Annotated in this window: 214 protein-coding genes (1 of these 214 cut by a window edge); 80 read left to right on the plus strand and 134 right to left on the minus strand. The window is 42.2% G+C overall.

Going from position 1 to position 230,686, the window contains the following annotated elements:
* Positions 1-104 precede the first annotated feature (104 nt).
* A complete protein-coding gene (locus tag HUZ36_RS01260) occupies positions 105-665 on the minus strand; it encodes a helix-turn-helix domain-containing protein (protein ID WP_147390015.1) in 561 nt (186 codons plus the stop codon).
* A 110-nt stretch (positions 666-775) separates the two neighbouring features.
* On the opposite strand from HUZ36_RS01260, the gene HUZ36_RS01265 reads away from it, so the two are divergent.
* Both HUZ36_RS01265 and HUZ36_RS01270 read left to right on the plus strand, forming a co-directional pair.
* Positions 776-1,549: an SDR family NAD(P)-dependent oxidoreductase gene (locus tag HUZ36_RS01265; protein ID WP_128729702.1), complete on the plus strand. Its 774-nt coding sequence runs from the start codon at positions 776-778 to the stop codon at positions 1,547-1,549.
* 80 nt (positions 1,550-1,629) lie between these two features.
* A complete protein-coding gene (locus HUZ36_RS01270) occupies positions 1,630-2,379 on the plus strand; it encodes a carboxymuconolactone decarboxylase family protein (protein ID WP_176031806.1) in 750 nt (249 codons plus the stop codon).
* Positions 2,380-2,473: 94 nt separating this feature from the next.
* On the opposite strand, the gene HUZ36_RS01275 is transcribed toward HUZ36_RS01270, so the two are convergent.
* The 11 genes from HUZ36_RS01275 to HUZ36_RS01325 all read right to left on the minus strand — a co-directional run bounded on the left by HUZ36_RS01275 (position 2,474) and on the right by HUZ36_RS01325 (position 14,327).
* Entirely contained in the window at positions 2,474-3,433 is a 960-nt protein-coding gene (locus HUZ36_RS01275; protein WP_147390013.1) for a sensor histidine kinase, read from the minus strand.
* A gap of 4 nt (positions 3,434-3,437) precedes the next feature.
* Complete coding sequence (locus HUZ36_RS01280; protein ID WP_125254321.1) at positions 3,438-3,977, minus strand: heme NO-binding domain-containing protein; 540 nt, start codon at positions 3,975-3,977, stop codon at positions 3,438-3,440.
* A gap of 402 nt (positions 3,978-4,379) precedes the next feature.
* A complete protein-coding gene (locus HUZ36_RS01285) occupies positions 4,380-5,798 on the minus strand; it encodes a hypothetical protein (protein ID WP_147390012.1) in 1,419 nt (472 codons plus the stop codon).
* A gap of 384 nt (positions 5,799-6,182) precedes the next feature.
* Positions 6,183-6,587, minus strand: a complete 405-nt coding sequence (gloA2, locus tag HUZ36_RS01290) for an SMU1112c/YaeR family gloxylase I-like metalloprotein (RefSeq protein ID WP_176031807.1) — start codon at positions 6,585-6,587, stop codon at positions 6,183-6,185.
* Positions 6,588-6,701: 114 nt separating this feature from the next.
* Positions 6,702-7,463 carry an SDR family oxidoreductase gene (locus tag HUZ36_RS01295; protein WP_176031808.1) on the minus strand — a complete coding sequence of 254 codons (762 nt, stop codon included), beginning with the start codon at positions 7,461-7,463 and terminating at the stop codon, positions 6,702-6,704.
* 6 nt (positions 7,464-7,469) lie between these two features.
* On the minus strand, positions 7,470-8,357 hold the full coding sequence (gene mmsB, locus HUZ36_RS01300; RefSeq protein ID WP_176031809.1) for a 3-hydroxyisobutyrate dehydrogenase: 888 nt from the start codon (positions 8,355-8,357) through the stop codon (positions 7,470-7,472).
* A 12-nt stretch (positions 8,358-8,369) separates the two neighbouring features.
* Positions 8,370-9,509: an enoyl-CoA hydratase/isomerase family protein gene (locus HUZ36_RS01305; RefSeq protein ID WP_176031810.1), complete on the minus strand. Its 1,140-nt coding sequence runs from the start codon at positions 9,507-9,509 to the stop codon at positions 8,370-8,372.
* Positions 9,509-10,285, minus strand: coding sequence for an enoyl-CoA hydratase (locus tag HUZ36_RS01310; protein ID WP_039497662.1), 777 nt, complete (start codon positions 10,283-10,285; stop codon positions 9,509-9,511). Before HUZ36_RS01310 ends, HUZ36_RS01305 begins: the two co-directional genes overlap by 1 nt.
* Positions 10,286-10,295: 10 nt before the next feature.
* Complete coding sequence (locus HUZ36_RS01315; protein WP_176031811.1) at positions 10,296-11,453, minus strand: acyl-CoA dehydrogenase family protein; 1,158 nt, start codon at positions 11,451-11,453, stop codon at positions 10,296-10,298.
* Positions 11,454-11,560: 107 nt separating this feature from the next.
* Positions 11,561-13,051, minus strand: a complete 1,491-nt coding sequence (locus HUZ36_RS01320) for a CoA-acylating methylmalonate-semialdehyde dehydrogenase (protein WP_176031812.1) — start codon at positions 13,049-13,051, stop codon at positions 11,561-11,563.
* A gap of 97 nt (positions 13,052-13,148) precedes the next feature.
* Positions 13,149-14,327, minus strand: a complete 1,179-nt coding sequence (locus tag HUZ36_RS01325) for an acetyl-CoA C-acyltransferase (protein ID WP_128729693.1) — start codon at positions 14,325-14,327, stop codon at positions 13,149-13,151.
* Positions 14,328-14,643: 316 nt separating this feature from the next.
* On the opposite strand from HUZ36_RS01325, the gene HUZ36_RS01330 reads away from it, so the two are divergent.
* The 9 genes from HUZ36_RS01330 to HUZ36_RS01370 all read left to right on the plus strand — a co-directional run bounded on the left by HUZ36_RS01330 (position 14,644) and on the right by HUZ36_RS01370 (position 25,794).
* Positions 14,644-15,036, plus strand: coding sequence for a MerR family transcriptional regulator (locus HUZ36_RS01330; RefSeq protein ID WP_099643874.1), 393 nt, complete (start codon positions 14,644-14,646; stop codon positions 15,034-15,036).
* 24 nt (positions 15,037-15,060) lie between these two features.
* A complete protein-coding gene (locus HUZ36_RS01335) occupies positions 15,061-16,236 on the plus strand; it encodes an isovaleryl-CoA dehydrogenase (RefSeq protein WP_125254331.1) in 1,176 nt (391 codons plus the stop codon).
* Positions 16,237-16,245: 9 nt separating this feature from the next.
* Entirely contained in the window at positions 16,246-17,853 is a 1,608-nt protein-coding gene (locus tag HUZ36_RS01340) for a carboxyl transferase domain-containing protein (protein ID WP_176031813.1), read from the plus strand.
* A 9-nt stretch (positions 17,854-17,862) separates the two neighbouring features.
* The gene (locus HUZ36_RS01345) at positions 17,863-18,645 is read left to right on the plus strand and encodes an enoyl-CoA hydratase-related protein (protein ID WP_125254333.1); all 783 of its coding nucleotides are present in this window, start codon (positions 17,863-17,865) and stop codon (positions 18,643-18,645) included.
* Positions 18,646-18,653: 8 nt separating this feature from the next.
* Complete coding sequence (locus HUZ36_RS01350; protein ID WP_176031814.1) at positions 18,654-20,597, plus strand: acetyl/propionyl/methylcrotonyl-CoA carboxylase subunit alpha; 1,944 nt, start codon at positions 18,654-18,656, stop codon at positions 20,595-20,597.
* Entirely contained in the window at positions 20,597-21,505 is a 909-nt protein-coding gene (locus HUZ36_RS01355; protein ID WP_176031815.1) for a hydroxymethylglutaryl-CoA lyase, read from the plus strand. Before HUZ36_RS01350 ends, HUZ36_RS01355 begins: the two co-directional genes overlap by 1 nt.
* 27 nt (positions 21,506-21,532) lie before the next feature.
* Positions 21,533-22,231 carry a CoA transferase subunit A gene (locus HUZ36_RS01360; protein ID WP_125254336.1) on the plus strand — a complete coding sequence of 233 codons (699 nt, stop codon included), beginning with the start codon at positions 21,533-21,535 and terminating at the stop codon, positions 22,229-22,231.
* A gap of 9 nt (positions 22,232-22,240) precedes the next feature.
* Positions 22,241-22,903 (plus strand): CoA transferase subunit B, encoded by a 663-nt coding sequence (locus tag HUZ36_RS01365; protein WP_125254337.1) that lies wholly within the window; start codon positions 22,241-22,243, stop codon positions 22,901-22,903.
* 1,316 nt (positions 22,904-24,219) lie between these two features.
* The gene (locus tag HUZ36_RS01370) at positions 24,220-25,794 is read left to right on the plus strand and encodes a BCCT family transporter (RefSeq protein WP_128732808.1); all 1,575 of its coding nucleotides are present in this window, start codon (positions 24,220-24,222) and stop codon (positions 25,792-25,794) included.
* A gap of 61 nt (positions 25,795-25,855) precedes the next feature.
* Here HUZ36_RS01370 and HUZ36_RS01375 read toward each other — a convergent pair whose 3' ends face one another.
* Positions 25,856-26,557, minus strand: coding sequence for a 3'-5' exonuclease (locus HUZ36_RS01375; protein WP_128732809.1), 702 nt, complete (start codon positions 26,555-26,557; stop codon positions 25,856-25,858).
* A gap of 10 nt (positions 26,558-26,567) precedes the next feature.
* A complete protein-coding gene (locus HUZ36_RS01380) occupies positions 26,568-28,463 on the minus strand; it encodes a DUF294 nucleotidyltransferase-like domain-containing protein (RefSeq protein ID WP_176031909.1) in 1,896 nt (631 codons plus the stop codon).
* Between the two features lie 198 nt (positions 28,464-28,661).
* On the opposite strand from HUZ36_RS01380, the gene astB reads away from it, so the two are divergent.
* Positions 28,662-30,002, plus strand: a complete 1,341-nt coding sequence (gene astB / locus HUZ36_RS01385) for an N-succinylarginine dihydrolase (protein ID WP_176031816.1) — start codon at positions 28,662-28,664, stop codon at positions 30,000-30,002.
* Positions 30,003-30,152: 150 nt separating this feature from the next.
* On the opposite strand, the gene HUZ36_RS01390 is transcribed toward astB, so the two are convergent.
* Positions 30,153-31,139: a WD40 repeat domain-containing protein gene (locus HUZ36_RS01390; protein ID WP_147390462.1), complete on the minus strand. Its 987-nt coding sequence runs from the start codon at positions 31,137-31,139 to the stop codon at positions 30,153-30,155.
* 116 nt (positions 31,140-31,255) lie between these two features.
* Here HUZ36_RS01390 and HUZ36_RS01395 point away from each other — a divergent pair, with 116 nt between their 5' ends.
* Positions 31,256-31,708, plus strand: coding sequence for a hypothetical protein (locus HUZ36_RS01395; RefSeq protein ID WP_147390461.1), 453 nt, complete (start codon positions 31,256-31,258; stop codon positions 31,706-31,708).
* 189 nt (positions 31,709-31,897) lie between these two features.
* On the opposite strand, the gene HUZ36_RS01400 is transcribed toward HUZ36_RS01395, so the two are convergent.
* Entirely contained in the window at positions 31,898-34,171 is a 2,274-nt protein-coding gene (locus tag HUZ36_RS01400) for an acyl-CoA dehydrogenase (RefSeq protein WP_176031817.1), read from the minus strand.
* 328 nt (positions 34,172-34,499) lie between these two features.
* Here HUZ36_RS01400 and HUZ36_RS01405 point away from each other — a divergent pair, with 328 nt between their 5' ends.
* The 4 genes from HUZ36_RS01405 (at position 34,500) to HUZ36_RS01420 (ending at position 39,975) form a co-directional block, all read left to right on the plus strand.
* The gene (locus tag HUZ36_RS01405; RefSeq protein WP_176031818.1) at positions 34,500-36,320 is read left to right on the plus strand and encodes a M2 family metallopeptidase; all 1,821 of its coding nucleotides are present in this window, start codon (positions 34,500-34,502) and stop codon (positions 36,318-36,320) included.
* Positions 36,321-36,493: 173 nt separating this feature from the next.
* Entirely contained in the window at positions 36,494-37,300 is an 807-nt protein-coding gene (locus tag HUZ36_RS01410; RefSeq protein WP_176031819.1) for an ABC transporter permease subunit, read from the plus strand.
* Positions 37,297-38,190 carry an ABC transporter ATP-binding protein gene (locus tag HUZ36_RS01415; RefSeq protein WP_176031820.1) on the plus strand — a complete coding sequence of 298 codons (894 nt, stop codon included), beginning with the start codon at positions 37,297-37,299 and terminating at the stop codon, positions 38,188-38,190. Before HUZ36_RS01410 ends, HUZ36_RS01415 begins: the two co-directional genes overlap by 4 nt.
* A gap of 456 nt (positions 38,191-38,646) precedes the next feature.
* A complete protein-coding gene (locus tag HUZ36_RS01420; RefSeq protein WP_176031821.1) occupies positions 38,647-39,975 on the plus strand; it encodes a dicarboxylate/amino acid:cation symporter in 1,329 nt (442 codons plus the stop codon).
* Positions 39,976-40,016: 41 nt separating this feature from the next.
* On the opposite strand, the gene HUZ36_RS01425 is transcribed toward HUZ36_RS01420, so the two are convergent.
* Positions 40,017-41,348, minus strand: coding sequence for a M43 family zinc metalloprotease (locus tag HUZ36_RS01425; protein WP_176031822.1), 1,332 nt, complete (start codon positions 41,346-41,348; stop codon positions 40,017-40,019).
* A 110-nt stretch (positions 41,349-41,458) separates the two neighbouring features.
* On the opposite strand from HUZ36_RS01425, the gene HUZ36_RS01430 reads away from it, so the two are divergent.
* Positions 41,459-41,875 (plus strand): sensor histidine kinase, encoded by a 417-nt coding sequence (locus HUZ36_RS01430; RefSeq protein ID WP_176031823.1) that lies wholly within the window; start codon positions 41,459-41,461, stop codon positions 41,873-41,875.
* 41 nt (positions 41,876-41,916) lie between these two features.
* On the opposite strand, the gene sohB is transcribed toward HUZ36_RS01430, so the two are convergent.
* Entirely contained in the window at positions 41,917-42,942 is a 1,026-nt protein-coding gene (gene sohB / locus HUZ36_RS01435; RefSeq protein ID WP_176031824.1) for a protease SohB, read from the minus strand.
* 103 nt (positions 42,943-43,045) lie between these two features.
* Positions 43,046-45,466, minus strand: a complete 2,421-nt coding sequence (locus tag HUZ36_RS01440; protein WP_176031825.1) for a VolA/Pla-1 family phospholipase — start codon at positions 45,464-45,466, stop codon at positions 43,046-43,048.
* 196 nt (positions 45,467-45,662) lie between these two features.
* Here HUZ36_RS01440 and HUZ36_RS01445 point away from each other — a divergent pair, with 196 nt between their 5' ends.
* Positions 45,663-46,406: a YciK family oxidoreductase gene (locus HUZ36_RS01445; RefSeq protein ID WP_125252992.1), complete on the plus strand. Its 744-nt coding sequence runs from the start codon at positions 45,663-45,665 to the stop codon at positions 46,404-46,406.
* 302 nt (positions 46,407-46,708) lie between these two features.
* Here HUZ36_RS01445 and rluB read toward each other — a convergent pair whose 3' ends face one another.
* From rluB to rnm, 5 genes are read right to left on the minus strand one after another with little or no spacing between them, the layout of a single operon-like run.
* Positions 46,709-47,569: a 23S rRNA pseudouridine(2605) synthase RluB gene (rluB, locus tag HUZ36_RS01450; protein WP_125252991.1), complete on the minus strand. Its 861-nt coding sequence runs from the start codon at positions 47,567-47,569 to the stop codon at positions 46,709-46,711.
* A complete protein-coding gene (gene scpB, locus HUZ36_RS01455) occupies positions 47,566-48,153 on the minus strand; it encodes an SMC-Scp complex subunit ScpB (RefSeq protein WP_125252990.1) in 588 nt (195 codons plus the stop codon). The genes rluB and scpB overlap by 4 nt, the downstream gene beginning before the upstream one ends.
* A gap of 52 nt (positions 48,154-48,205) precedes the next feature.
* Complete coding sequence (locus tag HUZ36_RS01460) at positions 48,206-49,000, minus strand: segregation and condensation protein A (RefSeq protein WP_176031826.1); 795 nt, start codon at positions 48,998-49,000, stop codon at positions 48,206-48,208.
* Positions 49,001-49,011: 11 nt separating this feature from the next.
* The gene (locus HUZ36_RS01465) at positions 49,012-49,632 is read right to left on the minus strand and encodes an L-threonylcarbamoyladenylate synthase (RefSeq protein WP_176031827.1); all 621 of its coding nucleotides are present in this window, start codon (positions 49,630-49,632) and stop codon (positions 49,012-49,014) included.
* A 4-nt stretch (positions 49,633-49,636) separates the two neighbouring features.
* Complete coding sequence (gene rnm / locus HUZ36_RS01470) at positions 49,637-50,482, minus strand: RNase RNM (protein WP_176031828.1); 846 nt, start codon at positions 50,480-50,482, stop codon at positions 49,637-49,639.
* A gap of 438 nt (positions 50,483-50,920) precedes the next feature.
* Between rnm and HUZ36_RS01475 the strand changes: the two genes are divergently transcribed.
* From HUZ36_RS01475 to trpA, 6 genes are read left to right on the plus strand one after another with little or no spacing between them, the layout of a single operon-like run.
* Positions 50,921-52,498 carry an anthranilate synthase component 1 gene (locus HUZ36_RS01475; protein ID WP_147391111.1) on the plus strand — a complete coding sequence of 526 codons (1,578 nt, stop codon included), beginning with the start codon at positions 50,921-50,923 and terminating at the stop codon, positions 52,496-52,498.
* A complete protein-coding gene (locus HUZ36_RS01480) occupies positions 52,491-53,072 on the plus strand; it encodes an aminodeoxychorismate/anthranilate synthase component II (RefSeq protein ID WP_147391110.1) in 582 nt (193 codons plus the stop codon). Before HUZ36_RS01475 ends, HUZ36_RS01480 begins: the two co-directional genes overlap by 8 nt.
* Before the next feature lie 9 nt (positions 53,073-53,081).
* Complete coding sequence (gene trpD / locus HUZ36_RS01485; protein WP_176031829.1) at positions 53,082-54,086, plus strand: anthranilate phosphoribosyltransferase; 1,005 nt, start codon at positions 53,082-53,084, stop codon at positions 54,084-54,086.
* A complete protein-coding gene (gene trpCF, locus HUZ36_RS01490) occupies positions 54,079-55,443 on the plus strand; it encodes a bifunctional indole-3-glycerol-phosphate synthase TrpC/phosphoribosylanthranilate isomerase TrpF (protein ID WP_176031830.1) in 1,365 nt (454 codons plus the stop codon). The genes trpD and trpCF overlap by 8 nt, the downstream gene beginning before the upstream one ends.
* A gap of 7 nt (positions 55,444-55,450) precedes the next feature.
* Positions 55,451-56,635: a tryptophan synthase subunit beta gene (gene trpB / locus HUZ36_RS01495; RefSeq protein ID WP_176031831.1), complete on the plus strand. Its 1,185-nt coding sequence runs from the start codon at positions 55,451-55,453 to the stop codon at positions 56,633-56,635.
* Positions 56,632-57,438 (plus strand): tryptophan synthase subunit alpha, encoded by an 807-nt coding sequence (trpA, locus tag HUZ36_RS01500; protein WP_176031832.1) that lies wholly within the window; start codon positions 56,632-56,634, stop codon positions 57,436-57,438. The genes trpB and trpA overlap by 4 nt, the downstream gene beginning before the upstream one ends.
* Before the next feature lie 264 nt (positions 57,439-57,702).
* On the opposite strand, the gene HUZ36_RS01505 is transcribed toward trpA, so the two are convergent.
* The 5 genes from HUZ36_RS01505 to HUZ36_RS01525 form a co-directional block, all read right to left on the minus strand.
* Positions 57,703-58,044 carry a chorismate mutase gene (locus HUZ36_RS01505; protein ID WP_125252980.1) on the minus strand — a complete coding sequence of 114 codons (342 nt, stop codon included), beginning with the start codon at positions 58,042-58,044 and terminating at the stop codon, positions 57,703-57,705.
* Between the two features lie 11 nt (positions 58,045-58,055).
* The gene (locus HUZ36_RS01510) at positions 58,056-60,101 is read right to left on the minus strand and encodes a GMC oxidoreductase (RefSeq protein WP_217704565.1); all 2,046 of its coding nucleotides are present in this window, start codon (positions 60,099-60,101) and stop codon (positions 58,056-58,058) included.
* Positions 60,102-60,121: 20 nt separating this feature from the next.
* Entirely contained in the window at positions 60,122-61,342 is a 1,221-nt protein-coding gene (locus tag HUZ36_RS01515) for an aminotransferase class I/II-fold pyridoxal phosphate-dependent enzyme (protein ID WP_176031833.1), read from the minus strand.
* Positions 61,343-61,355: 13 nt separating this feature from the next.
* Positions 61,356-62,531, minus strand: coding sequence for a PLP-dependent transferase (locus HUZ36_RS01520; protein WP_161972757.1), 1,176 nt, complete (start codon positions 62,529-62,531; stop codon positions 61,356-61,358).
* Positions 62,532-62,777: 246 nt separating this feature from the next.
* The gene (locus HUZ36_RS01525; protein ID WP_125252977.1) at positions 62,778-63,050 is read right to left on the minus strand and encodes an HU family DNA-binding protein; all 273 of its coding nucleotides are present in this window, start codon (positions 63,048-63,050) and stop codon (positions 62,778-62,780) included.
* Positions 63,051-63,172: 122 nt separating this feature from the next.
* On the opposite strand from HUZ36_RS01525, the gene HUZ36_RS01530 reads away from it, so the two are divergent.
* Positions 63,173-63,742 carry an inner membrane-spanning protein YciB gene (locus HUZ36_RS01530; RefSeq protein ID WP_147389570.1) on the plus strand — a complete coding sequence of 190 codons (570 nt, stop codon included), beginning with the start codon at positions 63,173-63,175 and terminating at the stop codon, positions 63,740-63,742.
* A gap of 108 nt (positions 63,743-63,850) precedes the next feature.
* On the plus strand, positions 63,851-64,492 hold the full coding sequence (locus HUZ36_RS01535) for a CPBP family intramembrane glutamic endopeptidase (RefSeq protein ID WP_125252975.1): 642 nt from the start codon (positions 63,851-63,853) through the stop codon (positions 64,490-64,492).
* 99 nt (positions 64,493-64,591) lie between these two features.
* On the opposite strand, the gene HUZ36_RS01540 is transcribed toward HUZ36_RS01535, so the two are convergent.
* Positions 64,592-66,016, minus strand: coding sequence for a sodium-dependent transporter (locus HUZ36_RS01540; protein WP_128729749.1), 1,425 nt, complete (start codon positions 66,014-66,016; stop codon positions 64,592-64,594).
* A gap of 221 nt (positions 66,017-66,237) precedes the next feature.
* Here HUZ36_RS01540 and HUZ36_RS01545 point away from each other — a divergent pair, with 221 nt between their 5' ends.
* From HUZ36_RS01545 to HUZ36_RS01565, 5 genes are all read left to right on the plus strand, one after another.
* Positions 66,238-66,537 (plus strand): YciI family protein, encoded by a 300-nt coding sequence (locus HUZ36_RS01545; protein ID WP_125252973.1) that lies wholly within the window; start codon positions 66,238-66,240, stop codon positions 66,535-66,537.
* 107 nt (positions 66,538-66,644) lie between these two features.
* Complete coding sequence (locus tag HUZ36_RS01550) at positions 66,645-66,902, plus strand: PepSY domain-containing protein (protein WP_125252972.1); 258 nt, start codon at positions 66,645-66,647, stop codon at positions 66,900-66,902.
* 2 nt (positions 66,903-66,904) lie between these two features.
* Complete coding sequence (locus HUZ36_RS01555; RefSeq protein ID WP_010374057.1) at positions 66,905-67,579, plus strand: response regulator transcription factor; 675 nt, start codon at positions 66,905-66,907, stop codon at positions 67,577-67,579.
* Positions 67,573-68,916 carry an ATP-binding protein gene (locus HUZ36_RS01560; RefSeq protein ID WP_125252971.1) on the plus strand — a complete coding sequence of 448 codons (1,344 nt, stop codon included), beginning with the start codon at positions 67,573-67,575 and terminating at the stop codon, positions 68,914-68,916. Before HUZ36_RS01555 ends, HUZ36_RS01560 begins: the two co-directional genes overlap by 7 nt.
* Complete coding sequence (locus HUZ36_RS01565; protein ID WP_128729751.1) at positions 68,900-69,337, plus strand: hypothetical protein; 438 nt, start codon at positions 68,900-68,902, stop codon at positions 69,335-69,337. Before HUZ36_RS01560 ends, HUZ36_RS01565 begins: the two co-directional genes overlap by 17 nt.
* A gap of 91 nt (positions 69,338-69,428) precedes the next feature.
* Here HUZ36_RS01565 and HUZ36_RS01570 read toward each other — a convergent pair whose 3' ends face one another.
* Positions 69,429-70,457, minus strand: a complete 1,029-nt coding sequence (locus tag HUZ36_RS01570) for an AI-2E family transporter (RefSeq protein ID WP_128729752.1) — start codon at positions 70,455-70,457, stop codon at positions 69,429-69,431.
* A 115-nt stretch (positions 70,458-70,572) separates the two neighbouring features.
* Here HUZ36_RS01570 and HUZ36_RS01575 point away from each other — a divergent pair, with 115 nt between their 5' ends.
* Complete coding sequence (locus tag HUZ36_RS01575; protein WP_176031834.1) at positions 70,573-71,469, plus strand: TIGR01777 family oxidoreductase; 897 nt, start codon at positions 70,573-70,575, stop codon at positions 71,467-71,469.
* On the opposite strand, the gene HUZ36_RS01580 is transcribed toward HUZ36_RS01575, so the two are convergent.
* On the minus strand, positions 71,464-72,822 hold the full coding sequence (locus HUZ36_RS01580; RefSeq protein WP_128729754.1) for a murein transglycosylase domain-containing protein: 1,359 nt from the start codon (positions 72,820-72,822) through the stop codon (positions 71,464-71,466). The two genes, HUZ36_RS01575 and HUZ36_RS01580, sit on opposite strands and share 6 nt — an antisense overlap.
* A 41-nt stretch (positions 72,823-72,863) precedes the next feature.
* A complete protein-coding gene (locus HUZ36_RS01585) occupies positions 72,864-73,442 on the minus strand; it encodes an LPP20 family lipoprotein (protein ID WP_125252966.1) in 579 nt (192 codons plus the stop codon).
* A 186-nt stretch (positions 73,443-73,628) separates the two neighbouring features.
* Between HUZ36_RS01585 and HUZ36_RS01590 the strand changes: the two genes are divergently transcribed.
* From HUZ36_RS01590 to HUZ36_RS01600, 3 genes are read left to right on the plus strand one after another with little or no spacing between them, the layout of a single operon-like run.
* Positions 73,629-75,281, plus strand: a complete 1,653-nt coding sequence (locus tag HUZ36_RS01590) for a hypothetical protein (RefSeq protein ID WP_254879442.1) — start codon at positions 73,629-73,631, stop codon at positions 75,279-75,281.
* A 4-nt stretch (positions 75,282-75,285) separates the two neighbouring features.
* Positions 75,286-75,903 (plus strand): penicillin-binding protein activator LpoB, encoded by a 618-nt coding sequence (locus tag HUZ36_RS01595; RefSeq protein ID WP_176031836.1) that lies wholly within the window; start codon positions 75,286-75,288, stop codon positions 75,901-75,903.
* Complete coding sequence (locus HUZ36_RS01600) at positions 75,893-76,891, plus strand: LPP20 family lipoprotein (protein WP_128732163.1); 999 nt, start codon at positions 75,893-75,895, stop codon at positions 76,889-76,891. Before HUZ36_RS01595 ends, HUZ36_RS01600 begins: the two co-directional genes overlap by 11 nt.
* A gap of 62 nt (positions 76,892-76,953) precedes the next feature.
* Here HUZ36_RS01600 and HUZ36_RS01605 read toward each other — a convergent pair whose 3' ends face one another.
* The 3 genes from HUZ36_RS01605 to yejK all read right to left on the minus strand — a co-directional run bounded on the left by HUZ36_RS01605 (position 76,954) and on the right by yejK (position 79,616).
* Entirely contained in the window at positions 76,954-77,358 is a 405-nt protein-coding gene (locus HUZ36_RS01605; RefSeq protein ID WP_128732162.1) for a phosphate ABC transporter substrate-binding protein, read from the minus strand.
* Between the two features lie 10 nt (positions 77,359-77,368).
* Positions 77,369-78,445, minus strand: coding sequence for a porin (locus tag HUZ36_RS01610; protein ID WP_125252961.1), 1,077 nt, complete (start codon positions 78,443-78,445; stop codon positions 77,369-77,371).
* A 157-nt stretch (positions 78,446-78,602) separates the two neighbouring features.
* Positions 78,603-79,616: a nucleoid-associated protein YejK gene (yejK, locus tag HUZ36_RS01615; protein WP_128732161.1), complete on the minus strand. Its 1,014-nt coding sequence runs from the start codon at positions 79,614-79,616 to the stop codon at positions 78,603-78,605.
* A 65-nt stretch (positions 79,617-79,681) separates the two neighbouring features.
* Between yejK and HUZ36_RS01620 the strand changes: the two genes are divergently transcribed.
* From HUZ36_RS01620 to HUZ36_RS01645, 6 genes are all read left to right on the plus strand, one after another.
* Entirely contained in the window at positions 79,682-79,894 is a 213-nt protein-coding gene (locus HUZ36_RS01620) for a DUF1414 domain-containing protein (protein ID WP_125252959.1), read from the plus strand.
* Positions 79,895-79,898: 4 nt separating this feature from the next.
* Entirely contained in the window at positions 79,899-81,410 is a 1,512-nt protein-coding gene (locus HUZ36_RS01625; RefSeq protein WP_176031837.1) for a DUF3413 domain-containing protein, read from the plus strand.
* A gap of 61 nt (positions 81,411-81,471) precedes the next feature.
* Positions 81,472-81,945: a DUF4124 domain-containing protein gene (locus HUZ36_RS01630; RefSeq protein ID WP_128732159.1), complete on the plus strand. Its 474-nt coding sequence runs from the start codon at positions 81,472-81,474 to the stop codon at positions 81,943-81,945.
* Positions 81,946-82,062: 117 nt separating this feature from the next.
* Entirely contained in the window at positions 82,063-83,787 is a 1,725-nt protein-coding gene (gene aceK, locus HUZ36_RS01635) for a bifunctional isocitrate dehydrogenase kinase/phosphatase (RefSeq protein WP_128732158.1), read from the plus strand.
* A 17-nt stretch (positions 83,788-83,804) separates the two neighbouring features.
* Positions 83,805-84,743: a LysR family transcriptional regulator gene (locus HUZ36_RS01640; RefSeq protein WP_125252956.1), complete on the plus strand. Its 939-nt coding sequence runs from the start codon at positions 83,805-83,807 to the stop codon at positions 84,741-84,743.
* Between the two features lie 330 nt (positions 84,744-85,073).
* Positions 85,074-85,451, plus strand: coding sequence for a hypothetical protein (locus HUZ36_RS01645; protein ID WP_128732157.1), 378 nt, complete (start codon positions 85,074-85,076; stop codon positions 85,449-85,451).
* An 87-nt stretch (positions 85,452-85,538) separates the two neighbouring features.
* Here the strand turns inward: HUZ36_RS01645 and mltG are convergent, their stop codons facing one another.
* From mltG to yceD, 9 genes are all read right to left on the minus strand, one after another.
* Positions 85,539-86,522: an endolytic transglycosylase MltG gene (gene mltG, locus HUZ36_RS01650; RefSeq protein ID WP_176031838.1), complete on the minus strand. Its 984-nt coding sequence runs from the start codon at positions 86,520-86,522 to the stop codon at positions 85,539-85,541.
* Positions 86,522-87,301, minus strand: coding sequence for an aminodeoxychorismate lyase (gene pabC, locus HUZ36_RS01655; protein ID WP_254879443.1), 780 nt, complete (start codon positions 87,299-87,301; stop codon positions 86,522-86,524). Before pabC ends, mltG begins: the two co-directional genes overlap by 1 nt.
* A gap of 103 nt (positions 87,302-87,404) precedes the next feature.
* The gene (gene fabF, locus HUZ36_RS01660) at positions 87,405-88,643 is read right to left on the minus strand and encodes a beta-ketoacyl-ACP synthase II (RefSeq protein ID WP_176031839.1); all 1,239 of its coding nucleotides are present in this window, start codon (positions 88,641-88,643) and stop codon (positions 87,405-87,407) included.
* 85 nt (positions 88,644-88,728) lie between these two features.
* Positions 88,729-88,965 carry an acyl carrier protein gene (acpP, locus tag HUZ36_RS01665; protein WP_010374019.1) on the minus strand — a complete coding sequence of 79 codons (237 nt, stop codon included), beginning with the start codon at positions 88,963-88,965 and terminating at the stop codon, positions 88,729-88,731.
* Positions 88,966-89,181: 216 nt separating this feature from the next.
* Positions 89,182-89,928, minus strand: coding sequence for a 3-oxoacyl-ACP reductase FabG (gene fabG, locus HUZ36_RS01670; RefSeq protein ID WP_128731017.1), 747 nt, complete (start codon positions 89,926-89,928; stop codon positions 89,182-89,184).
* 13 nt (positions 89,929-89,941) lie between these two features.
* On the minus strand, positions 89,942-90,868 hold the full coding sequence (gene fabD, locus HUZ36_RS01675; RefSeq protein ID WP_128731018.1) for an ACP S-malonyltransferase: 927 nt from the start codon (positions 90,866-90,868) through the stop codon (positions 89,942-89,944).
* A gap of 53 nt (positions 90,869-90,921) precedes the next feature.
* Positions 90,922-91,968 (minus strand): phosphate acyltransferase PlsX, encoded by a 1,047-nt coding sequence (gene plsX, locus HUZ36_RS01680; protein WP_125253010.1) that lies wholly within the window; start codon positions 91,966-91,968, stop codon positions 90,922-90,924.
* Positions 91,969-91,979: 11 nt separating this feature from the next.
* Positions 91,980-92,150: a 50S ribosomal protein L32 gene (rpmF, locus tag HUZ36_RS01685; RefSeq protein ID WP_070985127.1), complete on the minus strand. Its 171-nt coding sequence runs from the start codon at positions 92,148-92,150 to the stop codon at positions 91,980-91,982.
* A gap of 10 nt (positions 92,151-92,160) precedes the next feature.
* Entirely contained in the window at positions 92,161-92,685 is a 525-nt protein-coding gene (yceD, locus tag HUZ36_RS01690; RefSeq protein WP_125253884.1) for a 23S rRNA accumulation protein YceD, read from the minus strand.
* 119 nt (positions 92,686-92,804) lie between these two features.
* Between yceD and HUZ36_RS01695 the strand changes: the two genes are divergently transcribed.
* Positions 92,805-93,404, plus strand: coding sequence for a Maf family protein (locus HUZ36_RS01695; protein ID WP_147389585.1), 600 nt, complete (start codon positions 92,805-92,807; stop codon positions 93,402-93,404).
* On the opposite strand, the gene HUZ36_RS01700 is transcribed toward HUZ36_RS01695, so the two are convergent.
* Entirely contained in the window at positions 93,393-94,037 is a 645-nt protein-coding gene (locus tag HUZ36_RS01700; protein WP_147389586.1) for an HAD family hydrolase, read from the minus strand. The genes HUZ36_RS01695 and HUZ36_RS01700 overlap by 12 nt on opposite strands.
* A gap of 1 nt (position 94,038) precedes the next feature.
* Positions 94,039-94,989: a 23S rRNA pseudouridine(955/2504/2580) synthase RluC gene (gene rluC / locus HUZ36_RS01705; protein WP_176031840.1), complete on the minus strand. Its 951-nt coding sequence runs from the start codon at positions 94,987-94,989 to the stop codon at positions 94,039-94,041.
* Between the two features lie 602 nt (positions 94,990-95,591).
* Between rluC and rne the strand changes: the two genes are divergently transcribed.
* Positions 95,592-98,921, plus strand: coding sequence for a ribonuclease E (gene rne, locus HUZ36_RS01710; RefSeq protein ID WP_176031841.1), 3,330 nt, complete (start codon positions 95,592-95,594; stop codon positions 98,919-98,921).
* Positions 98,922-99,213: 292 nt separating this feature from the next.
* On the plus strand, positions 99,214-100,872 hold the full coding sequence (locus tag HUZ36_RS01715; RefSeq protein ID WP_125253878.1) for a SulP family inorganic anion transporter: 1,659 nt from the start codon (positions 99,214-99,216) through the stop codon (positions 100,870-100,872).
* Here the strand turns inward: HUZ36_RS01715 and HUZ36_RS01720 are convergent.
* Positions 100,859-101,734 (minus strand): LysR substrate-binding domain-containing protein, encoded by an 876-nt coding sequence (locus HUZ36_RS01720; RefSeq protein WP_125253877.1) that lies wholly within the window; start codon positions 101,732-101,734, stop codon positions 100,859-100,861. The two genes, HUZ36_RS01715 and HUZ36_RS01720, sit on opposite strands and share 14 nt — an antisense overlap.
* 97 nt (positions 101,735-101,831) lie before the next feature.
* Between HUZ36_RS01720 and HUZ36_RS01725 the strand changes: the two genes are divergently transcribed.
* Entirely contained in the window at positions 101,832-102,953 is a 1,122-nt protein-coding gene (locus tag HUZ36_RS01725; protein WP_217704566.1) for an S-(hydroxymethyl)glutathione dehydrogenase/class III alcohol dehydrogenase, read from the plus strand.
* Between the two features lie 55 nt (positions 102,954-103,008).
* Entirely contained in the window at positions 103,009-103,860 is an 852-nt protein-coding gene (fghA, locus tag HUZ36_RS01730; RefSeq protein ID WP_176031842.1) for an S-formylglutathione hydrolase, read from the plus strand.
* A gap of 307 nt (positions 103,861-104,167) precedes the next feature.
* Here fghA and HUZ36_RS01735 read toward each other — a convergent pair whose 3' ends face one another.
* The gene (locus HUZ36_RS01735) at positions 104,168-105,493 is read right to left on the minus strand and encodes a serine hydrolase domain-containing protein (RefSeq protein ID WP_176031843.1); all 1,326 of its coding nucleotides are present in this window, start codon (positions 105,491-105,493) and stop codon (positions 104,168-104,170) included.
* Positions 105,494-105,641: 148 nt separating this feature from the next.
* Positions 105,642-107,543: a beta-ketoacyl synthase gene (locus HUZ36_RS01740; RefSeq protein WP_128729915.1), complete on the minus strand. Its 1,902-nt coding sequence runs from the start codon at positions 107,541-107,543 to the stop codon at positions 105,642-105,644.
* Between the two features lie 117 nt (positions 107,544-107,660).
* On the opposite strand from HUZ36_RS01740, the gene HUZ36_RS01745 reads away from it, so the two are divergent.
* The gene (locus tag HUZ36_RS01745; RefSeq protein WP_128729914.1) at positions 107,661-108,653 is read left to right on the plus strand and encodes a GlxA family transcriptional regulator; all 993 of its coding nucleotides are present in this window, start codon (positions 107,661-107,663) and stop codon (positions 108,651-108,653) included.
* 17 nt (positions 108,654-108,670) lie between these two features.
* Here the strand turns inward: HUZ36_RS01745 and HUZ36_RS01750 are convergent, their stop codons facing one another.
* Positions 108,671-109,147 carry a transcription elongation factor GreAB gene (locus tag HUZ36_RS01750; protein ID WP_125253870.1) on the minus strand — a complete coding sequence of 159 codons (477 nt, stop codon included), beginning with the start codon at positions 109,145-109,147 and terminating at the stop codon, positions 108,671-108,673.
* Positions 109,144-109,533 carry a hypothetical protein gene (locus HUZ36_RS01755; RefSeq protein WP_241651556.1) on the minus strand — a complete coding sequence of 130 codons (390 nt, stop codon included), beginning with the start codon at positions 109,531-109,533 and terminating at the stop codon, positions 109,144-109,146. The genes HUZ36_RS01750 and HUZ36_RS01755 overlap by 4 nt, the downstream gene beginning before the upstream one ends.
* A 350-nt stretch (positions 109,534-109,883) precedes the next feature.
* Here HUZ36_RS01755 and ccoN point away from each other — a divergent pair, with 350 nt between their 5' ends.
* From ccoN to uspE, 10 genes are all read left to right on the plus strand, one after another.
* Positions 109,884-111,317, plus strand: a complete 1,434-nt coding sequence (ccoN, locus tag HUZ36_RS01760; RefSeq protein ID WP_099028745.1) for a cytochrome-c oxidase, cbb3-type subunit I — start codon at positions 109,884-109,886, stop codon at positions 111,315-111,317.
* Between the two features lie 12 nt (positions 111,318-111,329).
* Positions 111,330-112,004 (plus strand): cytochrome-c oxidase, cbb3-type subunit II, encoded by a 675-nt coding sequence (gene ccoO, locus HUZ36_RS01765; protein ID WP_125253868.1) that lies wholly within the window; start codon positions 111,330-111,332, stop codon positions 112,002-112,004.
* Between the two features lie 5 nt (positions 112,005-112,009).
* Positions 112,010-112,195: a cbb3-type cytochrome oxidase subunit 3 gene (locus HUZ36_RS01770; protein ID WP_125253867.1), complete on the plus strand. Its 186-nt coding sequence runs from the start codon at positions 112,010-112,012 to the stop codon at positions 112,193-112,195.
* Positions 112,192-113,157, plus strand: a complete 966-nt coding sequence (gene ccoP / locus HUZ36_RS01775; RefSeq protein WP_125253866.1) for a cytochrome-c oxidase, cbb3-type subunit III — start codon at positions 112,192-112,194, stop codon at positions 113,155-113,157. Before HUZ36_RS01770 ends, ccoP begins: the two co-directional genes overlap by 4 nt.
* A 119-nt stretch (positions 113,158-113,276) precedes the next feature.
* A complete protein-coding gene (locus HUZ36_RS01780) occupies positions 113,277-113,768 on the plus strand; it encodes a FixH family protein (protein WP_125253865.1) in 492 nt (163 codons plus the stop codon).
* 6 nt (positions 113,769-113,774) lie between these two features.
* Complete coding sequence (locus HUZ36_RS01785; RefSeq protein WP_176031844.1) at positions 113,775-116,150, plus strand: heavy metal translocating P-type ATPase; 2,376 nt, start codon at positions 113,775-113,777, stop codon at positions 116,148-116,150.
* Positions 116,147-116,347: a cbb3-type cytochrome oxidase assembly protein CcoS gene (gene ccoS, locus HUZ36_RS01790; RefSeq protein WP_176031845.1), complete on the plus strand. Its 201-nt coding sequence runs from the start codon at positions 116,147-116,149 to the stop codon at positions 116,345-116,347. Before HUZ36_RS01785 ends, ccoS begins: the two co-directional genes overlap by 4 nt.
* Position 116,348: 1 nt before the next feature.
* Complete coding sequence (locus HUZ36_RS01795; RefSeq protein WP_176031846.1) at positions 116,349-117,020, plus strand: sulfite exporter TauE/SafE family protein; 672 nt, start codon at positions 116,349-116,351, stop codon at positions 117,018-117,020.
* A gap of 183 nt (positions 117,021-117,203) precedes the next feature.
* Entirely contained in the window at positions 117,204-117,938 is a 735-nt protein-coding gene (locus HUZ36_RS01800; RefSeq protein WP_125253861.1) for an FNR family transcription factor, read from the plus strand.
* A gap of 125 nt (positions 117,939-118,063) precedes the next feature.
* Positions 118,064-118,987, plus strand: coding sequence for a universal stress protein UspE (uspE, locus tag HUZ36_RS01805; RefSeq protein ID WP_125253860.1), 924 nt, complete (start codon positions 118,064-118,066; stop codon positions 118,985-118,987).
* Positions 118,988-119,057: 70 nt separating this feature from the next.
* Here the strand turns inward: uspE and HUZ36_RS01810 are convergent, their stop codons facing one another.
* The 7 genes from HUZ36_RS01810 to HUZ36_RS01840 form a co-directional block, all read right to left on the minus strand.
* A complete protein-coding gene (locus tag HUZ36_RS01810) occupies positions 119,058-120,044 on the minus strand; it encodes a Kelch repeat-containing protein (protein WP_176031847.1) in 987 nt (328 codons plus the stop codon).
* Between the two features lie 327 nt (positions 120,045-120,371).
* Positions 120,372-121,568 carry a PepSY-associated TM helix domain-containing protein gene (locus HUZ36_RS01815; protein ID WP_176031848.1) on the minus strand — a complete coding sequence of 399 codons (1,197 nt, stop codon included), beginning with the start codon at positions 121,566-121,568 and terminating at the stop codon, positions 120,372-120,374.
* Between the two features lie 33 nt (positions 121,569-121,601).
* A complete protein-coding gene (locus HUZ36_RS01820) occupies positions 121,602-123,755 on the minus strand; it encodes a TonB-dependent siderophore receptor (RefSeq protein WP_176031849.1) in 2,154 nt (717 codons plus the stop codon).
* A gap of 513 nt (positions 123,756-124,268) precedes the next feature.
* Positions 124,269-125,162, minus strand: a complete 894-nt coding sequence (ttcA, locus tag HUZ36_RS01825; RefSeq protein WP_125253885.1) for a tRNA 2-thiocytidine(32) synthetase TtcA — start codon at positions 125,160-125,162, stop codon at positions 124,269-124,271.
* A gap of 195 nt (positions 125,163-125,357) precedes the next feature.
* Positions 125,358-126,494, minus strand: a complete 1,137-nt coding sequence (locus HUZ36_RS01830) for an ABC transporter permease (protein WP_125253856.1) — start codon at positions 126,492-126,494, stop codon at positions 125,358-125,360.
* Entirely contained in the window at positions 126,491-127,225 is a 735-nt protein-coding gene (locus tag HUZ36_RS01835; protein ID WP_128729906.1) for an ABC transporter ATP-binding protein, read from the minus strand. Before HUZ36_RS01835 ends, HUZ36_RS01830 begins: the two co-directional genes overlap by 4 nt.
* 3 nt (positions 127,226-127,228) lie before the next feature.
* The gene (locus HUZ36_RS01840; protein WP_128729905.1) at positions 127,229-128,716 is read right to left on the minus strand and encodes an alpha/beta hydrolase; all 1,488 of its coding nucleotides are present in this window, start codon (positions 128,714-128,716) and stop codon (positions 127,229-127,231) included.
* A 97-nt stretch (positions 128,717-128,813) separates the two neighbouring features.
* Here HUZ36_RS01840 and HUZ36_RS01845 point away from each other — a divergent pair, with 97 nt between their 5' ends.
* The 3 genes from HUZ36_RS01845 to HUZ36_RS01855 are packed head-to-tail and all read left to right on the plus strand — an operon-like array spanning position 128,814 to position 131,268.
* On the plus strand, positions 128,814-129,185 hold the full coding sequence (locus tag HUZ36_RS01845) for a GntR family transcriptional regulator (protein WP_125253853.1): 372 nt from the start codon (positions 128,814-128,816) through the stop codon (positions 129,183-129,185).
* Entirely contained in the window at positions 129,185-130,018 is an 834-nt protein-coding gene (locus tag HUZ36_RS01850) for an ABC transporter ATP-binding protein (protein ID WP_176031850.1), read from the plus strand. Before HUZ36_RS01845 ends, HUZ36_RS01850 begins: the two co-directional genes overlap by 1 nt.
* Complete coding sequence (locus HUZ36_RS01855; protein ID WP_176031851.1) at positions 130,015-131,268, plus strand: hypothetical protein; 1,254 nt, start codon at positions 130,015-130,017, stop codon at positions 131,266-131,268. The genes HUZ36_RS01850 and HUZ36_RS01855 overlap by 4 nt, the downstream gene beginning before the upstream one ends.
* Before the next feature lie 3 nt (positions 131,269-131,271).
* On the opposite strand, the gene HUZ36_RS01860 is transcribed toward HUZ36_RS01855, so the two are convergent.
* Positions 131,272-131,826, minus strand: a complete 555-nt coding sequence (locus HUZ36_RS01860) for a TIGR00645 family protein (protein WP_125253850.1) — start codon at positions 131,824-131,826, stop codon at positions 131,272-131,274.
* A 179-nt stretch (positions 131,827-132,005) separates the two neighbouring features.
* Here HUZ36_RS01860 and HUZ36_RS01865 point away from each other — a divergent pair, with 179 nt between their 5' ends.
* On the plus strand, positions 132,006-132,254 hold the full coding sequence (locus HUZ36_RS01865; protein WP_176031852.1) for a hypothetical protein: 249 nt from the start codon (positions 132,006-132,008) through the stop codon (positions 132,252-132,254).
* Between the two features lie 57 nt (positions 132,255-132,311).
* On the opposite strand, the gene topA is transcribed toward HUZ36_RS01865, so the two are convergent.
* Entirely contained in the window at positions 132,312-134,957 is a 2,646-nt protein-coding gene (gene topA, locus HUZ36_RS01870; RefSeq protein ID WP_176031853.1) for a type I DNA topoisomerase, read from the minus strand.
* 250 nt (positions 134,958-135,207) lie between these two features.
* Entirely contained in the window at positions 135,208-138,129 is a 2,922-nt protein-coding gene (locus HUZ36_RS01875) for a hypothetical protein (protein WP_176031854.1), read from the minus strand.
* Positions 138,130-138,300: 171 nt separating this feature from the next.
* On the opposite strand from HUZ36_RS01875, the gene HUZ36_RS01880 reads away from it, so the two are divergent.
* The gene (locus tag HUZ36_RS01880; RefSeq protein ID WP_176031855.1) at positions 138,301-139,635 is read left to right on the plus strand and encodes a dicarboxylate/amino acid:cation symporter; all 1,335 of its coding nucleotides are present in this window, start codon (positions 138,301-138,303) and stop codon (positions 139,633-139,635) included.
* Between the two features lie 98 nt (positions 139,636-139,733).
* Here HUZ36_RS01880 and HUZ36_RS01885 read toward each other — a convergent pair whose 3' ends face one another.
* The 3 genes from HUZ36_RS01885 to HUZ36_RS01895 all read right to left on the minus strand — a co-directional run bounded on the left by HUZ36_RS01885 (position 139,734) and on the right by HUZ36_RS01895 (position 144,540).
* Positions 139,734-142,400 (minus strand): TonB-dependent receptor plug domain-containing protein, encoded by a 2,667-nt coding sequence (locus tag HUZ36_RS01885; RefSeq protein WP_176031856.1) that lies wholly within the window; start codon positions 142,398-142,400, stop codon positions 139,734-139,736.
* Between the two features lie 672 nt (positions 142,401-143,072).
* Positions 143,073-143,729 (minus strand): DUF2987 domain-containing protein, encoded by a 657-nt coding sequence (locus HUZ36_RS01890; RefSeq protein ID WP_176031857.1) that lies wholly within the window; start codon positions 143,727-143,729, stop codon positions 143,073-143,075.
* Positions 143,719-144,540, minus strand: coding sequence for a glucosaminidase domain-containing protein (locus HUZ36_RS01895; RefSeq protein WP_176031858.1), 822 nt, complete (start codon positions 144,538-144,540; stop codon positions 143,719-143,721). Before HUZ36_RS01895 ends, HUZ36_RS01890 begins: the two co-directional genes overlap by 11 nt.
* Before the next feature lie 257 nt (positions 144,541-144,797).
* Between HUZ36_RS01895 and HUZ36_RS01900 the strand changes: the two genes are divergently transcribed.
* A complete protein-coding gene (locus HUZ36_RS01900) occupies positions 144,798-146,090 on the plus strand; it encodes an anti-phage deoxyguanosine triphosphatase (RefSeq protein WP_176031912.1) in 1,293 nt (430 codons plus the stop codon).
* Positions 146,091-146,260: 170 nt separating this feature from the next.
* On the opposite strand, the gene HUZ36_RS01905 is transcribed toward HUZ36_RS01900, so the two are convergent.
* On the minus strand, positions 146,261-147,493 hold the full coding sequence (locus tag HUZ36_RS01905) for a DEAD/DEAH box helicase (RefSeq protein ID WP_176031859.1): 1,233 nt from the start codon (positions 147,491-147,493) through the stop codon (positions 146,261-146,263).
* Positions 147,494-147,685: 192 nt separating this feature from the next.
* Between HUZ36_RS01905 and HUZ36_RS01910 the strand changes: the two genes are divergently transcribed.
* On the plus strand, positions 147,686-147,946 hold the full coding sequence (locus tag HUZ36_RS01910) for a hypothetical protein (RefSeq protein WP_176031860.1): 261 nt from the start codon (positions 147,686-147,688) through the stop codon (positions 147,944-147,946).
* Between the two features lie 208 nt (positions 147,947-148,154).
* Here HUZ36_RS01910 and putP read toward each other — a convergent pair whose 3' ends face one another.
* Complete coding sequence (gene putP / locus HUZ36_RS01915; protein WP_176031861.1) at positions 148,155-149,636, minus strand: sodium/proline symporter PutP; 1,482 nt, start codon at positions 149,634-149,636, stop codon at positions 148,155-148,157.
* Between the two features lie 415 nt (positions 149,637-150,051).
* On the opposite strand from putP, the gene HUZ36_RS01920 reads away from it, so the two are divergent.
* Together HUZ36_RS01920 and HUZ36_RS01925 are read left to right on the plus strand one after the other, a co-directional pair.
* Positions 150,052-151,272, plus strand: coding sequence for an EAL and HDOD domain-containing protein (locus HUZ36_RS01920; protein WP_128729891.1), 1,221 nt, complete (start codon positions 150,052-150,054; stop codon positions 151,270-151,272).
* Positions 151,273-151,363: 91 nt separating this feature from the next.
* Complete coding sequence (locus HUZ36_RS01925; RefSeq protein ID WP_176031862.1) at positions 151,364-153,382, plus strand: TonB-dependent copper receptor; 2,019 nt, start codon at positions 151,364-151,366, stop codon at positions 153,380-153,382.
* Positions 153,383-153,799: 417 nt separating this feature from the next.
* Here HUZ36_RS01925 and HUZ36_RS01930 read toward each other — a convergent pair whose 3' ends face one another.
* From HUZ36_RS01930 to ccmA, 10 genes are read right to left on the minus strand one after another with little or no spacing between them, the layout of a single operon-like run.
* Positions 153,800-154,531 (minus strand): MlaA family lipoprotein, encoded by a 732-nt coding sequence (locus HUZ36_RS01930; RefSeq protein ID WP_125251983.1) that lies wholly within the window; start codon positions 154,529-154,531, stop codon positions 153,800-153,802.
* Positions 154,532-155,785 (minus strand): c-type cytochrome biogenesis protein CcmI, encoded by a 1,254-nt coding sequence (gene ccmI / locus HUZ36_RS01935; protein WP_176031913.1) that lies wholly within the window; start codon positions 155,783-155,785, stop codon positions 154,532-154,534. It abuts the gene before it with no gap.
* A gap of 26 nt (positions 155,786-155,811) precedes the next feature.
* The gene (locus HUZ36_RS01940; RefSeq protein WP_147390788.1) at positions 155,812-156,276 is read right to left on the minus strand and encodes a cytochrome c-type biogenesis protein; all 465 of its coding nucleotides are present in this window, start codon (positions 156,274-156,276) and stop codon (positions 155,812-155,814) included.
* Positions 156,273-156,845: a DsbE family thiol:disulfide interchange protein gene (locus tag HUZ36_RS01945; protein WP_176031863.1), complete on the minus strand. Its 573-nt coding sequence runs from the start codon at positions 156,843-156,845 to the stop codon at positions 156,273-156,275. Before HUZ36_RS01945 ends, HUZ36_RS01940 begins: the two co-directional genes overlap by 4 nt.
* Before the next feature lies 1 nt (position 156,846).
* Positions 156,847-158,805 carry a heme lyase CcmF/NrfE family subunit gene (locus HUZ36_RS01950; RefSeq protein ID WP_125251987.1) on the minus strand — a complete coding sequence of 653 codons (1,959 nt, stop codon included), beginning with the start codon at positions 158,803-158,805 and terminating at the stop codon, positions 156,847-156,849.
* 5 nt (positions 158,806-158,810) lie between these two features.
* Positions 158,811-159,290 (minus strand): cytochrome c maturation protein CcmE, encoded by a 480-nt coding sequence (gene ccmE / locus HUZ36_RS01955; protein ID WP_125251988.1) that lies wholly within the window; start codon positions 159,288-159,290, stop codon positions 158,811-158,813.
* On the minus strand, positions 159,287-159,490 hold the full coding sequence (ccmD, locus tag HUZ36_RS01960) for a heme exporter protein CcmD (RefSeq protein WP_176031864.1): 204 nt from the start codon (positions 159,488-159,490) through the stop codon (positions 159,287-159,289). Before ccmD ends, ccmE begins: the two co-directional genes overlap by 4 nt.
* A gap of 2 nt (positions 159,491-159,492) precedes the next feature.
* Positions 159,493-160,230 (minus strand): heme ABC transporter permease, encoded by a 738-nt coding sequence (locus HUZ36_RS01965; RefSeq protein ID WP_125251990.1) that lies wholly within the window; start codon positions 160,228-160,230, stop codon positions 159,493-159,495.
* A 1-nt stretch (position 160,231) separates the two neighbouring features.
* Complete coding sequence (ccmB, locus tag HUZ36_RS01970) at positions 160,232-160,918, minus strand: heme exporter protein CcmB (protein ID WP_128729884.1); 687 nt, start codon at positions 160,916-160,918, stop codon at positions 160,232-160,234.
* Complete coding sequence (gene ccmA / locus HUZ36_RS01975; protein WP_176031865.1) at positions 160,918-161,541, minus strand: cytochrome c biogenesis heme-transporting ATPase CcmA; 624 nt, start codon at positions 161,539-161,541, stop codon at positions 160,918-160,920. Before ccmA ends, ccmB begins: the two co-directional genes overlap by 1 nt.
* 103 nt (positions 161,542-161,644) lie before the next feature.
* Here ccmA and fliK point away from each other — a divergent pair, with 103 nt between their 5' ends.
* Both fliK and HUZ36_RS01985 read left to right on the plus strand, forming a co-directional pair.
* Entirely contained in the window at positions 161,645-164,071 is a 2,427-nt protein-coding gene (fliK, locus tag HUZ36_RS01980) for a flagellar hook-length control protein FliK (protein WP_176031866.1), read from the plus strand.
* A 6-nt stretch (positions 164,072-164,077) separates the two neighbouring features.
* A complete protein-coding gene (locus HUZ36_RS01985) occupies positions 164,078-164,374 on the plus strand; it encodes an EscU/YscU/HrcU family type III secretion system export apparatus switch protein (protein WP_128729882.1) in 297 nt (98 codons plus the stop codon).
* A 24-nt stretch (positions 164,375-164,398) separates the two neighbouring features.
* Here HUZ36_RS01985 and HUZ36_RS01990 read toward each other — a convergent pair whose 3' ends face one another.
* The 29 genes from HUZ36_RS01990 to HUZ36_RS02130 all read right to left on the minus strand — a co-directional run bounded on the left by HUZ36_RS01990 (position 164,399) and on the right by HUZ36_RS02130 (position 193,109).
* The gene (locus HUZ36_RS01990) at positions 164,399-164,830 is read right to left on the minus strand and encodes a DUF2802 domain-containing protein (protein WP_128729881.1); all 432 of its coding nucleotides are present in this window, start codon (positions 164,828-164,830) and stop codon (positions 164,399-164,401) included.
* Positions 164,831-165,328 (minus strand): chemotaxis protein CheW, encoded by a 498-nt coding sequence (locus tag HUZ36_RS01995; RefSeq protein WP_010369098.1) that lies wholly within the window; start codon positions 165,326-165,328, stop codon positions 164,831-164,833.
* Between the two features lie 24 nt (positions 165,329-165,352).
* Positions 165,353-166,114, minus strand: a complete 762-nt coding sequence (locus tag HUZ36_RS02000; RefSeq protein WP_125251996.1) for a chemotaxis protein CheW — start codon at positions 166,112-166,114, stop codon at positions 165,353-165,355.
* A gap of 8 nt (positions 166,115-166,122) precedes the next feature.
* Positions 166,123-166,893, minus strand: coding sequence for a ParA family protein (locus HUZ36_RS02005; protein WP_125251997.1), 771 nt, complete (start codon positions 166,891-166,893; stop codon positions 166,123-166,125).
* A 121-nt stretch (positions 166,894-167,014) separates the two neighbouring features.
* Entirely contained in the window at positions 167,015-168,160 is a 1,146-nt protein-coding gene (locus tag HUZ36_RS02010) for a protein-glutamate methylesterase/protein-glutamine glutaminase (RefSeq protein ID WP_125252078.1), read from the minus strand.
* A 72-nt stretch (positions 168,161-168,232) separates the two neighbouring features.
* Positions 168,233-170,440 carry a chemotaxis protein CheA gene (locus HUZ36_RS02015; RefSeq protein WP_176031867.1) on the minus strand — a complete coding sequence of 736 codons (2,208 nt, stop codon included), beginning with the start codon at positions 170,438-170,440 and terminating at the stop codon, positions 168,233-168,235.
* 13 nt (positions 170,441-170,453) lie between these two features.
* Entirely contained in the window at positions 170,454-171,227 is a 774-nt protein-coding gene (locus HUZ36_RS02020) for a protein phosphatase CheZ (RefSeq protein ID WP_128729879.1), read from the minus strand.
* A gap of 19 nt (positions 171,228-171,246) precedes the next feature.
* On the minus strand, positions 171,247-171,630 hold the full coding sequence (gene cheY, locus HUZ36_RS02025) for a chemotaxis response regulator CheY (RefSeq protein WP_125252000.1): 384 nt from the start codon (positions 171,628-171,630) through the stop codon (positions 171,247-171,249).
* A gap of 42 nt (positions 171,631-171,672) precedes the next feature.
* Positions 171,673-172,407, minus strand: coding sequence for an RNA polymerase sigma factor FliA (locus HUZ36_RS02030; protein WP_128729878.1), 735 nt, complete (start codon positions 172,405-172,407; stop codon positions 171,673-171,675).
* Positions 172,408-172,409: 2 nt separating this feature from the next.
* Complete coding sequence (locus tag HUZ36_RS02035; RefSeq protein ID WP_125252002.1) at positions 172,410-173,270, minus strand: MinD/ParA family protein; 861 nt, start codon at positions 173,268-173,270, stop codon at positions 172,410-172,412.
* Positions 173,263-174,738: a flagellar biosynthesis protein FlhF gene (flhF, locus tag HUZ36_RS02040; protein WP_125252003.1), complete on the minus strand. Its 1,476-nt coding sequence runs from the start codon at positions 174,736-174,738 to the stop codon at positions 173,263-173,265. Before flhF ends, HUZ36_RS02035 begins: the two co-directional genes overlap by 8 nt.
* 19 nt (positions 174,739-174,757) lie before the next feature.
* A complete protein-coding gene (gene flhA / locus HUZ36_RS02045; RefSeq protein WP_128729877.1) occupies positions 174,758-176,860 on the minus strand; it encodes a flagellar biosynthesis protein FlhA in 2,103 nt (700 codons plus the stop codon).
* 72 nt (positions 176,861-176,932) lie between these two features.
* On the minus strand, positions 176,933-178,063 hold the full coding sequence (gene flhB, locus HUZ36_RS02050) for a flagellar biosynthesis protein FlhB (RefSeq protein ID WP_128729876.1): 1,131 nt from the start codon (positions 178,061-178,063) through the stop codon (positions 176,933-176,935).
* 15 nt (positions 178,064-178,078) lie between these two features.
* Positions 178,079-178,858 (minus strand): flagellar biosynthetic protein FliR, encoded by a 780-nt coding sequence (gene fliR / locus HUZ36_RS02055; protein WP_125252006.1) that lies wholly within the window; start codon positions 178,856-178,858, stop codon positions 178,079-178,081.
* 2 nt (positions 178,859-178,860) lie between these two features.
* Positions 178,861-179,130: a flagellar biosynthesis protein FliQ gene (fliQ, locus tag HUZ36_RS02060; protein WP_125252007.1), complete on the minus strand. Its 270-nt coding sequence runs from the start codon at positions 179,128-179,130 to the stop codon at positions 178,861-178,863.
* A gap of 1 nt (position 179,131) precedes the next feature.
* Positions 179,132-179,869, minus strand: coding sequence for a flagellar type III secretion system pore protein FliP (gene fliP, locus HUZ36_RS02065; protein ID WP_125252008.1), 738 nt, complete (start codon positions 179,867-179,869; stop codon positions 179,132-179,134).
* Positions 179,862-180,299, minus strand: a complete 438-nt coding sequence (gene fliO / locus HUZ36_RS02070; RefSeq protein ID WP_404824197.1) for a flagellar biosynthetic protein FliO — start codon at positions 180,297-180,299, stop codon at positions 179,862-179,864. Before fliO ends, fliP begins: the two co-directional genes overlap by 8 nt.
* A 17-nt stretch (positions 180,300-180,316) precedes the next feature.
* Positions 180,317-180,715 carry a flagellar motor switch protein FliN gene (gene fliN, locus HUZ36_RS02075; RefSeq protein WP_125252010.1) on the minus strand — a complete coding sequence of 133 codons (399 nt, stop codon included), beginning with the start codon at positions 180,713-180,715 and terminating at the stop codon, positions 180,317-180,319.
* 67 nt (positions 180,716-180,782) lie between these two features.
* Complete coding sequence (gene fliM, locus HUZ36_RS02080) at positions 180,783-181,877, minus strand: flagellar motor switch protein FliM (RefSeq protein WP_128729874.1); 1,095 nt, start codon at positions 181,875-181,877, stop codon at positions 180,783-180,785.
* Positions 181,878-181,887: 10 nt separating this feature from the next.
* Positions 181,888-182,412: a flagellar basal body-associated protein FliL gene (fliL, locus tag HUZ36_RS02085; protein WP_125252012.1), complete on the minus strand. Its 525-nt coding sequence runs from the start codon at positions 182,410-182,412 to the stop codon at positions 181,888-181,890.
* Between the two features lie 43 nt (positions 182,413-182,455).
* Positions 182,456-184,483: a flagellar hook-length control protein FliK gene (locus HUZ36_RS02090; RefSeq protein ID WP_176031869.1), complete on the minus strand. Its 2,028-nt coding sequence runs from the start codon at positions 184,481-184,483 to the stop codon at positions 182,456-182,458.
* 132 nt (positions 184,484-184,615) lie between these two features.
* Positions 184,616-185,062 carry a flagellar export protein FliJ gene (gene fliJ / locus HUZ36_RS02095; protein ID WP_125252014.1) on the minus strand — a complete coding sequence of 149 codons (447 nt, stop codon included), beginning with the start codon at positions 185,060-185,062 and terminating at the stop codon, positions 184,616-184,618.
* Positions 185,062-186,393 carry a flagellar protein export ATPase FliI gene (gene fliI / locus HUZ36_RS02100; protein WP_125252015.1) on the minus strand — a complete coding sequence of 444 codons (1,332 nt, stop codon included), beginning with the start codon at positions 186,391-186,393 and terminating at the stop codon, positions 185,062-185,064. Before fliI ends, fliJ begins: the two co-directional genes overlap by 1 nt.
* Before the next feature lie 70 nt (positions 186,394-186,463).
* Positions 186,464-187,279 carry a flagellar assembly protein FliH gene (fliH, locus tag HUZ36_RS02105; protein ID WP_125252016.1) on the minus strand — a complete coding sequence of 272 codons (816 nt, stop codon included), beginning with the start codon at positions 187,277-187,279 and terminating at the stop codon, positions 186,464-186,466.
* 3 nt (positions 187,280-187,282) lie between these two features.
* Complete coding sequence (gene fliG, locus HUZ36_RS02110; RefSeq protein ID WP_125252017.1) at positions 187,283-188,323, minus strand: flagellar motor switch protein FliG; 1,041 nt, start codon at positions 188,321-188,323, stop codon at positions 187,283-187,285.
* A complete protein-coding gene (gene fliF, locus HUZ36_RS02115) occupies positions 188,316-190,034 on the minus strand; it encodes a flagellar basal-body MS-ring/collar protein FliF (RefSeq protein WP_128729917.1) in 1,719 nt (572 codons plus the stop codon). Before fliF ends, fliG begins: the two co-directional genes overlap by 8 nt.
* Positions 190,035-190,054: 20 nt before the next feature.
* Positions 190,055-190,387, minus strand: a complete 333-nt coding sequence (gene fliE / locus HUZ36_RS02120; RefSeq protein WP_125252019.1) for a flagellar hook-basal body complex protein FliE — start codon at positions 190,385-190,387, stop codon at positions 190,055-190,057.
* Positions 190,388-190,641: 254 nt separating this feature from the next.
* The gene (locus HUZ36_RS02125) at positions 190,642-192,012 is read right to left on the minus strand and encodes a sigma-54-dependent transcriptional regulator (protein ID WP_176031870.1); all 1,371 of its coding nucleotides are present in this window, start codon (positions 192,010-192,012) and stop codon (positions 190,642-190,644) included.
* Positions 192,009-193,109: a sensor histidine kinase gene (locus HUZ36_RS02130; RefSeq protein ID WP_147390471.1), complete on the minus strand. Its 1,101-nt coding sequence runs from the start codon at positions 193,107-193,109 to the stop codon at positions 192,009-192,011. The genes HUZ36_RS02125 and HUZ36_RS02130 overlap by 4 nt, the downstream gene beginning before the upstream one ends.
* Positions 193,110-193,291: 182 nt before the next feature.
* On the opposite strand from HUZ36_RS02130, the gene HUZ36_RS02135 reads away from it, so the two are divergent.
* Complete coding sequence (locus HUZ36_RS02135) at positions 193,292-193,894, plus strand: DNA-3-methyladenine glycosylase I (RefSeq protein ID WP_147390472.1); 603 nt, start codon at positions 193,292-193,294, stop codon at positions 193,892-193,894.
* A gap of 239 nt (positions 193,895-194,133) precedes the next feature.
* Here HUZ36_RS02135 and HUZ36_RS02140 read toward each other — a convergent pair whose 3' ends face one another.
* Together HUZ36_RS02140 and HUZ36_RS02145 are read right to left on the minus strand one after the other, a co-directional pair.
* Positions 194,134-195,573: a sigma-54 dependent transcriptional regulator gene (locus HUZ36_RS02140; RefSeq protein WP_147389968.1), complete on the minus strand. Its 1,440-nt coding sequence runs from the start codon at positions 195,571-195,573 to the stop codon at positions 194,134-194,136.
* Between the two features lie 145 nt (positions 195,574-195,718).
* Positions 195,719-196,504, minus strand: coding sequence for a flagellin N-terminal helical domain-containing protein (locus HUZ36_RS02145; protein WP_125252024.1), 786 nt, complete (start codon positions 196,502-196,504; stop codon positions 195,719-195,721).
* 222 nt (positions 196,505-196,726) lie between these two features.
* Here HUZ36_RS02145 and pseB point away from each other — a divergent pair, with 222 nt between their 5' ends.
* Both pseB and pseC read left to right on the plus strand, forming a co-directional pair.
* Complete coding sequence (pseB, locus tag HUZ36_RS02150; protein WP_125252025.1) at positions 196,727-197,728, plus strand: UDP-N-acetylglucosamine 4,6-dehydratase (inverting); 1,002 nt, start codon at positions 196,727-196,729, stop codon at positions 197,726-197,728.
* Positions 197,725-198,891: a UDP-4-amino-4,6-dideoxy-N-acetyl-beta-L-altrosamine transaminase gene (gene pseC, locus HUZ36_RS02155; protein ID WP_176031871.1), complete on the plus strand. Its 1,167-nt coding sequence runs from the start codon at positions 197,725-197,727 to the stop codon at positions 198,889-198,891. The genes pseB and pseC overlap by 4 nt, the downstream gene beginning before the upstream one ends.
* A gap of 1 nt (position 198,892) precedes the next feature.
* On the opposite strand, the gene HUZ36_RS02160 is transcribed toward pseC, so the two are convergent.
* Genes HUZ36_RS02160 through HUZ36_RS02200 form a run of 9 tightly spaced genes read right to left on the minus strand, consistent with a single transcriptional unit; the run spans position 198,893 to position 206,619 of the window.
* On the minus strand, positions 198,893-200,014 hold the full coding sequence (locus tag HUZ36_RS02160) for an acyl-CoA reductase (protein ID WP_176031872.1): 1,122 nt from the start codon (positions 200,012-200,014) through the stop codon (positions 198,893-198,895).
* Positions 199,998-201,035 carry a LuxE/PaaK family acyltransferase gene (locus tag HUZ36_RS02165; protein ID WP_176031873.1) on the minus strand — a complete coding sequence of 346 codons (1,038 nt, stop codon included), beginning with the start codon at positions 201,033-201,035 and terminating at the stop codon, positions 199,998-200,000. The genes HUZ36_RS02160 and HUZ36_RS02165 overlap by 17 nt, the downstream gene beginning before the upstream one ends.
* Positions 201,022-202,335 (minus strand): AMP-binding protein, encoded by a 1,314-nt coding sequence (locus tag HUZ36_RS02170; RefSeq protein WP_176031874.1) that lies wholly within the window; start codon positions 202,333-202,335, stop codon positions 201,022-201,024. The genes HUZ36_RS02165 and HUZ36_RS02170 overlap by 14 nt, the downstream gene beginning before the upstream one ends.
* The gene (locus HUZ36_RS02175; protein ID WP_176031875.1) at positions 202,332-203,087 is read right to left on the minus strand and encodes an SDR family NAD(P)-dependent oxidoreductase; all 756 of its coding nucleotides are present in this window, start codon (positions 203,085-203,087) and stop codon (positions 202,332-202,334) included. Before HUZ36_RS02175 ends, HUZ36_RS02170 begins: the two co-directional genes overlap by 4 nt.
* Complete coding sequence (locus HUZ36_RS02180; RefSeq protein WP_125252031.1) at positions 203,087-203,317, minus strand: acyl carrier protein; 231 nt, start codon at positions 203,315-203,317, stop codon at positions 203,087-203,089. Before HUZ36_RS02180 ends, HUZ36_RS02175 begins: the two co-directional genes overlap by 1 nt.
* A complete protein-coding gene (locus HUZ36_RS02185) occupies positions 203,317-203,862 on the minus strand; it encodes a GNAT family N-acetyltransferase (protein ID WP_176031876.1) in 546 nt (181 codons plus the stop codon). The genes HUZ36_RS02180 and HUZ36_RS02185 overlap by 1 nt, the downstream gene beginning before the upstream one ends.
* Positions 203,863-203,864: 2 nt before the next feature.
* Entirely contained in the window at positions 203,865-204,605 is a 741-nt protein-coding gene (locus tag HUZ36_RS02190; RefSeq protein WP_128729639.1) for a cytidylyltransferase domain-containing protein, read from the minus strand.
* Positions 204,602-205,678 (minus strand): pseudaminic acid synthase, encoded by a 1,077-nt coding sequence (gene pseI / locus HUZ36_RS02195; RefSeq protein ID WP_176031877.1) that lies wholly within the window; start codon positions 205,676-205,678, stop codon positions 204,602-204,604. Before pseI ends, HUZ36_RS02190 begins: the two co-directional genes overlap by 4 nt.
* A gap of 8 nt (positions 205,679-205,686) precedes the next feature.
* Entirely contained in the window at positions 205,687-206,619 is a 933-nt protein-coding gene (locus HUZ36_RS02200; protein ID WP_176031878.1) for a hypothetical protein, read from the minus strand.
* Between the two features lie 236 nt (positions 206,620-206,855).
* Between HUZ36_RS02200 and HUZ36_RS02205 the strand changes: the two genes are divergently transcribed.
* From HUZ36_RS02205 to HUZ36_RS02235, 7 genes are all read left to right on the plus strand, one after another.
* A complete protein-coding gene (locus HUZ36_RS02205; RefSeq protein WP_176031879.1) occupies positions 206,856-207,746 on the plus strand; it encodes a nucleoside-diphosphate sugar epimerase/dehydratase in 891 nt (296 codons plus the stop codon).
* A 139-nt stretch (positions 207,747-207,885) separates the two neighbouring features.
* On the plus strand, positions 207,886-208,377 hold the full coding sequence (locus HUZ36_RS02210) for a hypothetical protein (protein ID WP_176031880.1): 492 nt from the start codon (positions 207,886-207,888) through the stop codon (positions 208,375-208,377).
* A complete protein-coding gene (locus HUZ36_RS02215) occupies positions 208,367-209,116 on the plus strand; it encodes a hypothetical protein (RefSeq protein WP_176031881.1) in 750 nt (249 codons plus the stop codon). Before HUZ36_RS02210 ends, HUZ36_RS02215 begins: the two co-directional genes overlap by 11 nt.
* Positions 209,106-209,633, plus strand: coding sequence for an adenylyl-sulfate kinase (locus tag HUZ36_RS02220; protein ID WP_161972711.1), 528 nt, complete (start codon positions 209,106-209,108; stop codon positions 209,631-209,633). Before HUZ36_RS02215 ends, HUZ36_RS02220 begins: the two co-directional genes overlap by 11 nt.
* Positions 209,626-211,941 carry a PEP-utilizing enzyme gene (locus HUZ36_RS02225; RefSeq protein WP_286037148.1) on the plus strand — a complete coding sequence of 772 codons (2,316 nt, stop codon included), beginning with the start codon at positions 209,626-209,628 and terminating at the stop codon, positions 211,939-211,941. The genes HUZ36_RS02220 and HUZ36_RS02225 overlap by 8 nt, the downstream gene beginning before the upstream one ends.
* Entirely contained in the window at positions 211,938-212,540 is a 603-nt protein-coding gene (locus HUZ36_RS02230; protein WP_128729632.1) for a gamma-glutamyl-gamma-aminobutyrate hydrolase family protein, read from the plus strand. The genes HUZ36_RS02225 and HUZ36_RS02230 overlap by 4 nt, the downstream gene beginning before the upstream one ends.
* Entirely contained in the window at positions 212,537-213,283 is a 747-nt protein-coding gene (locus HUZ36_RS02235; RefSeq protein WP_128729631.1) for a phosphocholine cytidylyltransferase family protein, read from the plus strand. The genes HUZ36_RS02230 and HUZ36_RS02235 overlap by 4 nt, the downstream gene beginning before the upstream one ends.
* Positions 213,284-213,369: 86 nt before the next feature.
* Here the strand turns inward: HUZ36_RS02235 and HUZ36_RS02240 are convergent, their stop codons facing one another.
* Genes HUZ36_RS02240 through HUZ36_RS02290 form a run of 11 tightly spaced genes read right to left on the minus strand, consistent with a single transcriptional unit; the run spans position 213,370 to position 223,861 of the window.
* Positions 213,370-214,035, minus strand: coding sequence for a hypothetical protein (locus tag HUZ36_RS02240; RefSeq protein ID WP_128729630.1), 666 nt, complete (start codon positions 214,033-214,035; stop codon positions 213,370-213,372).
* A gap of 2 nt (positions 214,036-214,037) precedes the next feature.
* Positions 214,038-214,820 carry a cephalosporin hydroxylase family protein gene (locus tag HUZ36_RS02245; protein ID WP_128729629.1) on the minus strand — a complete coding sequence of 261 codons (783 nt, stop codon included), beginning with the start codon at positions 214,818-214,820 and terminating at the stop codon, positions 214,038-214,040.
* On the minus strand, positions 214,813-215,544 hold the full coding sequence (locus HUZ36_RS02250; RefSeq protein WP_128729628.1) for a WbqC family protein: 732 nt from the start codon (positions 215,542-215,544) through the stop codon (positions 214,813-214,815). The genes HUZ36_RS02245 and HUZ36_RS02250 overlap by 8 nt, the downstream gene beginning before the upstream one ends.
* Positions 215,537-216,145 carry a formyltransferase family protein gene (locus HUZ36_RS02255; RefSeq protein WP_176031883.1) on the minus strand — a complete coding sequence of 203 codons (609 nt, stop codon included), beginning with the start codon at positions 216,143-216,145 and terminating at the stop codon, positions 215,537-215,539. The genes HUZ36_RS02250 and HUZ36_RS02255 overlap by 8 nt, the downstream gene beginning before the upstream one ends.
* Positions 216,142-217,260, minus strand: coding sequence for a DegT/DnrJ/EryC1/StrS family aminotransferase (locus HUZ36_RS02260; protein WP_128729626.1), 1,119 nt, complete (start codon positions 217,258-217,260; stop codon positions 216,142-216,144). Before HUZ36_RS02260 ends, HUZ36_RS02255 begins: the two co-directional genes overlap by 4 nt.
* Positions 217,253-218,482 (minus strand): class I SAM-dependent methyltransferase, encoded by a 1,230-nt coding sequence (locus HUZ36_RS02265; protein WP_176031884.1) that lies wholly within the window; start codon positions 218,480-218,482, stop codon positions 217,253-217,255. The genes HUZ36_RS02260 and HUZ36_RS02265 overlap by 8 nt, the downstream gene beginning before the upstream one ends.
* Positions 218,479-219,033, minus strand: coding sequence for a dTDP-4-dehydrorhamnose 3,5-epimerase family protein (locus HUZ36_RS02270; RefSeq protein ID WP_286037143.1), 555 nt, complete (start codon positions 219,031-219,033; stop codon positions 218,479-218,481). The genes HUZ36_RS02265 and HUZ36_RS02270 overlap by 4 nt, the downstream gene beginning before the upstream one ends.
* Positions 219,018-220,085, minus strand: coding sequence for a CDP-glucose 4,6-dehydratase (rfbG, locus tag HUZ36_RS02275; RefSeq protein ID WP_176031886.1), 1,068 nt, complete (start codon positions 220,083-220,085; stop codon positions 219,018-219,020). Before rfbG ends, HUZ36_RS02270 begins: the two co-directional genes overlap by 16 nt.
* A gap of 3 nt (positions 220,086-220,088) precedes the next feature.
* Positions 220,089-220,859, minus strand: coding sequence for a glucose-1-phosphate cytidylyltransferase (rfbF, locus tag HUZ36_RS02280; protein WP_125252050.1), 771 nt, complete (start codon positions 220,857-220,859; stop codon positions 220,089-220,091).
* A gap of 22 nt (positions 220,860-220,881) precedes the next feature.
* Positions 220,882-222,591 (minus strand): hypothetical protein, encoded by a 1,710-nt coding sequence (locus HUZ36_RS02285; RefSeq protein ID WP_176031887.1) that lies wholly within the window; start codon positions 222,589-222,591, stop codon positions 220,882-220,884.
* Positions 222,581-223,861, minus strand: coding sequence for a glycosyltransferase (locus HUZ36_RS02290; protein WP_176031888.1), 1,281 nt, complete (start codon positions 223,859-223,861; stop codon positions 222,581-222,583). Before HUZ36_RS02290 ends, HUZ36_RS02285 begins: the two co-directional genes overlap by 11 nt.
* Positions 223,862-223,961: 100 nt before the next feature.
* Here HUZ36_RS02290 and HUZ36_RS02295 point away from each other — a divergent pair, with 100 nt between their 5' ends.
* The gene (locus HUZ36_RS02295; RefSeq protein ID WP_176031889.1) at positions 223,962-225,302 is read left to right on the plus strand and encodes a glycosyltransferase family 2 protein; all 1,341 of its coding nucleotides are present in this window, start codon (positions 223,962-223,964) and stop codon (positions 225,300-225,302) included.
* Positions 225,303-225,361: 59 nt separating this feature from the next.
* On the opposite strand, the gene HUZ36_RS02300 is transcribed toward HUZ36_RS02295, so the two are convergent.
* The 6 genes from HUZ36_RS02300 to HUZ36_RS02325 all read right to left on the minus strand — a co-directional run.
* Positions 225,362-227,455 carry a motility associated factor glycosyltransferase family protein gene (locus tag HUZ36_RS02300; protein WP_176031890.1) on the minus strand — a complete coding sequence of 698 codons (2,094 nt, stop codon included), beginning with the start codon at positions 227,453-227,455 and terminating at the stop codon, positions 225,362-225,364.
* A 1-nt stretch (position 227,456) separates the two neighbouring features.
* Positions 227,457-227,756: a hypothetical protein gene (locus tag HUZ36_RS02305; protein WP_128729618.1), complete on the minus strand. Its 300-nt coding sequence runs from the start codon at positions 227,754-227,756 to the stop codon at positions 227,457-227,459.
* On the minus strand, positions 227,746-228,174 hold the full coding sequence (fliS, locus tag HUZ36_RS02310; RefSeq protein ID WP_176031891.1) for a flagellar export chaperone FliS: 429 nt from the start codon (positions 228,172-228,174) through the stop codon (positions 227,746-227,748). Before fliS ends, HUZ36_RS02305 begins: the two co-directional genes overlap by 11 nt.
* Before the next feature lie 17 nt (positions 228,175-228,191).
* Positions 228,192-229,607 carry a flagellar filament capping protein FliD gene (gene fliD, locus HUZ36_RS02315; protein ID WP_176031892.1) on the minus strand — a complete coding sequence of 472 codons (1,416 nt, stop codon included), beginning with the start codon at positions 229,605-229,607 and terminating at the stop codon, positions 228,192-228,194.
* 19 nt (positions 229,608-229,626) lie between these two features.
* Entirely contained in the window at positions 229,627-230,040 is a 414-nt protein-coding gene (locus HUZ36_RS02320; RefSeq protein ID WP_147389942.1) for a flagellar protein FlaG, read from the minus strand.
* 81 nt (positions 230,041-230,121) lie between these two features.
* Positions 230,122-230,686, minus strand: the 3' portion of a protein-coding gene (locus tag HUZ36_RS02325; RefSeq protein ID WP_128729615.1) for a flagellin N-terminal helical domain-containing protein. Its footprint extends 398 nt past the window's final position; the window shows 565 of its 963 coding nt (coding positions 399-963); its start codon lies off the right edge, out of view — the gene reads right to left on this strand; its stop codon occupies positions 230,122-230,124.

Raw genomic sequence — 230,686 nt, forward strand, 5'->3', positions numbered from 1 at the left:
GTTGTATTCAATAAATTACGCAAAGTACGTAAAGCAGCTTAATTTAGCGAGTGGTGCACTTCGGAGTTGAATTCGCGCCTGCACTAGCCAAAACGCAAACTTAGTTAATAAACAACAAAGAAAAGTCCCTTAGCAAGTGGCTCCGATCTAGATTCTAATCTATGCGGGATATTTGCATTAAAAGTAGTTAAACAATTTTGTTGTGCACTTATTTTATTGCCTGCTACATAAATATCTAATTTGCCTTGCTGCAACCATAGGTGTTTGATGGAACCTCTCACATTAGCTGAAAAGGATGTTTTGCCAGCCTCATTAAAATAAAATTGATAAATTTCAGTAGTAAATAAACCACTTTGCTTTTTCAATATATGGCAGGTAAATGGGCTGTCAACTTTACTGATAATATTATCTTTTGTTGCTCTAGAGGTACTGATATTCAAAGCTCGTCCGGGCGGTTGAACTAATGTTGCTAGCTCATAGTTCATGGCTTCTGCCAGTTTTGCCAGTACCGCAATTGTTGGTACGGTTTGACCTGACTCAATTTGAGCTATCATTGAGCGACTAACACCAGATCTATCCGCCAATGCTTGTAAGCTTGTGCATTCAGCAGAACGATAGCTACGGATCAACTTGCCTATGTAATCGAAACTTAAACCATCACTCATAATATTAACTCTCGAATTTCCGTTATATTGGATATTTAATCCAACATATTACACGCATTTACTGTAAATGATAGAGTGGAGCTGAATAAAACATATACAAGGTATGGACGATGCTATTAAAAGGTAAAAAGATTTTAGTGACGGGCGCAAGTTCAGGAATAGGTATGGCAGCAGCTAAGTTATTTTCTTCAGAAGGCGCATCTGTCGCACTAGCGGCACGTAGAAAAAATAAGTTAGATGCGTTAGTTGCAGAAATAAAAAGCGCAGGTGGCATCGCAGTAGCGATTGAGGCCGATATATCTAGAACTAAAGGTGTTACAGAAATGATGGAGCAAGCAGTTAACCGTTTAGCTGGTCTTGATGGCGCATTTAATAATGCAGGTACCATAGGCAATTTTTCCCCAATGTTGAATCAGTCTGAGCAAGATTGGGATGAGACGATAAATGTGAATCTAAAATCGGTCTGGTTCAGCAGTCAATGGCAGATGAGATACTTTCAGACCAATGACATCAAAGGCTCGATTGTAAACACGTCCTCATGGTTAGCTTCCGGTGCCTTGTGTGGTTCGAGCGTATATTCAGCATCCAAAGCTGGCATTGACGCATTTGTTCGCGCAGCTGCTATTGAGGTTGCCAACAGCGGCATACGTATAAATAGTGTGAATCCTGGTGGCATCAATACCGAGATGACAAGAGAAGCATTTAACCATGACAAACTTATTCTAGATATGTTTTCACAACAGCATCCAGCAAAACGTTTAGGTGAGCCTACTGAAGTTGCCGAGCTCGCCTGTTGGTTGCTTAGCGAACGTGCAAGTTTTGTTAACGGCCAAGCAATCCATGTTGATAGTGGCTACACCATAGGTGGCCAACGGGGCAGTTAGCTGCGTTGTTTAATAGCTGTATTACCCAATAAAAAACAGGCTTAAAAACGATATTAGAAAACCAAAGTAGAGAAATATTTATGTTTAAAAAGATACTAGCCATTTCCTTATTGATAACCTCAATTTCCTCGTCACATGCCACTGAGGGCAACTTTTCAATAACCAAATTTAGGGCGGAGAGGGACATTAAAAAGGTATTAACCCTTACACAACGCCAGCAGGCTATTGTAAAAATATCTGCGCTGTCGGCTCTTGAATTAACAGAAGCCCTTCAACAAGTTGTCGCTACATCATTAGAAAAAAAATTTATAGGGCAGCAAGATGTGGTGCTAATTTTAACTCAGCTTACTTCATACTATGGCTTTCCCCGGGCAGAAAAATCCATTGATGCACTTGCTTCTTCAATTGATAAACATTTATCACTCACATTACCACCCGATACAAGTAAAGCGCGATATAAGAAAGGAGTAGAAGAGTATACTAAGCTGGATAATAATGGGTATCAAACAATTATTACAGCATTTAAACCTATGTCAGTAGGGTTAACAGATACGACTTACCAACTATTTGGTGATGCTTTTGGTATACCAGGGCTTACAATTAAAGAGCGGCAATTAGCGACAATTAGTGCACTCGCCGCACTGGGTACAGCAAGACCTCAACTTCAATATCACTTAGGTACAAGTATACAAGTAGGCTTAACTAAAGCGGAAATAATGGATATGGTAATATATATGCAATTTTTAGCTGGCATGCCAGCTGCTTACAATGCTGCTCTGGCGGCAAAAGAAGTGTTTGCAGCAAAGTCAGAAAACCCTTATACGGACTAACTTGTACTAACTCTACAACAAGCGCTGCTGTATTGTGGCGCTTCGATAATAAAAACGCAAAAGCCACGAGTAATTGACGATTTGTAATTCCAAACTACTCAGCTTCGATATGTTCAGTAGGAAAAGTAATAGTAAAGCGGCTCCCTATCCCCTCTTCACTTTGCACCGTAATACTTCCACGATGTTCCTTTATAATTGCATGTGTGACAGCAAGCCCCATCCCCGTTCCTTCACCCACAGGCTTGGTAGTAAAGAATGGGTCAAATAGTCGATTTATAATATCTGGGTCAATGCCAATACCATTGTCACTGATACTCAAAATGACTTCTTTGTCATTGCCCGGTGCAAGCAGAACTTCTATTGTTTTATGGGGCTTATGATCCCTATCAACCGCATACTTGGCGTTTGCAAGTAAATTAATGATGGCTTGCTTTATAGCACCATCCTTACCAAGGATTGGCGCAACATCTTCAATAGCAATGACTAAATCGTAACTTTTAAGCTGTCCACTCAGTAAGCGTAACGTGTCTTCTACTATAGGTTTTAGTGCAATGCTTGAGAAGCTATCATTATTTGAACGCGAAAAATTCATCAAATCACTAACTATGATTTTTATACGTTCACAACCGTGTAGCGTATCGTTGATGAGATCTGGTAGATCTTCCGAAATATCATTGAGCCGTTGAGTAACATACGCCTCTTTTAGTTGCGTACTTAGCATCTGATCGTTGTCAGTATGTCCTGCCATACTCGCTAAATTAAGTAGTTCTTGTAATGCAGGTAAGTAGTGATTTAGAGACTCAAGGTTACCTCTAACGTAGGCTAGAGGGTTATTTAATTCATGAGCAACACCAGCAGACAAAGAACCCAAGGTCGCCATACGTTCATTATTAATAAGCACAGCTTGCTGGTTCTTTAGCTGCTCCAATTGGCGCTCTAGTGTTTGATTGGCAAGATATAAGGCTCTGGTTTTTTCTTCAAGTAAAGACTCTACTTCATCTCTCGCTTGCTTTTCGCGAAGGTACGCTTTTTTGTAGTCATTAGGATCAGACATCAACTTAATCCAAATGCAAAATCAGTACACAGTGATCGGCGCCTTCGTGCATACATTGGGGATGCTCTATTCTGAGTACTCTATTATAATGTTGCGCTGCACCATGGAGGAGGCCTTCCGCGCAAAAGCATAGCTTTCGGTTTGACTTGTACTTGAGTATGATGGTTTTATCGTTCTCAATAGTTGTGGTGATGGAAGGCAAGTTAGGTTCGTCATATAGCTTTTTAACTTCCATGTGAATGACGCTGTCAATCGACACCACCAGCTCTTCAAATGAACTAAACTTAGACGAAATCCCCACATGCTTTTTAGCCAAAAATCCAAACAAAGACTGTCCAAATATCGCTAATACTTCGGTTAATGGTTTATCAAGTTTACTTGCGACTCCTTGAGCTAATGCAAATAATTCCTCGTCTGGATATGCCGTGGGCGACACATATACTCTCCCCTGTGGCGCGTAGGTTTCAAGTAATTCATCCCACTCCTGCATACCGATGGTTTCGATGGCTAACTCTTCTAGACCTCTGAACACAACACCGCGCATCACGCTCTCCTATCACAAGGTTATACCGTTTTTTAATTCAATATTTGTCAGGTTAAGAGAGTAGTGTTGATACCAAGTGTATTACTGTTGACATATACAACCAACAAACAGCATGCCTTTTGCTGCACTAGAAAGAGATATATACCCGTCTTTAGTCAGACACAGCGCAGTACTATCAACAAGGTAAATTCCAGTGAAAAGCACTGTAAGATTAATGCTTTATTCTGCCAATTTTACTGACTTTGGCACATTCTGTTCATCAACTTGATTGACTCATTGGTTTAATTCTACTCACTCTTTAGCAAAGCACTCAGTGCCACATTAAAAGCGTGACTTTCAAAAGGTAGTGCACTTTGTGCTTTATGTAAGTGTAGAACATGAATAAAGAAATACAGTATATTTCTACTCGTTCACTGATGTATTCGCCGCATCGCCAAGTTCAGCTTCTTCATCACTTTGACTGTCTAGTGTAATTCTCTCAAGTCCCGACATGATAAGTGGAAGATCCTGTTCATCATTATGCCTGAACAGCTTTTCCTTAATACCCTGATAATAGTTACTAACAATTCCTGCTAGGTTGTTTTCCATCCAGGTCTCCACTGAATCAGAGCGCTTAAATGCTTCTGGATTTTCTTCAACATCTTCTAATACAGATAACCACATGTCTAATTCAGCCCTGACAGGCATTCCCTGTGACTCTTCCATCACGTCATTCATCCAGCCTAATCCTTGGTTTTCATAGGCTTTAATTAACTGTTTATATAAACGGCTTTTTTCGTTGTCATCGGCGGGTTTACCCTCAAACTTTATATACTCTTGATTATTTGTTTTAAAATACTCTGTATTCTCATTTTCATAATTGAGCTTACTGAGTCTTGCAAATAAATTACCGGGCTCCTCAGTATCTATTTCGCTCAACATTTCCATAAAACTTGTACGATCATTTGGCTTCACTAAAGTCGCCATATCCAATAGACCTCGACTCGTGTCAAAATCAGCACTAACGAACTTAGCATTGAGGTCTAAAATTTCTCCGTCAGAAAACTTATTACTAATAACAAATTGAGCAAAATCATTTAAAAGCTGATTGTTCATATCCCCATATGTATTTACATGTTCAAAAATGCCACTTTCGGTATATTGTAAGTCCGTGTCTACTCGGCCATCTTCATCAAGTAAATAAGGTGGAAAAACGGGATCCTCAAACACTTTATTATCGGCTTGCTCCATTAATTTAGACATCGTCTGAATGGTGTCTTGTAACACCTCATCACTCATACCGTTAAGTTTGTTTATTAACTCTGTTGAATAGTCATTTCTACGTTGTTCAAAGCTATTTACCGATAGAGACTGGACAATAAAATCCGTTAGTTGTCCTAGCTCCTCATCACTCAGTCTATTGGCAACATCAAGAAGCGCTTGTGTTGGTTTGAAGTGCGCAAATTCAAATTGTCTTTCTTCACTTAAACGATCGAATATTGACAAGAATTCATCAATTTTTTCTCGCCCTTCAAAGTCACCGTAGGTATCTTTATAAACGCGCCCATTTTCATCTGTTCCAATGTGCTCTCGATGAATACCATAATGCTGTAATCCGATTGTCCTAAGCTCAATACCACGGATCATTCGAGGATCATAAGTAACTGGAGGCTGAGTGTAAGAAAAGTCTATAGTTAAATTGCTATTACTTTTCAATAACTCAGAGTTATCGTCATTTTTTTTATCATTTGCGAATGCTGTCAGTGCCTCAGTCATTTTGTCTGATGAATTCGACGCGCTCACTTTCACATTACTTGTATGGAGTTGTGGCTTAATGTTCATAACTTGGATCCTTGTTATGGTAGCAACTGCATTAATTTTCTGCTCAACTTTGAAAACAATACGGTTTTATCTCAATACTTGCTCCATTTGCGCAAGTAAATCACACGCTAACCCCGTTAAAAACGTCTTATTTAAAACACCGTAACTATCGGCAATATAACTCTGGTTAGGCTAGCGCTTGAAGAGCAAAAAACCATTGCTACTAAAACTATTTTTTCATTTCAAATTAATGCGTTTGCGTAATGAAGTTATTACAAAATCGGTTGGCGCAAGCGCCATTACCTTTTATCGACAAAGACAGAATAAACTTTACCCAATTTGTTCCTTTATTTAAGATCCTACTAATATCTGTCATTAAGACTTTATACATAATTGTGTATCTTTTCAGAGGTAGTGGTCGCAACCTTGTTCGTAAAGCTCCAGTGGTAAACCGTCTGGATCGCTGAAAAAGGTAAAACGTTTTTGTGTATATTCATCTATTCGAATGGGCTCAACAGCGACTTGATTCTGTGAAAGATGCGCAATACAAGCATCTATATCATTCACCCTAAACGCTAAGTGTCTCAATCCTTGCGCTTCTGGATGTGATATCCGTCTTGGTGGATTTGGAAACGAGAACAACTCAATTTGGCTGCCGTCAGGTAACGCCAAATCTAATTTATATGATTCTCTATCTTTGCGGTAATTTTCATTAAGTATACGAAGACCAAGTACTTCGGTGTAAAACACTTTAGATCTTTGGTAGTTGGAACAAATAATGGCGGCATGATGTATTCCAGACAATTTCAAACATTTCTCCTCGAGCATCCAATATCTTTAAAATAAAAAAGCGGTAATTTACATTACCGCTTCACACACTCAAATAGGAACTTGGAATACACGCTGTAAAACCAAGCCTTTTCGTTACAAACGAATACCGCCATCAATTTCGACGACACGCCCTGTAAAGAAATCATTTTCAATAATATATTTTGCGGTATGGGCAATTTCTTGCGCTTCACCAAGACGTCCGACTGGTTTCATTTTTACCAAACGTTCTTTTGCTTCAGGCTTCATTGCATCAGTCATCTTTGTTCGGATAACACCTGGGGCGATTGCCCCTACTCGAATACCAAAGCGACCTAATTCTTTCGCCCAGCTCGTTGTCATCGCAACGACACCTGACTTTGCCGCTGAATAGTTGGTTTGCCCCATATTACCAGCGCGTGCAACGCTCGACATATTTATGATCACACCACCATTACCAGCTTCTACCATTTTGACAGCAGCTTCACGGCCGCACAAGAAAACACCGGTTAGATTAACATCAATAACGGACTGAAATTGCGATAGCGACATTTTATCAATAATTTGACCATCTTTCGCTTTGAGTAACAAACCATCACGCAAGATACCCGCATTGTTTATTAATACTGAAATCTCACCAAAGTCACTGACAATGGCGTCAAACACATTTTCCACGTCCGATTCTTGACTCACATTGGCAACATAAGTTTTGACTTTTGTACCAAATTGCGTCAGTTCGCTTTTCGCTTCTGTAAGTACATCTTCTTGCATATCAATTAGCGCAAGATTTGCACCTTGCTTTGCCATTTCAGTCGCCATTGCAAGCCCTAAGCCTTGCGCACCACCGGTGATCACAACTGTTTTACTGTTAATATCCATAATGTTCTATTTCTCTGAATAAAGCTTAAAAATCGCGCTAAAGTCTTCATTGCCTTTACCCTGATTTTGCATCAGGTTATACAAATTCTTTGCAAGTGCCCCCATCGGCGTCGCTGAATTTGTTTGCTGCGCAGATTGCATCGCAAGGCCAAGATCTTTAGCCATTAAATCAACCATAAAGCCCGGCTTATAACCGTTCGAAGAAGGCACATTTTCTAGTACATCAGGACATGGGTTGTATAGCTCTAGCGTCCAGTTACGACCAGAGCTGTTTAGCATAATTTCGCTCAATACTTTAGGATCTAAACCATGATCTACACCCATTTGCAGCGCTTCACTTGTGCCCGCCATCAGTATTGATAACAGCATATTGTTACATATCTTAGCGACTTGTCCTGCGCCAATGTCGCCTGCATGGAAAATGTTCTTACCCATATTGGTCAGTACCACATGCGCACGTTCAAAGTCTGCTTTATTACCGCCGACAATAAAAGTTAAGGTACCGGCCGCTGCACCTGCCACACCGCCAGACACAGGCGCATCGACAAATGAAATACCCGATTCTGCTAATGTTTTCCCAACAAACTGAGCGGATGCAGCATCAATGGTAGAGCAGTCAATCACCTGTGTGTTTTTAGACAAATAGTTAATGAGTCCATCTTCAGCTGTATATACCGTACGCACGTGTTTGCCTGCAGGTAGCATGCTTATCACATAATCTGCTTCACGGCACACATCGCTAACAACCGCCGCCTTTGTTGCACCACTTGCCTCAAGTGCCGCTACAGCCTCAGGGTTCAAATCAAAAATACATACTTGGTGGCCAGCCTTTAATAAATTAAGGGCCATTGGAGCACCCATGTTACCTAAGCCGATAAATCCTACTTGTGCCATTTATGTCACTCCTTATAAGTCACGCAAAGGATGATCGTTTTCATCCCATCGAGGTGCGAAAAAACGTTCTATTACGTCATTAGGAACCTCTGCAACCGATTTAAATCGCCAATTTGGTTTGCCATCTTTATCGATAAGCAGCGCACGAACACCTTCTTGAAACTCACCAAACTCGCCAGCAGTCACCGACATTCCTAATTCTTGCTTAAAACAGTCTTTAAGTGTTTTACCTTCACTTCTAGCAAGCTGTGCTTTTACCAGTGCGGCACTCAATGGTGAGCCATGTTTTAACGCCATTTGAGCTTTGCTCAACCACTTGTTGTCAGTACTATCCAGTCCTAAAATAAAATCAACCTGCTCTGATAAATCACCTTTCTCATCAAGCGCTTCGAACGCTTTAATCAGTGGTTTAATTTCGCTTTTTGGTGGTGCATGGGAAGCCTCATCTAGAGATAACAACAACTGAGTCAGCTTTTCGTGGTTTAGCACGTTGGTTTTTCCCCAGTTGACTTCACCTAAGTTTTGTAAAAGTAAGCCGAGTTTTTCTGAGTCCATAAAGTGATCGGCAAGTCCAACCAACTTGGCATCCGAAGCGTTAATGTTTGCAGCTGTGAGTCCCAAAAACAATCCAACACCTTTTGGCATCTTATTGAGGAAATAGCTACCGCCAACATCAGGGTACAAGCCAATGGTGATTTCTGGCATAGCAATACGTGAAGTCTCTGTCATCACTTTATGACTTGCGCCAGCCGTTAAGCCTAGTCCGCCGCCCATGATGATGCCATTACCCCAAAGTAGGATTGGCTTATCATAGTTATGGATTTGATAATCCAACCGATACTCTTCACCGAAAAAAGTTTCGATTAATGCGTTACTCGTATCTGATGACATTTCACGATATAAACTCACTACATCGCCGCCAGCACAAAACGCTTTTTCTCCAGCTCCTTTTAATACCACCATTGCAATTTGTGGGTCGTTTGCCCAAATATCCAGTTGTGGTGCAAGCAAACGGATCATATCGAGGTTTAAGGCATTTAACGCTTTTGGTACATTTAATGTCGCCAGCGCTATTTTCATCCCGTTATGGCATGTTGCTTGCTCGAATAAAACCGGTGCCTCTTCGTGATTTATTAACTCGAATTCAATCATTAGCCATTTACCCAATTCGCTTTGCGTTTCTCTAAAAATGCGTTTACGCCTTCTTTTTGATCTTGGGTATCGAATAAGGTTACAAAGAGTTCACGTTCAAGAGGCAATGCACTATTGATTGTGCCTGTGCGGCCTTTTTGGATAAGAGCTTTACAAGCCGTCACTGCAACAGGGCTTTGATCTTCTACTTTCTTTGCCAATTCGAGCGCAGCTTCCAGCGCTTTACCCTGCTCGACCACTTCTTCAACTAAGCCAATTTGCTGTGCTTTGTCGGCTTTTAAGCGTTCGCCGCATAAAATCATACGCTTTGCCCAGCCTTCGCCTACAAGCCATGACAAGTTTTGTGTGCCGCCAGCACAAGGCAGCAATCCAACTTTTGCCTCAGGAAGTGCCATTTGTGCTTGAGCTTCGGCGATGCGGATATCGCACGCTAGTGCGACTTCTAAACCGCCACCCATTGCAAACCCATTGATGGCGGCAATGGATACGCCTCTAAAGTCGCTGAGTGTTTCAAACGCTTCGCCAAATACTCGAGACATGTCCGCAGCAACTCCTTTGTCACCGTCGGCAAATACATTGAGATCCGCACCGGCTGAAAAGAACTTTTCGCCTTCGCCAGTGATCACTAAAGAATAGATTTCTTTATCCGCGTTCAATTCGATTACTAGATTTTTAAGTGCAGTTAGTGTGTCTTTCGTCCACGTATTCGCAGGTGGATTTGACATAGTAACAACAGCAGTATGGCCTTGTTTTTCGAGTTTTAATTGTGCAGTCATGATGCTCTCCTTATAGGACGCTTGCCGCGCCTTCAGCTAAGATCCGACGTGCAATAATTACACGCATGATTTCGTTTGTACCTTCAAGGATCTGATGAACACGTACGTCACGTAGGTGGCGCTCCAGTGGATACTCTTTGATGTACCCATAACCACCGTGAATTTGCAGTGCATCGTCACACACCTTAGTGCCTACATCAGTGGCAAATCGCTTTGCCATAGCGCAATAAGTAGTCTTTTCTGGGTCATTGCTATCGAGTTTAAATGCCGCCAATCGAACCATTTGGCGCGCAGCCACAAGTTCTGTATTCATATCTGCAATTTTAAATTGTAGTGCTTGGAACGCCGCTAACGGTTTACCAAACTGAGAACGTTCCTGCATATACTGCTTGGCGGTATTGAGTGCCTGCTGGGCTGTACCAATCGAGCAAGTTGCAATATTAATGCGACCACCATCAAGGCCTTGCATCGCAAATTTAAAGCCTTCGCCTTCTTGGCCTAACAGGTTTGCAGCAGGGATCCGGACATTTTCAAGCGTGATAAGGCGCGTAGGCTGTGCATTCCAACCCATTTTTTCTTCTGCTTTGCCATAAATAACGCCTTCAGCATCGGCAGGAACAACAAAGGCTGAGATACCTTTAGGGCCTGCTTCACCTGTTCTTGCCATTACCACTAATACGTCCGTTTCACCGGCCCCTGAGATAAACATTTTAGAGCCAGACAAAACGTACTCATCACCTTCTTTTATCGCTTTTGTTTTGAGTGATGCAGCATCTGAGCCAGATCCAGGCTCTGTTAGACAGTACGAGGCCAATAATTCACCCGTTACTAACTGCTCCATATACTTTGCTTTGGTTTCTTCCGTTGCAAAGCTCGCTATCATCCACGTTGCCATGTTATGAATAGTCAACATGGCGGTTGTCGCTGTACAACCCATTGAAAGCTGTTCGAAAATAATACTTGAGTCAAGGCGAGATAAACCCAGACCACCTGCCTCTTCTGGCGTATATAGACCGCAAAAACCAAGCTCACCTGCTTTTTGAATTACGTCTTTTGGAAAAATGTGCTCTTGATCCCATTTTGCAGCATGTGGAGCAAGCTCGCTCATTGCAAATTGGTGCGCCATGTCGGCAAATGCTTGTTGATCTTCGTTTAGGTTAAAGTCCACGCTAGACCTCTCTTGCTGTTCTGACACCCTGAATGTGTGTCGGTAATTCTTATCGTTTTGGTAAAAATAAGCGTGCTCCCCCTGCAGAGCACGCTGCGCAATATAAGTTATCTAAGGTTGATACTCATATTTGGACCACTGACTGCCTCATCGTCAAACCAGCGTGAGGTAATCGTTTTGGTTTCGGTATAGAAACGCACGCCTTGCTTACCATAGGTATGTTGGTCGCCGTAGAATGAGTTCTTCCAACCGGTAAATGAGAAGAACGGCAATGGCACTGGAATAGGAATATTAATCCCTACTTGACCCACTTCAATTTCACGCTGGAACTTGCGTGCTGCGCCGCCGCTTGCGGTGAATAATGAGGTGCCGTTACCGTACGGGTTGTTATTAATAAGGGTAATTGCTTCATCTAAACTATCGACAAATACACAACAAAGGACTGGGCCAAAGATTTCTTCTTTGTAGATATCCATGTCAGTTGTGACGTTTGAAAACAGGGTTGGACCTACCCAGTTACCATTTTCATAACCCTCAACGGTAAACTCAGAGCCATCTAGCAAACACGTTGCACCTTGCTGCTGACCACTGTCAATCAGCGATAGAATACGCGCTTTAGCCTGCGGTGTCGTTTGCGGACCATAAGCAGCTTCTGGATCATCCCACACGCCAGGACGAACCTTCGCCATGGCGTCTTTTAGTTCATCGACCCACTGCTGTGATTGCCCTACAAATACCGCGACTGAGATCCCCATACAGCGCTGACCACCCGCGCCAACCGAAGAACCAACAAGGTTATTGATCACTTGCTCTTTTTTCGCATCTGGCATGATAACCATATGGTTTTTCGCACCCACACACGCTTGAACACGTTTAAGATTCTGCGTACCTTTGCTGTAAATGTACTGACCGACACCACAAGACCCCACAAACGAAACCGCACGAATTTCCGGCGCTTCAAGAATTTGATCAACCTGATCTTTACTTCCGTGCACAACCTGAAGTACGCCTTTTGGCGCACCGGCTTCTTCAAACAATTCAACCAAGCGCATTGGCGTTAGTGGGTCTTGCTCTGATGGTTTAAGTACAAACGTGTTACCACATACAATTGCCATTGGGAACATCCACAGCGGGATCATCGCTGGGAAGTTAAATGGCGTAATACCAGCACAAACGCCTAGTGGTTGGGTATATGAATAGGTGTCGATATTTCGGGCAACGTTTTCTACCGTCTCGCCCATCATCATTGAAGGGGCATTACATGCTTGCTCGACCACTTCGATACCGCGCCACACATCCCCTTTTGCATCTTCAAACGTCTTGCCTAATTCATGACAGATTATGGTTGCGATTTCTTCTTGATGCTCCTTAAGTAGCGCCGCATAACGCATCATAATTCGCGCACGCTCGGTTACCGGCACATTACGCCACGTTTTAAACGCTTCTTGAGCTGAATGAATTGCAGCTTGTACTTCCTCGTTAGTCGCACAAGGCACTTTTGCTAATACTTCTTGATTAGCAGGGTTAACAACGTCTAACCATTTGTCAGACTGAGACTGTGAAAATTCACCGTTGATGTATAAAGGTACTTGGTGCATGAAGCACTCCTCCCCATAAAACGAGTTAATGCGCTGCGTGAATGATTAGAATTATGAAAGACGCAGCGCCCCTTGGAACGAAATAAATTGCTGAGACTTACACTTCTACTGCGAGTGCGACAGCTTCACCACCACCGATACATAGTGACGCCACGCCTTTTGATAAGCCACGGTTTTTCAGTGCATGGATAAGTGTAACTAAGATACGTGCACCGCTCGCGCCGATTGGATGACCAAGCGCACAAGCACCACCATTGACGTTGACTTTATTGCTATCTAAGTGCATTTCGTTGATAGCCAACATAGTCACCATGGCAAACGCTTCATTGATTTCCCAAAGATCAACGTCGGCAGTCGACCAACCTGCTTTTTCAAGCAGCTTATTCATCGCACCGACTGGCGCAACGGTAAATTCAGCTGGCGCTTGTGAATGAGTCGCATGAGCAACAATCTTACAAAGTGGTGTCAAACCGTGCTTTTTCGCTTCTGTTTCACTCATTAGAACAAGCGCTGCGGCACCGTCTGAGATAGATGATGAGTTAGCCGCGGTGATCGTGCCATCTTTTTTAAATGCTGGACGAAGTGATGGAATTTTATCTGGGCGGGCATTACCTGGTTGCTCGTCAGTATTTACCTCAACATCCCCTTTGCGCGTGCTAATCACATGAGGAGCAATTTCATTGGCAAAACTGCCATTTTCGATTGCCGCATTTGCTTTACTCAATGAGCCCAAGGCAAATTCGTCCATGTGCTCACGAGTAATGCCATATTGGTCTGCTGTATCTTGCGCAAAGCAGCCCATCGCCTTGTTGTCATAAGCATCTTCTAAGCCATCAGCCATCATATGGTCTTTGATTTCGCCATGACCCATACGCATGCCACCACGGGCTTTTGGAATAAAGTAAGGTGCATTAGTCATGCTTTCCATGCCACCTGCGATGGCAGAATTAATGCTACCTGAGCGGATGAGATCATGCGCGAACATCGCCGCCTTCAGGCCTGAACCGCACACTTTGTTGATTGTCGTCGCTCCTGTTGAACGGGCAAGACCTGCGTGTAGCATCGCTTGACGTGCTGGCGCTTGACCAAGACCTGCGGGTAACACGCACCCCATGATCACTTCATCTATACTGGCGTCATTGAGACCTGTTTCATTCATCACTGCTTTAATAGCAGTGGCGCCTAATTCTGTGGCAGCAGCGCCAGATAGGCTTCCCATAAATCCACCCATTGGTGTACGCTTAGCAGCGACGATGACAACAGCTTCGTTACTCATTGCAAAACTCCTGTAGACAAGCCATGCTTTGGCTCATTAATATTTAACTCTGTATTCGAGCATACATAATATTTACGTTTACGCCAACGTAAATCTAAAATCAAGGCAAATGAGATTGCTACAACTGTAAAGATTAATTGCACATATTTATTGCCAACGCCTATTCTGGCTAGCTCCAGTTAAGGTTTGATGACATTTCATACAAGCCTAATTGCTGCTTTTATAAGACTAAAGCAGGATCTATCATTCTTACTTTACCTTTACGTAAACTTCACTTATATTGGTCTAATCAGTGACGTTGTAAGTGTAAATAGAAATGCAAGAAATAAATGAACCAACCTATTCAATCAGCGAGTTAGCTAAAGAATTTGATATTACTACTCGCAGTATTCGTTTTTACGAAGATCAAGGACTACTTTCTCCTAAGCGTCAAGGACAAACGCGTATTTACTCCAAACGCGACAAAGTCCGTTTAAAACTTATCCTTCGCGGAAAACGCCTTGGCTTTACACTTGCTGAAACTGGCCGCTTATTTGAGCTTTATGATGCCGACAAGTCGAGTGAAAAGCAGCTTAAAACCATGTTGCAACTCATTGAAGAGAAAAAAGCCGATTTAAGCCAACAAATGGACGACATCAAAGTTGTCTTAATGGAATTGGTAACGGCTGAACGTCGTTGTCGCGATACATTACACGAGCTCGAAAAATAAACTCTCACAACAGGATGAATACCGATGAGCACAGTATCTTTATATAAAGAATTGAACTTTGGACTAGGTGAAACAGCAGACATGATCCGAGATCATGTCAATAGTTTTGCTACCAGCGAAATTGCCCCACTGGCTGAAAAAACAGATCAGGAAAACGCGTTTCCGAACGAGATGTGGCCAAAGTTTGGTGAAATGGGTCTACTTGGGATCACCGTCCCTGAAGAATTTGGCGGCTCAAATATGGGATACCTTGAGCATGTAATTGCAATGGAAGAGATCAGTCGTGCAAGTGCCTCAATCGGCTTAAGTTACGGTGCACATTCAAACCTCTGTGTAAACCAAATTAACCGCAACGGTAACCAAGCGCAGAAGGAAAAGTACTTACCTAAGCTTATTAGTGGTGAGCACATCGGTGCCTTGGCAATGAGTGAGCCAAATGCAGGTTCTGATGTCGTTTCAATGAAGCTGCGTGCTGAAAAGCAAGGTGACAAGTTCATCCTGAACGGAAATAAAATGTGGATCACTAACGGCCCAGATGCAGACGTTTTTGTTATTTATGCAAAGACAGACGTCAATGCAGGACCTCGTGGGATCACAGCCTTTATCGTAGAAAAAACATTCTCCGGTTTTTCAACAGCACAAAAGTTAGACAAACTTGGCATGCGTGGCTCAAACACTTGTGAGCTGGTGTTTGAAAACTGCGAAGTACCCGCTGAAAACATCCTTGGTGAATACAACGAAGGCGTAAAGGTGCTGATGAGCGGCCTTGACTATGAACGTGTGGTATTGGCCGGCGGCCCGCTGGGTATCATGCAGGCTTGTATGGACGTAGTAGTCCCATATATTCATGAGCGTAAACAATTTAACCAGTCAATCGGTGAATTTCAGCTAGTGCAAGGTAAAGTTGCTGATATGTATACGCAAATGAATGCAGCACGCTCATACGTCTATACTGTAGCAAAAGCCTGTGACCGTGGCGAAACCACGCGTAAAGATGCCGCAGGGGCAATTTTATATGCCGCAGAGCTTGCAACCAAACTTGCACTTGATGCCATTCAATTACTAGGTGGAAACGGCTACATCAACGAATACCCTACAGGCCGCCTACTTCGCGATGCCAAGCTCTATGAAATTGGCGCTGGTACGTCTGAGATCCGCCGTATGCTTATCGGACGTGAGCTGTTCAACGAAAGCCGCTAGGAGCGCTGTATGACGGTACTAAATTCTGCGGTTAATCCTCATGATCCGCAATTCAAAGCAAACAGCGATGCCATGACATCGCTGGTTGCTGATCTTAAAGATAAAGTGGCGACACTAAGCCAAGGTGGCGGTGAAGCACTCATCGCTCGTCATCAAAGTCGTGGTAAGTTATTTGTCCGCGACCGCATTGAAACTTTACTCGACGAAGGCTCACCATTTTTAGAAATCGGCCAGTTCGCCGCTTTTGGTGTTTATGAACAAGATATTCCCTGTGCCGGTGTCGTTGCAGGGATCGGACGCGTGAAAGGTGTTGAGTGTATGATTGTGGCAAATGATGCGACAGTCAAAGGTGGGACTTACTTTCCACTGACGGTCAAGAAACACCTACGAGCACAAGAAATCGCTGAGCGCTGCCACCTTCCGTGTATCTATTTAGTAGACTCAGGTGGCGCAAACTTGCCAGAGCAAGATGAAGTATTTCCAGACAAGCTGCATTTTGGTCGGATATTTTATAATCAGGCTCGTATGTCTGCTAAAGGGATCCCGCAAATTGCTGTGGTTATGGGATTATGTACCGCAGGCGGCGCCTATGTGCCAGCAATGGCTGATGAAAGTATTATCGTTAAAGAACAAGGCACGATTTTCTTAGCAGGCCCGCCACTTGTTAAAGCGGCCACAGGCGAAGAAGTGAGTGCAGAAGACTTAGGCGGCGCAGATGTGCATTGTAAAGTGTCAGGCGTTGCCGATCACTATGCAGAAAATGATGAACATGCACTGTCTATCGCAAGACAATGTATATCGCGACTTAATCATCAGCGCCCTACGAGGCCACTACTCCAAGATGCCAAACCGCCACGTTATGATATCAGTGAGGTATATGGCATTGTCGGCACAGATCTGAAAAAACCGTTCGATGTCCGTGAAGTCATTGCCCGTATCGTCGATGACTCGCAGTTTGATGAATTTAAGCGCTACTTTGGTGAAACGCTAGTGACTGGTTTTGCCGAGATTTATGGTCACCCTGTGGGGATCGTAGCAAACAACGGTATTCTCTTTTCTGAATCTGCACAAAAAGGAGCACACTTTATTCAGCTCTGTGCACAGCGCAATATTCCACTACTGTTTTTACAGAACATTACTGGATTTATGGTCGGCCAAAAATACGAAGCTGAAGGTATTGCCAAACATGGCGCCAAAATGGTTACAGCGGTTTCCTGTGCTGATGTGCCTAAATTTACGGTATTAATTGGCGGCTCATACGGTGCTGGTAACTATGGTATGTGTGGTAGAGCATACGAACCAACCATGATGTGGATGTGGCCAAATGCACGGATCTCTGTGATGGGTGGCGAACAAGCTGCAGGTGTATTAACACAGGTAAAACAAGATGGTTTAGCGCGCAAAGGGCTTAGCATGAGTGATGCCGAAGTGAGCGAGTTTAAAAAACCGATCATTGAGCAATACGAAAAACAAGGCCACCCCTACTACGCGAGTGCTCGGCTTTGGGACGATGGCGTTATAGACCCTGCGGATACACGCACTGTACTTGGTCTTGCATTAGAGGCAGCAAGTAATGCGCCGCAAAAAGAGTCTAAATTTGGCGTATTCAGAATGTAAGGAGCACCGATGCCTGTCACTTTAACGATAACAAAAAACAAAGTGGCGATCTTAGAGCTAAGTCGCCCAGAAAAACACAATGCCTTTAATGCAGAGGTGATTGCCGAACTTATCAAAAATATCGACTATGCCAGCGGCCTGGATGTGCGCGCTTTGATATTTAAAACCGAAGGCAAACACTTTTCAGCTGGCGCTGATCTGGCATGGATGAAATCCATGGCAGACAATAACTACGACGAAAACGTCGCAGACTCACTAGAACTTGCCAAATTAATGCAGGTTTTAGCTACTTGTCCCCACCCGACATTATGCCTAGTGCAAGGGGCTGCTTTTGGCGGTGCACTAGGATTAATCGCCTGTTGTGACATCGCCATTGCACAGCACAACTCCAAATTCTGTTTAAGTGAAGTCAAGCTTGGCCTTATTCCGGCTGTGATTAGTCCTTATGTTATAAAAGCCATTGGTGAGCGCCAAGCAAGACGCTACTTTTTAACTGCTGAGGTATTCAACGCTGAAAAAGCTCTTGAAATGGGATTAATCCATGAGCTCAGTGACGATTTAGTTAAAAGTGAGTCTGACTTCACACAGCTGCTGCTAAATAATGGCCCTGCTGCGGTTAAAAATGCCAAAGCACTTATCAACGAAGTTGCAGGCAACGAAATCAACGAAGCGTTGATCACCCATACAGCAAAGCGTATTGCTGAGATTAGAGTCAGTGAAGAAGGGCAAGAAGGTCTTAGTGCCTTTTTCGATAAACGTGCGCCACGCTGGCAAAACGCCGCGCACGAATAGGAGTCAATATGCTAACTAAAATTCTAGTCGCAAACCGGGGTGAAATTGCCTGTCGCGTGATGCGTACCGCGAAGAAAATGGGACTAACCACTGTAGCGGTTTACTCTGATGCTGACGCCAATGCGATGCACGTTAAGGCCGCTGATGAAGCTTACCACATTGGTCCGGCACCAAGTAAAGAGTCTTATTTGGTGGCAGAAAAAATCCTTGAAGTGGCAAAGGCTGCTGATGTGGATTGTATTCATCCAGGCTACGGGTTCTTATCTGAAAATGAAGTATTTGCCAAAGCGTGTGAGGCGGCGGATATTGCGTTTATTGGTCCGCTGGCAAGTTCAATCGAAGCGATGGGTTCAAAGACCCGTGCCAAGGAAATCATGAATGACGCCAATGTGCCTCTAGTTCCTGGGTATTATGGTGACAAACAAGAAGATGATTTCTTACAAGCCGAAGCGGAAAAAATCGGTTTTCCGGTACTTATCAAAGCCGCATACGGCGGCGGCGGTAAAGGCATGCGCGTGGTACGTGAGAGTAGCGAGTTTCTATCCGCTCTACATGGGGCTAAACGTGAAGCGGCGGCAAGTTTTGGCAATGACTTAGTACTGCTTGAACGCTTTGTAGATAAACCTCGTCATGTTGAAGTACAAGTTTTCGCTGATAGCCACGGTAACTGTGTTTATCTCGGTGACAGGGACTGTTCACTACAGCGTCGCCACCAAAAAGTGATTGAAGAAGCGCCCGCACCAGGTTTAAGTGATGCGATGCGCAAAGCCATGGGTGAAGCAGCAGTACGCTGTGCGCAGGCGATTAATTACCGCGGCGCTGGTACTGTGGAATTCTTACTCTGTGGTGATGAATTTTTCTTTATGGAGATGAATACTCGGCTACAAGTAGAGCACCCAGTAACAGAAATGGTAACTGGTCTTGACTTAGTCGAATTGCAATTAATGGTCGCGGCGGGTGAACCGCTACCGCTGACTCAACAGCAGGTTTCGTTATCTGGTCATAGCTTTGAAGCACGTATTTACGCAGAAGATCCTGAAGAGAACTTCATGCCGTTTTCAGGTGTACTAGCTCACCTTAGCTTTCCTGAAGCCAAAGATGGCGTAAGAATTGACACAGGCGTGCAGCAAGGCGATGAGATCAGCCCGTTTTACGATCCTATGATCGCAAAGCTGATTGCTCACGGCAAAAACCGCGAGCAAGCATTACTCAAACTAAAATCGAGTTTAGAGCAAGTCCATCTGTGTGGTTTAAAATCCAATATCGCCTTTTTGCACCACCTAGCTGGACACCCTACTTTTACAACCGGTGCACCAGATACCCACTTTATTGATACGCAAACTGAGGTACTAACTCAATCGAATACGCCGTTGGATAAAATGGTGCTACTAGCAGGTGCAGCCTATCTTAGCCACCAACAACCATGTAAAAAGACGGTGTGGGGAAACTTAGGCTTTAGACTTAATCAAACCGCGAAAGTTGATTTGCCATTTGTGGATCATGCTGCCTGTGCCTATCAATCTCAAGATGGTTGGAAGATTTCGTTTAACGAGCAAATCCATCATGTTGAATGTAAATTAGAAGGACACCAGTTAACGGTAGTCATTGATGGTGCCCGATTACGCGCAAGTGCGGTTGTTACCGAAACCGCCATTACCATTATGTATGGCCCTCATCAACATACCGTTGAGCTTAAGTCAAAGCATTATATTAGCGATCATGAGCACGAAGCTGCGCCTTTGGCTGCCCCATTAAACGGCACTGTCGTTAAGCATTTATTGTCCGTCGGCACCCAAGTCAGCAAAGGTGATGCTGTAGTGATTATAGAAGCCATGAAGATGGAATATACCCTCAATGCACCTTTCGATGGCAAGCTGACTTCATACTGCTTTGCAGAAGGCGAGTTGGTCAGTCATGGCGATATGCTGGCGATTGTTGAGGAGCAAGACTAATGGCTGACTATCCGGCTCGCGTAAAAATTGTAGAAGTGGGTGCACGGGATGGCTTACAAAATGAGGTCAGTGTTGCCACTGAAGCTAAAATAGCGCTGGTTAATGCACTCAAAAACGCTGGCCTCAAGCACATTGAAGCTGGTGCATTTGTGTCACCCAAATGGGTGCCACAAATGGCTGACTCAGCTGCGGTTATTCAAGGCTTTACGCGTAGTGATGAAGTTGAAATAAGTGCGCTGACGCCAAACCTCAAAGGCGCCGAGCTTGCACTTGAGAATCAGGTTGACGAATTTGCTATTTTTACAGCAGCCAGTGAAGCGTTCACCCAAAAAAACATCAACTGCACGATTGAACAAAGTATTGAGCGCTTTCGCCCCGTTGTTGACCTTGCACAAAAAAACAACATAAAAGTAAGAGGTTATGTAAGCTGTGTTGTTGGCTGCCCATATCAAGGAGCTGTACAACCAGAGCAAGTTTTAGCGGTATGTAAACAATTGTTGTCACTTGGTTGTTATGAAATTAGCCTAGGTGACACTATCGGTGTTGGTACGCCTAAAAAAGTTCAACAGTTACTCACCTTGTTACTACAACATATCCCAGCTGACAAGCTTGCAGTGCATTTCCATGATACTTACGGGCAAGCTTTAACGAATATTCACACTGCTCTACAAATGGGGATCGCGACTGTTGATAGCGCCGTTGCAGGGCTCGGTGGTTGCCCTTACGCCAAAGGTGCGTCAGGAAATGTTGCCACTGAGGATGTAGTTTACTTGCTGCAAGGGCTTGGCATTGAGTGTGGAATTGATTTAGAAAGACTAGCAAAAGCAGGATGGACAATTTGTGATGCACTAGGCAAGACACCAAGCAGTAAAGTGTCGTTGGCACTCAAACAAACTTGTCAATCTTAAAACAATAACATCATTAGGAGTGGGCTTATGGCCGGTTTCGATAAAGTCGTATCAAGCTACAGCGAAGCGATGGCAGGTCTGAAAGATGGTGATACCATCATCGCAGGTGGCTTTGGCTTGTGTGGTATTCCAGAAGGCTTAATTGCAGAAATTAAGCGCATGCAAACAAAAGAATTGACTGTAGTTTCGAACAATTGTGGTGTCGATGATTTTGGCCTAGGTATTTTGCTTAAAGATCGTCAGATTAAGAAAATCATTGCATCTTATGTCGGTGAAAATGCGCTGTTTGAACAGCAACTTCTTGACGGCATTATCGACGTTGAGTTGACACCACAAGGGACGCTTGCAGAGAAAATGCGTGCTGGTGGTGCTGGGATCCCAGCTTTTTACACAGCAACAGGTTATGGCACACCTGTCGCACAAGGTAAAGAAGTAAAGGAATTTGATGGCCGGCCGTATATTTTAGAAGAGTCGATCACCGGTGAGTTCGCTATTGTTAAAGCGTGGAAAGCTGACCGCTATGGCAACTTAGTATTTCGCCATACCGCAATGAACTTTAACCCGATGGCGGCAACAGCTGGGAAAATCACGGTAGCGGAAGTAGAAGAGATTGTGGAGCCCGGCGAGCTTGAGCCGAGCCAAATCCACACCCCGGGCATTTATGTCAATCGCGTGATCAAAGGTGACTTTGAAAAACGTATTGAACGTGTCACAACGCGCAAATAGGAGGCAATCATGGGTTTAAATCGTGAACAAATTGCGATGCGCGTGGCGCAAGAGCTAGAAGATGGTTACTACGTAAACTTAGGCATAGGCATTCCAACCTTAGTTGCTAACTATGTACCTAGCGGCATTGAAGTAATGCTGCAATCAGAAAATGGCTTGCTAGGCATGGGTCCCTACCCAACCGAAGACCAAGTTGACGCTGATATGATAAACGCTGGTAAAGAAACCGTGACAGCTGCGACGGGTGCAGCAATTTTTAATAGTGCAGAAAGCTTTGCCATGATCCGTGGTGGTCATGTAGACTTAACGGTACTAGGTGCATTTGAAGTTGATCAGCAAGGCAATATCGCGTCTTGGATGATCCCGAAAAAATTAATCAAAGGCATGGGTGGTGCAATGGATTTAGTTGCTGGTGCGCGCAACATCATAGTGACCATGACCCATGCTAGTAAACACGGCGACTCTAAGCTACTTGAATCATGCACACTCCCGCTTACTGGCGTGAACTGTGTAAAGAAAATTGTCACTGATTTGGCTGTGTTAGAAGTAAAAGATGGCGCATTCCATTTGCTAGAACGCGCACCGGGTGTTAGTGTTGATGAAATAATCAGCAAAACTGCGGGTAAACTTATCGTTGATGGCGATATTCCTGAGATGCAGTTTGAGGCTTAATAAGCCGCCACATTACCCAAAAATGTACCGACCTCATTCCCAGTGCCAAAGGCGCTGAGTTACCCAAAACCCCTCGCAAGAGGGGTTTTTTTTCTTGTTCTCATTAAAAAAACTTCACTTTATACCAATTTTCTTAATTAAGTGGTCTATTTTGAGGTGAGAAAATCTTGTCGATAACACCGCTTCCGCGTCCTGCTCACGCCGAGGTACCTACGTCCTGTAGGCAAGGCAAAAATTTTGCTATTTAGTTGTTCTAAATAAGAAACTTTTAACGCTGTTAGCGTCAGATTTACTCCTTCAAATTGAGCAAGTATTAAGTCAAATTGGTATTACCTCACTCTGTATGTCTAGTTGATGAATACGATGATTTTTAAATAAAAAATTCAGTAACCATTTACTTTTCAATCTCACCCCCTAAACTAGTAAGCGTAGGTTTTACTGGTATTGCGCATTTGCTTTCCGGTACGACCAAGACGTAAAGAGTTGTTGCTTTTCATACCAATTATCTTAATTAAGTGGTCTATTTTAAGGCGAGAAAATTTTGTCGATAACTAGGCAAAAGTTTTGCTATTTAGTTATTCTAAATAAGAAATTTTTAACGCAGTTAGCGTCAGATTTACTCCTCAAAATTGAGCAAATATTAAGTCTAATTGGTATTAGCATCGACTGATTATCAAGTTGACGTAATTCCAATTTGCTTAATTACATGCTCTTGTATAAGGCGAGTTGGTAAGTAGATTGATGTTTTAATCTCATTAGCATAGCAGTTCGGTTGGTTTATCTTAATTACAAGTATTGAGGCAATATACTGTCACTGTAACTAACATAAACCCATCACAGGTGCGTGGAGCCATTCTTTTGATGCAATTGAAATGTATTGATCGAGTGAGAACGCCAAATAATCTAGACTGGGCAAAATTTTTTGTAACTTAAAGGGTATGACGTAACAGCGAGTGATAGTAGGTTTCGTGGTTAACGAAGCCATTGCAAATAGCTATTGACTGGTGTTAAAGGTCACAGTTTTCTTTGTTTCACTGCCTATTTAGTTTATGTCGAATTGTTATTGTATAGTGCGTAATTTTTAACTTATACCAATTATCTTAATAAACTTGCTATTTTGAGACGAGAAAGTCTTGTCGATAACACCGCTACAGCGCCCTGCTATCGCCAAGATACCTACATCCATGTAGGTACAAAATTTCTAACGCGGTTAGCGTCAGACTTACTTCTTCAAATTGAGCAAGTAGTAAGACAAAGTGGTATAACTACTATGTCAGCTTGATGTCTTATCACGATGAGAACAACAAGAGGGTATCATGGGCAATAACCACGATAAATACAGCATCGATAATACGGACTACACCGTTGGGCAAGACAACGTGCAAAAGTGGGGGTTTGATGTACATAACCCCGTGTTTGGCGTAAGTGCAGGATTAATATTAGCTTTTTTAATTGCTGTATTATTGGTCGATGCAAATACAGCGAAAACCACGCTTGATGGCATCAAGTGGGACATCATAGGTAATTTTGATGTGCTATTTATGTGGTCGGGGAACTTCTTTGTCTTATTCTGTCTAGTACTTGTGCTTTCCCCCTACGGAAAGATACGCTTAGGCGGTGAAAATGCCAAGCCTAGTTATAGCCGAGCATCTTGGCTTGCTATGTTATTTGCCGCAGGTATGGGGATAGGCCTAATGTTTTGGGGCGTCGCTGAACCTGTAGCATATTATACTGGCTGGTATGAAACGCCATTGAATGTTGCAGCTAATACCCCTGAAGCTGCCGAACTTGCCATGGGCGCGACCATGTATCATTGGGGCTTACACCCTTGGGCAATTTACGCAGTGGTTGCACTTTCCCTAGCATTTTTTGCCTACAACAAGGGACTACCGCTGTCGATCCGCTCTATCTTTTATCCTATCTTAGGAGATAGAGCATGGGGTTGGCCTGGGCATATCATTGATATTCTTGCTGTACTTGCTACCTTGTTTGGTCTTGCGACGTCACTTGGTTTGGGTGCACAACAAGCTGGTGCTGGGATCCAGCATGTATTTGGTATAGAGGCAGGACTTAGCCTTGAAATTGCCGTGATCGCGGGCGTAACTGTCTTGGCGATTATTTCCGTTGTCCGCGGTATTGATGGCGGAGTAAAATTACTCAGTAACATTAATATGCTAATAGCCTTTGCATTATTACTATTCGTTGGTATCGCAGGTTTTGCAATTGCCTTGGGTAATATTCCGACAACTTTAATGGCTTATATTGAAAATATCATTCCGCTAAGTAACCCTCATGGGCGTGACGATGAGGCATGGTTCCAAGGCTGGACAGTATTCTATTGGGCATGGTGGATATCTTGGTCACCGTTTGTTGGTATGTTCATCGCTCGTGTGTCAGAGGGACGAACCATACGCGAGTTTATCACCGCAGTATTATTAATCCCGACATTGGTAACCGTGATCTGGATGTCAATTTATGGTGGCCTTGCTATCGATCAGGTAAAAAATGGCATTGGTGCGCTTGGCACAAATGGCTTAACTGAAGTGCCTTTAGCTATGTTCCAGATGTTTGAAAACTTACCTATGAGTGATTTACTCTCGTTCACTGCGATTTTACTTGTACTGGTTTTCTTTATTACTTCGTCAGACTCAGGCTCTTTAGTTATCGATAGTATTACCGCTGGCGGTAAAATCGATGCGCCAGTACCACAACGTATATTCTGGGCGAGTATTGAGGGTGCGATTGCGGCTGCGCTACTGTGGATCGGTGGTAAAGAGGCGATTGAAGCACTGCAAGCGGGTGCCATTTCTACAGGTTTGCCGTTTACCTTTGTACTACTGCTGATGTGTGTAAGTTTGATCCTTGGGCTAAGGACTGAGCCTAAAAGCTAACAGTCGTTAATGCCATTACAGGCGGAGTTTGATGTATGCTCCGCCTTTTTGTTATTTGGATTTAGCTCCACCAGCGCTTCACCATATCTGATGGATCTAAACAATACTGAGCCTGGGCTTGAAGTAACTCTGCCGTTGCCAAGGCATCGGACAAAGCATGGTGGGGCTGGTAATATGGAAGCCCATAGCGCTTTCTGCAATCAGCTAAGCGTACTGAAGGAATGGGTTTACGTTTAAGCTTATCAAGCCAGTTTCTAGTATTATTTATTGCTGACTTCTCAATTTCCATTGTATCAATGACCGGAAACTCAATTCCTTCATCTACTCTTGCCATAAGCGCAGAGTTAAAAAATGACTTCTCGACAAACTGATAATGCACCACGATGACTCTACCATGAAGCGACGCAAACACCTCCTCAAGAATATCCTCCAGATCTGGCGCGCTTTCAACTTGAGAATGGGTTATCCGATGAAGTACCACAGACTCTTTAGCAAGTGGACTCGTTGGTTTAACTAACCAGTGCTTTGCTTGCGCTACGCGGATCCGCCGCAAATCAAATGGCACCACGCCAACACTCACTATGTCATCGATATTTGGATTGAGCCCCGTGGTTTCAAAATCAAGCGCAACAAATTCGCACTGACCCAATTGCTGATAGGGGTCAACCACACCTTGCTGATAAAATGACTTAAGTCTTGGATCTCTCGCCACTTTTGCCAAATGCTCGAAGCGATTTGGCCATGACATAATCTCACCCTGCATCTTTACACCGCTATTTCATCATGGATTTATTTTGGTAGCGAAACTTTAAAAAGCTTTGCGCTTTGTCTAACACACCAAATGCTTCTTTCAAATTGCGCTGCTCAAAATCAGAGAGTGTTTCAGGTGGTAAACTGTTATCTGGCTTTTCACCCTGCTCAATTTGCCAGGCTTGATGGCGAATACGCATGATAGCGATGTATTCAAGTGCCGCTTGTAGATCTAATACTTTACCTTTAGGAAGTATATTTGCTTCGTCAATATCTTCGAGTCGTTCAAAGGAGTTTTGTTTTTTAGAGCCAACACCAAGCGCATGTACACGAACCAAATCCGAAAGTGGTGCTGTGCCACGTCGTTTAATATTCATCGACCGTCTGTGCTCACCATCTTGCTCCAAAACAAAGCCATTAAAAAAGCCAAGTGGTGGTGTTCTTCTTAGCGCATTATGCGCCATTGCCGCTAAAAATTTAGGTGTACTTTTTGCCTTTTTACTAACAAATGCGGTTAACTTCTCCGCCCACTTTACTTCCCCCCATACCCCTTCCAAGTCAAAGAAAATTGAGCTATTGAGTAAGGCTTCTGGACTAGGCTTATCAATCCAACTTTCAAACTGTGATTGCCATTGACTAAATGTTAACCGCCAAGCAGGATTGGTCGCCATAATGCCACCATCACAGTACTTATATCCGCAGTTTGCAAGGCCGTCACACACAAATTTTGCGAGTTGCTCAAAGTACACTCCATGCTCTGTAGGTTTATAATCGTCATCTAAGATCAACGCGTTATCCTGATCCGTTACAATTAGCTGCTCGTCCCGAGCCATTGAGCCCAGAGCAATAAAACAGTAAGGGATCGGGGGGGGTCCTAATTTTGCCTCTGCTAACTCGAGCAATTTATGTTTAAATGTTTTACCAATAATAGACATAGCAGAGCCAATCATATGTGAATTAGCATCTTCATTGACCATGCGAGTGAATATTGCAGGGAGCTGTTTAGCATAACTGGCAAGATCCTCAACGCTTTGCTGATCCATCAAGCCTCTTACAAATAGCAAACTACTTTGTGACTCATAACGCAAAATATCAGAAAGCGCCACAACTCCAATTGGTTTGCGTTTATGAACTACAGGCAGATGATGAACATTGTCTTTGAGCATCAACATCATGGCTTCAAATACGTACGCATTAGAATCTACAATCACCAAATCGGTAGACATAATCTCAGAAACCGGCGTTTGATAGTCAAGCCCTTTAGCAACAACGTTTACCCGCAAGTCTCTATCGCTGATCAACCCGACAACTTGACCATCGTCCTCATCGGGGTCTTCTACCACAGGCTTTTCAGGATCATAAATTAGTAAAGATGAAACCTGCTCTGTTGCCATCACTTGTGCAGCTTGTTGCACTGTTGCATTACGTTCGACGTATACCACATCACGTAGCAATAGTTTACGTACTTTAGCAGTGGTTAAGTCGTTACTATCTGCTTGCTCAGATACTGTTATTTTGAGCCTAGCATTGTCATCAGCTTCAAAATAATCAGCAAATGCCTCATAGACATCGCAGTATTCATCAAATACACCCACAGGAATGCAATACACTAATGTATCTTCGAGGCTTTGCGCCCCAAAGCGAACCTTACGATTCATCAATAAACCGCGTTGACCAAAGATCCCCCCTGCTGATATACGATTGTATAATTCACCCGAGCGGCGGAATAATTCCACAGCACCAGAGCGGATCACATACAGGTAAGTGATTTGCTCACCATACTCCAGAATGCGACTCCCCTCACGGTAATAGCCAACTTCAACTTGGCTTGCAAGGCGGTGTAGTGCCTCCTGCGGTAAATCCGAGAATGGCGGATAAGCGATTAAAAAGTTGGCAATTTCCTGATGTTCAACTTCCATGGTTTGCCCTGAGGTAAAACAAAAACTCTCTCTATTGTGGGCAACGAGGTCTGAATTTGCAATCAAAGTCTGCCTAGCAAGAGGTTAAATGACAAAGTGCTGTTAGCTATGCTGTTGTTTTGATTCATATCACTTTAAAAACTGACGAAACCGCCTCATACTAGAGGTCTATAACCATTTGCAACAGGAATCGCACTCATGACTTATGAAGTCAATTTCGATGGCTTAGTAGGACCAACTCATAACTACGCCGGTTTATCTTACGGTAACGTGGCCTCTCTTTCTAACGCTACCAGCATTTCAAATCCAAAAGAGGCGGCGTTACAAGGCCTTGAAAAAATGAAAGCGATGCACGACATCGGCTTAAAACAAGGGATATTCGCCCCTCATGCGCGCCCAAGTTTGTCACCACTGCGCCGAGTTGGCTTTTCAGGCACTGATGCCCAAGTATTAGAAAAAGCATATAAGCACGACCCAATTTTACTACGTGCTTGCTATTCTGCTTCGGCAATGTGGACTGCAAACGCTGCGACTGTGTCACCGTCTATTGACTCAAATGATGGTAAAGTTCATTTTACCAGCGCTAATTTAAACTGTAAGTTTCATCGCTCCATAGAACCAACCACCACAACCAATTTACTACGCGCTATGTTCGCTGATGAACAACACTTTTCACACCATCAGCATTTACCTGAACAGCTCTTTTTTGGCGACGAAGGTGCCGCGAACCATACTCGTTTAGCTGATGATCATGCAAGCCAAGGTGTTCAGTTATTTGTCTATGGCTCAAGTGGTTTTAACAGTAGTATTAAAGGCCCCAGCAAATACCCTGCACGACAAACCCTTGAAGCGAGTCAAGCTGTTGCAAGGCTACATCAATTAAATGAAAAACAAGCAATTTTTATCCAGCAAAACCCAAATGTTATTGACCAAGGCGTGTTCCACAATGATGTGATTGCTGTAGGTAATGAGAATGTACTATTTTGTCATGATCAAGCCTTTATCGATCAAACCAATAGTTTGACCAAAATCAGACAAGCATACATTGGTGAAAAGCCGTTGCACATTGTTGAAGTGCCAAGTCACGCCGTAAGTGTGGAAGATGCGGTAAAAAGTTACTTATTTAACTCACAGTTGATCACCTTACCATCAGGTGAAATGATGTTAGTTGCACCTGAAGAATGTGCAAAAAATACCAATGTTGCGGCCTACATAGAGTATATGCTTGGTGCGAATAACCCTATCTCGCAAGTACGCTTTTTTGATTTGCGTCAGAGTATGCAAAACGGTGGTGGACCTGCATGTTTACGATTACGAGTGGCGCTTAACGATACAGAATTGCGTGCTGTTAACCCTGAAATCATGATGAGTGATGACAAATTTGCTCAGCTCAGCGCTTGGGTCAACAAGCACTATCGTGATCGCGTAACAGAGCAAGACTTAGCAGATCCCAGTTTGTTGCACGAGTCTTACGCAGCGCTTGACGAACTGACACAACTGCTTAATTTGGGCAGTGTTTACGAGTTTCAACAAGCCTAATAACCGCACACACTTAGCTCAAGTTAATTGGTTTTAGACTTGAGCTAACACCACACTCGTTTACTTGAGGGCAATAGTAATAAACGCTTACGTTACAGCAGAAACTCACTCACGAAACTTTGTTAACCCATAAATCAGTCCAGCGCGCTGTTACTTTTCAGCTAGTAAGTTAACAGCCCAGGTCTCCAACATACCATCACTATTTAATGTCACCAGCGTGTTTGAGTTCGGTACATACATATCCACAACTGTAGCGCCTTCATTAGCGGTACGTATTGACCAAGTACCAAGCTCTTCACCACTATCGTAGCGCCAAATTGACAAGTGAGATTTAGACGATGAAGTAGCCAGTAGGCCTGAATTAGAAATAAATTTAGCTTTTCTAAACATTTTAAATCGCGCCATATATTTTAATTCGCTGATCAGCTTACCTGACTCAAAGTCCAGTACATGTTGCGCATTTAAGCCATCGGAAACAAAAAGGTGCTTACCATCAGGACTCACTGTCAGGCTAGTAACTCTGTGATTGAACTGATGTTGATACACAGGTTCTGGCGAAGCGAACTGCCACATCGCGACTAAACCATCTTGCGCACCGGTGACAAAATACTCTGCATTTTCATGAAATGCTAAATGTTCGATAGGTCTAGAGTGCGGCATAAAACGATTGTTTATTTTGGTGAATAAATCAGCCATATTTACCGAACCATCGTCCATCGCAACAAGTAGCCTTTTATTATCGTGAGATAACGCCAATGACGAGATTGAGGCAAGTGGACTAACCCCAGCAAACGGTACATTCGTGACAAGCTTTTGTTTGGGAACAGACCAAATTGATATCAAGTTTTCACCAGCAATGATAAGCATACTCTTATCATCGGACAAAAGTAGCGCCTTGACTGGGGTTTTAACTTTGTCTTTTGGCACTTTAAAAACAATGGATTGATCGGCATTGTCGTGTATCTGAATGTCAGCGTTACCGTCAAGTGTGACTGTCCACTCACCATCTTTTGAAAAGTGCCCAATTATCACACCGTTTTGTGTCAACTGACTGGTTACCCCTTTACTTATCTCAGGTTGACTGCCACAACCTATTAAAAAGCAAGCAAAACACACCACACACATCAACCGAAACATCTTAAACCCTTTATGTACAACGCATTTATTTCAACTACTGCCTTTACATATCGACCAATTGCAGACAAACTTAAACTATTGTGAATAATTTTATATTGCATATGGTGTATTTTAGCATGACAAAGCCACTCCTAAAGCAAGTCGTTGTTTTAATTTTAGCAATTTTATTTCTTTCTGGATGCGGCTCTGATGAAGATGCCGTTCGCGGTGATAAAGACACCCCAGGCTATGCTGCAACTATGTATTTTGACGCGTTATATAATCAAAAAAACTTAAATGCTGCGATGGAAATTTCAACTCCTCGCCACGCTAGGATCATGCGCTCTTATGGCACAGCCTCTCAGTTTGCTAGAAACCTCGTGAATATGCAGTACGATGAAGTAACAATCGAAGTCGACATGACCAATCAAAGCCTTCGCGAACAATATGGTAATACAGCAAAAATAAATCTCATTTTTACTGGCCAACTACATGGTGAACAAGTGGATGATATGCGTAGCGTCAGTATGGTTCGTAAAAAGGGTAAGTGGTATGTAGATAAAGTGTTGGCAGACCCATTCGCACGATAGACAGAATGACAAAGTCCCCGACTAACCTAGTCGGGGACTTGCGATATGAGTAAGCATCTAAGAGCGTTAATCGATTTCCGTATATTTAGCTATGTTATCTAATTCCTACTCCCTTATCACCATTAACACCTTCACAGCAGGTCTTTACAGACAACTCATTGCTTAAAGCGGACCCAGTTTGCTTAAATATCAAGAGGATGCCTCCTTCGCATCTACGGCCACCGCCTGTGCAACCAAAGTTTCAATACAAAAAATAGTTTCTGACGCTTTGTTGTCTACCACGTTAGCAGTTGTTGCCATGCTCAGTTTCTCATCGAGGGATTTACCCCTCAAATCAACAGCATTTTGCTTACACCACTTACGATATTTTGCCATTAAAGGGGCATGTGCTTTTTCTAGCATAAAGGCATGTTCAACCGTGTCTACCGCTGAATGTTTGACCACTGGACATAAATGTGAGATCCGCTCACGAGTGGTATTGCTTTTTGATACATGTTCGCAAACTTGAATTGCCAATGTATCACTCGGTGCTTTAATCCAATTACCAATGGGAAATGCAATGCGCTTGAATAAGAAGCTCACAGGTGTAATGGTAAAATTGTCACAAAATGCGTAAATCGCATTGCTCGCTTCGTATAGGCAGTGCTCTACTGCAAATTTAACCAAAGGTAAATCTCCTTGTTGGCGGCCATCATCTTCATACTTTTTCAATACACAAGAAGCCATATACAGATAGCTCAACACATCGCCCAATTTAGCTGAAATCATTTCTCGACGCTTGAGTGTGCCAGCCAGCTTTAGCATTGCAATATCACTATATACTGACAGTGCTTGGCTTAGCCACGTCAGACGGCGATAGTAAGGTGCAACATCTCCACTTACAGGTGAACGCTCAAAACTCGCAAAAGTAAAACCATTGAAAAACGCTTTTACGCCATTAATCGAGGTATGTTGTAAATGCTTACACAAGATCTCATCAAACTCTTTGAGCGCAATAATTTTATCTTCTTGCTGCACAATTTCCATTTCCTTTAATATGAAAGGATGACACCGCGTTGCTCCTTGACCAAATATCATCAGGCTACGAGTTAAAATATTTGCCCCTTCCACGGTAATAGAGATAGGCATTCCCATGTAATTACGAGCAAGATAGTTCATCTTTCCCATTTGAATAGCTTTACCACCATGAATATCCATCGCATCGTTTAATGCCACTCTTGCATGTTCGGTCAAATGATACTTCGCAATCGCAGTAACCACAGACGGGCTTTGTTTTAAATCAATGGCCAACGCTGTTGTTTGTCTCACCGCCTCGATAAGATATGTATATCCATAAACCCTTGCTAAAGCACTCTGAACCCCCTCAAATGCAGCTATTGGCACACCAAATTGACGACGGACATTAGCATAGGCCGAGCTGGTTCGCGTACTTAGGTGCGCGGTGCCTGCACTTAACGCAGGTAATGAGATCCCCCGCCCGGCACTCAAACAAGAAACAAGCATACGCCAACCTTTACCAATTCCGGCCTCTTCGCCTATCACCCATGACAGTGGAATGAATACATCCTCACCACTGGTGGTACCATTCATAAAACCTTGCCCCAGCGGGCTATGTCGATCTCCAATTTTTACTCCCGGATGTACTGTTGGTATAAGCGCGCAGGTTATCCCAAGTTCAACTTGTTCAGACAATCTTTGTTCAGGGTCGTATACTTTAAATGCCAGCCCCAATACATCTGCAACAGGTGCAAGCGTGATGTAGCGCTTTTGCCAGCTTACAGCAAGACCTAGCTGCTTTGCGCCCTCAAACTCTCGCTCACACACCACTGCATAATCTTGAATACTACCAGCATCGGAGCCAGCTTCAGGTGAAGTAAGGGCAAAACAAGGGAGTACCTCTCCCGAAGCGAGTTTCGGCAACCAATAGTCTTGCTGCGAAGTTGTTCCATAGTGAAGTAGCAGCTCAGCCGGTCCCAAACTGTTAGGAACCATAACTGTGACTGCCGTTGATAAGCTACGACTCGCTATCTTCGCAACAATCGTCGAATTAGCTTGGGCGCTAAACTCAAGTCCGCCATACGATTTTGGGATAATAAAAGCGAAGAAACCTTTTTCTTTTAGGTATTGCCAGACTTCGTTCGGCAAGTCATTGGCTTGAGCAATTGCTTCTTCATCTAGCATGTTGAGTAGTGTGTTTAATTCATTATCTATAAAAGCTTGCTCATCATCGCTGAGTTTAGGTTTATCATTGCTGAGCCACTTATGCCAATTAGGCTTTCCAGAAAACAGCGCCCCGTCCCACCAAATACTTCCCGCTTCCATTGCTTCTCGTTCTGTCTGAGATAATTCGGGTAACGCTGACTTGAAGTAATCAAATAGTGGCTTGCTTATCAGTTTTACCCGAATATCACGAACGCAAAAAATCACCACAATGGCTAATATAACCAGTAAAATAAACGTCATATACACTCCCTTTGATAGCCTGTAACACGGAACTAATACTGTAGAATATATAAGTATGGTTAATTATTAGCCTAACTCAACTTTTATCCCTATTCGCTGCTCTCGCACACATAAATACGCGCCATTTATTTATCGTAAAATTGTCGTTTTAAAAACGGCCTGCTATTATCCTGCCCACAGTGAAAAATGAATTTTCACCGTTTTACACCAATTGCTTTAACCCTCAGTATAGCGAGCAGGTTAATTCAACTGGTGCAGAACAAAAGACCCCATAGAACGTCACTCAAACAGCGGTCTATGTATTAATCAAAACAACAAGTGAATCACTATGAAACCAAGATTTAAACTCAGTGTTGGCGCGCTTATCGTTGCCAGTACTTTTGCACTCTCTGCTTGTAAATCTACTGATACTACTAATAAAACTTTCACAGAAGCTGATGCGATTGCATTTTTAGATAAAGCGTCAGCGCAACTTGTAGATCTGAATAATCGCTCTAGCCGCGCAGCATGGATCTATGCCAACTTTATCACTCATGATACCGCTTCTCTTTCAGCAGATGTCAATGAAGAATACACCGCAGCGTTGGTGACTCTTGCCAACCAAGCTGCGCAGTTCGACGGTATGAACTTGAGTGAAGATACCCGTCGTAAATTAGATAAATTAAAACTAAACCTAACATTACCTGCTCCTAAAGACGCAGATAAAACAGCGGCCCTTGCCAAGCTAACCGCTGAATTAGACGGCATGTACGGTAAAGGGAAGTACTGTAAAGCTGATAGCACTTGCTTAAGTTTAGGCGACATGACCGCAACCATGGCTAACAGTCGTAATTACGAAGAGCTGCTTGATATATGGCAAGGTTGGCGTGAGGTTTCAAAGCCAATGCGTCCACTCTATGAAAAGCAAGTCGTGCTCACGAATGAGGGCGCAAACGAGCTTGGCTATGCAGACACAGGTGCCATGTGGCGCAGTAAATACGACATGCCAGCGGATGATTTTGCAAAAGAGCTAGACCGCATTTGGGGTCAAGTAAAGCCTCTTTATGACTCACTTCATTGTCACGTTCGTGCCAAACTAGGTGAAAAATATGGCGAAGACAAAGTACCTCAAGATAAACCAATTCCTGCACACCTACTGGGTAATATGTGGGCACAAAGCTGGGGTAATATTTACGATTTAGTGGCACCAGAAAATGCAGATCCGGGTTATGACGTGACAGCCCTTCTTGCTCAGCATAATTATGACGAAATCAAAATGGTAAAAGGTGCGGAGAAGTTCTTCACCTCTATGGGCTTTGCACCGTTACCAGAAACTTTCTACGAACGCTCTTTGTTTACTAAGCCAAAAGATCGTGACGTACAATGTCACGCCTCAGCTTGGAACTTAGATGCTAAAGACGATTTACGTATCAAGATGTGTATTCAGCGTACTGGAGAAGAGTTCTCGGTGATCCACCACGAGCTAGGTCACAACTTCTATCAGCGCGCATATAACCAGCAGCCTGTATATTACCAAGAAAGTGCCAATGATGGTTTCCATGAAGCAATTGGTGACACTATTGCCCTATCGGTAACACCGGGTTACTTAAAACAAATCGGCTTATTAGACAAGGTGCCAGATGAATCAAAAGATATTGGTCTACTGATGAAGATGGCACTGGATAAAGTTGCCTTTATTCCATTTGGCCTACTTGTTGACCAGTGGCGTTGGCAGGTTTTCTCAGGTGAGATTTCACCTGCTGAATATAACCAAGCTTGGTGGGATTTAAGAGAGAAATATCAAGGGGTTACTGCTCCCGTTTCACGTAGTGAAGCTGACTTTGATCCAGGTGCAAAATATCACGTTCCTGGTAATGTGCCTTACACCCGTTACTTCTTAGCGCATATTCTGCAGTTCCAATTCCACAAATCTCTGTGTGAGATTGCAGGTAGCGAAGAAGCGATCCATCGCTGTTCAGTATACAACTCAAAGGCTGCCGGTGAGCGCTTAAATGCAATGCTCGAAATGGGTAGTAGCAAGCCTTGGCAGCAAGCACTTAAAACGCTAACAGGTAAGGATGAAATGGATGCCACAGCAGTACTAGACTACTTTGCGCCATTACAAAGCTACCTAGATGAGCAAAATAAAGGCCGTAATTGCGGCTGGTAATTGTTAATCATTAAAAGCTAGAAACGGGCACACTCAATCGTGCCCGTTTTTTATTGGTTTAATTTTGTTACAGTTCTATAACTTCCTTTTTTAACTTCAATCATATACGCTCAAGGCAAAGTCAGCCTGCCGCTCGGTAGTGAGGACTTGTGTTGTCACTTGTAAGGATCATTATGAATATAAAAAGAATTGGCCTTATTGCCATCTTTGAGTTGCAGCGCTTGTTTGCAACGAAGCGTGGCTGGATAGCCATCGCCGCCTTTGTGCTGGTGTGGTATGCCATACTGAGGTATGCCATTGCTGAGGCGATATCCATTGTAAGCGATCCCAACTTCAAAAATATGATCCAGAGCTTTTCAGGTGTCGTCGGCATGCAGAAAATTGCTCTATGGCCTGAAATGGAGCTCGCACTCTACCTAGTTTGGTCCATCTTTTTATTTCCTATGTTTGTTATTTTTGCTAGCGCTGATCAAACCGTAGAAGATAGAACTCGGGGTACGCTTAGATTTTTAACACTGCGTACTACCCGTGCTGAAATTGTTATCGGACGTTTTTTCGGACAATTATTTAATACACTCTTGTTAATCACCATATCTGCCGTCGGTGCATGGCTTCTGATGGTACTTCGAGATCCTACTTTATGGTTAAGTGGTTTACATCGTGCCACACTCATTGTATTGGAGCTCACCCTGATCACTGCGCCATTTATCGCCTTAATGTCCGTATCAAATCATTTTGCAAACTCAAGTAAAATGAGCATGATCTATGCTATTTTGGCCTACATCACACTCGCAACTATTGTGGCTTTTGCCTTAGAGTACAGCGCATACGCAGAATACCTGTTTTACCTTTTCCCGGGATACCAAGGCGCTGAAACAATAGCCCAAAATATTAACCTGACTCGCTTTGCAACCCCCCTTATCCATAGTGTGGTACTCATTGCAATTAGCTGTGAACTATTAAGAAGGCGCGCATTATGACCATGATAATTGAAGTGAAAGATCTCGTTAAAACATACGGCAGAAAACGTGCGCTAGATAATGTCTCGTTTACGCTCAACGCAGGATCACCAATCGCACTAGTAGGCCCCAATGGTGCGGGTAAAACCACGCTATTTAGTACACTTTGCGGGTATCTCAATGCGGATTCTGGAAGTGTTAGTATTTTTGGTCATAAACCAGGTAGTGATGGGTTATTTGGCCGTCTTGCCGCCCTTCCTCAAGATGCTCAACTTGACCCTAGGTTTTCAGTTAGCAATCAATTGTGCCTATACGGACAACTCCAAGGGTTGGACAAAAAAACGGCTGAAAACGAAACCCACCGAGTGCTTGAGCTGGTCGACCTTAAAGACTGCTTTCATTCAAAACCTCATGAATTATCACACGGCATGCGCAAACGCATTTGCATCGCACAAACGCTACTTTCTCGCCCAGAAGTGGTGCTACTAGATGAAGCAACCGCTGGCCTTGATCCGGTAAATGCGCGTGAGATCAGAAATTTAGTTAGAACACTGCAATCTGACACTACCTTTATTTTAAGCTCTCATGACTTAGTCGAGCTAGATGACTTGTGCGATCAGGTACTTCACCTGCAACAAGGGAAGCTAACTGCGGTTGATCGTATTGCTCAAGCTGAACTTGCCACCTTGACCGTCAAGCTAAAAGAAACAGGGACCTATGGCCATGTTGAACAATTAAAGACATTACAGGGCGTTGAGAATGTATCGCTTAATGCAAGTGGTGCAATACTTATTGAATACCGTAGCGGTCAACAAGTTGATATTGATGTTTTACAGTTATGCAGAGCACAAGGCTGGCATTACAAATCCTTAGTCAATGGTAAAACATTGGAAGACGAACTATTCGGTTAGTTTTCGACGCCGCTTTTAGTCGTGAAAAGCCTGTCTAGTACAGGCTTTTGCCATATGTACGAGGCCGCTTCTAAAAAATACCAATTATCTTAATTAAGTGATCTATTTCGAGGCGAGAAAACCTTGTCGATAACACCGCTACCGCGTCCCGTAAACGCCTAGGTACTTACGTCCTGTAGGCAGGTAAAAATGTTGCTATTTAATTGTTCTAAATAAGAAATTTTTAACGCAGTTAGCATCAGACTTACACCTTCAAATTGAACAAGTATTAAGGCTAATTAGTGACATATTCACCCGCGATGACTCCCTTTATTTGGTTTAGCCGCGCCTCACCACAACCAGCTTTTTACGCTCATTCTATACTTGATACCAATCAACATATCTTCACACCTATCCTGATATGCTATTTATAAATAACCATTGTCTGTACAACTATCTCAGTTTCAAGGAAAAGGAATGAAAACGACCTACTCCATTAGTTATTTTTTACAAAAGAAAATGCTATGGCTGCAAATTGTTGTGGCTTTGATACTGGGTATTACCGTGGGTATTTTACTTTCCCCTAAAGGAGTAGGGCTGGTTAGTGCTGAGCTATCACTACAAATAGCACAATGGGTTGCACTACCTGGCAACCTATTTTTAGCCTTGATCCAGATGGTTGTGATCCCACTGGTACTTTCATCCATCATTCTTGGCATTGCGGGTAACAAGGACACCGCGTTTTTGAAGCAGGTTGGACTTAGGATCTTCCCCTACTTCGTCATGACCACCTTTATTGCTGTCATCATTGGTTTGGTGGTTGCTTCCTACATTGAGCCGGGGAAATATGTGGATAGTCAGCTACTTGATAACCTCAATAGCCAGCATACCACGACCGTTACAGCTACAGTTGAGTTAAAAAGCATTCCTGAGCGCATGGTGGCAATTATTCCATCAAATATTACTCAATCCACTCTCGATAAAGATATGTTTGCTATTGTGATGTATGCCATTTTTATCGGTATTGCTATCACCACACTCACTCAAAAGCAAAAGTCCCTGCTTCTGGAGCTCACCACAACAGCACAAACGCTGTCCCTACAGATTGTTAATTGGGCTATGCTGCTAGCTCCGTTTGCGGTTTTTGGGTTACTTTGTGATATTACTATTCGGATTGGCATCGATGCCCTGTTGGGTGTTTCTGCTTATGTTGCGACTGTGCTGCTGGGTTTGCTATTACTTATGTTTGTCTACCTGTTTTTAGCCAGTAGCGCAGGAAAGATTAGCCCTTGGCGCTTTTTATCAGCAATTAAAGGTGCGCAATTATTAGCCTTTTCAACGTCCAGTTCAGCCGCAGTAATGCCGCTTTCAATGCGTACAGCTGAGCAGCCGTTATCTGTTAAAAAACCGATTGTTCAGTTTATCATCCCTTTAGGCGCGACGATCAACATGGACGGTACTGCGCTCTATCAAGTGATCGCAGCACTATTTTTGACTCAAGTTTTTGGTATAACACTCTCCGACAGTCAAATTTTGTTACTGATACTCACCACTGTAGGTGCATCCATTGGCTCCCCGAGTACCCCTGGGGTCGGTATTGTAATTTTGGCTTCAGTATTAACCAGCTTTGGGATCCCTGCAGCTGGTATTGCCCTTATCTTGGGAGTAGATAGGATCTTAGATATGTGTAGAACTGTGCTCAATGTCACAGGAGATCTGACGGCCTGCGTAGTTATGGAGCGCCTGATAAAGCTCGATACAACACCTAAAAATGCTATTGATGACGGCGAAAAGTCTACAGCGTAACGATACACCGCAGACTAATCTTGTCAGCACCCGGAGCTGTTCTAGTTATTGTTCTGATTGTTAAGATAAAGTGCCTGTAAGGGACCTGTTTTCAGCCATGTTTGCATCACTTTATACTGGCTGATGGAAAACATTTTTTGATCTTTATCATCTGACTCAGCATTCATAAAATTCATTACCAAGTCGCTATTTTTACATTGTGTTGTCGGTTGACCATCACAAGTCAAATGACGGTGGGTATTTTCATCGGTAGGTACGCCATGTGTGTGACCGATCAAACCAAATAGATGACCTAGTTCATGGGTGAACGTTTTTCCCTCATCAAATCTGGGCTCTCGTGGAGGTATTACACCAAACACAGAGTCCGCTACAACAACTCCTACCAACCTATCTTCAACAAGCCCTGGAATATTCGCTCTTCCGAGTAATCCCAGCTTTCCTTGTAAATCTCGTGCATACCCGACCCATACATTAATGTATTGATCGTTTGGCCAAGCATCGATGCCGCCTTTTTCAGCTTTTGCATAAGCATTATCGAGCGTAATGATACTCAACGCCGCTGTTTTTCTGTTTATACCTGAATGAGGGTTACCGTCAGGATCGTGAGTTGCCAAATAAAGTTGTATACCAGTATCCGCAATATACGGCACAAGTGTATCCTCAATTGTTTCAAGGTCATCTCTATTTAGAGCTCTGAAATGTCGATTTGTCGCTTCGATTTGAGAATATATTTGTTCATCGCTTATCTGCACATATTCATTTTCTATCACATGAACGACAACAGGTAGACGTATGCGTTCAATACCTTCAGCAGGGATCGGGAAATGGCTATTGAAATTGACATCTACAGTACAATCAGCATTGATAGCACCTGTTGTGTACTGTTGTTCATTTAACCTACCACCACAGCCTGTTACCGAATTTATAAAATGGTCACTATTGGGATTAATATTAACCTTCGCAGTTTCACCATAAGGCAATTGGTAATTGGGCTTGTCTACCCAGCCTCCAACTGAGGTCGCAACATTAACTGAATATTGATAGGCTTTGAACCTGACTTTGATCGTGCAATTTGCTGCAGGATTACTGACTGTAAAATTATCTTCATTTAGCGTCCCGTTGCAGCCAGAAACACTCTCTAGTTCATGGCCTTGATCGACACTGATCACAAACGTTTTGTCTGAGTTTTCGGCTAGTTCGAATGATTTAGGTGTAATAAATCCCCCCTCATTAAAAGAAGTCGAAATTATATAGCTTTTTATTTCTGGTGGTGTTGTAGCTGGGGTTTCGGAGGGTTGTGAGTCACTAGACCCGCCACATCCCCACAAAAATAGGGACAATATTCCTATTAGATAAGTTCTTATGTAAAGCATCAAAATTTTCCTTAAATTAAAAATGCCAACAGCTACACTAACCAAAGTTAGTAGTATAATCTAGCGCAAATTTGTTATTTGTCACTACGTGTTAATGCCCAAAACAATAGATGTCGCTATTCTATAGCCCGTTTCTTACGCGTCCCCACTTTTTATACTGGCTTATTCAATCACAAGTCAAAGCATTAAGTTATTTAATTGCAGAGCGTGATATTCAAATGTCGTTTGATTTATCCCGCTATCAGGTTTGGCTTCCCAGTGCCGCCGCTAAAACCGTGATTGGTAACCTCATTGGAAATGCGATGCAGCATACATTTTGTGGCACTATCGAAATACACCAACACCAGGATCTGATCGCGATAAAAAACACCGAATCCATGGACAATCTAACACCGCAGATTGACACTCTAGGATATGCTCTTGGCTTGAAGTTAGTGGAACAACTATGCCAGCAGCTTAATTGGCAGTGCCACATTGAGTTTGTTAAAGGAGGCTGCTGTGCCAGTGTCTATCTTTGCAAGCATTGATAGGTGATAATAAGTTATCGCCTATCAATTATTAATGAGTACTATGCAGAATACTTAGAGAGGTTTAGTTTAGACAGTGTTTTGATGGCTACACGCTCCAAAGCATTGCCCAGTTGCAGACCAAACTTCTCCACAACGCCCCTTTTCACTCTATAACTCACTTTATAAAGCTGATGATTTTCGTTTAATGACATAAGTAAATCATCACTGGTAGAGATTTCATCAACGAGTTTAAGTGCGAGCGCCTGTGTACCAAACCAATGTTCACCCGTTGCTACTTTCTCGATCTCGAGATCAGCGCGATGTTCAGCGACAAAGTGTTTAAATAAACCATGCGTCTGCTCGATTTCTTCTTTAAACTTTTCGCGTCCCTTATCGGTGTTCTCACCAAACAAGGTTAATGTGCGCTTATATTCACCGGCAGTGACCATCTCAAAATCTACGTTATTCTTTTTCAACAAACGATTGAAGTTGGGGATCTGTGCTATTACGCCAATAGAGCCAATAATCGCGAACGGGGCTGCGATAATCTTATCTGCAACACAAGCCATCATATATCCGCCGCTAGCGGCCACTTTATCAACACATACCGTCAGTGGGATCCCTGCTTGTTTAATACGAGTTAGCTGCGATGCACCTAAACCATAACCATGAACCACACCACCGCCACTTTCAACAGAGACAATAACTTGATCTGTGGCTTTATCAGCGATTGTGAGAATAGCATTTATCTCCTCCTGTAAGCCTGATACCTCATGTGCGTCCATACTGCCGTTGAATTCGATATAAAATACATTTTTGACTGTTTCTTTAAGCTTATCTTGGTTTTTTTGTTCTCTCGACTGCGCTTTATTGCGTGCCTTGAGTGCTTTTTTGTCTAAGGTTTGTTCTAAAAACTGTTCTTTAGATTTTGCCAAGCTCTCACTCAAATCAGTGACTTCAATTTCACCTTTCTTTGTTTTCGGTCTATGGCTGGCACCTACAACCAACATAATAACCACTGCGATAGCAAATATAATAGTCACTGCTTTGGCCAAAAATAACCCATATTCAAACAAAAATGCCAAATTACTCTCCTCGTTTAGCTGAAAAAGTTATCCATTGCGTTCGCGGTCAAATGGACACAAAAAAGGCCGCTATCTGCGGCCTGTTATAGTCTCGAAAAACGCTTTAGTTTGCAACAACGTCTGGGTTAGATATCTGAAGTACTGCGCCTTTAGACTTCAAGAAGCTGGCAACTTGAGTTTGCATTTCAACCGATGCGGCAGCATGGCCAGCAGCAGTTCCACCTGCTTTTTCAGCAAAACCAGTGGTCAAAATCGAGCTATGGTGCCCTTGAGAAAACTTAACCACGTAACTACCCGGAGTGACTTGCGTTTCATTAACTGAGCTTAACCCCATGAAGCTTGCAAGTGGTAAACTACCAGATAAGAAGCTACGTTCTGTTGTCGGAGGGATAACCAAGTCCGCAGCATTACCATTCACACCACCTGTTACGACACTCATATAAACTGGAGTCTGTAACGCCTTAACTGATGACGCGTAGTTTAGTGGATCTGCACTATCTAGCACAGTCTGCGCAGCAAAACCAAATTGCGTTACGGTTGCGTCAATCAATGCAAGCGTTGCCGTATCCTCTGCAGCTTCTAGGCCACCTCTAAAGGTTGCGTACGCACATGACATAAACTCACTTGGTACCGCAGCAAATGCGCCGCAATCAGCAGCAGCCCCTTCCTGTAAATAGCCATTGAATGCTTGTGACGCCAAATTACCAGCAGAGCTCAATACCGAACCTTGCACAAATGGGCCAAATGATTTTGATTCAATCAAGAAGTTTGCAATACCTGAACCACCACTAGCAAGTACTGCCGTATCCACTTTAAATAGGTGATCAACATTTACATCAAGTGGCGCGTTAGTTTGTGTAAGGAAACTTGGGCCTACAATAGAACCAAGAGAGTGACCTAAATAACTGACTTGCTGAGTATTGAAGTTAACTTGACCGCCCGATGCTACGTTAATAAAGTTAAGACCAACACGTAAGCCCATCAAATCGGCAGCCGATTGCTTCAAGTTATCTCTTGCTACCAATAACGATGTCAGATTCATGTAAGAAAGTACGCTACCGGTCGAGGCATTGAATTCATCGTTACCATCACCGTCAATATCAATACCACGTTCGCCATGCATTGGGTGGTCGATTGCGACCGTCGCAAAGCCAGCTTGCGTTAGTGATAGCGTCAAGCCAAGCATATCTTCTTTTTTACTGGTTATACCGTGCTGCAAAATAACAACAGGCCATCCACCATTAGGGGCCTCGCCGGAAGGTGATGTAATTTGAACCGGCACATTTGCCAGCCATTGCTGCTTTGGTATTGGGTTGTATCTAGTGATAAATCGTTGTTTATCTACACCGATACTTCTAAACTGAGGAACCCCTTCAGGTACTGGGAAACTTGCACAAATTTGGTCGTCCCCCTGCGCTTCAGGTGGTAACTGACCACCTTGTGCAACATATCCACCTAAAGTAACGGGGCTGTCACACAACGCCTGCCAGTAGGTATCTGCTAATGCTTCTATATCGCCTGTCTGAGGTTTCGCTAAGTATTGTGGTAATTGAATAACACCACGCATTAATTTGATTTGTTCAAAAGCCGGTAATACTGCTGCTGGCACTTTACCTTCTAGTGCATCAGCGACCGTCATGGGTGCCTGAGCCGGAACCGCAACAACCGGTGGCGCATTCTTCGCGAGCGATTGTGCAAGTAAAGCTTTGGTTGCAGCTAAACCAGCACCAACAGATTGTGTGGTCATCGCTGCGGTGTAAATAATTTCTGTACTAGTCACACCCGCATCAGTTACCGCTTTTTCATAACTCTGGATCACCGCTTGTAGTGACTTCTGAGTGTCGGTGACTAAAGGTGAGCCTTGGCGTAGCAACGAGTATGTTGAAGAGGCATCAACGCTCTGACCTGATGAATCTTTTAATCCCGTCGTCAAAACTGTTATGTACGTAGTTTGCGGCTTGAATGGTTTGACAGGAACGATAACAACACCGTTCCCAGCACTATTTGCCATCGTTACAAAATCACCCTGTGGACCAAACTCAAGCTCAGCCACCACTTCGCATGCAATTCCTGAAGGTAGTGCCGAGCACTTTGGATCTTGGGCTAATGGGCCACCCATTTTCACTTCAAAAATACGGATTGAACCTGGGGTCTGCACGCTTTGTGCATCAACTTTAAGGCCATTTGGCGTTGTCATGTCAATGGCAAACGGCATTTGCGTTGACCAGCCGTCTTGCGCTCCAAGTACAATACCAGGATCTGCATAGTGCGCACGAGTCACCACAGGGTTGCCGTCACCATCAACTTTTCCAAGCATTTCACCTGGTAAGTTTAATGTGCCATCTTGGGTACCTGACAACAATATATCGTTAGGGACTGAGATAACACCACCAGACGGGTCAAATTTTACTGAGATGGTTGGAGAAACGGGCGCGGTATCATTTTTAACGTCTTCTAACGTTTCACCGCCTCCACAGCCAGCAAGTGCTGCTGATACTGCGAGTGAGAGTAGCATTTTTTTCATTTTATAGGCTCCGACATAATCTTATTATTATTGTGATAATTCTCGTTAATTCTATGTAATTGCATTTTTAATAAGACATTAGACCAGTTAAACTTAACTCAAACTTTGTTATTTCGCCAGCCATATTTACAATAAATTCGCTTACTTGCTAGCGCATTATGATAAAATGACATAAACATCTTATTTGGGGTCCAGAATGCAGACTTATCAAGCTCCTGAAAACGCACTTGCAAACAAAACGATATTAGTAACTGGTGCTGGCGATGGCATCGGCCGAGTTGCAGCGATTAACTATGCAAAATATGGTGCAACCGTCATATTATTAGGCAAAACCACCAGTAAGCTAGAAGCTGTCTATGATGAAATTGTTAACGCAGGTTATCCACAGCCTGCTATTGTACCTATGGATTTGCGCGGTGCAACCAAGCAGCATTTTCGCGACTTAGCAGCGACCATTGAGCAGCAGTTTGGTAAATTGGATGGATTGCTCAATAACGCGTCAATTCTTGGGTCTTTAGGACCGATGGAGCATTTTTGCGTTTCAACTTTCGAAAACATTATGAAAGTAAACGTAACAGCTCAAGCGGTTATCACCAAATCTTTGTTCCCTGTCATGCGCAAAGCGCCACATGCCTCTATTGTATTCACCTCTTCTGGTGTAGGGCGCAAAGGTCGTGAGTTTTGGGGAGCCTATGCCATCTCTAAATTTGCAACAGAAGGTATGATGCAAACTTGGGCTGAAGAAGTTGGCAAAACCAATATACGTATTAATTGTATTAATCCTGGTGCGACGAATACCAGCATGCGTGCATCAGCATTCCCAGGTGAAGATAAAGATAAACTAAAGACACCTGAAGACTTGATGCCTACTTATTTATATTTAATGTCTGATGATTCTATAGATGTCAATGGGCAATCACTAGACGCACAAACATATTAAACTTATACCAATTTTCTTAATTAAGTGGTCTATTTGAGGTGAGAAAATCTTGCCGATAACAAGGCTAAAATTTTGCTATTTAGTTGTTCTAAATAAGAAATTTTTAACGCTGTTAGCGTCAGATTTACTCCTTCAAATTGGTATTAAATAAAGGTTAACGACTACAAGGCTGCTACTCCCAATAGCAGCCTTTTTATTGCGTGCACAGACAACTGCCTTTGAGTTCTCCTTCCATTACTTTACCCTCAAAAAGCGTAAATAAAAACGCCAGCAATTTGTGCTGGCGTCGTATCAGTATAAAGCTATTTTCTTCTGGGAGTTTTTACCCGTTGATTATGCTTTTTCACTGCTTTTCTGATTTTATTAATTTTTGCCCGCTTATCTTTGCGCTTTTCAGGCATTACCGACAATTTTGTTTGGGTCTCAGGGCGTAGGCTTACTGACTTGCGAAGATAATTTACATCTTCTAATTTCAGCTCCTCCCAGCCCCCCTGCGGTAGACGTTTGTTTAACTCAAGCTTTCCGTAACGAATACGGATCAGTCGAGAGACTTCAACCTCTTGAGATTGCCATAATCGTCTCACTTCACGGTTACGACCTTCAGTAAGGGTAACGTTAAACCACTTGTTCAGTCCTTCACCACCAAGCGGTTTAATCTTCAAAAACTTAGCAGGTCCATCATCCAGCTCAACGCCAGTGGTCAGTGTTCGCAGCGTTTGATTGGTTACTTCACCAAAAACACGAGCAGAATATTCACGCTCCACTTCATATTTGGGATGCATTAAGCGGTTAGCCAATTCACCGTCGTTGGTAAATAGCAAAAGGCCTGAAGTATTTATATCTAATCGACCGATAGCAATCCAACGGTCGCCATCTAATTTTGGCAATCTATCAAATACTGTACGACGCCCCTGCGGATCGCGCCGAGTACACAGCTCTCCTTCAGGCTTATGGTACATAAGTACGCGACAAATGCGCTCTTCTTGTTGTTCAATTTTAACAACATGTCCATCTACACGGATCACCGATGTTTCTTCTACTCGGTCTCCTAGCTTGGCAACTTTTCCATCTACACTTACGCGGTTAGACTCAATATACTTTTCCATTTCGCGTCTTGAGCCAACGCCAGCTCTTGCCAATACTTTTTGTAGTTTTTCACTCATTCAGATGGTTCTCTCACAGAAGGATCGTTTAATAACTGTTCTATTTTTTCATTATGTTGTTCAGGCAATCGAGGTAATTCTCCTAAAGCTGACAATGAAAAATAGTCTAAAAATTGTTTCGTCGTCGCATATAGCGCGGGCTTACCGGGTACTTCTTTATGGCCAACTATTTTTATCCACTCGCGATCAATCAAGCTTTTGATAATAGTAGAGCTCACAGTTACACCGCGAACTTGCTCTATCTCTCCGCGAGTGATCGGTTGTCGGTAAGCAATCAAAGCTAAGGTTTCAAGTGTAGCACGTGAGTATTTCGGTGCTTTTTCCTGCCAAAGTTTACTTAACCAAGGACTCAAGCTCGGACAAGCCTGAAAGCGATAACCAGTACCGACTTCAACCAGCCGGACACCCCGAGTTTGATAATGACTTATCAATGTTTCTAGTGCTTTATCGATACGCAGTGATGATACTCCGATATCTTCCAGCACAGTTTCTTTTAGCCGCTTTTTAGACAATGGCTTATCTGAAACAAAAATGGCAGCTTCAACCAATTCAACCAATTGTTCATCGCTAACGCGTCTTTTCATACTCTATGCTTGAAGACAAAAAGCAGATTATAACAGAGGTAGAGGGCATCCCCTAGCCTTTTAGATGCAGGTAAATTGAAGTCGCACTGTGTGCCTGAATATAGTCAACCAGCTGCTCTTTGATGAGCTCCAACATTGCAATAAAAGTCACTACTACGCCGCTGCGTCCCTCGTCCAAGGTAAAAAATCGCACAAACTCAACAGGTTTATTTTGCTCTCGTAGTAGCTGTAAAATAAAACTCATACGTTCTCGAGTTGATAGTGCCTCAGCTTGTATCTGGTGATGCTCAAAGGTCTTCGCTCTGGCCATTACTTCACTGAGTGCTAAAAGTAATTCTCTAAGCTCGATATCAGGAAACTCAGATTCAGTCTCAGCGCTGTTATCTATCAACGCATGAGCGACAAAAATGTCACGTTCAACACGGGGAATTTCATCCAAGTTTTCAGCAGCTTGTTTAAATTGTTCGTATTCTTGTAAGCGCCTAACTAGCTCAGCTCTGGGATCTTCTTCCTCCTCTAACTCTTCGTGTTTTGGCAATAGCATTCTTGATTTTATTTGCGCGAGTAACGCTGCCATCACTAAGTACTCACCGGCAAGTTCAAGCTGCATGTCTTTCATCATCTCAACATACCGGACATACTGTTGGGTAATACTAAAAATAGGTAGTTCTAAAATATCAAGCTTATGTCTTTTGATGAGGTAGAGGAGCAGATCTAGCGGCCCTTCAAAGGTTTCTAAGATAACCTCCAAAGCTTCAGGTGGAATATATAAATCTTCTGGTTTTTCAATTACCGCTTCACCACGTAAAAAGGCCAGCGGTAATTTCTGTTGTGATAGCTGTACCATCTCAGCTTACGTTATTCAAATGGCGATGTATCGCCGCAGCCACGGCGCAGGATTTCGATTGTGTCTTCAGACATGTCAATAACCGTGGTTGCTTGCTCAATTAAATAGCCACCATGAATAATCAAGTCTACCTGCTTTTCGATACGCGTGCGGATATCATCAGGATCCGACTCTGTGAACTGCTCACCTGGCAAAATCAAGGAACATGACATCAAAGGTTCGCCTAGCTCAGCCAGCAACGCACAGGTGATCGGATTGTCCGTAACACGGATCCCTATGGTCTTCTTTTTTTCATTCAGTAAACGACGCGGCACCTCTTTAGTACCTTTAAAAATAAAGGTGTATGGTCCTGGTGTATTGTTTTTAATCATTCTAAACATTTGGTTGTCTACTCGAGCGTAGGTCGAAAGCTCAGATAGATCGCGACATAACAGAGTAAAGTTATGATGCTTTTCAATACCACGGATCCGCTCAATGCGTTCTTTGGCCTGTTTATTTCCAAGGCTACAGCCGATGGCATATCCAGAGTCAGTCGGGAACACCACAACGCCGCCTTGCTCAATAATATCAACCGCTTGACGGATCAAACGAGTTTGTGGGTTATCTGGATGAATATGAAAAAATTGGCTCATACTATTATTCCTCTTTGCCTCCCCAATGGCGCCAAACTCCTTGACAGTCCTTTGGAAGATATAGGTTACGACCAAGATCAACCCAAGGCATCGGGAAATGAAAGTCAGACCCTTGGCTTGCCAATAATCCGAACTCTTGGCTTAACCGCCCTAAAAATTGACGTTCGGTTGGTGCTTGTTGTGGCTGTGCAACCTCCATTGCGGCTCCACCAGCCTGTTTAAATTCTGCAATTAACTTTCTTAACCACTTATTTGACATTTTATAACGAGCAGGATGTGCCAACACGCTAACCCCACCGGCTTCATGAATAGCCTCAATTGCCGTCCTCATATCACACCATTGGCTTGGTACATAACCAGTTTTGCCACGCGCCAAGAACTTATTAAAAACCCCTTGGATGTTTTTAGCAACGCCCCTTTGTACCAACACTTGAGCAAAGTGCGCTCTTGTGATCTGAGCAGTTTGGGCAAGTGATTGCGCATCTTCATACACATTTTCATAGCCTTTTTTGGCTAACCGCGCGCCAATCTCAATAGCTCTGGCCTCACGCTTTTTTTGTTGCTCACTCAGTAGTGTCGTCAATGCTAAGTGTTCAGGACTGAAACCTAACCCAACAATATGGATCTCAAAGCTTTCCCACTTAGTGGAAATTTCCACCCCGTTGATTAGTTCAAGTGCCAGATTGTGTTCACGAATATATTCCTGCGCAGGCTGGATAGCATCTATGGTGTCATGGTCAGTAATGGCCAAAATATCAACGCCCTTTTCCGTCGCTCGCTCCAACAGCTCATTAACCGCTAAGCGACCATCGGAAAAAGTAGTATGGCTGTGTAAGTCATATTTAATCAAAATGTACTAACTATCTCTCTGAATTATCAACGTTTTGATTATACCACATCTGAACTGATACGACCTTAGGTTATTTTTTGATATTTGCCCTTGACACTTGTATCAAGAATGGGGTTTACTGTAGCTAATTTAGATTAAACAACGAAATATTCACAAATGAACAAACAATTTCAAAAAAACATTTGGTGGTGGCACTCGAACTAAGCGGGTGTGTTTCGTTATATCTACGATTTATTAACCCGCGCAATGTCGCGGGTTTTTTTATATTTTTTTAAGGCTTTTTAATGAACAGCAATATCACAGTAAACACAATTTGGTGGTGGTGGATGCCCTAGCGGGACGGTATTGTTGTGCCTGAACAATAACCCCCGCAGAGCTCAGCTTTCGGGGGTTTTTTATTTTCTAAACAGAATATCTAGAAATTAAGAGGAATGAGGTTTGATTTTTAGTCACATAACGACCACACCAGGTGAGGTCACCAGCATAAGACAAAGGCGCGACTATACCGCTAGCCCTTTGTCACTATACGCTGGTTTAAACAAAGAAAACTCACTACTACTTGAATCCGCAGAGATTGAGTCGAAAGATAATGTGAAAAGCATTGTACTTGTAGATAGCGCTATCCGATTTGAATGTAACGGTGCTCAGGTCATCGCCAAAGCATTATCCAATAATGGGGCTCAGCTACTGCCGTACCTTGCACAAAAGGTAAAAAATTGTGATGTTCATCTCAGCGAAGATACATTAACTCTTTCATACAATGGACTTGAAAGTGATATTGATGAGCACACTAAACTCAAGGCTGATAATGCCTTTAGTGCACTTAGAACCTGTATCAATGAAATAAAGCAGAATTCAGACACGCCTTTCTCTGTCTTTTTAGGTGGAGTATTTGCCTATGATATGGTCGCTAACTTCGAACAACTCCCAGATGTGCCAAATGGTGATAATGACTGTCCTGATTACGTGTTTTATTTAGCTGAAACCCTAGTGGTTATTGACCATCAAACGCAAACCACTGAGCTGATCGGCAATGTGTTCAATGGCCCTGACGTACATGCCAACTGTTTTGAGGTCGGCAAACAACTAGAAACACTCAATAGCCAGTGTGACCAAATTACCGAGTTTCAATTTAGCCCTATTGCTGGCTGCCCCGAAGTTCAAGTAAATATTAGTGATGACGACTACTGCAACCACGTTGAAAAATTGAAAACCAATATTATCAACGGTGATATATTTCAAGTCGTTCCCTCTCGCTCTTTTTCACTTCCTTGCCATAACTCACTCGCCGCCTATAAACAGCTCAAATTACAAAACCCCAGTCCGTACATGTTCTATATGAAGGACGAGCGCTTTGTTTTGTTTGGCGCATCTCCTGAATCAGCGCTCAAATATTGTGAGCAGAGTAATCAAGTTGAAGTCTATCCTATTGCAGGCACAAGACCCCGTGGTAAGTTTGCTGATGGTAACATCAACCCAGACTTGGATAGCCGCATCGAGCTTGAACTACGAAACGATCAAAAAGAACGTGCAGAGCATTTAATGTTAGTCGACCTTGCGCGAAATGATGTAGCTAGGATCAGTGTGCCAGGTACGCGGCACGCCAAAGAATTATTAAAGGTCGATCGCTATTCCCAAGTGATGCACCTAGTATCCAGAGTCGTTGGCCAATTAAAACCTGATTTAGATGCACTTCACGCCTATCAAGCATGTATGAACATGGGTACTTTAGTCGGTGCACCAAAAGTGAAAGCCGCAGAGCTCGTTCGCCATACCGAACAACAGCGCCGTGGCAGCTATGGTGGCGCAGTAGGTTACTTGATGGGGAACGGTGCTATGGACAGCTGTATCGTCATTCGCTCTGCATTTGTAAAAAATGATATCGCCTACGTGCAAGCAGGTGCAGGAGTTGTATTTGACTCAGATCCACAAAGTGAAGCAAATGAAACCAAGGCAAAAGCGATGGCCGTGATAAAAGCTGTACAGTCTACGTATGAGGATACAAATAATGACTAAAGTATACTTCTTAGACAATTTTGATTCATTTAGCTATAACTTGGTTGATGAACTTAGCCTCCTTGGGCTTGACTTAGTCGTCTATCGTAACAACATCCCAGCTGAAACAATTTACAATAAAATGTGCGCTGAAGTAGAGCCGGTGATTTTAGTCTTGTCTCCGGGACCTGGCTCCCCTTCAGAAGCGGGCTGTTTACTGGCTTTAATTGCTCTTTGCAAAGGTAGATTTCCGATGCTTGGGATCTGTTTAGGTCAGCAGGCGCTCACACAAAGCTATGGTGGTGAGATAGGCCGTGCAGGCGAAACAGTACACGGTAAGTCTTCTATAATAGAAGCTGATGAGCACCCAGTATTTGCAGGGTTGGGCTCACAGTTTCCTGTTGCTCGCTACCACTCTTTAATGGCAACTAAAGTGCCGCAGGAACTCAACGTCATTGCAAGATATAAATCTATTCCCATGGCTATCTACCATAGTGAAGATCGAGTGATAGGTTTTCAGTTCCACCCAGAATCAATACTCACGCCTAATGGCGCTCAACTATTACAGCAAAGCATTGCATACCTCAGCGCTTAGGAGAATACTATGGAAAAGTTACAACCGCTTTTACAGCAACAAGATTTGTCTTTTGATGACGCCAAATCCTTATTTGACGATATTATGACGGGGCAGCTTAGTGACATCGAGCTTACCGCTGCCTTGGTTGCCCTAAAACTCAAAACCGAAACTGCATCAGAAATTGCAGGTGCTGCTCAAGCAATGCGCGATCATGCTACGCCTTTTGATAAGCGGGGCTTACTCGCCGCAGATAGCTGTGGTACTGGCGGGGATGGCACAAACACCATCAATGTGAGTACCACAGCTGCGATTGTTGCTGCAGCGTGTGGTATCAATATGGTCAAACATGGTAATCGCAGTGTGAGCAGTAAATCTGGCTCCGCTGATTTACTCAAAGCTCTTGGGATTAACATTGATATGACTCCCGCTCTTGCAGAAAATTGCTTAGCAGAGACTGGCTTTACCTTTTTGTTTGCACCGCATTATCACGCTGGTGTAAAACACGCGATGCCGGTTCGCACCCAGCTAAAAACCCGCACCATATTTAATATCCTTGGGCCATTAGCAAACCCAGCAAAGCCTGAAGTGCAATTGCTGGGCGTGTATGACCCCGCTCTAGTGTTGCCAATGGCCGAAACACTCAACCGTTTAGGCACAAAGCGCGCGATGGTCGTTCATGGCAGCGGCACCGATGAAATTGCGTTACACGGTGAGACATTAGTCGCTGAAGTGAAACTGGGTGAAGTGACACAATACACCATAACCCCAAGTGATTTTGGACTAGAAAACTATTCACTTGAATCCATCGCAGGAGATACGCCAGAATATAACGCGAAAGCGAGCCTTGCGATTTTAAATGGTGAAGGCGAAGCCGCGCACAATGCTGCAATTATCGCCAACGTAGCTGCTCTATTGGTTTTAACTGACAAGGCAGCAGATTTTAAAACCGCAAGCCAGCTAGTCCGCGAAGTATTAGCAAGCAAAAAAGCCATGACAACTCTGGCTAACATAGTAGAGGTGAGTAATGGCTAATGTATTAGAAAAAATTGTTGCTGATAAAGTCGAAGAACTAAAAGCGCGTAAGATACAGCAGCCCCTAAGCGACTTTATTGATAACGTCACCCCGACCACACGTGACTTTATGGCAGCACTGGCACAGACCGGCACACAATTTATTTTGGAGTGTAAAAAGGCATCGCCTTCAAAAGGGCTTATTCGAACCCATTTTGATTTAGATGAAATCGCCGGCATTTATGGTAAGTACGCAACATGTATTAGTGTGCTAACCGATGAAAAATATTTTCAGGGCAGCTATGAATACTTGGCGAAAGTACGAAAGCTAGTCGACCAGCCATTGATCTGTAAGGATTTCTTTATAGATGAATACCAAGTTTATTTAGCCCGTTTGCATGGTGGCGACGCTATTTTACTGATGCTATCGGTATTAAATGACGAAGAATATATGGCGCTAGTCAAAGTGGCAAAGTCACTAAACATGTCGATTTTAACAGAAGTAAGCAACGAAGAAGAAGTAACACGGGCTCTGGCACTAAACGCTGAACTTATCGGTATTAACAACCGAAACCTACGAGACCTATCAACGGATTTAGCAACAACAGAAAAGCTACGAGCGCTTATTCCAGAAGACAAAGTTGTGATTTCAGAGTCTGGTATCTACACACACCGAGATGTCAAACGCTTATCGCCAATTTGTGATGGCTTTTTGGTTGGCAGCTCTTTGATGGCAGAGCAAGATTTAGAGCTTGCTTGCAGACGTTTAATTTTAGGTGAAAACAAAGTCTGTGGTCTTACTCGAAGCCAAGATGCAAAGGCTGCTTATGAAGCTGGCGCGGTGTACGGTGGCCTTATCTTTTATCCAAAGTCTCCTCGTTATGTTGATATAGACTGTGCGAAGGCTGTCGCTGATAGTGCGCCACTCAAGTATGTGGGTGTGTTTGTTAACGCACCACTTGAGCAAGTGGCTGAGTATGCGCAAATTTTAAAGCTCAGTGCAGTACAATTACACGGGAATGAAGATGAGCGATATATCGACACATTACGTAAACAACTACCATTAACGTGCCAAATTTGGAAAGCACAAGGAGTGGAAACAACACTGCCAACTCCTTTTTCTGGTGTAGATAAACACTTGTACGACACCAAAACAGCGACGGCATTTGGTGGTACCGGGCAAGTTTTCGATTGGCAGTTATTAAGGCACAGCACAAACAATTACATGTTGGCAGGAGGCTTAAGCCCAGACAATATTCTTAGTGCCGTGTCGATTGGCGCTGACGGCCTTGACCTAAATTCAGGTGTTGAGCAATCGCCTGGTAAAAAATGCGCTCAAAAAATCGCAAATGCGTTTTCACAAATTCGAAAATATTGAGGTGGACATGAGTAATTCAGCTTATTTTGGTGACTTCGGAGGCATGTTTGTGCCCGAGTTACTCGTACCTGCTCTAAAACAATTAGAACAGGAATTTTATAAATCACAAAAAGACCCAGCATTTCAGACAGAATTTTATCAACTGTTAAATGAGTTTGCTGGTCGTCCAACGCCGCTAACTAAAACTCGTAACTTAGTAACAAACCCTAACGTAAAACTTTATTTGAAACGTGAAGATCTACTCCATGGTGGTGCACACAAAACCAACCAAGTTTTAGGTCAGGCACTGCTGACCAAACGTATGGGTAAAAAAGAAGTCATCGCAGAAACCGGCGCTGGGCAACATGGTGTAGCAACCGCACTAGCCTGCTCCTTGCTTGGTCTAAAGTGTAGAGTGTATATGGGTGCCAAAGACGTAGAGCGCCAACAACCGAATGTATTTAGAATGCGTTTGATGGGAGCTGAAGTTATCCCGGTAACCGCTGGCTCTGGCACACTAAAAGATGCAGTGAATGAAGCAATGCGCGACTGGTCTGCAAACTATCAAACAGCACACTATTTGCTTGGTACAGCGGCAGGTCCACACCCATTCCCAACTATTGTGCGCGAGTTTCAAAAAATGATTGGCGAAGAAGCCAAGCAGCAAATACTCAAAGCAGAGGGGCGTTTACCAGATGCTGTTATTGCCTGTGTAGGTGGTGGCTCTAATGCTATCGGTATGTTCACAGACTTTATTGAGGAAAAAGACGTTAAATTAATTGGTGTTGAACCGGCTGGAAAAGGACTTGATACTGACGAGCACGGCGCAGCATTATGCAAAGGCACCAAGGGCATTTTGCATGGTGCTTACACCTATATTATGCAGAATCAAGATGGTCAAATTGAAGAGTCTTATTCTGTTTCTGCCGGTTTAGATTATCCAGCGGTCGGTCCTCAACACGCATTTTTACATGAAACAGGCAGAGCACAATACGTCGGTATTAGTGATACAGAAGCCCTAGAGGCTTTTCAAGCGTTAGCAAAACATGAAGGGATAATTCCTGCACTAGAATCGAGCCATGCACTGGCATACGCATTGAAGTATGCCGAGGCGCAAACAGAAGAAACTATCATTGTTGTCAATTTAAGTGGCCGAGGAGACAAAGACTTAGCTCACGTCCACCAAGTACTTTCTGAGCGAGGTGAACTATGAGACGTTATGACGCGATGTTCGCGCACTTAAGCGAAAAAAACCAAGGAGCATTCGTCCCTTTTGTAACGATTGGCGATCCAAACAAAGCGCTCAGTATCGATATTATTAAGAGCTTGATTGACGGGGGTGCTGACGCATTAGAGCTCGGTATCCCCTTCTCAGATCCCATTGCTGATGGCCCAGTTATCCAAGCTGCCAACATCCGAGCACTAGAGCAAAATGTGAATACGCAAGATTGCCTTGAGATCATCGCTGAGATCCGCCGATATAACAGTGATATTCCTATTGGCCTGTTACTGTACTCAAACTTGATTTTTGCTCGAGGTATTGCGCAGTTTTATCAGGATGCAAAAGCGGCTGGCGTTGACTCTATTTTGGTTGCAGACGTGCCACTGCACGAGGCTAAACCATTCAGACTCAATGCCATGGAGAATGACATCGCGCCAATTTTTATCGCCACACCCAATGCCTGTGATGATACCCTACGAGAATGTGCTACCCGAGGGCGTGGTTATACCTATTTACTCTCACGTGCAGGTGTAACTGGCACAGAAACGACGGCGCAAATGCCAGCGACAGATATGATCACCAAATTGATTGAATATCATGCTGCACCGCCGCTGTTAGGGTTTGGCATTTCTGAGCCTAAGCATGTTAAACATGCCATTAGTTCTGGTGCTGCGGGCGCTATCAGTGGCTCTGCAGTAGTTAAAATCATCGAAAAACATTTAGATGATCACAAAACAATGTGTTTTGAGTTGAAAACCTTTGTTGAACGAATGAAGGCTGCAACCCAGAAGTAATACCAATTTTCTTAATTAAGTGGTCTATTTTGAGGCGAGAAAATCTTGTCGATAACCAGGCAAAAATTTTTCTATTTAGTTGTTCTAAATAAGAAATTTTTAACGCTGTTAGCGTCAGATTTACTCCTTCAAATTGCGCAAGTATTAAGTCAAATTGGTATAAACGCTCAATTGAGGCTAATTGCATCAAAATAAAAAAGGGAGCCTGCTATTTGCATCACTCCCTTTACTTACATGAGATCCGTTAACACTCTATCGACACGCTCACAGTCCTCTGATCCTCTTTGCTTGAGCGGCTTTTGAATGCTTCATCAACACATTCATCAAATCTCGCGTTAAAAACTCAGACAAACCGTTTTTCTTGGCATGTGCTAAAGCCCGCTCCAGAACCAAATGTTCGCGTTGAAGATCCTCTACGGGCAGGTGAAAAATGGCCTTCAAATCACCGACCTCAGAAATCTTTATAAACCTATCAGCAATCAAATTAATTAATTGCTCATCTATTTGATTAATACCACTGCGAAGCTCTGCAAGCGCATTGGAATAATCACCGTCGTAGCTGTGCTTAATTGGAAGTTTAGTATCACTTTCGTAAGATAAAGCCATGTCTTTCTCCTTTATTTGCTGCAACCTCGGCTAGTCGTTAGCTCTGAAGATATTTCTGCCATACAATATTCAGCAACCGCCGCTATAGTCCAAGCAGGTGTACAAGCGCCTGTACTGCCGGGGATCAGTGAACCATCAATGACATATAGTCCTTTAACCACATCACCATTCGCGTTTTTAACTCTTCCGTAACTATCACATGCTTTACCAAGTACACAGCCACCTAGCGGGTGTGGTGTCATACCATAAGCCACATCAAAATGTTCATTCTCGGCAGCTGAATTACCTGTTAATGTACGTTTAGTGTTAGTGCTACAGTGCAGCGGTCCTTGATACCCTTTGAACTGTGCTAGTTTTGTTGGATCAACGCCAGCTGTATTTGCTTCTTTCCAAGCGTTTAGGGTATTAATAGCCGTATTGATTGAATCTCCCATTCCACCTTCAAACTTGCCATTTGCTTCAATGGTTTGCGGATAAGAGAGTTGGTAGCTACCATCAGCTTGTTTTACAAATTGACCCGGAGCCGTATTTTGGCATACCCCCATCATTAATGTATTTTGAATCGAAACACTCTCTTCATACCAAACGGGGTAAACCACCATTTTGGTAAATGGAGAGGCGTTATTCTCTTGCAGATATGTTTTGGGGTCGTCACCATATTGAAAGTCACACTCAGCAGAGCCTGGGCCACCATTTGCAGGTCGTACTGGCTCATTGCAAAGCTGTGTTGCAAATAAGTCGCCATTTTGTCCCCATAATTTACCAACATAGGGGCTCAATGATGGAAGACCCGGTTTAGTAATATCTGTACAGCTTGGTGAATTTGCTGATTCTAGTAACAACCTTGCACTGTGCATAGAGCCTGCTGATAAAATCACATTTTTAGCTTCGTATATTATCTGCTGCGGTGCATCAACTTTATTTTCATCAATTTTGTTAACAATAATGCGATAAGAAACCTCGTCAGTGACTGGATCAACCTGTTGGTTGATACTTGTCACTTCGCTTAAGCATTCAATATCTAACATATTTGTGGCTTTGGCTTGAGCTAAGTAGTTTCTATCTAAGCTATTTTTTATACCGTACAAGATTTTTTCTTTGCCCTGCTCTACTTCTGAATAGCTATTCATGCCGTACCACATTTCACCAATGGTCGCCGATGGTAGTACTTTGCAAGAAATTTCGTTTGCTACTACAGACCAGTCCAGCGCTAGCGTACTAAACTTAGGGTCTATCGATGAAATACCGTAGTCGCATAGCACAGTCTCTTTTGACTGCAAATTATTTGCTTGACTCAGGAACACACGTGTAGAGAGGTAATCAGGAGCAGCTGCGATAGAGATCTGGTCTTGATTACGATGCTCCGCCAAATCAACCATAGTGGTTTGAACTATCTGATTTGGAATGTCACAGCTGTCAATATTTAAAAACGGCAATGTGGTATTCGTGCCATGACACTCACTCACCATTGTTGTTGGTGACATTATTTTCTCTACAGTATCGTAGTAGTTTGCTATCTGGTCGTAGTCTAGTAAGTTGTTCTCTGGGCAATCCGGATCTCTGAACGCTAGGTTGAACGCTTCACAAGATGGCTTCTGAAAAATAGTGTTATACACTTGAGATGTTCCACCAAGTCCAGCACCCACCCATACTGTCATGTTTTGTGCCTCAATCGTTTCCACCAACCCCGGGTATTTTGCAACTGGGCGCTTGGCAAACACACCATCATTAAAATTGAGTGGCTTGTCATTTAAACTTGGATCGCCAACAGGTGTACCAAATGGCTCTTCTGTTGCCATCCAAGCCGAGCGCTCATCAGGCTGACGATAATTACAAAATGGTGGAGTTGGGGTTTTCGCCGTCTTAGGTTGGTCATCGCGAGTTAAATTTCCCCACCAGTCTTTACCGCGTTCAAGTAATAAAACCGGTTTATTATCAGGCGTGCCTTTGGGATATTTCTGACAAAGCCTCAGTGCAGCAACACTACCTCCAAAGCCTGAACCTATAATGATAGTGTCGAACGTTGTCGGTTTACCGATTGAGTTTAAATTGCTCATTGTATTTTCCTTTTCAATAGTTAAGCGACATGGTCGCCAGCAGCATTTGAACGACTACAAGACAGAATGCTTTCTTTTATTGCATTACCAACAAATTCAATATCTTCCTGTGAGCACACAAGGGCAATACGGATGTAATTTTGGTAATCATTTACTGCATCAGCACTGATAGCAAGATAATGCCCCGGTAAGGCTTTGATACCAAAATGCTGGTATAAGTGCCCACAGATCTGCTCTGAAGGACAGCCTGTATCAAGCCAAAGATAAAACCCGCCTTGCGGTACTTGATAACTGGGTAGTGCTTCAAGGTACTGTGTTAACGCCGTGAATTTTTTGGAATAAGTTTGGCGATTTTTGCATACGTGCTCCTCATCAGACCATGCAGCCTGTGAAGCGCTTAGTTGAATAGAGGACAAAGAAACACCATGATAATTTCTATATGCCTGAAGTTTCTTTATTAACGTTTGATCTCCTGCCATAAAACCCGATCTTAACCCCGGTAATCCGGAGCGCTTTGACAAGCTGTGGACAGCGAGGCAATTGTCAAAGTGGATATTTCCCATCGCAACACAAGCTTCAAGTATTCCTGTCGGGGCATAAGGTTCAATATAAATCTCGCTGTAGCACTCATCAGCAACAAGGGTAAATTGGTGTTCCTTTGCAAGCTCAATCAACCTTATCCACTGTTTAAGTGAAAGCACCTCACCCGTTGGATTGTTTGGAGAGCAGACAAACATCAAGTCTATTTGCGACCAGTCAGTGAAAGTGTCCGATGCGTCTGCTGTCAGTTGATGAAGTTGCTTGTGCGTAATGCTTTTTACTCTTGCCCCTATATTTTCAGCGCTGGCTAAGTAAATCGGATAGCCTGGGTCTGGCATCGCAATTGTTACCTGCTCTCCTTGTTGCAGCTGCCGGTTAAAAAGCGCGATTGGTAGCATGAAGATCCCTTCCCTACTGCCAGCCAAAATAGCAATTTGCTCAGGCGAAATACTAAAATCACGACTACTGCCATATCTAGATTGCAGCCAACAGGAAATAGTAGTTTGCAACTCATATTGCAGCGATGCTCTGGGATACAACGCTAAATCACTATATCCCGCAGGGATTGTAGACAATACTTTTTCGTCAAGCGCTACATTAGGCTCACCAATACTTAAGTCTAGTTCCGGCTTATTTGGGGAGCTGCCGCTAAGAAGAGCGCTAAGTCTAGATTGTGGGTATAAACGTTCAGCAAAATGCATGCCTTTGCCTCCCTTACATCACAATCTCACGGTGGCTTTCTACTAAAGCATTCACCTTTTGTTTAGCTTCTGGAATGACTGGCTGGTCGCTTTGGACTATGTCACACATAAGCTGCGCCACTTCTGTACTGTCTTGCTCTGTAAAGCCAAGTCGAGTGATTTCTGCAGTACCGACCCGCATAAATCCATCACAAAAGATCCCATGAGCCTTCAGTTTATCTCTATACTGCAATCCCTGATCTTTATCCAAAAGAGGAAGTACCTGATGACAATACGTTGAGTGCGAGAAGTCTGAGTTGCGCTCTCCCCTAAGTACAATGCCATTACTAGAGAATACACGGGCAAAGCATCTGGCATTTTCCACGACTTGTTTAGCATATTGTTGCCACGGTACTTCATCTAGAGTAAGTCCCAAAGCAGCAATACGAGCCAAGTGTGGATTACAAACCATTGTCGGCCCATTTAAAGGCGTGAAGTTTGATACTAATTCAATCTTAAAATGTAACGACTCAGAGTTAGTGACTATGATCCCCCCCTGAGGACCTGGAAAAGTTTTATGTGTTGAGCCAAATAAGATGTCTGCACCTTCGTCTAGCGGATTTTGATATTGCCCACCAGCAATAAGTCCTAAACTATGTGAGCCATCGTAAGCAACAACACCACCATAACTATGAACAATTTCACTTATTTCTCGCACAGGCATTGGCACCATGAAGATCGATGCCCCAAGCACAACTAGCTTAGGTTGCTCTTTGAGTAATAGCTCAATACATGCCGCTCTATCCAACTGCCACTGCGCATCATCAAATACAAGCGGCAAAGAGTGACGATGAAAAACTTCATATTGGAAAGGATATCCGCCACCTGGAAAAAAAGGGGGAACCCGAGCCACCTTATCACCAGGCTCCGTCAATGCAAAAATAACCGCCATTAAACTATTACTACCTGAAGTTGGGGAAATATTTGCGAATTTGGCAGAAAAAACCGACTTAGTTTTCTCAATAGTAAGACGGGTTATCTCCTGCGAGATATCCGTACCTGCGTAGAAAGGAGCGGCATACCTTGATGCCAGATCATTTGATAACAGCTCAGATACTGGATCAGAGAGCCTATTTTCACTCACAATTAAATTAATAGCTTGGCGACGACACTGCTGGTGTGCATTAGCCAGTTCGATAATAGTATTCATCCTCATTCCCATTTAAAATTTAGAATACATAAATACTAGCTAACAAAGTGTTTAAAAGTTAATTACATGGTATTACACTACATTACGTTGCTCGCTACGCTCATGAAGAAAGCACAACAAAGCCATACTGGGTGATAGGAAGGGAAAAAGAAACTGATTAATTGACAATATGATAGTACGAAAGGGAGCTTAAACTATTGCATTTTTAACAAAAGTATTCACTCCGACACCGTAATGAAAAATATGCTACTGGATTTGGCTTTTTAATATTTTTGCCGGCTTGAAAAGGATTTTATTCTGACCTTCGATGGTAATTGTTTCCCCTGTTTGTGGGTTTCGCCCTTGCTTAGCTGGATGATAGCTCAATGAGAAGGTACCAAGGCCATTTATTTGCATCTGATCCCCTTCTGACAAACGCTTTTTAGTCACTTGCAAAATGACGCTCAACGCTGCTTGTGAATCTTTCTTTGTTAATCCACTTAACTTCGCCATTTTTGTAACTAAGTCGCTTTTATTCATGCAAATACCTCTGAACTATTCAATAAGCGGTGCAGGCTATGAGTTTCGTCGATGAAAGTCAATATTGATGTTCTAGTCGTAACTTGGTAAAACCTAAGCAATCAATTTAGTTAGGATCGCGAATGTCATTTTTAATTGAATATCTACCGCTTATTCTCTTTTTCACTGTCTATAAATTTGTTGACATTTTTTGGGCAACTGGGGTGTTAATCGTAGCCTCTCTTATTCAGGTTACGCATCAATATTTTACCAAAGGTGAAGTTGCTAAACGTCACTGGATTTTCCTAGCGATAGCCATCATTTTGGGCGGGATGACGATTTTATTCCACGACGAACAATTTATAAAGTGGAAGGCCACCATTGTGTACGCTATTTTGGGGAGCGCGTTGATAGTTTCTAAGTACCTGTTTAACAAAAACTTAGTAAAAACGGCGCTTGAAGGCGTATTGAGTTCTGTTGCAGAAAAAGAACAAAACCAAAACAAAATTACCCTACCAGAAAAGGACTGCGATCAACTAAACCTATTTTGGTCGGTGTTATTTTTCTTTATTGCTGCACTAAATATTTACGTGGCTTATAATTTTTCGCTCGACTTTTGGGTAAACTTTAAAGTTTTCGGACTTATTGGGTTAACCTTTGTCGCTTTGCTTTTCACGATGTTTAAAATCCAAAAGTATTTACCAGAAGACTAGTCTCCCGCAACACTCGGTTTCTTTCTAGCTGCTATAGTTATCATCAAACAGATAGCTATAGCTGCACTGCACTGCACTGTGCTGCAGCATACTTTTGGGGAAACCGCTGTGAATGCTAGCCAATATCGTTGGTGTGAACTTATATTTATCTTTTTTATCCTACCGATTATTGCATATCAATTCCGTGCCCACTTAAGCAATTGGCTGTTTCCTGCACTCATAATTTTAATGGCAGTTTGCACCCATTTGCTACTCACAGATCCCCACTTTAAACGCTTTAGACTTACTAGTTTAGGCCAATTCTCTACCGTAAAAAGGCGGCTCTTCACAACTTTCTTCGCTGGTGCAATGTTTTCAGCTATGCTGTATGGCCTAGTCAGTCAGGGCAACTGGTTTGTTTTACCATTGAACTCACCCGCAGACTGGCTGATGTTATTGATTGCCTACCCTATTCTTTCGGTATTGCCTCAAGAGCTTATTTTTCGGAGCTATTTTTTTCATCGCTATAAAAGAATTTTACCCAATAAGAACAACAGAGTGATACTAAGTGCGCTCGTATTTGCTTTAGCGCACTGTGTATACGACAACGTAATCGCAATTTTTTTATCATTCGTTGGAGGATTGCTTTTTGCTTATACATACGCGCACAGCCGTTCACTAGCCGTATGCGTATTAGAGCATAGTTTATGGGGGCTTTGGATGTTTACTATTGGGATTGGTCAATACTTGGATTCTGGAGTGAAGTTTTAGTAGGCGCTTAAATGACAGACGGAGCTTCGGATGGGAAGATTTTATTCTCACGTTGTGCATTAGAAGCACTAGTTAACACACTAGTGCTTCTAGCGTAAATTAAAAACCGAAGATACTCACTGCGAAGTACTTAGTTGCTACGGTATTGATAAAAATTGCCAGTAATATCACGGGAATAAATGTCTTCAAAGAGAAGTTAATATATTTCTCCGTAAAACTGCCAACATACCCTTCTGAGCCTTGTGCCAATTCCTCACTCAACCCAGATTGCTTCCATCGGTAAGTAACAAATAAACACACCATCAAGCCATTTAGTGGCAAAATCGTATCGTAAAATACGTCATATACTAAATCGAAGAAGCTCTTTTGGGCATCGCCGTAGCTTATAAATTGCGTTAGCCAATCTACCATACCAAAAGACATTGTAGATAAAACAGTCAGTAAACCTGTAGTCAATGCCAATACAATTAACGCTTTTTTGCGAGAAATATTCTTTTCTTCCATCAACGTTGCTGTTGGTACTTCTACAATAGAGACTAAGGAAGTGATAGCGGCAAAAAATACCAATAGGAAAAATATACCAGCAACAATCGATGCGCCAACATACCCAATATCCGACTGCAGGGCTAACAGCAGCTTAGGTAGATAATCAAAAATCATTGATACCGAAGAGTCTGATAATTTACTTGGATCTGTGTTCGGGTTAAAACTAAAAATTGCAGGCAACACCATTAATCCAGCGATGAAGGCTACCAATGAATCTGTTACCGCAACCATCTTAGAGCTGCCGACTATGTCATCTTTCTTAGAAATGTAAGAGGCATAAGTGATCAGAATGCCCATCCCTAGAGACAATGAGAAAAATGCTTGTGACAGCGCGCCATTTAATACGCTGGCATTCATTTTTTCAAAGTTAGGAACGATATAATAACGAACACCGGCCATTGCATTGTCGAGCGTTAGTACATAAGCCACTAACCCAAGTAACATAACAAATAATGCTGGCATAAGCAGTTTTGCCGCTTTTTCTATCCCTTCCTTTACCCCGCCAACCAGAATAAGATTAACTATCACGCCCACAACCAACATATAGATAAACACATTGGTGTCGTTGATAAATGTGCCAAAATAATCAGGTGATGCCAACACATCAAGATTACCCATCGCCGTCTGTGCTAAAAAGCCGAAAATCCAAACCGTGATTACCATATAGAATACGGCGATCATAAACGGCGTGAGCACGGCAAGAAAACCTGCTACTGACCATTTTTTGTCATGGTTTGACAAAAGTTTGTAAGCACCAAAAGGATCTTTTTGTGCTTTTCTACCCATTGCCATTTCTGCCATCATCACAGGCAAGCAAATAAACACCACAAACAGTGCATAGATTAGTAAAAACGCACCGCCACCATTTTTAGCCGCGGAGACTGGAAAGCCGACTAAGTTACCAATACCAACAGCAGAACCTGCTGCAGCAAGGATAAAGCCCAGTCGCGAGCTAAAATGCTCTCGGTTTGCACTCATTGCAATCAACCTTATTATTATTTTCTATAAATATCCGAAGGACTCTACCAGTCTAGTTGAGTGCTTTTCAAGTTTAAATGACCAATGAATGAAAAACTTTCTGTACATTTACTTTTGCACAACCCACGTTTTATCATAAGATTGATAATCGTCGCTCAAAAGCCGACAAAATACGCGAAAATAACAATAATAACCTAGAAACTTATCGGGAACTAATACTTATGCTCTACATGATTTATTCAACTGATGCTGAAGGCTCATTACAAAACCGCCTTGCAGCACGTCCAGCTCACCTTGCACGCCTTGAGATATTACAACAACAAGGACGATTATTCGCCGCAGGTCCTTTACCAGCTATAGATTCGGAAGACCCTGGTGAAGCTGGTTTTACCGGCTCTTTAGTCATCGCACAATTTGATAACTTAGAAGATGCGAAGCTTTGGGCAAGCGAAGATCCTTATATTGAAGCGGGTGTTTACACTCAAAGTATTGTCAAGCCCTACAAACGTGTTCTGCCATAATTGCTCATGTTCATTAAATTCAGCAAAGGTTAATTACAAAAGCACTAAATTTGTTTGAGATTTATGAAGTTTATAAACTTAGTATCTATGAAACTGTGGAGCTTAATATGCGATTGCAACTCACTCTATTAGCGTTAATTTTGGCGTTCTGTTCGAGTGTAGCAGACGCAAATGACCACAATGACAAGAATAAAAAAACAATTACGAAAAAAGAGGCTGTGTCTTTAGCGCTGGATAAATATGCGGGGCGAACACTTAAGATTTCGCAAGAAAGCCAGTTCTTTGTCGTGAGAATCCTCCAACCCGATGGTCGAATTGTTGATATAAAAGTAAACAAGAAGACAGGTGAAGTAAATAAGGACTAAGAATGCGTATTTTAGTAATTGAAGACGATATTCAGCTAGCAGAAAACCTGCGAAATGCATTAGAAAAAGAAAAATACAGCGTTGATTTATGTCACGACGGCGAATCTGGCTTGTTTCACCTCGAAGAATACCCACTAGACATGGCCGTCATTGATCTCGGCCTACCTAAACTTGATGGTATTGAAATCATTCGAAGAGCCAGAGCTAACGGAGTTAAAATACCAATTTTAATTTTAACAGCCCGAGATCGCTGGCAAGACAAAGTTGAAGGCTTAGATGCAGGTGCTGATGATTACCTGACTAAACCGTTTCATGTAGAGGAATTGATTGCGCGTTGTAATGCACTTATCAGGCGTAGCGCAGGTCAAGCAAATCCAGAAATTTGTATTGGTCCTATCAAAATTCATACACGCTCTCAGCAAGTTTGGGTAAATGACAATGAACTATCGCTGACCGCCTATGAATATAAAGTGTTGGAATACCTAATGGTTAATCCGCAAAAGGTTATCTCAAAGTCTGAACTCACCGAGCATATTTATGATCAAGACTTTGATTTGGACTCTAATGTTATCGAAGTATTCGTATTGCGACTGCGCAAAAAACTTGACCCAGATGGCACCCTTAATCCTGTAGAAACCTTAAGAGGACGTGGATATAGGTTTAAAAACCAGTGGTAAACAGTTCACAGATTTCACTTAAAATAAGGCAAGGTTTTATCCTTGTCTTTGTGCTAATTATAGCCCTACCAGCATTGTTTTTCTCTGTTGGCAGAGCCTATTACGCGTCTTTGGTAGACGCCACAGAAAAAACGCTGGAAGCGCACTTATACTCGCTGATATCTGAAGTTGAGTTTGTTTCAGATGGACTTGAAATGCCGCGTAGTATACTTGCACCAGAATTAAGTCGCCTCAACTCAGATACTTACGCTCTAGTTTATCAGGGACAATCTCTGGTTTGGTATTCTGAGTCGGCGGTTAACTTGTCAATATCACCTAACTTTTCAGATAACCAAGCTGGTGCCCCTGAATTTAAGCGAGTGGAATATGGTGGTGTTTTATTTTGGCAATTAAGTTTAACTGTCATTTTAGGTAACGCTGACCACTCTCAACAGGCAAGATTTGTTTTACTAAAAAAGAATGATGCACTCATGGCGCTCATGTCAGGGTTTAGAAACACCCTAGTAAACTGGATGTTGGTTATGGGCATTGTGATTGCGGGGTTGATGGCATTTGGATTCGTTTGGAATGCCCGCCCCTTACAAAGGCTAGACAAAGAAATCAAAGAAATTGAGGCCGGTGAAAGAGACAAAATAACCGGCTCTTATCCAGTTGAGTTACTCACCATCAAATCAGATCTGAATTTATTACTTGAGTCCCAAAAGCGACAAAAGGAACGGTATAGAGCCTCGTTAAGTGATCTAGCCCACGCATTAAAAACGCCATTGGCAGTCATAAAGTCAAGCCCATTAGCTACGGATGCAGATGCTCAAGAGCAGCTCGACAGAATAAATGTGATGATCGAACATCAATTAAAGCGTGCAGCAACTGGTGCATCAGACACATGGAAAAAGCAGACATCTGTAAAACCTGTACTAGACTCAATACTTAATGCGATGTCAAAAGTATACCATGACAAACATATTTCATTTTCATCACAATGCGACGAAAACGCAGCTTTTCTTGGTGATAAAACTGACCTTATGGAGATCTTGGGGAATATTATTGATAATGCGTGTAAAGCATGTGACAACTTGGTCGATATAAATATTAGTGCGCCAAAAAAGCGCCTACTGTTAATCGAAATTGAAGACGATGGCCCAGGGATCCCCGAGCATCGTCGCTCAGAATTACTGACACGAGGTACAAGATTAGATACCTATGAGGCGGGTCATGGCGTAGGCATGGCTATCGTTTCAGATTTAGTTAAATCTTATCAAGGACTGATGCAAATAGGCACGTCGAAGCATGGCGGCGCAAAGTTCATAATAGAGTTTAACAATGACAAAAATAACTAGCGGTATATTGATAGCTGGCTTTACACTATCAGTAATTGCAAATGAAGACATCACCTTGAAAGATTGCTCCAAACACGAGTCTAGTCACCCTGAGAAGGCAAAAAAGTTTCTAATGTGTTTGGATAGCAATATCAATTTACTAGAGCGCCATCGCCAAACGTGGATCACCAAGCTGTTGCTAGATACAAAAAAGTATCAAGCCGATACGGGAAACACGCAAATTTTGCCTATCATGGAACGCGCTTTACGCAATCATGAGGAATACATGGAAGACAGTTGTCGCTGGCGTTATCTGCTTGATATGCCCAATGCAACGCGTTCGGCAACGGCATACAAGCAATGTAAAATAACACTACTAAAAGCGCATATTTCAGAGCTTCAAAGTAGCAAAATACTAAAAGATAATGTCAACGCTAATTAATATTAGTAATGAGGTCATACTAGTTGATAATTTGGATAGCTTTTATCTCATTCTCTAAATAAAAGCTATCCAGATCCAATAGATGTTGGTATCACTCTTCTGGTTGTTCTGCGCTTAACAGGATTGCCAGCCATTTTCCTTCCTCGCTGGTTTCTAAGGCAATTTTTACAACCATAGTTAAAGGTACTGAAAGTAACATACCAACCGTACCAAGCAGCCACCCCCAAAAGATCAAAGATAAAAATACCACCAGCGTCGATAGGCCAAGACCTCTACCCATAAACCTAGGCTCAATCATATTTCCCATCAGCGTGTTGATACAGATATAGCCGATAGCGACTATACCGCTTACCAGCGGCCCTTGTGTGACTAACGCTAGCAGAACTGGTGGCAGTGCAGCAATAATTGACCCAATATTAGGGATATAATTCAACAAAAATGCAACTACTCCCCACAGTACAAAATAATCAACATCAAGTGCCCAAAGAAACGTCGCGGCAATTACGCCTGTAGCCAACGATACCGCAGTCTTAATTGCCAAATAACTGTTGATTGAGTCTAAGAAGCGGTCAATTTGTTGCATTTTCATTTCGGGATCATCTAACGCAAGATGTACTTTGTGTCCGATTGATGGCGCTTCAAAAAGCATGAAAACCACGATGAGCAGAATTAAGAAGCTATTTGCCATGACACCACCAAAACCAGTAAGCATATTGGTCGCAACATCAATTAACTGGTTTGGATCTAACATACTAATTAGCTGTTGCTTATCTAGCAAAATATTGTAGTTGGCAGCGGTAGTGACTAGCCAAACGAACTTATCTTGGAGTGTTTCTTTATAAGCTGGGAGCTGCTCAGAAAAGTCATTAACTGATTGCCCTACCAAGCCACCAATACTGGCACCAATCAACATAACTAAAGCTATAATCACAAGAATGGCAATACCTTTGGGCAATTTAAAACGCGCCAAAAATTTCAACATTGGATTGCAGATGATTGCGATAAAAGCAGCCAATATAAAGGGCACAACGATTTCAGAAGCTAGTTTAACACCTGCTAATACAATGAAAAGAGATGCTAAAACTATCAGTGTTTTATTGATTCCTGTAAGTGAAGACACCACTCACTCCTTTTGCTTTTTTCCTATTCTAAAACAAACCACCTATAATGAAAATGAGTGATCTAACTCCTTGCTAAAACGTAGGTTTGTAAGATAACAAAAAAGAGACCATATAATGAAAATATTAATAACTGGTGCTACAGGGTTAATTGGTAGCAAGCTATGTCAATTTTTAATCCATAAGCATAGTCTCATTGCGCTAACCCGCTCGCCAGTGAAAGCCGCTTCAGTGTTACCGCCTGGTACTCACTTTATCACCAGCCTAGATGAAGTAGATTTTAATGATATTGATGCTGTCATCAACTTAGCAGGAGAACCAATTGCTGACGGTCGTTGGACTAGACAAAGGAAGCAAGAGATTCGTGATAGCAGAATCAACATCACACGCGCAATCAGCTCAGCAATAAGTGCAGCAACCACCCCTCCGGCATTGCTTATTTCAGGCAGTGCTGTCGGAGTTTATGGGCGCCAACCTAGTGATGTAACAATAAAAGAAGACTTTACAGCACATTACGACGAATTCTCTCATCAGCTATGCCGCGACTGGGAAGATGCGGCGCTCACAGCGAAGTCTGAGCAAACTCGAGTATGTATTTTAAGAACTGGTATTGTACTGTCAAAAACAGGTGGTGCACTAGTCAAAATGCTACCGCCATTTAGACTAGGGCTAGGCGGTCCAATTGGCAAGGGAGAACAGGTAATGTCGTGGATCCACATCGACGATATGGTACAAGCTATTTTATTTATTCTCAAACACGATGAAATTGAGGGCATTGTGAATGCCACAGCACCCAATCCAGTATCAAATAAGCTGTTATCACAGGAACTTGCAAAAGCCTTGTCCCGTCCATGTATTTTTACAGTTCCCCCTATCGTACTTAAACTGGTTTACGGCGAGATGTCTGACTTATTGCTTTTTGGACAGCGTGTTGTACCACAAAAACTATTAGACACGGGTTACCGTTTTCGCCACGACAGTATCGACGAAGCGTTACGCTCTCTCAACTTATAAATTCCCCGCTGTCACCATCGCTATTTCGGGTAAATATAACTTTTCTCTGGCTAACACTTTGTCTAGATAGTGCTTTGTTTCATCATAAGGTAAGCCCGTGTCCAAAGCACTAAGTACATTTTCGGGTGACAGTGAGTTGATGATTTTGGACGCTTTAGTAATAGAGCGCGAGCCATCAGCATTAAATACTCTAGCCACATTACCTGCGCCGGTGTTGTACGCTGCAATCATACAGTACTTTCGACTTAAAGGATCTTGTATTTTGCTAAGATAGCGTTTGTCCAAAATATTCAAATAAGCAGCACCTGCTTCAATATTGTTGTCGGTAACATACAAATATGGTGCAGACATCGGCTCATCACGATTGTAAAGCATACGGTTAACATCCACTCCCGCACTGGTAGGCACTATCTGCATCAACCCAAATGCTGGAATATGTGATTTTGCCATGGGGTTAAAGTGACTTTCAGTGTGCATTACAGCCAAAATGATACTCGGTGCAATATCAAAGCGCTGTGCTTGTGAATTCACTTGAGTCAAGTAACGCTGAGCCCTGCTTCTAGCATCAACTTTCTTTGGCAATTGGAGCACAACCTCAGAAACAACAGTCGTCTGTTTTTGTTCAGTTGTGCCTGTTTTAGTTGCCGCTTTTACTAGCTTTTTTAGGCGTTTTTGCTTGAGTTGCTCTAATTTTTCCTGTTGTTCTCGACGTTGCTTCTCGGCGACTTTATCATTTTCACCATCTAAAATAGCTTGATCTGTTTGTCGCTCAATATAACGTTGTTGTTGCTCAAATTGGCTATCTATTTGATTCTTAGCTGCAATTAAAGCTTGCGCTCTGGAAGCATTATCAATTTGGCGCTGTTGTGTTTTGGTTTTTGTAAAATCAGGTGCATTTTGGGTATTAAACACTTCAATGACAGCACGATCGTTTGCAATAAACTCTTTATATAGCGTGCGTAACTGTTCCTCAGTGACCTTCTTATCCGCAGCGTGCTTTACACTAACGACCAATTTATTGGCAGCAAAATCCACCACCATTCTTGATGATAAGTCGTCACTGTAAGAAACAAAGGTTGCTTGGTCTGAAACGGTAATATCACCCCATTGCTGGATCACCTGATCACGGAATGAGTCGAACTCCTCAAAATGTTCGGTAACATAGTCAGAAAATGCCGTTAACTGTTGGCGCTTATATTGTTCAAACTCACTCAGCTCTTGATCTGAGGGGGTAGACGTTTGCCAACGCGCCATTTTCTCTGAGAGCTCTTCAAATAACTGAGCTTGACTTGCTACTGCACTTGGGATCGCACTCAAAGCGACAACTAAAAACGAACACACTGATTTACGCACAACAACCCTCCTTAAAAAAATTAAAGCGTGATAATCACGCTTTAATTTGTCAATCTAGCAATTTCCTTCTCAAGGTCTTTCTCAGCTTTGTAAGCTTTAAACTCTTGATATAAAAACTTTTCATCTTGCGGGTCTACACTACGTTTACTTTCTTTAATTAAATCTTTAAAAAGCGCTTTAGTCAGTTCAGGTGATAGTGTAGTAAGCGCACAAAAGTAATCTTTACCGGAAATATCAATAACATCTGCCTTTACAATTCGAGAGCCATTTAAGGTTTGCTTTGTTAATTGCTTCGAAACCGAGCTAAAAGTTGCTCCGACGGTAACGTCTTCATTTGCGTCTGTGCGGTTTGAAAAAGTTTTGTCTAATCCCTCTACTCGGGTTTCAATTTGCTGCGCCAGCGCCAGACGCGCGTTAGCAACCGCCATTTTTTGATCAATTGAAATATTTCCAGAGTATTTCACACAGTCAGCTGCGGCAATACCATCTTCAATGGTCGGATTAAGAACCCATTCTGGAATATTGACTCGTGGACTGGAAGCTGCGTCATCTTTACTTGAACTACAAGCCGATAAGATCCCTATCACGGCCACTGATAAAAGTAGTTGTTTTGCTTTCATATTGGGTTCCTTAATTGCCCTGATTACAGAGTAAAACGTATCAAAAAAATAACTGCTTAACAGTAATAAATTGTAAAAACGATTTTTAACAATTTAGCACTTTCAATTCAGTTTTTTACTATTTAATTTATTGTTATATGATTGAACTCAGACAACACTGCCATTATAAGTAGAAGTATGCAAGGAATGCGATTCCAAAACACGTTTTTTCAATTATTCTTCAAGTTACTCTTCTTAGTCAGCTTTTTAATACTTGCTGGCTGTAACCTCACGCCAAGTGCGAATAAGTTGGCAATTGAATATGCTGAACAAGGTGATTTTATCACAGCCCAAAAGCACATAGATAACGCCTATAAAGGCTCTTCACGAGACGAGTTACTTTATTATCTAGAGTCAGGTATGTTATCGCATCTACAACAAGATTATATGCAAAGTAATCAGTTTTTAGAAAATGCTAAAAGTATCATTGAAGCTGCATACACTGTCAGCATCAGTGATGAGTTATTTTCCGCATTTACTGGAGCCAGCTACAAAAAATATACCGGTAAAGTATATCACCGTCCTATGATCCACACGATCATGGCTCTAAATTATGCCGCTTTGGCAAGCAAATCCGCAGCAAACAGCACGGCGTTATATGACTCAGCATTAACAGAGATGCGACAACTAGATCTATATTTGGAGCAGTTAAAAAGGAACACTGGAGGTTATGGTGGCAACCAGACGAGCCTTGGTAATGTGGAAAAAATACTGAAAGCTATTTTTGGTCAGCCTTTTTTAAAGGAAGATCTAGAGTATAAAGATGATGCGTTTGCCCAGTATTTAAGTGGGATATTATACGAACAACAAGGGGAATTAGACAGCGCAAGGATACAATACGAACGAGCTGCAAAAGCATACAAAAACGGCTTTAGTAAACAATATCAATTAGGAGGACATGCACAAAAGCAAGCTCAAAAAGACTTAACTAGAGTCGTCGCAGAGCAACCGACTGATTATTTTACCTTAGTACAAAGCCTGGGAGTTTCCCCACAAAGAAAAGAGTTTAATCTGTATTTGAGCGTTGATGAAAGTGCACAAGCGATTGTTATCACTCCTATTTATCTAGGCACTCGTGAAGAGCGCCAAGCTCAATTTGCTTGGTTTAATTTGATGTTCTCTGACACTAGCCTCTTTGACCTCATTCAGAATTATGCCACCGGAGACTTTGGAGACGTCATTCTCGGGTCGGTGACAAAAAGATTACCTTTGGGCGAATCACTCTGGCAAAAAGCAGTAAATGAGGGAATTATTGATGCGTTAAAATATGGCAGTAGAATTTCCGTCACGTATTTACAACCCCACAAAAATAATATTGAACAAGTTACCCTTTTTGCCAACGGACAAAAAATTACAGAATTACACCCCTTTTATTCGGTAAACTTACTCACATTGTATGACGCCTTGAGTAATGCCAATATGGAAATCTATACAGCAATCTCCCGAGAGATATTAAAAGCAGTCACAGCAAACAAAGCGATTAATCAATTTGCATCACCGCAGCCAACACTACTTGCGGGATTGGCGCAATTAACAGCATCAGTAACCAATGCAGTGACGGCTTCGGCTGATATTAGACAATGGCAGTCTCTACCAGCTGAAATCAGAGTGGCTCGTGTTAAGCTACCCCAACATACTCGCGAGTTGACATTGCAAACAACACTGCGCAGTGGCAGAGTTATCAACCAAAATATTCAAATTAATTCAAAAACTCAAACAATTAGTCATGTGCGCACATTTACCGGTATTACGGCTGCTGCCACACCAAACTATTTATCCTCATTAACTAACATGGACTGAAGATATGAAGCCAAAATTTGCTGTAAAACTCGTTGTACCAATGCTCATCGTCTCATCTGCGGCGTTGACAGGTTGCTCTTCGACACCAAAAGTCAGCCGAATTGATACAAATGAAGAAATTGCACTTTCTGATAAGTGGAATGGCAAAGACTCACAATTAGTCGCTGAAGCGATGGTTAGTGATATGCTTGGCTTTCCATGGGTGCGCGAGCACCGTGCCAAAGAGGGAAGCAGACCTGCAATCATTATTCAATCCGTTCGTAACAAGTCACATCAGCATATCGCTGTCGACACTTTCTTAAATGACTTGAAACGCGCAATTTTACGAAGTGGACAAGCAGACTTTGTTGCTAACCGTGACATACGAGGTGAGATCCGAGAAGAGCGCCGAGACCAAGAGCTAAATTCCAGCCTAGAAACTCGTAACGAAATGGGACAAGAGCAAGGTGCTGACTATGCGTTATCTGGCACTATTAACTCATTTGTTGATGAGCAAGGTGGTAGCCGCGTTACCTTCTATCAAGTCGATCTTCGACTAATTGACATGACGACAAACCGTGAGGTGTGGAATGGACAGAAGAAAATTCAAAAACTTCAAGAGAGAAGCGGGTATGGCTTCTAAACGTTTCGTTTTACCTTTGTGTATCGCCTTAAGCTTGTCTGCTTGTCAGTCAACTAAAGAAGCGATTGCAAAAGAACAAACACAACCGATATGGACAACACAGCAGCCAACTTCTGAGTATTTGACCTATGGCGTTGGCTCAGCAAGCCATATTGCAAACCGCACAGAGGCACAGCTTGCAGCTCAAGAATCTGCGAGGCTTGCGATTGCAAAGCAGCTCAATGTCGAGATTGAAGGTATAACACAAGTAACACAAAGCCAATCTAATGGGGATTTTTCTTACCAAGTTGATGAAGTACTGTACTCTCAAGTACCGAGTATCAAGTTACAAGGCGTAAAAATCGAAGAGGAGTTTTATTCCCGGCAAAATAATACTGCTTATGCCCTAGCCTCGTTCAACAAAGTTGAGTCAAGGATGCATACGGAGTTAGATATTCATCAACTTGATGAAGACATTGTCAAGGCAAACATTTCTGGGCTCACTAACTCAGAAAAATTAAAAGACGCAATGGCAATTAAGCGCTTGATTGCCAAACGCCGAAAAGCTAACGATTATCACCGTCAACTCGGAGGCGGTTCTATTGCTACACCACAGTCCGTAAAAGACAAAGATAAAATATTGAACGATTTTCTTCAGTCTCTCACATTCAGTATTTCATCCAAATTATGGGGGCTTGAAAACATCCGTAACCAGCTTGCTGAAAGTTTGACTAAACAAGGGCTAACAGTGGTCGGTGACAGTCAAGTAGCAGACTTTCAAATTGACTTTAGTGTCGATTTTCAAGATGTTAAGAGAAATAACACTTACTATGTTTTTGCTAATTCGAGCTTGATATTATTGGAAAACAGCAAAGAAAAAGCACATGTTTCTACACAGATCAAAGCTGCTTCCAGTTTTGAGAATATGGCAAAAGCAAATGCTGAAGAAAAATCAGCGAAGATGCTCAGCAAGAAGCTCACAATGCTAATTATTGACAGTAAAATCTAGCTGATACCTATAAACAATAGGGCTCCAAACAGGAGCCCTATTATGAAATCTAAGACTGTATATTAGAACGATTTTACAACCTTAACACTGCCATCGGCCGCTCCCGAAGACACAAAACCAATTAAATTAGGGTTGCTCGCAACTAATTTAATCACTTCAGCATCATCAGCGGCTTCTTTTGGAGGTGTCCCCTTACCAGTAAATACAAGCTTCGACCAATAGGCTTTTAACTGACTAGAAGATTTATTCAGTACTTTTTCATTAAATTCATCCGTTACACTTGAGCCATCAACTTGGGTAATTGGCAGTGCTTTAGAGCCATCTGAAAAAGACTTCGCTTTGCCGATAAAGATTTGTTTAATTTCACTCTCATCAAGGGCGGAGTTATTCGCTGGGTTAACAATCACGTCAACAGCCAAGGTGCTATATGAACTACAAAGTAGCGCAAGTAAAAATAGTTTTTTCATGACGCTCTCCTTAAAATACCATATCGATACCGATGGTGATGGCTTTACTATCACCAGCGACTGCAAGCCCAACGGAGTTGTCTTCAACTTCGTCATATTGAATTTTAAATGCTGCAGCAGAATGGAAATCCCAGCGGATCCCAACAGAAGTAGTCTCGTGACTTTCTGCATCATCCCCTTCTCCTTCAAAATCAGCGTAAGATACAAAAGGAGTAACACTATCGAAGCGATAACCTAGTGTTAGCATCTTAGTATCGAGATCACCGTCTAAATCGAGTCTATTTAATTCTGACAGGATGAAAAAATTGCCCCAATCTGCGTTAACCGCTAACCCGTAGAACTTACCATCACGCTCATCACTGCCATTCCACAGTACCGGCTCTCCAGCGCGATAGCGTTTATTGGTATAGCGCATATGCGTAAGACGAACCTCAAGCCAGTCATTACTGGTTTGGATCACTCCCCCCAAAATATCTTTCCAGATTTCTCTGGTGGGCTCTTGAAAGAAAAACTCACTAAGCAGTTTGTTGTCATCGTCATCTTCTTTACCAGCGTAGATGTTGCCACTCAATGACCAATCACCAATACTGCCATTATAAAGCATATTCACACCGTTATAGTTGAATATTTGCCATGTGTAGTTGTCGGCAGGTGCACGCATCCACACATACGCATAGCCAACATCATAGAAGTCTGAGTAGTAAAAAAGTGGTAAGCGCTTCTTACCAGCTTGGAAAGTCCAATTGTCATTTATCTCGTATGACAAATATGCCCATTCAAACTTAGCATCAAAGTCGTCAGCTCCTCGAGCAACAATTTGTCCTGTCACACTCAAGCCTTCCGTGAGATCTGTACTAAATTGCAGCCCCATCAGTGTCTCAGGTTCAAACGAAACATCCTCATCATACACACTGACGATAGGGTAATCTGCGAGAAAGATTGGATCGTTTATTCCGAATTGTGGAACACCGCTGCCACTGAGCACTTTGCCCGCATTGATACTTGCAAATCCAGAAAAGTTTACCTCCGCATGACCTGCAAAGCAGGCAAGGCAAAGGGTACAGCCTAAAGCTAATTTTGTCTTCATTGTGAGTCATCCCAATTGCTTGTTCTACAAGTACTACAATGCAAGTATAGTTAAAATTAAAAAAATGCTAGCAAAAGCAGCAAATTGATAGTTCTTTTTGCAAAAAAAGGGATAAAACAGGAACAAAAAAGGCAGCTTTCGCTGCCCTTTCTAAAACTTAAGACTCATCGTTGTAATAGCGCTCAATTTGATCTTTTAAGTTTGGTGGTACACCTTTAATCGTTAGTGTATCGCTCGCAGCATCATAGATAACGCGCTCGCCCAAATGTTTACGCTCAAAACCTACACTCACTCCACCACCAAGCCCTGAAAACTTGACCATGCTCGTTACTGTCTTTTTATCTACAGGGAAACTCTCTTCCAACTCATAGCCTTGTTCTTTATAAAAGTCTTCAAACTTGACGTCTGCCGACTTAGACAAAGTTTGTGACAAGGTGTTGACATCAGCATCCTCACCCGTCGTGACACAGTCGTTGCAATAATCAAAGACTTCTTTGCGAATATCATCCTTTTCGGACTTTTCGTATTGTTGCGCTGATAAGTAATCTTCTACAGCGTGCAGCATAGTTTGGGATTGTTGCTTAGGATCGATCCCCTCTTCACAGCCAAGAAAATCAAGGAAAAAATCTGCGACCTTACGACCTGCCCTACCCTTTATAAACGAAATATAACGATTTTCTTCCGCTGCGGTATCCCAAGCATCTAAATCAACTCTTGCAGCCAACTGCATACGCGAAATATCTAAATGCTTTGCTGCTGATAAATCTAGATCAGAGGTGATTGTGTAGTGCTCTTTGATATTTATTAGTGCAATCATAATAAAATTGCTGGCAACATACTGATAATGACAAAACACTAAATATCCTGTTTCGTGAAAAGCATATTTATTAAGCTCTTCTTTGAGAACATTGGTGGCCTCTTGAGTTAAGTGCCAAAAATTAAGCTCGTTATTTCTGTAGCTTTGCATAGCAGACGCAACGACACTATTTTTTTCGCCACTAAAAGCACAAAAACCTTTGCCCGGTTTGCCGTTGTAAGCATGATGTAATTGTTCAATGAAAACATTTACTTTATCATTGATTTGCATTTCATCTTCACGGAGATGTATCTCGGTATCTTCGTCCTGTTTGTCTACATAGTGAACAACTAGTTTTTTTACCTCAACGCTCATCTTTGTTTTTCACGCCTCTAATGTTAAAATGTAAAAATTATTGCTTTTATAAATTGAACCAACTGATGCCTATCCAATCAAAGTATTCCAATAAACAAGTAGAAGAAATTGTTGACCAATTAATTAATGTATTAAGCTCGCAAAACGCACCAGTTGATCTTAGCTTGATGTGTTTAGGTAATTCTATCACGCACATTATAAAAGAGCATGTTCCAGAGAATAAGAGACAATCTGTTGCTGAAAATTTTGCTAAAGCGCTTACTCAATCAGTAAAGTAACGGAATGAACCTTACACCGCACAGCCCTTTTTCATCGAAAGCAAGTCAATTATTAAGCTGGGGACATTGGTTTACCTTTGCAAATATTGGCTTGGTTTTGCTGATAAGCTCAGTTTATTTATTCGCTGACAAAGCACCAAGTACGTTTGTCGGCTGGTTTTATATGCTGATCACGTGGATAAGCCACACCAGCTTTATCACCTTTTGTGCGTTTGTATTAACCATTTTCCCGCTGAGCCTAGTTTTTCCTTATCCACGACATATAAGGGGGATGGCCGCATTTATTGCCACGTTAGGCATTGTCGTGTTAACCATTGACGCATTTGTATACTTGCAGCTGGGGTATCATATCAACCCCTCGTCATTACCAGACATATTTGTGCTCTTATGGGAAACACTCGTTGGCTCTTCAACATTCAGCCTCATTATTGCATTTTTAATTTTGGCCTTGATACTTACCTTTGAGTTACTGGCAGGTAATTATGCCTGGCGACATTTGGCTGAGTTAAAATCATATACCTTCCCACGCTACGCAACCGGTACAATTGTAACTTGCTTTGCGCTGAGCCATAGCCTTCACATTTGGGCTGATGCCAACGCGTTTTTTGATATAACGAAGCAAGATAACGTGCTGCCGCTATCTTACCCGACAACAGCAAAAAGCTTACTTGCAAGGCATGACCTGTTGGATATAGAAAGGTATGAAGAAGCTCACGCTTTAAATGTTGGCAGCGCGCATTCCAAATATAGCGCACCAATCATCGCTGCTGAGTGTCAACCCAACACTCAACAAACAATGACTATCTATGCGTATAATGACGCTCAGTCATATCAGCAAATAGCATCAAATACGCTGCAAAGCGATAATCATAGCATCTTTGAATTAGACTCAGTGCTTAGAGCCGGAAACTCTAGCGACGCCTTATTTAGTCTTATTTATGGACTTCCAAGCTACTACAAAGAGTCCATTTTAGTACAACAACAAGTTCCTATTTGGTCGTTAAATAACAACTTATTGAGTGTAAAGTCTAGTGGTGAATTTACGTTCATCCCAACAAAAGCTGAAGCTAAGCTCGCCATAGTTGAAGCTAACAGCAAGACACCTATTGATTTAAGTAAACCGTTTATCGCACTCGACTTGAGCACGCATCGCTCAACCATCCTAACTAGTTCGGCGTTTACGAACATTAACTTGTACGCGAAAGTAAGTGGGCTTATGCAACCTCATGATATTACCTACACCGCTATAAGCTCAGTATTTGGCTGTGCTCCTTTGGCACAACAAGGAATGCTTGGCTCTAATGTTAAAACGCGCAGTCATGCAGAGGGCGTTAACTTTACTCAAGGTGTGCTCGTAGCCTTCAAAAAAGATAAAATTACATTAGTGGATCAAGATGGTAACTTTAAACAAATGTCAGCAAAAGAAGGCTTTGTATTAAATGGCAACTTAGATATCCCTTTTTTAATTCAAAGTATCAAGACATTAAAAAAATTCACGACACCAGAAGCGCAATGATCTTGAAGTAATGCTGTCGTCATCTATGGTTAAATTATCTTTTAAACCGCAGGGATGCCGTATGAAATCGCTTATCAAGGTTATATTACTATTTCTGCCCTTATTCGGACGCGCAGAAACCGTAAAATACTTTAAATGTACAACTAGCAAAGGCGCTGTTTTCAGCCAGTTTCCCTGCTCAGTTGACGCTACACAACATACCATAACAACAACTGATCCCAAAGCCACTGTGCCCTCTGAGCAACATTATAAAGCGCTTAATAATATTGAACGCGCACAAATCATAAAAAGAACAAAACATGCTCTTCGAGCAAAAAACCACGAAAGAGCAATTTTAAATAGAAAACGAGACACAGCTGTTAGAGAGGAGCAAGAAAAACTAACAAAATTGATGAGTGAAGATAGACGTAAGGAGCGAGTCCGGCAAGTCACCAAGAAAATCAAAGCCATTAATAAGTCACATGCCAAGGCATTAAAAAACCTAGAGAAAGAAATTTCAAAATTAGAAAAGCGATTAAAGAGCTACGAAGACTAACTAATGTTGTAACTTCGTTAAATTAACTTTGGCCAAAACTGGTATTACCAGATGACTTTTTATACATTCCCTTGTAAAGTGAAGCTATCTCACAATGCGTATTTATGAGGGATGTATATGCAAGCACAGCAATTGGCTGAGCAGATTTTGTCCGGCTTTCAAAATCACTATCAAGCTTTCGTAAAAATCACTAAATTGGCGCCTTTTGCGTTTGCTAAGCAAAACTGGGGGGAAATAGAGAGAATTAGTAAAGCAAGGATCAGTCAATACGACAGTAAAGTCGATGAAACCGCACACAAACTCATGCAGCTTTATCGCTCAACTCAGCTCAACGAAACACTGTGGTACCAAGTAAAACAAGCCTATCTCGAACGCTTAACTTTTCATCCTCAGCCTGAACTTGCTGAAACCTTCTATAACTCTGTTTTTTGTAGATTATTCCATCGTCGCTATTACAACAGTGATTTTATTTTTGTCGAAACCCAGCTCGCAAATGCAACCTCCCTTCCCGTTGAAGCCGAGTATCGTAGTTATTTTCCTGTTGTGAATGGATTGAAACCAACGATAAAGAAAATGATTGAGCAAATAGACTTTCACTGTGAATTTGAAGATTTGGATCGTGACATTCGATTACTCGTAAAAGCATTTTTGAAACAAGCGCCTAATACCCATCATCAAGCACACCTGATGCGCTTTGACATCCTAAATGCGCCTTTTTATCGTAATAAAGGAGCTTATATCGTAGGAAGAGTAGTCTCTAAATCTGGAGTACAGCCGTTTATCATCTCCATTTTACATACTGAAAATGGCAAACTATTGATAGATGCTTTACTAACAAACAGTTCACAGATGCGAGTTATTTTTGGCTTCGCACGCGCTTATTTTCTAGTAGAAACACATGCCCCCTCTGCACTGGTTAAATTCTTAAATCAGCTAATGCCAAATAAAACAAAGGCTGAACTTTACAACGCAATTGGCTTTCACAAGCAAGGTAAAACCGAATTTTACCGAGAGTTTTTACAACACCTAGACAATTCTGAAGAGTTATTTGAAGTAGCAGCGGGTACACCTGGTATGGTGATGATGGTTTTCACACTCCCCAGCTTCCCTTACGTATTTAAGGTGATCAGAGATAAGTTTCCTGAAAGTAAGCCCTTTACCAAAGATACTGTACTGCAGCGTTACCAGTTGGTAAAACGTCATGATAGAGTGGGTCGGATGGCTGATACCATCGAGTATTCTGACGTTGTTATACCAGTTGCACGATTTTCACCACAGCTCTACCAATTGCTGTTAACATCAATCTCTAATAGCATCAGGGTCGAAGGTGAGAACTTGGTAATCACGCACCTATATATCGAGCGTCGCATTACACCACTCAACCTGTTTGTGCAGCAAGCTGATGATTCAACCTGTGAGCAAGTCATTAAAGATTACGGTAATGCACTCAAAGAAATGCTGGCCGTTAATATCTTTCCTGGCGATATGCTGTTAAAAAACTTCGGCGTCAGTAAACATCACAGGGTAATTTTTTATGATTATGATGAAGTACAGTACTTAACCGAGATGAATTTTCGAGCATTACCCAAACAGGGCATTGAAACCATGTACGACTCTGGGGATATTTCTAGCGCCCCTCAGGATGTCTTTCCAGAACAACTGTGTACATTTGTTCTGACAAATCCTAAACTAAGAGAAATGTTTCTGAACCATCACCCTGATTTGGCTGAGGTCGTATTTTGGCAACAAGCGCAACGTGATATACGTGAAAAAGCCGTAAAGCATATTTACCCTTACCCACAAAAAAATCGCTTCCTACAAATGGCCAAAAAAGAAAAATAACATAAAGGAATCCCTGAGTGAACATTAGTAAAATTGATCTTAACTTGCTGGTTTATCTCGATACACTACTTCGAGAATGTAATGTGACGCGTGCAGCAAACCAACTTAGCATTACACAGCCAGCTATGAGTAATGGTTTAAAACGCCTCAGAAACCTTTTTAATGACCCAATTTTAGTTCGCACCAGTGAAGGAATGGTTCCAACTGAGCGCGCTTTAGAGCTACAGCCTGTTATCCGTGGTATCTTAATGACGTTGGAAGAAACGCTAGCACCTAACAGAGAGTTTGAAGCGGCTAGCAGCAATCGCGTATTTCGCATTATGGCGAGCGACTATGCTGCAAGCACGCTTGCCCCTAAACTACTCAATAAGCTTCATGAAGAGGCGCCAGACACTACACTAGACATCCTCACACCCAGTGACGTTACCTTCCATGACGTTGAAAATGGGAAAGTTGATATGGCAATTAATCGCTTTGAAAACCTCCCACAGTCGTTTCATCATAAACGAATTTGGAAAGATAGCTTTTGCTGCCTTGTAAAATCTGATAATCCAATTATTGCTAACTTTACTTTGGATGCGTATCTTAAGTCACGTCATATTTGGGTAAGTAAAACTGGGTTTGGCGTTGGTGTTGGGATGGATCCTGCTGACGTACAAAAGCTTGGGTGGGTTGATGAAGCTCTTGCCCATTTTGGCAAGCACCGAAACATTGCAACCTTTACTCGTAATTATCACGTCGCGATACATCTTGCTAAAGAACAAAACTTAGTTGCTACTTTGCCTTCAAAAGCAGCCAACATATATCGTGATGATCCAACTTTATCGGTCTTGGAGCCGCCCTTTCCTATCCCACCATTTGAGCTAGATATGATTTGGAGTCCACTACTACATCGTGATGCCAGCCATATATGGTTGCGACAAAAAATCGCTGAAGTAGCACAATCATTGATATGATACCAATTAGCCTTTTTGATACTCGCTCAATTTGAGAGAGTATCAATGTAACGCTAACTGCGTTAAAAATCTCTTATTTAGAACAACTAAATAGCAAAACTTTTGCCTTGTCTGCATGGCGGTAGGCACCTCGGCATTAGTACGACGCTTTAGCGATGTTATCAACAAGGTTTTTCGACTCAAAATAGATCTTTTAATTAAAATAATTGGTATGACCTAAAAAATATCGTCGGACAAGGTCATTTAACTATGATCCCATACATTCCATGCTGGTATCACAAGCGAATTGAACTATCCTTTTATTTATATAGATAAAAGGTGTGATACAGCATGGCAAAATTCTCTTACCGGGCAACAATTGATAATAAAGAGAAGCTAATCCACGCAGCCGCCTATGGTGAATGTGTTGAAGTAAATATTATCAATATGTACAAAAACCTGGGTTTGGCACTAAAATCCAACAAACTAAACTGTTTGGTAATTGATGTATCACAATTACATATTACTTATGATTATCCGAGCGTGTTGAATGTACTTCAAAAACTCAATCAAGTTGTTGATAATATAGCACTCGCTAGAGTTATCTCTCCTACTGATACCAAAAGTGGGCTCATCGAGGCGTTTGCCGAAAAGCATGGGCTTACTATTAAAAACTTTGAAAATTACAACGACGCGATTACATGGCTTCAAACACTCAATCGCGCCTAATAACTCTCTTAATTATACCGTTCAACTAGACATTGCTAGCAAATCACATGGAAGAGTTAGCAACAAAAAGTGCTAACTCATTATTTATTAACGGCTATTTTGCTTGTTTAAAATATAATTTTGTACCGCTTTATTGTGCTCTGCTAGTGTTTTTGAGAAATAGTGACCGCCATTTCCAGTAGCCACAAAATAAAGATAGTCCGTCTTTTGAGGATGTAATGCTGCATGTATTGAAGCTTCCGATGGCATAGCGATTGGCGTCGGTGGTAAGCCATCAATACGGTAGGTGTTGTAGGGCGTCTTTTGCCGAATATCCTTACGTTTAATATCGCCATCAAACCCCTCACCAATACCGTAAATAATGGTGGGATCAGTCTGTAGACGCATACCCTTTTTTAATCGATTGATAAATACCGATGCAACTTTCTTTCTCTCTTCGTGCAAACCAGTTTCTTTTTCAATAATTGAGGCTAAGATCAACGCTTCGTAAGGCGTTTTTAACGGCAAGTCACTCGCTCTATTTTGCCATTCATGTTGTAGTACAGCTTGCATTTTATCACGCGCTCGTTTTAGTAACCCCAAAGCAGAATCAAAACCATGATAGTAATATGTGTCGGGGTAGAGCCATCCCTCAACGGAGCCATAGTCCAGCATTAGTTGGCTGCTCAAATTATCGATGTCTTGATTTAAGTAAGGCGCATCACTAAGCTTTTTCTCAACTTCCCAGATTGGCGTGCCTTCAATAATAGTAAAGCTAAAACGATGTTGTTCACCGCGACTCACTTTAGCCACAGCCTCAAGTACCGTTAACCCTTTTAGCGCATACACTCCTGACTGTAACGCAAACAGCTTTGGTATTAATTTGCTATACAGCTGGTAAGGTAAACAATGAGACAACGCACCATTTTTCTGCCATTGGTGGCATAACTGGGTAAAGGTTTGTCCCGGCTTTATCTCTACAAACTTATCCGAAATGTTGAGCCGTTCAAATTTGACTTGATTTACTTTTTCTAAGAACCACCACGACCCCATTAAAATCGCAAATATTAGAATACACAACCACTTTTTCATTAAGAACTCATCCCTAAGATCTGTTTTTTTAGCGTCAACAAATACTCTATGTCAAAACACTGCTGCTCAAACCTTATTATCGGCACAAGCTCAATCAAGCTGTTACAGATAAATATACCATCTGCTAATTGCAAGAACTCAAGGTCTATATCAGCCACAGTAATATCAACTTGGCTTTCAAGAGATGTCAGAAATACACCTTTAATACCTGAATTTGCGAGATTTGGCGTGTACACTCGGTTGTTTTTAATTACGATAATATTTGCCGCAGACGATTCGATAACGCTGCCATTGATGTCAGTAACGATGACATCATCACATTCCAGCGTTTGCGCATCTTGTTTAATCAACACTTGCTCTAATCGATTTAACGTTTTGAGGCCTGCTAATAAAGGTTGAATCCCCAACTGAACTCGGCTTAGCACGGTCTCGATACCATGTTGCTGCCATTTACTGTAATTCTCTGGAAATGGTAGCACTTGGATGCTAAAACTGGGCGTGGGTGATTGTGGAGCTTGATAGCCTCGGCCACCACATCCTCGTGTAATGAGAATTTTTAATACGGCCTTTGTTTCACCTTTTATTCGCTCATAAACCAAGCGCTCAAGTGCTTCGAGGTTCAGCTCAGGAAAATCTAAACGCTGCTGACATTGCACTAACCTCTTTACATGAAGTGGCCACAGCTCAATACGACCATTGCAGACTAAAGCTGTGGTGAAAAAACCATCACCATATGCTAACCCCCTGTCATTATTAAAAAAAAGCTGCTGATTCTCCAATTTTCGTGCCCTTTCACAAAACCAAATACGCAAACATAAAAAAGCTCGGCAACGCCGAGCTTTTTTATCATAACCTTTTTTGTATTCAGTTACTAAGGTTCATCTATACCTTTTTAAAAAGCAATGAACCATTTGTACCGCCGAAACCAAATGAGTTACATAATGTATATTCTAACTTTGCATCACGCGCTGTGTGAGGCACATAATCTAGATCACATCCTTCCTCTGGATTATCTAAATTAATGGTTGGCGTTACCTTCTGGTCTTGCAACGCTAGGATCGAAATAATTGACTCTACAGAGCCAGCTGCTCCTAGCAAGTGACCCATCATTGATTTAGACGAGCTAACCATGACATCTTTTGCAGCCGACCCAAACACAGATTTCACCGCATGTGTTTCTGCTATATCGCCTGCTGGGGTAGATGTGCCATGCGCATTAATATAGCCAACCTGTGATGCGTTTACTCCCGCGTCATTTAGTGCATTGACCATCGCTTGAGCAGCCCCGGCACCGTCTTCAGGTGGCGACGTCATATGATAAGCATCACCACTCATGCCAAAGCCAACTAACTCAGCATAAATTTTAGCTCCACGTGCTTTAGCGTGCTCATACTCTTCAAGCACTATTACGCCAGCTCCATCGGCAAGCACAAATCCATCACGATCTTTGTCCCAAGGACGAGACGCACCTTGAGGATCGTCATTGCGTGTAGACAATGCCCGTGCTGCACTAAAACCACCCATTCCAATTGGAGTCGATGCTTTTTCAGCTCCACCTGCAACCATCGCATCAGCATCACCGTACGCAATCATACGTGCCGCATGGCCAATATTGTGAAGACCTGTAGTACATGCTGTCACAATAGAAATATTAGGGCCTCTCAGTCCATGCATGATAGACAAGTGACCAGAAATCATATTGATGATAGTTGAAGGTACATAAAACGGAGACAGCTTACGTGGGCCACTATTTAATAGTTTCTTGTGGTTTTCTTCGATCAACGTTAACCCGCCGATCCCCGAACCAATTGCCACACCAACTCTGGCTGCATTTTCATCGTTCACTTCAAGCCCTGAATCTTTTAGTGCTTGAACGCCGGCAGCGATGCCATACTGGATGAAGACATCCATTTTTTTAGCATCTTTAGGGGAAATATATTCAGTGACATCAAAGTCGTTCACTAAACCTGCAAACTTAGTTCCGAAACCTTCTGTGTCAAAATGCGTGATATTGCGAATGCCACTACGGCCTTCTAATAAGCCCTGCCAGGTAGATTCAACATCATTACCCAGCGGCGTCAACATACCTAAGCCAGTTACTACGACTCGACGTTTAGCCACGGTGTCCTCCAAAAAGGGATTATTATAGTAAAGGGGGGTCTAGAAAGAGTTAGGGCAGCGAGTGCTGCCCTAATAGAAAAGCTAGTTACTCAGCGTGAGCAGTAACGTAGTCGATCGCTGCTTGAACAGTAGTAATTTTCTCTGCTTCTTCATCAGGGATCTCAGTATCAAACTCTTCTTCTAGCGCCATTACAAGCTCAACTGTGTCTAGAGAGTCAGCACCTAAATCGTCAACAAAAGACGCTTCAGATTTTACTTCTTCTTCTTTAACACCTAGTTGTTCTACAATAATTTTCTTTACGCGTTCTTGGATGTCGCTCATTCTTCTTTCCTTTATTTAAACGCTACTGCGTTAATTTTCAGATTGCGGCGCAGTTTACGACGCATCATTCTGGGATTCAAGGATTGACCCGTACTTTTTTTTCTGGTCAAACCTGTTACAAAGCTTTAAATCTTTTTATCGCCTATTTTCACGACGATTTCAAGTAAGTTGTCGACAAGATCACAAAAAATTCAATTAATTTGTGATCTTAGCTCGTTAAACCATGTACATTGCACCATTGACGTGCAATGTTTCTCCAGAGACATAAGCTGCTGCGTCTGATGCTAAATAAACGACAGCTGCGGCAATTTCGTCAGGCTGCCCTAAACGACCCGCTGGAACATTTGCTAGGGTCGCTGCCTTTTGCTCATCAGTTAGCTCATCTGTCATGTCTGTTTGGATAAAACCAGGCGCTACAGTATTTACTGTAATACCGCGAGATGCAACCTCACGCGCTAATGATTTCGTAAAACCAATTACGCCGGCTTTTGCTGCAGCATAGTTGGCTTGACCTGCATTCCCCATCGTACCCACAACTGACCCGATGTTAATGATGCGGCCGTTTTTCTTCTTCATCATTGGGCGAAGTACTGCTTTTGATAAGCGGAAAATAGATGACAAGTTAGTGTCGATAATATCATCCCACTCTTGATCTTTCATTCGCATCAACAAGTTATCGCGGGTGATACCAGCATTATTTACTAATACATCAATATCGCCCAAATCTTCTTTAATTGCTGATAAAGTTGCTGCGATTGAGTCGGCATCTGTCACGTTCAGCGCATAACCTTTACCGTTATCACCTAAGTATTCAGAGATGCGCTCGGCACCAGACTCGCTAGTTGCGGTACCTGCAACTTTTGCGCCTTGGGCAATCAAAGCATTAGCGATTGCTTTACCAATACCTCGGCTTGCACCTGTAACCAGTACTACCTTACCTTCTAAAGAAAATAAATTACTCATAATGTTCTCGTTCTTATTTTGTGGCTTCAATTGAGGCCAAATCATTTACCGATGCGCACGATACTGAACGATCTATACGCTTCACTAAGCCTGTGATCACTTTGCCTGGGCCAAACTCAAATGCCGTAGTAATACCCTCTTTAGCAACTTTTTGAACCGTCTCAGTCCATCTCACCGGACTATAAAGCTGGCGGATCAGCGCCTCTTTTATCGCTGCTGCATCTTTTTCGACTGTAACATCGACGTTGTTGATCACAGCAAATTTAGGTTCAGAGAATGTTAGCGACGCTAAGTCTTTTGCTAATTTATCAGCAGCCGGTTTCATTAATGCACAATGAGATGGTACGCTGACTGCAAGCGGTAACGCTCGTTTGGCTCCGGCTTCTTTACATGCTTCAGATGCGCGATTAACTGCTTCAACGTGACCCGCAATAACTACTTGCCCTGGGGAGTTATAGTTTACCGGTGAAACAACGTCACCCAGTGCAGATTCAACACAAACTTGAGCAATCACGTCATCATCCAAACCAATAATTGCAGCCATAGAACCAGTACCTGCTGGAACAGCTTCCTGCATGTATAAACCACGCTTTTCCACTAATTTTACGGCATCAGTAAGAGGTAAAACATCTGCACACACTAACGCAGAATATTCACCTAAACTATGGCCAGCTAGTGTTAACTCAGCGTCAATACCTTGGTCTTGCCAAGCTCTAAAAATAGCAACGCTTGCAGTTAATAACGCAGGCTGAGTACGGTGAGTTTGATTTAATTCTTCCTCAGGGCCGTTTAATACTAACTCAGCTAAATCATAGCCTAGTGCTTCTGAGGCCTCAGCGAAGGTTGCTTTAACTGTGTCAGAAGATGTAAGTAACTCGGACAACATACCCACGCTTTGCGAGCCTTGGCCGGGGAAAAATAATGCGATTTTTTGTGACATACTGTGCTCTTATCTTCTCTATTATCGCCACGTCCTCATGTCACTGCATAGCGTTAAGAATGAGAACCTGACGGTTGCTTTTCTGTGTCGACTTGTTCAAATACCGCTTGGATCTTCTCAGGGATCTTACGCTGAACTTCTTGTGCAGCTTCTTCAATTGCGGCCAAAAATGCCTTATTGGTAGCATTTCCGTGACTTTTCACAACAATACCGCGCAATCCTACCAGACTTGCACCGTTATACTGGTCGGGGTTCACCCTTTTGTACAATTTTTTTATAACGGGTCGGAGTAAAAATGCCAACGCTTTATAAAAAAAGTGCTTTTTTAACGCTTTACTAAACTTGTGCATAATAAGTTTGGCTATGCCTTCACATGTTTTTAGCGCGACATTGCCCACAAAGCCCTCACAGACAATCACATCAGCCTTGCCTGAAAACATATCACTACCTTCACAATAGCCTTGGTAGTTAATAACAGAAGAGGATTTCATTAATTTTGCAGCTTGCTTAATACCATCGTGACCTTTAATTTCCTCAGAGCCAATATTAAGTAAGCATACTTTTGGTTCTGCAATATTGAGTGCCTGGCCTGCCACCACTGATCCCATAATGCCAAATTGATACAAGGTCTCTGGATCGCAATGCACATTTGCCCCCAAGTCTAATAAGTAGACAGGGTGTTTTTTTTCAGTAGGAACTGCAGAGATAAGTGCTGGACGCTTTATACCTGGTAGCATTTTCAAAACATAGTGCGCCATAAAAAACAATGCACCTGTATTACCAGAACTGACACAAGCTTGTGCTTCACCAGATTTAACTAAATCTAATGCTACTCTCATGGAGGAATGTTTTTTATTTCGAAGTGCCGAAGCAGGTTCACAGCTATTTGTGACGACTTCTTTACAGTGCCTAATGGTCAACCTGGGGTGGTCAAGCATACTAGCTTTAGCGAGTGCAGATTCGATAACCTGTTGATTACCGCATAAAATGAGGTTTAAATTCGGGTGCTTAAGAACGGCAGCGATAGCTGCAGGGATAGATGAACGGGGGCCGTAATCGCCCCCCATCATATCTAACGCAATGGTTAGATCGGTCAGCATAAAGCAATCTCTTAGTTAGAAATTACTTTAACGCCTTTGTAGTAACCGTCAGCAGTCACGTGGTGACGACGATGAGTCTCGCCAGAAACCTGATCTACAGTTAGAGCTGGTCCACTGATCGCATCGTGTGAACGACGCATACCACGACGTGCGCGTGACTTCTTGCTTTTTTGTACCGCCATTAGCCTTCTCCTAAGAATCTTTCTTAAGTTGTTTCAAAATATCAAATGGATTTGGTTTGCTATCTTCTGCTTCAATTTCACCAAAGCTCTTTGGCTCATCAGAATAAGAGCATTGCGCTTCATCATGCATAGGTACTATCGGTATAGCGAGTAATAGCTCGTCTTCGACTAGTTGTCTAAGATTAACTTCACCCTCTTCGTCAAGTTCCAATACATCATAACGCTCGGGAAGATCATCCGACTCTGCACCTAATCCGACTGGCGAATACGCAAAGTCTTGTTCCAAATCCAACCCTAATTCATCATTACAACGCTGACACACAAGTGTAAGATGCGCTTGGACTTTGCCTTGCACAACCACCAGACCTTGTTCGTCGATGTTGAAATGAATATCTACCGCTATTTCACTACTTTGATCTTGCACAACTTGCTGCAATCGAGAAAGTTCTTCGAGCGTTACAACACCGTCATAAGATGCTCGACGTTGCGCTGCTCTGCATGGATCAAGAGTGATGGGAATTTTCACCTTTTGCATAGGGGCTGCATCATATAGATAGTTACTGTGTTAGTCAAAGTAAAAATACACTTTCCCTTTGTTTTTCGCGTTATTGCACTTTATCCTGTAGGCAATGTTATCACAGAGATAAAAATTCCATGAAAACGCCTCTTATTCTAGCTTCTAGTTCGCCATTTAGGCAGTCAATTTTGAAAAAATTAATGCTGCCTTTTATGTCATTTTCTCCAGATATAGACGAGCGCGCGCGCGAAGATGAATCGGCAGAGCAACTAGTTGCTCGACTGAGTGAATTAAAAGCCCAAGCATCTATTAAAAAGTATCAAAAAGGTATTGTCATTGGTTCGGACCAAGTTGCACTCTTTGACGGTGAGATCCTTGGAAAACCTCATAACAAGGAAAACGCGGTGAAGCAACTAAGCTTGTTTAGCAATAATCGCGTAACGTTTTTGACCGGTTTGACGGTTTTTGACATTCAAAGCGGTAAAACACTTACTAACGTAGTGCCATTTCACGTTTATTTTCGAAAACTGACTCAAATGCAGATCAACAACTACTGTGATGCAGAAGCCCCCTATAACTGTGCAGGAAGTTTTAAAAGTGAAGGCCTAGGGATCTGCCTGTTTGACAAGCTAGAAGGGGAAGATCCAAATACGCTTATCGGTCTTCCACTCATTCAATTAACTAAAATGCTATTGGAGTTTGGCGTCGATGTGTTAGCTGAACAATCAAGCCAGTAATATTTGCGAGAGGTCTTGGTAGTTATCACAAATATGGCACGCTGATGTTTGCGATAACTGCTCTTTGGAAGCCACGCCCAGAGTCATTCCAATCGCATCAATACCGGCGTTCTTGGCAAGTTCCATATCAATGATTGAATCTCCAATCATAACGCTCTGTTGGGCGTCGACCCCGAGCTCTGCTAAAATTTGCAGCAACATATCAGGATGGGGTTTAGATTCAGCCTCGCATGCAGTCCTTGTTGTAACAAAATACTCAGTTAGGCCATATTGCGCCATCAACCTATCCAGCCCCGTCCTGCTTTTCCCTGTGGCCACCGCGATTTTCACACCTCTATCTCGAAGCTGGTTTAATAATGACTCAACTCCAGCAAAAATAGGTGACGGCGTCTCATCTTCATTTGAATAACTATATTTATACGCTTGGACTAATGAATCTACCTGTTCATGATGCTGAGGAAATAGTACCTGCATGGCCTTAGGTAGCGACAAACCAATAATACTTTTTGCCATTTCATCGCTCACGGGCGCAATACCACATGATTTTGCCGCCAAATGAATTGTATTGACAATTTTTGGTACTGAGTCCATCACCGTACCATCCCAATCAAAAATTACACACTTATAGCGCATGCTATTTCCTTAGTTTTTGTAAACATGACTCCAGTGCAGCATCCAAAGGCGCTTCAACATGATGCGTGGTTTCTGTTTTAGGGTGTATAAACCTAAGCTCTTTGGCATGTAAAAATAGTCGGCTCAAACCAATATCGCGCATCTGTGCATCAAACACTTGATCACCGTACTTATCATCACATGCAATTGGATGGCCTTTACACTGTGTATGGACGCGAATTTGATGCGTTCTACCTGTCACAGGAGAGGCTTGAACTAAGCTTGCTGATTCAAACCGTTCTATAACTCTAAATCGTGTATGTGATGCCTTGCCCTGCTCGTGATCAACGCGCACCACACGCTCACCTGATTTTAGGGTGTTTTTACGAAGTGGCTCAGTCACGTTTTTATGCTTTGCATCCCATTGCCCAGCAACTAATGCCAAGTAATTCTTCTCCATGGTTTTTTCTCTTAATTGCTCATGGAGACCTTTTAGTACCGCGCGACGTTTGGAAATCAACAAACAACCTGATGTATCTCTATCCAAGCGATGAACCAGTTCTAAGCTTTGTTCTTGTGGTCTTAATGCTCGAAGTGCTTCAATTAAGCCATAACTCAGTCCACTACCACCATGCACAGCCATACCGGCTGGCTTATTTATAACAATCAGATACTTATCTTCATATAGAATCGCATCTTCAAGGTTTGCCACTTTATCAAGATTCTTAGGTACAAATTCTGTTTTTTCTGCAACACGTACAGGTGGGATGCGGATCTCATCGTTCATCCGCAGCTTATAAACCGGCTTTACCCGCTTTTTATTAACACGCACTTCCCCTTTGCGAAGGATCTTGTATACGGCGCTCTTTGGCACCCCTTTCAAATGCGTAACTAAAAAGTTATCAATCCTTTGACCTTCTTGGTCTTCGGTCACGGTAACAAAGCTAACTTTTAATGCGGGTTTTTCTGACATTGCCTAATCACTGATTTGAGTAATAATTTAGTTGCTATCTCGACGTTATTAGTGGGATAATCAGCCCGCAAATTTTTGCGAGGTGCTTTTTATCGCAAAAACAATCGTGATGCACATCTTGGATGGCAGATCATACAGATTAGAGCTAATATTTCCAAAGCTTTTATCGAGCATCTAAGATAAACACGTGCGAACAGTCAATGCGAAGCGCGTAATATTTCGTTTAATGACTGGACACGAAAAAAACCAAAAAGCAAGAAATTAAAATTTGTCTGATACGCTGACCACCGTTGCAATAATACCCGTGCATAGCAGGCCGCAACTCGTGAATGTCGCAAAGTAATTGAGTCAAAAGATGGCGATGACCAAACTTGTCAAACCAAGTATGACTAGCCCGTGCATGACCACTTAGCGACACCAATAAATGTGAAGAAGCGAACAGTTAATCAGTGATTTTACCCTGATTTAAAGCGGAAACTGTGAATATACTCCTTTTCCCCAGTCGTGAGACTGCATCATTAAACCGGAGTATCCAAGGCGTAACATGCTGTCGCTGGAAAACGTATTAGGCGCTGTAAATAAATTGAGTAGAGAATTACAATATGAAACGTATGCTGATCAATGCAACGCAGCAAGAAGAAATGCGCGTAGCACTGGTTGACGGCCAGCGTCTGTATGATTTAGATATAGAAAGCCCTGGTCACGAACAGAAAAAAGCGAACATTTACAAGGGTAAAATTACCCGTATCGAACCTTCCCTAGAAGCCGCATTTGTTGATTATGGCGCTGAGCGTCACGGATTCCTCCCTTTAAAAGAAATTGCGAAAACTTACTTCCCTGACGGTTACACATTCAATGGTCGTCCAAATATCAAAGATGTGATCCGCGAAGGCCAAGAAGTTATCGTTCAAGTTGATAAAGAAGAGCGTGGCCAAAAAGGTGCAGCCTTAACCACCTTTATCAGCGTAGCTGGTAGCTACTTGGTGCTAATGCCAAATAACCCAAGAGCCGGCGGTATTTCACGTCGTATAGAGGGTGATGAACGTATCGAGCTAAAAGAAGCCTTGAGCCGATTGAACGTACCAAAAGGTATGGGACTAATTGTTCGTACCGCAGGGGTTGGAAAGTCGTTTGAAGAACTAGAATACGACTTGAAAGCGCTTTTAGTGCACTGGGAAGCTATTCAGAATGCAGCAGACAGCGGTAAGGCACCTTTCTTAATTCACCAAGAAAGTAACGTGATCTTCCGTGCAATCCGAGACTATCTACGTCGCGATATCGGTGAAATTCTAATTGACAAGCCTCGCGTTTTTGAGGAAGCAAAAGCCCACATAGAGCGTTTTCGTCCTGACTTTATCAATCGTGTGAAGCTATATCAAAACGATGTGCCTCTATTTACGCACTATCAAATTGAGAGTCAAATTGAGTCAGCTTTCCAGCGAGAGGTACGTTTACCTTCTGGTGGCTCAATTGTGATAGACCCTACCGAAGCACTAACTTCTATCGACATCAACTCGTCAAAAGCGACGAAAGGTGGCGACATTGAAGAAACGGCACTGAACACCAACTTAGAAGCCGCTGATGAAATTGCTCGTCAATTACGCTTGCGAGATCTTGGTGGCTTAATTGTTATCGATTTCATCGACATGACGCCTCCACGCCATCAGCGTGAAGTAGAAAATCGTTTGAAAGAAGCGGTGCGCACGGATCGCGCTCGCGTGCAAATAGGCAAGATTTCTCGTTTTGGTCTGTTAGAAATGTCACGCCAGCGTTTACGTCCATCACTTGGTGAAGCGAGCCAACACACTTGCCCTCGCTGTGATGGTCAAGGTACTATTCGCTCAAACGAATCGATTGCTCTATCTATCCTGCGTCTTATTGAGGAAGAAGCAATCAAAGACAACACAGCACAGGTAAATGCACAAGTGCCTGTTGCTGTTGGTGCGTATCTGCTAAATGAAAAGCGCCGCTCTGTCCAACGCATCGAAAAGCGCCACGAGTGTCATGTTGTTATTATTCCAAATCAGCACATGGAAACACCTCACTATGAAGTAGTTCGACTTCGTAAAGATGAAACGACCGAAGCTGCAAGCTACGAGCAGATCATTACGCCCGAGCCTGAGGTTATTGAAGTTGCAAAACCACAGGCAAACGTAAAAGAAGAGCCTGTACTCAAAGGTGTTGTGATGCCTGATGCACCGGCTCCAGCTCCAACTCAAGCTGAAAAACCACAAGCACGCAAGCCTGAAGCCAAACCTACTCAGGACAGCGCCGGTTTGTTCGCAAAGATTGGCCAGTGGATTAAAAATCTCTTTGCTGGTGACAGCCAAGAAGAAACAAAGCCAAGTGAAGAAAAGCCAGCTCGTGACACGAACAATCGCGATAATCGTCGTCGTAATAATAACCGTCGTCGCAACAATAATCGTCGTCGTAATGAACCGCAGAAAGAAACTGCTGTTGAAGCGAAAGATGAAAACACCAGCAACGAGCAACGAGGTGATAATCGTAAGCGCCGTCGCCCTAATAACAGAAAGCGTCAAGATCAAGACAAGACCAACCGTTCAAGTAAGTCAGCCGTTGATGAATCGGTAAATGAAACAGCGAACACTGAAACACAGGTCAAAGAAGCGAAAGTTAAACCTCGTAGACAAAGACGTAATCTGCGTAAGAAAGTGCGTGTACAGGATACAAACGCAGAGCAGAGCAATGTAGCAGAGCCAACTCCAACTGAAGAAGTAAAAGTTGAAGTCAAGCCATTGGAACAGCCTGAAAAAGCAGTATCTGAGCAAAAGCCTGAGCCGAAGCAGAGACACAAAAAGTCCAAGCCTACGGTACAAAAAACAGAAAAACATGAAGCTGTCGTGAGCGAAAGCGCTACGCCTGAAAAATACGAGACTGCCAAAGAGACACAGCCAGAAATTGATACCACAGTTTCTGCTGACGAAGTTATCAAGGTAAATGACACAGAGGCGCCAACACCGCAACTTGCTGAAGAAAATGATGATGAGAACAAAGAAGGTCGTACACGTTCTAGACGTTCACCTCGTCATTTGAGAGCAGCAGGCCAACGTCGCCGCCGTCCTGATACACCAGAAAAAGGTCAGTCAGCAGCTTTCATCCCAGTTGCCGATCAAGCCGCCGCTGAATATGAGGCTGAGCTAAAAGCGAAGTCAGTTGAAGAAGTGGTACCGCAAGCAGAAGCAGCGCCTGAAACCGCTGAAGAAGTTGCACCGCAAACTGAAGCAGCGCCTGAAACCGCTGAAGAAGTGACACCGCAAACTGAAGCAGCGCCTGAAACCGCTGAAGAAGTGGCACCACAAGCAGAAGCAGCACCTGAAACCGCTGAAAAAGTGGCACCGCAAACTGAAGCAGCACCTGAAACCACTGAAGAAGTGACACCGCAAGCAAAAACAGCGCCTGAAACCGCTGAAGAAGTGACACCGCAAGCAAAAGCAGCGCCTGAAACCGCTGAAGAAGTTGCACCGCAAACTGAAGCTGCAGCGCCTGAAACCGCTCAGGAAGTTACACCGCAAACTGAAGCTGCAGCGCCTGAAACCGCTGAGGAAGTTGCACCGCAAACTGAAGCTGCTGCGCCTGAAACCGCTGAGGAAGTTGCACCGCAGGTGGAAGCAGCATCTGAAACGGTTGAAGAAGTTGCACCACAAGCAGAAATAGCATCTGAAACGGTTAAAGAAACCCCACCGCATAATGCGAATGGTGATACGACCTATAGCCGTATTCGCTTTAACCAAACCGCCGCAGCGCCAATGACCAAGGCTCAAGGTGTGAATGACGACGTCATTGCACAGATACCACCGGCAATGCCACATGAGCTTCGTGAAGTAGTTGCAAATAGTGGCCTAGGTGTTGGCTCCAAGTCACCGATGGGTAAAGCGAGTGCCGAAATGGCCTCGCCAGCTCAGGTTGATTAAGTAAAAAATAAAAAAGCCAGTCTATGTAGACTGGCTTTTTTGTATCTAATACCAATTATCTTAATTAAGTGGTCTATTTTGAGGCGAGAAGGCAAAAATTTTTATTTAGTTGTTCTGAATAAGAAGTTTTTAACGCAGTTAGTGTCAGGTTTACTCCTTCGAATTGAGCTCGTATTAAGACTGATTGGTATAATGCTACTGAACATGGAAATGGTAGTACCAGTCCTTCATAGCACTGCATATCATTTATCAGTAGAATGCCGTCAATTCTTTGATCGTTATAGTCAAAAGTATGATCACATTTAAGAGATTTAAACACGCATCTTTCAAAGGTGACCTATTCGGTGGTGTTACCACCGCTATTATATCTTTACCTCTGGCACTTGCCTTTGGGGTAGCCTCCGGTGCTGGTGCAGAAGCCGGCATGTGGGGCGCTATTCTTGTTGGGTTATTTGCCGCATTATTTGGAGGCTCAACTTCACTAATTTCTGAGCCTACCGGTCCTATGACCGTCATTATGACAGCGGTACTGACCGCGATGATGAGCAAGTACCCAGAAAATGGCCTTGCGATGGGCTTCACTGTGGTGATGATGGCCGGTGCCTTCCAAGTACTACTTGGCACACTAAAGCTAGGTAAATACGTTACGCTAATGCCATACAGTGTGATCTCAGGTTTCATGTCTGGGATTGGCGTTATTCTCATTATCCTCCAGCTCGCCCCGTTACTTGGCCACCAAGCTCCGGCAGGTGGCGTAATCGGCACCTTATCAAATATCCCAAATTTATTGATGGATCTGCATTTCTCTGAGCTATTTTTGGGTGTCATTACTCTGGCTATTTTATTCAAAATGCCAAGCAAGTGGCGACAGTATGTCCCAGCTCAATTGGTTGCCCTAGTAGCGGTAACACTGCTCTCTGTCATTATCTTTGATACCGATAGTATCCGCCGGATTGGTGAAATACCAAGTGGGCTACCTAGCCTTGTATTTCCTGTTTTAACACCTGAATTATTCGTTGAAATGCTTATCGATGCGCTGGTGCTTGGCACCTTAGGCTGTATTGACACTCTGCTTACGGCTGTGATTGCCGATAGTTTGACAAGAACAGAACATGACTCAGATAAAGAACTGAGAGGCCAAGGTATAGCTAACATTATTGCCGGTTTATTTGGCGCACTTCCTGGTGCAGGCGCAACAATGGGAACCGTCGTTAATATTCAGGTTGGGGCTCGCTCTCCAATAGCAGGCATATTTCGAGCGCTCATTTTAATGGCCGTGGTATTTATCGCAGGCGGGTTAACAGAGCCTATCCCGATGGCTGTACTTGCGGGTATTGCTGTGTATGTTGGCTTTAACATTCTTGATTGGAGCTTTATACAGCGCGCTCATAAGCTGAGTATGAGTCAAATGGCAATTATGTATGGTGTAATGCTACTGACTGTGTTTGTAGACCTTATCGTTGCTGTAGGGCTTGGTGTTTTTATTTCTAACGTTATGGTAATTGAGCGCTTGAGTCGCGTGCAGGCAAACCACGTGAAAGCAATAAGCGATAGTGATAGTGATGAAGACGTACCTCTGACGAAAAAAGAAAGTGAGTTATTGGATCAAGCCAACGGTAAACTACTGTTCTTTTATCTATCTGGACCAATGATTTTCAGTGTTTCAAAAGCAATCGCAAGACAACACCGTAAAATAAGTGAGTACAATGCAATGGTGTTAGATTTAAGCGACGTTGCTATGATAGATGTCACCGTCGGCTTGGCTATTGAGAATGCGATTACAGACGCATTAGACGCACAGTGCCGAGTCTTTATTTACTCTCCAAACACCGAAACTACTGACAAGCTAAAACGTTTGAATATTCATGAGCGTTTAGGGGACAGTGCGTTTTGTGCTAGCCGCGAAATCGCATTGAGCCAAGCGATAGAAACAATGGCTACGGCTGACTAAAGCATTCGCTTAGATGGTCTAATAACAAACGTAAACTAGTTGCTACAAATTGTCTGGGCGGATATAACGCCCAGACTCCCTCTTCCTCGGGCTTAAAATTGGTCAAGACTTCTGTCAACTCGCCTTTATCGAGCGCTGGTTTAACGTAATAGTGTGGTAGTTGCACTAAACCCAACCCCTGCTTTGCAGCTTCCACCAGTCCCCAGCCACTATTACAACGAAGCGAACCACCGACTTTAATCTGCCTAGTCCTGCCATGCTCAACAAAACGCCACTCACTACTATTACCAATTAAGCAGTTGTGATCCAAAAGCTCATCCAAGGTGTGCGGCTGACCCCGTTGATTCAAATAGCTGTTTGCACCACACACCATGGTACTACGTGTCGTTAAGCGTTTTGCTCTTAGCGAAGAATCCTGTAATTTCCCAAGTCGAATCGCCAAATCAAATCCCTTATCAAGTAAGTCGACTTGGTTATTGGTAAGGTGCATTTCTACTTCCACTTTGGGATATAAACGCATAAATTCAACTACTGCTGGCATAACATAAGACTCACCATACATAACTGGTGCAGTGAGCTTTAACTTTCCCGTCGGCTGTCTGTCACGCTGTCTTATCGCCGCTGTCGCATCATCTAATCCATGCTGTAAATGTTTTGCATGAGATAGAAAAACCTCTCCTTCTTGGGTCAAGGCAAGCTTTCTTGTGGTACGCATTAATAGCTGTACGTTTAATCTTTGCTCAAGCATTTTTACGCGACGACTCACCTGCGCGACTGACGTATTCAGCTGTATTGCCGCTGCACTGAATGAGCCATAACTTGCTACGGCAACAAATTCATCAATACCAACCCACCTATCCATTATTACACTCACGTAAAAGTCTTTATTATTTTTATAGATTATCAAAAATTATAAAGCCGTTATACTTTTCATCATGTTTTAAAGAAAGGAAAACACTATGTCTGAATTTATTAAATCTAAAGCCGCTATAGCGTGGGGCCCGGGCCAACCTCTTAGCATTGAAGAAGTGGATGTAATGCCACCGAAAAAAGGCGAAGTCTTAGTAAAAATCACTGCAACGGGCGTATGTCATACCGATGCTTTCACTTTGTCTGGCGACGATCCAGAAGGCGTATTCCCAGCCATCTTAGGTCATGAAGGCGCAGGTATCGTTGAGGCGGTTGGTGAAGGCGTTACCAGCGTTGCCGTTGGCGACCACGTGATCCCATTGTACACACCAGAGTGTGGCGAATGTAAGTTCTGTAAATCTGGTAAAACGAACCTTTGTCAGCAGATCCGTGAAACCCAAGGTAAAGGCTTAATGCCAGATGGCACAACTCGCTTTTATAAAGACGGTAAACCCATTTACCATTACATGGGCACGTCAACCTTTTCTGAGTACACGGTATTACCAGAGATCTCTTTGGCTAAAGTAAATAAGGAAGCGCCTCTTGAAGAGATCTGCTTGCTTGGCTGTGGTGTTACTACGGGAATGGGTGCAGTAATGAATACTGCTAAAGTGCAAAAAGGCGATACCGTCGCTATTTTTGGCCTTGGTGGTATCGGCTTATCCGCTATCATTGGCGCAACGATGGCTGGTGCGAGTCGTATTATTGGCGTTGATATCAATGAAGACAAATTCGAGCTTGCGAAAAAACTTGGTGCTACCGATCTTATCAACCCTAAGAATTTTGATAAGCCAATCCAAGAAGTTATCGTTGAAATGACGGATGGCGGAGTAGATTTCTCATTTGAATGTATCGGTAATGTCGATGTCATGAGAAGTGCACTTGAGTGCTGCCACAAAGGCTGGGGTGAGTCTGTGATCATCGGCGTTGCAGGTGCAGGACAAGAAATATCGACACGTCCTTTCCAACTAGTCACAGGCAGAGTATGGCGTGGTAGCGCTTTTGGTGGTGTAAAAGGCCGCTCGGAGCTTCCTGAGATTGTCGAGCGCTACATGGACGGTGAGTTCAAGCTCAATGACTTTATCACTCACACTATGAAGCTTGAAGACATAAACGAAGCCTTTGATTTAATGCACGAAGGCAAGAGTATTCGGTCAGTGATCCACTACTAACAATATTTTTCAAGGGCGCGTTCGCGCCCTATCTCGCTTCATAAAGGAGAATTCGATGGAACTGATTTCCAGCAACAAAGTGTCAAACGGCTGGCACAAACGCTATAAGCACTCGAGTCAAACAACCCAGTGCGATATGACGTTCGCTATTTTTTTACCTGAAACTGTCAATGAAGGGAAAAAAGTGCCTGTGTTATATTGGCTTTCAGGGTTAACCTGCAGCGATGAAAACTTCATGCAAAAAGCAGGTGCTTTTAAAAAAGCCAACAAACTAGGTATTGCCATAGTAGCACCGGATACCAGTCCACGTGGAGAAGATGTGGCTGACGATGAAAATGCTAGTTACGATTTTGGCCTCGGTGCCGGCTTTTATGTCAATGCCACACAAGCACCATACAGTAAGCACTATCAGATGTATGATTATGTGACACAAGAACTACCAGAGCTTATCGAAGCGCACTTCCCTGTCAACAATCAAAAAGCCATTAGTGGTCATTCAATGGGTGGTCATGGCGCCCTTGTCATTGGACTCAGAAATCCGGATATGTATACCAGCATTTCAGCGTTCAGCCCTATCGTTAACCCGAGTAACTGCCCTTGGGGGGAAAAAGCCTTTTCAGGTTATTTGGGGGACGAGCCCCAGCACTGGCAGCAGTATGATGCCACGGTATTAATGACGAATTACGACCAGCCAGTAAAAAGACCGATATTGATAGAGCAAGGCACTGAGGATCAGTTTTTAGAAGCGCAGCTAAAACCTTGGTTATTTAAAGAGGCAGCTGAAAACGTCAGTTACCCTATCACACTGAACACTCATGACGGCTATGATCATAGTTATTTTTTCATCTCAAGTTTTATTGATGAGCATCTAGCCTTTCATCACCGTCACTTTGTAAACCGTGACTAGACTATGTTTTGTAGTGGCTGAACTCTTGAATAATAAGAAAGCCTGGTAGATAGCTAATAATGTGATTTGTTATACCAATTTTCTTAATTAAATGGTCAATTTTGAGGCGAGAAAATCTTGTCGATAACCCCGCTAACGCGTCCTACTATCGCCAAGGTACCTACATCCGCGTAGGCAAGGCAAAAATTTTGCTATTTAGTTGTTCTAAATAAGAAATTTTTTACGCTGTTAGCGTCAGATTTACTCCTTCAAATTGAGCAAGTATTAAGTCAAATTGGTATTACCTACTAGGCTGCTCAAACACTCATTAATTTTTAGACATCAAATACTCCGCTACTGCAGCGTATGCAGGCAATGAAGTCGGGTCAATGACGCTATTACCTGCACTTGGGTGTGATGCGAAGCGCACAATAACCATTTCAGCTTTTGGTGCAATATAAATTGTTTGCCCATGTACGCCACGCGCAGCATACGCGCCATATTGGTTATGAAAGTGCCACCACATACTCCGGTAGCTGCCATTTGGCAAAGTGGAAAATCTCGCTTTCTCAAAAGCTTGGGTAGACCCACCTGCAACAATGCTACCGACAGCAGCTTTGTCAATAACTTGTATACCGGCCACTTTCCCCTGATTTAACATCGTAAGGCCAAGTCTTGCCATATCACGTAAGCTAGCACTTATCCCGCCTCCAGCAAAAGGAGTGCCGAGACCATCAACAGTAACGTCTGCATCTTGTTGCATACCTAGGGGTTGCCACAAGAGCTCGGATACCACCTCGTTGTACTTTTTCCCAGTTACACGAGAAATAATCCACCCTAGTACATCACTATTTACTGTTTTGTACCCAAACGATTCACCATGTTCACCGCTTGCTTTAATCGTTTGCAGGTATTCAAAATAACCTTGCGGCCCCTCATATCCTTTTGGTTTTGGCAGCGGGTTTGCTGCAAATGCGTACTGCCATATATCCGCTTTTGGATCTGCATAGTTTTCACTATATTCTAGTGCAGTTGTCATATCCATCACCTGGCGCACGGTTGCGCCGCTAAAAGCTGAATTTTTTAATTCAGGAATAATACTGGATACCATTAGGTTCTCATCTAACCTTCCTCTTGCGATGAGCATTTCAGCAATAAGGCCTGTTACCGATTTTGTCATAGACATAACAGCATGATTTTGGGTTTGATCTAAGCAGCCAAAGTATCGTTCATAGACAACTTTGCCTTGATGCAAAATTATGATGCCATCAGTATAATTTGCTTTCAGGCTTTGTTCCCAAGTAAGCTCCTTGTCACTTCCTGATGGTAAAAATGTCACATCGTCAATACCTGCTAGTAAATCAAACTCTAGTGGCCGATAACCAGCAATCTGACGCTTTATGCTTTCTGTTGGCAAGAGCGCTCTCATATTGCACACAGACCACCGCAATTTAGGAAAACTAAAAAAGTTACTATCGGGTTGCGTTATCCGCTTATCTGGTTTGGGCGGGAAACCTTGCATCCACGCCATAGTCTTGGGATCAGACTGCTCTGCTGTCAATGTCGGTTTGCTGTGAGCCGAGTAACTACTGGAGATAAGAAGTAAAGTGCTCAGTAGCGGCAAGAATAAAGTGCTACCTTTGATTTTTCGCATGCTGATATTCCTTTCGGGGAAGTGTATTAACATCAATTGCTATAACTTTAATCTCAGCTTCTCACTTCAGCAAACTTTATTTCTGTGACGAAAAAAGGCGTACATCCTGTACGCCTTGCTTGCTTAACATTAATCTTTCTTGTCTTATTTATTCGGTCAAATCTGCATAGGGGTTATGTGAGCACAATTGAATGCTTTGTGTAAACCCTGGAATAGACAGTTCATGTTCGCTTATCACCAGTGCAGATTCATCAATCATCCCCTCGCCAAAGCGATAAATAATCTCAAATTGACCATGATCTGCGGCGTATTGATACGCAACCTGCCGCTGTGATGTTTGTCCTAATTTTTGCTCATATTCAGTAAGTTGTTCTTGACTATAACGCTTACTTATCAGCTTTTTAGTGAGTGTAGGAGAAAACACAGTCGCAGTGGCGTTATTTCCACCAAACCCTTTTGAATTTATAAATGCTATATCCATAGGGTCGCAATGATAGTGCTCGGTACGAATATCTAGATGCTCGTCATATACATCATCAGCAACACCGCTAATGGTTGTGATCCCTGGCATGATATTGTATTCAAACACCCCCAGTGCCATTGCTAATTGATCGCCAGAAGCTGGCGCAATGGTGTGACCAACATACGCTTTTGGCGCCGCAACTTTCCAGCCATTGATCGAAAACGTTTGTGCTAATTTATGATATATCAGTGACTCTGTAACACGATTTTGTGGTGTACTTGAGCCATGGGCAAGAATAAAGCTACGTTTTGCTAACGCCTCTGAACCGGCAATTTGTTGAGCAAGTGCAACTGATTTAGCCATAGTAATATAGTTGCCAGGACCTGGGGCGGTTATCGATTTCTTTACCCCATCAGCATTGACAAACACATCTGCTACAGATCCCATAATATGGGCACCTAATTCCAGTGCTAAAGCATCATCCATTAAGATAGCCACTTGAGCACCTTCTCCGATAGTGAAGCCGCAATTTTCGCCAAAAGGACGGCTTGTTTTGCGATAGTTTACTTCATCAGTGCCATCAAGTTTACGTAACCCCTCTTCGTTCGCCAGCGCTCCCATATTACCAAACCCCTCTATAATTTCAGGAGTAATGGCACATTCAACACTTGCAACGATTGCTACGCGAGTCCGACCTGCTTGTATATCGTTAACCGCGGCGCGTAAATTATATAGGAAGGTTGCGCATGCGCCTGTTGTTGTAAATGTAGTGCCAACGCTTCCTGTCACATACGCATTGATAAAATCAGTGGACATCGTGTTGAGTCCGAGCGCTAGCTGTTTGGTGCTTACCCTATCACCACGTAAACGGCTACGAACTAGTCCCCCTAGCCCTTCATCGTGCATTTGCCCTGCAATAGACGCTGAATATGTACCTATTTGATCAGGGCGTACACTGTTCATCACATTTTCCCACTCTAGACCAGTTGAGCGGATAGCATCCGTAGCGGCAAAAATCGTAGCCTGCAAACCTCTGGGCTGATAGCGACTGTTATACATCAACGCGGGATCAAACCCTGTTGGTAATTGTCCAGCAGCTTTAATCGGGTTATCTCTGTAGCTGTCATGTTTTACTTCAACTTGATCCGTAATGGTGACTTCGACTGTTTTCGGATCGAGTTCGAGTATTTGCCAACTCTCAGGTGTGGGATTAGGTAAATCGCGTTTGCGGCAGTTAAATACAATTTTACTGTCGTTATTCGTTTTCATTGTCAGTTTCTGCTGCCAAGGAGTAGCATCAACATCAAAGTGATTTTTTTCGATCTTACGAATTAACGTACCCGCTAAGATCTGCTCACCAAAACGCGATTCAACTTCAGATTCTCTTATTACTTGGTTGTCGTTATCTACAAGTTGACCATCAATAAAACGGACTAAGTTCATCAAGCTTGCAAGACCTAAGTATGTTTCTTGTCTGTCTTTGGCCTCTAATTTGTCGAGTACAATCCGTTTAAAGCCTTGATGGAAAGAGGTGCGCCCAGCGGCGTTAATCCCCCCCATTCCTACAATAATTGGCAATGCTGTCATGTTATTTCTACTTCTGAACTAAGATAATGCTGTGATTTTAATTGCATTTTCACATAGCTCTTATCAAAATACGCCATATATAAATCAATTTTCGCCAACTTAAAGAGGTCGGAGCAGATGAAGCCTTGTACAAAAATCGCCATTGTTCTTTATCGACATATGCTCATTACGAGTGTTACTTTACCATTGGAGATGCTAAAAGCGGGACAAGCCTTTGCGAAAGTACATCTAAAAGACGCTTATACCCCTTTAGACATTGTGCTTTGTAGTAGTCATGGTGAGGCAATAAAAGCGGATGAATACATCACATTAGAAGCACAAAGCGATTTTAGCGCATTACCCTTGTATGACTATATTATCGTACCGAGTATTTGGCGTAATCCACGACCTATAGTAAAACAGAATCAAGAATTAAGCGCATCGCTCGCAGATGCGTGGGAAGCAGGCAGCACCTTAATTGGTGTTGGTACAGGGGTGTGTTTTTTAGCCAGCTCAGGGTTGTTAAACGGCCATTCAGCCACAACCCATTGGCATTTTGCCAAGCAATTCTCGCAGCTTTATCCTAATGTCGAATTAAAACCAGATTACTTTATCACGCAATCCGAGCGGATTTACACCATCGCCAGTCTCAATGCGCTGGCAGACGTTATAGTTCATCTTATAGAACTGTTATATGGCACAGATGCGGCACATCATGTACAGCAAAACTTTTCCCACGAGATCCGAAAACCATATGAAGAGCAGCGCTATTTAGAAGGTGCGGTTGACCGTCATGCTGACGAACAGATCGCCGCAATCCAATTTTGGCTCAAGAACAATGCCGCTGATGAGATCACTTTACCAGCTGTAGCAAGTCAGTTTGATATGAGTTATCGCACCTTCAATCGCCGTTTTAAACAAGCTACGGGCCAAACAGCGGTCGGCTACTTACAGCAAGTAAGGGTTGAAATGTGTAAAGAGCTACTGGCCAGTAGTAATCTATCCATACAGGATATTGCCCTGACCTGTGGGTTCAACTCTCAAGGTCAATTGAGTCGTGTGTTTCGCCAGCTGATCGGCAAGTCCCCTTCAACGTATCGTGACGTAGTACGCAAAAAGCTGTTCTCATAAATAGCTGTCAGCAATCTCTAGAGAATTTGCGACACCGTTAAAGTTTGTTCCTGACCATTGAATAAAAACGAAATATCATCATCGATGGTAAGCCCTTGCAAGCGCTTTGCAAGTGGTGCGTCAAACGTGATTACAAGTACAGGGGTCTCTTTATATTGAATTTTTAGACCACCTTCACTTGGTGCAAAATAAAACCAATGGCGGTCACCTTGTTCATCATCTATTGCAACTAACGCATTATAGGTAATCGTGTTACTAACTGGATTACTTACCTGATTGAGGATCTGTTGCTTTGCCAAATACATTGCATCAACGCGCTCGCTTTGCCCTTCAGCCAAATAACCATACTCAATGCTGAGTGAGTCATATTGGGTTTCAGCGGCGCTTTGTTCATGAGTCGCATCTGCACGAGCACTGTTTGCAGCAGCAGTCGCTTCTATCAACTTTTGTTCCAGTGCAAATTTTAAATACTCAATAAAAACCGTTTTAATCATCGATAGTTAACCGCAATAACATGAGATGCGAAAAGCCGTTCTCCGTCCACACTCAATTCCAAACGTAACATCCAACGCATCGATTTATCCGTACACATACCAACCATTGTCGAGGCCTCTAGTGTGTCTGCGTCGAAGAAGACTGGAATTCTGCCCATATTCATGTTTTCACCTTCCAACCAAGCTGAGTGCACCACTACTTTAGTCGCACTTTTGAGTCCTATGGTAAATTCGGTTTCAGGTTCTACCTGCCCAGAGCCCAGATAAATAGAGACCTGAGGTGTTAAGTTACATGGTGATGAAAATTTACAGACATTTCTTGTTACTGAACTTTCACTTTTTTCTGAACTTTCATGTATAATGATATTTGGGTCTGAACAGGCCACGAGGAAAATACCTAGCAATCCTATTGTTAATTGCTTTACAACCATAGGGGTTTACCGTCACTTCTGAATCCTGCGCAGTGTACGCAAGTTTCGGGGGAATTGCTAGGTTGCTTAAGAAGCGAACAAAAAGCGTTTGAAAACTTGATTGATGTCATAATTTTAGGCGTTTTAGGTATCTTTTCATAAGCAAAAAAATTATCATTTCCTCGCAAAAATAAAGGTTTCTCGGGCTGGTTAGGTTTTCACACATATTTTGAGTTAAAACATGACGGGCTTGAGGAAATATAACTAGGGCCTGTAATTCAGGTAATTCATTTCTAATCGCAATAAATTGCAGCGGAATCCAGAAAATGAGCCAAACAGTAGCATCACAAACTGAGTACAATTATAAAGTTGTACGCCAATTCGCTATCATGACAGTGATTTGGGGCATTGTTGGCATGGGTGTAGGTGTATTTATCGCAGCGCAACTTGCGTGGCCTGCGTTAAACTTCGACATTCCATGGTTAACTTACTCTAGACTTCGTCCGTTACACACGAACGCAGTAATCTTTGCATTTGGTACAAGTGCACTATTTGCAACCTCTTACTATGTTGTTCAGCGCACGTGTCAAACGCGCCTGTTCTCTGACAAACTTGCCGCATTTACCTTTTGGGGTTGGCAAGCCATTATCGTAGCTGCGGCTATCACGCTTCCTCTAGGTATTACTTCTTCTAAAGAATATGCTGAACTAGAGTGGCCAATTGATATCGCAATTGCAGTAGTATGGGTTACTTATGCTGTAGTATTTTTTGGTACTCTTATCAAGCGTAAAGTGTCACACATCTATGTAGCAAACTGGTTCTATGCTGGCTTCATCATTACTGTTGCAGTGCTTCACATTGTAAACAGCATGGCTATCCCTGTATCTTTAACTAAATCATATTCAATCTACGCAGGTGCTGTAGATGCAATGGTTCAATGGTGGTATGGCCACAACGCAGTAGGTTTCTTATTAACTGCGGGCTTCCTTGGTATGATGTACTACTTCGTACCAAAACAAGCTGGTCGTCCGGTATACTCATACCGTTTATCAGTTGTTCACTTCTGGGCGCTTGTTTCTCTTTATATTTGGGCAGGTCCTCACCACTTACACTACACTGCGCTACCTGACTGGACTCAATCTTTAGGTATGGTGATGTCAGTTATCTTATTCGTTCCTTCTTGGGGTGGTATGATCAACGGTATCATGACGCTATCTGGCGCTTGGCACAAACTACGTACTGACCCAGTGCTGCGCTTCCTAGTTGTATCTCTATCTTTCTACGGTATGTCTACGTTCGAAGGTCCGATGATGGCTATCAAGTCAGTAAATGCACTTTCTCACTATACCGACTGGACTGTTGGTCACGTACACTCAGGTGCACTAGGTTGGGTTGCTATGATTTCTATCGGTGCAATTTACCACTTAATCCCTGCGCTATTTGGTCACGGTAATATGTACAGCATCAAGCTAGTTAATACGCACTTCTGGCTGCATACAGTAGGTGTTGTACTTTACATCGTTGCAATGTGGATCTCTGGTGTTATGCAAGGTCTAATGTGGCGTGCAGTTAATGCTGACGGTACATTAATGTACAGCTTTGTTCAGTCACTAGAAGCTTCTAAGCCTTTCTATATTATGCGATTCCTAGGCGGTGTATTCATCGTGGTTGGTATGCTAGTAATGGCTTACAACGTATTCCGTACGGTTACTGCAAAAAGTGGTCAATTAGCCACTGATGCAAACCCGCAAGTGGCTTAAGGGGTGTCGAGTATGAGCAACAATAACTCAACAAACAAACACGAAATCGTCGAAAAGAACGTTGGCCTAATGGCTATCTTAACGGTATTCGCGATTAGCTTTGGTGCATTAGTTGAAATCACTCCCCTAATGTTCCAAAAAGATACCACTCAGCCGGTAGAGGGTCTACGCCCACTGACTGCGCTTGAAATGGAAGGTCGTGACATCTACGTTCGTGAAGGTTGTTATAACTGTCACTCACAAATGGTTCGTCCATTCCGTGATGAAGTAGAGCGTTATGGTCACTACTCTGTAGCAGGTGAGTCGGTATGGGATCACCCATTCCAGTGGGGCTCCAAGCGTACAGGTCCAGACCTTGCTCGCGTTGGTCAACGTTATTCAGACGATTGGCATTATGCGCACCTAATGGATCCTCGCTCTGTAGTGCCTGAGTCAAATATGCCTGGCTACCCTTGGCTTGATACTACTAAGGTAGATACCACTTATACTCTGAAAAAATTACAAGTGTTCCGTGATGCTTTTGGTATTGACAAGTCGTCAGACCGCTACAATGGCAAAGGCTACGGTGATGATGCTGAACTACAAGCGCAAGTTGATGAAATCCACGCGATGAACGGTGGCGAAGGTGCAACAGAAATGCAAGCACTAATCGCTTACTTACAGCAACTTGGCACACATTTGAAGTAATTGTTATGGATTACGGCACATACAGAGGCATTTTGACTCTGGTAATTTTGGTACTGTTTTTAGTGATTGTTGTGTGGGCATATAGCAAGCGTTCTAAGCGCCGTTTCGACGACGCAGCTAATGCCATTTTTGAAGATGAGAAAAAACACAATAGCACTATCTCTAACGAGGAAAAGGAGTCTGAAAAATGACTAGCTTTTGGAGTATTTGGGTTATCGTACTAACCCTTGCATGTCTAGCTCTGATTTTCGGCTTGCTGCTTTGGAACCTAAAAAACTATGTAGGCGTCAAAGAAGGCGAGAGCTGTGGTCATGAGTTTGACGGAATTGAGGAACTAAACAACCCACTACCTAAGTGGTGGACATACATGTTCTTCGCAACTTTTGTTTGGTCTGTTTATTATCTTGCAGCCTATCCAGGTCTTGGTAACTTTAAGGGCTTTTTGAACTGGACGAGTTCAAACCAAGGTATTACTACTTTGGAAGAGTCCAAAAACGCGATCGCTGAAGCTAAAGCCAATGGCGAGTGGGTTCAGCTTGACCAAGAAGTGAAAGCAGCAGAAGACCGTTTTGGCCCTATCTTCCAAGAATTTGCTAAGCAAGATGTTTTAGCATTAGCTGAAAACGAAGAAGCACTTGAGATCGGTCAACGTCTATTTGCACAAAACTGTGCACAATGTCACGGTTCTGACGCTCGTGGCGGTACAGGCTTTCCAAACCTAACTGACAAAGATTGGTTATACGGCGGAACACCAGACGCAATTAAAGCGACATTACTTCACGGTCGTGTTGCCGCAATGCCTGGTTGGCAAGATGCACTTGGTGATCAAGGTATTAAAGAAATGACGGCTTATGTACTCAGTCTGTCTGGACGTACTGTTAACCAAAAAGATGCGGATGCAGGTAAAGCTAAATTTGCGATGTGTGCAGCATGTCACGGTATGGATGGTAAAGGTTCTGTTGCCCATAATCTACCATTCGGAGCACCAAACCTAACCGATAATATTTGGCTTTATGGTGGTTCTCAACGTGCAGTTGAAGATACACTTCGTCATGGCCGTGCCGGTGTAATGCCAGCTTGGAAAGACATCTTAGGTGAAGATAAAGTTCACCTGTTAACGGCGTATGTTTACAGCCTGTCACAAGACAAGTAAACAGCTCGTTTAGAACTTTATTTGAGATCAAAAAAGCCTCCTATTTGGAGGCTTTTTTTTAGGTATTTACCGTAACTTACGGTAGAATATCCGCAAGTTTTATAGCCATGTGAGCAACTATGAACCCTACCCCTTGGTATAAGAATTTTTGGCCTTGGTTTTTAATGTTTTTCCCACTTGTCACTGTCGTTGCCTGTGTTTTTCTCATCACATTTGCCGTCGGTAATGGCCCCGATATGGTCGTTGATGATTACTACAAAAAAGGTAAAGCGATCAATCTCGAACTCAGTAAGTTTGATAAAGCCAAAGCACTCTACTTACATGGTGATCTGCAAGTTGCAGAACAAAAAGTAACGTTTAAATTCACCAAAGGCGACGCTTCAAAAGTTCACGCACTAAAACTCTCTTTTTATCACCGCACCATAGAAAAATACGATTTCGACGTCACCCTTACTAAAAATGCCAGCGGAGCGTTCACCGGTTTATTTGATGAACCCCATGAAGGTGCATTTACTGTATTTATAGAGCCTATGGATAATAGTTGGAAAATGAAAGAAAAGATCCAACTTCCACACAATGGCATCATCGCAATTACTCCTCAGTATAAGTAAACTGCCATGGCCAACTCGTGTTTTCATTGTTTAGAGCCTATTCCCAAGGGATTTGTAGGCTCAGTTACCTTTGAGGGTAATACTCAACCTGTGTGTTGTATCGGCTGCCAGGCCGTTGCAGAAACTATTATTTCTCAAGGGATGAGCGATTATTACACTTACCGAACTGAAAGTGCGGGAAAAGTCGAAGAGCTGATCCCCGAGCAGCTAAAAATGCTGCTCAGCTACGATAATGACGAGATACAAGAAGATTTCGTTGAGACGAGCGGCGACACCAAAGAGGTGTTATTGAGTGTTGAAGGCATAAGCTGCGCCGCCTGTGCTTGGCTAATAGAAAAACAACTATTGGCTCTTGGGGGGATCATTCGTGTCGATGTCAACACCTCAACTCATCGCGCGATGATAGTGTGGCAAGACAAAAAAGTTAAGCTCAGTGACATCATAAAATCCTTAATGGAAATTGGTTATAAAGCTTACCCCTTTCAAGCCGATGAAGAAGCCGCCCAAAAACAAGCTGTAGCAAAAGCATATATCCGTCGGTTAGGTGTTGCGGGTTTGATGACCATGCAAGTCATGATGTTTGCATTTGCCATGTATTTTGGCATGTTTTCAGGAATGGAAGAAGATTTTGAGCAATACTTCCGCTGGATAAGCCTGATCCTTGCCTCCCCGGTTATTTTATATTCAGCAATGCCATTTTTAACCAATGCCGTTAAAGGGCTAAAAGCCAAACAACTGAATATGGATTTGCCGGTTTCCTTAGCTATTTTTGGTGCCTATGGCGCGAGTACCTATGCCACATTTATGGAAGTCGGTGAGGTATATTTTGAGTCTATCTGTATGTTTACCTTTTTATTATTATTGGGTAAATATTTAGAGTTTAGAGCTCGATTAAAAGCCAGCGAATTTACCGCTAACCTACAAAAATTACTACCGCTGACTGCCAGAAAAATCGATGATCAGAACAACGAACAGCATATCGCAGCAAAAAAACTTAAACTCAACGATCGTATACTAGTCAAGGCTGGCGAGACCATTCCAGCGGATGGCTTAGTCATCAGCGGTAATACCACTGTTGATGAGTCTATGATGACAGGTGAACACCAACCTGTTAAAAAGTATCAAGGTCACCAGGTATATGCCGGTACTGTTAATCACGATGGTGTGATCACGCTAGAAATTAATAAAATTGGTCAGAACACCCTGTTGAACCAGATAATACGGTTACAACATAATGCACTTACAAAACGCCCAAAACTGGTCGAAGTAACCGACAAAGTGGCTCAATGGTTTGTTGCCTGCCTACTTGTATTTGCATCCATAACGGCAATTGGCTGGTATCCTATTTCACCAGATAAAGCGTTTTGGGTTACAATTTCGGTGTTAGTTGCTACCTGCCCCTGCGCCCTAAGCTTGGCTATACCAACTGCTTTAACCTGCGCTGTGGCTTCGCTAACCAAAAAAGGAATTTTAATCAAAGAAGCACATGTCCTTGAAACTGCAACAAAACTCACACGCGTGGCGTTTGACAAAACAGGGACTTTGACGGATGGTCGCTTTTCAATTAAACATGTTGAAATACTACAGACTCAATATACAGAATCTCAAATTCTAGAACTTGCGGCAGCATTAGAGCGTTTTTCAGAGCACCCTATTGCACGTGCATTTGCCCACATAACACCTGCAGATAACTTAATTCAAGATGTTGAAGTCATTGCAGGGTCAGGTATTAAAGGCCGCTGGCGTAGCCATGAGTTAGCCTTGGGTAAAAGTCATTGGTTTAATAACCATGCTTCTTTTGCGCAAGCTACATTATTTGTTGATGGTAAGGCCATTGCCGATTTTTATTTCAACGACAAGGTCAAAAATAATGCGGAGTCTGTCGTAGAGAAACTACAACAAACTGGCCTTACATGTCATATGCTCACAGGTGATAGCTCTAACGCAGGTAAGGAGCTATCTGCTCAGCTGGCGCTCGATAGTTATCAAATTGGCTGTACACCAGAGCTTAAGCAACAAGCAGTAGATACGTGGTCAGAGCAAGGTGAAGTGGTCGCTATGGTGGGTGATGGTATTAATGATAGCCCTGTGTTTAATAGTGCTCACTTATCTGTTGCGATGGATACTGGCGCTGATATTTCAAAAAACACCGCGGATGTCGTACTACTCAACAGTGATTTAAACGCCATTTTGGCACTACAGCAGGTAGCGAAGCAAACACGAAGGATTGTAAAGCAAAACCTAACCATTTCATTAATGTACAACGGCTCCATCTTACCGCTCGCAGCACTTGGCTTGATCCCCCCTTGGATTGCGGTGATCGGTATGTCAGCAAGCTCCATCATCGTAATTGGAAATTCATTAAGGCTATTAAAACTATGAGTATTATCTACGTATTAATACCTATCGCTATTTTATTCGTCATTATTGCAATTGGTATTTTCTTCTGGGCGGTAAGAAGTGAGCAATTTTCCGACTTGAATAAACAAGGCCACAGCATTTTATTTGACGACGATAAAATAAAAGCGGACGAAAATAACGCTAAACGCACCACAAATAAGTCAGATCAAGATAATTAACATGAATGAGGTTAGCCTGCTGAGTGCGCTTATCATGGGGCTTGCTGGTAGTGGACATTGCTTGGTCATGTGTGGGGGAATAGCCAGTTCATTACAGCTTGCCAGTAAACAATTGCCAAGTTTAGTTGTTGCTATACTTTACAACGTCGGCCGTATCAGCAGCTATGCGTTAGCAGGCGCATTAGTTGCGCTACTAGGTGCAAGCTTAGCAAAACAAAATACTATGATTGCCAATGTGCTGCAACTGATGAGCGGTGTCTTTATGATATTGATAGGCATATATATTATGCGCCTCGCCAGCACACTAAAGTGGCTTGAATCGCTAGCGAAAAGCCTAATATGGCAGCATATAGTTAAGCTAAATAAATATTTGGTACCAATCAATACAAAGCCAAAGGCCTTTCTATATGGCGTATTGTGGGGATGGTTACCATGTGGATTAGTATATTCGGCGCTAACTTGGACACTCCAAGCTAAAAGCCCACTTGAAGGCGCATTGATTATGCTCGCTTTCGGCGCAGGCACTCTACCTGCGCTTATTGCCATGGGACAATCCGCGTTACTATTACAAAAGTTTATTAATCATTTAGTTACACGAATTATCATGGGAAACTTACTGATTTGGTACGGCGTTTATCTAATTATTATTGCAACTGATAAGCTAGTACATTAACCTATCCTTATCTAAGCAAACTCATCATTTTAGATGACTAGTGACATTTTTTGAGAGTAGGAGCTCCAATTAAAAACAGTTTCATCTTTTGCGTGTTGTGAGAGTTTGCGGCACCCCAGGCCACTCAAAAAATGAGTAGTAACTGGAGTGCCTTCGTGTGCGTCACAGACTTATGGAAATTTTATGGACTTAAGTAATCAAAATCGCTCGAAGAGCCAATGCACCATTAGCTGTAACAACTGCAGCATCAGCCAGCTATGCTTGCCCTTTTCATTAAATGGCAGCGAAATGGATAAGCTGGATGAAATTATCGAACGCAAAAAGCCCCTACATAAAGGCGACTATCTATTTGAATCTGGTAGTAAGCTAAATGCTATTTTTGCTGTTCGTTCTGGTTCATTTAAAAGTTATACCCTGTCAGAGCAAGGTGATGAACAAATCACAGGGTTTCACTTAGCGGGTGATCTCGTTGGTTTTGATGCCATCAATAAGATGCAGCATCAAAGCTTTGCACAAGCATTAGAGACCTCAATGGTATGTGAGATCCCATTTGATACGTTAGATGAACTTGCTGGAAAATTACCTAAGTTACGCCAGCAAATCATGCGTTTAATGAGTAGTGAAATTAATTATGACCAAGAAATGCTGTTGCTTCTTAACAAAAAGACAGCGGAAGAGCGCCTAGCTACGTTTATATTTAATCTCTCCAACCGCTTTGGTGAACGCGGTTTTTCTCGCAAAGAGTTTCGCTTTACGATGACGCGTGGTGAAATTGGCAATTACTTAGGTTTAACCGTTGAGACTATCAGCCGCCTGCTCAGTCGTTTTCAAAAAGCAGGGATCATAAAGGTTGAAGGTAAGTTCATTACGATTAATGATGCTGAGGCACTCGCTGAAACAGCAGCAATTGCATCTTGATTTAAAACAAACTAATTATTGTTAGGGCTTTATCCTTAAGTAAGATCGGTTACACTCAATAGAGTCGCAAAGGTAATACTAGCTTGCGGCTCTTATTGTTAATTTGCCGTTTTAAGGAGATAGTCGTGGATCAAATTAAAAATATACTCACCGTTATTGACCCAACCAAAGAGCGTCAGAATAGCCTAGCGCGTTCTATTAACCTCGCTAAACGTACCGGTGCAGATATCACCGCATTTATGTCTATCTACGACTTCTCTTACGAGATGACAACCATGTTATCTAAAGACGAACGTGAAAGCATGCGTGAAGCCGTGATCAAAGATAGAGAGCTGTGGCTGGCGGATATGGTCAAGGCTTTCCCCGACGTCAATATAAAAACCAAAGTAGTTTGGCATAACCGTCCATACGAAGCCATCATCAAAACCGTGCTTGAGCATGAGTATGACCTCGTCATTAAATCTACTCACGAGCATGACACTTTAAAGTCCGTTATCTTTACGCCTACCGATTGGCATCTTATTCGAAAGTGCCCCGCTCCGCTCCTACTGGTGAAAGATCACGCATGGCCTGAGCAAGGCAATATTATCGCCGCAGTCAACTCTGTAAGTGATAATGAGCAACACCAAACGTTAAATAAGCGTATTATTACTGATGCACAGTTTTTATGTGGGTTGGCAAACGCGAAGCTTAGTTTGGTCAACTCTTACCCTGCGACGCCTGTCAATATTGCTATTGAGATCCCCGAGTTTAACCCATCGCAGTACAATGAAGCGGTTAAAAAACACCATGAAGATGAAACCTTTGCGTTAGCAGATACCTTCTCGATAGACAGACATGACTGCATTATCAAAGAAGGTCTACCTGAAGATGTGATCCCGCATGTTGCCAAAGAGAAAGATGCTGAACTTGTCGTTATTGGTACTGTTGGTCGTACCGGCTTGAGCGCAGCGCTTGTAGGTAATACTGCTGAGCATGTTATCGACAGTCTTGACTGTGATGTATTGGCATTAAAGCCTGATGGCTATCAATCACCGCTAGCAGATTGATATTCCTCTAATAACAAGGGGAGTCTTGTTAGACTCCTCCTCTGATTTACCTTATTTTTGTGACAGTGCACTAATCGAGTAACTTGAATTTAACCGTACTCTTTAGCGTTTCTTTCGGGCCTAGTTTTGAAGCGCCTCCCATCACATAAACCCAGCCATTATGACTCACTTGACCGTGGCCATGACGTGGAAATGGCATATCCGGCAACGATTGCCAGGCATCAAGTTTTGGATCATAAAGCCATGCAGACTTGTAAACCTTGCCAGTACCCTGTTCATTTTGATAATCAAGAGCTTCGCCACCAGTAACCAAGATCTTACCGTTAATCACGCTTGCGGCTAAACCAGCTGCCGCTATGGGTAGAGGTGCCAACGCTCTCCAAGAATCAGTTGTGCTGTTATAAACTTCTACCGTGTTTAAATTTGTAGCTTCATCCCCGCTTGTCCGCCCACCAATTACATAAATATCATCGCCAATCACGGCACTGGCCGCAGAACTTCTTGGACTCGGCAACGGCTTTGCTCTACTCCAGTAAGCATTGTTTTTTAATACATAGTGCGCTGTACTATCAATGTTGCTAACAGAATCATCGTCAAGAGTCTTGCCACCAATAACATGAATATTCATCCCCATGCTAGCATATACAGATTCAGCTAAAGGACTTGGTAAACTTGGTGCTGACACCCAACGTCTGAGGCGACCATCTAAGCGATATACTGTCGATTGAGGTTTCCATACTGCTCCCTTTGTTCCGCTAAATCCACCTATTGCATAGAGGTAATGAATATTACTTGCAAACCCTATATGGTGCCTCGGATCAGGTAAAGAGGGAGCACGCTTCCATATCTCCTCCGATGGATTTAACAGATACACCTTATCGGACGGACCAAGCCCTTGAAAAGTCTCCAGCTCCGAAGCACTAAACCCACCACCTACAAAAATGCGATTGATAAAAACGGTCGGATAAATTTCCTGAAATGCTACGGGTAAAGATGTCGAAGTTTGCCAAGTTTGCTGTGACATGCTCTCTTGGGCATGCACATTTGTGGCCCCCATTGCCAAAGCCGCTATACAAAATATGTACTTAAATGTTAGTGGTAGTCGTCTCACCGAAGCCTCTCGTGCACATTTACTTTCGTCATGTGCGTTTAAATAGGGTTGTTATCAACTATATAGTAAGTCATGCAGGCAAACAAAGGCTGGAGTATCAATTCACTACTCGTTGTTTTTCGCTCTATCCGTTTACTAACTCTTAGAACTATTCATAAATAACAACTATTTATACGAAAAATCCAGCCTCTAGGTTCAATAAAATAAAACCCTTGTTCTGCTTGCCAGTCAGGCTACCAAAATTAAGGAAAAATCAAGAATAACCTGTCATGACTAGATATATCTCTGTATCCAGAACACGAAGTAAAACGCGGATAGCAAAAAGAGTGGCGCGGTAGCGAGTTGTGCTCGAGTGATATGTGATGATTTTGTCCGCTTCCATGTCATCAACACACCTGTTAATGACATTCCGCTCAATGCAACCCCCATTAAAAACCACACCAATTTTGAGCCCAGCCCAGCAAAATAGCCGAAGTGCAGTGGATCGGCATACTCATTGAGATAACTGCTAAGTTTTAGGTTTTGCGGCGCTTGGACCTCGACGATCGCTAATGTTGCGGGGTTGATATAGACTTTATGAGCACGATCACGAAGTAGTGGGTTACTGGCTACACCTTGAAAGCGTAGTGCAGATGTTTCTGTTCTTGGAAAATGTACACTGGTGATAGTCCAACCGTTGATAGCCCCCTGAGCTTGATTAAAAGCAGCCTCGAACTGCTCACCAGAGAGCGCGACTTGACCTTGAACTGATTTGATTTGTTCTATTTGTGGTGTTCTTGGCTCCAAACTATGATCGACTACCCGTAAACCAAACTCAAATAAATACCAAAAGCTCGTCAGAATAATGATGGTAGTAAACCAGAGTCCCCACAACCCTAGCATCTTGTGTAAATCACTTAATAGCACCCTCGACCCTTTTGTTAGTCGCACACGCCAAAGCGCTATTTTCCAGTTTTTTGTGGTTTTTAGACCGGTGTAAAGAGAAATCAATAAGACAAAAGCGAAAAAAGTAACGATTGGTAGCCCAGGGACGGCAGGCATAAACATATAACGATGGAAGTCTCTAAAAAACCGTTGTACGGTCAGTGTTGAAATATCCCCTGTCACTTCATAAGTCCATTGATCGACATGCACATATCTGTCTTTATCACTCTCAAACGACACACGTGCTCGATATGTAAAATAGTCGCCTCCAATAGTGCCTAACGTTAACATACGTCCATCAGGGTATTGCGTTGAGATTGACTCGTACATCGCACGCCAAGCTGTCGCAGTATGCTCAGACTTTCCTTGGGGCTTGTCCGTCGCTCGCATTTGATCGAAGACAAGCCAGTCAATTTCATTTGATACCGTTGCAATTGTGCCGGTTGTGAGGATCACAAACATGACCATCGCAAGCTGAAAACCAACCCAAGCATGCAAATCATACAGTTTCCGCAGTCGTTTTCTTTGCTTGGTTTTGTCTAACATTTAGCCCTCACAACGATTGATGACAACGATAAACTACCAATTATAGGTAAACTCAAGAAACGCATTTCTAGGGTCGCCCGGGAAATGCCCGGTACGTGCTAAGAAACCAGACTCGGCATATTCTTTGTCGAAGACGTTTTCAACTCTAAATAACACGCTGTAGTTGTCTACTTCCCAAATGATTGAAGTATCAGCAACAAAGTATGAATTAAGCGTTTGCCCCGATAGGCTCAATTGCTCATCGACATAATTCCCACCGACAGCAAATGCTAAGTTCCATTGTGGGATCTGGTATCTTGTCCAAATGCCCAATTGATTTTCTGGCGCATTGGCAAATCTATCACCGACACTATTGCGGATCCCACCAGAGCCATTATCAGCCGTGATTTTGGCATCATTATAAGCATATGCAAAACTCACCACCCAATCTGGTGTCACGTCAGTGATAAGTTCAACCTCCACACCTTTACTGGTTATTTCACCAATTGCAGCTAGATTATCAACTCCATCTTGTTCTGGGTCGACCCCTGTACTTTGCAGCAGGTTTTGCCTCTTTATTTCGTAACCCGCCACCTTCAACAACGTGCTGCCGCTGAATAGCTCAGCATTAACACCAACTTCGATGATGTCGCCGGTTGTCGGGTCGAACGGTCCACCAGCTTGCACATCCTGACTCGAAACGCCCTGAGGCTCATAAGAATCAGCCCATTGTGAGTATATCGACACGTCGTTAGATAGCTTATAAATACCACCCACTCTAAAGCTGATGTTGCTATCGTCAAATTTAGTGCCGTTCGCATCGTCCTCAAACTTATCGAAACGCATACCGCTAACTAGAGTAAATTTATCCCAAGCTAGTTCATTTAAAACGTAAGCACCGTTACGCTTTTGCTTTGTAGTGCGCTGTGGCGCAAATTTGACATTGTATTGGCTCGGGTCTGTTTCTCCATAACGTGGCTTATGTAACGACAGTGGCAAAATATCAGAGTTTAGAGAGGTGCCATTTAGATAGCGGAAAATAAAGTCATTTGAAGCAGAGGCACGACCTAACAAGGCATCTTCTTCACCTGAATAGATGTCAATACCAAATGCTGTACGATGTTCGGCACTGAATGCTTGGCTCTCATAGACAAAGTTTGCAGCAAACGACAGTTGGGATTGCGCTCTTAATTGATCGCGAAACTCACGCGCTACTAGGTCAATATACCCATTACCGTCACTGTCTATTAACGCCCTTGGCTCATGATAGTTCTGTGATTGCTCATTATCAATATAGCGCAGTGCTACGTCGTAATTTAGAGATGAAGTTAGCTCACCAACCAAACTCGCTTGTAGTACATCCGATGTCAGATCTAAAAAGTCGGATGGTTCATTATGATTCCACTTAGGATAGGTCAGAAACTCGCCACTATCATCTGCTGGCACACCGCGAAGTCGGTTAGCATCAAGATCTTGTTTGTAGTGTGTATATTGCAGTACCAGACGTGCATCATCAAAGTCATAGGCATAGCCTGTGTCAATTATTGCGACTTCACTGGCGCTGTTATCACGATAGGTATCTTGTTGTTCATAAAACGCGCCGAGTCGAATGCTTTGTGCTTCAGCAACTTCAGAGGTGACTTCTGCAGAGCCGCCAAAACGGTTGTCTGTACCAAAGATGATACGTGTGTTTGCACTAAATTCTGCTTGTGGCTTTTTTGTAATGTAGTTAAATAGCCCCCCTGGTGCACCAGGTCCGTAGAGCATACCTGATGGTCCTTTTAAAAAGTCGACACGTTCAACATTAAAAAGTTGCGGTACGTTAAAACCAACGTATGGGTCTCCTCTTAAGCCGTCAAAGTAAATTTCTTCCTGACGAAAACCACGTGCTGTGACTCCGGCATAACTGAATTGACTAACACCTGCAATATTGCGGTATAAATCCTTAGCGTCTCTTGCACCTAAGTCATGGATCAAATTCGCATTCAGCGAGGTAATCATCTGAGTTGAATTTAATGGGTCAACCGCAAGCTTTGCCGTAGTGGACTCACCATTACGATATAGATTCAATGTTCGGCTCACCACCGTGATCGTTTCAATCTCTTGCTCTGTCATTTCTTCTTGAGCATTTTGTTGCTTTGCTGACACTTGCAGCGAGGGATACATTATCGCTAAGACAATAAGGGAAAGCTTAGATATTTTGTTCATTAGGGGTCACACAAGATAATTATAAAAACAGCATATAAATAGTAACAATTATTAGTTGCATTTAAAATAACAAATAGAAAATAATTGCAATTTCCAACACAGTTAGTATTGGATTGCTCCTAATGATAAATTTTTAATAAAGCACTGATTGAGTTCCCCGCTCTGACCTCAGTCTCGAACGCATGTAATACCCATTAACCCGAGGGTGAAGGAAGCATCCATGCCCGTTTTGTTAAACATGAACCTTCTATCGGGCAGCGCAAACTGTTCAGTAATACTGTTCAGTAATAAAGTCAAAATGGGGTTGATTGATTGGAGATTTGAGCAAAAAGGCGGACTGCTAAAGCCACTTTAAAAGGAGGCTAAATACAGCGCTAGGTAAAGGCACCTAGCGCAACGAGAAGTTATCCCAATTGTCGTAATTAAGTGGTCTATTGTGAGGTGAGAAAATCTTAACGCAGTTAGCGTCAAATTTACGCCTTCAAATTGAGCAAATATTAATGCTAATAGGTATTAAATATTTGTCACATCAATAAAGAGTGACTCATCTATATTTGTTGACGAAACTACAGCCTCATTAAAGTCATACGCTTCTCGTTCACCATTTCTATCAAGAGGCAGACTTTCAAAATCGAATAACTCTGTATCTGCCAACTGACTTGGGCTAACGTTTTGAATAGATTTAAAAATATTCTCTACGCGGCCAGGGGTTTTCTTGTCCCATTCCACCAACATAGACTTGATATTCTGCCTTTGTAAGTTTTCTTGTGAGCCACATAGGTTACATGGAATGATTGGAAAGTCTTTATGCTCGGCATACTGAAGCAGATCTTTTTCGCGAGCATAAGTTAGTGGGCGGATCACCACATTGCGACCATCATCTGAACGCAGCTTTGGTGGCATCGCCTTCATTCTCGCGCCATAGAACATATTTAGGAACAGTGTCTCAACAATATCATCTAAGTGGTGACCTAACGCTATTTTCGTCGCGCCAATTTTCTCGGCGAAAGAATATAAAGTACCACGGCGTAAACGAGAGCAGAGCCCACAGGTAGTCTTACCCTCAGGTACTTTTTCTTTAACCACTGAATAGGTATCTTTATCTATGATGTAGTATGGAATATCTAAGCTTTCAAAGTACTCAGGCAAAATATGCTCAGGGAAACCGGGCTGCTTTTGGTCTAGGTTTACCGCTACAACATCAAAATGGATCGGCGCTGCTTTTTTTAGATTTAGCAAAATATCCAGCATTGCAAATGAGTCTTTACCACCACTGATGCAAGCCATTACGACGTCACCTTCTTCGATCATATTATAATCTTTAATGGCATTACCGACATTGCGGCGCAAACGCTTTTGCAGCTTATTGAACTCTAAAACTTCTTTACGATTATCTTGCTCTATCATGGTGTTAGGTGCCGTACTCATACTTACTCAAGTCTGTAGTAAAGCTTTCAAGCTTTGCTACATTACTACATCAATTATGGGGCGCTGATTATACGTGAATTTACAGTGAGGTTAAATACAAAAAATGGCGCTTACATGGAGCGCCATTTTCATTTATCTTGGGGTGTAGATCTCAAGCGAACTAATTCATTGATATTATAATCCGAACACCACTTTTTCACTTTTCAGCATGCGGCTACTTAAGTAGGTAAAGATAGCAAATAGCCCCAAAGTTACCGCACTAGAGAGTAATAACTGCGGTACAGGGATAGCATTACCTTTGATGATCTCTATCATGGCATTTTGCTGAGCCGCGATAGGCATCCACTGCATAATATCCGTGGCGATATCATACGTTGTCGCCATACTCATCATTACTGGAATAAACAACGCCATTGCGACATAAGATTGTGCTTCTTTAAAAGACTTGGCAAGAAAAGAGATAAAGATAAGCAAACTGGCAGACATTAGTGCTATTGGTAAGCCAATTAAAATCGCTGTAACAATAAACGTAAAATCAATAATAACGGTAAAGCCCATCATTTCCCACGGCACCATGTTGTATGCAAACTTAGAGACTACAGTGGTTAAAATTAATGCAATGATAGAGAAACCTGCAATTGCGCCTACTTTAGCTAGTACAATATGTGTTGTGCTTATTGGGTGACTCAATAACAGTTGTAAAGAGTTGCGCTCTCTCTCTCCTGCACTGCTGTCAATGGCCATTCCCATCGCAGCGTAAAAAAGCGAAATAATAATAGATAGCGTGGCAATCCCAAGCACAAATCCACCTTTAGAAGTAGGCGTTGCTTGATCATGTGTTTGCACGTCGATTGCGCGGGCAATGGTTGGGTCAATACCACGGGCCACCAGACGTAGTGAAGCAACTTCGCTGTTGTATAGCATCAAATTACGTTCCAAACGATTAATTGACGCACGTAGTTTTTGCTCTGATTTATCCGCAATAATAAATACCGTGGCGCTCTTTCCTTGCGTCATATTGACCTGATAATCGTCACTGATCTCCAAAGTAATCGCTTTAACTTCCTCTCCCTCTCCATGTTCAATTTCTTTACTTGCAAGGAACTGCACGAGATTTGGTGCATTATGTGCATTTTTTATCGTGATTTTTAATGCCTCTGGTGATGCCATTTGTTTAAACATCACGGTAAACAGTACACACATTAGGATGGGCGCACCAATACAGTAGTAAAGTCCGGCCATTACTGAGCGCTTATCTCGACTTGCATCTAGCACTTCTTTTTTAAACAATATTGAAATCAACTTCATCATGCCGCAATTCCTTCATCTGTACCAATTAAGGTGATAAATGCTTCTTCCAAGGAGGTTTTACCTGTTTGCTCACAAAGTGATTGCGGGGAGCCTTGTGCGACCACTTTACCTTTGGCCATCACGACCACATGATCGCAAAGTGCTGCGACTTCTTGCATTACGTGGCTTGAAAACAACACACAGTGACCTTGTGCTTTTAACATCAACAGCAGATCACGTAGCACTCTGGTACTCATTACATCCAGCCCTCGAGTCGGCTCATCCAGAACAATATTTGTTGGTTTATGTACAATCGCTTGTGCTAGCGCTGTTTTCATTCTCTGACCTTGAGAAAACCCTTTGCAACGCCTATCAGCGATATCAAGCATTTGTAACTTCTCAAGTACCGTTTGTGTGGCAGCTGCGGCTGCCTTTGGTTCCATACCACTCAACTGTGCATAAAACTGAGTGTATTCACGTGGTGTCATTCGTTCATAGAGCCCACATGGATCGGGAAATAAGCCAAGCTGCTGTTTCGCTTTTGTTGGCTCTTTAGCAACATCAATATTATCTATCGTGGCATGACCTTTATCAGCCTGAAGCAAACCAAACACAGTGCGCAAACATGTTGTTTTACCAGCACCATTCGGGCCTAGTAACCCCGTAATTTGGCCATCACTAGCAGTGAATGAAAGCCCATCTAACGCGTTCACTTCACCAATTTTTTTATATAAGTTATCTACTTGGATCATGACTTACTCCTTATCAGCAATGCTGGCTGGGCCATTAATATTCATAAAGAATTGCTTACGTGTATCTTCTTGAAGGCAACTAGTATCAAAATCTCCGACAGCTTTTTCATCATAAAACTTAGCAATAAGTTTATTTGCACAGCTTTGACTCGCAACAATATGGGTTGCTGTCGGTGCCACTAAATGGGTTGCATTAGTCAGTTTTTCCATCGCCACTTCAGCCCACTTTGCTGGCGTAGCTGGGTCTAAACCACCAGATAGCAAAAGCGTTGGTATATCAGACTCTACAGGGTCATAGTAGCTATCAGGAACCGGTTTAACATCCCATATTGGGCAGGTAATATCGAGACCTTCAACCATTGTCTTACCAATATAATTCTTGCTGTACTTCTCTTTATCGGCACCTGATAATCTTGCCCAGTCTTCACCACATACAATGGCCTGATGCATACCAAGGGCGAGATCCATACCGTCCTCATTCGGCGCCATCATACCCACTAAAGGTAATACGTTACCTTTACTCGCTTCACTAATAGCAAGAGGGATCAACACTCTTGAAGGATGAGCATAAAGAGCCATCCTGATTGCGCCATATAGCTTAGACTTAGTCATTGTCATATCTAATGGCTGACTTGTCCTTGGGTGCAAAACGGATACTTTAAGTGGAGTTTGCTCAACTTGTGTCAGTAATGATTGCCAACGCTGGGCTAAATTAGGGTAAGCTTGGGCGCATTTTTGATCCGACTGGCATTGTTTAAACAACGCATTCAACGAGTCTTCAATCGCCCCGCCAATCGCTAATAAGCTTTGGTTACTTGGTGCAAGACCGTCTAATACTGCTGACGCCACGCTATCAGGGAACTGTCTCATATACTCAAGTGCAATACGAGTGCCATAAGAGCCACCGTATAAATGCAGCTTACTATAGCCAAGCGCTTTTCTTACCGCATCGAAGTCTTTGGCCGCAGCGGGGGTGGTGTAATCAGACAAGTCTGTCGCTAGTTTTTCTTTACACTCAATAGTGTCTTCTTTGTAAAAGTCTAAGCCTAATAAAGTATCATCCACAGCAAACTGGCTTGCGAGATCATCAAGCCCACACTGTAAAAGATTAGACTTTCCAGTTCCTCTTTGGTCAACAAGGATGATGTCTCTATTCTCTCTGGCATATTTTAAAATGCGCTCAAAGTTCGCTGCGATGCTCGTCGCCGACTGCCCAGGACCGCCTGCAAACGCGAGTATTGCTTCTTGCGGATATAAGGGCTTGATAGCAGGAATAACCATAAAGTGAATATCAATTTTTTGATCTTGTTTTTCATCACTTAATGGTTGCGACAATGTACCACACTGCACTCTATCACTCAGGTGTTTAGCGTAGCAAGGCGCTAATTCAACTGCTGATGTCGCTGCACGAAGTGGCAACGCAGCACTAATAAGTAAGGGTACTGCCGCCAACTTTACTAAGTTTTTCTTAATGTTAAATGGCTTTTTCATAGTTAATTCCTTGTTGACTCATCGCCAGTATGCTAACTTTAAATGAGTGTATCAGTGTATCAGTGTATTATTGTATTAATACAGTAGAATCAGAGTAATGCTAGATCTTATTCATGTCAACCCCAACAGCGCAGAGCCCATATACAAACAGCTATTTGATCAAATAGTGCGGTTAATCGTGTCTGGTAAAGCACATCCCGGAGACGAATTGCCTTCGGTGAGAAAACTTGCAGAGTACTTTGCAGTCAACCCCATGACAGTATCTCGTGCAATTGGGCAACTAGTAGATCAAGGTTGGCTTGAACGCAGACGCGGTCAGCCAACCCGGGTAGCAAAGCAACTAGCCATGCAACAAACGGACAACCTTCTGCAAAAAAATTTAAGTATTTTAATCACTGACGCTAAGCAACTGGGGATAAGTAAAACAGAGTTGTTATCATTGATAGATAAAAACTGGGAACAAGAATAATGACAAGCCCACTACTAGAATTTGATCAAGTAAATAAGCAGTTTGCAGGTAAAGCTGTTTTAAACAATATCAACCTTATTATTGAGCCGGGTATGGTGATGGGGTTATTGGGGCGAAATGGTGCGGGTAAAACCACATTATTACGTATCGCCCTTGGCCTGATCTCACAAAACACGGGAGTCGTAAGGTGTTTAGACAGTGACAATCGGCAGCTTAGTCCTGCATGCAAGCAAAGAATCGGATATGTACCCCAACAACCGTGTGGCTATCAAGGATTTAAAGTCAATGATGCACTGGCACTACACAAAAGCTTTTACCCTAACTGGGACAGTACGCTAGAGCAAACATGGCTATCGCGACTTGAGCTTGATGGCAACGCGCTAGTGAGTAACCTTTCTGGTGGACAGCAACAAAGCTTAGCGCTTATCATGGCTATGTCATACCGTCCACAGTTACTGATTTTGGATGAACCCGTTTCCAGCTTAGACCCCATTGCACGCCGAGCTTTTATGAGTGATTTGTTTGAGTTGGCATTGGAAGCAGGTTCAGGGGTGCTTTTCTCTTCCCATATCACCTCAGATGTCGAACGTATCGCGAGCCATATTGCAATCATCAAAGACGGAGAGGTACTCGTTTCGGGAGAACTCGACAGCTTAAAAGAACAGATCAAAATTGTTCCAAATAGCGCCAGCGACCCTTTACCCGGAGCCACAATACTTCATCAGTCTCAGCGTTCTACCGTATATCAAGCAAGCTCCTGTAACTTAAGATCCAAAAAACCTGAACATAACATCACAAATCTTGAGCAGCTTTTTGTGGAGCTACATCAATGAGATTCATCGGCAAGGCAAATTACTGGTCAGGATTCTCTGGACTGTGGATGAAAGAATGTGGCTCCGCCAACTTCTTCATTCCTGGCGTATTAGGCGCATTAGTGTCTCCTTTTGCGTTCATGATAGCAGATCAACATCTTCAAAGTTTTGCTTTAGTTTTCTCACTTAGTGCTTTATGGATGGCGTTCTGCTGGCAAGTTGTCAAACTTCAGGCGCAAGAAGGAGCAATGTTATTCCCTGCGCTCAAGCATCATGTTTACAAGCAAGGTGGACTTATTTTATTACTTGGCTACGCGTTCAATGCGCTAGCTATGATAAACCAACCGGTGCTTGAGGTTATCTGTAGCATGCTATTTGCCAGCGCATACTGCGGCTACTTCTTTTTGCTCACGCAAAGAAGCAGTCGCCACTTTAAGCACAATAGTTACTTCTTTATGCTGCTTTTAATGGCTGCTATGTTTTTTGGTCACCAACCAACTACATTAGCCGCGTTAGCGATCCCACCGAGCCTCATTGCTTTATACTTCATTTTTACAAGGCAAAAAAACTGCCACTGGCACCCAGAGGCCTATCAAACCTACCTTAATAATATTCAAACGGGGTTACTACCTGTTCATACTTTCACGCCAGCTTGGTTGACACAGAAGTTTCGGCATTTTTTGATGCCTATGAGTTATTTTTCTGGAAACTTGCTGCTACAAACCTGCCAACTTTTTGTGTTAGCAGGTCTCCTTGCAATAATTGCCGCCGTGTTTTTTGATGCCAACTCTCAGTTTTTGATGATGTTTATGGATGTGCTGACAATTATGGTTGCGATTTTCGTGTGTTGGTCAAAGCTACAAACTAGGATGAGCTGGGATCAACTTTATTTGCTTCCTATCTACTCGAGCCTGACTTCCATTAAACGGGCATATCACATTGCCGCATGCAAACTGGCTCTATGCCTGGCACTATATCAACTTATTATCATACTTGTTTGCGACAGCTTGTCTGCACTACAACCTTACTCCGTTTATATTCTCATTTTTGCAGGCTCAGTATCCAGTTTTATGCTGTGTATTGCCCTTGGCAGTATTGTTAACAATACTATTTCACTCTCACTCTCCTGCATGTTCGCTCTGGTTTTAGACAGTGCTCTAAAAACTTACCTTTTAGAGCATCATCAAGCTATCAGTAGCGTACTTGTGATGTTTGGCTACTGTATAGCTATCAGCTTGCTACTTTTATATGCAAGTAAAAAGGTTGAGTAACGCTTAGTGGGAATGCGTCCGACTGTTTATAAAGTCTGTCACAGAGAATAACACCCCAGAAATAACAAAAGTGATATGGATCCCAACTTTCCATGCGAGTTGTTCGCTGGTTAACTCGTGAGAGTGAATAAATACTTTTAATAGTTCTACGGCTGAGATAGCCACAATGGCACTAATAAGCTTGATTTTGAGGCCAGAAAACCCAACCTTTCCCATCCAGGTAGGCTTATCTTCTTGCGGTTCAACATTTAACTTCGAAACAAAATTTTCATACCCACTAAAAATAATGATGATTAATAGCCCTGCCAAAAGAGCAGTATCAACCAGTGTCAAAATACCAATTAACAGCTCTTGATTTGTCGCGCTAAGCGCGGTGATAGTCATGACATAGAGCTGCTTAAAGAACTTTAATAGCAGCAGTACTATCGCTAATAACAAACCAACAAAAAAAGGAGCTAGAAGCCATCTACCTTTAAAAAGAGTTCGCTCTAAAAGGTGTTCGTAGCGATTGGGCTGCTCACTTTTAGACCTAACATCTTGTTCCATATTATTACTCATTACCTTGTTCTAAAGATTACATTTAACTGCTAAATGTAGCATTATGAATCCTAATTCTCACGTTTCATTGTTCATAACTTAAATCAATTTTTTGCTCTTTAAGACAAAATTAATTCGTTTTCTTTATTTTAATTTTTGCTTTAAAACGTACTTGTTCTTTCAATTAACAGGTAAAACGAATGAAAACCTTAACTTCATCATTAATCGCTCTGTCTTTATTTGCTTCTACTTTGCTAAAGGCAAACGATGAGTTACCAGTTGCACCCGCAGACTTGGTTCAAGAGCTAACTGAAATGTGCCTTGATTGGGCAAAAGATGATGAGGTACAAGCCTCCGAACTAAAAAGGTATGTACTAAGCTGTGTTAACGATGAATTACAAGCGACTGGATATCAAAAAGTCAAAGATGTAGAAATCAAATCGCAGTAACATATGCAGGTAAGAGGCTGCTCAAGAGGTTGAGCAGCCTTATGTTCTTAAAAGCGGTTAGGCTTTTTTCTTACGTGTCGCCTTTTCTTCCTCAACCCATTTACCATTGCTGTAAGTTGCCTTCCAGCCAGTAGCCTTGCCGTCTACTTCGGTCATTACATATTGAGTCTTGGTTTTTCTTGAGTAACGCACAATTGCCAAGTTTCCATCTGAGTCTTGCTCTGGTGCGTCAGCCAAATAATAAAATTTTGGCGAAATTCTATCTCTAAAGCGTTTAAGCTCTGCAACTTTTGGTGCCCTTGTTTCTCGCGATTTAGGGAACGTATGCGCCGCTAAGAAAATACCAGATGCACCATCACGTAGCACGAAATGCGCGTCTGATTTTTCACACTCTAATTCAGGTAATGGAACTGGATCTTCCTTAGGTGGCGCAGCCTCACCATTTTTCAATAATTTTCGCGTATTTTTGCACGACTCGTTGGTACAGCCAAAATATTTGCCAAATCGCCCAGATTTAAGCTGCATATCCGCGCCACACTTGTCACACTCAATAACAGGGCCATCATAGCCTTTGATTTTGAATGAACCAGTTTCAATCACATAACCCTTACATGCAGGATTATTACCACAGACATGAAGCTTTTTGGTTTCATCAATGAGGTACGAGTCCATCGCTGTTTCACAAATAGGGCAGCGCTTCATGTGACGAAGTGACTCAGCTTCTGCCTCTTCATCTGCATCTGCTGCAACAGCTTCATCACCTGATACAAGGTTAATTGTTGTGGTACAACGTTCTTTGGGGGGCAAATTATAACCAGTACAACCCAAGAAAACACCGGTTGAAGCTGTACGGATCCCCATTTTTCTTGAACAAGTTGGGCAGTCAATGTCTGTTTCTACCATAACATTTTGTCGCATTCCGCCTTCATTTTCATCACCGGCAGCAATTTCTAACTGATGAGAAAAATCAGCATAGAACTTGTCTAGTACCTGCGTCCAAACCCGCTCACCTTCTGCAATATCATCCAGTCGACCTTCCATCTTCGCAGTGAAATCAAAGTTCATCAAGTCGTTGAAGTTTTCCACCAAGCGATCGGTAACAATTTCACCCATTTTCTCGGCATAAAAACGTCGATTCTCTACACGTACATAGCCTCTATCTTGAATGGTCGAGATAATAGCAGCATAGGTAGAAGGTCGGCCAATACCTCGCTTTTCTAGCTCTTTAACCAAACTTGCTTCACTATATCGCGCTGGTGGCTTTGTAAAGTGTTGTTTCGGGTCTAATGCAATCAAGTTGAGTTTATCACCCACACTTACACTTGGTAGTGCTTGATCTTCTTCATTTTTCTTACGAACTGAAGGTTGTACACGAGTCCAACCGTCAAACCTAAGTACGCGGCCTTTAGCCTTCAAGGTGTAGTCTTCTGCCGCCACGGTAAGCGTCGTTAGATCATACTCAGCTGGGGTCATCTGGCAGGCCACAAATTGACGCCAAATCAGCTCATACAGTTTTTTAGCATCCGCTTCCACGCCATCAAGATGACCAGACAACACGTTTACATCTGAAGGACGAATGGCTTCGTGTGCTTCTTGTGCATTTCCTTTCGCCGAGTAGCGCAGTGGACCATCCGGCAAATATTTATTACCAAACTCGTTTTCGATGTAGCCGCGACACATTTCAAGCGCGTCATTGGATAGGTTTGTCGAATCGGTACGCATGTAGGTAATGTAACCAGCTTCATAGAGACGCTGGGCTAGCATCATGGTCTTCTTAACCCCATAACCTAAGCGAGTACTTGCCGCTTGCTGCATTGTCGAGGTAATAAATGGCGCACTCGGCTTACTCTTACTTGGCTTTTCTTCAACTTTGACGACTTCGTAAGCACTGTTTTCGAGCACTTGTACAGCAGTATCAGCCTGCGTTTTATTTACTGGTTTAAATGCTTCGCCTTTAAACTTAGTAACCGCTAGGCGAATATCATCTTTTGTTGCTTTAACATCTGCGTGAATATCCCAAAACTCTTCTGGAATAAATGCTTTTATCTCACGCTCTCGTTCAACAAGTAATCTTACTGCAACTGATTGCACTCGACCAGCAGACAGCCCTCTGGCAACCTTTTGCCAAAGCAATGGCGAAACCATAAAGCCCACAACACGGTCAAGGAATCGTCTTGCCTGTTGTGCATATACCATGTCAGTATTTAGCTCACCTGGATCTTCAAAAGCTTGCTTTATCGCATTTTTGGTGATCTCATTAAATACCACGCGCTTGTATTTACTTTCATCACCGCCAATGATTTGCTCAAGGTGCCAAGCAATCGCTTCCCCTTCTCTATCCAAATCCGTCGCCAGATAGATGTGGTCTGCATCTTCAGCAAGTTTTTGTAGCTCTTGAACTACCTTTTCTTTACCAGGCAAAATTTCGTAATGCGGTTCCCAACCCTTTTCAGGGTCAATCCCCATCCTCGCAACCAAGTTTGCATAGTCTTTTTGCTTTTTGTATTGCGCTTTTTCTTCAGGTGACATTTTGCGTACTTCAGCTGGCGACTTAGTTGCCAAACCTTTTGTTTTGCCTGCGCCTGAAGTAGGAAGATCTCGAACATGACCCACACTGGATTTAACAATGTAGTCCTTGCCGAGGTATTTATTGATTGTTTTTGCCTTCGCGGGAGACTCTACAATTACTAGCGATTTGCCCATAGCTGCCTATTTTTGACCGATTCTGTCTGTGTTTGCCCTTACTTGGGCGTTGAATTACTTATAGGTATATCTACAAACACCTATTGTTACAAGCTAAATATACGAACTTTTCCCTGATCACTGAATTATTATCCAATTTATGTACAATAAACAGCCAATTTAGGGACACTTTCTTTTATATAAGGTTAAGGCACGGGAATATAAAGGAATAGAAAGAAAAATGCCAACCCGAAAGTTGGCATTTGTAGAATTAACCTGCGTCTCTGACAAATATACCTACAGACTCCGACTTTTGCTCAGATGAATCCCCAAGGGCAGGATAGGTAAATTTAATCGTTAAAAACCCGTCCCTTTTATTATTTGGTTCTGTTTCCTGCACCAGTGTTACAGTAATACTTTGTGCGATATCGGTGTTAGTATTTCCAACCGCAGAGGTGACAGTACCTGACGCTAATTCGCCGTTATTCGTTGATACCTCAATTTCGGTACCAGCAGGTAGTGGGTTACCAAATATATCTGAAAAATAAATTGTGATTGGTACCGATTGCCAAGCATTTTGTGCAGTAAAGTCAACTGACTCTATGTCACAACGTACACTACTATCTGATACTTCGAGTACCAATCCTCTAGAGCTTGTGCAACTTCCATCTACACCGTCTTTTGCAACAGTGAAACGTGTATATACGTCATCACCAGACATCACAAGTTCAAACTGACTATATACATTTACCAACTCTCTTGAGCACTGCCCCTTTGCATCACCCTCAGCTTCTGGTGAGCATAGTAAGCCATTATAACGACCATCTGGCTGATTAAAAAAGCCGTTATTATCGTTGTCGATCCAAATATCATCATGTCCACCGGTACTTGTTCCCGTTGGTGAACAAGGTCCTGTATTAGGTGACGTGTCACATATCGCTTCATCAAAGCGGAAGTTTTCATTGGTATCAAGGAATGCTTCTGATAAGTCAAATTCTTCGCGGAACTCACCAATATCAAATTGACCATTTCGACGTGAAACACCATCGCTTGATGGTTTGTCAACATAAGTCTCTTGACCTTTAACGAAAGCTAGCACACTCACTCGAGCACCCATAACAATCCGATCGTCAGCAAACGGGTCTGTTCCTTCTAATGGTGCATCTTTTTGTCTCTTCATGCCATCAATACAAGGAGCAGCTTGGCCAAAGTATGGATCACAATTCCAGTTTTCTGAAGTGTTAGGAACTACGCCAGCCTTACGAGGTGGAATACTATTTAGCCGATTGCCCCACTTCGGATCAGTAAAAGGACGAACACCTTGACTACGCCAAACTACAGAACAAGAAGCATTGTTGGTTCGGCAGTCATACGTAGTATCAGAATCAAGGCTACCTATTGCCCCAGCCTCTGCAATAACGGTTGCAGCGACCCCGTCGGCATTAAATTGGTTGAATTGATCGCCAAAAAATAACCTTATATCGGTGGTTACCCCATTATAATTAAGTGAATTGGTATTAAACGTGGTTGGAGAGGCATCAAATGTATCTTGATCGGTAACACCAGAGCTTAATATTAAGCCTGAAGACACACCAAAAATCTGTTCACTTAGTGGGATTGTATGCATAACGCCGGTAGGACAACGAACATCATCGTTTGTGGCATCAGTATCGTTACATGCCTTTGCAATATCTGTCCAGCAAGTTATTGCGTCACCATCTGGCAAGTTAACGTAAGATTCTTCTGGGATATAACATGCACTAACAACAAGTGGCCCAGGTACGATACCTGACTTAACTGTAGTTCTCACAATACCATTAGCATTGGTATTACCCGTAATTTGCGTAAGAGAGGCCAAGCCTTGCTCATCAGATAACCTGAAATCAACACGAGCACGGGGAATTGCAAGATTGTCTTCATCGACTAGCTTAAAGCTCACGACTGATTGCGTCGGCAAGCCCCCTTCGCCTGGAGGTAAAGCAATAAACTGGTTGAAGCCTTCTTCTTCTGGCAAAAACTGTACGGCCTGTGCAAGTGCACTGTCGATCTCAATCGTGGTTTCTTTGTTAATTGGCGAACTACCGTTTTGAATGGTCACTGAAATGCGGTCTTCACCTTGACAGCCTTTAGCGCGGTAAGTAGAGCGTGCAATACCGTTTGACGTGTTCACACTTTCATCAAGTTCGGCCAAAGCCGGTGTAGCAGATGAACAGGGGGAACTAAATGCCACCTCAAATGCGCTATTAATCAAGGCACCATTTTGGTCTTTCAGCGTTACGGTAATCACGGTACTACCACCAGCTGAAAGCTGTTGTTGAACGCCATCGCCATCAACCAGGCCGTTATCAATAGACACATTTAGCTGCGCAACACCGACGTTAAAGTTAATTGCTTGGGTAACATCAACATAGTCTGGTGAATTTACGGTTATCGTCCCTGCACCACCTTGATTTCCAGGTTGAAACTTTAAGATAGCAATACCAAAATTATCAGTTAACGCTGTGCCAGTTGCAGGTAAAATGGTACCCAATGTAGTTTCAGCACTAATTAGCGCATTAGCGATTGCATCACTTGTTTGACTTGAGGTGAGCTTGATAAAAATATCAGCAGTTTCATTTGATGACACCTGATTAACACGCGTACACCCCGCCGCAATTGGATCTATCATTGCTTGGTCACGATTTGTATCCCAGCCCACAGGACACTGGCTTAGTAGCATCACCTCAAGCTTACCTGAGGCCGTATTATCTGAGTTGTCACCACCACCTTGGGAGGTAAAATCGAACGTCTTTGATACTGTGTTACTACCTTGTTCATAAGACGCTGTAATGCGACCAGCTCCAACCACATTTGTTACCTTTAGGGTAACCGAAGCTTTCCCTTCTGTATCAGTTAACACTGAACCTGAACTAGGTTCCATTACTGCAAACTCATCGCTTTCAAAAACAACGCGACTGTTCGCAAGCGCGCTGCCATCTTTTGTTAATGTTGCTGTAATAATGAGAGGAGAAGTGGACGAAAGTGTATTTGCTGTATTACCGTCGCTGTCTGAACCTGATAATGTTATAGCGTATGTGCCATCACTACCATCACCATTTCCATTGTCAGTATCTTTTTGAATGCTGCCGCCACCGCCGCATGCAGTCAGTAAAAATGCGATTATCAGCAAGCCAAAATAGCGCATCAAGGGCATTTACCTGTCTCCCTAGCTAAGTTAATTTTATTATTGCTCAATAGTAACCCAATTTTAGCGATAAAATCACAATTTTTTATTAGATTAACTCGATTTTCTATCGCTAAATGCTGTTCATCTGCGCTAAGCCTGTTAAGCTTTACGGATTTTAAAATACATAGTGTTAGGACAATGTCAGAAAATCAAAAAATGGGCCTAACGGCGCGCATTATGATAGGTATGGTATTAGGCGTAGCGTTAGGCTTTATACTCCAAACCATACTTGGCGACAGCAAAGAAGTACTGATACCTTTAGGTCTTTTTGACCTGCCTGTTAAAGGCTTTTTTGTTGATGGTTTGTTTCATATCGGTGGCCAAATCTTTATTGCAAGCTTAAAGATGCTTGTTGTTCCTTTAGTTTTTATTTCATTAGTGTGTGGTACGTGTAGTCTAAGCGATCCGAAAAAGTTAGGCCGATTAGGTGGGAAATCTATCGGTCTTTATCTGATCACAACTGCGATAGCAATTACAGTTGCGATAACCCTGGCTCTGTTTTTTGCTCCAGGTGGAGACGTTGAAGTACCCAGCACAGCCTCGTTCGATGCAAAGCAAGCGCCAACCTTAGTTCAAGTTATTATCAATATGTTCCCAACCAACCCAATTGATGCGATGGCTAACGGCAATATGTTGCAAATCATTGTGTTCGCACTGCTGTTTGGTATTGCCATGGCACTGAGTGGGGATGCAGGGTCTCGATTGGCTGCAGTATTTGAAGATTTAAACACTATTGTACTAAAGCTTGTCACTTTACTGATGAACGTTGCACCGTACGGGGTATTTTGTTTGATGGCCAAGTTATTTACTACCATCGATATGGGCTTAATTGTTGAGCTTGGAAAATACTTTATGGTGGTAGTCTTGGCACTGCTTATTCATGCGTTTATTAACTACTCTATTTTGTTTAAGTTACTTACAGGGCTAAGCCCGGTTGTTTTCCTCAAAAAAATGAAAGATGCCTGCATGTTTGCATTTAGCACCTCGAGTTCCAGCGCGACTATGCCAGTCACATTAGAAACCGCAACTAAAAAGTTAGGTGCGCATAATTCGGTTGCTTCTTTTACTATACCGCTTGGTGCAACTATCAATATGGATGGTACTGCGATTATGCAGGGGGTAGCAACTGTCTTTATTGCCCAAGTCTTCGGCGTTGACCTTACAATAAATGATTACTTAATGGTTATTCTTACAGCCACACTCGCCTCTGTTGGTACTGCAGGCGTTCCAGGTGTCGGTTTGATTATGTTGGCTATGGTGTTAAATCAAGTTGGACTACCTGTTGAGGGGATTGCGTTAATTATCGGTGTCGATAGATTACTTGATATGACGAGAACTGCTGTTAATGTCACTGGTGATTGTATGGTCACTTGTGTCGTTGCGAAATCAGAAAATGAATTTGATATCGCTGTTTTCAATGATCCTGACGCTGCAAAAGAGCTCGAAGAAACAACCTCTAGAGTCAAGACCTGATCCCAATTATTACAGTTAGTTTTATCCTTATTCGAAGCGATAAGGCTAAACACTAAAAAGCCGCACTTCAAAGTGCGGCTTTTTGCTTAAACAAGCGATTAAAATTGATAAGCGAACTTCACGTATGCTTGGCGACCAAGAATACTATGCGTTTTATTATCAATACCCATAGACTCCGATGGCGCTAATGGTGCTTCCTCATTAAATAGATTAGATGCACCTAATGTCACCGTCAGCTTTTCAACACCGATGTAACTCACACTAGTATCTACCGTGGTCCAAGAGTCAATCTTGTACTTATTGCCTTCGCTATCAGCAAGATCTTTATATGAATCGATGTAATTAACACTGATATTTGCTAGCCAATCGTTTCTCGCCCAATCCACGCCAGCAGTCCAGCGAAATTCAGGGTGTTGGTATTCACCATTTAGATCCTCAGAAAGATTGAATGAATTGCCCTGTTCGTCACTTGCAAACGATTGTTCTTCAAAGCTTAACGCATAAGTTAAATTGTAATTAAACTTAAACTCCCCTAACTCTTGCGTTGTTAGTGCATATGCTAAATTAACATCGAAGCCATCCGTCTCACGTCCACCGATATTAACGAAAGTATCGTTGATTGTTAGAATACGACCTAATGTACTACCTTGGTTAGGCGCTCGCACAACTAAGTTAGGATCAGTACCACAGCAATCTACCAACTTTTGCGCACCTATCTTCTTGATAAGATCTTCCTGATCATAATTCCAATAGTCGACACCGATACTAAAGTCTTCAGTGGCTTGCCATACTACCCCTAAGTTATAGTTTTCAGACTCTTCAGGTTGCAAGTTTTTGTTACCAGAGACAATAGCAGTATACTCATAAGGGCTACAGTCATCATCTGCACCAGTTTGGCGACAACGTTCTCGGTCAATCACACTTGGTGATTCGTCAGTCCTGCCAAGGTGTAGCTGGACTAACGAAGGCGCTCTAAATGCAGTACCCCATGAACCACGCACAACTAAACTATCCAGAGGCGCCCATCGGAATGCCACTTTTGGATCTGTAGTGGTACCAAAGTCACTGTAATCTTCATAACGTAAGGCTAATTGTAACTCTAGCGTGTCAAGTAGCGGTACACTAAACTCCGCAAAAATTGCCGTGTTATCACGATCACCATTCGCTTGGGTCGCTTCAGTACCGAAGATTTCTCCTCGAATATACTGGCTATCAGGGTTGTCCTCTATTTTCTCATAGCGATGTTCAAAGCCAAATGCAGCTGCAACATAACCTGCACCAAATTCAAATAATTCACCTGACACCGTACCGTCTAGTGACTGCATTGTTGACGCGCCGTAACGTGTCGTCGTTGTTTCAAAAAATGCCAGTCCCGCTTCTGTGTTAGTACTTGGTTCAAATGGATTCCATAGCCCTTCGTCAATTGCTTGTTGTGCTCTTATTTTATTAGGGAAACCATCAAAGCCTTTCTCTACTGCACTTGAGCGAATCGCTGAGTAAGCAATTTCCCATGACCAAGCTTGCCACTCACCACGTGCACCAAGTACTGCACGATAATACTCAGAATCAACATCTTTCTTACGATTACCTATATCCACAGTACGGCGGCGCATTGAAATATCTACACCATGTAAAAAGTGATCCGGATCGTTAAATAGTGGGTGGTTTGGGTTGTCACCATCCATAAATAACTCAGTGAAGCTTGGAGAGCCTGCACCTTGAATAAAGGTTGATGTATGTTGAGCTGAGATTTCTGCAAATCCTTCAACCCCATCCATAATTTCTTGCACGCCATTGTAGTTAAAACTAATACGCTCTGTGGAAGGGATAGCAGTCATATGTGACGCAAAGTCATAGCGACAAATATTGCCAATATCTAGCGCAGGATCGCAGGTATCGTTACCCCAAATATCAGCAAAAGTTGTTTGTCTCACTTGAGTGCCATCATCTTCAGTACGGACGACTGGCAGTCTTGCCCACTGCTCATCCGTTAGCATACTTCTGACTACCTCAACACTGCCCGGATAACCCGCCGAACTTAGGGAGTTATTTCCTCCTCTAAAGCGTTGATCTGCAGATGCTGTATAGTCCCGATCAGCATAAGTTAAGTGGCCACGCTTAAAGTAATCCAGTGAAAAGTTATGATGACCATTTTGCGTTGACGATCCCCACAAAATAGTAAAGTTTTGCTCATCAGCGCCACCATCAGCAGTGTCTGATAGCTTAGCTGCAACTTCAAACCCGTCTATGTCATCGCGTAAAATAATATTAATTACACCTGCAACCGCATCAGAGCCGTACGTTGCTGAAGCACCATCTTTTAAAATATCAATACGTTTTACCGATGATACTGGTATGGTATTCAAATCAACAAATGACGTTTCAATGTCTTTTGCAAATGGACTGACTGCAACACGTCGACCATTTATAAGCACCAATGTCGATGACGCTCCTAACCCTCTAAGTGCCACACTAGAGCCGCCATTAGCGGTATCATCGCTCGAGTTACCTTGAGTACTGAATGTACCAGCACCGGATACCGGTAATTTTTGTAATGCACCGATGAGATCTGTTGATCCTGTTGATGCAAGATCCGCAGCAGATAAACTTTGGATAGGTGAAGGGCCTTCGAGATCTGTACGCTTAATATGTGAACCTGTCACTTCAATACGTTCTACTTGTTCTGTTTCTTCAGCGTTAACTTGTTGATTCATGCCGATTAACACTGCTATGGAGAGCGCACTGAGTGGTAATTTATAGGTCATCCTGTTTCCCCTTAAGTTAATAATTACTCTGTAGTTTTTTTAATAATCAAGCCATTATTAACACACCATTGAAACTTTAACAACGCATTTATTTAACATTAAGTTTCCATTTAAGGGTTGTACCTACAACTATACAAGATGAATGACAAGATTAATTAGATATTGATATTATTGATAAAAAAACAATAAAAATATCAGCTGAAAAGGGGAGTGCTCAATACCATAAACTTCATTAAGCTTGCTATTTTGAGGCGAGAAAATCTTGTCGATAATACCACTTCCGCACCCTACTCTCGCTGAAGTACCTTTCCCCCTCTAGGCAAGGCAAATTCACTTCCAATAGCTAGCTATTGGAAGTGAATTCATCGCAGTTAGCACTAAAACTGGCTACTAGAAAGGCATTCTTTATCCGCAGATCAGGTTATTTAGTTGTTACATAAGACATTTTTAACGCAGTTAACGTCTGATTTGCTTCTTCAAACTGAGCAGGCAAGTATTAAAGCTAATGGGTATAAGGCAAACTTGGAAACGGGCACCACATTGCTTACTTATGTGACGTTTGGAATTACTGAGGTTTTTGGTGTGATAACATGAGTAAGGGAAAGTTCACTGCGTTTTTGTGCTATAGCTGGCAACACAGTGAACGTGACATATCTATACTTAAAATTAGTGTTACAACGCGAGCCAAGGTTGAACTGATTTAATATCCGCTGCGTTTGCAAAAGGCGCTGTATTATGCTCCCAGCTTGATGGAATGCTAATTTGGCAGTTCTGCGTATTACACTGTGTGGCTGTACTTTTTAAAGCCGCATCATCGTTAAATGTAACGATCACCCCTTTATGCTCTGGTAAAAGGAAGGATAGTAAGTGCTTAATAAAGAAACCTGACAGATCTGCTAATAAGGATTCAAATTCCATCTGCATCTTGTATAAATCAGACCTGCTAATAGAGTCGGCGTGAAATAGCTCTGCCTCTATTTGCATTTTTAGCTGGCATTCTGTATCGCCACCTTGGGTATCAATAATGACTTTCGCTTTATCCTTATCAAGCGCTTTGTCAAACGGCAACAATAATTGTGCTTCTTCAGTAAACGATAGCTGAAAATTGGCCGATTCTGTCACAATGTTACCACTACTAATTTGGCAAGGCTGCATGCTTACGGTGTCGACTAAATAAAAGCCAACTCGAGCAAACTCAAACTCGCCTTTATTCACGACTTTTAGGCGGTCATAAAAACTATCATAAGAAAATGTCACGGTACTAGCAAAAGCAAACGAGCTCCACCAAGTAACCAAAAGCGCCACCGCCACCACTAGTTTATTCTTCATCAAAATACGCTCTGTTGTGTCTGATCATATCATTTAGTTCACTAACATAATCTTCGCCTCGCTCTGAGTAGCTAAGCAAACCAGCGGTTAGTGCCGTTGCTTCTATAGGTACTTTTTCGGCTCTCAAGCCTGCACGTACTCCTCTTAACTCCTTGTACGCTTCATGCGTATTGATATTTCTAAAATAAGATTTAACAGCTGCACGTACTGACTTGAATGCACGAACTTCATGCTCAGCCTCATCAGCACGGCGCTTTGGGATCATACCGCAGCCTTTGGTGTAACACCATTGTCCAAAAAAATTTAACCCGATCCGCGCGAACCGAGAAGTTCCCCATGCCGATTCATTAGCCGCTTGCATTAATGCTAGCTCTTTTGGAATGATATCAACTCGACGCAGTGCTTTTTTTAATGACGCTTCATTGATTTTCTCATTTTTTAAATCGTATTTAGAGAAAATAACAGCAACTTTTTCAACCTGTTTACGTGTCAGTGTTTCGCCAAATTGTAACATCATCAGTGCGATATCAAGTGTTGCACGTTGCTCCAAAATCAGCTTGTTTTCAGCCTCAACATGAGGCTTGATAAAATCAAAAAACGCTTTCTTCTTTGCTTGAATATCTTTAATGGCTGAAAAGTTGGGTAACTTGACACTGTGAAGTGGCTTTTCAGGCACTACTTTAACAATCTCAATTTCTTCCTCATCATTTTCTACAGGTGTAAATTGAGGCTCTGGCTCTTGTAGAAACGGATAAATGAGCGCCCAAACCGTCACTAACGCAACCAATAGTTTAATTAATTTTACTTGCATACCTACTCCCCATTGCGACGCTGTTCTAAAGCAGAGCCTATCTCCTTATTACTCTCAGAACCTTGCTATGATCTACACATAATAATTACTTTCTTCTGTTACTATTTGGTGTAGATCCACTTAATACGTCATAATTTACAGTATTCAAAATAGCGGCCGATAATATCAAAAGCTGCAATTAAACGCGAATTTTCGTGCAGTTATCGTACAAAGTTTAGACGACATCTTGAATTTAAGAAAAAGGAACAAGTAGTATGATGGTTAACGCTTGGCAGCAGCGGCTTTTAGAGCAGAAAAAGAATAGGCCTCATGACAATCGCTCGGCATGGCAGGTAGATCGCTCGAGAATAATCCATGCAGCAGCTTTTAGGCGCTTACAAGCTAAAACCCAAATCATGGCCATAGGCGTAAATGATTTTTATCGAACACGACTAACCCACTCGTTGGAGGTATCACAAATAGGAAGCGGGTTACTGCGTCACTTGAGAAAGCATCACCCTGAATTTGAACACTTTCCTTCAACCAGTCTGATTGAGACGTTATGTCTAGCTCACGATATTGGTCATCCACCTTTTGGTCACGGCGGTGAGATAGCACTTAATTATCTAATGCGTGATCACGGAGGATTTGAGGGAAACGCTCAGACCTTGCGTATTGTTACCAAGTTGGAGCCTTATACCAAAGGTTTTGGTATGAACTTAACACGCCGCACCTTACTCGGATTTATTAAATATCCTGCATTAATCGACACACTCTGGTATCACCAACCAACGCAAACACAAAGTCGAAAATATATACTCTCGAGTGATTGGCTGCCAGCAAAAGGGATCTATCAATGTGACGAATCTGTATTTGACTGGATCCTCTCTCCATTTTCTCAAAACGACCAGACAAAGCTGCAAGAAACTGAGGTGAAAGACTCCTTCCGTCGTAAGACTAAGTTTAAGTCGTTAGATTGTGCGATAATGGAATACGCTGACGACATCGCCTATGCGGTTCATGATTTAGAGGATGCGATTGCAACCGAAACACTCAACGAGGCCGAGTGGCATAATTTTGCGCTTCCTGAATTACATAAACTAGATTCAGCTTGGCTAAAGAATAATCTTGATAGGATCACACAGAGCCTTTTTTCAGAAGATGAATCACAGCGTAAAGACACAATTGGTGAACTGGTAAACCTATTTATTGTGCACTGTAAACTCACCGTCCAAGACTCAGATTTTGACTCAGCATTGCTCCATTTCACCGTTGAGATGGACTCCGAGTTTCAACAGATACTGCAAGTATTAAAGCTGTTTGTATATCAGAGACTTATTCGTGAGCCTAAAATGCAGCAAATCGAATTTAGTGGTCAAAACCTGCTTATTGATTTATTTGAAGTGTTTGCCAGTGATCCCATGCGTTTATTACCCTACACGACTCAAGCACTCTACCAAGAAGCAAGAGATGATACGCAGCAAATGCGCGTTTTGGCAGACTATCTCGGTGGTATGTCAGATGAGTATGCACGAAAAACACATCAGCGTTTATTTACTGGAGAGCGATAGTAATACCGATTAGCTTAATTAAGTGGTCTAAAACCCGATAGTTGAGGCAAGCGTGGGCAGTTGCAAAGGTAATCATTCGCAAAGTTGCGTAACAAATTGCATAGCCTACATTTGCCTGCCCAGCACATTTAGTAAAAGCTTCTTCCCTTGCAAGGTAGAACGAAAACTATTTACTTTCTGCGCTTAGTTCGTGCACCAAGAATACGCTTTTTATCCCGTTGCTTTTTGGACTTACCGGAGTTGCGGCGAGAATCTTTAGGCTCTTTGGTTAAATCAGGCTCATAGCCAGGAAGCCATTGCGGCGCAAATCGTTCATCTAAGAAAATTTCTATTTCTTCCAGCAGCCATTGTTCATCAATACTCACAAGTGAAATAGCTTGACCATTTTGCCCGGCGCGACCGCTGCGACCGATACGGTGCACATAGTCTTCTGCAACATAGGGTAATTCTGCATTGAAAACATAGTTTAGTGAGTCAATGTCAATGCCACGAGCTGCTACGTCTGTTGCAACTAAGACACGAATTTCGCCTGACTTGAATTGAGATAGTGCTTTATCGCGCGCGCCTTGAGACTTATCACCGTGGATGGCGGCAGTTTTAAGGCCATCTTTATTTAACTCTTTGGCGTAGTTATCAGCACTATTTTTTGTGCGCGTAAATACCAGTACCTGATGCCAATTATTTTTGCCAATCAGATGAGAAATAAGTTCACGTTTGCGGTCTTCGTCTACTGAATAGAAAATTTGTGTAACGGTGCTCGCGGTACTATTTTGGGTTTCAACACCCACTCGTTTAGGATTATTTAACCAAGGTTTTACTTGGGATAGCACAGTATCGTCAACCGTTGCTGAAAATAGTAGAGTTTGACGCTCACGCGGCATGGTACGCATGATCCGCTTAATTTCACCCATAAAGCCCATATCTAACATGCGATCGGCTTCATCAAAAACCAAATGTTGAATATTCTTGAGCGTTAAAGTGCCCTTTATTAAATGATCGAGTAAACGTCCAGGCGTAGCAACAACAATATCCACTCCTGCCTTCAACCGCTTTTCTTGAGGACCGATATTCGCCCCTCCATATAAACACACAACATTCAAGTGAGAATGGCTCAGCAATTTCTCCGTGTGTTCAGCCACTTGCTGCGCAAGCTCACGAGTGGGTGTTAACACCAAAGTTCTGACTGATTTTTCACTCTTTACACAGGCACTTAGCATACGATGCAAAATCGGAAGCATAAAAGCGGCGGTCTTACCGGTTCCAGTTTGAGCACTTGCTATGAGATCATTACCACTTAAGATCTGTGGAATACTCTTTTGTTGAATAGGTGTCGGCGACTCAAATCCAAGCTCAGTAATCGCGCTTAGAAGTTCTGGGTGAAGTTGTAATTCGTTAAATGTCATTAATTGCCAATGGTATAATTGTGCTGATAATTAGCAGATTATAACAAAAAAACGAATGCTCGATGCACCTTGTAACACGCTGCATTTATCTATGTTGACTTTTTCATCAGCCAGTTTTACCTTCGATGATTAGACTTTCTAGTTTTCAGTAACGAAGCTAGCATAACATTTCAGATTTATAGGGATATATTCATGAAAACGCAAAATTTTAGACGGATATTATTTTACTGTGCCATAGTCGCACTTTTGCCGCTTTTAGGATTAATCCTCGCCGAATTGTTCACAAGTATTTTAAAGTGTAACGTATCACAAAGAGAGACAGCAAACTGCTCAGTAGCAGGAGTTGATATAGGCATGATTTTAGCAGTGCTTTACACCGGCGGCTGGGTAGGCTTAGTTACGACTCCCATCGCGGCGATATTAGCGCTTCTGTTACACCTAAAAACACAGTAGGAAAACACTGCTTTTACGTCCTACTCTCGCTAAGGTACCTAAATCCTCTAGGCAAGGCGAATTTACGCATCAATAGTCGGCCATTGGAAGTGAACTCAACACAGTTAACGCTAAAACTGGCTGTTAGAAAGACATTAATTATTCGCAGCTCAGATTAATTACAAAAAAGTAGGCTGCAAACATTGTTTACAGCCCGCCTTGCACTCGCTTAATCTAGCGCATTTTCTACTTTATTAAAGAGTGTTGTAATTGCTTTACTTGGCTCTTTTGTCACTAAGCTAACCACAATAATTGCAGCTGTTGCGACGACAAAGCCCGGAACAATTTCATATAGTGTCGCACTAAGCGGCTCACCGTTATAAGTAAATGGTCCGTAGATCCAAACCAATACTGTCACTGCGCCTGAAATCATACCGGCAAGGGCACCCGCAAAATTCATACGAGACCAGAACAAACTAAGCAATACAAGTGGACCAAATGCTGCACCAAACCCTGCCCACGCATTACTTACTAAATCTAAAATTGAGCTATCTCTGTCATATGCCAAATAAATCGCAGCTAGCGCTACAACCACAACACTAATACGACCAATCAGCACTAACTCTTTATCTGTGGCTGCTCTGTGAATAAAAATCTTATAAAAGTCTTCTGTTAATGAGCTCGAGCTAACCAACAACTGAGATGAGATTGTACTCATTATTGCCGCTAGAATTGCTGCTAACAAGAAGCCAGCAATCAGGGGGTGGAAAAGTAGTTGAGACAAAATTAAGAAGATGGTTTCTGCATCTTCCACTACAATGCCCTTTTCGTGAGCATAAGCTGCGCCGAATAAACCAGTACCAACCGCACCTAAAGCTGCAACTATCATCCAAGTCATTCCGATCCGACGTGCTGTAGGCATATCTTTTACGCTTCGAACTGACATAAAACGTACGATAATATGTGGTTGACCAAAATAGCCAAGACCCCAAGACATTGCAGAAACAATACCAATTGCGCCCGCTGAACCAATCCAAGTTAACATGGTTGGATTTAATTCATTCAGGGTTTGCCCAAGAGGGTTATCCAATAGCGAGAAGGTTACCAGTGGCACCAAGATAAGAGCAATAAACATGATGCAGCCTTGAACAAAGTCGGTCAGACTAACTGCCAAAAAGCCACCAAATAACGTATAAAGAACGACTACCCCAGTAGTAATATACATTCCGCTTTCATAGCTAAGTCCAAATGAGCTTTCAAACAGCTTACCACCAGCAACTACACCCGATGAGGTGTAAAGCGTGAAGAATATGATGATAACCAAAGCCGACACAATTCTTAGTGCATTACCCTTGTCCTCAAAACGATTGGCAAAGTAGTCAGGGATTGTTACTGCATCATTGGCATACTCTGTATAAACCCTTAGACGTGGTGCAACCAGTAAATAGTTTAACCATGCCCCAATCACAAGGCCAATTGCAATCCATGTACTACTGAATCCAGTTAAGAACATCGCACCGGGCAGACCCATCAAAATCCAGCCACTCATGTCTGAAGCACCTGCTGACAATGCCGCTACGCTAGGGGGTAAGCTGCGACCACCCAGCATATAACCTGACACATCACTGGTGGACTTTTTATATGCGTACAACCCTATTCCCAACATTGCAATGAAGTAAAGTGCAAGTGAGATTATCGTACCTATCTCCAATTTAGCCTCCTAAGTAAGTTGGGCTCTTCTCCAAATGTGAGCTTTATAGTGCTCAATTATTTGATTTATAACTCACTTTGAATAAAAGCCAAAACATAAAGGATCACTATAACATGCTGCTACTTCTCACCCAACCTCCTGAGACCAGTGTACTTTGCTATATCTTCCTTTGAAGCGTTCAGGGATCTGACGTTTGGATGCAAAATGAGCTGACTCTTCATTTTTAGTCACTGAAGGTTACTCTATGATCTAGCCAGCACACTTTGAAGGTGATGACGCGCTTTCAGCGTGAGGTTTACACATTTGGCTAGTGCATACTTTACTCAATCATTACAAACTATGTTTCCCTGCGTGACCTCGTAGCACTTTTACCTTATATTAAAGCCAATATCATTTTGTTTGGACGGTAGTATTTATGTATTTTTACACGGCTCGTCAGCCCATTTTTAATGTCCAAAGGGAGTTGATTGGCTACGAATTATTATTCAGAGACAGTCTGAATAATGTATTTCCCGAGATAGATGGCGATGAGGCCACAAGCCGCCTGATTGAAGGCAGCCAGTTCACTTTTGGTCTTGATGATTTGACCAATCAACACCCTGCCTATATTAACTTTACGCTGGAAACTTTATCCAAAGGTTACGCCCAAATGCTATCCCCAGAGCAGGTCGTTGTGGAAATACTGGAAACAGTACAGCCAGGAAAAAGACTGCTCGCACACGTTAAAGAACTAAAAGAAAAAGGTTATACACTCGCATTAGACGATTACCAACACCAAAATGTATGGCGGCATTTTTTTCCTTATGTTGATCAAATAAAAGTCGACTTTCTCTCTACCAGCACAGACCAAATCAATATCATCAAAGCAGCCATTAAAGATTTCCCTAACATTGACTTAGTTGCCGAAAAAGTAGAAACATACGAACAATTTGAATTGGCTAAATCTCTTGGCTTTAAATTCTTTCAAGGCTTCTTTTTTGCTAAACCAGAAATGGTAAAAACCAAAGCATTAGCGCCTTCAGAACTTGCAATGGCGGAGCTTCTGTATGAAACGTCAAGTGTCGAGCCTGATCTTGCACGAATTACGCAAGTGTTTGAGCGTGATGTGAATCTTAGTTATAAGTTATTGCGCTACGCCAACAGCGCTGTGTTTAAACGTAGAGCTGAGATTTCAACAATAAAACAAGCATTAGTTGTACTGGGTAGCATCGAGTTAAAGCGTCTTATTTCATTACTTTTTGCATCGCAACTTAACACTGAAAAACCAAAAGAACTACTGTCTCTTTCATTACTACGAGCTCACTTTATGGAAGCCGTTGCCACCAAAGCTGGCAAAGTTTCTGATACAGGCAGTGCATTTCTTATTGGCATGATGTCACTTATGGATGCAATATTGGATGATGAAATGGCAACACTCTTGACTAAACTGCCATTATCTCAAGAGATAAAGGCCACACTGCTGAAAAAGCCAAGTCAGTTTGGTATTTACTTAGATCTTGCAGAATCAATGGAAAAAGGAGATTGGGATAATGTTGAAACTGTCTCAAAACCTTTGGGAGTCTCACCTGAGCGCATTGCCCAGCTATATCAATCGTCGCAGTTATGGAGTGACACCCAAATAAAAGCCATTGAGTAATATGCAGCGGACTGCGACAATCTGTCGCATCCCACTACCATCATGAAAGCGATAAAATAAGCTCACAAAAACAATGGACTAATGTGAACTTATGAAACGCACGCTACTTTCTCTCAGTATTCTTTCTCTTTTATCGACAGCCAGTGCAGATGAAATAGAAAGAATTGTTATTATTGCTCCAATGCAAACACCGCTCACCCTCTCCACTGATACCAAAGCGGTACGCCAGCCTCTCCCAGCACAAGATGGTGCCGATTTACTGTCTTCTATTTCTGGTTTCTCTTTGGTTAAAAAAGGTGGCGCAAGCTCAGATCCGGTATTTAGAGGCATGGCTGGTTCAAGAATTGCAATTATCGCCAATAATGGACAAACGCTTGGTGGCTGTGGCAATCGAATGGATCCTCCTACCGCTTATATTACCCCTCAATCATATGACACTTTAAAAGTAATAAAAGGGCCTCAAACCGTTCTTTATGGTCCAGGTAATAGTGCAGCAACGGTTGTTTTCGAACGTGAAACTGATCGTTTGGATAAATCAGAAATAGTAGGTTTTGCAAATGCTGTGGTATCTAGCCAAGGTCGCCATAGCGTAAATTCAGATATTAAAGTTGGCAATCAAAATGGTTATGCACGTGTCGCAGCGAATTATAGCGACGCCGATGACTACGAGGACGGCAGTGGAGTCGATGTTCACTCAGCCTATGAACGGTGGAATATAGATACAGAGTTTGCCTACACACCTGATGATGACTCATTTTATTCCTTAACTTATGGCGTGAGTGATGGTGAAGTTGCCTATGCAGATCGTATGATGGATGGCAGCTTATTTGACCGAGAAAATATAGGTCTGAATATTAAATTATCTGCTTTGTCTGAAATGGTTGATGAGCTGAAATTTAATGCCTATTACAACTATGTTGATCACATCATGGACAATCATAGCTTGCGTCGATTCGTCCCCAACATGATGATGAAAAAGCCAACTTCTTCTAACCCTGATCGAAAAACATATGGTGCAAAGCTGACACTCACTTCGGATATCAACAGCAAACATACATTTATTTATGGGTTAGACTATCAAGAAAACGAACACCGCAACAGGATCAGTCGTGATCAGTATAATAGTCCAGTAGAGACAATGCCTCGTCAACTTGACGCTGAGTTTAGGCAGTTAGGTATGTTTGCTGAGTTCGAGTATGAATTAAGCAATACAAGCCAATGGGTAACGGGACTTCGCATTGATGATTGGAAAAGTGAGGATCACCGCACCATGATAAGTGCGATGATGACAATGAAACCTAACCCAACAGCGAATCAAACAAGAGAAGACACCTTATATAGTGGCTTTACTCGCTATCAAGCGCAATCTGAAAACAGTAGCTACTTTATTGGTTTAGGAAGAACCGAGCGTTTTCCAGACTACTGGGAAGTGGTTGGCAGCAATAGAGGCAGTGAAACAGCCATTTCGGCTTTTAATGTCGAAACAGAAAAGACAACGCAATTAGATGTTGGCGTTGTTCATCAATTTAAAGACATTAATCTCAGTGCCTCTGCATTTTATAATCAAATTGATGACTATTTGTTGATTGACAATATGTTCAAAAAAATGAATATGACTTCAAAAGTGACGCGTAATATTGATGCTGAAACATTCGGCTTTGAAGCGGAAATAAGATGGCAAGTCAGTAAGGCACTACAATTAACCAGCAGCCTTGATTATGTTAAAGGTAACAATTTGACCGATAATACAGCACTGGCACAGCAGCCGCCTTTGCAACTGCGATTTGCCGCAACGCAGGAGCTGTCAGACAAATGGCAAATAGGTGGTCTTGTACGACTTGTTAAGCGCCAACACAGAATCGCTATTGGGCAAGGCAATATTGCCGGGCAAGATACATCAACCACAGCCGGTTTTGGTACTTTCGCATTAAATACTAGCTATCAATATAACAATGCTATTCAGCTCAGTGCCGGTATTGACAACTTACTTGATAAAACATACGCAGAACATTTGAGCCGCTCTGGTGCTGCGGTAAGTGGCTATGAGCAAATAGCGAGGATCAACGAGCCTGGTAGAACATGGTGGGCAAACTTGAACTGGCGATTTTAATAGACCTAAATATAGGTGCTCATACGTCTATGCTCTGCTACAAGATATATAGTTATACGTATTAAAAGGTAATAATACCAATTTGACTTAATACTTGCTCAATTTGAAGGAGTAAATCTGACGCTAACAGCGTTAAAGATTTCTTATTTAGAACAACTAAATAGCAAAATTTTTGCCTTGCCTATATGGATGTAGGTACCTTAGCGAAAGCAGGACGCGGTAGCGGCGTTATCGACAAGATTTTCTCGCCTCAAAATAGACCGCTTAATTAAGAAAATTGGTATAAAACCTACCTCGTGAGCATCTGAAAATATAAAGGTCGGCATTAGCCGACCTTTATGTTTACTAGCTTAGTCCATTGCTCCAGTTTGCTTAATTAAGCAGCTTCTTTTGAGCAAGTGTTAAGAAAAAATATAACTACAAGTTTTCTAAAAAGTTTTCATCAAAATCATCAGGCTCTTCCTCTAGTGGAGGGTTACCATCATATAGCTCATACAGTTGACGCTGATAGTAAACATCTTTTAAGAATGTATATGGATCTAATGATTCATTTAATAGCTTTTCTTGCGACATCAATGCCGCTCTGGCCTCCACTGCCCGTAGCGCAAATACCAGTATGGTTTGCGGCGTACTGAGCGCAATTTCAGGCAACACTAGATTATCGACTACATCACCTGTTAAATTTCTTGCTGTGGTAGGTCCCATGCCTGGCACCATAATATAGGCACCATCACCTACTCCCCACACGCCAAGGGTTTGACCAAAGTCTTCATCTTTCAACTCCAGTCCGAGTGTTTTTGCTACATCAAATAGACCAAAAATACCAACGGTTGAATTGACCAAAAATCTAGCTACATTTATGGCCATGTGATCTGGCTTGCCTTGCAGCGCAGCATTCACCGCGTCAGTCGGCGCGGCAATATTTGTCGTAAAGTTGACAATACTACTTCGCACAGGCGCAGGGGTAACTGACACATACCCCTTAGCCACGGGGCGCAAAATATAAGCATCCAAAACATCCATATTAAAATCATATAGAGGTCGATTAATGGATTGTAATGGGTCTCGTGGATCTTTTTTCTCTTCTGGTACTTGCGCACAACCAATGACGGTGAGCGCTAGTAAACCTGTGAGCACAACTTTAAGCATTTATTTCCCTGTATTTGTTAAGACACGACTAATCTCGACATTAACCTGACTGCCACCTTGTTTTAGCTCTATCACATTTGAAACCCCTTCCAGCTCACCATCTGATGGCATCACTGAACCGTCATTAGAAATGCGCGCGGTAACCGTAACGTGAGAAAAGTTAGATAAGGTTAATTCAGGCATCATTGCCATACTATCATCCAGAGCAACCGTGATTGGCAAGTTAAAGTTTGTAATTTTCGCCACAGCTAACGGCATCGCTGGACCATTTTGCGCTTTTGCAAAAACAAATAACGTGCTTCCTGACGGAATGTCGCCTTGTAACGCCTCGGCAATGGTAACTGTAGCGCTAATGCTCGCCGTACTATTTACAGCTTCTGGCTCTTGCTGCCCAAGCCTTTGTTCAAGCTCTGCTATACGACCAGCTATCATCTGATAACGAGGATCGTCTTGCGTTAGCTGTGCCATCAGCACTTCAAACGCTGCTTTAGACTCAGCCCAGTCCTGACGTTCATAGGCGATAAGTGCCAAAAGGCTAATGGCATCAATGTTCGTAGGCTCCGAATTCAGGACTTTTGAAAGCATCTTGGCTGCGCGGTTCATGCTCTGCTCTGACCCTTCAATCAACAATGCCTGACTGTAATTAACTAAGACATTATTATTATCAGGCTGCATTGCTAATGCTTTATCAAAAGCTTGCGTTGCCATTTCAAAGTCACCCAACGACATTGCCACACGCCCCAGTAACATCCACGCCACTGCATCATCACCGGCAGTGGCAAGTTTTGTTCTAAGCCCTAGAGCAAAAGCTTGTAATTCATTAGCATTTAACGGCTCACCAGTTTGCATTACAGCTCGCTCGCCATACTCTGGAAGATTTTCAATAGCTTCATTCCAGTTAGCGATTTGTCTATGGCTACCTGTGTAGTAGTAAAAAATCGCTGTTACAAGCACCATAAACGCGATCCCCGTGACCGCTAAAACTCGATTATCACCACGACTTGTTAATGATTGCTCAGGAGACAGCTCATTGAGTAATCTGCGTTTTAACTCGATCACTGATTCATGATAACTGTCTTTTTCGATTCGTTGATTAGCAAGCTCATCTTCGAGCTCTTCTAGCCTCTGATGGAAAATACCAATACGCTCGGCATTGGCGTCATCATCAACCACTACCTTTCTCTCTTTTTTGATAAAAGGAAAAACGACGAACAAACCAGCAAAAACACTAAGAAGCAGAAATAAAAACCACATTTGTGTTAAATCGGTTGAAAATTCACTCACAGCTCACGCTCCTGACGTTGATATTGGTTAATAAGCTCAGCGAGTTTTTGTTCATCTGTGGCATTCCAATCCTGCTTTTTCGCTGCACGCTTTTGGCGAAATACAATAAAGCCAAAGCCAAGCACAATAATCACGACAGGTAGTACCCAAAGCACAATGGTTGCAGGCGTGACAGGTGGCTGGTAATGCACAAAATAGCCATATCTGTCTATCATATAGTCAATCACGTCTTGCTTGGACTTACCTTCGTTCACTAAAGTGATCACTTTATCGCGCAAGTCTTTAGCCACAACAGCGTCCGAATCTGCAATATTTTGATTTTGACACTTAGGACAACGCAGTTCATGGGTTAGTTCTCGAAACGTTTGCGCTCGCTCTGGAGTCGCAAAGTTGTACTTATCTTCTGCGGCCTCGCTTGCAAAACCTACGAACATAAACACAATTAGGATAAGGTATTTCATTGTGTTAACTCCTGATAGATTGGAGCAAACTTGCTGCGCCACACGCGTTCATTAATATCGCCTGTGTGATGCAGTAAGATCTTACCGTTTTTGTCTACTAGAAAAGTTTCTGGGGCTCCCGAAACGCCCAAATCAAGAGCCAAAGAGCGCTCCAAGTCAAGGATATTGAATTGATAAGGGTCACCTGCACGACTCAGCATGCTAGTTACATCTGTCCTTAACGCATTAATGTCGAATTGATCGCCAAAGTCCGGGTCATACGCCTGTTCATAATACAGGCCGATGATCCTCACACCTCGCTCTCTTAGCTCTGTCAGATAGCCAAGCTCTGCGATACATGTTGGGCACCATGTGCCCCAAACATTCATAAGGTATACCTCACCTTTGAGTGAGTCAGCTGTCCAGACTTTGTTACTATCCATTAAGTCTGGTAAAGCAAACTCAGGCATCGTTTGCCCAAGTCGACCTGTCTGAAGCTCTCTCGGATTTCCAAATAAGCCTTGATATAAAAATACACACAAGAAGATAAAGATTAAAAAAGGCACTAAACCTAATAATTTACGGTTCATATTAAGCCTCCTGCTGTTGCGGCTTTTTTACGCGGCCACGGTATCGTTTATCTGCAAGTACAATAAACCCAGCAAATGAAATAAGTAAACCACCAAGCCACATCCACCTGACATAGGGTTTGTGATAAATCCTGAGTGACCATGCACCTGCCGACAATGGTTCTCCGAGTGCGAGGTACAAGTCACGGAAAAAGCCATCATCTATCGCAGCTTCAGTCATAAACTGCATACCAATATCATAACGGCGTTTTTCTGCGTACAGCTTAGTAACTTTCTCGCCATCTTTGAATACTGTCACGACCCCTGCGTGACCACCGTAATTTGGCCCTCTAATTTCTTTTACGCCGTCAAAGCGGTATTCGTACTCATTTAACATTGCCGTTTCGCCTGGTTTCATACTAACAGAGCGTTCTACCGAGTATGCCGAGGTTAACGTAACGGATGCGATAACAAATGCGATACCAACATGACCAAGTACCATTGCCCAATAGCTCAGCCCAAGCTTTTTAAGTCCGACAGTTAGACTCGAATGAACCGACACTTTGCTAAATAAGTCAGTCGCAGTCGCAATAAAGATCCACACAGCCAATGCAGTAGCAACAAAAGTAAGGGGAGCAACTACTTCAAAGCTTGAGAATAACCATGCAGTGGTGATGACTAAAGTAGCGACCAATAGTACTACCCACTTTTTAACTAGCGGTGGCATTTTATTTTGCTTCCAACGTAACATTGGCGCTATGCCAAGCAAAATAGCAAATGGCACGGTCAATATTGCAAACATCTGATTAAAGAAAGGGACTCCAATCGAAATGGAACCTAAACCTAATTCTTTATGGATCATAGGCAAAAGTGTTCCAAGTAGCACAATAAGAGTCGCTACGACCAAAAAGATGTTATTGACCCAAAGCGTTACTTCTCTTGAAATAAACTGGTATCTGCCTTCACTGTAAACTTGCGAAACTCGGGTTGCATATAAGGCTAGACTCCCCCCAACCACCACGGCCAAGAAAGATAGAATAAATAAACCTCTATCAGGATCAGTTGCAAACGCATGCACCGATACGATAATACCTGAGCGAACAATAAACGTACCGAGTAAGCATAAACTAAATGCAGTAATGGCAAGAAGTACCGTCCAAGACTTAAACACACCCCGTTTTTCTGTTACCGACAATGAATGCAGTAACGCTGTTGCGACAAGCCATGGCATTAACGATGCGTTCTCTACTGGATCCCAGAACCACCAGCCTCCCCAGCCTAACTCTGAGTATGCCCACCAGCTACCAATGGTGATACCTAAAGTTAAAAAGCCCCATGCAGCCATCGTCCACGGACGAGACCATTTAGCCCACGTGTTGTCCAGCTTACCTGTTAACAATGCGGCGATTGCAAAAGAAAAGGATACTGATAAGCCAACATAGCCCATATACAACAAAGGTGGATGAATAATCATACCTGGGTCTTGTAACAATGGATTTAAGTCGCGGCCTTCTACAGGGAAATAAGGTAATAAACGCTCAAAAGGGCTAGACATCCATAGGGTATAAAGCATAAAGCCTACACCTAAAAAGCCTAATACGCCCAATACTCTGGCTCGAAGCACCCAAGGCAGTGATTTAGACATAACTGCGACCAACATGGTCCAAACTGACTGCATCACTAACCAAAGTAGAATAGCGCCCTCGTGCCCACCCCAAGTAGAGGTAATTTTATAGTACCAAGGCAAACTACTACTTGAATGATGGGCAACATAAGCCACGGTAAAGTCATCCATTAAGGTTATATAAATCAGTACCAAAAAGGAAAACACCACCAAAATACATTGACCAATGGCTAGTGAAGGCGCGGCTTTCATTAGCCTTAGATTGCCTGTGTATGCGCCCCATAACGGGAAAATACACAGTAGTAAACTCAACGACATCGCCAGAACTAAGGCGAAGTAACCTATTTCAGGGATCATCTTAGTTAGTTCTCGCTATTTAAATTATATTTTGGCTTTTCGTGCTTTATGCCTTTAACGGCTTCAGCAACTTCTGAAGGCATATACTCTTCATCGTGTTTTGCCAACACTTCAAATGCTTCAACCACATTGGTTTCAACCAAGGTTCCCTGTGCTACTATCCCTTGTCCCTCACGAAACAGATCAGGCAGAATACCGCGGTAACGTATAGTCACCATAGGTCCGGTATCAATCAGTTTAAACGACACATCTAGCGATGATTCATCTCGCTCAACAGAGCCCGGAACCACCATTCCACCAATGCGGAGTTTTTGTCCAATTTGAGGCTTTTCTTTAAGCTCACCTTTGCCTTCAACTAACTCACTAGGGGTGTAAAATAAATTGATATTTTCTTGCAGTGCATAGAGGGTTAAGCCAACCGCTGCACCAATACCAAAGACAGCTGCAACGACGGCAAATAGTCTTTTTTTGCGTCTAGGATTCATGCTTCTGACTCCTCTTTTGCTTTTTTAATCCGTGCTTCTCGTGCCATTTGAGCTTTCACGGCTTGCTTGAGCTTTTTACCATCGGCAAGAGAGCTGACTAAGATGCCCACTAATATAAGCGCACATGAACCAAAGGACAGCCATACATAGAAACCATAGCCGCCCATTGCTAGAAATTCACTGAAGGATTCAAACTGCATAATTATCCCCTATTCACTAATTCACGTACCCAAGGACGATGCTGCTCACAACGCAAAATTTCATTTTTTAAGCGAATAAGCGTTACTACTCCCAGCACACCTGCAAAGGCGACAATATTAATTAGTAATGGCCATAACATAGATGGATCGATTGCTGATGTATCAAACTTTGTGATGGTAGAGCCTTGATGTAGCGTGTTCCACCATTCAACTGAAAAATGAATAATTGGTAAGTTAACTACACCAACTATTGCTAAAATACAGGCAGCTCTCCCCCCTGATTTTTTGTCTTCGAACGCATGATAAAGTGACAATACACCAAAATATAAAAATAACAGAATAAGCTCAGAGGTTAACCTGGCGTCCCACACCCACCAAGCGCCCCACATTGGTTTACCCCAAGCAGCTCCGGTAATTAATGCTATTGCAGTCATAGCCGCACCAACTGGCGCGATTGAGATAACTGCCAGCTCGGCGTTACGAATTTGCCACACCAAAGCAATAATGGCTGCTATGGCCATAGATGAATACGCACCCATTGACCAAATCGCTGAGGGCACATGAATAAAGATTATCCGGTAGCTGTCTTTTTGTTGATAATCTGCGGGCGCATAGGCAAGCCCCCAAACCCATCCAACAAGTAAACCCACTACCGCAATCACGGCAAAGTAAGGAAGCAAGGTGTTACACAATTGGTAAGCACGCTCCGCTTTGGCATAAGGATGTAACCACTTCCACATTTTAACTTACACTCACTCTTAAAGCTGACGATATGGCAATTGGTGCGGCGACAATGGCAACGGCAAGCATCGCACCAAGGATTGCAAGCTGACCGCCATAAGCAAGAGACATGCTACTGGTATCAATGGCGGATGTTGCAAAAATTAATACAGGGATATACAGCGGCAGGACTAGTAAGCTCATCAAAATTCCACCTTTTTGCAATGCAACGGTGAGTCCTGCCCCTATAGCTCCAATAAAACTTAACAAGGGTGTCCCAATTAATAAAGTTAACACTGTCGCGTTCAGGGACTGCGTTTCTAAATTCATTAACAATGCAAATAATGGCGCTAGTAGTACCATAGGTAGACCACTTACGGTCCAGTGTGCAGCCACTTTGGCAAGTACAGATAATGACAACGGATAAGGCGATGCTATCAGTTGTTCTAGCGAGCCATCGTTATAGTCATCCCGAAATAGTTTATCTAGCCCTAACATAGTCGATAACAAGGCTGCTACCCAAATTATGCCCGGCGCAATTCTGGTAAGTAATGCAGGCTCTGGCCCAATCGCTAAAGGGAATAACGTGATGACAATCAGAAAAAACAGTAATGGGTTAACGATTTCAGCACGTTGCCTAAATGCGAGTGTCACATCTTTTGTATAAACGGATTTGAACGCTAACCAATATGAATGATGAGTCTGCATTACAAACGGTACTCCAATGTCAAAGTTTGTAACTGCGCGAAATGTGCGGTGAGATCTTGGTGTGTAGTCAGTAAAATTGCTCCGCCTGCATCGAGGTGGGACTGAAACTGGGTTTGCAACAAGGCAACACCTTTTTTATCTAATGCGGTAAATGGTTCGTCGAGTATCCACAATTTAGCTTTGTTCAGCCATAAACGAACCAAAGCAACACGACGCTGTTGACCCGCTGAAAGGGTACGCACCGGTACATCTTCAAGCCCTATTAGACCCAGCTTTGCCAACAGCTCATAAACCTCTTTTTCACTGGCTTTTGCACCATGTACTTGCAACCAATACTGGACATTTTCGTAGGCATTCAGTTGCTGATTAACACCCGTTTTATGACCAATAAACAACAGTTCAGCTGCAAATGAATCATAATCTTCTCGAATATCGGTATGGTTATATCGGATCTGACCTTCATCCGCTCTGGCAAAGCCCGCTATTATTCGTAACAGTGACGTTTTACCGGCACCATTTGGGCCTTCAACTTGCATGATCTGCCCCGAATGGAGAGTGAAACTTAATGAGTCAAACAAGCATCTATCTTGTTTGGTACAAGTGACGGTGTCTATCTCTAGCAAATCTGGGCTTCTCTTTACCTAAAATTGGGCGTTAGTCTAACATAATGGTATGGTAATACGAATAATCCGATGCGATCGATTAGCGAAAATTTGATTTAAAATAATGAATAAGCTGCCAATTACAACAAATACTACGACAGCATCTGTGATAAGCACAGATAATAGCGAAGTATCTAAATTAGACTTGACTAACAACCAGCCTTTTGCAGCAAAAAACATTCACATTAGCAATGATAAACTAAAGATGGATGTAACAATTGACGGTCGCTGGCAAACTATCCAAATTGCGTTGAAACCACCAACTCAACCTAATCAGCTCCAAGAAGCCCAAGTTAGTATCGACGAAACAGGGAAAGTAGTTACTTTCCATACCCCAAAATTACAAGCTCAAGTCACATTGACGAGTCAGCTTTTTGATATTTTGGCGACACTTAAAGGCCAAACCAACAGTACAATTATTCAGTCTTCGGCAACTGTGCAGCCTGATTCCACATTGCGTATTAATTCCCTTGATTTGAAGGTACCGGTACCACACCCCGTCGCACAATTGCTCGCAAGTGAGAGCAAACTGTTTGCTAATCTAAGTACTCAACAAAGCAATACTCTTTTGCAAATAGTAAATCAATTTAGTGATCCTCTGTTTAGCACCACATTACCTAAATCAATGATTATTAAACTTATCTCTAGCCAGCTTAGCCCCATCAATGTAAAGCCTCTAGTCAACGGGGTAATGCTTAATATTAACGATCGCCCAATTAGCTTACCGAGGATCCCCAGTAATTGGCCACCTTCTTCAACATGGCAAAAAGGTGAGCTCAAAGCAGCCATCAACGGGGTAGACGTGACAATGCCAGCACGACAAATAAAAGTGGAAACGATCAAACCGCTTAGCGCATTGCTGCATCAAGTAAGTGCGATTGCAAAACCCATTACGCCAATAAATAGCACCAACCCAACTTCAATACATACACTCCAATACGAAACACCATTACTTGAGGTCAGCCTGCAACAAATAAAGTCAAGCGTCGCGCGGGCATTGCAAGTGCTGATCGGCAGACCTTTTGGCAAACAACAACCCCATCAATCTAATGCTTCTCAAGCCTTGCTGACATCTAATAATCAACATGAGAGTATTAAGCGCCTATTACCAAGCTCCATCATACAAGCCCAAGACGTAAACCAACATAACGAAAGTAAGATAAGTACTCCACTACAGAAGCTCACTGGCCAAATAAAGCAGAGCCTGCTCGATATGATGAGACAATCATCAGTACCATTACAACAGAGCCAGCCCCCTATTAATCGCGAGAAATTAACCGCCTCCATCATCCACTACTTACAACAAAACCCTAGCACAGAACCAAAGTACCAAGCGCTTCCCGTCGATTTTGAAATGAAGCAAAAAGCCCTCTCTTTATTACTAGACACATTCACTGGTAAGGAGCAGCTAGACACTAAGCAGCTTCGACAGGTTACTCAAATTCTAGAGAGACCACTGTATCTTAAAACACACACCGCACCTTTGCTTGTTGATAAAACTGCACAGTTTGTACCATATGCTTCGAGTGAACAGCTTACTCACTCTGTGACCAAAGAAGTTAAAGGGATCATTGAAGTATTACTAAACATGCCAACCGCAAAGCTGGGAAGAAAAGACAATATTCAAGGCCCGCTACAGCAAGCCTCTAACACGATAGCAAAAGCGTTAAAAGCTGATTCGTTAAGTCAAATGCCTGAGCTACAAAAACTAGTAAACCAAGCGTTCTCTCGGCTATTGGATGAGCGTTCTATTTCGGCACTCGCAGTTAAAAATCAACTAGAAAGCCAACTGAGCTTAACGCCGTTTAGTAATACGACATCAAGCTTGAACCAATCTAGCTTTACACAAATGTTAGAACGCTTGCTACTTTCTCTTTTAGGTGGCCAAGTCGCAGGTCAAGACACTAGCAAAGAAAGCGCAAATCAAAAGATGCAGGCACTGCTAGAGACGTTGTTGCCACAGTTAAAAATGCTCTCTCCTAAACAAGTTGCAGATGCGTTACAACAGCCAATCGCAAAAGAGCTTTTAAATGACTTGGGACAACTACACAACCAACTACAACCACAACAATCTCAATTACAAACCACGAGTTTAGGGAAACAAGATAGTGAAACGCAGCTCATCGTTAATTTGCTATTCCCTACAAAGGTTGGACAAGAGCAACAGCAAACACAGTTACAAATCGGAGAGTATAAAAAGTCGCCCAAAGCTGGAATGCCTGAGAAGTCAGTGTGGTTTATTCGCTTGTGTTTTGATTTTGCTGATAAAGGCCAGATCCATGCCCAAGCAGAGCTAATGGATAAAGCTCTGGAATGTGCACTAGTTGCAACTTCCAACCAAGTGAAACAACTCGCTGAACCCCATTTGGCAACTCTTAGGCACAAACTCGCCGCTCACGGACTGCAAGTAGCCGAGATAGACTTGAGGGAAGAAGCCAGTTTTCAAGACAAGTTCTTCTCTGAACATGCCATTATTAACATTAAGGTGTAAATACTAATGACGCACAAATCAGCAATTGGATTACTTTACGAAGCCGGAAGCGCACCTCAAGTGACCTTCAAAGGCTATGGTGAATTAGCGGAAGAAATTATTGCGCTCGCAAAAGAAAAGAACATCATGATCCATGAGGATGAATCTTTAGTACAGACATTAAGCGCCTTAGAGCTACATCAGGAAATTCCTAGAGAGTTATATTATGTTATTGCTGAACTTATTGCGTTCTCTTATATTATGCGTGGAAAGTTTCCTCCCGGTTGGGAGGGGTTTCGTGGCAAGCTAGATATAAAGGCCTAGTCCCCCTCTAGCTTGCAACCAACATTATTTTGATTTGTTATGTAAAGACATTAATAGCTCGGCCTCAGCACGAGGCAACTCACACTCTCGCATGACTTCTTCAATATCAGCCCCCAGCTCAACCATTTTTACCGCTCGAGAGTAAATTTTTGCGTCTGGATCGTCATATTTTTGTGCTGCTTGCTGATTTGCAAGTTCATGGAGCTCCTGCTCTGTTGTCACTACTCGTTTACCAACACTCATTATGCTAGCGCGAAGCTCTGCAACTTCACTGCGCAATATCGCAATTTGCTGCTCAGCTCCCTGCAATGCACTTGAAGCTTGCATAATATTCGATCTTTCTTTTTGTAATTTTTTACCCAACACAAAAACAAACCTCAAGCACACTATCGCGAGTACGCTTGAGGTTATTGATATGACGAGTAAAACGATTTGAGCGTTTACTACTTCCAACATCTAAATATGACTCAGCTCATCCCATTCGTCATCACTTAATAATTTATTAAGATCAACCAAAATCAGTAACTCGCCTTCTCGGTTCGAGACACCTTGGATGAACTTAGCACTCTCCTCTGTACCTATATTTGGAGCACTATCAATCTCCGAGCTACGCAAGTACACAACTTCAGCAACACTGTCGACTAAAATACCGATCACTTGCTTTTCAGCTTCGATAATTACGATCCGTGAATTGTCTGTAACTTCCGCGCTCTGAAGGCCAAACCTTGCTCGCGTGTCTATTACGGTAACGACATTACCACGCAAATTGATAATACCAAGCACATAGCTTGGTGCGCCTGGAACAGGTGCAATTTCTGTATAGCGCAGCACTTCCTGTACTTGCATTACGTTAATACCGTAAGTTTCCTCTTCAAGCTTATAAGTAACCCACTGCAATACTTCATCATTACTATCAGCATTTTTGTCTGCAGAAAGTAGTCTATCTTGGCTCATGGTCTCACTCCATCAATATACTAGTTACTGCTCTCGACTATCGAGGCCTTGTTCTAGCAAACGGTTTAAATTCTCTACATCTATTAGCGCACACATTTTTTCTTTTATCACCCCAGCTAGCCAAGGTCTCTTGCTGTCGCTGGTACGCCACTTTATGTCTTCAGGCTTGAGTGTCAAGTTATTGACGAGCTTTTCTGCCAATAGCCCCCAACTACTATCTCCAAGCATGATTAGATATTGATAATTCAGGCTATCTTGAAGCTCAGGTGTCAATTTTTCAGGCATCACCCACATCGCAGTATCTACAACATTTAGTTTTTCTTCGCGGTTTAACATCACCCCTCTAAACCATTTAGGTTTGCCAAACAATTGATTGACCTCACCTAACTGGTGTATACCGCCAAGAGACTTCAGCGGAACCGCGAGCGTTAGACCTGCAACTTCAAAAAATAATGCTTGAAACTCACCTTCTTGGTAAGCGTCACGCGCTGACGTCGCTTCTATCGTTGCCTGTTCTTTGATAATAGATGTATTTTCAGTGACTTCAAGATCTTGAGCAAATTTACTCACCTCTTGCTCTTGTACTTCAGTCATCGATTCAATCGTTGTTGGCTTAATGTCAGCGGCTGCGGGAACTATTTCTTGCTCCACATCAGGGTCTTTTACCTGTTCCAATAGCTTCGCAACAGGTGATAAAGCGCAATCTTGTACTTCAGGCTCTTCCTGTAGTAATGCACTAAGGTACTGTTTCATTACCTTTTCATTTGCAAATAAGTGCTTACTCATTCTATTCTCTAGCTTAGCTGCTTTAAATAATCCAACAAAGCACGATAGGCAAATACGCCCCGAGACTTTGGACAAAACTGCACCGGAACTTGTTGTGCAAGGCTGGCATCTCTAAATTTTGTATCAACAGGAACCACACCCGGCCAAACTGCGTCTTTGTAAGTCGCCAACAATGTTTTATATGCCTCTAAAGATGCCTTTGTACGCTTATCATACATCGTGGGTATTATCGTATACTGGTATTGTTTTTGTTGTGAAGATTGCATCAGCTCCATAGTTCGCATCATTCTATCGAGTCCCTTCAAGGCAAGAAATTCTGTCTGTACTGGGACCAATATTCTCTCACTTGCAGCAAGCGCATTAACCATCAATACACCAAGTACCGGTGGACAATCCAGAATCGCATAATCATACTGATCCGCAATTTTCTCAATAGACTTTTTCAAGATCAGACCCATGCCAGTCTTGTTGCCCATACTCCTGTCTAACGTGGCAATAGCCATAGTCGCAGGAAGGATATCAAGGTTTTCAATGGTTGACGGGCAAAGTGCTTGCAATATCTCTTCCCCCGTCATGCTATTTCCACGTATAAAAATATCGTAAACGCTAACTTCTAACTCTTCAGAATCTATACCAAAGTAATAAGTCAGTGAAGCATGAGGGTCGGTATCAATCAATAAAACACGATGGCCTTGTTCAGCTAAAATACCGCCCAGACTTACCGTTGTTGTGGTTTTGCCCACGCCACCTTTTTGATTTGCTACCGTCCAAATTTTCACTCAATATTCCTTCGCTCATAACGGCCGCATAATGCGGCCTTTATTATACAAACTCAATGTTATTTTTTGTTTTAAAAGTTCGATAATTGCAAGCTTCGGCAACGTAACTTTGCCAGTGGGCTTATTGATTACCCGCTTCCTTGTTAATTCTCGACGCAAAGTCTTGTAACGCAATACTATCTGATGCTAGGCCCGCACTCGCAACCGCTTGCGGCATGCCATACACTACACAGGTAGCTTCATCTTGTGCCCAGATTGTAGCTCCTACCTGCTTTAACATCCTAGCGCCATCTCTACCATCAGCTCCCATACCAGTTAACACAACAGCTAATGCGTCACCACCATATGCTTTAGCGACACTTGCGAAGGTGATATCAACGCTAGGTTTGTAGGTTATTCTCGGACTATCATCTTCAAAAACCTTTAACGTTTTACTGCCACCTCGACTTTCAACCATCATTTGCTTTCCACCAGGAGCAAGATAGGCGACTCCAGGCATGAGTCTATCTCCATGCTCTGCTTCTTTCACTTTAATCTTACACAGGCTATGTAGCCTGGCTGCAAATGCAGGGGTAAATGCGGCTGGCATGTGTTGGATAAGCAGGATCGGATGAGGGAAGTTTGCAGGTATTTGCGTTAGAATTGTTTGCAGCGCAACAGGCCCCCCCGTTGAAGTGCCAATCGCTACTAAACTATATTTTTTCCCAGATGCTCTTGCGGCAGAGGCAGCCGGTGAAGAAGTGGTTGCCGATCTTTGAAAGCTTCTATCTGGCTGAGGCACTGCTGGTCTTAATGTCTCGTTTCGGACTGGCTTTGGCTCTATTGTTCGATTCGAAGTCGAAATACTTGGCCGTGTAAATCGGCTCACTCGACGTCGGCCAATCTCTTTCACTTTGTTCTGTAATGACTTTATCGCCTCTTCGCTGTTTCTAGCAATGTCTTCAAATTTTTTAGGCAAAAAGTCTACAGCACCCGCATCAAGCGCGTCTAACGTTGCACTGGCGCCTTCCCGCGTTAACGACGAAAACATCAGTATCGGGGTTGGCGTCGCTTGCATTATTTGCTTTACAGCGCTTATACCATCGAGTACTGGCATTTCTACGTCCATTGTAATCACGTCTGGACGCAACGAAGCGGCCTTTTCAACCGCCTCTTTACCATTAACTGCAAAGTCTATAACTTTGATTTCACTATCTTTTTCTAAGATTTCACTGACTCGGCGACGAAAGAAGCTCGAGTCATCAACAACTAATACTTTAACTGCCATTGGCAACGCTCTTTTATTTTGCTCTACAGCAGAGCAGTCAAACCGCTCTAGCATTTGACTACGCTTAAAAACTTAAGCGTAGTGTTTTAATAAGTTAGGTACATCTAGGATTAAAGCAATGCCACCATCAGAAGTGATAGTTGCCCCAGCCATACCTGGTGTACCTTGCAATAAGGCATCAAGGGGCTTTATCACCACCTCTTCCTGACCGATAAGGGAGTCAACAACAAAACCCACTTGTTTAGTCCCTATCTGAGCTATTACAACATGACCCTCTGCTTTTCTCATGCTTCGGTCTGCGCCCTTCACCAGCCAATGTTCGAGATAAAACAGTGGTATGGCTTTTTCACGAACAATGATAGTGAGCTGTCCATCAACTACATTGGTCTTTGTCAAATCAAGGTGGAAGATTTCGCTCACTCCCGCAAGCGGTAGTGCGAAAGTCTGCTCTCCAACCACAACCATTAAGGTAGGTAAAATGGCCAGTGTCAATGGAACCTTGATCTCTAATACAGTGCCAACTCCGAGTTCTGACTGTATATTAACAGAGCCATTAAGTTGGGTAATTTTAGTCTTTACGACATCCATACCGACGCCGCGGCCTGAAATATCAGATATCTGTTCTTTTGTTGAAAAGCCAGGGGCAAATATTAGATTGTACGCTTCGGTATCCGACAATCTGCTTGCTTGGTCTGAATCGATCACGCCTTTATTAATAGCAATTTTCTTCAACTTTTCAGGATCCATACCTGCACCATCGTCACGAATGGTCAGTAGAATATGATCCCCTTCTTGAGAAGCTGAAAGTGTCACGGTTCCCATTCTTGGCTTACCAGACGCTTCTCGAACATCTGGCATCTCAATTCCGTGGTCAACAGAATTTCGTACCAAGTGAACCAACGGATCCGCAAGCGCTTCAACTAAGTTTTTATCTAAATCAGTTTCTTCACCTTGTAAAACAAGATTGATTTCCTTTTTTAAGCTTCGAGCAAGGTCTCTTACAACCCGAGGAAAGCGACCGAACACTTTCTTGATGGGTTGCATTCGAGTTTTCATTACAGCACCTTGCAAGTCAGCTGTCACCACATCAAGGTTTGATATGGCTTTACCCATACTCTCACTATTTGTGTTATTCGCCAGACTGACCAAACGGTTGCGTACCAATACCAACTCACCGACCATATTCATGATTTCATCAAGACGTTTTGTGTCGACACGTACTGTTGTTTCTGCTTGTGCAGCTGGCTTTTTAGCTGCAGGAGCTGCGGCCTTTGCAGGCTCTGCTTCTTTTTGAGGCGCAGGTTTTGCTTCGGCTTTAGGAGCTGGTTTAGCCGCTGGCTTAGCCGCCGGTTTTGAAGCTGCTTTCGCTTCAGGCTGTTTGGGTGGTGGCGTTGGAGCTTGCGTTACCGCTTCTTCAGTTGCTTTTGGCGCACTGCCTTTTCCATGTAACTCGTCTAATAAGGCTTCAAACTCGTCATCTGTGATTTCCTCATCGTCTCCACCGTTGGCATTTGCTTGCTCACTGACTTGCGCTGGTGCTTGAGCTTCTTTAGGAACAGGGTCTTCACTGTTTGGTGCCCCGCCAAATTTGCCGACACCGTGTAACTCATCTAATAGATTGTCAAATTCGTCATCAGTAATGTCGCCATCATCACTGCTTGGTGGTGCACTTTCCGGGCTTTCTGTACTGGTCGGAGCGGGACCATTTCCTGAACCATGTAACTCATCAAGTAAATTTTCGAATTCTTCTTCAGTTATCTCATCAATACTAGAACTGGCGTCGCCATCAGTATCGACGTCAAATAAAATATCATCTGCACTAACTTCAGGTACTGGTTCAGTTTCTGCAACAGGTGCTGAAGCGACTTCTTCAACTACCTCGTCCTCAGATGCTGGTTGACTGAGTTTGTGAAGTGTTTCAAGCAACGCAGGATCAGCAGCTTCAGGCTCTTCACGATTTTGGATACAAGCAAACATCTCATTGATTGTATCCAAAGACTGTAAGATAACATCCATCAATTCGGAAGTTACTTTTCGTTGCCCCTGTCGTAACACATCGAATACGTTTTCCGCACCATGACAAGCGTCTACCAGCTCCGTCATGCCCAAGAATCCAGCTCCACCTTTAACAGTATGGAAGCCACGGAAAATCGCATTAAGAAGTTCTTTATCTTCAGGGTTGTTTTCTAGCTCAACAAGCTGCTCAGATAAAAGCTCTAATATTTCGCCTGCTTCAACAAGAAAGTCCTGCAAGATATCTTCATCGACTTCAAAGCTCATACACACTCTCCAACTAGAAGCCTAAACTAGATAGCAAGTCATCGACTTCGTCTTGACCAGAAACCACGTCGTCTCGTGATTCAGCGTCAATAATTGGACCTTCAGGCCCAGACAATTCATCACTGATAGTCTCTGTTGTTTTTATTTCATTTTCATTCGATTTAGTACCGGCCTGTGTTTCGTCTGCTGAACCAAACACAGTAAGGAGATGAATGAGACTATCTTCTACTTCTCGAACTAATTCAATGACACGGCGGATGACCTGACCAGTTAAGTCTTGATAATCTTGTGCCATGAGCACGTTTGTCATCAAACCTTGTAACTCGTCCGTACGTGTTTTCGAAGTCTGCATAAAGCTATCTAGGTCGTGACACAGAGATTTGAATTCTCCGAGCTGAATATCTCTACTCATTAAACGATCCCAAGTTGGCTTTATTTGTGCTAGTTCGTCGGCAAGGTTTTGTGCCAACGGTAAGCTCTCTTCGACAGCGTCCATCGTTTTGTTTGCAGCGCTCTCCGTCATTTCCATGACGTAGTTGAGGCGCTGTTTAGCGTCAGGAATGGCCTCCGTTGTGAGGTCTGCAAGGCGAGTATCCAGCTCAAAGTTTTTCAATGACTCATGTAACTGACGAGTAAGCTTGCCAACCTCTGCAAATAACTCGGATTGCTCTTTGTTAGCAGCCTCTAAAATCAGCTGATCCGCTTTTTCTTGTTCACCTTGCTCTAATAGCTCTACAAGTTGTTTAGCTTGCTCGAGTGTAATTTGAGGCGCAGCGTTTACAGACATAGGCCATTTCCCCTTGCTGTTAGCCTAAGCGCTCAAATACTTTTTCAAGCTTGGTTTTAAGTGTACCTGCCGTAAATGGTTTCACGATATAACCATTAACCCCAGCCTGTGCTGCAGCAACGATCTGCTCTTTTTTTGCTTCCGCGGTTACCATAAGCACAGGAATATGTTTCAACTTTGCATCAGCTCGTATTGCTCGCAATAAATCGATCCCTTGCATTCCTGGCATATTCCAATCAGTTACTACAAAGTCAAACTCCTGATTTTGTAGCATCGGAAGTGCTGTACTACCATCATCAGCTTCTTGAACATTTGTAAAGCCTAAATCTCTTAATAGGTTTTTGATTATTCTTCTCATAGTAGAGAAATCATCAACCACGAGAATCTTCATGTTCTTATCCAAAACTTCCTCCAGTGAGGTTCGAACCCAACTATTTTATGTACTCTAATTTATCCAGTCATTGATTTTAGCTTTTAGCTTTATCATTGCCTGACCGTGAATTTGACTTACTCGAGATTCACTGACATCTAAAATGGCGCCAATCTCTTTTAAATTCATTTCATCGTTATAATAAAGCGACAAAACCATGGCATCTCTTTCTGGTAATGATTTTATCGCATTTACTAAAGACTCGTTAAAACGTTCATTTTTAACGTTATTAAACGGTTTGTCTAGCGCAAAATCGCTATTTGCAGGGGTAATCACATCTTCGTCTACCCCAAGATCCTCAATGCCTATTACTTTGCTTGCATTTACATCATGTAAAATATGATGGTACTCATCTAGAGATATATCAAGTTTTTCAGCGATTTCAGTGTCTTTTGGTTCTCGACCAAGGAGAGATTCGAGCTCAGATATAGTCTCTGCAACCATTCGGCTATTTTTGTGGACAGATCGGGGAGCCCAATCTCCACGACGAATTTCATCAAGCATCGCACCTCGAATACGTATGCCCGCGAAAGTTTCAAAACTGGCACCTTTACTGGCGTCAAAGTTTTTTGTTGCCTCAATTAACCCTATCATTCCTGATTGGATCAAATCATCAAGTTGCACGCTTGCCGGAAGTCGAGCGATTAGGTGACACGCCACTTTTTTGACAAGTGGAGCATGCCTTTCAACCACCTTATGAATATGGTCAGAAGTTTGATATCCCGCAGCTCTGTTGACCGGAGAAGCCATAATCACCCGTTTACAAGTTGTTCAATAAAAAATTCTAAATGACCAGAAGGCTGATGAGGAATTGGCCACTTAGCCGCTCTCGTAGCTAAGCCTTTAATAGCAACAGCTGCAGGAGAGCTTGGAAATAAATCAACGATAGCCCTTTGTCGACGTGATGACTTACGCATATTTTCATCAAACGGTACTGTCGCGACAAGCTCTAGAGCAACGTCAAGAAAACGATCGGTCACTTTTGATAGTTTAGCAAAAAGTTCCTGACCTTCACGCATGCTACGAACCATATTGGCCACTATTTTAAAGCGGTAAACTCCATGTTCTCGACTTAATACTTTAATTAATGCGTAGGCATCTGTAATGGATGTCGGTTCATCACACACTACCACGAGTACGTCTTGAGCGGCACGAGAAAAACTCAACACCATATCCGAAATTCCGGCTGCAGTGTCAACAATTAACACATCAAATTGTGTATTTAGTTCACTAAAAGCTCTTATTAACCCAGCATGCTCTGCTGGAGTGAGCTCAACCATATTCTGAGACCCTGACGTAGCTGGTACAATTTTTATACCTGCAGGCCCTTCAACTAGAATTTCATCTAGTTCACACTCTCCTGATAAGACATGTGATAAATTCTTTTCGACTCTTAGACCTAGCATCACATCACAGTTTGCCAAGCCTAAGTCCGCATCTAAAACAAGAACACGCTGTCCTTGCTGACCCATAGCAATAGCGGTATTGAGCGAAACATTGGTTTTTCCCACTCCCCCTTTTCCGCCGGTCACGGCTATGACTTTTACACCCTGGTTGCTACTTTGACTCATTCTACGCAGGCCACTTGCTTGATCTAAAACTGTGTTAATCATACATTCCTACTGACTCTGACGCTACAGGTACACGTCGAGAGTGCTGTGCTTTTATTCTTTTTAAATACAGTTGCTCAGCCTTTTTTACTAGCTTTTGAGCATTTGCTACACGAATGTCCTCTGGCACTCGCTGACCGTTGGTAAGATACCCTATTGGCAAGCGATTTTGAATCGCTATGCTAATAATCTCACCTAAACTTAGACTTTCATCAAGTTTTGTGAAAATACAGCCACTTAAATTTACTTTTTGGAAGTGTCTTACCGTTTCTTGCAACACGTTCATTTGTGATGTCGCACTTAACACTAAATAACTTCTAATATCAACTCTTGCGCTACGCATAAGTGTATTTAACTGTTCAGTTAAGCGCAAATCTCTTTGACTCATTCCTGCCGTGTCTATTAATACTAGACGCTTATTACGTAAATGATAAAGCACTTCTGCAAGTTCATTTGCATCTTTTACTTGCTTAACTGGACAGCCGATGATTCTACCATAGGTTGCTAGTTGCTCGTAAGCGCCAATTCTGTAGGTATCCGTTGTAATAAGTGCAACTTTATCTGCACCGTATTTTTGCGCGCCCAATGCTGCAAGTTTTGCCACTGTCGTTGTCTTACCTACACCAGTCGGGCCGACCATTGCAAAAACGCCACCTTGACGCAAAATATCATTGTTGGTGGTGTGCATCTGATTTATGACCATATTTAAGAGTGCACTCCACGCCTCTTTTCTTGATACATCATCTGGAATGAAGCATGCCATTTGTTCAGCAACTTCTTTATCAATCCCCATCCCCTCCAGACGGTCTACAAGGCAAGCTCGTGTCGGATCGCGACGCGCCATTTCTTGTTTCATTAGCCCAGATACCTGATGCTCTAGCAGCTGGCGAATTGAGTTCATCTCTTCGCGCATTGCACTCATTTCATCTTTTTTGCTATGAACCTCAGTTAAATCATCACCAAAGCCATTATCGAGGTCATCAGATTCTCCCCACGGCTTCGATTGCTCTGTGGCTTCATCTTCAAAGTCAAAAGATTGACGATGAGTTTGTGGCGCTGACCTGTAAGTAGGCTTCGCCTCTGGTTGCATCTTGCGTTGGTTGCCTAGCATCTGTTCTGTGTCAATGCCTGACTGCGAGAACATAGAGGCAAGCTCTGGTGAGCGAGGACGTGGAGCTTGACGCTCCAAAAGCGCCTCTAAGCTGTCAGCTACCTGAGCTTGCTTAGCTGGTTGTGCTTGACGAGGCTCTGGTCGCACAAAACGCGTTTGTGTTTCTTTTGGTGCACTAGCTCGGCCAGTTGTAGGTTGTTGCACCGGTGCAGCTGTGCGGTCATTATCAATTGCAGCAACAATTTCAACACCATCAGCCAGCTTTTTGTTAGACATGATGACAGCATCTGCGCCAAGCTCTTCTTTAACTTCATTTAAAGCCGTACGCATATCTTTTGCAAAGAAACGTTTAATTTTCATGTTACAGCCCCTTTATCCTCTATTGTCCTACCGAGCTTACTATCTTGATTTGTCTCTCTTCAGGCACTTCTTGATACGACATCACTCGTAAACCTGGGATAGTGTGTTTAACAAACCTAGACAATACACTTCTTAACATACCTGAGGTTAATAAGATGGACGGCTCACCTAGCATTTCTTGGTTATGATGTGCTTCTTTTAATGACTCTTGAAGCCTCTCTGCCAAGCCAGGTTCTATGCCTGCCCCCTCATCACCTGCGTTCTGAAGTGACTGATGCAACATCTGTTCCAACTCAGGTGCCAATGTTATGACAGGGATTTCATCGTCTCCTCCAACAGCATCTTGTACGATTAGTCTACGTAGGGAAATTCGCACTGCAGCGGTTAGTACATCAGGGTCTTGACTGCGAGGGCCATACTCGACAAGTGTTTGCACAATTGAGCGCATATCGCGAATAGCAACGCCTTCATTAAGTAAATTTTGTAATACCTTAACCACCGTAGTCAACGGCAAGATATCGGGTACAAGGCCTTCAACTAAACGAGGGTGACTTTTAGCTAGCATGTCTAAAAGGTTTTGTACTTCTTCATGGCCAAGTAACAATGAAGCATTATTTGTAAGCAGCTGACTGATATGAGTGGCAACTACAGTTGCTGCATCAACAACTGTATAACCAAGAGAATGCGCCTCGTCCTTCTGATCCGGCTTAATCCATACCGCATCCAATCCAAATGCTGGGTCTTTGGTTTCTATGCCCTTAATTGGGCCAAATACTTGCCCTGGATTAATCGCCAATTCGTCACCATGCTTTAACTCACCAGTTCCAGAGCCTACTCCCATTAGAGTAATATTATAAGCATTAGGGTCTAATTCTAGGTTATCGCGAATATGTACTGGTGGTACTAAAAAGCCCAATTCTTGCGAGAGCTTCTTACGAACTCCTTTGATCCTACTTAATAACTCACCACCTTGTGCCTGATCGACTAGTGGGATGAGACGGTAACCAACTTCTAGACCTATTACATCGACAGGTTGAACATCGTCCCAGCCAAGCTCTTTTTGCTCTTGCTGCTGCCCACCTTTTGCCGAAGAGCCTTTCGCCGCTTGTTCTGCCTTTTCAATTTCGGCTTTTTTCTTCTGCTGGCTGGTGTAGTAAGCGATGTAACCCAACAAAGCCCCTAAACCCAAAAAAGCAACGTGAGGCATGCCTGGAACCAGACCCATCGTAATTAAAATACCAGAAGCAATCGATAGTGATTTTTCATTACCAAGCTGACTCTTAAACTGATCGCCCATGTTGTGCGATTCATTTTGACGAGTAACAACTATCGCGGTACCAATAGACAATAATAATGAAGGGATTTGTGCGACCAGTCCGTCCCCGATAGTTAGCATAGTATACACTTCCATCGCACGACCAAAGCTTAAGTCATGTTGGATCATGCCAACAAAAAGACCACCAATAATATTAATTGCTAAGATCACTATGCCAGCAATCGCATCACCTTTAACAAACTTACTGGCACCATCCATCGAGCCATAAAAGTCAGCTTCACGTGTCACTTCATCACGGCGAGTTCTTGCTTCGTCGGCAGAAATAAACCCTGCATTAAGGTCAGCATCAATCGCCATTTGTTTACCAGGCATTGCGTCAAGTGTAAAACGTGCGGATACTTCAGAAATACGGCCTGCACCTTTGGTAATAACGACAAAATTAATGATGATGAGAATAAGGAATACAACCAGACCAACGGCATAGTTACCACCAATAACCACACTACCAAATGCCTCAATTACTTTACCTGCGGCATCACCACCATTGTGCCCTTCAAGAAGTACCACTCGGGTACTTGCAACATTTAATGCTAAGCGCATTATTGTGGCTATCAATAGTACTGCTGGAAACATACCAAACTCTAATGGCTTCATGGTGTAAACCGTCACCAGGAGCACCACCAGCGCGAGTGCTATGTTAAAAGAAAATAAAATATCGAGTAAAAAAGGTGGTAAAGGTAAAATAACCATACCTAATGCAGCTAATACCAACAGAGGTGTCCCCACCCCCTTAGCGTATTCTTTTTTATCTCGATTGAGTTGCTGTAAAACTGCTTTAAATTCCATAACTTAACACATGCAAAAATTTGACACAGATAAATCGATGCAATATGTATTCCAGCTTGAAATCAAGATTAACTAGTGCTTAAGTTCATTAGGTATTGGTAGGTTTTTGCTTAAGGCAGTTGGCCGTTTGCCTTTGCCCTTTTGAAAACGGTTAAGTTGAAAAACGTAAGCTAGCACTTGAGCAACTGCTGTAAATAATTGCTCTGGAATTTGATCTCCGATCTCTGTTGTATGATAAAGAGAACGAGTCAACGCTGGAGATTCAACGATGGGTACATCTCGGCCAATTGCAATCTTTCTTATCTGCATCGCCAATTCATCAACCCCTTTTGCCAGAACAATAGGCGCTCCAGCCCGCTCAGTATCGTATTTTAGCGCGACAGAATAGTGAGTTGGGTTTGTTACTACAACATCTGCATCTGGCACATCCTGCATCATCCGCCGCTGCGACATTTCTCTTTGAGTACGGCGGATCCGGGCTTTTATTTGCGGATCACCTTCGGCGTTTTTATATTCATCTTTCACCTCTTGTAAGGTCATTTTTAGTTGTTTATGATGATTATAACTTTGGTAAGGGGCATCAATCGCGGAAATCACTATCATAGTGCAGCTCAGAGCTAAAAACATCCACGCGATAATCTCTAGCGCATGCTCAATACTTGAGGGGATCTGCTCTATACTTAAATGCAATATTTCATAAAAATATATTTTAATCAATAAGATAGCAAAGCCAGCAACGAGTACAAACTTTAGTATTGATTTTAACAACTCTATTGCAGCTTGAGGCCCTAGCATGCGCTTAATGCCTTTCATTGGTGACATTTTACTGGCTTTTGGTGCCGCAGCCTCCCATGAAAAGTTAAACCCACCAAGCAATGTATTTCCAACCACTCCAGCAATAGCGATAATAAAAACGAACATAGCCATAGGAAACAGTAATTCATCGGCAACATCTGCCCAAACCGCAAACATTTTTGTTGTATCGTACGTTTCATTGCGATTTAACGATAGCATTCTGCCCATTACATTGTAGAGCGCTTTGCCGATCCCTGGTCCATACAGTAACAATGCTATTGCAGAAAATAACAATACAAATGTCGTCCCGAGCTCTTTTGAGCGCGCCACTTGTCCTTTTTTTCTTGCCTCACTAATTTTTTTTGCTGTGGGCTCTTCGGTGCGCTCTTGACCTGAATCTTCTGCCATCTTTTACTTGCACCTCTATACCGTACAACCAATAAGGTTACACATTAGCTCTGTCATTTTTAGCCACTGAAATTCAAATTGTGCTAAAAAATTCCCTAAAGTAGCCCAAATAATTGTTAAACCGGCCACAAGTGTAAACGCAAAGCCGACTGAGAATATATTCATTTGCGGAGCTGCTCGGGTCATAATCCCAAACGAAATGTTGATAACCAGCATAGCGGTTAGCGGAGCCAAGGATAATGCAAGCGCAGTTGAAAACATCCACCCTCCCCAGTTGACAATAAGCCAAAAGTTATCAACTTTCCACCAATTACCAGCAATGGGGAAGCTCTCAAAGCTGTATACAACCATCTGGATCATCATGAGGTGTCCGTTGTAAACAAAAAACAGCAGTGTTGCTAAGATTAGATAAAACTGACTGACCGCAGGTACGCTTAATCCATTGGCGGGGTCGACAACTGACGCAAAACCAAGGCCCGTTTGCATCGCCAATATCTGGCCGGCAATAATGAAAGTATTTAATAATAATAGTGACCCAAATCCTATCGCAATACCTGTTATCATTTCCTGAATAACAACAAAAATCATAGAAAATGAAAATAAGTCGGTAAATTCCGATTTGGGTAAAGCGGGAACGACTGCAAATGTAATAACAACGGCAAGCGCAAACTTGATCCGCGCGGGAATACTTTGTGCTCCCAACCCTGCCATTACCATGATCATCGAGCTTATACGCACCAGCGGCAGCAAAAAGTCGCTCAACCACTGCATGATCACTGCAAAGGTAAACTCCATGATTAACCCGCTATTTCAGGGATTCGCATCACGAGTAGGTTAAAGTAGTCCATCAGGACTTGAGTTATCCAATGACCTCCAGCAATTAGTGCCATAATTGTGATAATAAGCCTTGGCAAAAAGCTGAGCGTTTGCTCATTGATTGACGTCGCCGCTTGAAACACCGCAACCACTAGTCCAATTAAAAGCCCAGGTATCACTATAGCAGACACTAACTTTATTACGATAAACAGCGCATCACTCAAAATATCAACGAAAACTTCTGGTTCCACGTTACACCCCCAGCCCGAAGCTTCGCGCGAGCGTACCCATCACCAAACCCCATCCATCTACCAATACAAATAACATAATTTTAAATGGCAAAGAGACAATCATAGGTGAAAGCATCATCATACCCATGGCCATTAATACACTCGCGACCACCAGGTCGACAATCAAAAATGGAATAAAGAACATAAAGCCAATAATAAAGGCAGTTTGTAGCTCAGAGGTAACAAAAGCGGGGATTATCACAATAAACGGGGTGTCTTCTGGACTATCTAATTTGTCATAGCCGGCGATTTTTGCAAATGTCTCTAAATCTTTTATCCGTGTTTGCGACAACATAAAGGCTTTCATTGGCTCTTTTGCCCGCTCTAACGCCTGTATAGATGTGATTTCTTCTTTAATATAAGGCTGAACGGCCTGATCATTAATTTGTGAGAAAATTGGCGCCATAATAAATAATGTCAAAAACAAGGTTAACCCTAGAAGGATTTGATTAGAAGGAGACTGTTGAAGACCAATGGCTTGTCTTAAAATTGCTAACACAACGATAATACGCGTAAAGGAAGTCATCATAATAACAGCCGCAGGAATAAAACTTAACGCTGTCATTATTGCTAATACTTGTAGCGTGACAGAATACTCCTGAGAGCCATCGGGGTTAGTCGTAACGTTTATCGCTTCGATGCCTTCGGCGCCAACAGTACCAGAGAAAATAAGTAAGCAGAGTATCAGCAATCTAATCATGATTTGTCTTATTGTTGTTATCTTCAGCGCGACCTTTTCCTACCAAGAATTTCTGTAACTCATTGGCAAAAGGCGTTCGATTAATATCATCAAGTGGTGTTTCTAATTGATAGAGATAATTGATATTGTTCGGCGTCACTCCAAGCAGGTGGTGTTTATTGTCCAGTTCAATAACTAACAACCTTTCCTTGGTGCCAAGCGAAACACTACGGATCACTTTGAAATCTTTTTGGTTGACCATATTTGGATTCAAGCGCTTTAAGATGAAAGCGAGCCCTAACACCAGTCCAATGACCAGTATTAGTGACAGTCCCATAGAAAGTAGCTCAGCACTTAACCCAGAGGCTGCTGACCCTACTGGCGTTACCGTCGCGACAGATGTTGGTGCCGCGCTAGCGGTTGTTGTAACCGCTAAGCTAAATAAACTCAAGTACCCACCTATTCGCATCAGCGTAGCTTTTTAATACGCTCAACTTGGCTTATTACGTCGGTTAAACGAATACCAAATTTATCATTCACAACCACAACCTCGCCATGTGCAATGAGCGTTCCGTTAACTAGTACATCTAGCGGCTCACCTGCGACACGATCCAGCTCCACAACAGAGCCTTGGTTTAGCTGTAAAAGGTTTCGTATGTTTATTTTTGAACGACCTACTTCCATTGAAATAGTGACTGGAATGTCTAGGATCGTGTCAAGTTTTCGTTTTTCATCTGACGATAAGGCAGTGCCAGAGTCTTTCAGCTCATCTAATTCAGCAACTTCTGGCTCGCCATCGTTGTCAGAGCCTTCTGCTTCAGCTAATGCTGCAGCCCATTCGTCCATAGTATCTTGATCATCGCTCATTGATTACTACCTGATTTAATTTATTTTTACCCACAACTGGCGTCTAATGATAACAATCACCTAGAGACTACCAATCTAAATCAACACCTTCTGATAGGTGCAAATCCTCTTCAAGCTCAGCAAGCTCTGCATCTGAGTCCAGCTTTTTACCACCTTTGGTAAATACATGAAGTTCAGACTTAACAGATTCTGGACGCTTAATTTTTTCACTGATCTGCAGTGCAACATTATCGCGAGACCGTCCCATTTTAGCTCTAAAGGTCGGTAACTCTTCAACAAATACCGTTACATGTTCAGGCATTTCAACTGGAATAACATCCCCTGCTTGTAACTTCATTATCTGCTCTAATGACAAATCTACTTCGAGCAATTGTGACGAAACTTCTACTTCCACGTCCATTATCTCATCGCGTAGTGCCTTACTCCAGCGCAAGTCTGTATCTTCGGTATCAGATTGTACACCAGCGTCAAGCAACTCTCGGATAGGTTCAAGCATCGAGTACGGGAGTGAAATGTGAAAATCGCCGCCACCGCCATCCAACTCAATATGAAATGAGCTGATAACGACAACTTCAGTCGGCGATACGATGTTCGCCATCGCGGGATTCACCTCCGAGTCTAAGTACTCAAAAGACACATCCATTACAGGTGCCCAAGCTTCTTTATAGTCTTCAAAGATGATTTTTAGTAGCATTTGAACGATACGTCGTTCTGTCGGCGTAAACTCCCGTCCCTCAATCTTGGCATGATAACGGCCATCTCCACCGAAGAAATTGTCTACCAAAATAAATACTAATCGTGCTTCCATAGTAATTAGGCCAGTCCCTTTTAATGGCCTGAACCTCACCATGTTTAGACTAGTTGGTACAAACAAGGTATGAATATACTCGCCAAACTTGAGCATCTGCACGCCGTTAATAGACACTTCAGCGGTACGTCGCATCATGTTAAAAAGGCTGATCCGCATGTGGCGTGCAAAACGTTCGTTAACGATCTCAAGTGTCGGCATGCGCCCACGCACAATCCTATCTTGAGATGAAAAGTCGTATTGTAAGGCGCCGGCACCATCACCATCTTCACCATCTGCGATTTCGTCTTCTTCGACTTCATCTACACCATGGAGTAGCGCATCAATTTCGTCTTGGGATAATAAGTCGCTCACAAATACTACCTTATTGCATTACAAAGCCGGTAAATAACACGCGCTCAATCACTTTACTACCTTCAACCCCTTCCATTGCTGCTTGCACTTTGTCAAGTGCAGTCAACCTTAGCGTTTCCTTGCCAGCACTGGTGCTTAACTCATCAGCGGTTGTCGTTGAGAACACACTAAGCAGTGTCCCCTCAATCAGTGGGATATGTTTTTTGGCAACTTCTTCGTTGACATCTCCACGCACCAATAGCTGCACTTTTATTTGCACAATCCTATCGCGGCTTGCCCCGGGTACATTGAAAACAAAAGGTCTTGGCATCGCGACATACAACGCACTACCAATTTGCGCTGAGTTGCCTTGCTCCGCTTTCACTTCACTTGCTGTTGTTTCTTCAGCGAGCGTTTCCTCTGGCGCATCTGAGCCTGAAAATAGGAAAAATCCGGCAACACCACCGAGCACTAAAACGGCAGCCGCAATAATAATAATCAGTTTCTTCTTCGAGCCACCTGTTTCTTCTATTTCTAAGTCAGTTTCTTCAGCCATAGCAAACCCTTATATTCTTTTGTAACTACAATAATAGCAGGTGTTAGGCATAGTAATCTATTGCAGAATCAGTATTTCTCTGCGGTGAAGCTTGTACATTTTGTGCTGTGTCATCACTACTACCATGTCCAGCTTGTCCACCAGCACTACCAGAATTTCCTTCAGCATCACCATCACTCTGCCCTTGTTGCTGATGAGATATTTGGCTATCTCCTAACTCAATCCCTTGTTCTGCAAGCATTTCTCTTAACCTAGGCATGGACTGCTCCAGTAACTCTTTTGCCTGTTGATTTTGCACAACGATATTCACTTGAGCTTGCTCTGCATCACTTTTTATTCGTATCTGCATTGCCCCCAACTCAGGAGGATCAAGTCTGATTTCAGCCTCTTTATTGTTTAGGTTCAACATCATACCAACTCGCTGATGCAGCTCCTTGGCGGCATCTTGACGCGCAATGTTGATTGCCTGTTGAAGGTTAGCATCAGTTGCAGGTTTTGTCTGTGCTGTTGATTGGTTTGAAGACTGTGTTTGTTGAACTTGCTGCACTTCTTTTAAGGTTTGGTTTAAAGAGGAGTTATCCTGCTGTGGTGTTTGAACAGGGCTTGTTTCTTGTTTTAGTGCTGCTTGTGTAGTTGCGACGAAAGGCTGACGTTCAGATTTGAGCGCTTCCTTATTTGAATGCGCTTCAACTTGCGCTGAACGACTTAACTCTTTTTCTGCCAGTTTTTCGATAACTTGCTTATCGGTATTTTGTTTTTCTACGTTCTGTTTTTCAAGTACGCTGCTTTCAACATCTTGTAACTTTTGATTTTCACGATTTTGATCCACATTCTGTTTTACCGAGGTAGGGATATCTTTCCCCTCTTTAAGGGGCGTCGTTATTACTTTTTCCTTAGTAAGTTGTGTCTCGGAAATCACAATATCATTAACTGATGTTTTCCCCTCTGACGTCATATTCTCTGAGTTTAGCGACTGAACAAGAGGTTTGAGCTGTTCTAGCGTCGTTACGCCAGAGCGGTTTCCTAGGAGCTGTGCTATTGCTTTTTGAACACCTGGAGAAGCATCATAAACATCCAATTTACCATCAATTACCGCTTTTAATTGTTGTTGTTCTTGATGAGTTAACTTTGCAATTATCTGAACTTGTTGTTCACCACCTTTTGCTGCACTTTTCTTGGTATCTATAGCTATTGTAGCGTTCGATTCAGTAGCTGACTCTTTCAACTTCGCTTTACTCTGCTTTTCATCAGCAAGCAAGTCATCATTAGACGTGGTAGATTGAGTGCTTTGTACTTTTAAAACGGCTTCATCGGTACTATTTTTCAGTCCTATTGCCGCTTTACTCCCTAAGTCTGCATCATCAGCTTTATTGTTTTGTAACGCGCTCTCTACCCCTTTAGTCGCAATGGCAGTTGCTACAGTTGGCTTCTCAAGTTGATCTTCAGCATGTTTCTCAGGCTGGTTTTGCATTGGCAGCTTGTCCATACTTTGAGCTTTTGGATCTGTTCTTTGCTCTTTGCCAGTCGAAATGAGCGTACCATCTATGGCTGAAACAGGTTTAGTTTGCTCCTTTTGTCCCTGCACCTCTGTGTCTTCTGTCGATTTTGCACCAGAAATACCGTTAGACTCTTTCTCTAGCGCTTCTTTGACAGATTGCGCTACTAAACTTGGATGCTGCAATGAAGTATCTTGCTTCTTTGATGCACTGATTTGTGTGTACAAATCATTATCTGGTAAATCAGGTAACACTTCGCCTGACATCTCTGAAGGTATACTATCGCCTTGATACTGAGATAGCACAGCACCTTCTTCCCCCTTTTCTTTTACTGATGGTGTAACACTTTGTTCAGACTCAGCTAATTCCTTAGTGACACCAGCCCCCAAGTCTGATGAACCATCTGAATCGACTTGCTCTTGAGCAGACTTATCGCCTTGATGAGTTAGCTCAGCCATCAATACGCGAAACCCGGTTTCACCCTCTTGGCTATTAGCGTCCTGCTCTGAGGCTTTACCTTTAACCTCAACTTCTTGACTGCCTCGTTGCAGCATAGATGCAAGCATTACATTCATTATTAAGCTACCTCAAAAAGTGGCAATATACTGCCGTTGTAATTAACGCTAACACGCCTAAAAGCCGCATTATTAAGCATTCACTACATAAATTTGAAAACGTTTTAACTACTTTGCATATTTCGAGCCAACCTACCAAGAGCGTGCTCTTCGAACAAATTGGTTGGTGGCAAACTCATCCAGCATTCTTTGCTCTGCTTTGGCTAATTTTTGCTGCTGTGCCAACGCTTGTTTCTCTATTAGCTTTTCAATGGCTTTGGTTTTCGCTTGTTGCGCTAACCACAATTTACGGCGCTGCTCAACGACTTGTTTAGCGGTATTCACGGTTTTCGCCTGCTGATCTATCGCCTGTTCAATCTTATTAATAAAGTTATGATATTGATTGAAACCACCACTCGTTAAACCAACCTTTGCCTTATTGTGAAGCTGCATACTGTACTCCATCCGAAAATCGTTGAGCCCTGATAATCTTTGTTGGTTGGTAGTAAGATGTTGCTGTGCTTGCACAAAGTTTGCGCGCAAGTTATCTTCTTTGTCTTTTTCTAATTTCAGCAGCAGGTCTAATTTATTGTTTGCCATTATGCTTGTCCCAGAAGCTGCGCAAGGTTTTGTAGACACTCATCATAGTTGATAACGTCTTTCATTCCTTGCTGTAAGAAATTATTGACCGCAGGCATCATGTTTATCGCCTGATCTAACATTTGGTCACTACCTTTTTGGTAGGCACCAAGTGTGATCATATCTTTGTTCTGCTGATACATGGAGTAGACTTGCTTTAGCACTCTAGCTTGCTGCATATGCGCTTCAGATACAACTTGTGGCATAACACGGCTAATGGACTTTTCAATATCAATTGCTGGGTAATGCCCACTATCCGCAAGTTCTCTCGAAAGTACTATATGACCATCTAATATCGCACGAGCAGCATCCGCGATTGGGTCTTGCATATCATCGCCTTCACTCAATACCGTGAAAAATGCGGTAATTGAGCCTTGTCCTTCACCGCCATTACCCGCTCGCTCAACCAATGCGGGTAGTTTTGCAAACACCGAGGGGGGGTAACCCTTTGTGGCTGGCGGCTCACCTACCGCGAGTGCAATTTCTCGCTGCGCCATGGCATAACGCGTTACAGAGTCTAATAGTAGTAAGACATTTAGGCCTTGATCGCGAAAATACTCAGCGATTGTCACTGCGCTTTCACAGCCTTTAAGGCGCATTAAAGGTGAAGCATCCGCCGGTGCGGCAACCACCACAGAGCGTCGCCGCCCCTCTACGCCAAGTATTTCATCAATAAACTCTTTAACTTCCCGCCCACGTTCTCCTACAAGGCCAACAACGATAACATCAGCTTCACTGCCTCGGGTCATCATGCCAAGCAATACTGACTTACCTACACCACTACCTGCAAACAAACCCATACGTTGACCTTGCCCAACAGTAACAATAGAATTTATGGCTCGTACCCCTACGTCCATTGGGGAGTCGATCGGTCTTCTAGCAAGTGGGTTTATCGGCGCCGCTGCAAATTTCAAGTGCTGCTGGGCATCTATAGCACCGAGGCCATCAAGAGGGCGGCCTAAGCCATCAACAACACGGCCAAGTAGCTCCATACCGACAGGCAGACCTGAATCTTTCACTTTGGGAATAACGCGGGCGCCAGGAAGCACACCAGTAATATGATCGTTAGGCATCAAATAAAGCGTATCTTGATTAAAGCCTATCACTTCAGCGTCAATGAAGCCGCCGAGTGTTTCAATTTTGCACTGACTGCCAATAGGTGCATTCAGTCCTCTTGCTTCCAGCGTTAACCCAACCACTCGAGTCAGGCTACCTGCAACGGCCACGCCATAAGGCTTTACAAACTTTTTGTATTTACTGATCCGCTCGCTCAAAGCAGCTGATGTAGACATTTCGTAGTTACCTATTTAGATGCTTCCCTCAAATGCTTGCGAACAACAGGCAATGAGGGCAAGTTCTTATTTACGGATTTATACCACTGTCTAGCAAAAATGATTCCAATACTTCACTGATGCGGTTTTTCAGTGTCATATCAATTGAAGATTGTGGTGTTTTGACCTCACATCCCCCTCTATCTAGAGTTGGTTCAGGGATCAGCTGCCAATGCTGTGATTCGATGTGTTCCGCACCATACATAGATTGTACTAACTCTAGATCTTCTGGATGCAGATGTATTCGCACCGTTTGCTCTTTAACTGGTAGCGCATCCATTGCTTTTTTCAATGCGTTCAAAATAAGCTCAGGGCTGGTTTTCAGTTCTTTAAAAATGACTTGCTCTGCCAATAAATTGACAAGATATACCAGTTGCTTTTCACACTCATCATCAACACGTGTAAGTGGCGATTGCATCTCGTCTAATAAGCTTGAGAGTGCTTTCATGCGTTCTTCGATAATTGGTTGTGCTTCTTCGATGCCCTTCTCTTTCCCTATCTCAACGCCTTCTTTATAGCCAGCTTCTTTACCTTCTGATACGCCTTTTTCAAAGCCCTCAATATAACCTTGCTCATGACCTTGTTTGATACCTTCGTCATAAGCATCTTGGCGAATTTGTTCAAGCTCTTCGAGTGTTAGCGTCGGAAATTCAGGCTCTTGCGGCTCAGGCTCTTCGTGAACCTGTTTCTTACTATAGAGTTCCTCCAGCGGCGTGCCAAACGCAGTCGATCGCCCTCTAAATTTCTCTGGTTTATCAGACACATCTGGTATTGGCCAGTTTTCTAGCAATTCATCTAATGCTTCGGTACTGACAGGGCGACCTTTATACAGCTTTTTATCGACCATGGTTTACAAGAACTCCTCACCACCACCACCACCAAGCATGATTTCGCCTGAATCGGCCAAACGTCTCGCGGTAGCAAGAATTTCTTTTTGTGCTGCTTCAACTTCACTTATCCTGACAGGCGGCATAGCTTCTAAGTCATCTTGCATCATTTCAGCTGCGCGCTTGGACATATTTTTCAATATCTTATCTTTCAGTGAGTCATCAGCGCCTTTAATCGCTTTCATCAGTACATCTTGCTGTACTTCACGCAAAATTGCTTGGATCCCTCGGTCTTCTACATCCATTAAATTCTCAAACACAAACATTAAATCTTGGATTTGTTGTGACATCTCTTCATCATGTTCGCGTATAGAATCCATCAGCTGGCCTTCAACGTTAGTATCAAGATAGTTCATGATATCAGCGGCCGCTTTTAAGCCACCCATTTTCGCAGCCTGCGCACCAGCTTGGCCAGCAAATTGTTTTTCCATGATTTCGTTTAGCTCTTGTAATGCCGCGGGCTGAACTTCTTCTAGGTTGGCGATTCTCATCGTTAAGTCTAAGCGCACTTTCTCAGGAAACTGAGACAATATTTCTGCGGACTGCTCCGGCTCTAGGTAAGACAAAACAATGGTTTGGATTTGCGGGTGCTCGTTACGAATGATATTCGCAACCTGTTTAGAGTCCATCCATTTTAATGAATCTAAGCCTTTTGCACCTGAACCCATTACAATTTGGTCTATTAAGCTTGCTGCTTTGTCTTCGCCAAGTGCTGCAGTCAGTGCTTTTTTAATAAAGTCTTCAGATTGGAAGCCTATGGTACTAAAGCTTTGTATTTGCTCAATAAACAAGTTATGCACTGCTGCAATTTTAGCCTGTGATAAGTCATCCATAGACGCCATCGCCATACCCACCTTTTGTACCTGCTTTGGCTCTAGGTGTTTTAAAATTTGAGCTGCATCTTCTTCTGTCAAACTAAGCAGTAAGATGGCGGCTTTATCAACGCCATCTAATTTTTCAACGTCAAAGGCCGCGGGTAATTGTTTTTGTTCTTCATCAGTCATCTTCGGTTAACCACGCTTTCACAACTTGTGATGAGAGTTCAGGTTCATTCGCAACAAGGGCACGTACCGCTTTTAGTAGGTCCTCATCACCATGTAAGTCTGGCAATTGTAATCTACCGTCTGATGAGAAGCCAACTGCTGACTCGTCGAAATCGTTATTTAGCATATCTAACGTGCTATCACCTAGGTCAACACCGCTGGTTAAAGCATCTTCATCAAAATCTTCCAGTGTATCATCTGGGTAAATTAGACGTTTAAGCATAGGTCGTACCACTGCTAAGATTAGCACAATGATAACTAACGTTCCCGCAACTAAGCGAATGGTTTTTTGGAACCAATCTTGTTCCCACAGTGGTAACTCTTGCATTTCCATCAAATCTTCGCGAACGAATGGTACAGTAACCACTTCTAGTGCGTCGCCACGCTGCATGTCAAAGCCGACACCGCCTTGAAGCAAACGACGGATATTGTTCAGCGCTTCTTGTGAACGAGGCACCATAGTCATATTACCTTCGGCATCTGGCTGAGGTAGGTAATCAACCGCCACACTCACACTAATTCTGCGAATAACGCCAGTTTGTTGACGCTTATGACTAATCGTCGTATCAAGTTCGTAGTTACGGGTCGCTTCTTTTTGAATACTGCTAGGCGTAGTGCCATTACCGTTTCCCCCTTGACCTGCAACTTCAGGGATATTTGAGTTAAGTGGAGGTTGGTTCGTCAGCGCTCCTGGGATCCCCACTGATAGACCGCCAATATTGTTTTCTTCGTAAGTTGTTTCACTTCTGACCGCTGGTAAATCAGGGTTATAGCGTTTTTGTGTTTCTTCAACTGCACTAAAGTCCATCGTCAGATCAACTTGGGCCGTAAAATTGCCTAGGCCCACTGTTGGGATCAGTATACTGTCTATCTTTTCTAAGTACTCTTGCTCTCGCTTACGTTCAATTTCGTACTCTTTTCTAGAGCGAGCAGCAAGCGAATCTTGTGAACCTGAGTTAAGTAAGCGTCCATTTTGGTCAGTCACCGTTACCCGTGATGGCTCCAGCCCCTGTACCGCTGATGCCACGATATCTACGATAGAGTCAACTTCTTCTCCTCCTAAAGTTCTGCCACGCTTTAGCGTGATCACCACTGTCGCAGATGGTTTCTTTTCACGACGGGCAAATACGTTCTCCTTTGGAATAGCTAACAGTACTTTTGCACGATTTACATCTTGCAGCTCTTCAATCGTTCTTGCCAACTGCTGCTCACGACCGTGCTTTAGCCGTTCTCTTTCAAGACGTTGACTAACACCAAAACCCATGTCCTGCATTAAAATATCAGTACCGGAGCTAGGAGATTGGGTGAAACCATCACGCGCCATACGCAACTTAACATCTTGGTAATCCGATTCAGCAACTAAAATAGTATTACCGTCTAATTGGTACTCAATTTTTTGTTGGTCTAGGAAGTCTAGCGTCTCAACTAGCTCTTCAGTAGGATATTTACCCAGCGGACGCATGTCTGGCTGGCGGGCCCAAATAATGATAAAAATGGCAATTGCTAAACAAATAGCTAACGCAATAACCAGAGTAACCTGGCGCAACATATCGACACCGCTTAGCGCACTGAAGTAGCCAGACTTTTGCTCTTGTTGCTCGTCCGAACCGCTGTCGTTATTCAGCGCTGCGTCGGAAAGTGTAAGATCTGTTGATTGATTAGTAGCCACGATTACTCTCCACAATCATTTTGTTAAACTGGCATGCTCATGATTTCTTTATAGGCTTCGACAAGTTTATTGCGAACTTGTACCGTTGCCTCAAAAGCGACCGATGATTTTTGTTTTGCGATCATCGCCTCAGCAAGAGAAACACTACGATCACCCATCTCCACCGCCGTCACTTTTTTCTTTGCGTCTTGCTGAAGGCCATGAACAGAATTGAGTGCGTCAGAGAGTAAATCTCCAAATTGAGCTGAAGAAGATGCTGCTGTTTTAATTGGCTGCACAGTAGGCTGCGTATTTCTTGTCGCTTCTGCGGCCATTGCCTGCATTTCTTGGAATAGCGCTGATGATTGTACTTTCATGATGCTTTACTCAAAATAACTCTTGTTACCTTGATGAAAGCAGGAAACATGCCAACATTAAAATACTTTAATTTCAGTTGGTTAAGCTGAAATTGCCCTGTCGAAAAATTGGCAGTCGGAGGAAAAGGAAGGTGCCAGAGAAAAGCAACAGCTTCGTTTAGGTTGATGTTGTATTAGCCTGAGGTGTACAAATGAAGGTAAGCTCACGTCCTACTTTTAAGCTCACCTTCAAGATATCTGAGCGACTCTTTCACCTAAGCTGGTAACGCAATTCCGAGATCTCGCATTTTTGCTAGCTTATAGCGCAGTGTCCTTGGGCTCATGCCTAAAACTTCAGCCACTTCTTTGCGCTTACCATTAAACTTAGCAAGCGTATCCAAAATAATTTGATGCTCTTTGTCCTGTAGCTCATCCTTATAATTGATGATGCCATCATCATTGGGAGCGTCTTCTGTAGCGGACTGTGTGAGGCTAGTTTCTGACTCAACCAAAGACATCGGTGAAAAGTTTTCAATAAAAATATCATCTTCTGTGATTTCAAGGCCCTGAAACAATATCAAAGCACGCTGGATGACGTTATCAAGCTCACGCACGTTGCCAGGCCAGCTATGAGAATTTAACTTTTGCTTAGCACTAGTACTTAACTTGGGTGTTGGTTTACCCGCTTTTTGCATATGTCTTGATAGCAAGTGCTCAGCCAATACCGTAATGTCTCCTGCTCTATCTCTAAGCGGCAGCCATTCCAATGGGAAAACATTAAGGCGATAGTATAAATCTTCTCTAAATACCCCATCTTCAACCGCTTCTTTCAAATCTCGGTTACTGGTTGCCAACACCCTAACATCTAGTGTTATGGTTTTTCTACTACCAAGTCGCTCCACTTCCCGCTCTTGTAAAACGCGAAGTAATTTTGCCTGAAGCCCCAAATCCATTTCTGTGATTTCATCCAGTAATATTGTCCCTTTTTGCGCTTGTTCAAACTTACCAGGGCATGCCTGAATTGCACCTGTGAATGCGCCCTTCTCATATCCAAACAGGGTAGCCTCAAGCATATTTTCTGGAATTGCAGCACAATTAATTGCAATAAATGGTTCGTCAGCCCTGTCTGATTTATCATGAATATAACGGGCTAATACCTCTTTACCTGATCCACTCGGCCCAAGCACCATTACACTGGCATCAGACTTTGCTACTTTTGCAGCCAACTCAAGCAGCTTTATACTCTTTGGATCAGCGACGATAGGACCCTCTGTTTCTTTTTCTTTTTCAGGTAGGTAACGACCCACCATATTCAACAACACTTCAGGCGCAAAAGGCTTAGCCATGTAATCAATGGCTCCCAAACGCATCGCTTCAACCGCATCATCAATAGTCGCATAAGCTGTCATCATTAACACTGGCAGCTCAGGGTAGTTAAGCTTTATGGATTTCAACAAATCTAGCCCACTCATTGCACCCATTTGAACATCGCTTACCACCAAAGAAAACGTCTCTTGCTTGAGTAACAATACGGCTTGCTCTGCACTGTTTGCTTCGACACATTCAATGCTTGAAAGCTGTAACGTATCGATGAGCGCTTCTCTTAAGCCGGCATCATCTTCAACAACTAACACTTTATTACTCATAATTCCTCCGCTTTGATCAGTGGTAGTATCAGACTAAACTGTGCACCTAGACCTTTGATATTTTCAGCCCTGACAAACCCTTTGTGTGCATTTGCTACCGAGTTTACAACTGCCAAACCTAATCCTGTTCCTTGCGATTTGGTGGTAAAGAACGGTTCGAACAGCTTATCGACTAGCGCTTCATCTATACCTGGACCATTGTCTGTGACAGAAATACGCACGTGTTCGCCACAGGGCTCACGCTCTGCTTTAAGCTTAATGTGGGCGTCACTGCCAATAATTTGAATACTGTTATGGATAAGGTTCTGAATAGCGCTCGCCAATGCAGTACGATTACCAAGTATCTCAATATCCGGCTCAGGCAAATCGGCTTCCAACTTAGCGTGATTAAGTTCAACCATAGCGTCAGCACCCGCTTTGACTTCACTTAGTAAATACTGCATAGAGACCCGTTCAACCACTTGTTGTTCGCCACTTTTTGCGAATAACAGCATGTCATTCACCTGATTTTCTAAATCTTTTAATCGTGACATCAATTTGTCATGAAACTTTTCCCGAGATGCTTGTGGTAAGTTTGTAGCGCCTAAATTGGCACCATAAAGCATTGCTGCTGACAATGGCGTTCTAACTTGATGCGCCAAAGAAGCCACCATTTTTCCCAATGCGCTTAGCCTTTGCATGTGAGCAACTCGACTCTGTAATCGCCGAGTTTCTGTCAGATCAGTCATTAGGATCAGTTGCCCAGGCTCGGGCGCTAATGCTGTTATATCCAGCTTAATTCGGCGACCGTCTTTAAGAGAGACCTCATGACCATCATCTTGCTGTGGCCTAAATGAGCGTTGAATAATACTGAACCACTTTTCTCCCTCGAGCGGCTCTCCAAGCATATCCATTGCTATCTGATTTGCTTTGGCAATCATCCCTTGACCATCTAAAACAATCACGCCTGCTGGCATAGTGTCAACCAGATGACCTAGCCAACTTGCTTGTTGTCGTAGATCGCTCAACTCACCCACATATGCTTCTTGAAGTAAGCAAGGGTTATAATGACCAGTAGTTGGTACAAACTGAGGATTAATAACATGTGCTAATGCCATTTTTCCGCTCTCTTAAAAATAAACTCATGTAGAAAAAGCAAAAAACATTCCAACTTTATATTCCTTTAAAAACATAAAGTTAAAGAAGCACTGTAAAGAACAATTTATTGACACTGTATTTATGTACAGTTACATGTTAGAGTCCTAAAGCTCGAACAATAAATAAGCTAAAGGACACTTTCATGAATAGACGATGCAGTTGGGTTGATCAAAGTAAACCCGATTATATTGAGTACCACGATAAAGAATGGGGAAAGCCAGTACTCAATGACAAAAGCTTATTCGAGTTTCTGACCTTAGAGTCCGCTCAAGCAGGCCTTAGCTGGTATACCATACTAAAAAAACGTGAGGGTTATCGGCAGGCATTTCATAACTTTGATGTGCAAAAAGTCAGTCAAATGACAGAACAAGATATTGAAAGGTTATTGACGTTTGACGGTATCATTAGAAATCGAGCGAAAATCGCTGCCACCATCAATAATGCTAGGCACTTTATTGAGATCCAACAAGCCTTCGGCAGCTTTGCTCGTTATCAGTGGGGGTTTGTTGACTATCAACCCATTGTAAATAAAATGCGTGATAAGCAAGACGCCGTTGCTACTAGCGAAATCAGCGACAAATTCGCTAAAGACTTAAAAAAGCGGGGATTTAAATTTCTTGGTTCTACAACAGTATACGCGCACATGCAGGCCTGTGGGATGGTTAATGACCACGCAGATGACTGCTTTTGCAAACAAGCTATTATTGATAGTTATGTCTCTTTGGATTTTTCGAAAATAGAGTAAGTGATCTAGATGGCACTTATTACAAGACAAGTAGTTCGAAGTTATACCAATTTTCTTAATTAAGTGGTCTATTTTGAGGCGAGAAAATCTTGTCGATAACTAGGCAAAAATTTTGATATTTAGTTGTTCTAAATGAGAAATTTTTAACGCTGTTAGCGTCAGATTTACTCCTTCAAATTGAGCTAGTATTAAGTCAAATTGGTATTAACCATAGCAACAGTTAACTTCGGTGTAATAAGTTAATCGCGATTAAGATTGTACTTTTTCATTTTTTCTACCAATGTGGTGCGGCGAACACCTAAAATTTCCGCTGCACGCGCAACAACATAGTCATAACGTTCAAGCGCTTGCGTGATCAAGTCTATCTCTAGTTCAGCTAGGTATTCTTTGAGCTCGATCCCCTCATCCGGCAACAAACCTACGCCTGCCGTTTGCGACGTAAAGTCTTGTACTAACGTATCCTCTTCATCGTCACTAAAGCCTTCGCTGAACAATTCATTAAAAGCATCTTTTTCTAACAATTCTTCTGGATATTCAGGTTCAAATGCTTCGACTTCGATGTAGCGATACTTTTGTGGTAGGTCGGTGATATCTACAACTTTATCAGGGAACATAATCACCATACGTTCTACAAGATTCGCAAGCTCCCGAATATTGCCAGGCCAAGCGTGTGCTTTTAAACTTTCTACTGCTCTATCTGTAAATTTGACCGAATTACCTGACTGTTCATTCACACGGCGTGTCAGCTCTTTCAGCAGTAGCGTAATATCTTCAGCACGTTCATTAAGTGATGGGTTTTCGATTGGAAAAACATTGAGACGGTAAAATAAATCTTCTCGAAACTTACCTTCTTCTATCATGGTTTCCAAGTTGCGGTGAGTCGCCGCAATAACACGAACATCAGCTTGAATTGGCTTTGTGCCCCCCACCCGCTCATAAGTTCGCTCTTGAAGGACACGTAGCAGTTTAACCTGCATTTGTAGTGGCATATCACCTATTTCATCAAGAAAAAGTGTGCCGCCTTGCGCCAATTCAAAACGCCCTTTTCGTGCGGATATCGCTCCGGTAAACGCCCCTTTTTCATGACCAAATAGTTCGCTTTCCAACAACTCCCCTGGAATCGCACCACAGTTTACTGGCACAAATGGGCCATGAGCACGCTTAGATAAAAGGTGTACATTACGCGCAACCACTTCCTTACCCGTTCCTGACTCGCCTAAAATCAGTACGTTAGCATCTGTTTTTGCCACTTGAGAGATTAAAAAGCGTACATTTTTGACCGCATCCGTCTCTCCAACTAGACCGTCGAAACTCTTATTTTGCAGCTTGTTTTCTTTATTTGGCAGCATCCGTAAGTATTGTTGACAGTCATGAAGTAACTGCATTGTGACTTCTTGGCTGAACGGTTCCGTAATGAGGCCAATAACATTGGGTAGTGAAAGCAATGGCCTAAGCGTTTCACCTATCAATAAAAAAGGCACTGCTGGGTGCGATTTGATCAAGGCTTCATGAGAAGCGTGTTGTAATGCACCTAACACAAAAATCGGCTCTTGGTTTTTATCAATGATGCTTGGCGCGTATTGCTCTTCAGCTAGCACGTCATTTGCCTGACCGACAAAGCTAAGCGCTGCGCCTAATCCGATCGCTCTTTTATTGTTGTTATCTAAGATCAAGACCATTGCTTGAGAACCAATCTACTAAAATTTTCAATAGTTAGATTGTAAGAGAGATTAAAGGGGATGCAATACCTAAGTGGCAATTTTTTGACATAAACGCCAAAAAATCGCCACCTGTACTGTTCTATATCAATACTTTGGTATTAATTTACAGTAAACCCAAGACTGATGATGCGGACTGATTTGCTTGGCCTCTCAATGCAATGGAAGCCTGCGATAGAATATCGTTAGCCACCTGATCGCTAACCGCTTGGGCGTAATCCGTGTCTTGGATACGACTTTGGCTTGCAGCTATATTCTCTCGTTGATTGCTTGCTGAGCGAATGGTACTGGAAACCGAATTTTCAAACGCCCCCAACTGCGCGCGCTGGCTGTTTAACTCTTTAGAGACTGTATCAGCAGCGTCAATTGCTGATTGCGCCCCAGCCTGTGTGGAAATATCTACACTGAGAATCGCACTAGCAAAGCCACCGTCGGTCTGCTCTAGACTCTGCGTCGTGTTAGCGTCGGGACCTACCTGGAAACTACGTGATTCACCGTCAAATATTTGTGCTCCACCAAACGTCGTGTTTTCAAACGTTTCTGTTATTTGCGTTTGAAGCTGAGACACTTCCTCTTGCAGTGCTTGGCGGTCGCTGTCTGTCAGCGCCCCATTTCCTGCTTGAATAGACAATTCTCGGATCCTAGAAACTGCGTCATTCACTCCTGACAGAGCAGAATCAGCGGTCTGCGAGTATGAGATACCATCATAAGCATTACGAATAGATTGACTGTACCCATCTTGCTGAGAAGTGAGCCTGTCAATAATTTGTAATGCGGCAGCGTCGTCGGCAGCTGAATTAACCCGCTTGCCCGAAGATAGCTGCTCGTTTAATTTGTTAGCCGTCTGCTCTGTACGATTAAAAAAAGCAGCACTTTGTGATTGGATTTTCATATCTACCCCCATTCACTATCATTAGTTTTAATCTACGCTATTTTGAGTAAAAAGTCATCATAATCATTAAATTTCCTGTGATGACTGGCATAAATACTGCAAAATGATTAGAAGTGATATAAAGTATTGAGTAGTAGCTAGTTTATCGTATCAATACAGCGCTTGTAGCAGTTCCAGTATTTGATACTGTAAAGTTTTGATTGCACCTTTAGGTGGACCCCAATGTTTGATAATAAAACCATTTTAATTACCGGCGGCACAGGCTCTTTCGGCAAAAAATACGTAAAAACTCTGCTAGAACGATATAAGCCAAAAAAAATAATCATTTTTTCTCGAGATGAGCTTAAGCAGTTTGAAATGCAGCAAGAGTTTAATCATCGGTGTATGCGATATTTCATCGGGGATGTCAGAGACAAAGATCGATTGCGAAGAGCAATGCAAGGCGTAGATTATGTCATTCATGCCGCAGCCCTAAAGCAAGTCCCTGCGGCGGAATACAACCCAATGGAGTGTATTAAAACCAATATTAATGGGGCTGAAAACGTAATTGAAGCAGCACTGGATAACGAAGTAGAAAAAGTGATAGCCCTTTCTACAGACAAAGCAGCCAATCCTATTAACCTGTATGGTGCAACAAAGCTTGCATCTGATAAGCTATTTGTTGCAGCAAATAACATGGCAGGTGGACACCGAACTAGGTTTTCAGTCGTACGTTATGGTAATGTCGTTTGTTCTAGAGGCTCTGTAGTGCCTGTATTCCAGCGTTTTATCGACGAAAATAAAGGACATATTCCGATCACTCATAAAGATATGACACGTTTTTGGATTAGCCTGCAACAAGGCGTTGATTTTGTTCTCAAAAACTTTGAACGTATGCTTGGCGGTGAAATTTTTGTACCGAAAATCCCTTCAATTCGTATCGTTGATTTAGCGACCGCAATGGCACCAAACCTACCACAAAAAGTAGTCGGTATTCGCCCTGGAGAAAAGCTCCATGAAGTAATGTGTCCCGAAGATTTAAGCTTTGACACATTTGAGTTTGACGACCATTTCGTTATTGCTCCTGGAATAAAATTCAGTAGCAGAAGTAACGATTTTGACATGAACGCGTTAGGTGAGAAAGGGAAAGCTGTAACGCCTGGATTTGAGTATAACTCATTGACTAATCCGGATTATATGAGCATTGAAGAGATTAAAGCATTTAACGTACAAGCACTGTTATGATCCCATATGGAAAGCAATCAATAGACCAGCTAGATATTGATGCAGTTATCGACGTGCTGCAATCTGACTGGTTGACTCAAGGCCCCAAAGTTCCAGAGTTTGAGCAAAAACTTTGCAGCTATACCGGGGCAGATCGTGCCGTCGCGGTAAACAGTGCAACATCCGCACTTCATATCGCCTGCCTTGCGCTTGGAGTTGGCAACGGTGATATTGTTTGGACCTCACCAAATTCATTTGTAGCCTCATCTAATTGCGCACTCTACTGCGGAGCGAGTGTAGATTTTGTCGATATTGATATTGATACCGGTAACATGAGTATTGAGGCACTCACTAGCAAGTTAGTACACGCCGAGCGACAAAACCAACTCCCCAGGGTGCTTATACCGGTTCATTTTGCTGGCCAGTCATGCGACATGCAGGCTATCAACGAACTAGCTCGACAATATGGTTTTAAAGTGATTGAGGATGCCTCTCATGCTATCGGCGGCTCCTTTGACGGAAAAAAGATAGGTTCCTGTGAATATTCTGACATCTGTGTATTTAGTTTTCACCCTGTCAAAATAATGACCTCTGCAGAAGGTGGGGCGGCTCTCACGAACAACCCTCAGCTCGCTGATACTATGGCTAAGCTACGCAGTCATGGTATCACTAATAGACCAGAAGAGTTTAGCGAACCAAGTCATGGCGCTTGGTATTATCAACAAAATGTTCTGGGCTTTAACTATCGCATGACTGATTTACATGCCGCACTAGGATGTCAGCAATTAACGAAGGTCGATAGGTTTGTTCAACAGCGTAACAAGATTGCGGCACACTATGACAGCTTGTTTCAAAATAGTGTGATCCAACCGTTACTCGTTACGAACACATCACGCAGCGCTTACCACCTCTACGTCGTTAAAGTTCCGCTCCATTCACCAGAAGAGCACAAAAAACTCATCCAAAACTTAAGAAATGCCGGTATCTTTGCACATGTGCACTACATTCCTATTTACTTACAGCCTTTCTACAAGCAGCTTGGATTTAGTGCCGGTTACTGCCCTTCAGCAGAACTATACTACCACCAGGCCGTCACTTTACCGCTGTTTCCTGATCTATCAGAAGAGCAAGTACAGCACATTGTGGATACTTTAAAAAGCCTTGTTGCAAAGTTAAGCGTTTAGCCTAGTTTAAACGCTTAACTAAATCGACCCCATCCCAAATATGATTAAATTGCAGAGCACTACCAAGTGGTGTTTTACGAAGCGCATGAATGTCCTCAATCATATCTTTAGAAATACCAAAGTAGCCTACAGTTTGAAGTTTTTCATGCTCTGGTAACTGAGCAAGGCTGTCAATATTAGTACTCAAGATAAGTCCATTGCCCTTGTGTGCATCAAGTATCGTAAGGCTGTTAAGTCGCTCAAACTCAAACATTAGATAACTTGGATGTGATATTGAACGAATTGGCTTTAATGATAAATCCGCCATAAGAAGCATCTGTGTATTTATATGCCTATTTAACTGATGATTTAACTCAAACTGCGGATGATCATCTGCGCACTTCGCCAAGGCGTCCCAAAAACAGTCTTGAATCGATGGTTTTGTACATAGCCAATAAATTGCCTTCGGTGAGGAACAGGCCTGCTGATTGAAGCTCTGATAGTCAGTAAAAAATTGTTTGGCTGCAAGTTTTGCATCTTGTTCTGAACTCAGCCTTAGAACAGATATAGAAAACCTGTCAGGGAATGCCAGTTCATTGGCAACTGGCGCTACTTGATTTATCTGTAATATTGCATCATCTCCCCCCCAGATCACCCGCTTGTCACACCATTTTGATAAAGTAGCGGTTACCTGAAACTGCGAAGCCGGATAGGCAATAAATAAACAGCGGCTCCCCAGCAAGGCCCCCTTGTCAGTATCTACAAAGCGCTGTATCAAACCGACTAACTCATCAGAGATTGCTCCTCTTCGGCTACTTAATCTCACAATGTTTATGTTTCCGACAAGAAAACTTAAGAGCACCGTATAGAGAAAGACTGTATCGACATTAGCTGGGGTAATGTGAAAAACTTTGTTCTGCCGTAACCTTAGCTGCTCACCGTAGTGGATTGCGAGATTTTTGATATTACTGCGCCTACACCAAAATGCCAGAGCGACAATTTCAGCACTGGGGCGGTGCTTAAGTATAAAGTCAGAAAACTCTGCAACAGTGTCAATAAGTGACTGCTCGAAGGCAAATAAATTTGATGGCTCTTGTTCAAGTTCACCGACAAGTGTCTGTACTTGTTCATTTAAAAGTATCACTACACCCCCTAACTTCAGATTGGGCTACTCGGCCTTGAATAGTGAAATACTTTCCTTTACGTCCACATGCGCAATCATCAATACCATGAATAATTGCTAAATCTTCAGTAAGTAGATTGTGCCCTGGGTAACTTCTAGCAATAACGGATTGCAGTTGCACCACGCCTGTGGTACGCGCTGGCAAAGGCCGCAGTGTCACAGGGTCTACTACATTGATATCTGACCAAACGGGAGCATGTAACATGCCATGCTCACACTCAACATAAATGGTTCCTGTTTGCTCTACCATTCCGTAATAATCATGGACTGTGACATTGCCAAAGCAAGCGCTCAACTCCTGTTTAAACGTTTTTTTATCAACTGCTTGCTCAGATATTTTTTTCCACCCACCACCATGCAATAGAAATGCGTCGGAAAACGCCACCTGCTTTCCTAATTGCCTTAGTTGTTGCACTATTCTTTGCCATATTATGAACGTAAAACCATACATAAAAACCGGTTGGCCTGCGTATTTATCCGCAAAGCTCATTATTACCGCGAGATCCAGATCCATATTTTCATCAAGTGCAAAGTGATGATCTCTCCCAAAAAAAGACATCCCCTGTATACCCGCAGCTCTGGCAGACATACCAGAGTGAACATCAAGTGCCTTTCTGGAATCAAGAATTAATAGCGGTAATCTTTTTGGCCCAAGCCAATGCTGCATTATTTTTGAGAGTACCTTTGACTGTAAGCGGGCAGTATCGCTATCCAAAACTATTTGAGATTGCGTACCTGTCGTTCCTGATGATTTGAGTATGCGGTGAACCTTATCAGCGTCAATGCTACTTAGGAGCTGGTTTTTGAACGCACGAACAGCAAGAGGTGTCTCTCCTAGTTGCTGAGTTGCGCTGTATTTTTCACAGTTCACCTTATGAAAATGATGCAGTTCATCGAGCAATGGCGTTAGCAGCTCCCATTTCTCATTTTGGCAGAGGTCGTATACTGGTAACTCAAACAATTCTTCATCAGATAAGTGCATTGTAATTCACTTTGCCATTACTTAGTCTAGGGATGGTCTCAATGTTAAAAACTTTTACATTTCGATGGTGACATTGTGCTATTTGGGCAATTTGCTTTTCAACGCCAAGTACAGAGCCACAGATGAAAACTCGCAGTTGTTTATCATCACTGGTTATAACGCAGCTCAAGTTAAACTGCTGATTGAGCTGACGCTCTAAATCATCAAGGTTTATTCTTCTACCTTCAAGCTTCGCTATTCTTTTTATCCGGCCAATGATTTGCAACATACCGTTATCTAGCTGGTGTGCCACATCACCCGTTTTTAATATCGCGCTGACTTCACACTCTCGTAAATCCTCTAAAGATGAGGCATAACCGGCGAATATATTTGCCCCTTCAAAACATAGCTCACCTTCTTTTTCACCATTGGCGATGTAAAGTTTGCAGAAAGGTAAAGTCTTACCAATTGCGCCTGCTGGCGCAGCTAAAAAATCGTCAGGCTGCATGATAGCCATCCTTGCGGTGGCCTCTGTTTGGCCATACATGGCGTAGAAAGGCAGCTTCTGGGCACCACAAAATTCTTTTAAAGCTTCCCATAACTGTCCACTCAAGCGTCCGCCAGCTTGAGCCATATATTTCAATTGATGCAGTGGTTGCCTTTGCAAGCCCAATCGAAAAAGCATCTCAAAGCTAAATGGCACCCCGTAAAAGCTGTTAACATTATGCTGGGTAAACTGCTGCCAAAATGACTTTGACATCAAACTTTCTTGGCCAAGAATGATTCCTGCCCCTACAAGCAAATGACTATGTAAAATTGAGAGCCCAAAGCTGTACGAGAATGGTAAAGAAGCCATAGCACAGTCAGTTTTGGAAATAGGCAAAACCTGCGTTATTGCAGCGCAGTTTGAGGTAAGGTTTTCAAAGGTTAGCTTAACTACTTTTTCTCGACCGGTGGTGCCGCTAGTACCCAGTAAGAGTGCAATTTCAGGTGCGAGAGTAACCGTATCGGGGTTAAGGTGAGATACTAAATCACCATCAATTAAATAGTTCGCATGAAACTGCGTGAGCATTACCTGATGCTGCTCCTTTCCCTTACTTTTGTCTAGCAGCAGCACCGTATGCCCACCTCGAAGTGCAGCCAAGTAGTGTATGACAAAGGGTAAGGAATTGTGCGCAACGATGGCAATTAACTGTTTCTTTTTTGGCAAGTTGCTGAGCGCAGATTGTACTTCAGTATCTAACTGCGAATAGTTCAACGTGCGCTCGCCATCTACAATCAAGCTATTACTCGCTTTTCCAAGCGCCCAAAACTTACTCATAAGCCCAGCTTTAACCCCCCATCAACATGGATGACTTGCCCAGTAATGAAACGACTTTCTTCTGCAAATAAAAAGTTAATCACATCAGCAACCTCTTCTGGCTGACCAATACGCCCCAATGCTGTATTTTTTATTAACTGCTGTTTTTTCTCATCAGGAATATGCGCAACCAGTGCGGTGTCAATTACACCAGGCGCAACGGCGTTTACACGAATGTTCATAGCACCAAGCTCTGCGGCCAAGCTCGCAGTTAAGCCATGTAATGCAGATTTCATCGCCGCGTAAACGCTTTGACCACGGCTGCCTTGCTGCGCAACGACTGAGCTAATGAAAACGATGCTGCCGGACTTATTTCGAGCCATTATCTTGCTTATGCCTTGAGCAAGCATAATCGCACTCTTCACATGTTGATGGTACTGCTCATCAACCAAATGATCGCGAGTCATCAGCAACGGGGATTCGTACATGGTGCCTGCACAGTGCACAAACCCATAAACAGGTAGCTTTATTTTTTGGATAAATTTAAAAAGTTGGGTAACCTGTTCATTTATGGTTATATCTGCGGTGAAGTGTTCAACATTCAAATACCCTGCTGCAACGAGTTGACTCTTTGCTGCAACCAGCTTTTCTTCATTTTTAGCTACCATGATGACAACACATTGTTCATTCAAAGCCGCTTTTTTGGCTACAGCGAGCCCAATTCCAGAAGAGGCTCCGGTGATGACAACGATATGATTAACCGAGTTCGTCACTATTCACTCTCGTATTTAGCAACAATTTCTTGCGCTTTTGCAAATGAACTCATATCAATAATATCGTCAGTGTCGATCATTATATCAAAATTTGATTCTATATCCGCAATCAACATCATATGACTCATAGAGTCCCATTTATCATGCTGTCCATAAGCAAGCTCGTCGGTAACTTCTTCTAATGGAATATCCAAAACACTAGCAAAAATATTTCGTAATTTTTCGTTCATTAACTTCTACTCAAAAATGTTTTAATCTGCTTGGTTGCTGTGATGTATGCGTCAGGCGTTAATCTTATCTTAATTAAACCTTGGCTGTCAGTTGGTGCCAAGGTGTAGCCAAGCACCTCATTATACCTTAGCGCCTCTCGATTTTCTGCTTTAACTACGGATCCTAATGCGTTAATTCCAAGCTCTTCAAAGGCATAATCTATTAAAAGTAAAGACGGAGAGAAAGCGACTAAGTTTCCCTTATAGTCATTGTCTGCGATGTAAATTCCAATTTCTGCTTCACTGGCATCACTCAGCGCGGTATTTGCACGTATATTAACGACCCCGATCTCTTTTGCCTTTACGATGATTTTATAATGTGCTTGCCTATCACTGTTAAGCATCGCTGAAAACCAAGCTTGATGTTGTGCAATGGCGATAGGCTTGTCATCTAGCATATTTGCTCGGACGTCTGGCTGATTACGCCAACTGAAAACTTGCTCCATATCATCATGGGTGAGCTGATGTAACTCAATAGCGTAGCCGTGAAGCTTAGTTGCTATCATACTTATTCCCCTAACTTTTTTTGCCCCACACAAGCATTAATACTTGCAACAGCGGGAGTCATATTCAAAAAGTCAATAATCTCATTTGCAGATACAAAATCTATATCGTTACCAAAATGCGTTATCACCCTTTCAACGAGTTGGAAATCTTCCAACTCATCAACGCAAAGGCGCAAATGGGCAGAGCGCGGTGGTGAAAAAGAAAGGCTAGCACATTGAAATAATGTCGGATGTTGATAAAAATAAGGTGTAACATGCTCCTGTTGATACGCCTCTTTAGCGTCGTTAAATACCTGGAGAAGCCCTTTAAAGTTAAAGATTTCAGCATCAAAACCTCTGGGAATGGTATTTACATCAATATTTGAATAATCAGTCCCTGACTCTAAATGAAATTGAATAAGCGCATCAATCAAGGCTGGATCAACAAGTGGACAGTCACCTGTTAACCTAACGATATAATCACTTTCAGTCAATGCAAGTGCTTGAGCAGCTTGAACAAAGCGCTCCAAAACATTGTGCTTGCTGCCTCGTCGAACGATGACGTCTTTATCGGACAAGTGTGTGACAATACAGTCATCATTTTTTTCAATGCTGGTGACAATAACATGCTGATGAGCTTGTTTTACCTGAGCTACTCGCTCAATATGATAATCGAGCAAGCTGCGGCCATTTATTGCTTTTAATACTTTCCCCGGAAGACGCGTGGAATCAAATCGAGCTTGGGAAAATATATACACACTCATTGCACTACATGCTCCCAAGCTAAAGGTGTGCCAAATTCAACGTCTCGCGCAGCCACTTGCCCAATTACTTCATTTAAGTGTCTTGGATGCAACCCTTTACCTGGGCGCACCGAACGTACGTGTTCAGCGGTGAAAATCTCGCCTCGTTTGATCGCTTTAGCAACGTACAAAGAGCGTCTAAATGGTGCATTATCCTGCTCACTGTCAGTTAGACGGTAATTGACCTCACCTAAACTCGCGTGAGTATCTTTCACCCTTGTAACGAGTCGACTGAATTGCTCTTCATCCAAAGAGAAAGCCGAATCGACACTGGAATCATCTCCTTTAAGCTTAAAGTGCTTCTCAATCACACAGGCTCCTAAAGCCGTAGCGGCTATTGCAGCAGTATCATCAAGACTGTGATCACTGAGTCCAACAGGCACACCAAGCTTTCGTTGCAGATCAGTAAGTGTGGTTAAATTACAATCAGCAATTGGAGTTGGATAACCACTAATGCAATGTAAAACGACAAGCTCTGTACCTCCGGCATCAGCAACTGCTGCAACGGCTTCTTGGATTTCATCAAAGGTCGCCATACCAGTAGACATGATAATTGGTTTTTTTGTGCTCGCGGCGTACTTTATTAAGCCAATATCGGTGAGTTCAAAAGACGCAATTTTATATGCTGGACAATTAAGCTCTTCCAGTAAATCGACTGCTGTATTATCAAAAGGTGAAGAAAACAAAGTTATATTGTTTTTTTTCGCTTGCTTAAATAAAGCCGCGTGCCACTCCCATGGTGTATGGGCTTCCTCATACAAATCATATAACGTCCTTCCCTGCCAAAGCTTTTCTTTTACTACAAACTCAGGGCCGTTATGATTCAAAGTAATCGTATCAGGTTTATATGTTTGAATTTTAAGTGCACTTACACCCGTTCGCGCTGCTACATCAATCAGCTTGAGAGCATGGTCAAGGCTGCCACCATGGTTTCCAGAAAGCTCTGCGATGATGTATGGCCCACTGTTTGAACCAAGCTCAATACCATCAATCATCATTGATTGTTTAAAGTTACTTTGACTATATTTATTCATCGTTTTCTTCAATGTCTTATAAAGTGCAAGATTGCATCGCAAATCCGCGAAGCAGCCAAGCCATCCACTACTTTTGCACTCTGCTGAGTGTACACGTTCTTTTTATCGGCTGAATCCAATAACAATAAAGCGGTATCTACGATATTTATGATGTCAATTTCTTCTCTGCCATCAATTGCGCTATACGCATTATTATTCAATGGCGAATATAAAGCTTGAGACTGATTATCTGCAACTACTAACGCTATTGATGGTACGCCTAAAAACATTAACTCATACAAACTACCACCAGCTCCAGTAATCGCTATATCCGCATCTGACATGAGCATAGGGAGTTTATTACTGTCTATATGCAGTTCAAACTTTGTCGAACTTTTGAGCCCCTCAAGAGCATAGAGTGTTCTGTGATCACACGTGCTGGAAACAGCCAAAACAATTTTAGTGACCTGTTGAGAGGTAAGTAGCATCTTGCAGATTGCAACAGACAGTGCCTGAGCATCGCTTCCGCCCAAACACACAAAAATGTAGCCTGGCTTAAACCGTGGACGAGTTCTATAAGGTATAAACTCACTTCTAACCAACCTAAAGTCAGAGCCTTGCAAAGTTTTGTTTGCTAGCAAGTCAGTCCTGTTGAAGTCACTAGGGTTAATAATTAAATCTAAAAAAGGTAAATTGAGATATGTATTGTCGTCAAAAAGAACCAGTCTTTTAGCTTTTTTCCGTAATTGTTCAAAGTCTGCATCAGAAACATTATAGTCATCTACAATTAATGTATTCATTTCCGGTAGTTTTTGTACCCAGTCGACTTCTGCTTCTAGTTGACATACTTTTACCCCAGTTGCCTCTAACTTTAGCACTAACTCTTGAGTAATTTCATGGCATAAAAGAAATACTTGCTGATTTTGGTCAATTAACGCCTCTATCAATGCTATTTGCCTCATTATATGACCAAAACCAAGTTTCCTACTCGCGTTTGCATATATAAAAACCATAGCAATTACTCTTAACAGCTTAATTCAGAAATATCATAACAAAAATATGTCAATGATATAATGCAAATCAAACCTTTTAGTTATCAGTAGAACCGTGCTTTTCCAAAATAAAACAAATACATATTATCTCAACTGGTCTATAATTTGCATTAAGATCCAGACATATTCTGAAATTTCGACACATTATGAAACCTAAAATTATCATTTTTGGTGCTGGAGAGGCAGGCAAAGCAGCCTATGCCCATTTGAAAGCAGATCATGAAATCATTGGCTATACAGATAATGATAAAAATAAGCAAGGCACGCATTTGAATGGCTACCCTATCAAAGACGCAAATTGGATACTTAGTCAGAATTTTGACTTTATTTATATTGCTAGCGAGTTTTTTGAACAAATCAAGCATCAGCTTGAGCATACTTTCCATGTGAAAAGCCAGCAAATTCATATCTTACCTGCTCATGCGATTAAACAGACTAAATTAGGACAGCCGACAGCTAAAAAAAATGCACTGAAGCTCTTGGAATTGGTCACTGCTACACTTAATACAAGTGCGCTAAATTATTATGTAGATGCAGGAACATTATTGGGTATTGTTCGTGATAATGCACTTATCCCTTGGGATGACGATTTAGATATTGCAATAAACAGTCAAGATACTGAGCTGTGTTTCGCTGCTTTGAATGAGTTACTCCCTGTACTTGACAAACAGTTTGGAACACCATGGGAAATATTCATTAACAAGGCTAGTTCTACTTTCCATTGTATCGACAAAGGTAACATTTCATCTTATAAATTAAGGCCATGCTCTGCTCATAGCGATTTGCCACAACTAGATGTATTTATTAAATATGTCGATGCTGGTTCAATGTATTATGTTATTTCGTCAAGAGGGTTTAGCATGCCAAGTAAGCACCTACTCTTAACGGAGGGCATAACATTCAATAATTGTATTATGAATATCCCAAGTGAGGCGACCCAATATCTTGAGGCTCATTATGGCTCAGACTGGCATACTCCAAAAAAAGATTGGAATTTGAGTATGATAAGCAGTGCAACTGTGTTTAAAGGTGAATAGGACTAATTTACAACGCCAGATTCGTAGTAGACTCTAGTCGAGAAACCGTCTTGGTGTGCGTTGAGCATATATCTTATTATCCGATTTAGTATTTGTAACAAAGGCAATGTCAATTAGCAGCTAAACCTAAAGGTGAAAAATGACAACTAACCCTTCCTTGAAATCAAGTCAGCGTCACGAACATGATTTCCCGGTCGTAGATGATGAAAACGCAATAGCTCATTTTCATCATCTACGAGCACAATTCATTGCATATCTTAAAAAGTCGTTGGCTACATGCAACTCAGCTAATCAGAAATATATCGAATTCGATCTACCCACGCTAATGATATTGGAGAACCGTTTTTCCACTCACAATGACTTTTGTTCTGTTCGACTAAAGGGGTATTCTTCGTTCACAGAAAGAGAGCAAATACATGTCGCGATTAATTGCGCTAATGCTCTTGCTATTCATAGCCATGAACTTAAAGATTTAAACTCTCTGAATAGCACGATAAAAATGCTTGATTGGCTAGAGCCTAAAATCACTACTAGTCCTACTACGATGTTAGATAAGGAACAAACAAAAATATTACTTAACACGCTAGAGCTTGAGCACAAATTACTATTGGAGCATGGTTTTGCTATCTAATCAAAAGTTTGGATTATTATATTTCCCAGGCCCTAGAGCATTGGCTTATGTTAACGTACTTGCGAACCAAAAAGTTTTACCCTCTATAATAATCACACTAGCCAACAAAAGAGGTGAAAATGGTATTCGTAAATCGCGTGACTTACCGTTTGGCGAAAAGTTGTTCCCTAAATACCTAACAATTGAAGATTTCTCAAAGGGTGAAAATATTCCTATCGTGGAGTTAGATGTTGAATCAATCAATCACCCTGATGTAATCTCTGCGCTTTCAAGCAGCGGACAGAGAGAGTGGTTATTTACAGGAGGAGGGATACTAAAACAACCACTGTTTGAAGTTGGTATAAAATATATTCATATCCATCCTGGTAAACTGCCTGAGGTAAAGGGAAGTACATGTTTTTACTACTCCTTGCTATTTAATAACACGCTACATGCTAGTGTATTTTATATGACACCCAAGTTAGATTCAGGAAAGGCGCTGTTAGTCAAACCTTTCAACATTAATATCAAGCCTAGTGATCTGAGTTCTGAGTTTATTGACTATGTTCTAGATCCTTGGATCAGGGCAAGCGCGTTAGCAAGTTTTATCAAGCAAGAAAGCTATGATATAACTCCCTTAGATACCCCTTCCAATAGGCCGTGTTACATTATGCACCCAGTGCTAAGAGCGCTAACAATTAAAAAACTTCATTCTCGCTTCGATGTCAACAAACCTGAAGGTATTTTTGATGGTGAATAAAAAAGGCTCAACGATTTGGATAACAGGGTTATCCGGAGCTGGAAAAACAACGATAACAAATTTACTGATCCCACAGTTTCAAGGCATGGGAATTAACCCCATCATACTAGACGGGGATGAAATACGAGCAGCTATAAGAGATCCACACTGGCAATTTGATACAAATAGTCGACTTCTTGGCTCCTATCGTTATTCAAGACTAGCTCGCCTTTTTACTCATCAAAAGCAAGTAGTTATCGTACCTACTATTAGTATGTTTCACGAAGTGCAACGCTGGAATCGTGAATATATACCAAATTATTTTGAAGTGTTTTTAGATGTTGATATCAAAGCGAGAATATCTAGGGACCCCAAGGGCTTATACCAAAATGAGCCCTCACATATGGTAGAGGATAGCACTGCTGAACTGCCGCAGTTTCCCGATATGCGCATATTGAATAATGGTGAAATAGATGACGCAACCGTAAAGGCGGAGGAAATCTTTACTGAATGGAAAAAGGTTATCTATGATGCGTAGCAGAGATCAAAAATTACCAAGCAAAGTGCAGCGCTTAATTGAGCTAAGTGGCTCTTTGTCTAGCGCTTCTATTCTTCCTGTATATACCCTTAATTTTGAACGTTGGAGAACAAACCGTACTGATTGTTTGAATCAAATTCAAAAAGAGTTTGATTCGCCTGTTATTGTACGCTCTTGTACAGTACAAGAAGACAGCACTACAACGAGTAACGCTGGTAAGTATATCACTGAGCTTAATGTGAATTTGGATGAATTGAGCCTCACTAGTGCCATTAATAGCGTATTCTCCTCCTATGATGAATTAGATCATGAAAACATCTTATTTATTCAGCCAATGCTATTATGTCCAGATTATGTTGGCGTTGCTTTTAGTCATATTCAAGATACTGGGGCTGAATACTATGTCATTAGTGCAGATGAAAATAGGAATACTGAAGCAGTTACTTCTGGTGCCACTGAGGTAAGGACTTGGTTCGTTAGCCACCAATATGATGCGAGTGCTTACACATGGCAAAATCAAGTAATCAATTTGATAAAAGAGCTAAAAGAATTAAACATCTCAAAGTTCTTAGATATTGAGTTTGCAATAGAAAATAATAAAACTTACCTATTGCAGGTAAGGCCATTAATAGTACAAGAAAAAGTAGTCAAGAAATCTGAACAGTTGTTACTTGAACAGCAATGTATAGCCAAAAAGTTGAAGAGGCTATCATCTAGACACCCATATTTGGTTGGCAAGCAAACTATATATGGCGTAATGCCTGACTGGAATCCGGCTGAAATCATAGGTATAAAGCCAAGACCTTTGGCTTTGTCACTGTACAAGTTTTTAATAACAGATGGGGTGTGGGCTCGACATCGAGCTATTTATAAATACAGAGATGTTGGTGAGCAGCACTTGATGACCATCCTTGGCGGTACTCCATATATCGATGTGAGAGCGAGTTTCAATTCATTTATTCCAGCCTCAATTCCTGAAGAACTTGCAGAAAAGTTAGCAAATCATTACTTGGATCAGCTCATAGAAAACCCTGCTTCTCATGATAAAGTAGAGTTTGACATAGTCTTTTCTTCCTTTGATTTCCAGTCACCTGACCAACTCTGTAAATTGGAAAAGCATGGATTCACCAAATCAGAAATCAGTTTAATCGAAAATAGCCTTAAGTCTTTAACAGAGCAAATTATCATTGATGAATTCAGTCCTGTGAACAGTGACCTGTGTAAAATTACCCAACTGATTGAAAGGCATGAAAAGGTATTAAATTCTGATTTAAATAAGATTGATAAAATCTTTTGGTTACTTCAAGATTGCAAATCCTTTGGCACTCTACCATTTGCAGGCTTGGCTAGAGCTGGATTTGTTGCCATCCGTTTTTTAAAGTCAATGGTTTACTCAAAGTTGATCTCGCAAAACGATTATGAATGTTTCCTTTCATCTATTGAGACCGTAAATAGCTTATTTCTCAAAGATAGAACTGAACTATCGTCTCAAGCATTGATTAAAAAGTATGGCCATTTGCGTCCTGGTACATATGAGATAACCTCACCAAGATACGATGAAAACCCTGATAAGTTCATCCTAAATGAAAAGTTAGATGCACATAAAGTAACGGCTGAGTTTAATATCTCGCTTAAAAAACTAAATGCTATTGATGAAACGCTAAAAACACATCAACTCAACATTAATTCCATACAGTTGTTCAATTTTATAAAAAAAGCTATTGAGGCAAGAGAATATAGTAAGTTTATTTTTACTCGTAGCTTGAGTGATTCTTTGGTTTTAATTGAAAACTTAGGCAGACAAATAGACTTATCAAGAGAAGAGTTGAGCTATGCAAATATTGAGGATATTCTAAACCTCCATTCTACAAGTCATAGTGCTAAAGAAAAAGTACAGGCTTCCATCTCCGTTGGAAGAGAGTATTATCAACTATCGCAGTTAATAAAACTACCTGACTTAATCACTAAAGCCAGCGATCAGTTTATATTCTCGCCACAAGCTACCCATCCTAACTTTATTACGCAACAAAGTATATCAGCAGATGTCGAAGTTAATTTAACTAACGGCTTGAAAGGTAAGATAGTCTGTATTGAATCAGCAGACCCTGGCTACGATTGGCTTTTTGCGGAAGATATCGCTGCGCTAATTACAAAGTATGGTGGGTGTAATTCGCATATGGCAATACGTGCTCAGGAATTACAACTACCCGCCATCATAGGTGCAGGCGAGGCCAATTTTGAGCGATGGAGCAATGCTACTTCGCTTATTATTGACTGTGAAAAAGAGAAGGTTGACTTAGTACTATGAAATTCATCGCAATAACTATGCGAGTTGACCACTGCGGGGTTACGTATCAAGAGAAGAGAGATGCTGTAGACCAAAAGTTACTTGAGTTGGTCGGAGATTGCGGCTTTTACCCTATACTACTTCCAAATAATCTTAAGGTTGCCAAGCAAGTATTGACAATTGTTAAACTGTCAGGTTTGATTTTCAGTGGCGGCAACGATCTCGTTAGCTATGGTGGAAGCACACCCGAGCGTGATGAGCTCGAAGTGTACCTTTTGGAGCATGCTATGAAGACACAAACTCCTCTTTTAACTATTTGCCGCGGCACGCAACTCTTGATGGACTATTTTGGACAACCCCTTGTGAAAATTGACGGTCACGTAGGCTCGACACATACCATTATGTATAGAGAAGAAAGTAGAGTAGTTAATAGCTATCATAATTTAGGCTTCTACCATGTACCACAAGAATTCGCTGTTGAAGCAAAAGCCACAGACGGTGTTATCAAAGCCATCAAGCACAATACGTATCCTATTGTTGGTATAATGTGGCATCCTGAACGCGAGAGTGAATTTTCTCAATACGACGTCTCGCTTATTAAAGAGGTATTTAATTCGTGAATATAATCATCTTGGCCGCAGGAATGGGAACTCGTTTAAGACCCTACACAAATGATAAACCTAAAGCCCTTGTGAACGTACATGGGCGACCCATATTAGATTATCAACTAGATGTATTTAATACATTTGAGCAAGCTAATATCTCACTAGTTACAGGATATAAAAGAGAGTGTTTTGATAATTATAAACTAAGACAGTTTCATAACTCCGAGTATGACCAAACAAACATGGTTTTCTCCTTGTTTAAAGCTATTGATGTTTTGCAACAAGAGCAACCTACTCTAATTTGCTATGGAGATATTATTTTCAACGCTCGTATTGTCAAAAAATTACTTGTAACACCAGGAGACATATGTATTTCTGCAGATCTTTCGTGGCTACAACTATGGCAAGACAGAATGGAGGATCCTCTGAAAGATGCAGAGTCCTTTAAAATGAACAAAGATACTGATCAGATCTTAGAGCTAGGCAAACCTTTAAAATGTGTTGAAGATGCTGAAGCCCAATACATGGGGTTAATTAAACTTTCAGAACACGGCTTGAAGAGTTTTATAAATCTATACAACTCAATCCCTTACAGTGAAGCCAAATCAATGTATATGACTGATTTTATACAACAGCTCATTAATCGTGGTAACGAGGTAACAGCCTCCACCCATAATGAACACTGGTATGAAATAGACAGTACGCAAGATTTAGAAGCTTTGAGCTCACAAAAGCTACAAGATATTATAAAAAGCTAATGTGTTAAGTTTGTTTGTTAAGAGCAACTTGTACTTTCATTCATTATGCTTTGCCTAGTATTATTAGTAAGCAAAGCATAATTTCTTTATTTCTTTATATGAAAAATAGAATAAGTTGAATTTGCATGCCATCCTTTTTTTTGATAAATCACCTCAAAGCCTTTTGAAAATAAACACTGAAAATTTTCAGGGTTGTTATATATAATATAAATATCACTATAGGAATGAATGACACTATCTAAGAATTTGGAGAGTATCTTCTCTGAAAAAGGGTTATATAAATAAAGGCAAAGATTACTTGCCTTTGTATTAAGAGTAACATTTGTCACGTCTTCAAGAAGAACATTAACTTCAGCACCAGATGTGTTATTGATATTATCTAAGCAAATTTTATGCAGTTCTTCACTGTACTCAATCCCTAAAATGTAGGGTGTATAGTTTTTCAATAGCTTTCGCCATACTAAGAGAACTTTCCCTTTTCCACAGCCTGCGTCTATATAATCAAAGTCACTAGGAGAGTGTGAACTCAAGGTGAAAACTCTTTTTGTCGATTCTTTTATAATAGAAGTCCAACTACTTTCATACTGTACGCCTTCACCAAGATTTTTTAACTTGTCTTTGTACTCCTCTTTTGGGAGCCACATGTGTGTATTAGTACCATAAAGCAAGTCAAACATGTGATTTTCAATAAAATAATTATATGGAAGACGAGGTCCTCGCTTTTGGAACATACGCCAATAGTTTGACCACATAACTATTTTTTAACTCTTCTTAGAAAGCCCATCGGCGCGACTGTTATCTGAAGTTTTGCGTGAATTTCTGAATCCACTTCAAAATCGTCAGTGGACTTCAAAAACTCTCTAACAGCACTGTAGGGGTTATTACCTTTACCCCACGGTCTATTTGGAAACATATCCTCGGGCATAGCCTCAATAATAGTGTCGTATACGATACAATAACAAGTTTCAGAAACCAGTGGAGAATATGCTTGAAGCTCTTGAATCACGTGATCATGTGTATGATTAGAATCCAAGATAACCATAACTCGGTTATAGTCTTTAGCCTTTTCACACACCAATTGTACGACATCGCTAGAAACACTTGAGCCCTGAATTAATTCAATTTTATGAGCAAGTGGATGAGACTCGATTGCATCACGATTGTGTTGTCTAATATCTATATCAATCCCTATTACTTTTCTACCAGGGCTTAACGGATCTAATTGCTTTTTCTGAGCTACAGCGTCAGTATAATCCAATAGCGCTAATAATGACGCACTAGCGATAACAGAGCCTCCATGTGCGACACCTGTTTCAATGATTAAATCTGGCTTGGTTGACCAAATTATTTCTTGCAGTGCCCAAACATCATTTGGAAATTGAATTGCGGGACGACCAAGCCAACTAAAATTATATGACCAATTATACGGCGCACTCTGACGGATCCACTCGACGGATAACGCTTCTAATTCATCAGCATTCTTTAGCTTACGTACATTCTCAGCCACTTCTTTTTGAAATTCTTCGGATTTATTCATTTATAAAATCTAACCAATTTGTTGTTTTTGAATGAAGGTGTGTTCCAACTGAACTTCCTAAATTTGCTATCGTATCAAGTGAAGTTACGTATGGAGTAAACAAGCCAAAATTTTGGCTATAAGGGGTGGTATTATAGTTCATGTACTCCACAGTAATTCCTTTATCATCAAACTTTTCATGTTCGAGATAGTTTTTAGCACCATGACCTGTGATATAGGTAGAAGCACCAACTCCCTTACAAATATTTAAAATTTTCTCACTTCCGCTTCCTTTTGAGCAAGCTAAATCAGATGCTTTATAATACTCAACATTATTATCCATGCCCCAATAGCGTGCAACGGCTCTCATAGATGCAATAGTCAGTTCAGCTAAACTCTGATGATTTGCTTTCGCGACTTCCCGAAATACCTCAATTGCATCACTGTAATAAGGGCTTTGCTTAAGATTGTGAGCAAGGAGTTGTTCGTGATTTTCTTTCCAGTTTTTCGTGTAGTCAATTTCAGAGGACATGATAAGCTGAGAGCGGGATAGCCTCTTAACTGGTACTGACAGCCACTTGCTACCGCTATCAGTTTTAATTTGCACTCTATTATAAAAACCACGTGCGAGTTGAACATCATCTAAAAACACAAAAGCATCAGCCAAATGTAACTGCTGAAACATCCCTATCCATGGAAAATACATGGGTTGTGAAATAACGACTTTTAAATTATTACTAGTCATACCCTATCTCTTTTACAAATCGCTCAAATAGCACATTAATATCCAGCTCTAACTCCGAGGGGAAGTCACCTCCCTTTTCAGCATAAGCTAGCCAAAGTAAAGTTAAATATACTTTTTGGATAAATGATACTCGCTCCCACATGCTGTAATTGAACTGTAAATTCGCTTCATGCGTAATTTGCGCTTTAATATCACCGCCATCAACATCATGGTTAACTCTGTGGATTGTAGCGGCTATAACGCTACAATTATCATCGTATGCCCTTTTAAGGGCATTGAGTCCTTTGTAGCTCGGCAGTTTGGATGGGTGTATGTTGTATACTTTAAAACTGTCATAAAGTGCTTCGGAAATAATTTTTTCTGTAAATAATATAACACTAGTTATTTCGTTTTCTTGAAACCATACTTTGCATTTATTGTTGAAGTCTCCATCAGCACTACTATGGAACTTACACTCGAAGCCGAGTTCATCGAGTTCAGGTCCTATTTCGGTGTTATTTATCCCGAAAAAGAACACAGACACACTTTTTACTTGCCTGTATAGGCTAACAGCAGCTTTTACTGCTGAGGCCTTCGAATCGCAAAAAACACCTACTCTCACGTTACCTTCTTTGATGTTAAATAGCCGCAGATACAATCCACAACATAAGCCTGCTGCTCAAAAGTCATATCCACAAAACTTGGGAGGTTAAGGCCTCTACGAGAAAGATAAAGCGCATTTTTACCACTTTGCATATTGTCTACTATTGGTTGCTCACTCAATGGCCAAAAGAAACGACGTGCATCAATTTGATTATTTTGCAAATGTGTAATCAGCTCGTCTATGTTGAATGAGTCCTTAGTATTAAAAATCAGCGTGGGCATCCAGTATGAATTGACTTCATTTAGGTTTTCTGGGTTGAGTACCACATCAGGAATATTCATACAGAGCTTTTTATAGTGCTCAAAGATTTCCCTTTTTCTTTGCACTATTTCGTTTACTCTTTTCAATTGAGAAACACCTAATGCAGCTTGAAGATTAGACATTCTATATTTATAGCCGAGTTCTGAAGCCCAAAACTGACGCTGTTCATTTTTCGCTCTGCCGTGATTGTTAAGCTGCCTACATTTCTCTACAAGCTTCTCATCAGAGGAAACTAACATTCCACCTTCCCCTGTGGTAATGGCCTTTGTTCCATGAAAAGAAAACACACTGAAGATCCCAAAGGAGCCTGCTTTCTTGTTGTTATATTCCGAGCCGATGGCCTCAGCAGCATCCTCGATTAAATATATCCCATAGCGTTTTGCAATGTCTTCAAGTTCATCTAGTTCACAGAGGTTTCCATAAAGGTGAGTCGCAATAATCGCTCTTGTTTTTGAAGTTATCGCTTTTTCCACCTCATTGGGATCGATACACCAAGAACGCCTGTTCACGTCTACTAACACTGGTGTTGCATCGAGATAAAGAATAGGCGCGATCGTTGCGACCCAATTTGTGTCAGCTAAAATCACCTCATCACCTTTGCCTACCCCAAGAGCCGACAAACCAAGGTGTAGAGCACCAGTGCAGCTAGAAGTGGCCATCGCATAAGGTACACCGATATACTCTGAAAACTCTTTTTCAAATTTATCAACGTATTCATAGCAGCGCTCTCCCCAGCCATCCGCTGCAGCCTCGGTCACGAGTCGTACGTCTTCCTGCGTAATACTTGGTCTTGTATATGCTAATTTATCCATCAAAGATCTCTAAGTTTGGAATGGCAATGCAATATTTCCAGTTAACTCTACTATTAGTCGCTAAGTATTGGCATATCTCATCTTTAATATTCCAAGGGAATATCACGACATAGTCAGGCTTATATGACTCAATAGCGTCAGGTGGCAAAATTGGAATATGGGATCCTGGTAAATATTGATTTTGTTTTGAAGGTGCAGAGTCAAACACAGCTGATATTAAATTATTTTTAACGCCTGCCGTATTTAACAATGTATTTCCCTTAGCTGCTGCACCGTATCCAACAACGGTTTTCCCAGCCAACTTTGCATCGACGAGAAATGCTTTGAACTCTTCACAAATCTGAGTGACTTTTTCGGAAAATGCTAAGTACGTTGACGGTTCGAATAATTTAGCATCAATTTCTTTTTGTTTAACCTCATTCACTGACGGAGCAACATGATGAGAAGATTCTTGATGAGATGCCCATACTCGCAAACTTCCACCGTGAGTAGATAGTTCTTCAACATCATAAACTTTCAAACCTGCTTTAGATAGAATTTCCTCTACCACACATAAATTCAAGTAGGAGTAATGTTCATGATAAATAGTATCAAATTGGTTTTGTGTAACAATGTTAAGAAGCGATGGGAATTCTAATGTTACCGTGCCAGCCTCAGAAAGTAATTCCTTAAACCCTTGCACGAAACTATTTATATCAGGAACATGAGCTAATACATTGTTAGCAATGATTAGATCTGCTTTTCCGTAGTCCATAGCAATAACATTAGCTAGCCTTGTATCAAAAAACTCTTCAATTACATTTATTCCTCGAGCTTTAGCTGCTCTAGCGACCGCAGCGGTAGGCTCCACCCCTAAGTTAGGTATTCCATTTTTAACAAAGTTTTGTAGGAGGTATCCATCGTTAGATGCTACTTCCACAACTAAACTGTCTTTATTTAGTCCTAGCTTTTGGGTTACAACTTCTGTGTAAGATTTTGCATGCTTCAACCAACTAGCTGAAACCGAAGAAAAATAAGCATATTCATCAGTGAATAACGCTTCCGCTTCAACTTGATCATCTGTTTGAACAAGCCAACATTGTTCGCATACAAGCACTCGTAGGGAGTAAGTTATTTCATTTTTAAAAGCATCTTTATCACGCAGGTAAGCATTGGAAGCTGGCGAACATCCTAAATTTACCATCTCTAGTGCCAGTTCATTTCCACAGTGTCGGCAATTCATATTGTTACCCCATCAAAATCACATGGAAGCGTTTGGAATTGAGCATCTTTATCAGAATAAACCATGACTGGGATCGGCAGCTCAAAACTCAATAATTTATCATCATACCGCACACCAAACTCGTGTTCTGGCTCGTACGGTGCGGTGTGAAAATAGAGCATCTCGCAATCTTCCTCCAAAGTTAAAAAGCCATGAGCACAGCCTGGGGGAATAATGAGCATTTTATCTGGCGTATCCAACTCTATTTGAATACACTCTAGAAAACTTACTGAGTGTTGACGAAGGTCTACGATGAGGTCTAATACTCTACCATTAATGCATCTAACCATTTTGTATTCAGGCAATGAACCAAGCTGACAATGCATTCCACGCAACGTACCTGCTTGTGCTGAATATGAACTATTCACTTGGCAAATTGAAGAATGGCCTATCACCGGTTGTAGCGCTTGTTCATCAAACCACTTAGCAAAACTTCCTCTTGCATCAGAAAATGCGGTCCTTTCGGACAAAAATACGTCTTGTATACTGAGTGATCTTAGGGTTGACACCATTTTGCTCCAATTTTTCTCGAATCATTTATAAATGCGTTAAGTTGACTGGTGCTGATAATATTGTTGTTAATATAATACTCTCTATACCATTGTGCTGTATGTTCAATAACTTGCTCAATAGGCCAAATAGATTTCCACTTCAACAACTCGTACGTTTCACTGCTATCTAGGGCTAAGTGCTCAGCTTCATAAAGTGAACTAGGAGTGGGTTTCCAGTCGAGGTTTGGAATAAAACGACTCATTAATGACAGAACATCTGACACGGAGGCTAAATGCTCAACCGCGGGGCCAAAGTTCCATGCTCGTGCAAACACTTTATCACCAATTAAAAGCCGCTCCCCTAGCTGAAGGTAGCCTGCTATTGACTCCAAGACATGTTGCCAAGGCCGCACAGCATTAGGGTAACGAATAGAGAGGCTGTCGCCACAATATGCCTTTCTTATAATGTCTGGTACTAAGCGATCATCTGACCAATCACCTCCACCAATTACGTTACCTGCTCGAGCTGTTGCTACTAAAGTATTTGAGTGTTTATAGTAACTCTCACGATAACTATGGACTAACACTTCACATGCAGCTTTTGACGCACTATATGGGTCACTTCCCATGAGTTTATCTTCCACTGTAAAGCTCTTTTTTTCGCCATTGTTCTCGTATACTTTATCCGTGGTTACTACAACTATTGCTTTTACTTTCGTGCAGTGTCGTGCACACTCCAGTAGGTTCAGCGTACCCGTTAGATTTGACTGCCAAGTTTCTTCAGGCTTATTGTAGCTTTTTCGCACAAGTGGCTGAGCTGCTAAGTGAAAAATAATATCAGGTTCAAAATCATTTATCAGCTTATCTATCACCCCTCGCTCTGCAATATCCCCAAAATAGTTATCTACAGTCAAACCAAGTTTGTTATAGTGTGTACTATTTTTATCTTCAGGCAGAGATAGCCCAGCAACTTCAGCCCCAAGAAGCTCAAGCCATAAACATAACCAACTGCCTTTAAAACCACTGTGCCCTGTTACCAGTACCTTCTTTCCGGCATACATTTCATTGAACATTGATCACCAAACCTTCCAAGGTGCTTTATTTGATTGCCACAGCGCTTCTAGCTGATTCTTATCCCTCAATGTGTCCATTGCATGCCAGAAACCTTTATGCTTATAGGCGTTTAACTGTTCATCTGCTACCAGCTTTCTCAGAGGAGCATCTTCAAAACTGTCGTTTATACCATCTAAATAGTCAAACACTTCTGGTTCTAACACGAAAAAGCCTCCATTGATCCAAGCTCCATCTCCAGCTGGCTTTTCTTGAAACGAGACAACCTTACTACCATCAACATCCAATGCCCCATAACGTCCTGGGGGTTGAATTGCAGTAACTGTAGCAACCTTTCCTGCATTTCTGTGAGACGAGATAGTGTCTTGAATCGGCAGATCAGTAACGCCATCTCCATATGTGAAGCAAAATGTATCGTCCCCAACATAATCTTTTACTCTTCGTAATCTCTCACCAGTCATACTTGTGTCTCCAGTATCGACTAGAGTGACTTTCCAAGGCTCCGCATGCTTTTGGTGAACTGTCATCTCATTTTTAGACATGTCAAATGTTACATCTGACATATGTAGAAAATAGTTCGCGAAATATTCTTTAATTATATATCCCTTATACCCTAAACATATTATAAAATCATTGATTCCATTGGCTGAATAGATTTTCATTATATGCCATAGTATGGGTTTACTTCCTATCATAATCATTGGCTTCGGACGAAGATGTGACTCCTCGCAAATCCTAGTACCAAGGCCTCCAGCTAAAATAACAGCTTTAGTCACAATATTCTCCAATCAAAGGCAGTTAGTTAAAATAGAAAAACTCTAGTTCTTCGTTTATGTTATTAGAAACAGAGTATAAAATTTCTTCATACGATGAGAGTGAAGTAATCAAAACTGGCCCATCTTTATTATTTAATGAAGAAGCATCCTCAATTAATACACCCTCTACTCGAGTTCCGCATTTGTTAGGATCAGAATCAACCACTCGTGCTACCTTTTTTGGATGTGGCGCTTTTTTTATCACCTCAGCGGCTAATTCTGATGAGCCATATATTTGTATAGAGTCTACTTCTTCAAAAAAATCTTCCAGACTAACAACTGCTACATTATTACCCCTTAAATATAGACTTTTTTCTTTTTTCTTTTTATTTAAGCTTTGAAAAGTATTCACACTAAGCCATGAATCTGGCTCATTGCCTAATGTGTTTAAAAGCTCCACACTATAGCTATTTTCTATCGCGCTTAATATTTCAAAAAGTTCACATGCATACTTCTTATTTTTATCCACGCAAAACCAAGACTTTACTATTTCAAAGCTGCTTGACCAAAAAAAACTTTGTAAGCCTGAACCATTATAGTCACTTGTCTTGGAAAACGAATCTAGAATTAATTTAACGGATAGTACATTGCTAAAGATGAGAAAATGCTTAACGGCTAGCCAATGATATGGCTTACTACCGAGGAGATATGCTTCGTAAATTCTTTCGTCTGTCGTAGTATTGCTGACCTTACCAAATGTAGGAAAGCCACTCAGAGTTGATCCGCTATTTTCCCTTAGCTGACGGTAAAAGTCCACAAAGCTATCAACAGATGCTCCTTGGTTAAAATAAGGCCGTTTTGATAATTGAGGCTTAGCTTTTTTTGTTGCAACACTCAAATAGTTTGGGTCTTTTATGTACTCCTCTAGCTCTAAAACTACAATTGGACAGTTCGATGCTTCAAAGAATACATGCTCACTATATTGACGGTGACAAATAAAAGTACCAGCATTTTTATAATCATAAATATAGCTTTTTGAGTCACTGAAAAAGAAATTTTTCTGTTCCTTAAATCGTTCTCGTACGCTTTTTATCAACGGATGCTCTAAGTCTTGTGGAAATGGCCTAAAGACTAACTTTTTATTTGGAAAAATTTTAAGTAAAGAATCTATAATAGAGGGTAAGTACTGAAGCTTCTCTTGACACTCAATATCAAGGTTTGAGAGATGATATATAATATCTGATCCTCCCTCATATGAGCTTTTAAGATAATCTAATTTTGGCGAACCAAACGGAACGATTCTTGTCCCTCTAAAATTACGATAATCTAATTCAACTGGAATAGAATCTCGCCATAATGAATCATCAAATGGGATCCATTCTCTAATCGCAAGAATGAAGTCAAAATCAAATATACCACCATATTCTTTTAAAGACTTCTTAATAGGTATATCAGGACCATGGGGCAATAAGACTCTGAAACCTTTGTAGTAGGTTAAAATTTCAAAGGGAAAATTCGATTCTGGAAATACAATCAAATAGCACCTTTCAATTTTATACTTTTCATTTGCGCCACAAAAAAATACGTTACTTCTTCGCTCAATTTCATCAGAGAAATCAGAATCTTTTATTACCAATATTTTAAAGCTTTTATTTTTACTCAATTCATTGATAAATAATTCAAATAAGTCAAGCCCCGGTGAGTCAAAGACCACAAAACCAATATCAAAGCTTTCAGCTTCTTTAAAAAGCATGTTTTAGCCCTAACATCTTCACTGAAGTACAGACATAGTCTTGTTGATACTTGATAGCATCGTAAATAGATAATCCATTCTCAAAAACACTCTTTCTCGGTGCTGCTATACCTTTCTCCCAATGTAAACTAGCGAGTTCTGAAGCTGCAACATTACTTACAGGAACGTTAGATTTAATCAACCCGCTATGATAAATTTCATATTCACATGCCTCTACATCATCTTCTAAGCGTGGAGACCCCCTGAACTTGCTAAGCTGATTATTTATTTCTAAAAGCAATAATTCTTTTTCACAGGAGTCTGGTTCATCAATATTCTGTGCTTCTTTTAGTGCCCAACCCAAGAAGTTAACTTTATTGACCTCTGCTTGCTTTAGCAATCCATATTGTGACAGCTGTGACACCCTTAAATAGTCGGCTGATATATTGGCGCTATGCCCAAACCACACACCTTTAAATAGCATTGACTCTCTGAATTTCTCCTTGCTACTGAAGTAGTAGGTGGAGCTTTCAATACATTTTTCGATCGATTTCTTAGTTTGCTCTCCATAGGAATATTCTGGAACATTTAAGACCAACATTAAACTGATCCCTATATCTAGACACTTAGGGTTTTCATTTAATATCCCTAGCATAGAAGTAAAATCAGGTGAACAAGGCGGGAAAATTAAACCAAAATTTTCTTTTACTTTTTTTATAACAGAACTTCGAACAAAACCGCTATATATCTTCCCATAATTGTTTCTGTTACGGTATTTTCGATAAAAAAGCGGCTGAGAAAATTCAAATCTCCGCTCTAATTCTTCCGATGCTGAATACTCAATGCTGTTATAAGGCTTCATTAAAGGGTGGTACTCACCATTTAAACGCTCATTGTTTACTTCTTTGCACTCGAAATGTTCAAACTGCCAAGTTACGACGTCATAACTATGTAGGTTTTCCAGCTTCGAGATCGATGACAAAAAGTGCTTTGTAAACATGAACTTATCAGATATTATTGTTACCCATTCACCTTTAGCAAATTGTATAGCATATTCCCAGTTTTCACACATATTGAGTCGATTAATTGGGCGTACATATTTGACTTTTACGTTTGAAAGTAGCTCACAAAGCGCTTTGGTTTCGGTCAGAGGAATGGTGCCGTTATCAGATATGATAATTTCATAATTTTGAAAATCTTGCTCCAGCAAAAGTTTCAAACAGTGGAGGACGAGCTCCGGCCTATCTTTTGTAGGTAACACAATCGAGAATTGAGGATACTGTTGTGACATAAATATTGTTGGTAATACTATATAATTTTATTATCGGCTCAAATGAAAAATACTTAAATCTAAATATTCGAACCTTTGACTTATGAAATAGTGAGTATACATGAAACAACTAAAGCATTCTCCAAATCAATTAAAGAAACAACCTCTTGTTTCCATTATAATACCATGCTTCAATGATCCTACAAATGTTCACTATGCAATTCAAAGCTGTATTGAGCAGACATACACCAATATAGAAGTGATCATTATCGATGACGGCTCTGTGCCTAAACTCAATATTGATTTTCAATTGTATCCTCCTAATGTAAAACTCGTTCATCAGAAAAACCAGGGCGTTGCAAAAGCAAGAAATTATGGCGTTAAGCTTTGTGAAGGGGAATATCTCAAGTTCTTAGATTCAGATGATGAGTTGCTACCAACATGCGTAGAGACCCAAGTTAAACAACTACTAAATAGCAGTGACACTATTTCATTTATTGGTTATCGAACTGTCTTTGGGAAGAAGAGTATTGAAGGCACTCCAAAGTTTGATAACTTTTTAGACGCAATTTTTCAAGGTAATATTGCACCACTCCATTGTGGTTTATATCCAAGATCAGCTATTGAGAATATAGGAGGTTTTGGTCATGAAGGACCTATAGGTGAATCATTTGAAGATTACGATTTTCACGTAAAACTCGCGTTCTCAAATATACATACCATCGTTAGTCATGATGTCGGTGTAATATACAAAAAAAGGCCTCAAAGCCGCTCTTCAGACCAAAAAAAAGCTTTCAGTGCAAACATATTTATCTTAAAACAGGCAATAGCCCACATTGAAAAACCAAATGAAGAACTATCAAATAGCATCATTAATGGATTATGTGACCTTGCAATACAATCAGGTCAATACTCAACATTATTCACGGAATTCCAGCTTATACTTAAAAAGCTACGGTTCTCTGATAAATCTGAAAAGACTTTTCGCTACAAAATTATAGCTTCAAACCGTCTAAAGTGTGGCTCCGAGTCGGCTAAGAAATGGTGGCGCCTTATTTTTGACGCGTTACCAGCAACTACTCCCCCCACATCAGACCTTATTCCACCAACTTATTCCGTCAGAGCTTCAAGCCTTGAACTACACACACATAAGTTTGATGGTCCTTTACTAGCCGAAGCACTTATGCGATGCCTTAAAGCTAGAGACATTTATTTATGGGGTGTGAGCCCCACAAGTGAACAATGGATACAAATGCTTCACTTTTTTGGTAAAGCCCCTACTGCTCTTGTGGATTCGAACCCTCAAGCTGCTAGCTTTAATGGACACAACTGCATAAAACCAGAATCTCTGACGCTAGGTAAAGAGGATGTCATTATCATTTGTTCTAAATCAGCATATTTCGCTATTTATGAATCCTGTATTGGCTACGGCTGGGAAGAAAATATTATACATTATGTATGAACGACGCTCTAGGTAATGCCGGTCTCAGAGAGAGCCGCATTACCTAAAGTCCATCCTTGTTAATTTCTATGGTATAGCTCCCAGTCACACTTTTCTAGCAGCTGGGCAGAACAGTGCTCTTTCATCTCTTCTAGATAGGCTATCCATAACTGATTTAAGTCTTTATATATCCCCAAAGAATTTTCGCTGTCATCATACTTAAATAAGTGAGTGATCATAGGACAATGATAGTAAAGCAAAGATCCTTTAATTATATGAAAAATGTGACTATAGCGAGTGTTTCTAAAGGCAAATAAATATCGCTCTTGCCGTTGCAAGTTATTAGAAGCATCGTTAACGGTGCTAACACTCTCCTTAGCAATTGAAATTAGGTGGTCGAATACTTCAAGCGTCAGCTCTCTGTCTAAAGACTGATTACCTAACCCTTGTAATCCTAGATCCTCAAATTCTGCTTTAATTTTCCCAATGATATTTTGCTTATCAAAGTGATAATCCAAATCCATCAAATCACTTGCGGTTGTCGGCAAAGTGCCTTTGATTAAAGCACCATCACCGATATTAAATATTGTCGCAGGTTTGATAGAAATTAGGTCTTCCAGCTGGCGGTTAGACATTCTATAGGTCTGATTAGTTTCAACGACACCGCCTAAATTGCCAGGTAACGCGCTGCCATCTAGCTTCATCGGCCAGTACTTAAATTGGGTTTCCTTATTCTCATCGCTGTAGACACTTAGTTTCGAGTGTGAAGCACCATCTACCGAACGGCCGTTATCAACACCGCAAAGATATATATTCTTGAACCCTAAGTGTAAGGCATATGATAAACCAGTATTTGACACCAATGGGTTTGAGTATGCGGTTGTTGATAAGCCTCGATGCCCTTTTTTAGCTAACTGAACATTAATAAAATCTGTTCCAGCTTCATTTCCTTTTAAGGAAAAGCCTACCCACTTGTAGAGGTCAACGGTATCAGGATAAATAGTGTTAACGCCGAGCAAGTTGAGTTCTGAATATACCTCTTTTGGAGCCATATCCAGAACCGCTTGATAGTTCCGATAAGGACGTTCAACTAAAATATGAAAGTCAGGCATCACTCCCATTTTTAACAATGAAGTCAACGCTGTACCACAAGCAAATATAATCGCTTTGTCTTGATTATTGATGATAAAATCTTGACACACATCCAATGATGGGCCATTGCCAACGATTATGATTGGGACATCTTTAAACTCTGAAACAGGAGCTCGCTTTGCGTCATAAAATGGTACACCCTTGGCAACATTAAAATATGAGTGTGAGAGCCCAGTTACTGCGTCGTTATAAAATCCATGACCAAATTGAAACTGAAAATAATCTTTGAAAAAGTTAGCAATACTTTCATTTATGTCAGGTAACGGATAGTGTTGATAACAGAAACTTCTAACTATTGAAAATGCACCAATGTTTTCAACTGTTTTTTTCAGCTCACCCACCAACTCATCAGGTTTACAACCTAAATAAAAGAATAAACAGCCACCGCTAGAGTCTATATCTTTAATTATTTTTGACCAATCTATACAGAATAGGCTTGCAAAAAACAGCTTAAAATCCGGTTCAATTATAAAGGTATAAGAGAATGATGTATGATCGAGTAACTTAGGAATATGGTAACCCAATCCAACACCAAATATCATTGCGGTTGGAAAGTGCTCGGGTAGCTTTGTTAGTTTTCGAGGTTCACCGGCGTCTGAAAGCGATTGTAGGTACGTTGATAGCTCTCTCATATATCGGACATGCACCCGCATGTCTCTATAGTCAGAATTATTTTTCGTGTACTCGGTAAGTGTAAAAACGGGAGCCGCTATCGCTTTTTCGACTTGCTGCTCAATTTGCTTTGAGGGTTCACTGGAATAAAATCTCGCATTATTTTTCAGAACGTCTATATTAGCGAAACCATCCGACTCGACATGTAGGCAAAAATTTTCGTCAACGTTATACTCTTCAATAGCCTGTGCAATGCTGGGATAATATTGAGAGAAGCTATTTAAATTATCTGCAAACCTGCGATTTGCCTCTGTTGCAAATTCCGCTTCTCTTCTTGACTGCTCAATTGAAGTGACAGCGATATCTGATAATTCTTGAATCTGATTTTCTAGGGATTTGTCATCGGTCATATTAACGAAACTGCTTATAGATAAGAACTTTTTTATTATTTTGCTTGCGTTCAAGTAACTCTTTTCGCGTAGAGTGTTGTAGCTCAGCAACCTCACTGATTATTTTTCCGTATTCCTCAGCGATAATTCTAAGCTCATCAACTTCAGCTTGACTTCTCGTCCTTTTTTCGGAGATGTATTCCTTCAAGTCTTCAGCTAATGAAGACTCTAAGCTTGAAGCACTATCCAGCTCCCCATTTTGAATGTCTTTTCGGATCAATTCAAGCCGAGCAAATAACTGCTTTAGTACGTTACCCGACATTATAACTGTCTTGGTTCTCGGCGATTGTTTTGTGTCTGATCTCCGACGGAATCGCATCCCAAGCAGACTTTATTTCTTTAAGAAGGCTACTAACTTCATCAACTAACGCCGGATCGTTATTAATTGACGCATCGAGCAATCTGTCAAGCATGTAAGAGTAAAGAGCGAAGAGGTTCTCAGTCACCTCACCACCAACTTTAAAATCTAAGCTGCTTCTAAGCGCTTCAATTATTGCCGACGCTTTTGACAGATGCTCTGCTTTTGCTTCTAGCTGCTTTTTCTCTATTGATACTTTCGCAAGTACGAGCTTTTCAACAGCACCAGCCATCAACATCTGTATTATCTCATATCGATCAGCCCCTGCAACTCTCGTTTTTAACGCTTCTCTTTGGTAATTTTTTACTCGAGCATTATACATAACCATTGCCCCTAAATTTATTTAGACTTTGTAAAACCAGGTAAATTCGCTAGCTGTGCTCCCAGATAAGATTGAGTTTGTTGCATCTGTGCAATTAAAACATCCAAACCAGCATATTTCTTTCTGAGACTTTCTTCCAACGATTCCATTCTGTATTCGTGGTTGCTAACATCATCTTTTAAATCTTCAAGCTGGCTATTTAAGCTATTTTGCCTCTGCTTCAAGATACCACTGGAATCAGCATAGTTGCCAAGCAACTCTTCAAGCTTCTTAGCAACACCGTTTTCACCAGCAAATGCCGTGCCAATATCATCAAAATTTTCATCCATTGCTTCATTTAAGCTTCGGACTAGGGATGATTTTTCAAGGTAACCGTCATCTTTCACACCGATACCTATATCAAAAATTGATTCAAACGGCCCAGCATCAACTAGTTCTGATGACAGCGTAGTAATTAACTGGTCGCTTAACGACCTCATAGAAGAGTCACCATTCAGGGGCTTTGATGCTCTAGTTTGCAGTCCTATCATACCTATAAGGTTATTGTAGTTTGCGATAAACTCATCAACCAACTTTGTCACTGATTCGCGGTCGTAGTCGATATTCAATTTTGCGGTTTCATAACCGTCAATATCATTGCCTTCACTCACTTCCAATGCCTTAATTGTCATATCTTGTACGGCATTCTTAAAAGTATTTGTTGAGCTAGTTACCTCTAACCCGTCTACAGTGATTACAGCATTTTGCGCGTCCTGAACCGAGGTCATACCAGCTGTACCACCTGCAAATGGAGATGTGCTGACAGCGTCTAGTTCAGCTGTATCAGACGTGATGGTCAAGTTATTTCCATCGCCTGTAACGTTTGACGTTAGCACTAACTTAGAACCGACACTTGTGTTTCCTGTATTAACAATATTAGCAGTCACACCGAAATTTGAGTCTGAGGAATTTATTGCATCTCGTAATTCTGCAAGCGTCATACCAGCCGCCACATCAAGAGTAAAAGCCTTATCTGCACCCGCACCGAAGGTCAATGTTCCTCCAGAAGCACTGACTACGGAATCGGTAGAATCAAAAGAAGCGTCGGCAGACACAACTCGGCTGCCTTCAGCAAGTTGCTTGACTGCGACTTTAAAGTTACCTGTAGAAATATCAGAGGTAGGCGTTACGCTTATAATATCTCCCGCAGTTGGCTGTCTTATATTAGCGACTCGTTTACCAAAGTTTTTTGAGTCTGCTAACTTTTCCATCGTATCTTGGAGCTTTGAAACCGCACCTTTCACTTCACCAATAGAGGAAAGTTCTACAGTCAACGACTCCTTTTTCTTGGTAAACGCCTGCATTTTAGGAACATTTTCGGCATCTATCGATGCTTTGATAATGCTTTCAAGGTTAAGCCCTGAACCTACACCAGCTGAAGTAATTAATGGCATAACTCCCCCTTAAGATAATTCATGCTGTTTCATCGAACAGCAAACCTCTACTAGATACTTTATCGGCAAACTCTTCCAATGCTTTAGCCACTTCCCTAAACTCCTCTGATGGTATCTCGCGGATCACTTTATTGCTCTCTGAATCTATTACCTTGACAATCGGCGGATCGCCCTCTTCATCAAACTCAAATTGTAAATTCGTCGATGTGACGGGAATAAACTGATTTACTTTTTCAAGATTTTGCTTTACTTCAGCAACCAGGTTACTTTTTTTGCTTTGCTCGTCTTCACGAGCTTTGTGCGTGTCTCGCCCTGTTTCTAGTTGCTCTACTGCTCTTGTCGTCTCAGCTCCACGTTCATCTTTTGACAATTCGTCAGGCTTTTGCTGCAAAACATTTGGCCCCGAATGTGTTGAAACTTGTATTTCTTTCACAACACACCTCCGAAATAAACCTAGTTTACAGTATACGTCAAGTTCGTGAATTATTCACAAACTTGACGCTACTGTTGTTCATTAACCTAACAACGATAACGCCACTTGTGGACGCTGGTTCGCCTGGCTAAGAATTGAACTACTTGCTTGCTGGAGAATCTGCATTTTTGTTAAATTTGCAGTTTCCTGTGCAAAGTCAGTATCTTGAATACGAGATCGCGCAGCCGTCAAATTCTCGGCAACGTTTGATTGATTTCGTATCGTAGACTGGAAACGGTTTTGCACCGCACCTAGCTCAGCACGCTTCTTGTCAACTACTGCGATTAACGCATCCATACCAGCCATAACTGCTTGCGCATTTGCTTGTGTAGATACCGAAATACCACTGGCAGTAAATACACCAGAAAAGCTAGTTGCATCTGCTGAAGCACCTACTGAGGTACTAATGCTTCCCGCTGTCGCACTTAAAGAAGCACCGGTTACGCCACTAGCAATACCAGCTATACCCGACAAAGTAAACCCGCCATTAGCAACCAAGCTATTTGTAGTAGCACCCACATTTTGCATACTAAAACTGATCGTTTGCACGGCATCAGCACCAACTTGGAAGTTTGCGTCATAGCTACCGTCAAGCAAGTTTTGACCA

This window comes from Pseudoalteromonas sp. McH1-7, assembly GCF_013366255.1.
GTDB classification, from domain to species: domain Bacteria; phylum Pseudomonadota; class Gammaproteobacteria; order Enterobacterales; family Alteromonadaceae; genus Pseudoalteromonas; species Pseudoalteromonas peptidolytica.

What these genes read in the sequence shown, in the direction of transcription:
- HUZ36_RS01260 (WP_147390015.1), bottom strand. Translation starts at nt 665, where the DNA reads ATGAGTGATGGTTTAAGTTTCGATTACATAGGCAAGTTGATCCGTAGC.
- HUZ36_RS01265 (WP_128729702.1), top strand. Translation starts at nt 776, where the DNA reads ATGCTATTAAAAGGTAAAAAGATTTTAGTGACGGGCGCAAGTTCAGGA.
- HUZ36_RS01270 (WP_176031806.1), top strand. Translation starts at nt 1,630, where the DNA reads ATGTTTAAAAAGATACTAGCCATTTCCTTATTGATAACCTCAATTTCC.
- HUZ36_RS01275 (WP_147390013.1), bottom strand. Translation starts at nt 3,433, where the DNA reads ATGTCTGATCCTAATGACTACAAAAAAGCGTACCTTCGCGAAAAGCAA.
- HUZ36_RS01280 (WP_125254321.1), bottom strand. Translation starts at nt 3,977, where the DNA reads ATGCGCGGTGTTGTGTTCAGAGGTCTAGAAGAGTTAGCCATCGAAACC.
- HUZ36_RS01285 (WP_147390012.1), bottom strand. Translation starts at nt 5,798, where the DNA reads ATGAACATTAAGCCACAACTCCATACAAGTAATGTGAAAGTGAGCGCG.
- HUZ36_RS01295 (WP_176031808.1), bottom strand. Translation starts at nt 7,463, where the DNA reads ATGGATATTAACAGTAAAACAGTTGTGATCACCGGTGGTGCGCAAGGC.
- mmsB (WP_176031809.1), bottom strand. Translation starts at nt 8,357, where the DNA reads ATGGCACAAGTAGGATTTATCGGCTTAGGTAACATGGGTGCTCCAATG.
- HUZ36_RS01305 (WP_176031810.1), bottom strand. Translation starts at nt 9,509, where the DNA reads ATGATTGAATTCGAGTTAATAAATCACGAAGAGGCACCGGTTTTATTC.
- HUZ36_RS01310 (WP_039497662.1), bottom strand. Translation starts at nt 10,285, where the DNA reads ATGACTGCACAATTAAAACTCGAAAAACAAGGCCATACTGCTGTTGTT.
- HUZ36_RS01320 (WP_176031812.1), bottom strand. Translation starts at nt 13,051, where the DNA reads ATGCACCAAGTACCTTTATACATCAACGGTGAATTTTCACAGTCTCAG.
- HUZ36_RS01325 (WP_128729693.1), bottom strand. Translation starts at nt 14,327, where the DNA reads ATGAGTAACGAAGCTGTTGTCATCGTCGCTGCTAAGCGTACACCAATG.
- HUZ36_RS01330 (WP_099643874.1), top strand. Translation starts at nt 14,644, where the DNA reads ATGCAAGAAATAAATGAACCAACCTATTCAATCAGCGAGTTAGCTAAA.
- HUZ36_RS01335 (WP_125254331.1), top strand. Translation starts at nt 15,061, where the DNA reads ATGAGCACAGTATCTTTATATAAAGAATTGAACTTTGGACTAGGTGAA.
- HUZ36_RS01340 (WP_176031813.1), top strand. Translation starts at nt 16,246, where the DNA reads ATGACGGTACTAAATTCTGCGGTTAATCCTCATGATCCGCAATTCAAA.
- HUZ36_RS01345 (WP_125254333.1), top strand. Translation starts at nt 17,863, where the DNA reads ATGCCTGTCACTTTAACGATAACAAAAAACAAAGTGGCGATCTTAGAG.
- HUZ36_RS01350 (WP_176031814.1), top strand. Translation starts at nt 18,654, where the DNA reads ATGCTAACTAAAATTCTAGTCGCAAACCGGGGTGAAATTGCCTGTCGC.
- HUZ36_RS01355 (WP_176031815.1), top strand. Translation starts at nt 20,597, where the DNA reads ATGGCTGACTATCCGGCTCGCGTAAAAATTGTAGAAGTGGGTGCACGG.
- HUZ36_RS01360 (WP_125254336.1), top strand. Translation starts at nt 21,533, where the DNA reads ATGGCCGGTTTCGATAAAGTCGTATCAAGCTACAGCGAAGCGATGGCA.
- HUZ36_RS01365 (WP_125254337.1), top strand. Translation starts at nt 22,241, where the DNA reads ATGGGTTTAAATCGTGAACAAATTGCGATGCGCGTGGCGCAAGAGCTA.
- HUZ36_RS01370 (WP_128732808.1), top strand. Translation starts at nt 24,220, where the DNA reads ATGGGCAATAACCACGATAAATACAGCATCGATAATACGGACTACACC.
- HUZ36_RS01375 (WP_128732809.1), bottom strand. Translation starts at nt 26,557, where the DNA reads ATGCAGGGTGAGATTATGTCATGGCCAAATCGCTTCGAGCATTTGGCA.
- HUZ36_RS01380 (WP_176031909.1), bottom strand. Translation starts at nt 28,463, where the DNA reads ATGGAAGTTGAACATCAGGAAATTGCCAACTTTTTAATCGCTTATCCG.
- astB (WP_176031816.1), top strand. Translation starts at nt 28,662, where the DNA reads ATGACTTATGAAGTCAATTTCGATGGCTTAGTAGGACCAACTCATAAC.
- HUZ36_RS01390 (WP_147390462.1), bottom strand. Translation starts at nt 31,139, where the DNA reads ATGTTTCGGTTGATGTGTGTGGTGTGTTTTGCTTGCTTTTTAATAGGT.
- HUZ36_RS01395 (WP_147390461.1), top strand. Translation starts at nt 31,256, where the DNA reads ATGACAAAGCCACTCCTAAAGCAAGTCGTTGTTTTAATTTTAGCAATT.
- HUZ36_RS01400 (WP_176031817.1), bottom strand. Translation starts at nt 34,171, where the DNA reads ATGACGTTTATTTTACTGGTTATATTAGCCATTGTGGTGATTTTTTGC.
- HUZ36_RS01405 (WP_176031818.1), top strand. Translation starts at nt 34,500, where the DNA reads ATGAAACCAAGATTTAAACTCAGTGTTGGCGCGCTTATCGTTGCCAGT.
- HUZ36_RS01410 (WP_176031819.1), top strand. Translation starts at nt 36,494, where the DNA reads ATGAATATAAAAAGAATTGGCCTTATTGCCATCTTTGAGTTGCAGCGC.
- HUZ36_RS01415 (WP_176031820.1), top strand. Translation starts at nt 37,297, where the DNA reads ATGACCATGATAATTGAAGTGAAAGATCTCGTTAAAACATACGGCAGA.
- HUZ36_RS01420 (WP_176031821.1), top strand. Translation starts at nt 38,647, where the DNA reads ATGAAAACGACCTACTCCATTAGTTATTTTTTACAAAAGAAAATGCTA.
- HUZ36_RS01425 (WP_176031822.1), bottom strand. Translation starts at nt 41,348, where the DNA reads ATGCTTTACATAAGAACTTATCTAATAGGAATATTGTCCCTATTTTTG.
- HUZ36_RS01430 (WP_176031823.1), top strand. Translation starts at nt 41,459, where the DNA reads ATGTCGCTATTCTATAGCCCGTTTCTTACGCGTCCCCACTTTTTATAC.
- HUZ36_RS01440 (WP_176031825.1), bottom strand. Translation starts at nt 45,466, where the DNA reads ATGAAAAAAATGCTACTCTCACTCGCAGTATCAGCAGCACTTGCTGGC.
- HUZ36_RS01445 (WP_125252992.1), top strand. Translation starts at nt 45,663, where the DNA reads ATGCAGACTTATCAAGCTCCTGAAAACGCACTTGCAAACAAAACGATA.
- rluB (WP_125252991.1), bottom strand. Translation starts at nt 47,569, where the DNA reads ATGAGTGAAAAACTACAAAAAGTATTGGCAAGAGCTGGCGTTGGCTCA.
- scpB (WP_125252990.1), bottom strand. Translation starts at nt 48,153, where the DNA reads ATGAAAAGACGCGTTAGCGATGAACAATTGGTTGAATTGGTTGAAGCT.
- HUZ36_RS01460 (WP_176031826.1), bottom strand. Translation starts at nt 49,000, where the DNA reads ATGGTACAGCTATCACAACAGAAATTACCGCTGGCCTTTTTACGTGGT.
- HUZ36_RS01465 (WP_176031827.1), bottom strand. Translation starts at nt 49,632, where the DNA reads ATGAGCCAATTTTTTCATATTCATCCAGATAACCCACAAACTCGTTTG.
- HUZ36_RS01480 (WP_147391110.1), top strand. Translation starts at nt 52,491, where the DNA reads ATGACTAAAGTATACTTCTTAGACAATTTTGATTCATTTAGCTATAAC.
- trpD (WP_176031829.1), top strand. Translation starts at nt 53,082, where the DNA reads ATGGAAAAGTTACAACCGCTTTTACAGCAACAAGATTTGTCTTTTGAT.
- trpCF (WP_176031830.1), top strand. Translation starts at nt 54,079, where the DNA reads ATGGCTAATGTATTAGAAAAAATTGTTGCTGATAAAGTCGAAGAACTA.
- trpB (WP_176031831.1), top strand. Translation starts at nt 55,451, where the DNA reads ATGAGTAATTCAGCTTATTTTGGTGACTTCGGAGGCATGTTTGTGCCC.
- trpA (WP_176031832.1), top strand. Translation starts at nt 56,632, where the DNA reads ATGAGACGTTATGACGCGATGTTCGCGCACTTAAGCGAAAAAAACCAA.
- HUZ36_RS01505 (WP_125252980.1), bottom strand. Translation starts at nt 58,044, where the DNA reads ATGGCTTTATCTTACGAAAGTGATACTAAACTTCCAATTAAGCACAGC.
- HUZ36_RS01510 (WP_217704565.1), bottom strand. Translation starts at nt 60,101, where the DNA reads ATGAGCAATTTAAACTCAATCGGTAAACCGACAACGTTCGACACTATC.
- HUZ36_RS01515 (WP_176031833.1), bottom strand. Translation starts at nt 61,342, where the DNA reads ATGCATTTTGCTGAACGTTTATACCCACAATCTAGACTTAGCGCTCTT.
- HUZ36_RS01520 (WP_161972757.1), bottom strand. Translation starts at nt 62,531, where the DNA reads ATGAATACTATTATCGAACTGGCTAATGCACACCAGCAGTGTCGTCGC.
- HUZ36_RS01525 (WP_125252977.1), bottom strand. Translation starts at nt 63,050, where the DNA reads ATGAATAAAAGCGACTTAGTTACAAAAATGGCGAAGTTAAGTGGATTA.
- HUZ36_RS01530 (WP_147389570.1), top strand. Translation starts at nt 63,173, where the DNA reads ATGTCATTTTTAATTGAATATCTACCGCTTATTCTCTTTTTCACTGTC.
- HUZ36_RS01540 (WP_128729749.1), bottom strand. Translation starts at nt 66,016, where the DNA reads ATGAGTGCAAACCGAGAGCATTTTAGCTCGCGACTGGGCTTTATCCTT.
- HUZ36_RS01545 (WP_125252973.1), top strand. Translation starts at nt 66,238, where the DNA reads ATGCTCTACATGATTTATTCAACTGATGCTGAAGGCTCATTACAAAAC.
- HUZ36_RS01550 (WP_125252972.1), top strand. Translation starts at nt 66,645, where the DNA reads ATGCGATTGCAACTCACTCTATTAGCGTTAATTTTGGCGTTCTGTTCG.
- HUZ36_RS01555 (WP_010374057.1), top strand. Translation starts at nt 66,905, where the DNA reads ATGCGTATTTTAGTAATTGAAGACGATATTCAGCTAGCAGAAAACCTG.
- HUZ36_RS01565 (WP_128729751.1), top strand. Translation starts at nt 68,900, where the DNA reads ATGACAAAAATAACTAGCGGTATATTGATAGCTGGCTTTACACTATCA.
- HUZ36_RS01575 (WP_176031834.1), top strand. Translation starts at nt 70,573, where the DNA reads ATGAAAATATTAATAACTGGTGCTACAGGGTTAATTGGTAGCAAGCTA.
- HUZ36_RS01585 (WP_125252966.1), bottom strand. Translation starts at nt 73,442, where the DNA reads ATGAAAGCAAAACAACTACTTTTATCAGTGGCCGTGATAGGGATCTTA.
- HUZ36_RS01590 (WP_254879442.1), top strand. Translation starts at nt 73,629, where the DNA reads ATGCGATTCCAAAACACGTTTTTTCAATTATTCTTCAAGTTACTCTTC.
- HUZ36_RS01595 (WP_176031836.1), top strand. Translation starts at nt 75,286, where the DNA reads ATGAAGCCAAAATTTGCTGTAAAACTCGTTGTACCAATGCTCATCGTC.
- HUZ36_RS01600 (WP_128732163.1), top strand. Translation starts at nt 75,893, where the DNA reads ATGGCTTCTAAACGTTTCGTTTTACCTTTGTGTATCGCCTTAAGCTTG.
- HUZ36_RS01605 (WP_128732162.1), bottom strand. Translation starts at nt 77,358, where the DNA reads ATGAAAAAACTATTTTTACTTGCGCTACTTTGTAGTTCATATAGCACC.
- HUZ36_RS01610 (WP_125252961.1), bottom strand. Translation starts at nt 78,445, where the DNA reads ATGAAGACAAAATTAGCTTTAGGCTGTACCCTTTGCCTTGCCTGCTTT.
- yejK (WP_128732161.1), bottom strand. Translation starts at nt 79,616, where the DNA reads ATGAGCGTTGAGGTAAAAAAACTAGTTGTTCACTATGTAGACAAACAG.
- HUZ36_RS01620 (WP_125252959.1), top strand. Translation starts at nt 79,682, where the DNA reads ATGCCTATCCAATCAAAGTATTCCAATAAACAAGTAGAAGAAATTGTT.
- HUZ36_RS01625 (WP_176031837.1), top strand. Translation starts at nt 79,899, where the DNA reads ATGAACCTTACACCGCACAGCCCTTTTTCATCGAAAGCAAGTCAATTA.
- HUZ36_RS01630 (WP_128732159.1), top strand. Translation starts at nt 81,472, where the DNA reads ATGAAATCGCTTATCAAGGTTATATTACTATTTCTGCCCTTATTCGGA.
- aceK (WP_128732158.1), top strand. Translation starts at nt 82,063, where the DNA reads ATGCAAGCACAGCAATTGGCTGAGCAGATTTTGTCCGGCTTTCAAAAT.
- HUZ36_RS01645 (WP_128732157.1), top strand. Translation starts at nt 85,074, where the DNA reads ATGGCAAAATTCTCTTACCGGGCAACAATTGATAATAAAGAGAAGCTA.
- mltG (WP_176031838.1), bottom strand. Translation starts at nt 86,522, where the DNA reads ATGAAAAAGTGGTTGTGTATTCTAATATTTGCGATTTTAATGGGGTCG.
- acpP (WP_010374019.1), bottom strand. Translation starts at nt 88,965, where the DNA reads ATGAGCGACATCCAAGAACGCGTAAAGAAAATTATTGTAGAACAACTA.
- fabG (WP_128731017.1), bottom strand. Translation starts at nt 89,928, where the DNA reads ATGAGTAATTTATTTTCTTTAGAAGGTAAGGTAGTACTGGTTACAGGT.
- fabD (WP_128731018.1), bottom strand. Translation starts at nt 90,868, where the DNA reads ATGTCACAAAAAATCGCATTATTTTTCCCCGGCCAAGGCTCGCAAAGC.
- plsX (WP_125253010.1), bottom strand. Translation starts at nt 91,968, where the DNA reads ATGCTGACCGATCTAACCATTGCGTTAGATATGATGGGGGGCGATTAC.
- rpmF (WP_070985127.1), bottom strand. Translation starts at nt 92,150, where the DNA reads ATGGCGGTACAAAAAAGCAAGAAGTCACGCGCACGTCGTGGTATGCGT.
- yceD (WP_125253884.1), bottom strand. Translation starts at nt 92,685, where the DNA reads ATGCAAAAGGTGAAAATTCCCATCACTCTTGATCCATGCAGAGCAGCG.
- HUZ36_RS01695 (WP_147389585.1), top strand. Translation starts at nt 92,805, where the DNA reads ATGAAAACGCCTCTTATTCTAGCTTCTAGTTCGCCATTTAGGCAGTCA.
- HUZ36_RS01700 (WP_147389586.1), bottom strand. Translation starts at nt 94,037, where the DNA reads ATGCGCTATAAGTGTGTAATTTTTGATTGGGATGGTACGGTGATGGAC.
- rluC (WP_176031840.1), bottom strand. Translation starts at nt 94,989, where the DNA reads ATGTCAGAAAAACCCGCATTAAAAGTTAGCTTTGTTACCGTGACCGAA.
- rne (WP_176031841.1), top strand. Translation starts at nt 95,592, where the DNA reads ATGAAACGTATGCTGATCAATGCAACGCAGCAAGAAGAAATGCGCGTA.
- HUZ36_RS01715 (WP_125253878.1), top strand. Translation starts at nt 99,214, where the DNA reads ATGATCACATTTAAGAGATTTAAACACGCATCTTTCAAAGGTGACCTA.
- HUZ36_RS01720 (WP_125253877.1), bottom strand. Translation starts at nt 101,734, where the DNA reads ATGGATAGGTGGGTTGGTATTGATGAATTTGTTGCCGTAGCAAGTTAT.
- HUZ36_RS01725 (WP_217704566.1), top strand. Translation starts at nt 101,832, where the DNA reads ATGTCTGAATTTATTAAATCTAAAGCCGCTATAGCGTGGGGCCCGGGC.
- fghA (WP_176031842.1), top strand. Translation starts at nt 103,009, where the DNA reads ATGGAACTGATTTCCAGCAACAAAGTGTCAAACGGCTGGCACAAACGC.
- HUZ36_RS01735 (WP_176031843.1), bottom strand. Translation starts at nt 105,493, where the DNA reads ATGCGAAAAATCAAAGGTAGCACTTTATTCTTGCCGCTACTGAGCACT.
- HUZ36_RS01740 (WP_128729915.1), bottom strand. Translation starts at nt 107,543, where the DNA reads ATGACAGCATTGCCAATTATTGTAGGAATGGGGGGGATTAACGCCGCT.
- HUZ36_RS01745 (WP_128729914.1), top strand. Translation starts at nt 107,661, where the DNA reads ATGAAGCCTTGTACAAAAATCGCCATTGTTCTTTATCGACATATGCTC.
- HUZ36_RS01750 (WP_125253870.1), bottom strand. Translation starts at nt 109,147, where the DNA reads ATGATTAAAACGGTTTTTATTGAGTATTTAAAATTTGCACTGGAACAA.
- ccoN (WP_099028745.1), top strand. Translation starts at nt 109,884, where the DNA reads ATGAGCCAAACAGTAGCATCACAAACTGAGTACAATTATAAAGTTGTA.
- ccoO (WP_125253868.1), top strand. Translation starts at nt 111,330, where the DNA reads ATGAGCAACAATAACTCAACAAACAAACACGAAATCGTCGAAAAGAAC.
- HUZ36_RS01770 (WP_125253867.1), top strand. Translation starts at nt 112,010, where the DNA reads ATGGATTACGGCACATACAGAGGCATTTTGACTCTGGTAATTTTGGTA.
- ccoP (WP_125253866.1), top strand. Translation starts at nt 112,192, where the DNA reads ATGACTAGCTTTTGGAGTATTTGGGTTATCGTACTAACCCTTGCATGT.
- HUZ36_RS01780 (WP_125253865.1), top strand. Translation starts at nt 113,277, where the DNA reads ATGAACCCTACCCCTTGGTATAAGAATTTTTGGCCTTGGTTTTTAATG.
- HUZ36_RS01785 (WP_176031844.1), top strand. Translation starts at nt 113,775, where the DNA reads ATGGCCAACTCGTGTTTTCATTGTTTAGAGCCTATTCCCAAGGGATTT.
- ccoS (WP_176031845.1), top strand. Translation starts at nt 116,147, where the DNA reads ATGAGTATTATCTACGTATTAATACCTATCGCTATTTTATTCGTCATT.
- HUZ36_RS01795 (WP_176031846.1), top strand. Translation starts at nt 116,349, where the DNA reads ATGAATGAGGTTAGCCTGCTGAGTGCGCTTATCATGGGGCTTGCTGGT.
- HUZ36_RS01800 (WP_125253861.1), top strand. Translation starts at nt 117,204, where the DNA reads ATGGACTTAAGTAATCAAAATCGCTCGAAGAGCCAATGCACCATTAGC.
- HUZ36_RS01810 (WP_176031847.1), bottom strand. Translation starts at nt 120,044, where the DNA reads ATGGGGGCCACAAATGTGCATGCCCAAGAGAGCATGTCACAGCAAACT.
- HUZ36_RS01815 (WP_176031848.1), bottom strand. Translation starts at nt 121,568, where the DNA reads ATGTTAGACAAAACCAAGCAAAGAAAACGACTGCGGAAACTGTATGAT.
- HUZ36_RS01820 (WP_176031849.1), bottom strand. Translation starts at nt 123,755, where the DNA reads ATGAACAAAATATCTAAGCTTTCCCTTATTGTCTTAGCGATAATGTAT.
- ttcA (WP_125253885.1), bottom strand. Translation starts at nt 125,162, where the DNA reads ATGATAGAGCAAGATAATCGTAAAGAAGTTTTAGAGTTCAATAAGCTG.
- HUZ36_RS01830 (WP_125253856.1), bottom strand. Translation starts at nt 126,494, where the DNA reads ATGATGAAGTTGATTTCAATATTGTTTAAAAAAGAAGTGCTAGATGCA.
- HUZ36_RS01835 (WP_128729906.1), bottom strand. Translation starts at nt 127,225, where the DNA reads ATGATCCAAGTAGATAACTTATATAAAAAAATTGGTGAAGTGAACGCG.
- HUZ36_RS01840 (WP_128729905.1), bottom strand. Translation starts at nt 128,716, where the DNA reads ATGAAAAAGCCATTTAACATTAAGAAAAACTTAGTAAAGTTGGCGGCA.
- HUZ36_RS01845 (WP_125253853.1), top strand. Translation starts at nt 128,814, where the DNA reads ATGCTAGATCTTATTCATGTCAACCCCAACAGCGCAGAGCCCATATAC.
- HUZ36_RS01850 (WP_176031850.1), top strand. Translation starts at nt 129,185, where the DNA reads ATGACAAGCCCACTACTAGAATTTGATCAAGTAAATAAGCAGTTTGCA.
- HUZ36_RS01855 (WP_176031851.1), top strand. Translation starts at nt 130,015, where the DNA reads ATGAGATTCATCGGCAAGGCAAATTACTGGTCAGGATTCTCTGGACTG.
- HUZ36_RS01860 (WP_125253850.1), bottom strand. Translation starts at nt 131,826, where the DNA reads ATGAGTAATAATATGGAACAAGATGTTAGGTCTAAAAGTGAGCAGCCC.
- HUZ36_RS01865 (WP_176031852.1), top strand. Translation starts at nt 132,006, where the DNA reads ATGAAAACCTTAACTTCATCATTAATCGCTCTGTCTTTATTTGCTTCT.
- topA (WP_176031853.1), bottom strand. Translation starts at nt 134,957, where the DNA reads ATGGGCAAATCGCTAGTAATTGTAGAGTCTCCCGCGAAGGCAAAAACA.
- HUZ36_RS01875 (WP_176031854.1), bottom strand. Translation starts at nt 138,129, where the DNA reads ATGCCCTTGATGCGCTATTTTGGCTTGCTGATAATCGCATTTTTACTG.
- HUZ36_RS01880 (WP_176031855.1), top strand. Translation starts at nt 138,301, where the DNA reads ATGTCAGAAAATCAAAAAATGGGCCTAACGGCGCGCATTATGATAGGT.
- HUZ36_RS01885 (WP_176031856.1), bottom strand. Translation starts at nt 142,400, where the DNA reads ATGACCTATAAATTACCACTCAGTGCGCTCTCCATAGCAGTGTTAATC.
- HUZ36_RS01890 (WP_176031857.1), bottom strand. Translation starts at nt 143,729, where the DNA reads ATGAAGAATAAACTAGTGGTGGCGGTGGCGCTTTTGGTTACTTGGTGG.
- HUZ36_RS01895 (WP_176031858.1), bottom strand. Translation starts at nt 144,540, where the DNA reads ATGCAAGTAAAATTAATTAAACTATTGGTTGCGTTAGTGACGGTTTGG.
- HUZ36_RS01900 (WP_176031912.1), top strand. Translation starts at nt 144,798, where the DNA reads ATGGTTAACGCTTGGCAGCAGCGGCTTTTAGAGCAGAAAAAGAATAGG.
- HUZ36_RS01905 (WP_176031859.1), bottom strand. Translation starts at nt 147,493, where the DNA reads ATGACATTTAACGAATTACAACTTCACCCAGAACTTCTAAGCGCGATT.
- HUZ36_RS01910 (WP_176031860.1), top strand. Translation starts at nt 147,686, where the DNA reads ATGAAAACGCAAAATTTTAGACGGATATTATTTTACTGTGCCATAGTC.
- HUZ36_RS01920 (WP_128729891.1), top strand. Translation starts at nt 150,052, where the DNA reads ATGTATTTTTACACGGCTCGTCAGCCCATTTTTAATGTCCAAAGGGAG.
- HUZ36_RS01925 (WP_176031862.1), top strand. Translation starts at nt 151,364, where the DNA reads ATGAAACGCACGCTACTTTCTCTCAGTATTCTTTCTCTTTTATCGACA.
- HUZ36_RS01930 (WP_125251983.1), bottom strand. Translation starts at nt 154,531, where the DNA reads ATGCTTAAAGTTGTGCTCACAGGTTTACTAGCGCTCACCGTCATTGGT.
- ccmI (WP_176031913.1), bottom strand. Translation starts at nt 155,785, where the DNA reads ATGTGGTTTTTATTTCTGCTTCTTAGTGTTTTTGCTGGTTTGTTCGTC.
- HUZ36_RS01940 (WP_147390788.1), bottom strand. Translation starts at nt 156,276, where the DNA reads ATGAAATACCTTATCCTAATTGTGTTTATGTTCGTAGGTTTTGCAAGC.
- HUZ36_RS01945 (WP_176031863.1), bottom strand. Translation starts at nt 156,845, where the DNA reads ATGAACCGTAAATTATTAGGTTTAGTGCCTTTTTTAATCTTTATCTTC.
- HUZ36_RS01950 (WP_125251987.1), bottom strand. Translation starts at nt 158,805, where the DNA reads ATGATCCCTGAAATAGGTTACTTCGCCTTAGTTCTGGCGATGTCGTTG.
- ccmE (WP_125251988.1), bottom strand. Translation starts at nt 159,290, where the DNA reads ATGAATCCTAGACGCAAAAAAAGACTATTTGCCGTCGTTGCAGCTGTC.
- ccmD (WP_176031864.1), bottom strand. Translation starts at nt 159,490, where the DNA reads ATGCAGTTTGAATCCTTCAGTGAATTTCTAGCAATGGGCGGCTATGGT.
- HUZ36_RS01965 (WP_125251990.1), bottom strand. Translation starts at nt 160,230, where the DNA reads ATGTGGAAGTGGTTACATCCTTATGCCAAAGCGGAGCGTGCTTACCAA.
- ccmB (WP_128729884.1), bottom strand. Translation starts at nt 160,918, where the DNA reads ATGCAGACTCATCATTCATATTGGTTAGCGTTCAAATCCGTTTATACA.
- fliK (WP_176031866.1), top strand. Translation starts at nt 161,645, where the DNA reads ATGAATAAGCTGCCAATTACAACAAATACTACGACAGCATCTGTGATA.
- HUZ36_RS01985 (WP_128729882.1), top strand. Translation starts at nt 164,078, where the DNA reads ATGACGCACAAATCAGCAATTGGATTACTTTACGAAGCCGGAAGCGCA.
- HUZ36_RS01990 (WP_128729881.1), bottom strand. Translation starts at nt 164,830, where the DNA reads ATGTTGGAAGTAGTAAACGCTCAAATCGTTTTACTCGTCATATCAATA.
- HUZ36_RS01995 (WP_010369098.1), bottom strand. Translation starts at nt 165,328, where the DNA reads ATGAGCCAAGATAGACTACTTTCTGCAGACAAAAATGCTGATAGTAAT.
- HUZ36_RS02000 (WP_125251996.1), bottom strand. Translation starts at nt 166,114, where the DNA reads ATGAGTAAGCACTTATTTGCAAATGAAAAGGTAATGAAACAGTACCTT.
- HUZ36_RS02010 (WP_125252078.1), bottom strand. Translation starts at nt 168,160, where the DNA reads ATGGCAGTTAAAGTATTAGTTGTTGATGACTCGAGCTTCTTTCGTCGC.
- HUZ36_RS02015 (WP_176031867.1), bottom strand. Translation starts at nt 170,440, where the DNA reads ATGAGCTTTGAAGTCGATGAAGATATCTTGCAGGACTTTCTTGTTGAA.
- HUZ36_RS02020 (WP_128729879.1), bottom strand. Translation starts at nt 171,227, where the DNA reads ATGTCTGTAAACGCTGCGCCTCAAATTACACTCGAGCAAGCTAAACAA.
- HUZ36_RS02030 (WP_128729878.1), bottom strand. Translation starts at nt 172,407, where the DNA reads ATGGCTTCTCCGGTCAACAGAGCTGCGGGATATCAAACTTCTGACCAT.
- HUZ36_RS02035 (WP_125252002.1), bottom strand. Translation starts at nt 173,270, where the DNA reads ATGATTAACACAGTTTTAGATCAAGCAAGTGGCCTGCGTAGAATGAGT.
- flhF (WP_125252003.1), bottom strand. Translation starts at nt 174,738, where the DNA reads ATGAAAATTAAACGTTTCTTTGCAAAAGATATGCGTACGGCTTTAAAT.
- flhA (WP_128729877.1), bottom strand. Translation starts at nt 176,860, where the DNA reads ATGGAATTTAAAGCAGTTTTACAGCAACTCAATCGAGATAAAAAAGAA.
- flhB (WP_128729876.1), bottom strand. Translation starts at nt 178,063, where the DNA reads ATGGCAGAAGATTCAGGTCAAGAGCGCACCGAAGAGCCCACAGCAAAA.
- fliR (WP_125252006.1), bottom strand. Translation starts at nt 178,858, where the DNA reads ATGGAGTTTACCTTTGCAGTGATCATGCAGTGGTTGAGCGACTTTTTG.
- fliP (WP_125252008.1), bottom strand. Translation starts at nt 179,869, where the DNA reads ATGATTAGATTGCTGATACTCTGCTTACTTATTTTCTCTGGTACTGTT.
- fliN (WP_125252010.1), bottom strand. Translation starts at nt 180,715, where the DNA reads ATGAGCGATGATCAAGATACTATGGACGAATGGGCTGCAGCATTAGCT.
- fliL (WP_125252012.1), bottom strand. Translation starts at nt 182,412, where the DNA reads ATGGCTGAAGAAACTGACTTAGAAATAGAAGAAACAGGTGGCTCGAAG.
- HUZ36_RS02090 (WP_176031869.1), bottom strand. Translation starts at nt 184,483, where the DNA reads ATGAATGTAATGCTTGCATCTATGCTGCAACGAGGCAGTCAAGAAGTT.
- fliJ (WP_125252014.1), bottom strand. Translation starts at nt 185,062, where the DNA reads ATGGCAAACAATAAATTAGACCTGCTGCTGAAATTAGAAAAAGACAAA.
- fliI (WP_125252015.1), bottom strand. Translation starts at nt 186,393, where the DNA reads ATGTCTACATCAGCTGCTTTGAGCGAGCGGATCAGTAAATACAAAAAG.
- fliH (WP_125252016.1), bottom strand. Translation starts at nt 187,279, where the DNA reads ATGGTCGATAAAAAGCTGTATAAAGGTCGCCCTGTCAGTACCGAAGCA.
- fliG (WP_125252017.1), bottom strand. Translation starts at nt 188,323, where the DNA reads ATGACTGATGAAGAACAAAAACAATTACCCGCGGCCTTTGACGTTGAA.
- fliE (WP_125252019.1), bottom strand. Translation starts at nt 190,387, where the DNA reads ATGAAAGTACAATCATCAGCGCTATTCCAAGAAATGCAGGCAATGGCC.
- HUZ36_RS02125 (WP_176031870.1), bottom strand. Translation starts at nt 192,012, where the DNA reads ATGAGTAATAAAGTGTTAGTTGTTGAAGATGATGCCGGCTTAAGAGAA.
- HUZ36_RS02130 (WP_147390471.1), bottom strand. Translation starts at nt 193,109, where the DNA reads ATGGCATTAGCACATGTTATTAATCCTCAGTTTGTACCAACTACTGGT.
- HUZ36_RS02135 (WP_147390472.1), top strand. Translation starts at nt 193,292, where the DNA reads ATGAATAGACGATGCAGTTGGGTTGATCAAAGTAAACCCGATTATATT.
- HUZ36_RS02140 (WP_147389968.1), bottom strand. Translation starts at nt 195,573, where the DNA reads ATGGTCTTGATCTTAGATAACAACAATAAAAGAGCGATCGGATTAGGC.
- HUZ36_RS02145 (WP_125252024.1), bottom strand. Translation starts at nt 196,504, where the DNA reads ATGAAAATCCAATCACAAAGTGCTGCTTTTTTTAATCGTACAGAGCAG.
- pseB (WP_125252025.1), top strand. Translation starts at nt 196,727, where the DNA reads ATGTTTGATAATAAAACCATTTTAATTACCGGCGGCACAGGCTCTTTC.
- pseC (WP_176031871.1), top strand. Translation starts at nt 197,725, where the DNA reads ATGATCCCATATGGAAAGCAATCAATAGACCAGCTAGATATTGATGCA.
- HUZ36_RS02165 (WP_176031873.1), bottom strand. Translation starts at nt 201,035, where the DNA reads ATGCACTTATCTGATGAAGAATTGTTTGAGTTACCAGTATACGACCTC.
- HUZ36_RS02170 (WP_176031874.1), bottom strand. Translation starts at nt 202,335, where the DNA reads ATGAGTAAGTTTTGGGCGCTTGGAAAAGCGAGTAATAGCTTGATTGTA.
- HUZ36_RS02180 (WP_125252031.1), bottom strand. Translation starts at nt 203,317, where the DNA reads ATGAACGAAAAATTACGAAATATTTTTGCTAGTGTTTTGGATATTCCA.
- HUZ36_RS02185 (WP_176031876.1), bottom strand. Translation starts at nt 203,862, where the DNA reads ATGATAGCAACTAAGCTTCACGGCTACGCTATTGAGTTACATCAGCTC.
- HUZ36_RS02190 (WP_128729639.1), bottom strand. Translation starts at nt 204,605, where the DNA reads ATGAGTGTGTATATATTTTCCCAAGCTCGATTTGATTCCACGCGTCTT.
- pseI (WP_176031877.1), bottom strand. Translation starts at nt 205,678, where the DNA reads ATGAATAAATATAGTCAAAGTAACTTTAAACAATCAATGATGATTGAT.
- HUZ36_RS02200 (WP_176031878.1), bottom strand. Translation starts at nt 206,619, where the DNA reads ATGAGGCAAATAGCATTGATAGAGGCGTTAATTGACCAAAATCAGCAA.
- HUZ36_RS02205 (WP_176031879.1), top strand. Translation starts at nt 206,856, where the DNA reads ATGAAACCTAAAATTATCATTTTTGGTGCTGGAGAGGCAGGCAAAGCA.
- HUZ36_RS02210 (WP_176031880.1), top strand. Translation starts at nt 207,886, where the DNA reads ATGACAACTAACCCTTCCTTGAAATCAAGTCAGCGTCACGAACATGAT.
- HUZ36_RS02220 (WP_161972711.1), top strand. Translation starts at nt 209,106, where the DNA reads ATGGTGAATAAAAAAGGCTCAACGATTTGGATAACAGGGTTATCCGGA.
- HUZ36_RS02225 (WP_286037148.1), top strand. Translation starts at nt 209,626, where the DNA reads ATGCGTAGCAGAGATCAAAAATTACCAAGCAAAGTGCAGCGCTTAATT.
- HUZ36_RS02230 (WP_128729632.1), top strand. Translation starts at nt 211,938, where the DNA reads ATGAAATTCATCGCAATAACTATGCGAGTTGACCACTGCGGGGTTACG.
- HUZ36_RS02240 (WP_128729630.1), bottom strand. Translation starts at nt 214,035, where the DNA reads ATGTGGTCAAACTATTGGCGTATGTTCCAAAAGCGAGGACCTCGTCTT.
- HUZ36_RS02245 (WP_128729629.1), bottom strand. Translation starts at nt 214,820, where the DNA reads ATGAATAAATCCGAAGAATTTCAAAAAGAAGTGGCTGAGAATGTACGT.
- HUZ36_RS02250 (WP_128729628.1), bottom strand. Translation starts at nt 215,544, where the DNA reads ATGACTAGTAATAATTTAAAAGTCGTTATTTCACAACCCATGTATTTT.
- HUZ36_RS02260 (WP_128729626.1), bottom strand. Translation starts at nt 217,260, where the DNA reads ATGGATAAATTAGCATATACAAGACCAAGTATTACGCAGGAAGACGTA.
- HUZ36_RS02265 (WP_176031884.1), bottom strand. Translation starts at nt 218,482, where the DNA reads ATGAATTGCCGACACTGTGGAAATGAACTGGCACTAGAGATGGTAAAT.
- HUZ36_RS02270 (WP_286037143.1), bottom strand. Translation starts at nt 219,033, where the DNA reads ATGGTGTCAACCCTAAGATCACTCAGTATACAAGACGTATTTTTGTCC.
- rfbG (WP_176031886.1), bottom strand. Translation starts at nt 220,085, where the DNA reads ATGTTCAATGAAATGTATGCCGGAAAGAAGGTACTGGTAACAGGGCAC.
- HUZ36_RS02285 (WP_176031887.1), bottom strand. Translation starts at nt 222,591, where the DNA reads ATGCTTTTTAAAGAAGCTGAAAGCTTTGATATTGGTTTTGTGGTCTTT.
- HUZ36_RS02290 (WP_176031888.1), bottom strand. Translation starts at nt 223,861, where the DNA reads ATGTCACAACAGTATCCTCAATTCTCGATTGTGTTACCTACAAAAGAT.
- HUZ36_RS02295 (WP_176031889.1), top strand. Translation starts at nt 223,962, where the DNA reads ATGAAACAACTAAAGCATTCTCCAAATCAATTAAAGAAACAACCTCTT.
- HUZ36_RS02300 (WP_176031890.1), bottom strand. Translation starts at nt 227,455, where the DNA reads ATGACCGATGACAAATCCCTAGAAAATCAGATTCAAGAATTATCAGAT.
- HUZ36_RS02305 (WP_128729618.1), bottom strand. Translation starts at nt 227,756, where the DNA reads ATGTCGGGTAACGTACTAAAGCAGTTATTTGCTCGGCTTGAATTGATC.
- fliS (WP_176031891.1), bottom strand. Translation starts at nt 228,174, where the DNA reads ATGTATAATGCTCGAGTAAAAAATTACCAAAGAGAAGCGTTAAAAACG.
- fliD (WP_176031892.1), bottom strand. Translation starts at nt 229,607, where the DNA reads ATGCCATTAATTACTTCAGCTGGTGTAGGTTCAGGGCTTAACCTTGAA.